Here is a 228199-nt window from a genome sequence, read left to right as displayed (position 1 = left end):
GCGCTGATGGCCAAGGAGCGGGATCCGGACCGGACGGTCATGTTGTTGGAAGGCCGCCGAATTGGCTGGGCGGCGTCCGGGCGCAACGGCGGTTTCTGCGAGGCCAGCCTGACCCACGGGGATGCCAATGGGGAAAAGCACCTGCCCGGCGAGGCAGCCCAGCTGCAGAAGCTGGGCCGGGAGAACCTGGCCGAAATGGCGCAGGCCATCTCGAGGTACGGCATCGACTGCGGCTTCGAGCTCACCGGCAGCCTCACCGTGGCTACCGAGGACTATCAGGTGGCGGAGCTTGCCGAAGCGGCTGCCGGTGATCCGGGGCTGGTTTTCCTGGACCGGGAGGCGGTCCGCCGGGAGGTGGATTCCCCGCTCTATCTCGCCGGGCTCTGGGACAAGGAAAGCACCGCGCTGCTCAATCCGGCCAGGCTCGCCTGGGGGCTGCAGCGCGCCTGCCTGACCGCCGGCGTCGTCATCCATGAAGGCACGCCCGTCCGTTCCCTGCGCCCGGACCGCGGCGGGGTCCGGCTGTCCACCGACGGCGGCACGGTCACCGCGCGGCGCGTGGCCCTGGCCACCAATGCCTTTCCGTCGCTGCTGCGCCGGACCCGGCTGCACACCGTGCCGGTCTACGACTACGCGCTGATGACCGAACCGCTCTCAGCGGGGCAGTTGGCCGCGGTCGGCTGGAACAACCGGCAGGGCCTGAGCGATATGAACAACCGGTTCCACTACTACCGGCTGGTGGACGATGCCCCGGGCCGGACCCGGATCCTTTTCGGCGGGTACGACGCCGTCTACTACTTCGGCCGCAGCCTGCGGCCCGAATACGACCAGCGCCGGGAGACCTTCGAGCGCCTGGCCGCGCATTTCCGGGCCACCTTCCCGCAGTTGGACACCGTCGCCTTCAGCCACACCTGGGGCGGTGCGGTGGATACCTGCAGCAGGTTTTTCTCCTTTTTCGAAACGGCCCACAATAAGAGCGTGGCCTATGCCGCAGGCTTCACCGGGCTAGGGGTCGGCGCCACCCGGTTCGCCGCGAACGTCCTGCTCGACCTGCTCTCCGGCGAGGAGACCGAACGGACCAGCCTTGAACTGGTGCGTAAAAAACCGCTGCCGTTCCCGCCGGAACCGGCAGCCTGGCTGGGCATCAAAGCCACCACGGCGGCGATGGTCCGCGCCGACCGCACGCAGGGGCGGCGGGGACCGCTGCTGCAGGCTTTGGACACGATAGGAATGGGGTTTGATTCATGAACGGAACACCGGTGCACGTCTTCTCAGAGGGCCACCAGTTCATTGGCGGCAGGTACCGGCACGGCCGCGGGGAGGAGGCCACACGGATCAACCCCGCCACCGGCGCCGCCGCCGAGAGCCTGCGCTACGCTAATGAGGACGACGTCGACGCGGCCGTCGCCGCAGCCAAACAGGCCTTCCCCGAGTGGTCCCGCACCACTCCGGCGGAGCGCTCCGATGCCCTGCACGCGCTGGCCGCGGAACTGCGCAGCCGCGCCGGGCTGCTCGCCGCCATCGAATCCGAGCAGACCGGCAAGGCGATCCGGCTGGCCACGGAATTCGACGTCCCCGGCACGATCGACAACACCGTGTTCTTCGCCGGCGCTGCCCGCGCCCTGGACGGGCTGGCAGCCGGTGAGTACACGGCCAACGCCACCTCCATGATCCGCCGGGAGGCCGTGGGCGTGGTGGGCTCGATAGCCCCCTGGAACTATCCGCTGCAGATGGCGGGCTGGAAAATCCTGCCGGCCGTGGCAGCCGGCAACACCATTGTGCTCAAGCCCTCCGAACTCACGCCGGGAACCTCGCTGCTGTTCGCCGAGGCCGCCGCGGCGGCAGGCCTGCCGGACGGCGTCATCAATATCGTGACCGGTTCCGGCCGCACCGCCGGCGAGGCCCTGGTGACACATCCGGATGTGGCGATGACATCCTTCACCGGATCCACCGCCGTCGGCCGGCACATCATGGCGCTGGCCGCCCGCACCGGAAAACGGGTGCATCTGGAACTGGGCGGAAAGGCGCCGCTGGTGGTGTTCGACGACGCCGATGTGGAGGCGGCCGCGCACGGCGCCGTTGCCGCGTCCATCATCAACGGCGGGCAGGACTGCACCGCGGCCACCCGCGCCTACATCCAGCGCCCGCTGTTCGACGCCTTCACCGCCCGGGTCGCCGAGCTCATGGACGCCGTGGTGATCGGCGATCCGTCCCTGGAGGACACCGATCTGGGCGCATTGATCAGCCACGCCCACCGCGACAAGGTGGCCGGCTTTGTGGACCGCGCCCGCGCCGCCGGAGCGAAAATCCTGGCCGGCGGCAGCGCCCCCGGAGGTTCCCTGGCGGCCGGCGCCTACTACCGGCCCACCCTGGTGACGGGCGCGGCGCAGGATTCGGAAATCGTGCAGCAGGAGGTCTTCGGCCCGGTGCTCGCTGCCCTGCCCTTCGATACCGATGACGAGGGCCTGGACCTGGCCAACGACACCCCGTACGGGCTGGCCGCCTCTGCTTGGACCCGTGACCTGAACAGGTCGCTGCGGGCGGCGGCGGAACTCTCCGCCGGCTGCGTCTGGATCAACGAGCACATTCCGATCATCTCCGAAATGCCCCACGGCGGATACAAGGGCTCCGGGTTCGGCAAGGACATGTCCGCTTACTCGCTGGCCGACTACACCAACATCAAGCACGTGATGATGAGCCGTGACACCGCCGCGCACCGGGACTGGCAGGACACGGTCTTCCGCTCCCGCTGACCGGCACAGCGCCCGGGCCACCCGTTCACCCCGGGGCGGTCCGATTTCCCGCCCGGTGTGACCCTTGGCATACTTGGACGGGCTTTCGGGCCGGACCGCGATACGTAACCAGAGTGAACGGCTAACAAAACAATGACTGACCAGACGTACAAGCTGATCGCCATGGCGATTTACATGCTCGCCATGTTGGCGATTGGCTGGTGGGCCTACCGCCGCACCACGAACCTCGACGACTACATGCTGGCCGGGCGGGACCTGAAGCCGGGCGTGGCAGCCCTCAGCGCCGGCGCCTCCGATATGTCCGGTTGGCTGCTGATGGGCCTGCCCGGCGCCATCTACGTGTCAGGACTTGTTGAGGGCTGGATCGCCGTGGGCCTCACCGCCGGCGCCTGGCTGAACTGGAAGTTCGTGGCCCCGCGGCTGCGCTCCTACACCCTGGTCTCCAACAACTCGATCACCGTTCCCAGCTTCCTGGAAAACCGACTCAAGGACACCTCCCGCGTGCTGCGCGTGGTCTCGGGCCTGATCATCCTGGTCTTCTTCACGTTCTATGTTTCCTCGGGCATGGTTGCCGGCGGCGTCTTCTTTGAGAGCTCCTTCGGGTCCTCCTACCTGCTGGGCATGCTGATCGTGGCCGGCGTAACCATTGCCTACACCCTCTTCGGCGGCTTCCTCGCCGCCAGCTACACCGACGTCGTCCAGGGCCTGATGATGCTGGCCGCACTGGTGCTCGTTCCGGTGGTCGGCCTGACCCAGGTCGGCGGCTTCGCCGGCATGACCGACTCGCTGCGGGAGATCAATCCCGACATGCTGGATCCGATTGCCGGCGGCACCGTCGTCGGCATCATTTCAGCCCTGGCCTGGGGCCTCGGCTACTTCGGCCAGCCGCACATCATTGTGCGTTTCATGGCCCTGCGCTCCCCGCAGGATGCCAAAGCCGGCCGCCGGATCGGCGTGGGCTGGATGCTGCTGACCGTGATCGGCGCCCTCATGACGGCGCTGATCGGCGCCGCCTACTTCCAGCAGAACAACCTCACGCTCTCCGATCCTGAGGCCGTGTTCCTGGAGCTGTCGCAGATCTTCTTCCACCCGCTGGTCGCCGGGTTTGTGCTGGCAGCAGTGCTGGCCGCGATTATGAGCACCATCTCGTCGCAGCTGATCGTGACCTCCTCGGCACTGGTGGAGGACCTGTACAAGATCGCGTTCAAGCGCACCGCTTCCCCGAAGTCCATGGTGATGCTCGGCCGAATGGGCGTGCTGGTGGTGTCGGTGATTTCGATCCTGATTGCCTTGGACCGCAACGCCTCGATCCTGGACCTGGTGGGCTTTGCGTGGGCCGGGTTCGGTGCTGCCTTCGGCCCCACCATCCTGCTGGCCCTCTACTGGCGCCGCCTCACCACCGCCGGCGCGCTGGCCGGTATGATCGCCGGCGCGCTCGTTGCCTTCCTGTGGGGCACCTTCGAGATGCCGGGCATCCTGGGCGATGTCTACGAGATCATCCCGGGCTTCCTGATCAACCTGCTGCTGACCGTGGTGGTCAGCCGGCTGACCTACAAGCGCTCCGCTGAGATCGACGCCGAATTCGACGACGCCGTGCGAATTTCCAAGGACGGCGCCGCACCGGAAGTTGCCGTCCCCGCCTAGCGCCGCGGCGGCCCGCCGAGACCCCCACCGCGTTACACTCCGAGCTTGGCCAGGGTGTTCTGCAGGGTCTCGGCGGAGTCCTGCAGCTTCTTGGTCTCGCCCTCGTCCAGCGGCATCTGCAGCATCTCGTACACGCCGTTGATGCCCACGATGGAGGGCAGCGACAGCGCCACTCCGTTTATGCCGTATTGGCCGTGCATGATGGCCGATACCGGCAGCACGGCGTTCTGCGCCTCGAGCACGGCTTCCACGATCCGGACCCCGGCGAGGCCAATGGCGTAGTTGGTGGCACCCTTGCCCTCGATCACCTGGTAGGCCGCATTCACGACGTCATCAGTCAGGGCGTCGAGGTAGTCCTGGGTGAAGACCTGCCGGCCGCTGATCTTCCAGTCCCGGATCGGCACCGGCCCAATGCTGGCATTGGACCAGACCGGGAACTCCGAGTCCCCGTGCTCGCCGATGATGGTGGCGTGGACGCTGGTCATCAGGACATGCGCTTCCCGTGCCAGCAGGAGCCGCAGCCGGGAGGTGTCCAACACCGTGCCGGAACAGAAGATGCGGTTCCATGGCAGGCCCGACGCCTTCTGGGCCGCCACCGTCAGCACGTCGCAGGGGTTGGTGACCACGATGTAGACGGCGTCCGGGGCCTGCTCCATGAGCTGCGCCATGAGCTTCTGGATAATATCCACGTTGACCCCGGCCAGCTCCAGCCTGGTCTGTCCCGGCTTCTGGCGGGCGCCGGCGGTAATCACTATGACATCGGATCCGGCCAGCGCCTCGATGCGGCCGCCACCGGTGACCGTACTGGCCCCGGTGAACTGCGTGCCGTGCGCCAGGTCCAGGCCCTCTGCCTCCGCCCTGACGGCATCGATGTCGTAGATGGCGATCTCCCGTGCGGCATCCCTGATAATGGCCGCGTAGGCCAGGGAGGTGCCCACGCTTCCGGCGCCGACAATTCCCAACTTGGTGACGGGTCTGGTGGTTATATTGGCCATGCCGGTGCCTCGCTCCGGTTTGATGGGTCCCCCTTTGCTAGCAATGGTAGGCGCGGGTTTGGACGTTGGGAACGACTGTCGCGCCTCATCCGGAATGTCCGGGAGAAAACTTGTCACCAGGGGGTAGACAAGCGTGCCTGCCGCGCGCAGACTCGATGCATGGACAGTCAACCCAGGGGTGACAACGGTGCAGCGCCTCCCGTCCCAGACGCGTGGGACAGGGCACTGTCCCACCGGCCGCCGAGTGAACGGGGACCTGCTGCCGAGCGTTTTGAGGCAGCCGGGCTCACTGCGGAGCAGGTGAAGGCCGTTCTGGCGGACGGCGGTGACCGGCTCTATGCAGCGGCACAGGCCGCAGCCCCCGGCTGGGCCGATCCCTTTGGCGGCACCCTGGCCGCAGCCCTGCTCGCTGCCGAGGTCGGCGCCCTGGCGGCTCAGTTGGGACGCCGGGCGTCCGGCATCCGGTCCATGGCTGCCGCTGACCTGCTGGAAGAATTCAGCGCCGTCACGGTGGCAGAAGAGCTGGGCGTGTCCCGGCAGAAAATATACGAGATTGCCCGGGGCGGCCTACGCGGCCCGCACCTGGACACGGTCCCTTGGAGGTAGCCGTGAAATCGATCAAAGAACAAGTGGCCCTACCCGACTCCACAACGCATTTCCTGGTTCATCCCCTGGACCTGGAAGCGGCGCGGCGACCTTTCATCAATTCCTGGGTATTCGCGATTATCGGATCGCCGCAGGTTTTTGCCGCCGTCGCTGCCCTTGTCTGGGTGCTGAGCAACAACTTCGTGGCACCCTTCCTCGCCGCCGGTTCCACCCTGCTCTTTGCCAATCTCGCGTCGGCCTGGTTCCGCCGCGAGGCCTGGGGCTACATCCCCGGTAAACGCCGGGATACTGAACGCCGGTTGCGGGGTATGAACCTGCTCGCCGCCGTCATAGAGGCACTGGCACTGGCCGCCGCGGTGGTGCTGCTGATCCTGTGGTTCGCTGACCGGGCGGTGTCGCCCGAGGTGGTCGCCTTTGCCACCGGCACCGTAACGGCGGTGGCGTTGTTGATGGCCGCGGAGGTGGTGGTCACGGCAGTGCGGACCCGCACCGGGGCCGAGGTGCTGGTGCCACTGGTAAACCTGCTGGCTGTTGCCGCGGTGTCTTGGTGGGGCTTCCTGGTCCTGGCCGGCCGGACCGGACCGCTGGATGTCTCCACTGCCGTGGCCGGCGCCATTGTGCTGCTGGTGGTCTGGGGGACCTGGCTGGCTTGGACCCTGTGGCAGCGCCGACGGGTAGGCCGGGTCCCGGCCGGACCTGCTGCGGCCGGCGAAGCCTAACCCGGCAGCAGCTACGCGGTGAGGCTCGACGGCCTCACCGCGTAGCCCTGCGTTCCCCGGGGACTGGCTGCCGCCTGCAGCCCTCCCGTGGCGTGCAGGGCGCTTCGGATACAGTTGCCGGGATCACAACCAGAGGAAGTCCGCCCACGTGAAGCGATTGAATGCAGTCCCCACCGACCGGGTCCACCTGTGGCTGATGCTGGCGCTGACCTTTTCCACCGGGGTTATAGACGCCGTCGGCTATCTCGGGCTGGACCGGGTGTTCACCGGCAACATGACCGGGAACGTCGTTCTCCTGGGCATGGCCTTTGCCGGCGGCGCGGAACTGCCGATCCTGCGGCCGGCCCTGGCACTGGTTTTCTTCATGCTCGGCGCCGCCCTGGCCGGGCGGATGCTGCGCAAGGCTCCGGAGGGTTGGTCCTGGCGCACCTCCATTGCGCTGATTGTCGTCGCTGCCGCACTGACTGTGCTGGCAGTCTTCGTGGCCGTGGCAGATGTGCAGGACAACGGAACCCTGGGCAGCATCACCACCTCGTACATGGCCACGGTGATGGGCGTCCAGGCCGCGACGGCCAAGCGCCTGAAGGTCGCTGAGATCACCACGGTGGTTGTCACCTCCACCATTACCGGACTCGCCTCCGACTCGAAGCTGGCCGGCGGGGACAGCCGCTTCTGGCAGCGGCGCGCCCTTGCCGTGGCGCTGATCCTGCTGGGTGCCGTCGCCGGCGCGGCGGCCTTGAACGTAGGGCTGTGGCTGGGGCTGGCGTTGTCCGCGGCAATCTCCGTGGCGGTGGCTGCCGCCGGTTACGTCCGGCATCACCGCGAGCGCACCGGCGCCGGCACGGACGCCGGCACGGACGCCGGCACGGACCAGGGGAATCCGGAAAAGCCCTGACCGGAAGCCGTAAACCGGCCGGACCCGGGACCGCGCCGGGGGCCGCGCACGCCGGGTTGCTGCACCTGCCCGAACCGTGCCTTAAGGTAGGTCCATGTCCTCACAGCTCGTTGCCGACTGGACCCCGATCCACACCGACCGGCTGATCCTGCGGCGGCCCGAGGGCGCCGATGAAACGGCTGCCCTGGACCTGCACACCGACCCCCGGACCAACGTGCACCATCCGGCACCGGCCATGGTCACCCGGGCCTCCTCGGCGCGGATCTTCCACGAGATCGGCCTGCACTGGTACCGGCACGGTTTCGGTGTCTGGGCGGTTGCCACGCAGGAGAATCCCCACACACTGATTGGCTTTACCGGGCTCTCGCACCGGCTTGTGCAGTCCCGCCCGGCACTGAACCTGTACTACCGGTACGTCCCGGAAGCGTGGGGGCGCGGCTACGCCACCGAGGGTGCCCGCGAAGCGGTCCGGCTGGCAGAGAAACTGCTGCCCGGGCTGCCGGTGGTCGCCTACACCACCATCGACAACGTCGGCTCGCAGTTAACCGCCCGGGCCGCAGGGCTGGAGCGGCGTGAGGATCTCGACGTGGACCGTGGCGCCTACCGCGATATCTATCTGGCCCGCGGCTGGTACACGAGCCCCGAATAGCGCCGGATCAGCCATTCCCCGCTGCCGGCCGTCGCCTGCCGGACCTTCGCCGTCAAGCCCGCGCGGTGCTTGGCAGGTATTTCCCCCGTAGTCGGATTCCCCAAGGCTGAGCTGTCTTAACCTTGGGGAGGGCCAGCCGGCAGCGGCTGCAGCCACGGCGGGCGAACCCCGCCGCCATAGCCGTTGGCGCCGTCCGGCGCAGTCCGGAGGTTTCCATGGAAAGCTTCACATCCGCCACCGACGCGGTGGCCGGCAGCGTCACGCTGTCCGCCCTTCTGGGGCTGGTCCCGCTGCTGGTGTTCTTCCTGCTGCTGGCCTTCGCCAAGACCAAGGCCTATGTGGCCGGCGGCCTCGCCCTGCTGTCCGCCCTGGTGATCGCGGTATTCGGCTTCGGGATGCCCGCCGGACTGGCCCTGCTTTCCGCCACGCAGGGGGCTGCCTTCGGTTTGTTCCCGGTGGTCTGGATCATCATCATGGCCGTGTGGCTTTACCAGGTCACGGTGCTCAGCGGCCGGTTCGAGGACCTGCGCCGTGTGTTCGACGCGGTGGGCGGCGGCGACCTGCGGGTCCAGGCCATCCTGGTGGCCTTCTGCTTCGGCGGGCTGCTTGAGGCGCTGGCCGGGTTCGGCGCCCCGGTGGCCATCACCGTGACCATGCTCCTGGCCCTGGGGATCGCACCGGTGCGGGCTGCGAGCGCGGTACTGGTCGCCAACACCGCACCCGTGGCCTTCGGCGCCCTCGCCATTCCCATTACGACGGCGGCGAACCTCACCGACTACACAGGCGAGGAAATCGCCGCAGTGGTGGGCCGGCAGACCCCGCTGCTGGCCGTCTTCATTCCCCTGGTCCTGTTGTTCATCCTCGACGGAACCCGCGGGTTGCGCGACTGCTGGCCGGTAGCCGTGGCCACCGGCGTCGTCTTCTCCGTGGCCCAGTTCCTGTGCTCGAACTACTTCTCCTACGAACTGACCGACATCATTGCCTCGCTCCTGGCGATGGCTGCCGCCGTCGGCTTCCTGCGCCTCTGGCATCCACGCAACGGGCAGGAGGCCGGCGCCCGGATGAGCCGCGAACTGGCCGAGGCCCGCGCGTCGGGCTGGAGCCCCTCGGGGGCCGGGTCAGCGGATGTGGGCACGGCTGCCGGTGACACCGCCGCGGACCGGCTGACCCCCGGCCGGGCCTGGATGGCGCTCTTTCCCTATGTGCTGGTGATCGCTGTCTTCGGCATCGTGAATCTGTGGACCTGGGGCATCAACATCCCGGAAACCCTGGCAAAAACCATCATCGAAATCCCCTGGCCGATCCTGCATGACGCCCTGCTCGACGCCAACGGAGAGCGCCTGTCCTCCACCGTTTACGACTTTGAATGGCTGATCAGTCCGGGCACGCTGTTGTTGATCAGCGGCCTGATCGTGGCGCTGGTCTATTCGCGGTTCGACGACGGCGGCCGGTATCCGCTGAGCCCCGGCAACGCGGTACGCGAGATCGGCCGCACCGCAGTGCGCCTGCGTTCGGCGGCACTGACCATCCTGGCGGTGCTGGCCCTGGCCTATGTCATGAACTTCTCCGGGCAGACCGTGTCGATCGGCACCTGGCTTGCCGGAACCGGCGCGTTCTTCGCGTTCCTCTCCCCCGTGCTGGGCTGGATCGGCACGGCGGTGACCGGGTCCGACACGTCAGCGAATGCGCTCTTCGCCAAGCTGCAGGAGACCGCCGGGGCGCAGGCCGGGATCGATCCCAAGCTGATGGTCGCCGCCAATACCGGAGGCGGCGTCATGGGTAAGTTGATCAGCCCACAGAACCTGGCCATCGGCGCTGCCGCGGTGAACATGAGCGGCCAGGAATCCGTGCTGCTGCGCAAAGTGGTGGGCTGGAGCGTGGGGCTGCTGCTGGCCCTGTGCGTGATTGTCTTCCTGCAGTCCACCCCGGTGCTCGGCTGGATGCTGCCGTAACTTTCGGCCGGCCGTCCTAGGGTGGGGATATGCACCGTTTCCCTGTTTCCACGCCGCGCCTGGCCGCAGCGGGCCTGGCCGCCGCCGCCGTGGCCGCCGTCCGCCTCAGCCCGTGGCCTTCGGCCCTGCTCATCCGCGCCGTGTTCGCCCGCGGCGCCCGGCAGGTGGCCGGCCTCATGCGTCCGCACGCACCGGCTACCGGCATCACCGAACACCGCGGCCTGCGGTATGCCCCCGCCTCGCGCGGCGGAGGACGGCTGGATCTGTTTGTTCCCCGGGATGCCCCGGGCCCGGCACCCCTGGTGGTGTGGATCCACGGCGGGGCCTGGCTCTCCGGCAGCCGGAACGACGTCGAACCCTATCTGCGCATCCTGGCGTCCCACGGTTACGCCGCAGCCGGAGTGGATTACACGATTGCCCCGCGGGGCACCTATCCACAGGCTGTCCGGGAGCTGACTGAAGCGCTGGCCTTCCTGCAGGACCGTGCCGGGGAACTCGGGCTGGACCCGCAGCGGATCGTGCTGGCCGGGGACCCCGCCGGCGCGCAGCTGGCCGCCCAGCTGGCCGTGCTGGCCACCAATCCGGACTATGGCCGCGTCACCGGGCTGCCGCCGGCCCTGGCGGCAGCAGATCTGCGTGGGGTCATCCTTCACTGCGGGGTCTACGACCTTGCCGCCCTGGCCGGGCTGCGCGGGGTCCTTGGCTGGGGTTTCAAGACGGCGCTTTGGGCCTACACCGGCAACCGGGACTGGTCCTCCACTCCGGCCGGTGCGCAAATGTCCGTCCTGGACCACGTCACTGCCCGTTTCCCGCCCGCCTTGATCGCCGGCGGTAACGGCGACAGCCTGACCGGCTCCCAATCGGTGCCGTTGGCCGCCCGGCTCGCCGCCCTCGGGACGGCTGTCCGGACCCGGTTTTGGCCCGCCGGCCATTCCCCTGCCCTGCCGCACGAGTATCAGTTCCATCTGAACCGGCCGGAAGCACGGCAGACACTGGCTGAAACACTCGCGTTTCTGGCGGAGGTGTGCGCCGTTGATATACCGGCGAAAAGCATACGCAACAAAAGAGATGCCGGGAAAACGCAAACCCTAAAAGCATGAAACATGAGTCACCTAGGTTGAGGAACCAACCGAGGGCATCCAGCCCAATGTGGTGGCCGAAATCGAGCAGACGATCATGGGTCTGGCCTCCCGCTCAGGCATGCACGTGCTGCTGGTGGAGCAGCACATCGGCTTTGCGCTGCAGGCGGCGGACACCTACTTCGTGCTCGTGGCCGGCCGTGTCAGCTCGACTGGGGGCGGAGGAGCAGGTGCGGAGGAGCAGGTGCGGAGCGCCATGCTGATCTAGCCGGCCCCTGGAAACCGCGCGGCTTTCCGGCACCCACCGGATACTGCGCCCCGCGCAGGCAGCCGCTAGTCTCGGACCAAAGCCGATTCCACTACCAGGGGACCCATGCGCCGGATATTAGCCACCATGCTGCTGCTCGTCATAACGCTGGCCGGCGGAGCCACCGCGGCTGCCGCCGTTACGCCTGAGGAGGTGGTTGTCGAGGATACCGCCGGCATCCTGGATGCCAACACGCTGCTGCCGGCGCTGGAGGACATCGAGTTCCGCGAGCCCACCACCGTTGCCGTGTACACCTACAACGGTCCGGCCAACAGCGACAACGACACCATCCTGAATGAGGAAGTACTGCGTTTCGCGCGGGCGGAACACCCCGAGTGGCTCAGTGAAGACGGCCAGAAATGGGCCGACGGCCTTTTCATCTTTGCGCTCGATCCGGTGGGCCGCTGGACCGGTACCTACTATGGCGAGGACCGGAAGATCCCCCTGAACCAGCAGGAGGACATTCGAGAGCAAACCAATGACCTCTTCCGGGAAGCGCAGTGGACGGACGGTACCGTAGCGGCCGTCGAAGAGGCCGCCAAACTGATCAACCGGCCCTGGTACCTCTCCCCCGGCGCCATCTTCGGCGCGGTAGTTGCCGCGGTGGCCGCGGCCGGCTCAACCATCACGTATGTGCTGGTGCGCCGGAACCGGCAGCGCAAGAACCGCAAGCTCCTCACCACAGGCGACGCCAGCTACTCCAGCGTCACCCGGGACCTGGACGCCACCGAGGTCAACGCCAATACCATTCCCTCCGATTCCTCCTACGGCTCCCGGGTGCTGGAGGAATACCGGACGTTCATGACCCGCTACAACAAGGCGACCGCCCTGGACAATGCCGCCCATGCCCTCTCCTCGGCGGACCTGAAAAGACGCAGCAGCACGGCAACCGTGGAGGAATACGCCGAGGCGGCCACGGAGCTGGACGGGTTGGACGACGTCATTGCCGATACCAACGCGCTGCTGAACAAGGCCCCGGGCTGGGAACGGGCATGGGACCGTCAAACCGCGCCGCTCCGTGAAGACCTGGACAGCCTCGATGGCCTGCTGCATGGCAAGGACGCGGCAGCCAAGGATTCCGCAACCGCCCACGCCCTGCGGGCCTTCCGGCAGCAGGCCCGCGAAGACCTGGATGCTGCATCCGCCGCGCTGGCGGACGGCCGGATCACCCCGGACCAAGCGCTGGACGTCATCAAGGCAGGCCGCGCTGAACTCTCGGATCTGCTGAAGAACCACGCGGGAACGGTGATTGCGGCCCAGGCGAAGACGGACAGTGAGCGCAAGCTCATGCAGAAGGAGCTGGACAAGGCCGCCGGTCCGGGCAGGCGCCGCAACGACTACCGTCCAGGCATCGTGGACACGGCGTTCCCCGCCTACTTCTATTACTCGGTCGGTAGTTTCTCCTCCGGGATCCAGCACGCCACCAGCAGTGTGGAGGCCGCCCGAAGCTCGGCCTCCTCCTCGACCGGGTACGGCAGCTCCGGCGGCAGCTTTTCCGGTTCCGGCAGCTCCGGGCAGTTCTAGGTTTGCAGAGCCACCTTCGTGGACAGCCGTTTCTGCGGCCGCTAGGGTAGCGCGCATGACTGACGCCCCCGCGGGAACACCCTCCGCCGCTGCCCGCCTGCTCACCGGTTTCTCGCTGGAAATGACCGGCAAGGACGTTGATGCGCTTCATGCCGCCCAAGCGTCTATTCCGCAGGGAACCCGTATCAACGTCACCTACCTGGGCAACGAGGACCTGCCGCTGCGGGTCTCCGCAGCGGCAGCCGTGGCTGCCGGCGGCTTTGTTCCGGTGCCGCACATCTCCGCCCGGAGGCTGGAATCCCAGGCTGAGCTGGAGAAATACCTGGCCTCGCTGGAGGAAGTGGACGCAGCACGCGAACTGTTTGTGGTCGGCGGGGATCCCGTCACTCCGCTCGGGCCGTATCCCGACGCGCTGTCCGTGATCCGGACCGGTCTGCTGCCCGGGCACGGGGTTCGGGGCGTGAGCATCAGCGGCTACCCCGAAGGACACCCCGACATCGGCACCGACACCTTGTGGGCAGCGTTGGAGGACAAGATCCAGGCGCTGGAGGAGGCCGGCCTGGACGCTTCGATCACCACGCAGTTTGGCTTCGACGTGGATCCGGTCCTGGCCTGGCTCCAGGAGCTCCGCGGGCGCGGGGTAAAGGCACCGGTCCGGATCGGCGTCCCCGGACCGGCCGGCGTGAAGCGGCTCCTGGGCTACGCGCGCCGCTTCGGAGTCGCTTCCTCGGCAGGAATCGCGCACAAGTACGGGTTCTCCCTGACCAACCTTCTGGGAACAGCGGGCCCGGACCGGTTCATCCAGGACCTGGCCAAGGCCTACTCACCGGCCGTCCACGGTGAGGTGCGGCTGCACTTCTACACCTTCGGCGGGATCAAGGCCACGGCCGACTGGGTGCGGGATTACCAGGACCGGCACCAACGGTAACCGCGGCCGGCGCCCGCCTGAGCGCCGGCCGTGGCCGCCGCTACCCGTTCGAGGGCAGGAGCGCTGACATGTCAGGTTCTTCAGTGATCAGTCCGCGGTCAAGGGAGATGCGCACCACCTCGTTCAGCGATTCCTCGTTGATCTCCCCGTAGTACCGCGGCAGGGTCAGCTGCTCAATGACGTCGGGTTCCAGCGAGGTGTACGTCGGCAGGATGGCCCGCACCTCTTCGGGGTGCTGGTCGGCATATTCCAATGAGGCCGTCATGGCCCGGACAAACTTCTCGGTGTTTTCGGGATTCTCCTGGATGTACTCATCCGAGGTGAAATAGACGGCGACGGTCAGGTCAGTGATTGGCTCCGCATAATTGGAGAACACCGGCACGGCGCCTTGGGCCTCGGTGATGGTGACAAAGGGTTCCACCGCGGCGATTGCGTCCACAGTGCCGCCGGCGAGCTGGGCCGGCATGTCCGGGAACTGCATTTCCACAAACTCAATGCTCTCGTAATCGCCGCCCGCCTGCTTCACCGCTTCGGAAATGGTGGAGTCGGAAATGTTGTTCAGCGTATTCACTCCCACCCGCTTTCCGGCCAGGTCCGCTGTTTCTTCAATCCCGCTGCCGGGAAGCGTCATCACCGACGCGAAATCAGCGTCGACATCGCCGGTGGTGCTGGCCCCTGGAGCCACCATCTTAATCGGCAGGCCCTTTGACTTGCCTACGATCATGGAGGTCACGTTGGAAAAGCCAAACTGCATCTGGCCCGACGTTACGGCCGGCACAATGGCTGCGCCGCCCTGCGCCAGGGTCAGGGTCAGGTCCAGCCCTTCATCCTCGAAGAAGCCCTTCTCCACCCCCAGGTAGATCGGCGCCACGTCCACGATGGGAATGACACCCACCTCTATGGGTATCAGCTCGCCGCCGCCCTCGGCTTCGGTTTGGGTTTCCGACGACGGCGAACCGCCGCCGCATCCCACAAGCCCCAACAATGCCGCCAAGACAACCGCAACACCGGTTTTCCTCATCGTGCCCTCCAGTTCCCGTTTGTGCCGCAGGCACGCCGGTCCCCGGCCGCCGTGTCGGTAGGTGCACCCTAACCGGGATTGGCCTGCCCGGCCAGAGAGTTATCCGACGCCCCGCGCCCGCCACCTGCACCGGGACCAATGCGCGTAGGTCTCGACACCGCCCGGCTATGCACCTAAGGTCGGGTCAATCCGTGCAGCGTCAACGGGCCAATGACGGCCCGTGGATTCCGGTGTCAGCAGAACCGGAGGCGGAGCCTGAAAGTCCAACGACGTTCTTCGTCAAAGAAATTCATCAAAAGAAAAAGGGGTTCAACGTGGCACCTAAGAATCTGCAGGAGGTCCTCGACTCGAGCGGAAGTGTGGTGGACCGGCTCCGCAACTCCCAGATCGGGGCGTATATCTATCCCGTCGTCGCACCGGAATTCAGCAACTGGCGCAGCGAGCAGCGGGCCTGGCGTGAAACGGCGGTGCTTTTCGACCAGTCCCACCACATGGACAATCTCTTCATCAAAGGCCCTGACGCGCTGAAACTGCTCTCGGACACCGCGATCAACAGTGTCGCGAATTTCCCGGTGAACAAGGCCAAGCAGTACGTTCCCACCGGCCCCTCCGGCCACGTGATCGGCGACGGCATCCTCTTCCATGAGGACGACGACGAGTACATCTACGTGGGACGGGCGCCGGCCGCCAACTGGCTGCTCTTCAATGCCGAAACCGGCGGCTACGACGTGGATGTCCAGATCGACCGCCGCTCGCCCTCCCGGCCGATGGGACGCCCCGTCTCCCGCCGTTACTTTCGGTTCCAGATCCAGGGCCCCAACGCCTGGCAGGTCATCGAGAAGGTCAACGGATCCCCGGTGGAGCAGCTGAAATTCTTCAACATGGACCACATGAGCATTGCCGGCGAGACGGTACGGACCCTGCGCCACGGCATGGCCGGAGCCCCGGGCCTGGAAATCTGGGGAGATTACGGCTCCTACGAGAAGGTGCGGGACACCATCCTGGATCTCGGCAGCGAGTTCGGGATCACCGCCGTGGGTGCCCGCGCCTACCCGTCCAACACGCTCGAATCCGGCTGGATCCCCTCTCCCCTGCCCGCCATCTACACCGGGGACGAACTGCAGCCCTACCGGGAATGGCTGGGCGCGGACAGCTACGAAGCCTCCAACGCCATTGCCGGCAGCTTCGTCAGCCCGGACATCGAGGACTACTACCTCACGCCCTGGGACCTCGGCTACGGTTCCTTCGTGAAGTTCGACCACGACTTCATCGGCCGGGACGCCCTGGAACAGATGGATCCGGCAACCCAGCGCCGCAAAGTGACACTGGATTGGAACGCCGAAGACCTGGGGAAGATCCTCACGTCGCATCTGGGCACCGACGAACCGTACAAGTACTTCGACCTGCCGCTGGCCAACTACGGTTCCTCCAACTACGACTCGGTCATTGACGCGGACGGCAACGTGGTCGGGGTATCCATGTTCACCGGCTACTCGGCGAACGAGCGCCGAGGGCTCTCCCTCGCCACCATCGATCCCTCGGTACCCCTTGGGACCGAACTGCGGGTGGTGTGGGGCGAGCCCGACGGCGGAACAGGCAAGACCACGGTGGAACCGCACCGGCAGCTGGATGTCCGTGCCACCGTCAGCCCGGTTCCGTTCTCGGAAACGGTCCGGAAGGAATACAAGGGCGGCTGGCGGACGGGGAACAGCCAGGCCTGATCCGGCGGCGAGGCAGTGCGGCGGATGCCGCAGCGGGTTCCGCTGACTCAGGGAATTCGCTGCGGCATCCGCCGCTCACTTTTGTGCCGGGCATCGGTCCGGGCTTCGGCCCGCCCCTCGCCTCGTGTCCAGCTCCGGTCACCTCCCGGCTCGGGCCGGGCAGCGGGCAGGGTCGTTCCATGCGCCGCCTCCCGCTGGCCGGGTGCCAGGTACTGGACGTGCCTGGCACCGCTGAGCCTGCGGGCGCCCTCGTTGAGCACCGGGCGCAACACGCGCAGCCTGGCCTCGTAGTTCCGTCCGTTGCGGTCGGTTTCCCGCAGGTACGCGTCGCACGCCCGGTGCATTTCCAGCAGCACTGCCGTTGGCGAAGAGGAACCCGGGCGCAGTTCGCTCAGCGTGTCGCGGACCTGCTGGCGGACGTCGGCGACGGCCGAGCGGCAGCGGGCAGCGTCATGGTCCGGTTCAAGGACCCCCGGCCCGCCCTCAGCCAGCGCCCTTTTCAAATGAACATGGGTGACCAGGGCCTGCAATGCCCTCTTCTCGCGGGCACTCTGCAGCCAGTGCAGGAGAAATCCACACGCCACCGCACCCAAAATCGTGCCGGCCACGATCCCGGCCAGGAAAAACCACCACATGTGCCCCCCCCTTGTGTTCCGCCAGTGACGGCTGAAAATCCGCCGCGGGAGGGGAACAGTACGAAGCTGCGTGTCGGTGCGCCAGAGAGAATCGGGGTAACTGCCCGGAAAACACGTAGTGCCGCCGGACACCAGGTGGCATGAGATTCCTCGCAGGGGGCAGCGGTGTACCGCTTGCCGGCGGGGAACCGGCAAAAAGCCGCTGAATTCAGGGCCCTAGCTTAAAAGGATGAAGCTCTCCTCGCATACTGCGGCGGGGCTCCTGGCCGGAGTGGCCGCTGCCGGAATCAGTGCTGCTGTAGCGCTTGGGCGGCATCCCCTGCCCTCGACATGGCTCATCCGCGGAGTCTTCGCCGGCGCGGGCAAGGTCCCGGTAAAGAAGATCCTCCCCCATATTCCCCGGTTCACGGTCACCGGCCACCGGGGCCTGCACTATCTGGGCTCAGCTGCCAAACCGACCCTGGACCTGTTCCTTCCCGAGAATGCGGCCCGGAAACCGCTGCCCGTGGTGATGTGGATCCACGGCGGAGCGTGGATTTCCGGTTCCACGGAAGACGTGGCGCCGTACCTGAAAGTCCTTGCCGGATACGGTTACGCAGTGCTCGGGGTCGGCTACTCGATCTCGCCGGAAGCGGTTTATCCGGCGGCGCTGAAGGAGCTGAACGCGGCGCTGGGCTTTGTGCGCGAGCATGCGGACCGCTACGGACTGGACCCTGACCGGATTGTCCTTGCCGGGGACTCCGCCGGTGCCCAGCTGGCCGCGCAGCTGGCGCTGGCCATCACCAACCCGGAGTATGCCCGGGACACCGGGGCTGTCCCCGCAGCGGGACCGGAACAGCTCTGCGGCATCCTGTTGCACTGCGGCGTCTTCGATCTGGAGTCAGTGGCCCGCATGGCCGGCCCGGTGGGCTGGGGCCTGCGGAAGGCCCTCTGGGCCTACACCGGATCAAAGGACTGGGCCGCCACCGAAGCCGCAGACCATATGTGCATTCCGAAGCACGTGGATCACCGCTTTCCGCCGACCTACATTTCGGGCGGCAACGGCGACAACCTGACCCTCACTCAGTCAGTGCCCCTGGCCGATCGGCTCCAGGACCTTGGCGTGCCGGTGGTCCGCCGGTTCTGGCCGAAGAACTACCGCCCGGCGCTCGGTCACGAGTATCAGTTCCAGCTGCACCGCCCCGAAGCGATGGAATCCCTGCACGAGACCGTTGCCTTCCTGGAGCAGGTCACCGGTGTCACGGCCCTGCCCCGGAACCCGTTGGAGGAGCGTGCCGCCCGGCGGCGCCTGGATGCACAACCGGATATCCGGCTCAGCGCCTAGCCGGGCGCAGGCGCAGGGGTGGCCATCAGGACCGGAGGATGATGACGTCCAGGTTCCGCGGGCCGTGCACTCCCTCGACGCGTTCCAGTTCGATGTCCGACGTTGCACTGGGCCCGCTGATCCAGGTCAGCGGGCGGGTGCCGTCCAGCCGGCGCAGCGCTTCGGGCAGGATCCCGGCTATGTGATCGCTGCGCACCACGCAGATGTGGTGGTCCGGAACCAGCGAAATCGCGCGGCGGCCCTGGTCGGGGCTGCCGTCCAGGATGATCGTGCCGGTCTCTGCGACGGCGACCGCACTCGCGGTGACGACGGCGTCCACGGCGTCCAGCTCCGCCACGCTCAGCGGTTCCTCGAGGGTATCCACGCGGCGGCGGCCCGGAGCGGCTGCTTCGGCGTCGGCCAGCCAGCCGCCGTCGAGCCCCTCGGGAACCACGTAACTGTGCGCGCCGGCCAGCAATTCTGCGATCCGCGGAGCCAGCCCTGCCTCATCCACCACGGTGACTCCGGCCTTGTAATCCACCAGCCGGTCCACCAGCAGCTGGATCCGTTCCTCCCGGTCCAGGCCCGAGTGCTCCCGGTAGTGCCGCGGAATATGCGGCACCGGAGGGTTGTCATGCAGTGCCGACCGCAGCCGTTCCAGGATCTGTTCGCGGGCGCTCATGCCTTGTGCTCCTTTGCCCACCAGTCGCGGAAGGACTCCGCGGGCGGTGCCGGCACGTCCCGGCTCCGGGTCCAGCCGGCGGCGATGCCGGGGAGCTTGGTGATCTTCTTCTTCCGGCCGGCGGCAATCCGGCCCAGCGGCAGGCCTTTCTCCAGCAGGCGCAGGTGCTTTCCGGAGGAGAACGCCCAGGACGCACCCTTCATCAGCAGGTCCATTTGCGACGGCGGTTTCCTGCCCCGTTTGCTGTCCACATCCTCGGCGCGCAGGTGCACCAGGATTTCGGGGATGTTGATCTTCACCGGGCAGGCGTCGTAGCAGGCCCCGCACAGCGAGGAGGCGTACGGCAGGGAGCTGTTTTCCTCGGAGCGGATCCCCGTCATCATCGGCGAGAGGATCGCGCCGATGGGCCCGGGGTAGGTCGAACCGTAGGCATGGCCGCCGGTGCGTTCGTATACCGGGCAGACATTCATGCAGGCCGAACAGCGGATGCAGTGCAGCGCCGAGCGGCCCATTTGATCGGCGAGCGCCGCACTGCGGCCATTGTCCAGCAGCACCAGATGGACATTCTGCGGCCCGTCCCCCGGCGTCACCCCGGTCCACAGCGAGGTGTACGGGTTCATCCGCTCCCCCGTGGAGGACCGCGGCAGCAACTGCATGAACACTTCCAGGTCCTGCCAGGACGGCAGCAGCTTCTCCACCCCCATCACGGTGATCAGGGTGTCGGGCAGCGTCAGGCACATCCGCCCGTTGCCTTCGGATTCGACGACGGCGAGGGTACCGGCGTCGGCGATTGCGAAGTTCGCCCCGGAGATGGCGACCTTGGCGGAGAGGAACTTCCGGCGCAGGTACAGCCGGGCGGCCTCGGCCAGCTTCGGAGGGCTGTCCGTCAGGCCCGGATCCACGCCCGGCATTTCGCGCAGGAAGATCTCCCGGATCTGGCTGCGGTTCTTGTGGATGGCCGGCACCAGGATGTGGCTGGGCTTGTCGTGGTCCAGCTGCACGATCAGCTCAGCGAGGTCGGTTTCGAACGCGGCGATGCCCTGCTCTTCCAGATACTCGTTCAGGCCGATCTCCTGGGTGGCCATGGACTTGACCTTGACCACCTCGTCCACGCCCTGTTCCCGGATCAGGTCGTGGACAATTTCGTTGGCCTCTGCGGCGTCGCGGGCCCAGTGGATGATGCCGCCGCGGGCGGTGAAGTTCGCCTCGAACTGCTCCAGCAGTTCGGGCAGCTGCGCCATGACGGCGGCTTTGGTGGCGCTGCCGGCGTTACGCAACTCCTCCCAGTCGGGCAGCTCGCCGACCACCCGCAGCCGCTTGTCCCGGATGGTGTGAGTGGCATGGCCCAGGTTGGCGCGCAGCTGGGTGTTGCCCAGTTCCCGGCGGGCCGCCGCCGGAAAGGACTCGGTCGCGTTAATGTTGCCCTGCCCGAAGACTGGCGCGGTGGGCATGCCCAGATACGTGCTGCTCATGATGAAGCCTTTCCACCGGCCAGGACGTCGCCGCTGACGGAGACCGGATGTTCCCTGGTGCTGGCGAGGATTTCGGCGAAGTGCAGGGTGGCCACGGAGCTGCCCTGCCGGGACAGCCCGCCGCCAATGTGCATCAGGCAGGAGGCATCACCTCCGGAACACAGTTCGGCGCCGGTGGCGGTGATGTTCGCTGCCTTGTCGTCCAGCATGGCCGTGGAGACGTCGGCGTTCTTTAGGGAGAACGTGCCGCCGAAGCCGCAGCACTGGTCCGCCTGCGGCAGCGCCTCCACGGCAATGCCCTCGACGCTTTGGAGCAGGTTCAGCTGCCGGTCCCCCAGTTTCAGCAGCCGCATACCGTGGCAGCTGGGATGGTAGGTGACGGTATGCGGGAACCAGGAACCCAGCTGGGCTGCGGCATCGGTGACGCCCAGGACGTCGGTCAGCAGCGCGGACAGTTCGTAGGTCTTTGCTCCCACGGCCTCGGCCCGGGCTTCGAGCCCGGCATCCCCGCAGGAACGGGCAACCATCGGATGCTGATGTTTCACCGAGGCGACACAGGAACCCGAAGGTGCGACGGCGACGTCGTACTCCTGGGATTCGAAGGCCTCGATATGGTTCCGGACGACGGGAACGGCCTCGGGCAGGTAGCCGGAGTTCACGTGCATCTGCCCACAGCAGGCCTGCCCGGCGGGGAACACCACCTCGTGGCCCAGCCGTTCGAGGATGGCTGCGGTGGCCCTGGCCGTGCGCGGATACATGGCATCCACAATGCAGGTGGCGAATAAAGCAATTCTCATGACTGCCTTTCAGCGGGGCGCATTACTGCTGACCACCATCACAGAACCGCGGCAGATACGCCATAGTCGCCGCTGCCTGACCTCGGTGGATATGAACAGGTCAGGCGCCGGGGTCTGGGCCGGCGTCCGGGCCGCTCCTGCCGCCTGAAATTCCCTTGCGCACTTTCGCAAACCGGTAAACGCCAAAGGCAACCCCGGCAATTACGGCAGCAAAGAGAACCCAGAGGACGATCATTGATACACCGGTAATCTCCATCGCGCTCTCCCTCGAGTGTCATATCCCGCCCCCGCTACTAAGCAGCCTGATAAAATCCTGCTCGATAACCGACTTCATTGGAAGAGCCGCAGGAAACAGGAGCACCCATGCCCACAGACCGCCAGGACGCCGGATCCACCGCCACCGCCAAACGGATCGCCGACCGGATCGAAGGGACCGGGGTGAGGATTGGGGTCTCCGAGTCCCTCACCAGCGGCCTGCTCGCATCCTTCCTGGGTGCCGCGCCGTCGTCGTCGGACTGGTTCCTCGGCGGGCTCACCGCCTACGCCACCTCGGTGAAGCGCTCGGTCCTGGACGTCACCGCGGAGGCAGTAGTGTCCCCGGAGTCCGCCGCGCAGATGGCAGACGGCACGGCACGCCTGCTGGGCGCAGACCTGACCCTGTCCATCACCGGATCCGGCGGTCCGGAACCGCAGGACGGGCAGGAACCCGGCACCGTCTTTTTCGGCGTCACCGCCGCCGGCCAGCAGCATCCCGATGTCCACGAACGGTTCTTCGAGGGTGACCCGGAAACCGTCATCCACTCCACCGTGGCCGAGGCGCTGGAGCTGATCAGCGACCGGCTCGACAAGCTGCTGGCCGAGCGTGGCGCCCGGTAAGGAACTACGCGAGTAGTTCAGCCGGGCCGGGACAGGCCCGGGTCCTCAGGAGTTCAGGCCCATGGGCCGCCCGGTACCATCGAAGCGCGGGGGCACTGCCGCTCCCCCTCTGAACGGCGGGATCAGACTATGAGCGTTGATACGCAGGCTCCGGGGCAGCCCACGGCGCCCATCGCGGGGCTCGGCACGGAGAACATCAGCACGCGGGAAATCGACCGCCGCAAGATGGCGCACGATGCCTCCCACTATCTGCTCATCCCCGAGGCGGTGGCGACGCCCCGCACGGCGGAAGAAGTCGCCTCGCTGCTGCGCCGCAGCCGGGCGCTGGGCGTCCCCGCCACCTTCCGCTCCGGCGGAACCTCCCTGTCCGGGCAAAGCCAGAGCGGACACCTGCTGATCAACACCCGGCAGCATTTCCGGGGCATTGAAGTGCTCGACGGCGGCGCCCGGGTCCGGGTCCAGCCCGGCGCCACGGTGCGGGCGGTGAATTCCCGGCTGGCCGCGCACGGCTACAAGCTTGGGCCGGATCCGGCGTCCGAAATCGCCTGCACCATCGGCGGCGTGGTGGCCAACAACTCCTCCGGAATGGCCTGCGGCACCGAGTTCAACACCTACCGGACCATCGAATCCATGGTGCTCATCCTCGCCTCCGGCACCCTTATCAACACGGCCGAGGCGGACGCCGAAACGAAGCTGCGCACGCTTGAACCGGAACTCTTCGACGGACTCCTGCGGCTGCGCGGCAGGATCGTGGCGAACCGGCACTCCGTGGCCACCATCGAGCGGCTCTTCGCGATGAAGAACACCATGGGCTACGGGCTGAACTCCTTCCTGGACTACGAGAACCCGGTGGACATCCTCACGCACCTGATGGTCGGCAGCGAAGGCACCCTGGGGTTCGTGGCGGAGGCAACCTTCCGCGCGGTCCCTGCACTGCCCCAGGTCGCCACCGGGCTGATGTTCTTCGATTCGCTGGACCGGGCCGCCAGTGCCCTGCCGGAGCTGGTGGCCACAGGCCTGACCACCATTGAACTGATGGACTCCACTTCGCTGCGCGTGGCCGCGGCTGATCCGGCCGCTCCCCCGGAGCTGCGCGGCCTGGAGATCGTGGACCACGCCGCCCTGCTGGTGGAACACCAGGGACGCACCGGAGAGGAACTGGCGGACAAACGCGAGGCCTCCCGGGCGCTCTTTGAATCGCTGCCGCTGGCCGCCCCGTTCGCCATGACGGCTGTGGCGAAGGACCGCGCCGCCATGTGGCACCTGCGCAAGGGCCTCTACACCACGGTGGCCGGAGCCCGCCCCTCCGGCACCAACGCGCTGCTCGAAGACATTGTGGTTCCGGTTCCGTCGCTGGCCGGAACCTGCGGCGAACTGTCGCGGCTCTTCAGTGAACACCGGTACCAGGACTCCGTCATCTTCGGCCACGCCAAGGACGGCAACATCCACTTCATGCTCAATGAGCGCTTCGACGACCCGGTGGAACTGGCCCGGTACCAGGCCTTCACCGAGGACATGGTGGACCTGGTGCTCGGCAACGGCGGCTCGCTCAAGGCCGAACACGGCACCGGCCGGATCATGGCACCGTTTGTCCGCCGCCAGTACGGCGACGAACTCTACGGGATCATGTGCGAGCTCAAGGCCCTCATCGATCCGGAAAACCTGCTCAATCCCGGCGTGCTCATCAACGAGGACCCGCTGGCCTACATCGCCGACCTGAAGGTTGCCCCGACCGTGGAGGCGGAAGTGGACCGCTGCGTCGAGTGCGGGTACTGCGAGCCGGTCTGCCCCAGCAAGGACCTCACCACCACGCCCCGGCAGCGCATTGTGCTGCGCCGCGAGATCGCCGCCGCCGAAGACCGCGGCGATCTCGCCCTGGCCAAGGAACTGCGGAAAGACTACGACTACGACGGCGTCCAGACCTGCGCCGTGGACGGCATGTGCGTCACGGCCTGCCCCGTGCTGATCAACACCGGGGACCTGGTCCGCAGGCTGCGGAAGGAAAGTGCCAACCCGGTGGCCGACGCCGGCTGGAAGACCGCTGCCAAACACTGGTCCACGGTGACGGTGGCGGGCGGCCGGGCCCTGGACCTGGCCAAGGCGATGCCGCCGGTCCTGCCCAAGGCAGCCACCGCCGTCGCGCGCGCCGTGGCCGGTGCCGACACCGTTCCGTCCTATGAAACCGTGCTGCCTGCGGGCGGCACCAAGCGGACCCCCTTGGAGGACCCGGCGGCAGTGGCCGTGTATTTCCCGGCCTGCATCGGCACCATGTTCGGTCCCGCCGGCTCCGGCTCTGACTCCGACTCCGGCGGGGGCAAGGGCGGGGGCGTATCGGCGGCGTTCCTGGAGCTGTGCTCACGCGCCGGTGTGGGGGTGCGGATTCCGGCCGGGATCGACGGCCTGTGCTGCGGCACGCCCTGGAAATCCAAGGGCTTCGGCAAAGGCTATGCGGTGATGACCGAGCGCGTGCTGGCAAACCTCTGGGAAGCCACCGGCGGCGGGGCGTTGCCGGTGGTGTGCGACGCCGCGTCCTGCACCGAGGGCCTGGACACCATGAAGCGGCTGGCGGGGGAAAGCCCGGAGTATCCGGGGCTGCAGTTCATCGATTCGGTCGAGTTTGTCCGCGAGACACTGTTGCCGCAGCTGGCCGTGACCCGGAAGCTGCCGTCCATGGCCCTGCACCCCACCTGCTCCTCCACCCAGCTCGGCGCCAACGACGCATTGCAGGCGGTGGCCGCAGCCGTGGCCGAAGAGGTGTTTGTCCCGCCGAGCTGGGGCTGCTGCGCTTTCGCCGGTGACCGCGGGCTGCTGCATCCGGAGCTGACCGCGTCGGCCACCGACAAGCAGGCAGCCGAAATCAACGAACGGGAGTTCGCCGCCTATGCCTCGGTGAACCGGACCTGTGAGATCGGCATGACCGCCGCCACCGGGCACACCTACCGCCATGTGCTGGAGTACCTGGCGGAGGCGACCCGGTAGGTCCCGGGGGCCTTCTCCACGCATGGGGTTCCCACCGTGTGCGCAGTCCCGTGTCCGGCCCGGAACGCTACAAGGGCTCGTCCGGCGATTCCTCCGACGGCAGGGTGGGCGGAATCTCCGGCAGTTCCTGCAGCGACCACTGGTTGCCGTCCGGATCGCTGAAGTACACGAAGGTCCCCCAGTCCAGCGGAGTGATGTCGCTGGTCTGAACGCCGTGCTCCACCAGATGCTGCCGGGCCTCCGCGGCACTGGGCACCACGATCTGGATCCGCTGCGAACCGGGCACCATATCGGTGGTGCCCGGGCCGATCACCACCGAGCAGGCGGAGCCGGGCGGGGTGAGCTGCACAAACCGCAGTTCCGGATTCACGCGCTCGTCAAAGTCAGCGTTGAAACCGATCTGGTCCACGTAGAACGCCTTCGAGGCATCCACGTCGGACACGGGCACGGGCACAAGTTCAATTTTCCAGTCCATGCCGTCAACGGTAGGACCGCCGACGACGGCGGGAAACGGTGTAGCGGTCAACTCCGGTCCTCTAACGGCTACGTCCTGGAACAGCTAAACGGGCACAGATTTCCGCCAGCCGCCGTCCGTGTAGTCCTGGCGGACCGCCTCGGAGAAAGGCACCGGGCCGACCTCCACGTTGACCGCGTATTGCCGGTGCGGTTCAACGGATGATTTCCGTGTTCCGCCGTCCGGCTCGCCCCAGATGACCTTGAGCCGGGAGCCGGTCTCCACGCCAGGGTCCACTACCGCAAGGGACAGCGGCCGCTTCTCGTTCCAGCTGTAGCCGGTGAACATGGAAACCCCCACCACCTTGCCCGAGGCGTCCACCACGGAATCAAAATTCGAGGCTCCGTAGTTGGCATTGGGCAGGTCGAAGAACTTGTAGGGCAGCTCCTCCTTTTGGTACATCGACGCGTGGATGGCGGCAACGTCATTTCCGTCCCAGGCCAGGGTGACCTTCCGCCGCTGCGCCGCCGGGTCCATCGCTTCCAGCGCGTCCCTGCCAATGAAGTCATGGTCGTACTTGATGAAGGACCCGTAACCCAGCTCCCAAGGGGTGCTGTAATACCCCTCGACCGACTCCGGCACATAGGATCCGGCCACGGCGGAGTTCGCTTCGAAGCTGTTCCCGCCAAGCCACTGCCGGTAGCCGGCCAGCTCGTCTCCGCTGTAGATGCCCGGCAGCGGCGAGGGGATCCACCCCGATTCCAGGGTGTTGCAGGAGTAGGCCCGGGCGCCGGCCGGTTCCAGCCCGAATTCCGCGCCGGCTTCAAGGATGGTGTCGCGGATCCGGTCATAGTCCCCGTACGGTCCCCAGAGTTCCAGCCCGGGCGCTCCGGCCATGCCGTGGCGCAGGGCCCGGACCCGGGTTCCACCCACCAGCATGTGGGACATGGTGAAGAACTTCAGCTGCTCCAGCGGGCCGCCGTGCACCTTTTCGATGACGTCCCACGCCCGGGGCCCCTGGATCTGCAGCCGCCAGTAGTCCCGGGACACGGCCTTGCCCATGGGCCGCGACGGCGAGCGCCGGTCGGCGCGCAGCTCGACGTCGTACCCGCCGTGTTCTGCGTTGTAGAGCAGCCAGTTCACGGCCGGTGAGCGGCCCACAAAGACAAATTCCTCCTCACCTTCGCGGAACAGGATGCCGTCGCCAATGACGTGGCCGTAGGGGGTGACCGGAACGTACTGCTTGGCCTTGTCCACCGGGAAGTTGGCCACCGAATTGATGGCCGTATCGGAAATCAGTGCCAGCGCCCCGGGACCGGAGATAAAGAGGTTGTCCATGTGGTGGGACTGGTCAAACAGCACGGCCGTTTCGCGCCAGGCGCCGACCTCCCGGCGCCAGTTGGTGAATTCTGCAGCCACCACCGGATACACGTAGGCGCCGACCTGCACGTTGCGCAGGTGGTCCACGGTGTTTCCGGAAGCGTCCAGGACCTCTTGCAGGGAAGGGGCGGGCATTAGCGGGGTCCTTTCGCGGACGTCAGTGGGCGGCAGCGGCGGCAGCGGCCTCGTCGAGGTGGGCAATGGACCGGGTGTCCTGGAAGGCCCGCACACCCTGGATTCCCTGTTCCCGTCCCATGCCGGAGTACTTCATACCGCCAAACGGAGCACGCAGGTCCAGCCGGGTGGCGCCGTGGTCGTTGACCCACACATACCCGCACTCAAGCCGGGACCCCACCGCGTTGGCCCTGGCCGGATCTTCCGTCCACACCGAACCGCAGAGCCCGGCCCAGGTGTCGTTGGCCATCGCGATGGCCTCGTCCTCGTCGTCAAAGGGAATGATCGGGATGACCGGCCCAAACTGCTCCTGCGTGACCACGCGCAGCTCCGGCGACGGATCAATCACCAGCGCCGGCCGCAGGAAGTTTCCGCCGCGCAGCTGCAGATCCGCGGGGAATTCGCCGAACTCGCGGACCTCGGCCCCGGATTCCCGGGCCTCGTCCACCAGGTCTTCCACGAAGGCCTTCTGCACCGGAGAGTGCAGCGGCCCCATGGTGGTTCCCTCGTCGAGCCCGTAGCCCAGGACGGTCTTTTCCAACCGGGCGGACAGCCCCGCCACCAGTTCCTCCATCCGGGAGCGGTGGACATAGATGCGCTTGGCATTCATGCAGATCTGGCCCGTGGTGTCGAAGACGGCGGCGTGGAGGCGGTCCAGCCGGGTGGCATCGAGCAGGGCGTCTTCGAGGATGAGCGCCGCGTCGTTGCCGCCCAGTTCCAGGGTCACCCGGGTCAGCGACGCGGAGGCCATTTCCATGATCCGCTTGCCGCCGTTGACGCTGCCGGTAAAGCAGACCTTGGCGACGTCGTCGTTCTGGATCAGGCCGGACAGGTCGGCGTCCCGGCCGGTGACCACGTTCAGCACTCCGGGCGGCAGCTTTTCGGCAACGCGCTGCACAATCCGGGTGGTGGCCAGGGGCGCGCTGGGCGGCGGCTTCACGATGGCGGTGTTCCCTGCCAGCAGGGCATGGGGCAGCGACGCTCCGAGGATCGCCACCGGCCAGTTGAACGGCACGATCACGGTCACCACGCCCAGCGGCTGGTAGGAGACGGTGGTGGTGACCGGGATGCCCGGCGCCGGTTCCAGGATCTGGTCCTGCTCCACCTGCCCGGCCAGGGCCAGCGCCAGCTGCCAGCGGATCTCAAAGACCAGGGTGTCCACCCAGCTCTCCATGACAATTTTGCCGTTCTCCCGGGACAGGATGGCAGCGTCCTCGTCCCGCAGGTCGGCGATGCCGGCTATGGCCTCGGCCATCTGCGCCGCCCGTTCCTGCGGGGACAACGCGGACCAGCCAGGAAAGGCGGCCTTGGCGGCACCGACGGCATCCGCCACGTCCTGCGTCGAGGCCGCCGCCGCGTAGCCGGCAACCGACCCGGGTTTGGCGGGATCGGCAACGGCCAGGTTGTCCTGCGTCCTCCTGGGCTCGCCATTGATGTACAGCCCGGTAACCACCTGGGCGGACGCCTCCGAAGTCGTCGTCATTTTCTAACACCTCTCTGTGTTGAGCCCGGATTGAGACCGCTGGGTTGCGTACAAGGTAGCCCACCCAAAGTGCCCGAACAACAGGATTCCGAAGGCCGTTCCCGGCGGCGGGAACGCGGAGACCCGAAGCACGCTGAGGAATAAGCCCGATCAGTGCCGTGTTGCCGCCTATATGAGCGAGCAGAGCGTAACCCCCGTCCCCCTGACCATTGATCTCTCGGACCTGGGCACGGTCCGCCGTCTAGGTTTCGGTGCCATGCGCATCGTCGGCCCCGGAGTCTGGGGCGAGCCCGAAAGCCGCGGCGCCGCCGTCGACGTCGTCCGCCGGGCCGTGGAACTGGGCGTGGACTTCATTGACACCGCCGATTCCTACGGACCGAACATCAGCGAGGAAATCATCGCCGAGGCCCTGTACCCCTATCCCGACGGCGTGCGCATCGCCACCAAGGCCGGCTTTGTCCGCACCGGTCCGGATGCCTGGGTTCCGGTGGGCCGTCCCGAATACCTGCGCCAGCAGGTGGAACTGAGCCTCCGCAAGCTCAAGGTGGACTCCCTGGACCTGTTCCAGCTGCACCGCATCGACCCCAAGGTCCCGGCCGAAGACCAGTTCGCCGTCATGCGCGACCTGCAGCAGGAAGGCAAGGTCAAGGCTCTGGGCCTGTCCCAGGTGTCCGTGGACCAGCTCAAGGCCGCCGGCGAGTACTTCACCGTCTCCACCGTGCAGAACCGCTACAACCTCACCGACCGTTCCTCCGAGGACGTGCTGGAATACGCCGAAGCCAACGGCATCGGCTTCATCCCGTGGGCTCCGATCTCCGCGGGCGAGCTCGCGCAGCCCGGCGGCCCTGTCGCCGAGGCCGCCAAGCGCCTGGACGCCACCGATTCCCAGGTGGCACTGGCCTGGCTGCTGCGGCGCTCCCCCGTGATGATGCCGATCCCGGGCACCGGTTCCATCGCGCACCTCGAGGAGAACCTCGCCGCCGCGGACCTGGTGCTCGACGACGCCACCTACGCAGAGCTCGACGCCGCCAGCCAGACCGCCGGTAAGTAAGCACTCCCCGGCAGCACCCCACAGCCTTTCCCCACCAAAGGAGCACTTCCGCATGGCAAACATTCTCATGGTCGTTTCAGCAGCCGATTCCCTCACGATGAAGGACGGCAGCGAGCATCCCACCGGTTTCTGGGCCGAGGAGCTCGTGGAATCGCACCGCGTCCTGCGCGAAGCCGGCCACACGGTGCGCATCGCCACCCCCAACGGCACCAAGCCCACCGTGGATGCGGTCAGCCTGGACCCGTCGCAGGCCGGGGGCGAAGAGAAGGCCGTGGCCTTCACCAACTACCTTGCCTTCATCGACGCCGAGCTCTCCTCCCCGCTGCCCCTCACGGACGCGGACATCGCGGAATACGACGCCGTCATCATGCCGGGCGGACACGGCCCCATGGCGGATCTGGCCTTCGACAAGGACCTGGGACGGATTCTCGTTGCAGCCGACAAGGACGGAAAGATCATCGCTCCGTTCTGTCACGGCCCGGCCGGTTTGCTGAGCGCCGAAACCGAAGAGGGCGGCTTCATCTTTGCCGGCCGCAAGCTGACCGTCTTCACCGATGAGGAAGAGCTTGGCGGCGGCACCGGAGAGAACACTCCCTGGTTTGTCGAAGAGGTGCTGCGCAACAAGGGCGCCATCGTGGAGACCGGTCCCGCCTGGTCCAGCTTTGTGGTCCGCGACCGGAACCTGATCTCCGGCCAGAACCCCCAGTCCAGCGAAGACGTGGCCAAGGCCGTGCTCTCCGCGCTGGCCGAGTAGGACTGACGTGTCTGTCCTGATTGCCGGCTGCGGTGATCTGGGCACGGAAGCCGGCCTGCGGTTCGCCGCGGCCGGCTTTTCCGTGCTCGGCTGGCGCCGCAGCCCGGAGAAAATTCCCGCCCCGCTCACCGGGCAGGCCGCCGATCTGACGGGCCGCAGCGGCGGGCTGCCGCGCATTCCCGCGGACACCGACGTCGTGGTGATCGCCGTGGCCGCCGGCAGCCGCAGCGAGGAGGCCTACCGGGCCGCCTATGTGGAGGGCACCGCCAATGTGCTGGACGCGCTGGAGCGCGACGGCGTGCATCCGCGGCGGATCCTGTTTGTCTCCTCCACCGCGGTGTACGGCGACGCCGGCGGCAACTGGGTGGATGAACAGACACCGGCCGCGCCGGCCTCCGCAACCGGTGCCGTGATCCTCGAGGCGGAACAGCTGCTGCACGCGCGCCGTCCGGACGCGGTGGTGCTGCGGCTGTCCGGCATTTACGGGCCCGGACGCACCCGGCTGATCGACTCGGTGAACGCAGGCACCGCCGTCGTGCCCGCCTCCCCGCAGCTGACCAACCGGATCCACCGCGACGACGCCACCGCCGCCATCGTGCACCTCACCACCGCGGTGGCGGATCCCGCACCGCTGTATGTGGGCGTGGACGACGAGCCGGTGGACCTGGCCGAGGTGCTGCGGTTCCTCGCGGACGAGCTGGGCCGGGAGCTGCCGGATCCAGCGGAAACCGCCGGGTCCAGCCGGGGCGGGAACCGGAAGCTGTCCAACGCCCGGCTGCGCGGCACCGGGTTCGGCTTTGCCTATCCGACGTTCAGGGAGGGCTATCGCGCCGTGCTGTCCGGGGCCGGCGTCCGGCATGCCTAGGACTGGGCGCTGAGCCGTTCCACCAGGGTTCCGGGGAAGTCGGTAATCACGGCGTCGAGGCCAGTGTCCAGCGCGCGTTCCGTGTACTCGGCTCCGTTAACCGTGTAGGCCCACAGCCCCAGGTCCAGGGCCCGGACGGCGGCGGCGGACTCCGCGGTCAGGCTGAGATGGTTGGCCACGACGCCCTGCAGCCAGCGCGCGCCGGCCAGGAGGGCCTGGTCCGGAATCCCGTCCACGAGCTGGAACACGGCAACATCAGGTGCAGCCTCGTGGAAGGCCCGCACCGAGGCATGGTCAAAGGAGCTGACGGCGATTGGCTGCTGCTGTGCCAGCCGCTTCCAGTCGGCTTCGCCGGCCAGGGCAGCAGCCAGGGCCTGCTCCACACCCGGTGATTCGGCCGGGGCCTTGATCTCCAGGTTGATGCCGAGGCTGAAGTCCACGGCTGCGGGCAGCTCGGAGAAGAAGAGGATCGGTTCGCCGCGGAACTGCTCCCCGAACCACGAGCCGGCGTCCAGGCGCCGCAGCTGCGCTGCGGTGAAGGACGTGATCGGATCATCAGCACGGTCCGGAAATACCTCGGCGATGTTGGTGGTGCGGCGGCCGGTGCCGTCGTGAAAGAGGAACAACTCGCCGTCCGCACTGAGGCGGACATCGGTCTCAATCATGTCGGCGCCGGCCGCCAGGGCGGAGGCAAAGGCTGCGGCTGTGTTTTCCGGGGCCAGCCCGCTGTTGCCTCGATGGCCGACAACGAGCGGACGGTGCCCCTGTGGACGTGCTATGGCCTTTTCCTGCCCTTTCCGGTTTCTGTGGTGCTGGTGCAGCCCTACTGTACCGAGCCGTTGTAGCTGTCGATTTCCCGCTTCAACTCGGTCACTGCTTCGGTCAGCTCGGTCTCGCTGTCGCCGCCGAGCAGTGCGCCTTCCAGTGCGTCCTCCGCGGCCTTGCGGGCCTGCGGCATGGGGCCGGCGGAGCAGCCCTGGGTGGCCGGGGTCAGCTTCGTGTCGGCAAGCTGCTGCACGGCGACGTCGAACTGCGGGTACTGCTCGCGCCAGGCCACGTCCTTCGGCTCGTCGAGGGCGCCCACCGAGATCGGGAAGTAGCCGGTGCCGGTGTGCCAGGTGGCCTGGGTTGCCGGCTCGGCGAGGAACTTCATGAACTGCCAGGACGCTTCCTTCTCGGCGTCGGAATGGCCTTCCTCGGAGATCCAGAGCGAGGCGCCGCCGATGATCGGACCTGACTCGTTCTCCTCGATCCGCGGGTAGAAGCCCACGCCCAGTTCGAAGCCCTGCTCGTCGGCAGCCTTCTGCATGCCGCCCAGGGCACCGGTGGATTCCAGCGTCATGCCGATGGTGCCGCTCTTGAACGCGTTCTGCGCATCGGCGGTGGCCCGGCCGGTGTTGCCGGCCACTCCGGTGGCAACCATGTCCTTCCACCAGTCGACAAACTCCACGGCGCCGTCGTTGTTGAACGTGAACTCGCCCGCGCGCTCCCCCGCCCGGCCGTTGTCCGGGCCGCAGTACAGGCCGCCGTTGGTGGCGATTTCCTGCTCGAGCAGCCAGCCGTAGATGGCCGCGTTGAACCCGAATTCCGCGGGTCCGCCGTTCACCTTGGACAGTTTGCCGGCGGCAGTGCCGACGTCGGCCAGGGTCAGCGGCGGGGTTTCGGCATCGAGGCCGGCAGCCTCGAAGAGCGTCTTGTTGTAGTAGAGGACCGGCATGGAGGTATTGAACGGCATCGACCAGAGCTCGTCGTCGATGGAGTAGTACCCGGCGATGTTCGGCTGCAGGTCGGAGACGTCGTATTCGTCGCGGTCAATGAAGGCCTGGGTGGGCACCACGGCGCCAGAGTCGATCATGAACTGGGTGCCGATGTCGTAGATCTGCACCATGCTGGGCGTGCTGTCGGACTGGACCGCGGCCTTGTACTTGGTGATGGTGGTGTCGTAGTCGCCCTGGTAGACGCTCTTGACCTCGATCTTGTCATTGGCATCGTTGAATTCCTTGATCAGGCCGTCCAGGGTTTCCCCGTTGGTGCCGTCCATGGAGTGCCAGAAATTGACCTCGGTCACGCCGTCGGCGTTCTCCAGGACATCGGCTGCTGGAGCTCCGTTCTCTCCGGATGTCCCTGAGCCGCCGCAGGCGGACAGTGCCAGGGCCAGGGCGGCGGCGCTGGCTGCCAGCGGCAGGCTGCGGCCTCGTGTTGTGTTTCGCATTGACTGTTCCCCTTCGAGGTTCGGACCGGAACCGCTTGCTCCGGATGGCGCTTCAGTGGTGCGGGTGGGTTATTTGATGGAGCCTGCGGTGAGCCCGCGGACGATGAAGCGCTGGCCGAAGATCACCAGCAGCAGGGTGGGAATGATGGCCAGTACGGTGCCTGCGAGCACCAGGCCGGCGTTGAAGTTGTCGGCTGACCGCAGCTGGGTGATCCCGATCTGGATGGTCTGCATCTCCGGGGTCTGGGTGACCAGCAGCGGCCAGAAGTACATGTTCCAGGCGGAGAGGAAGGACCAGATGCCCAGGGCTGCCAGCGTTGGCTTGGACAGGGGCACCAGGACCGAGACCAGGAACCGGAAATGCCCGGCACCGTCGATCCGCGCGGCTTCCCACAGCTCCATCGGGAAGGACAGGAACGCCTGGCGGAGCAGGAAAATCCCGAACCCGTGGGCCAGGAACGGCAGCACCAGCGCCGGAATGGTGTTCATCAGCCCGGTCGAGCTCATGGTCAGGTAGTTCGGAATGATGATGGCCTCGGAGGGGACCATCATGGAGCACATGAACAGCGCGAACCAGAAGGCCTTCCCTCGGACCTTCAGGAACACCAGCGCATAGGCGGCCAGCAGCGAGGTGAGCAGCTGGCCCAGCGTGATCAGGCCTGCCATCACTACCGAGTTCAGGTACTGCCGGCCCAGCGGGATGCTGCCCAGGGCGCCGGTGTAGTTCTCCACCCGGAACCCGTCGAAGGGCCACAGCGAGGCGGGATAGGAATTGATGTCTCCGGGGCCCATGAAGGATCCGACAAAACCGAAATACACCGGAAAGAGGACGACGACGGCGCCGGCGGACAGCCCCAGATAGGTCAGGACACGGCCCAGGGTCAGCGGACGGCGCTGCCTCTTCCGCATAACGGGACCGGGCCGGCCCGGGGCTCCGGCACCGGCAGCCCCGGTGCTGCTTGCGGCGGGGACTGCGGTGCGGCTCATTTGTAGAACACCTTTCGCTCCAGGACGCCGAATTGGACCGCAGACACCGCTACCACGATGATCAGCAGCACGACAGCCTGCGCGGAGGCATAGCCGAAGTTCGAGTTGTTGTTGGCAAACGCCTGCTCGTAGATCGAGTAGACGAGGGTGGTGGTGCTGTCCTGCGGCCCGCCCTTGGTGAGGATATGGATCTGGCCGAAGCTTTGCAGGGCATGGATGGTGCCGGTGACCAGCAGGAAGAACAGCTGCGGCGTCAGCAGCGGCATGATGATGGAGCGCTGCATCCGCCAGCCGTGGGCGCCGTCCAGCCGGGCGGCTTCGACGATGTCATCGTTTACCGCCCCGAGCCCGGCCGAAAGGACCAGGAGGTTGTACCCGAGCTGCATCCAGACCGTGGCCAGGGACACCGAAAGCAGTGCCCACGCCGGGTCCGTCAGCCATCCCACCCGGTCCAGCCCGAAAAAGGCCAGCATGCCGTTGAGCACGCCGGTGGCCTGGTTGAACATGACTCCGAAGATCACCGATGCGGTGGCCACCGAATAGGCAAAGGGCAGGGCGAATGCCGTGCGGAAAAACCGCACCGCCTTGATTTTCTGATGCAGCAGCAACGCCAGGGCCAGGGCCAGGACGATCGAGGGGACCACGGTCAGGACGGTGAAGCCCAGGGTTACCCCCATGACGGTGGCGAACCCGGAATCCGTGAACAGCCGCAGGTAATGGTCCAGCCCCACGAATCCGGCCGGCCGGCCGAAGAGGTCGCTGCCTTGGAAGGACAGGAAGACCGACCGTCCCAGGGGATAGAACAGGAACGCGGCAAAAACGAGCAGCGCCGGCAGCAGATACCACCAGGCCTTGATGCTCCCCTTGTCCGCGGCCCGCTCCCCCGGGACCTTGACGGCGGCGCGCGCTGGGGCCGGAGGTGCCTTAACGGTCGTGGGGGCCGGCTCGGCGGCGGGACTCATGCTCCGGTCCGGGAGCAGTGCGCCCCGGTCAGGTTTGCGGCAATCGGACAGCGGACGGATCCGTCCTGCCGCGGCAATCCCTTGAAAATAATGCTCATTCAGTCATTTCCGTCCATGGTTCTTGGGCGCGGCTCTGCGCCTAGGTAATGTGCCTTAGGCCACATTACCCAACCGGTTTAAACGAAAGCAAGGAAACAGAAGGTGAACTTCCGGTGCCGCCGGCATACTTAAGGCCCTGCGGCGCATCGGGTCTTTTCCGCGCAATTGCTACGGGACAAATACCTGTAAACGGCAGAAGGTGCCGTTCCCGACGTCGGGAACGGCACCTTCTCATTGTCGCGGCGGAATCCGCTGCGGAAATCAGCTCAATGACACCGGCGGGCCCAGGTAAAGCAGCACTCTGAAGACCACGGCGATGCCCGCCAGGACCACAACCACCGAGACGGCCGGACGGCGCAGGACCACGGCCTGGATCTTTTCCGCGAAGCCCGCGGGAGCCTCGCCGCCCGGGGCGAGGCGCCAGCCGCCGTCGAGCTTTTTCCTGCGGTCCATCGACCGCTCGAAGGGAATAGTGGCATACGGAATTACCGCGGTGGCCAGGCCGAGGAAGATCGTGGCAGGAGACCATTTCTGGTTCACGCCCACAAAGACGGTGCTCGCGGCGTAGGACAGGAAGACAAAGCCGTGCAGGCCGCCGGCGATCGGGCTGAAGGCCTCGTTGTCCAGGACGTACTTGGCGAACATGGCGGCCAGGAGCAGGGTCCAGGTGACGGCCTCGGCGAAGGCCAGGGAGCGGAACAGGGTGCGGGGTGTCATCGGGCTCTTTCGGTGCGCTTCGGATGCTGCGGCCATTCCGCCGGACCAGGAACAGGTTGCCAACGGATGGTCAGTATCGTATCGCGGCGGCGGTGGGCGGCCCTCATGGAAAGCCGTCGGTGCGAGCAAGATCAACCGTTTGATGGACCGCCGGCCGGACTCGGCCGCCCGTCAGCGGACCTTCGGCACGTCGAGCGGTTCATATTCCGGATCACCAGCATCCTTTGTACGTGCGGTCCCGGGGCAGGAACAGGCCGCTGCAGGTGTTCCGCCGGGCCGGTGGCCCGCCTAGCATTAAAGCCGCGGCGTGGAGCCTCCGCGCCGAAGAACGGGAGGAGCACCCATGAAAGCGGCCCGCTACTACGACCGTGGTGATATCCGGATAGATGACCTGCCCGAGCCGGTTCTCAGCCCGGGAACGGTGGGAGTGGACGTCGCCTGGTGCGGCATCTGCGGCACCGACCTGCACGAATACCTTGAAGGCCCGATCTTCGCGCCCGCCCAGGGCCAGCCCCATCCCATTTCGGGCGAATCCCTGCCCATCACCCTGGGCCACGAGTTCTCCGGTGTCGTCTATGCCGTCGGTGAGGGCGTCGACGATATTGAGGTCGGCCAGCACGTCGTGATCGAGCCCTACATCATCCGGGACGACGTCGACACCGGGCCGGAGAGCCGCGACTATCACCTCTCCCCCGACATGAACTTCATCGGGCTGGCCGGACGCGGCGGCGGCCTCGGCGAGAAGGTCGTGGTGCAGCGGCGCTGGGTGCACCCCATCGATTCCTCCGTGCCGCTGGACCAGGCCGCCCTGATCGAGCCGCTCTCCGTGGGCTATCACGCCGTCGAGCGTTCCGGGGCGAAGGCCGGCGACTTTGCCCTGGTGGGCGGGGCCGGGCCGATCGGACTGCTGACGGCAGCGGTGCTCAAGGCCCTGGGCGTCACCGTGGCGATCTCAGAACTCAGTCCGCTGCGCCGGCAGAAGGCCCTCGATTCCGGGGTGGCCGACCATGCGCTGGATCCGGCCGTCGCCGATGTCACCGAGGAGGTGCGGAGGCTCACCGGCGGCAAGGGCGCTGATGTCGCCTTTGAATGCAGCAGCGTCCAGGCCGTCCTGGACACGCTCATGGAGGCCCTGCGGCCCACCGGTGTGCTGGTCGTGGTATCCATCTGGGGCAAGCGGGCCAATTTCGATATGCACAAACTCGTCATGAAGGAGATCGACCTGCGTGGCACCATCGCGTACGTCAACTCCCATCCGGCGGTGATCAAGATGGTTGAATCCGGCCAGATTGACCTCTCTCCTTTTATTACCGGGAAGATCGGTCTGGAGGGGCTGGTCGATGAGGGCTTCGATACCCTGATCAACCGCAACGAGTCGGCGGTGAAGATTCTGGTTTCGCCCTCCGGCGAGGGCCTGTAACACGAACGGGCACCGGCCGGGCACCCGTCCGGGTGCTCGGCGGGTGCCCCGTCCTTGGATCCGGGTCAGCTCCGGCCGGCCGGAGCCGCTTCGAACTCCGCACGGGTGGGGTACGAGGTCTGCGTACCCCGGCGGGTGACAGAGACTGCGGCGTACCGGTTGGCCAGGAGCAGCGAGCCGCGGACATCCCCGGTCTTCACCAGGGCGTGGCTGAAGCAGCCAATGAAGGAATCGCCGGCTCCGGTGGTGTCCAGCGCCGCCACCTTGTGGCCCTGGATCAGCTCGGCGCCGTCCTGGCTGAGCCACAGCACTCCGCGCGAGCCCATGGTGACAATGACGTTGGGCACGCCCTTGGCCAGAATGGTTCCGGCCGCGGCGCGCACCTGGTCATCGGTGTCCACCGGCATGCCGGTCAGCAGCGCCAGTTCCGTTTCGTTCGGAACGAAGTAGTCGCACTTGGCGACCTGGGCAAAGTCCAGGTCCGCGCTGGCAGGCGCCGGATTGAGCAGCACGGGGATGCCGTGCCGGTTGCCGAAGTCGATGGCCGCGTAGACGGTCTCCAGGTTCACTTCGAGCTGCAGGACGATCAGCGAGCACGCAGCGATGGCGGTGCCTGCGTTTTCAATGTCTTCGGGGGTCAGGAACGCGTTGGCTCCCTTGGCGATGACAATCGAGTTGCGGGAGTTCTCGTCCACGAAGATCGGTGCAACCCCGCTGGGGCCCGGAGAGGACAGCACATAGGTGGTATCGATGCCGTTGGCCTCGAAGTTCGCCCGGGTGGTCTGGGCAAATACGTCGTCGCCCACGCGGGTCACCATCAGGACCGAGGAGCCCATGCGGGCCGCGGCCACGGCCTGGTTGGCGCCCTTGCCGCCGCATCCCATCTGGAATTCGGCGGCTTCCACCGTTTCGCCTTCAGCGGGCATGCGGTTGAGGTAGGAAATGAGATCCACCATGTTGGAGCCGATTACTGCGATGTCCATCTACGCCTCTTCTTTGATGCCGGTACTGACATGGAACGTGCGGCTCTGGCCGGGGGCCAGCTCCACCAGGGTTCCGGCCGCCTGGGCAGCGAGGAACCCTTCCGGACGCGACGTTCCCGGCAGGACAAACGACGCTGTCTTCTGGTCTGCGTTGTGCAGCAGCCAACGGGTGGCCACGGGAAAGTCACTGCTCGAAAAGCGGGTGCAGAACGTGGTGCCGTCGGTGCGTTCCATGCGGAACTCCAGGTCTTTACCGTATCGGTCCAGGTCCTCGGCGAAGTACACAATCTCAGGGTCGTACTCCTGCGGGGAGTCCAGCAGGTCCGTTGCCACGGTGCCGGCCTGGATGGCCTCGTTGAAGGCCGTCCAGCGCGGCGTGGGCGTCACATGGGCCGGCACGCTCTCCCGCAGCGCAAACGCGCCGTCGGGCAGTGACTGGGACATGCGGGCGCCGTCGGCGTAGGCGTAGTTCAGGTGGCACATGTACTGCAGCGGCATGGTGCGTGCCGCCGAAAGGTTGGTGACGGCCAGGTCGATGTCGAACATCGCCGCTCCGGCATGGAGGCGGACGTGCGGCACTGCCTCATAGTGGTGGCCGAAGCCCTTCACATACTCATAACGGCCCGAGACGGCCACGGAGCCGGCGTCGATTTCCAGCCAGGCCTCGTCGAAGTCGGCGCAGGCGAACTCGCCGTGCAGGGGATGGTCGTCCTCCGGCGAGGGGCAGCCGGCCGCCAGCAGTCCGGAGTGGAAACCGAAGCAGCCGTAGGTGTCCTCGATCAGCGTGCTCTTTTTCGGCTGACTGAAGGTGGACTCCATCCGCAGGCTCACGCCGTCGAACTCGGCATCCCAGATGATCTGTCCGAGGAACGGCAGCACCTCGACCTTGCCGCGCGAGTTGCGAACGGTCACTGACTCCACGCCGCTGGGGTACCGGTGGCCGGTCACGGTGAATTCCGCCGATTCGGCCAGGGTCACGGCCGCAGCCGAGAAGTGCTCCTTACGCAGGCTGATGCGATACATGCTCAACCCGCCCTTCTGCGGTTTCGGTCCGGCGGAGGTGCCGGAAGTGCAGAAGCACGACGACGAAGCAGAGGAGGGAGACCACGAAGGCCAGCTGCATGGAGCCGGTCAGGTCCGAAACCAGGCCCTGGAGCACCGGAATCACCGCACCGCCCACGATCGCCATGATGAGGACTGCGCCGCCCGTCTCGGTGTGGCGCTTGTCTTCGATCGAGTCCAGCGTGCGGCCGAAGATGGTGGCCCAGCAGGGGCCGAAGAGGCCGGAGACAAGCACTGCAGCCCAGACCGCGCTCATGTTCGGAACAAACATCACGTAGACAATGGCCAGGCTGCCCGCCGCGGAGAAGGCGACCAGCACGGTGTTCACGTTGAACCGGGCCATCAGGAAGTTGGCGATGACCTTGCCCACGAAGAAGGCGATGAAGGCGTAGACCATGTAGTTGGCTGCGGTGCGTTCATTGAGTGAGTCATCCAGGTCCAGCGCCAGCCGGATCGTGAAGGACCAGACCGCGGTCTGCATGCCCACGTACATGAACTGGGTAAAGATGCCGCGCAGGAAGGCCTTATTTCGGCGCAGGTAGGCGAGGGTTTCGCCGATCTTCGCGGTGGCTTCATGCGTCTTGTCGACCAGCGGCTTGCAGTGCGGGAACTTGGTCAGCGCCACGACAATGAAGACGACCACCAGGATCATGATGATGTACCGGTACGGCAGCAGGGTGCGCTGCAGCATTTCGGAGCTGAAGGCGGCCTTTTCGGCGGCCGTCATGGTAGCCATCTGGGCGTCCAGGGAGTCACCGTCGGTGAAGACCAGGTACTTGCCCAGCAGGATGCCCAGGACCGAGCCGATGGGATAGAAGGTCTGCGAGATGTTCAGGCGCAGCGTGGAGGTCTTCTTCGGGCCGAGCATGGTGGAGTAGGTGTTGCAGGCGGTCTCCAGGAAGCTCAGTCCGACGGCGATCGCGAACAGTGCCACCAGGAACATGCTGTAGGTGGCCATGTGCGAGGCCGGGAAGAACAGTGCGCAGCCGAGGATGTAGACGGCCAGGCCGATCATCACGCCGACCTTGTAGGAGAACCGCTTGATGATGCGGGAGGCCGGAATGGCGATGATGAAATAGCCCGCGTAGAAGGCGGACTGGACAAAGGCAGTGGCCATGTCGCTGAGCGTGAAGACGGACTTGAACTGCGTAATAAGGATGTCGTTCAGGCTGGCTGCCGCTCCCCACAGCGGGAAGCAGAGCGAAATCAGCAGGAACTGGAAGTACGGAATGCGGCTGAGGTATCCATCCGGCTGCTGCACGGCGGAGTTCTTGATCAGCATTACTGCGCGCTTCCGGCGAGGATCGCCGCTCCGGCCGAGGCACCGACACGGGAAGCACCGGCGTCGACCATGGCCGCGAGGTCTTCCGGGGTGCGGACGCCGCCGGAGGCCTTGACGCCCAGGTCCGGGCCGACGGTCTCGCGCATGATGCGCACCGCTTCCACGGTGGCGCCGTGCTTGGAGAATCCGGTGGAGGTCTTCACGAAGTCGGCGCCGGCTGCGACGGCCCGGCGGGAGGCCTCGGCCGTCTGCTCGGCGGTGAGCAGGCAGGTTTCCAGGATGACCTTGACCAGCACCGGGGATTCCGCGGCGGCCTCGACGACGGCGCGGATGTCCGCTTCGACGTCGTCCCAGGCTCCGGCCAGCGCCCAGCCCACGTTGATGACCATGTCCACTTCGTCGGCACCGTTCGCGATGGCGTCGGTGGTTTCGAAGGCCTTGACGGCAGTGGTGGAGGCGCCCAGGGGGAACCCGATGACGGTGCAGATGCCCACCGGGGTGCCCTCGGCGGCCCGGTGGGCCCGGCTGACCCAGGTCGGGTTGACGCACACCGTTTTGAACTGGTGGTCAACGGCTTCCTGGACAAGGGTGTCGATCTGCCCGGCTGTTGCCGTCGGGGCAAGCAGGGTGTGATCGATGAGCTGCGAAGTCTGGGACATGTGAGGTGAGCCTCCTCGTTGAGGGATTTTCCTCACTGTATGAGTGGGCTGGAACACATGTCAAATTCAGGTTTTACATATGTACCGCCAGCCGGGCGGGCTAGCTCGCCGCCCGCTGCCGGGTCAGGTGCAGGACCTTCCGGGCGGTGTCCTGGTCCACCACCAGATGGGTGGCGAATCCGGCCCGCAGTGCGGCCTCGATAGCCTGGACCTTCTCCTCTCCCCCGGCAACCAGGAGCCGGGTGTGGACACCGCGCAGGTCCTCGAGGGTGATGCCGACCGTGCGCTCGTCCAGCTGCGGCACGCAGGCGTTGCCGTCGTCGTCGAAAAAGCGCGAGCAGATGTCCCCCACGGCCCGGGCGGCGATGCCCGCCTTCTCCGTTTCGCTCAGGTAGCCGAGGTTGAACAGCATGGCGTCGGGGCGGATCGCCCCCACGGTGAAGACCGCGACGTCGGCCTCGCGGCCCATTTCGATGACCCGCCGGATGTGCTTCTCCCCCTCCACCAGGCGCTTCACCTCGAGGGACTCGAAGATCACCGGCAGCGGCAGGGTGCGGGCAAATGCGCCGAAGGCGTTGCAGAACAAGGTGATGGTCTCGAAGTCATTCGTGGCCCGGGTGGTGTAGGAGACTCCGCCCTTGAGCTGGATGATCTCCACCCCGCGCCGCTCCTGGTGGCTGAGGTTCTTCGCCACGGCGTACATGGTCTCGCCCCAGGTGACGCCCACCAGGTCGCCGTCGGTCACGTTTTCGGTGAGTACCGCCGCTCCGACCTTGCCCAGCTCACCGCTCAGGTTCGCGCCGTTCTCCGGCAGGACGGCCAGGCGGACCTCCTGCAGCCCGAAGGCGGCGCGCAGCTCGGCCGCCAGTGATGATTCCCGTTCCCGCGGATCGTGGATAGTGATGGTGACGTAGCCCCGGTCCTTGCCGTACTGGATGAGCTTGGAAACAGTGGGGCGCGACAGTCCCAGCCGCTGCGCCACCTCGCTCTGCGAAAGCCCCTCGTCGTAATAGAGCTTTATCGCGTCCAGCGATTGTTCGTCCCGCGCATCCATTGGTGCCCCCTCTTTGCTTCTCCCCATGAGCCGCACACAGGTGATTGTTCCATCCCCGGGACGCAAACGGGTCCGGCGGCTGCCGGTGCAGCTACTTCCGGTAGGTCAGCGGTTCAGTGATCCAGTCCAGGTCGTCCCACCGGTCCAGCCGCTGCAGGATGGTGAAAGTGGAGCGGAAAAACTCGCCCACGGCCTGTTGCGGATCCGGCGCGGCGAAGGCGTCCTCCAGGCTGAAAAGGAACTCGCTCTCCGGGGTGAGGAAATGGGCCTTTTCCGGCGCCAGCAGGGTCCCGTAACTGCCGATGCTGGCCAGGAACGGGTAGGGCAGGGCATAGAAGGACGGAACGGGGATCTTGGTGTCGCCGGGCCAGAAACCGAACTCGCACAACTTCTCATCGAAGGCGTTCCGGCCGATCATGTCCGAGCCCGAATACGGCGCCGGCTGGCCGCTGTAGACGATTCCGGACAGGTCCATCGTCCCGAACCAGAACGCCGGCATGTCGGTCTTGCCGCGCATAGGAGCCAGGAAGCCGGTCAGGGACCGGTGCGCAAAGTGCAGGTTGGCCAGGAACAGCTCCACCGCAGCCCGGTCATAGGAGTGGTGCTCCGTGTCCTGGTCAAAGGGGGTGGGATCGTGGAACTCCTGCGGCACCGGGTTGATCGGCGTCGGCGTCCCGATGTAGTCCAGCGCCCCCATCAGCTGTCCATGGAAATCTGCGACGCTCAGTCCGTCGCCTAGCGGGATGCGGGTCCTGTTCCCCAGGCTGTCCTGGACATCCACATGATGGTGGACCAGGTTGAAGTAGATCTCGAAATTGCGGTCCTGGGCCGGGATGATGCCCGTGCCAATCCCCTGGATGGTCAGATACATCCGGACGTGACCCCATTCGGGCCGTTTGTAGCCGCGCTCCACCTTTACCTTCCCAGCCATCTGCAGGAACAGGTGCAGGGTGTCGGCGGTGTCCTGCCAATCCGGATAATTCAGGAATCGCTTGTCCATGGATTTCGCCTCTCGATCGGCGGCGGGCCGGGTCCTCTCCAGTGTGTGGGCCGCCCGTAATACGGGTCAACGACGGCGGCGGGGCTGGCTAGACTGAAACCCCAAACCCCGGAGCTGCCACATGAATACCCCCGCCCCTGTCCCCTCCCGCACGGCCGTGATCGCCGACGTCGACACCGGCCTGGACGACGCCCTGGCCCTGGTGTTCCTGGCCCGCGATCCGCGGATCGATCTGCTGGCGGTGACCTGCGTGGCCGGCAACACCGGCGTGGACCAGGTGGTGCGCAATACCTTGGATGTGCTGCACGCGGCCGGGGCCGGCAGCGTTCCCGTGGCCCGCGGCGCGGAGCAGCCGCTGATCAACGAGTGGCGCGATGCCCATGCCTTCCACGGCGCCAACGGCCTCGGAGGCCTCGAGCTGCCGCGGAATCCGCACGCCCCCAGCCCGCTAGCCGCCGTCGAACTCATGCACCGGACCATTGAGGACGCGCCGGCCCCGGTGACCCTGCTGGCCCTGGGCCCGCTGACCAACGTGGCGCTGTTCCTGCGCGCCTATCCGCAGACTGCCCGGAAGCTGGAGCGGATCGTCTTCATGGGCGGCTCCGCCGGGATCGGCAACGCCACCTCGCACGCCGAATTCAACGCCTGGCACGATCCCGAGGCCCTGACGATCGTGATCCACAGCGGCATCCCCACCGTGATGTACGGGCTGGACGTCTTTGTCCAGGCGACCCTGACGCCGGAGCAGTACCTTCCGTTCGCGGAGATGAACGATGACGGCGCCCGCCTGGTCGGCGAGGTCCTCGCCGTCGGCGGCCGGCGCGGACGGGCGGATGCTGAAGGCGGCAGCGGAACCGGGCCGGACACCGCCGGCCTGGCGCCGGTGACGCTCGGGGACGCCGGTGCCGCCTGCCTGATCGCGGTTCCGGAAACGGTGCAGCTGGCGCGTTATCCGGTGCGGGTGGAACTGAACGGGCACAGCCGCGGGCAGACCCTGGTGGACCGCCGGCTGCAGCCGGGGGAAAGCGAGCACCACGGAGATGCGGGTCCGGTGCCAGTCATCGAGGTCGCCGTCGGGCTGGACCACCCGCTGATGGCCGCTACCTTCCTGCAGACAATCCAGCGGCAGGCCCCTCTCACGTAGCCGCCACTACGCCGGCCGGCGTAGTGGCGCAAACCACTGTCCGGCCCCCTTGTTCCCGACTAACGGCCGCCCCTAGGCTGAACGGGGCGCCTTGGGTGCACTGCCCCGATCCCCCACACTCGTTTCCGTTTCGCCTTTCCACGCCGTTATGCCTTTCCATCTGCAAGGAGCACCGTTGAGCAACCCCGCCAGGGCCCAGGGCAGCCGCCCCTCCTACCGTCCGGGGATCAAGTACATCCTGATGCTGGGTGCATTGGCGGCACTGCCGGCGGTCACCACCGACATGTACCTGCCCTCGCTGCCCACCGTCGCCTCGGATCTGGGGACCAGCCAGGCCGCCGCCCAGTTCACCATGTCAGGGACGCTGCTCGGCGCCGCCGTCGGCCAGCTGGTCATCGGCCCGTTCTCTGACCGGTTCGGGCGGCGCCTGCCCCTGTTGATCGGCATCAGCCTCCACATTGTCGTGTCCCTGCTGTGCGCCGTCGCGCCCGGCATCGGCACCCTGATCGGGCTGCGGGTACTGCAGGGTTTCTTTAATGCGGCCGCCGGCGTCGTTGCCATTGCCGTCATCCGTGACCGTTTCGTGGGGTCCGACGCGGCCCGGCTGCTGTCCCGCCTGATGCTGGTGATCGGGCTGGCCCCGCTGCTGGCTCCGACCATCGGCCAGGCCGTGGCCAGCATCTGGCAATGGCGGGCGGTCTTCGTGGCCCTGGCCTTGATCGGGCTGGTGCTGGTGCTCATTGTCTGGCGCTTCATGCCCGAGACGCTGCCGGTGGAGCGCCGCCGCACCTCCGGCGGTCCGAGCGCATTCCGCGGCTACCGGGTCCTGCTGAAGGACCGGCACTTCGTGGCGCTGGCCTTCATCCCCGGCCTGGGCATGGCCGTGATCATGAGCTACGTGGTGGGCTCCCCGTTTGTCTTCCAGGATGAGTACGGCCTGACCGCCGGACAGTACGCCCTGGTGTTCGCGATCAACGGTGCCGGCATGGTCATCTCGGCGCAGGCCAACGCGGCCCTGGTCCGGTTTGCCCCGCCCATGAACATCCTGCGCATCGCCGTCCCCGTCCTGCTGGGGCTGTCCCTGCTGCTGCCGGTGATCGTCCTGACCGGGTTTGGCGGTGTCTTCGGGCTGGCCGCCGGGCTGTGGCTGGTGCTGGGAATGCACGGTCTGATCGCAGCCAATGCCACGGTCATGGCGCTGGGGAATTACGGGCACATGGCCGGGTCCGCCGCGGCGCTGATCGGAGCCCTGCAGGTTGGGGTGGCCGGAGCGGTGAGCCCCCTGGTAGGCGTGTTCGGCGGGCAGGCGCTGGCCATGTCAGGTGTGATTATCGGCTGCTGCCTGCTGATGGCCGTGATCCTCGCGGTGGCCACCCCCGCGTACCGGCGGGGCCGAGGGGCGGCTCCGGAAAGTACCGGGGCCGCCGGGCCCGGGGTCCAGGCGCCGAAGGACGAGATCACGCCCTAACCCGGCGTCCATTGTCGGGCTGAGGCCGTTTGCGCGGCGTGAGTGTCGGGATCACGCCCCACCGCGGCATCCACTGTCGGGATCACGCCGTTTTCGTGCTGCCATTCGGGCATGAGCTCCACAGTCGGCGAAGGGGTCGGGCACGAGCTCCACAGTCGGCGAAGGCGCCGCACCCCGGGCCGGACCGCTGACCACAACCCGCTGAGGATCCTGGCCCTCACCCGCCCCGCCCCAGGTCCCTACCCCACAGCGGCCAGCGGGCGGACCGCATCCGGAGCAGGTCCGGTGCTCTGCCGCACCACCAGGGAGGTGGCCAGGTCCAGCCGGAGGTTGTTCGGCTCCTCACCCTCGCGCAGCATCAGCACCATCCGCGCCGCCTCCTCAGCCATTTCAATCAGCGGCTGATGCACCGTGGTCAGGGCCGGACTGGACCAGCGGGCCACCTGCAGATCGTCGTACCCGACAATCGATAGGTCCCCGGGCACCGAGATCCCGAGCTGGCGAGCAGCATCCAGGACCCCAAGTGCCTGAATGTCGCTGCCGGCGAAAATGGCAGTGGGACGGTTCGGCTGGCGGAGCAGTTCCAGGGCGTTGTCCCGGCCGCCGTCGACGTGGAAGTTGCCGTAGCGGATCAGCTGGCGGTCGAAGGGCAGCCCGGCAGCATTCAGCGCCGTACGGTAACCGTCAATCCGCGCCAAAGAACACATCACGTCCGCCGGACCGGTGATGGCGGCAATGCGGGTGTGCCCCAGATCGATGAGGTGCCGGGTGGCCATCATTCCGCCGGCCCAGTTGGCCGACCCGACCGAGGGCACATCCGGAGCCGGATCGCCGGCCGGATCGATGATCGCAAAGGGAATGGACCGGGACTCCAGCTGCCGCCGGCAGTCCTGCGGCAGGTCGGCGAAGACCAGCACGACGCCGGCGGGCTGGCGGGCGATCACGCCCTCCACCCATTCGGGGCCTGGCGCATGCCGGGTGCCGCTTTCGGTAAGCACCACGCTGAGCCCGTTTTCGCTGGCCACGTTTTCCACGCCCCGGATGATTTCCAGCGCCCAGGCACTCTCCAACTCGTGGAACACCAGCTCCAGCAGCCGGGACTTCGGCGTGCGGGTGCCGCGCCGCTGATAGCCGTGCTCATCCAGCAGGACCTCAACTTTCGCGCGGGTGGTGCGGGAAACGTCGGTCCTGCCGTTCAGGACTTTCGAAATCGTCGACAGTGAAACGCCGGCTTCCGCAGCCAGTTCCGCAAGAGTTACGCGGGCGGAAGGGGTGGGTGCGGACATGCATGCTCCTCGATGCTCGATAAAGATCCCGGCAAGATTCTGCCAAATAAGTGTTGCAGATCACAGACCAGTCAACCTAAGCTATCGGCATCCGCTATCTTTCGGCAACTGTTACGAAACTTTCGGAGCAGCCGTTCACGAGGAGCAGTTCAATGAAGAACACCCACAGCTGGTTCCGCCCGGCCGCCGCTGCCACCAGCGCGCTGGCTCTGGGCCTGTCCCTGGCCGCCTGTTCCGGCGGCGGTTCCGAGGCGTCGTCCAACCGCCCCGAGAATGAAGTGCATGTCCTGGTGTACGGCGACGCCGGCAACACCGTCGAACAGGCCATGGTCGACAGCTTCAACGAAACCTCCGACGTGAAGGTTGTCCTGGACACCATCCCCGGAGCCGAATACCAGCAGAAACTGCAGACCATCATCGACACCGATTCGGCGCCGGACGTCTTCTTCAACTGGGGCGGCGGCTCCATCACCGACTTTGTCGACGCGGGCCTGCTGATGCCGCTGAACGACTTCATGGAGGAGGATCCCCAGCTCAAGGACGGATTCCTGCCCACGGTGCTGGAGGCCGCCACCGTCGACGGCGAGATGTACGGAATTCCGATGCGCGGCACGCAGCCGGTGATGCTCTTTTCCAACAAGGACGTCCTGGCCTCCGCCGGCATCACGGAGCCTCCGGCCACCTGGGACGAGCTGCTGGCGGACGTCGAGCAGCTCAAGGCAGCCGGCGTCACCCCCATTGCCCTTGGCGGCGCAGACGAATGGCCCACCCAGATGTGGTTCTCCTATGTCTATGACCGCGTCGCCGGTCCCGAACTCTTCGAAACGGCCCTGAACGGCGATCCCAGCGTCTGGGAATCCGAAGAAAGCCGTGAAGCACTGGGCATGCTCCGGGAGCTTGTGGACACCGGCGCCTTCGGCAACAACTACCAGTCGGTGAAATTCACCGACGGCGGTTCGGCCTCCCTGCTCTCCAGCGGCCAGGCCGGCTTTGAGCTGATGGGCTCCTGGGCCTACTCCACCCACCGCGACGCCGCCCCCGAGTTCGCCGCCAATTCCCTGGGCTTCAGCGAATTCCCCGCTGTCGAGGGTGGTAAGGGCGCCCCGGAGAACGTGGTCGGCAACACCAACAACTACTACTCCGTGCTGGCGGACACCCGCTACCCGGACACCGTGCGCGACTTCCTGAAGCTGATGTACTCGGACGAATTCGTGCAGGAACAGGTGGCCATCGGCAACCTGCCCACCACCACCAACACCGAGCAGTTCCTGGACCAGGCCACCAATCCGGAGTACGCCCGCTTCCAGTTCGACCTGGTGCAGTCCGCTCCGAACTTCCAGCTCTCCTGGGACCAGGAGTACACGCCCTCGGCCACCCCGACCATCCACGGCGCCGTCGCTGACTTCTTCAGCGGCCGCATCGACGAGGACGGCTTCATCGCGGCGATGCAGGGACTCTAGGAACGTTTACGATGACAACGCTGATTCCACCCCGTTCCACCGCGCCGGAGGGTTCCCCCGCGACCCCTCCGGCCCGGGGCGGTCGGGACCGCAAGACCCGCCCGGGCGTGCTCTGGACCCTGCCGGCCACGGTGTTCTTCCTGCTCTTCGCCGTGGTGCCGCTGGTCGCCGTCGTCGTGCTTTCCTTCAGTTCCTGGCGCGGCCTGGGCGATCCCAAGTTCGTGGGGCTGGAGAACTGGCAGGAACTGGCCGGCGACTCGGTGATGATCCAAAGCCTGTGGCTGAGCCTGCTGTTCATTGTGCTCGGCGTCCTCACCCAGACCCCCATCAGCATCCTGCTTGGTGTCTGGGCGGCGGGCGAGCAGCGCAGCCGGGCCGTGCTCTCCGCCATCTACTTTGTGCCGCTGCTGCTGTCCTCGGCCGCGATTTCGGTGCTCTGGCGGGCACTGCTGGATCCCAACTTCGGGATTCCGGGGCAGTTGCGCTGGCTGTTCGGCGACGGGAACCTGTTTGGCCACCAGGCGAGCGCCATCGGCGTCATCATCTTCGTGGGGATGTGGCAGTTCACGCCGTTCCACACCCTGATCTACCAGGGCGCTGCCCGGTCCGTGCCGCCGGTGCTCTACCAGGCGGCCGAGGTGGACGGCGCGGGCAGGGTCCGGCAGTTCTTCAGCATCACCTTGCCGCAGATGCGCAACAGCATCATCACCTCGGTGATCCTGATGGTGGTGGGCGGGCTGACCACCTTCGAAACCGTGCTGATCCTGACCAATGGCGGGCCCGGCACGGAAACCACCATCACCGCCTTCTACATGTACGAGCAGGCGTTCCGCCGCTTCGACTTCGGCGTCGGAGCAGCCGTCGCCTTGGTCCTGGTGGTGGTGGCCACCACCATCTCCCTGATCATGGTGAAGGTCTCCGGCTACGACAAAATGCGCAGCACCATGGAGGGACTCTAGATGCGTACCCGGCCCAACTACATCGCCGGGGCTGCCGCTGCCGTGTGGCTGGTCATCGTGGCCCTGCCGCTGTACGTGATGATCGCGGCCAGCGTCCAGACCCGCGCGGACTTCAGCGCCAACGGCCCGCTCTCGCTGCCCACCAGCCTGACCTTCGACAATTACCTGGAGGTGTTCCGCAGCGGCTTCGGCGGCTACTTCCTGAACACCTTCATCGTCACCGGCGGCGTGGTGGCCATTGTGCTGCTGGTGGTTCCGCCGCTGTCCTATGCCATTGTGCGCAGCCAGGGCCGGGCCACCACGCTGATCTTCCGGTTCTTCCTGCTCGGCCTGGCCATTCCGGTCCAGGCCGTGATCGTGCCGATGTTCTACCTGATCAACACCGCCGGGCTCTATGACACCCTGCTGGGGATCATCCTGCCCACGGCGGCTTTTGCCCTGCCCATCTGCACCCTGATCCTGACCGGCACCATGCGCGACATCACCCCCGAACTGTACGAAGCCATGTCGGTGGACGGTGCCAGTCCGGCCCGCACCTTCCTGCGCCTGGTGCTGCCGCTGTCCAAGGGCGGGCTCTCCACGATTGCCGTGTTTGCCGCCCTGCAGGGCTGGAACGGATTCCTGCTGCCGCTGATCCTGACCCAGTCCGAATCCACCCGGGTGATCACCCTGGGCCTGTTCAACTTCCAAACCCAGTACGGCGTGAACGTGCCGGGGATCCTGGCCGCCGTCACGGTCTCCATGATTCCCGTCCTGCTGGTGTACCTCTTTGCGCGCCGCGCACTTGTCCAAGGCCTCATGGGGGTCGGAGGAAAGTAATGACCGATGCAATCACCGAACACGCCAGCTGGCGGAACGCCGCCCTGCCCGCCACCGAGCGTGCCGACGCCCTGATCGCCCAAATGACGCTGCGGGAAAAGACCGCGCAGCTCTTCGGCATCTGGGTAGGCGCCTCCGCCGAGGGCGGCGAGGTGGCACCGTACCAGCACGATATGACCGCAGTGGTGGACCTGGACGAGATCCTGCCGCACGGGCTGGGCCAGCTCACCCGGCCCTTCGGCACCCTGCCGGTGGATGCCGGCACCGGCGCGCTGTCCCTGATGCGCAGCCAGCAGCGCATCGCCGCCTCCAACCGGTTCGGCATTCCGGCCCTGGCGCACGAGGAATGCCTGGCCGGTTTTGCCGCCTGGGGCGCCACCGCCTATCCGGTCCCGCTGGCCTGGGGCGCCACCTTCAACCCGGACCTCATCCGGACCATGGCCGCCGCCATCGGAGCGGACATGCGCTCGGTGGGCATCCATCAGGGTTTGGCCCCTGTGCTGGATGTGGTGCGCGACGCGCGGTGGGGCCGGGTCGAGGAGACCATCGGCGAGGATCCCTACCTGGTGGGCACCATCGGCACCGCCTACATCCAAGGCCTGGAGGGGGCCGGCATCGTGGCGACGCTGAAGCATTTCGCCGGCTATTCCGCCTCCCGGGCCGGCCGAAACCTGGCGCCGGTGTCCATCGGCCCGCGGGAATTCGCCGACGTCGTCCTCGCCCCGTTCGAAATGGCGGTCCGGGAATCGGGGGTCCGTTCGGTCATGCATGCCTACACCGATACCGACGGCATCCCCTCGGCCGCTGACGCGGAGCTGCTGACCGGGCTGCTGCGTGAGACCTGGGGGTTCACCGGGACAGTGGTGGCCGACTACTTCGGCATCGCCTTCCTCAAGGAACTGCACCGGATCGCCGGCACGCTCGGGGAGGCCGGCAGCGCCGCCCTGAGCGCCGGCGTTGACGTGGAGCTGCCCACCGTCAACGCCTTCGGCGGGCATCTGCTCCGGGAGGTGGAATCCGGCCGGCTGGATATCGCCGTGATCGACCGCGCCCTGCGCCGGGTCCTGATCCAGAAGATCGGCCTCGGGCTGCTGGATCCGGACTGGAGCCCGGTGCCTGCCGCGCTGGCGGGCACACTGAACGACGACGACGGCGGCGACGGCGGCGTCACGGCCGTGGCCGATGCGGTGCGCGGCAGCATCACCCTGGACCCGCCCGAGAACCGTCGGCTGGCGGCGGAGGTCGCCGAGCAGTCCATCATCCTGACCGCCAACAACGGCATCCTGCCGCTGGCCGCACCGCAGCGGATCGCGCTGATCGGCCCCAATGCGGACAATCCAATGGCGTTCCTGGGCTGTTATTCCTTTCCAGCCCATGTGGGCAGCCAGCATCCCGGCACCCCGACCGGCATCGACCTGCCCACCGTCGCGGAGTCGGTGCGCACCGAGTTCCCGCAGAGCACCGTGACCGTGGTGCAGGGCTGCAGCATCGACGGCACGGACACCGGCGGCTTCGACGAGGCGCGCGCTGCCGCGGCGGCGGCCGACGTCGTCATCGCCGTCCTGGGCGACCGCGCCGGCCTCTTTGGCCGCGGCACCAGCGGCGAAGGCTGCGACGTGGAATCCCTGGTCCTGCCAGGCGTGCAGCAGCAGCTCCTGGATGCGCTGCTGGACACCGGCACCCCGGTGGTCCTGACCCTGCTCACCGGCCGGCCCTACGCCCTGGGCGGCGCGCCCGGGCGCGCTGCCGCCGTCGTGCATTCCTTCTTTCCCGGCGAGGAAGGCGGCCCGGCCCTCGCCGGGGTCCTCAGCGGCCGGATCAATCCCAGCGGCCGGCTGCCGGTCAGTGTGCCGGCGTCGCCGGGTGCTCAGCCGGCCACCTACCTGAGTGCACCGCTGGGCCGGATGACCGAGGTGTCCAGCATCGACCCGACCCCTGCCTATGCCTTTGGCCACGGCCTGGGGTACACGAGCTTCGAGTTCTCCGACCTGGTCCTGGACGGGCCGGCGAAGGTTCCGGTGGACGGGGAAACCGGCATCAGCCTCACCGTGACCAATACGGGAGGGCGCGACGGCGCGGAGATTGTCCAGCTGTACCTGCACGATCCGGTGGCTTCGGTGGTGCGTCCGGTGCAGCGGCTCATCGGCTACGCCCGGGTGCCGCTGGCAGCCGGCGCATCGGCCCGGGTTTCCGTCACCGTCCCGGCCGACATCGCTTCCTTCACCGGCGCCCGCGGGAACCGGATCGTGGAGCCGGGGATGCTGGAGCTGCAGATCGGATGCTCCAGCACCGATATCCGGCTGCGCCGGGAGGTGGAACTGACGGGCAGCACCCGGACGGTGGACCACACCCGGCGGCTGCACTGTGATTTCCACGTGCGCGACCTTCAGGTGCGCGAGGTCCCGGTGCGCGGCTTTCAGGTCGGAAAGATCACCGGCACCGGCTAGGCTTCCAGCATGTACACCGACCTCCCCGCCGACCAGCTGACCGCCTACCGGGGCAGCACCACCGCGCCGCAGGACCTGGACCGCTTCTGGTCCGAGACCCTGGAGGAAGCCCGCCGGCATCCGCTGGCCGTTGACGTCACCCCGTATCCCAGCGGGCTGCGGACGGTGGAGCTCTACGATGTGGTGTTCCCGGGCTTCGGCGGCGACCCCATCCGCGCCTGGCTGCGGCTGCCGGCCCGGAGTACCCGCGCCGACCCCGACAGCCCGCTGCCCGGCGTCGTGCAGTACGTGGGGTACGGCGGCGGGCGCGGCGACGCACACGAGAACCTGTTCTGGGCCTCGGCCGGGTACGCGCACCTGCAGATGGATACCCGTGGCCAGGGTGCCAGCTGGAGCAAGGGCGAAACGCCCGACGCCGCCGGCAGCGGCGGTCCGCAGGTTCCGGGCATGATGACCCGCGGCGTGCTGGATCCGCAGACCTACTATTACCGGCGGCTCATCACCGACGCCGTCCGCGCGGTGGACGCCATGCGGGGCCTGGCCACCGTTGATCCCGCCCGGGTGGCCGTGCTGGGCATGAGCCAGGGCGGGGGGCTTGCCCTGGCAGCAGCTGCGCTGTGCCCGGAGGTGGCCGCCGCCGTCGCCTTCGTTCCCTTCCTTTCGGACTTCCCCCGCGCGGTGACCGTCACCGATGCCTACCCGTACCGGGAGATCGCGGACTATCTGACCATCCAGCGCGGGCAGGCCGAAACGGTGATGGCCACCCTGGCCTACTTCGACACCGTGAACCTGGTGCCGCAGGCCACCGCCCCGGCACTGTTTTCGGTGGGCCTGATGGATCTCACCACTCCCCCGTCCACGGTCTACGCGGCGTACAACAACTATGGCGGGCCCAAGGAGCTGACGGTGTGGCCGTTCAACGGGCACGAGGCCGGAGCCATCGAGGACGAACTCGCCGCCCTGGCCTTCCTGCAGAGGCAGCTGGCGGGCTAGGCCGGGTTGTCGGCGGTGAACAGCTCGCAGTCGGTGTTGTAGTACCGGTCCGTGCTGCCCCGGTGCTGCATGCCGATTCTCGTGCAGACCCGCATCGACGCGGTATTGGCAGGGTTGGTGACCGCCACGACCTGCGCCAGCCCCGCATCGAACGCATGCGCCAGCACGACGGCGCCCGCTTCCGACGCGTAGCCCCTGCCCCAGCTGTCGGGATGGAAGTGCCAGCCGATTTCGGTGTCCCCGGACGGTGCACGTTGCGGGCCCGACGCCGGGATGGACTTGAGCAGCAGCGTCCCGGCCAGGTTCGCGCCCTTCTTGTCCTGCACGGCCCAGATGCCGCAGGTCCCGTCATCCACGCGGGCCCAGGCCTCAATGAGGGCGAGTGCCTCGGACCGGTCCTGCATCAGCTTCGGGGTGGTCCCGATGTAGCGCTGGACCTCCAGGCGGGAGTACAGGTCAAGGACGAAGCCGGCGTCCTCGGAGGTGTACGGGCGCAGGAGTAGGCGGGGCGTCTCCAGGGTTTGCATCTGGGCAGTCTACTGCTGCAGCCCGGCCTGCACAGCGCCGATCCGGAAGGCCAGCCGGTGCTCCTGCCCCGGTGCCAGCACCACCAGGTCCGCCCCGGAATTGAAGGCATCCGGCGGGCAGGTCATGGGCTCCACCGCCACGCCCAGCCGGCCCATTTTCTCGCCGGTGTAGACCTGCAGCCAGCGTGCGTCCCTGCCCTGGGCGGACAGCAGCGAGCCGAAGCCGGTCTCCGGATCGGTGAGTGTCACCTGCCACGCGCCGTCGGGCAGGCCGGTGAAGGCGTGGTCGGCGGCGCGGGCACCGACCGGTTCCGGGCCCCGGAAGGACAGTGCCGTGCCGGCGGTGTCCCGCAGTTCGGCCAGGTCCAGCGGCCGGCCGGGCTGCTCCGGGCCGCCGAGCACCCGGGCGGCGGGAACATCCAGCACGCAGCGGTCCACCGGGGCGCGGTCGGCGGTCAGGTAGGGATGGGCCGAGACACCGTACGGTGCCGGTTCGGTGCCGGCGTTCCGGGCCGAGAGTTCCACGCCCAGGCCCGTCCCGGCGTCGAGCGTGTAGACCGCCTCGAGCTCGAGTTGGAAGGGATACCCGGGCTGGCCCATCAGCCGGTGTGCTAGCACCACGTGGGTGTCCGAGGCCTCGGCCACCTCCCAGGCCTCCCAGCAGACCAGCCCGTGCAGGGCCATTGCGGTGTCCGGCTCGTTGACCGGCACCTGGTACTCGGTGCCCGCAAAGCTGTAGCGGCCGCCGGTGATCCGGTTCGGCCAGGGCATCAGCACCTTGCCGGAGAAGGCGTGCGGAATGGTATCCGGCGCCAGCGGCAGCACCAGGTCCTTCCCGTTCCGGGTGAGGGCGGCGAGTGCGGCGCCGACCGGGAAAACCGTGGCCCGGTAGTCCCCCGCAGCCAGCTCGACGGGTCGGCCGTTCGGGCCGAAGGTCACTGTCATGGGTCGGCCTTACCGGAGCGCCGGCAGCGTCGGATTCCCGGCGGCCTGCCGGTAACGTGCCAGCACCGACGGTGCCGGAGCGGCGGAGACCACCGCCGACGCGCCGTCGTGCCAGGCCGGCCATTCCCCGGTGAGGACGGCGGCGGCCTGCCGGGCGGCGCCGTCGGCCACGTATTCCCCAGGCTGCGGCACGGTCACCGGCAGCCCGAACACCGAGGACACGGCCTGCTGCAGCGCTTCGGACCGGGCCGCTCCGCCCACCAGGATCACCCGCCGCGCCTCAATGCCCAGCGCGGTAACGGCGGCCAGACCATCGGCCAGCGAACAGGCCACGCCCTCCATGGCGGCGCGGGCAAGGTTCGACGGCGTGTAGTTGGCCAGCGTGATCCCGTGCAGCGAGCCGGTGGCCTCGGGCAGGTTCGGTGTCCGCTCGCCCTCGAAGTACGGGACCAGGATCAGTCCCCCGGCACCGGCCGGTGCGCCCAGCGCCAGCCGGGTCAGCCCGGGCAGGTCCACGCCGAGCAGTGCTGCGGTGGCATCGAGCACGCGGGCGGCGTTCAGGGTGGCGGTCAGGGGCAGGAAGTGGCCGGTGGCATCGGCAAAACCTGCCACCAGGCCGCTGGCGTCGGCGGTCCGGTCCGCGGTGACGGCAAAAACGGTGCCGGAGGTGCCCACGGAGACGACGACGTCGCCCACCCCGGCGGCCACACCGAGTGCCGCGGCGGCATTGTCCCCGGCGCCGGGACCGATGAGGGCACCGGCCGGAGTGCGTCCGCCGGCCTCCAGCGGTCCCAGCACGCGGGGCAGCACCGGCACGTGGCCCAGGGTCTGTTCCAGCACTTCGGGCAGGTAGCGGCCGGTGGCCGGAGACCAGTAGCCGGTGCCGGAGGCATCCGACCGGTCCGTGGCCAGGGCCGCCAGGCCCTCGGCTCCGCTGCCCGGGCCGTGGCCGGCCAGCCGCCAGCTGAGCCAGTCGTGCGGCAGGCAGACCGCGGCGGTGCGGGCTGCGTTGTCCGGTTCGTTCTCGGCCAGCCAGCGCAGTTTCGCGGCGGTGATCGAGGCCACCGGAACCGTTCCGGTCGTGTCCGCCCAGTACCGGGCGCCGTCGGGCCCCGCCTCGGACACCAGATTGTCGGCGGCGGCCGCCGAGCGGGTGTCGTTCCACAGCAAGGCCGGCCGGACCACGGCACCGGTCTCATCCAGGCAGACCATGCCGTGCTGCTGCCCGCCCACCGAGACCGCTTCGACGTCGTCCAGTCCCCCGGCCGCCGCGGCCGCCTCCTGCAGGGCGGCCCACCAGGCCTGGGGATCCACCTCGGTGCCATCCGGATGGCGTGCACTGCCTTCGCGGACCAGGGCACCGGTGGCGGCATCCCGGATCACCACCTTGCAGGATTGGGTGGAGGTGTCCACACCGGCGACCAGGGCCATGACTAGCGCGCGCCCATCAGATGCTCGAGGGCCAGCTGGTTCAGCCGGACAAAGCCGAAGCCGCGCTCGCCGGCCTTGTCCGCGTCGAAGTCCTCGAAGGAAGCGGTGTCGGCGAGGAAGTCGGCGGTGGTTTCCCCGGCGTTCAGGGTGGTCTGGCCCAGTTCGAAGATGCCGGACACGGCCAGGGCCTCCTGGACCTCGGGGTCGGCGCGGAAGGCCTGCGCGCGTTCCTTGAGCAGCAGGTACATGGACATGTTGGCAGCAGCCGAGGCCCACACGCCGTCGTACCCTTCGGTGCGGGAGGGCTTGTAGTCGAAGTGCCGCGGACCGTCGTAGGTGGGCCCGCCGTTGGGGAACCCGTTTTCGAGCAGGTCAACGGTGAAGAAGGCGCTGGTGAGGTCGCCGTGGCCGAAGACCAGGTCCTGGTCGTACTTGATGGACTTCTGGCCGTTGAGGTCGATGTGGAAGAGCTTGCCGGCCCACAAAGCCTGCGCAATGCCGTGCGTGAAGTTCAGGCCCGCCATCTGCTCGTGCCCGGTCTCCGGATTCAGGCCCACGATGTCGCCGTGCTCCAGCTGGCCGATGAAGGCGAGCGCGTGGCCGATGGTGGGCAGGAAAATGTCGCCGCGGGGTTCGTTCGGCTTGGGCTCCAGCGCGATGCGCAGGTTGTAGCCCTGCTCCTTGATGTAGCCGGCAGCGGTGTCGATGCCTTCCTTCATCCGGTCAAAGGCGGCGGCGAAGTCCTTGGACCCGTCGTATTCGGCACCTTCCCGGCCGCCCCACATGACGAAGGTTTCCGCCCCCATCTCCGCGGCGAGGTCCAGGTTGGCCAGGACCTTCCGCAGCGCGAAGCGGCGGACCGAGCGGTCGTTGGAGGTGAAGCCGCCGTCCTTGAACACCGGATGGCTGAACAGGTTGGTGGTCACCATGGGGACCTTGAGCCCGGTTTCGGCCAGCGCGGTGGTGAAGTTCTTCAGGATCTGTCCGCGCTCGGAGGCCGTGGCGTCAAAGGGGACCAGGTCGTTGTCGTGGAAGGTGACGCCGTAGGCGCCCAGTTCGGCGAGTTTATGCACGGCCTCGATCGGGTCCAGTGCGGAGCGGGTGGGGACCCCAAAGGGATCGTTGCCGGTCCAGCCCACGGTCCAGAGGCCGAAAGTAAAACGGTCGGAAGCGGATGGCGTCGTTGTCACAGTGCACTCCAATAGCCGGTATTAGTTGGAGTCAACAACATATTGGCGGAAATAACCGCTGTCAATGGGTGCAGCGAGTTACGCTGGACGCCACGGCCCCTGTCCCGCGGCGCCCCGCGGGAGTTGTCCCGGCCCCCATTCCTGAGCAGAAACGGCAGCACAATGAGCACCTCCCCCGGTACCGCCCAAGGGCCCTCGCCCCAGGGAACCGAGCGTGTCCGCGGGCAGAACCTCTCCCGGATCCTCACCCTGCTGCACCGCCAGGGCCCCCTCTCCCGGGCGGAGCTGACCCGGCTGTGCGGCTTCAACCGTTCCACGGTGGGTGCCCTCGTGTCCGAACTGGCGCAGCTCGGGCTCGCCTATGAGACCGAACCGGCCGCCGCCCGCCGCGTCGGCCGGCCCAGCCCGCTGGTCCATGCCAACGAGAACGTTGCTGCCATCGCCGTCCACCCCGACGTCGATGCCGTCACCGTGGGGCTGGTGGGCCTGGGCGGAAAGGTCCACCGCCGCATCCGGTACGACGCCGGATCGCTGCCAACCGTGGCCGACACCGTCAGCATCAGCCGGTCCGTGGTGGAGGGGATGTCATCCGAGCTGGCCGCGATGACGCTGATCGCCGGTATTGGCGCGGCGGTGCCCGCGCTGGTGAACAGCAATGACGGCACCGTTTTGCTGGCACCGCACCTGAACTGGTCCGATGAGCCGCTGGCCGCCGAACTCTCCGCCGGGCTGGGGCTTCCGGCGCGCGCAGCGAATGACGCAAACCTGGGGTCCCTGGCCGAGAGCCTCTTCGGCGCCGCCGTGGGCGAGTCCGACGTCGTCTACTTGAACGGCAGCGCCAGCGGCATCGGCGGCGGCGCCTTGGTGGGAGGTGTGCCGCTGCGCGGAGCCACCGGGTATGCCGGGGAACTGGGCCATACCGTGGTCAACGACGCCGGAAGCCTGTGCCACTGCGGCCGCCGCGGCTGTCTCGAAACGGAGGTCAGCCTTAGCCGGCTGCTGGCCATCCTGGGGCTGGAGCATGCCGACCAGGACCAGCTGGAAGCGTCCATGGCCGGGAACTCCTCCCCCGAACTGGTCGCTGAGTCGCACCGGCAGCTGGACCTGCTGGCCGCTGCGCTGACCGATTTTGTGAACATTTTCAATCCGGGCGTGATCGTGCTTGGCGGTTTCCTGGGCGTGCTGCACTCGTTTGTCCCGGGCCGCTTGGAGGCGGCAGTGGCCGACGGCGCGATCGGCGGGTTGGGCGCGGAGGTCCGGATCCGGCGCGCGGCCCTCGGTTCGGAACTGCTGCTGGTCGGGGCGGCCGAGCTGGTGTTCGCCGGGCTGCTGGCCGATCCGTCATCCGCGGGCGCCCTGCCCGCCGGGGTTCAGGCCTGGTTGCCGGCGTCAGCCGGCGAGGTGCTGCCAGCGTCAGCCGGCGAGGCCGTCGAGGTGCCGGCGTCAGCCCGCGGACACCGGACCGACTGAGCGCACCAGCCGCTCCGGCCGGAACGGCGCCAGCATCGGATGCCGCCGGCCGGTCAGGATCTCCCCGGCCAGCAGTTCCCCCGCGATCAGCCCCAGCGTTGCCCCGGAATGGGTGAAAGCGGTGTAGCAGCCGGGCACGGCCTCGAGTTCGCCGAGCACCGGCAGGCCGTCGCCGGGGATGGGCTTGAGTCCGATCCGCCAGCTCTGCGGCACCAGCCGGGGGTGGCCGGCCAGCAGCGCCGAGGCCTCGTCCGCCAGGTCCTGCGCGACCTGCGGGTCCACCGCCCACCCGCCGTCCTCTGCCTGGACAATCTGGTCCAGGTACCAGGTGTGGTCCATCACCAGCCGCGACCCGGGGTGCGGCCGCACCGAGACCCGCGGGGTGTTCAGCACCGCCCTCAGGCCGTGGGCCCGGGGTTCGGTGACCACCAGCATGGCCAGCTCCGAGCGGTCCGGCAGCTCCAGCCCCAGCCCGCTGAGGATTCCCGGCGTGCCCGCCCCGGCCGCGACGACGACGGCGTCCGCCGGATAGAGCTGCCCGTCCTCGGTCCGGAGCCCGACGGCGGTGCCTGCGTTAGTCACCACCGAGGTCCGTCCCGCTGCGGTTACCAGGGTTCCGCCGCCAAGGGCGAAGTCGTGCAGCAGGTGCCGGATCAGGTGCGGCAGGCTCACCCAGCCTTCACCTGGGTTGAACAGGACGGTGGACGGCAGCGCCGCGGGATCCAGTCCGGGCAGCAGCCGGGTCAGGTCGGCGGCGGATACCAGGTGCGCCTCGTACGCCCGGTCCCATTGGGTCTCGTACCGCTCGGCGAGCGCCAGCACGGTGGTGCCCGGGGCGCCGGTGCCGTCGTCGTCGGTTGCGCCCGGAACGCTGACGATCCCCGAAACGCCGGCGCCGTCGTCGTCCTCCCAGTACACGCCGCCGTCGAACTTCAGCCAGTCGATGCCGGGCTGCCCAGCCAGCAGGGTGCGGTAGCGGTCCATGCCGGCCAGGCGCAGGTGGTGGTAGCCCAGCGGATAGCTGCCGCCGGAGTTCAGCCAGGACAGCGACCGGCCCGACGCCCCGCTGGCCGGATGCCCCTCCGTGACCAGGGTGACGCGGGCGCCTCCGCGCAGCAGTGCCACTGCGGTGGAGACCCCCAATATCCCCGCACCCTGGACCGCCACGTCCGGTCCGGACCCTTCGCCGGGAGTGGTCACCGGAAGCCTCCGCCCGGCGGAATCAGCATGCCGCGGCCGGTGAGTTTGCCGGCGTCGAGGTCGTGCATGGCCTGGACGGCGTCGTCGAGGTCGTAGGCGGTGGTGTGCAGGCGGATCCGGCCTTCGGCGGTGAGCGTCATCAGTTCGGCCAGGTCCTGGTACGTGCCCACCAGGTTCCCGACCACGGAAATTTCGCGGGAGATCAGCTCGAGGGTGGGGACCTGCACGGTGCCGCCGTAGCCGATCGCGTAGTAACTGCCCCTGTTGCGCAGCATCTGGATGCCCTGCGCTTCGGTCCCGTGCTCGCCCACGAAGTCGAACACCACGTGCGCTCCCCCGCCGGTGGCCTCCAGCACCGCGGCGGTGTCCGGACTGCGGAGCACGGTGTCGGCGCCCAGTCCGGCGGCCAGTTCCAGCGCGGCCTCGGAGGTGTCGGTCACGGTAATGGTCGCGGCGGTCAGGGCCTTCAGCGATTGCACGCCGATGTGGCCGAGGCCGCCGGCGCCGATCACCACGGCCTGGGTTCCCGGGGTCAGCAGCGGTACGGCCTTGCGGACCGCGTGGTAGGCGGTCAGGCCGGCGTCTGCGAGCGCGGCGATGTCCGCCGGCTGCAGGCTCGGATCCAGCTTGACGACGGCGCGGGCGTTGGTCTTGAGCTGTTCGGCCATGCCGCCATCGGTGTTCAGGCCTGGGAACAGCGAGTTCTCGCAGTGCGAATCCTCTCCGGCACGGCACGGCGGGCAGAGACCGCAGGTAACGAGCGGGTGCATGATCACGGTGTCGCCCGGCACCACGTTTTCGACGGCGGAGCCGACCTCTCGCACCCAGCCGGCGTTCTCATGGCCGAGGATGTACGGCAGCTGCGGATGTTGGATGGCATCCCACTGGCCCTCGATGATGTGCAGGTCGGTGCGGCACAGCCCGGCGGCGCCCACGTCCACAATCACATCCCAGGGTCCGGTAATTTCCGGTTCCGGCACCTCGTCGATCTTTGGGTCCTCGCCGTACCGGTGTACACGGACTGCTTTCACGCCGCACTTCCCTTCGGTAGAAAGCCGCCGGCTGCCAGGTTTCGTTCCCGCGGTCTGGCCGGGATTCTGAGTTGCGGCCGGGCTCCCCAGTCTGGGGTGGGAGCAGGAACGGGTCAACGGGTAGTCGTGGCTGGTGCAGTGGGGTCGGTCTGTGGCGTCGAGTGTTGGGATCATGCCCTGTCCGTCCACCCAGTGTCGGGATCATGCCTAAGTCCGGCCGTCCTTCCGGCAGCAACCCGACACTCGGTGAAGGAGAACGGCAGCAACCCGACACTCGGCGAAGGAGAACGGCAGCAACCCGACACTCGGCAAAGGGAAACGGAAACAGCTCCACCCTGGCGGCTCGCGAAGCCTCGAGTGTCGGGATCACGCCCTTCCACGCGACACCGACCCGGCGAGTGTCGGGATCACGCCCTGTCCGTCCGCCGAGTGTCGGGATCATGCCTAAGTCCGGCCGCTATTCCGGCAGCAACCCGACACTCGGCGAAGGAGAACGGCAGCAACCCGACACTCGACGAACGGCAACTCGGCGAAGGGCAACACGGCAAGAGCTCAGGCTGAAACAAACCCCAGCCGCTTGTCCACGACATTCGCCAACGGCCGCCCGGCCTTATACGCGGCCAGATTGTCGGCGAACTGGCGGGCCAGCGCCGGCAACCGGTTCTGCGCATCCCCGGACAGGTGCGGGGTGACCAGGACATTCTCCAGCTCCCAGAGCCCGCTGCTCACCGGCAGCGGCTCGGCCTCGAACACGTCCAGTGCCGCCCCGGCCAGCCGCCCGGTCCGCAGCGCGTCCTCCAGTGCGGACTCGTCCGCCAAGGCGCCGCGGCCCACATTGACCACTACCGCCGTCGGCTTCATCGCGGCCAGGACATCGCGGCTGAGCAGCCCGCGCGTTTGCGGGGTCAAGGGGGCCGCCAGGACGATGTAGTCGTACTGCCCGGCCACAACTGCGAAGTCGGCGCTGGCGTGGATGGTGCCGAAGTCCGGATCGCCGCTGCGGGCGGTGCGGCCCATCCCCTCCACATGGAGCCCGACGGCGGTGAGCAGCTGCGCGGTGGTGCGGCCGATGCTCCCGGTGCCGGCCACCAGCACCGACGCCCCGGCCAGGTCGGCGGTTCCGTAATGGCTCCACTGCCGCGCCCGCTGCTGCGCGGCCGCCCGGCCGAAATCCTTCGCTAAGTGGAGCAGCGCGCCCAGCACATGCTCCGCCATCGGCCGGTCGAAGATCCCGCGGGCGTTGGTGAGCACAACGTCGGAGGCCGCCAGCTCCGGAAACAGCAGCTTGTCCACGCCGGCGGCCGGAACGTGGATCCAGCGCAGGGAATCGGCAGCCGGCCAGGCCTGCCGGACGCCGTCGGCGAAGAAGTCCCAGAGATACAGAATGTCCGCCCCGGGCAGGGCCGCGGGCAGGCCGGCCGCGTCGGTGACCCGCACCTCGGCCTCGCGCTCCAGCTCTGCCAGGCCAACAATGGGACGGTTTCCGGCCAGGACGGCGATGACGGGCTGTGGCTGCATGCCCCCAGCCTACGGCTGCATCCAACGAACCCGATTAACCCGAATGAGCACGCTAATCGCAGCCGAAATGTGACCAATCCCCATGGCCGTGGACATCGTCGCAAAAGGCGGTAAAACGCGTGCGGCATTCCCCCGTTTATGCCCCGATTCCGGTGCAACAAGTTCCCGAAAACGGCGGCCGGGCGCACTCAAAAGGTCATTTGCTACCCTGCGGGAGGGTACGACATACTGAAAGATAAATCAGGGGACACCCCTTGCCTTATTATTGCCCCGCTTCCGCCTCCCGGAATGCGGGGAAACAAGCACCTGAAGGAGCTGCAAGCGGAGTGTTCGCGAAAACTTTTGGCTGGTCATTCATCCTGACCGGCGTGGCGCTGGTCCTCGCCTTCCTTTACGGCGGCACCAACGCCCTTATTCTCTGCGCCATTCTCGGCGTGCTCGAGATCAGCCTCAGCTTCGACAACGCGGTGGTCAACGCCCGCATCCTCGAACGCATGAGCCCCTTCTGGCAGAAGATGTTCCTCACCGTGGGCATCCTGATCGCCGTCGTCGGCATGCGCATCCTCTTCCCGCTGCTCATCGTGGGTGTCACCGCCAGCCTCAACCCGGCCGAAGCGCTGACGCTCGCCCTGGAAAAGGGCGACATCGAGACCGAAGGCACGTACGCCTACCTGCTCAATGAGGCCCACCCGCAGATCGCCGCCTACGGCGGACTCTTCCTGCTCATGCTCTTCCTGGACTTCATGTTCGAAGAGCGCGACATCCACTGGCTGGGCTTCCTGGAACGCCCGCTGGCCTTCATCGGCAAGCTCGGCAGCGCCACGCTGGTCGTGGCCATGGCCGCACTGCTGTTCATCGGCGCCTTTGCCGGTGACAGCCAGGTTGACGTATTCATCGCCGGCGCCGCCGGAATCCTGACCTACCTCCTGGTCACCGGGCTGGGCGACCTCTTCGACGTCGACGGCGACGGCGACACGGATGCCGACGACACCGATGCCACCGCGGCGAAGATCGCCGGCGGCAAGAAGTCCGGCCCCAACGGGCTGGTCAAGGCAACCGGCAAGGCAGCCTTCATGCTCTTCCTCTACCTGGAAGTCATCGACGCGTCCTTCTCCTTCGACGGCGTCATCGGTGCCTTCGCGATCACCTCGGACCCGATCATCATCGCGCTGGGCCTGGGCCTCATCGGGGCCATCTTCGTCCGCTCCATGACCATCTTCCTGGTCAAGCAGGGCACCCTGGACGACTACGTCTACCTGGACCACGGCGCGCACTGGGCCATCGGCGCCCTCTCTGTGATCCTGCTGCTGACCATCAACATCCACATCAACGAGGTCATCACCGGCCTGATCGGCCTGGTCTTCATCATCGCCGCGCTGACCTCCTCGATCATCCGCAACAAGCGGGTTGCGGCGGCCGCCCCGGCCACCCCCGAATTTTCCAAGTAACACCCCCTGAAGTCACAAACCTAAGGAATTGGGAACAACATGGCACTTAGCTTGAAAAAGGGCGAATCCCTTTCACTGACCAAGCGCGACGGCGGCGCCCTCACCCGGACCCGGATGGGCCTGGGCTGGGACTCCGCAGCACCGGTCAAGCGCGGACTGTTCGGCACCCGCAAGGCGGCCGAAGTGGACCTGGATGCCTCGGCCATCTTCTTCGACGCCGCCGGCAAGGCCGTGGACTCGATCTGGTACGGCCAGCTGGCCTCCAAGGACGGCTCCACCCGCCACACCGGTGACAACGTCACGGGTGCCGGCGACGGCGACGACGAGACCATCCTGGTGGACCTGACCAAGGTCTCCCCCGCCGTCACGCAGATCGTCTTCGTGATCAGCAGCTACAGCGGACAGAGCTTCGACCTGGTGCAGAACGCCTTCTGCCGCCTGGTGGATGACTCAACCTCCGGCAGCCCGGAGATCGCCCGCTACGAGCTCACCGACGCCGGAACCCACACCGCCATGATCATGGCCAAGGTTTCCCGCGACGGCGCCGGCTGGACGTTCAAGGCCATCGGCGACCGCGCCACCGGCCGCACCGTCGTCGACCTGATCCCGCACGCAGCACGCGTCCTCTAGCAGCAAAGGAATCCGATGAGCAGTCTGAGCCTGAGCAAGGGCGGCAACCTCTCCCTGACCAAGGCCGATCCCGGCCTGGAACGGGCCATGATCGGCCTTGGCTGGGATCCCCGCACCACCAGCGGTGATTCCTTTGACCTGGACGCCTCGGCACTGCTGCTGAGCAGCAGCGGCAAGGTCCGTTCCCAGGCTGACTTCATCTTCTACAACCAGCTGGCCACGCCCGACGGCGCCGTCGTCCACCAGGGCGACAACCGCACCGGTGCCGGCGACGGCGACGACGAGAAGATCCTCATCGACCTGACCCTGGTGGCGGACGATGTGGACCGGATCGTCATTGTGGTCTCCATCGACCAGGCCGATGCCCGGCACCAGAACTTCGGGCAGATCCGCGACGCGTTCTGCCGCGTGGTCAACCAGGACACCGACCGCGAGGTGGTGCGCTACGACCTCAGCGAGGATGCAGCGTCGGAGACCTCGATGATTTTCGCGGAGATCTACCGCAACCGTGGCGAATGGAAATTCCGCGCCGTCGGCCAGGGCTACGCCTCGGGCCTGTACGGAATCGCCACCGATTTCGGCATCGCCCTGGACTAGGCTCCAGGCCTCAGCAGCACGCAGCAAAGCGTCCACGCAGCACAGCGTTCAACCCCAAAAAGGAGTGCATCACCATGGCAGGACTTTCCCTCACCAAGGGCAGCAACCTCTCCCTGACCAAGACCGATCCGGGCCTGCAGCAGGCACTGGTCGGACTGGGCTGGGACCCGCGCAGCACCACGGGCGACGCCTTCGACCTGGACGCATCAGCCCTGCTGGTCTCGGCCAGCGGCAAGGTGCGTTCCTCGGCGGACTTCATCTTCTACAACCAGCCCGCCGCTGCCGACGGCTCCGTCACCCACCTCGGTGACAACCGCTCCGGCGCCGGCGACGGCGACGACGAGCAGATCCTGGTCGACCTGACCAAGGTCGGCGCCGACGTCGAACGCGTGGTCATTGTCGTTTCCATCGACCAGGCCGATACCCGCCGGCAGAACTTCGGCCAGGTCCGCGGCGCCTACTGCCGTGTGATCAACCAGGGCACCGAGCAGGAAATTGTCCGTTACGACCTCAGCGAGGACGCAGCACCCGAGACGTCCATGATCTTCGCCGAGATCTACCGCAACGGCGGCGACTGGAAGTTCAAGGCCGTGGGCCAGGGCTACGCCACCGGCCTGGCCGGCATCGCCACCGATTTCGGTGTCGACCTGAGCTAGTCCCGGTTTTTTCCTTCCGTTCCACACGGGGAGTGTTCCATTTTTGGGAGCACTCCCCGCAGCTCCATCAGACACAGCTCCAATCAGACGCCGCTCAAGCAGAAAAGGCTGGACATGACCACCCCGTTGACACCCCCGGACGCCACCGAAGCCACCCTGGTCCTCCATGCACCCGAGCCGCCGGCCGAGGTTGCCCCGGCCGATGCCCCGGGCATGGTGCCGATTCCCGATGAGCGGCGCCGCGAACTTGCCGTGCAGGCCAAGGCCTTCGTGGACGAAGTTTCGAAGCTTGACGCCCGCAGCCCCGAGTTCAGCTCGCAGGTGGACAGCATCAACAAGCTGGCCGGAGCGGAAATGACCGCCTCCGCCGGCTACTCCTCCCGCCTGCTGGAGCGCTCCTCCACGTCCGTGGCCGGCGCCAAGAAGTCCGGCAACGACTCGCAGAAGAAGGTGGCCAACACTCTTGGCGAGCTGCGGACCACGGTGGAGGACCTCACCCCGAACCAGGCCAACCTCAGCACCGGCCGTAAGATCCTGGGCTTCATTCCCGGCGGCAACAAGCTGGCCAAGTACTTCCAGAAGTACGAGACCGCGCAGGTGCAGCTGGACAAGATCATCAAGGCCCTGATGGCCGGGCAGGATGAACTGCTCAAGGACAACGCCTCCCTCGCCGGGGAAAAGGTCCAGCTCTGGAAGACCATGCAGGACCTGACCGAGTACTCCGTGCTCGCCGACGCCCTGGACGCGGCCTGCGTGCAGAAGATCGAAACCGCCCGCAACGCCGGCCAGATCGAGGAAGCCAAGGCTTTGGAAGCGGACATCCTCTTCCCGGTCCGGCAGCGCCGCCAGGACATCCTCACCCAGCTGGCCGTCTCGGTGCAGGGCTACCTGGCCATGGACCTGATCCGCAAGAACAACGTGGAACTGATCAAGGGTGTGGAACGCGCCCGCACCACCACCATTTCCGCGCTGCGCACCGCTGTGATCGTGGCCCAGGCCCTGGCCAACCAGAAGATGGTCCTGGACCAGATCGACGCGGTGAACACCACCACGAACAACATGATCCTGAGCACCAGCGAAATGCTCAAGGACCAGACCGCCCGCATCCACCAGCAGGCCTCCAGCTCCGGCGTGAGCGTGGAGACCCTGCAGAAGGCGTTCGACAACGTCTTCGAGACCATGGACGCGATCGACACGTTCCGTTCCGAGGCCGCAAAGAACATGGAAGGCACGGTCAAGTCGCTGGAGTCCGGTCTGGAAAAGGCCCGCCCGTACCTGGAGCGGTCCCGCCAGAGCGAGTCCCGCTAGTCCGTTTGGTCAGCGACAATGAGTTCGAAACGGTGAAACAGTGATCGGCAGATTCTTCGGCTCCCTGTTCGGCAACGCCCCGGCTCCGGCCGCGGGTGTTGCCGAACCGGCGCCGCCGTCCACCGAGGATGACGAGCTGCGGGACACGGTTGAATCCCTGGACCGGCTGCGCCGCGCCGTGCGTGCAGCCGGTGCCGCGCTGCCCCCGCTGGTCACTTCCCAGGTCCGGCAGATTGAGGACGTGCTGCGGCCGCTGCTGGGCCACATTGCCGAACACGGCGCGTCCACCGAGCAGCGGGTACTGCTCAACGCCATCATCACCAACTACCTGCCCACTCCCCTGCGTGCCTACACCGGCATCAGCGAGCGGGAGCGCAGCGACGATTCCGAGGCCACCGCATTGCTCGTTGAACAGCTCACCACCCTGGAGGGCATCGCCCGGGACCTGGACAACCAGGTCCGCACCGGTGCCATCGCCGAACTGTCCACCCACGGCCGGTTCCTGGAAGACAAATTCGCCCCCTCCACGCTGCAGCTCGGTGAGCGCTGATGGGCTCCCTGGTTGCCGGCGCCAACGCCGCCCTGACCGCCGAGAACCCCGGCCTCACCGATGTGATGGTGGGCCTGGGCTGGTCGGTGATCGCCAGCCGCGGGCCGCAGGCCGAGCTGGTGCCGCTGGCGCTATTGTGCGACGGCGACGGCCGGGTCCTGTCCGATGCCCACCTGGTGTTCTTCAACCAGCTGGCCAGCCCGGATTCCGCCGTGGTGTTCGCCGGCTCCGAGGACCAGGAGCAGATCGACGTGCACCTGCCCGGCGTGCCGGAGCAGGTGGCGAAGATCGTGTTTGCCGTTTATGCCGACCCGGAAATCCGCGGCCCCGGGACCTTCGCCGCGGTCCGCGACGCGTACATCCACGTGGCGGGTGCCGACGGCCGGGAACTGGTGCGCTTCGGCATCGCCCCGGGCAAGCTGGACTCCATCACCGCGATGATGTTCGGCGAGCTGTACCGGCACCGCGACGGCTGGAAATTCCGCGCCCTGGGCCAGGGCTACACCACCGGGCTGCGCGGCCTGGCCGCCGATTTCGGCTTCGGCATCTAGCCGATGGCGATCAACCGTTCCCCCGGCGCCCGCACCGATTTCCCGTTCCTGACCCGCCGGGTCAAGCCCGCGGCGGCGTCCGCGGCTGCCGCACCGGCAGTCCATTCCGCCGTCCGGCCGGCTGCCCCGGCACCCGCTGTTGCTGCCCCGCCGGCAACCTCCACGCCGCCGTCGTCGCCGCCGTCGTTATCGCTGGGCCTTTCCCGCCCGACGACGCCGCGGCCCGGCACCCAGCCGCCCCCGCCCGCCGCCACGACGAGCTCATCCGTGCCGTCGCTGTCGCTGGGCCTCTCCCCCGCCGCTGAGGCCTCGGCCTCCCGTGCCGCCGCCCCCGCCACCGGAAACAGCAACGCTCCCGGCGGCACCCGCGCCGGCGGTCCGGCCCGCAGCGCGAACCCGGCCGCCCGGCTGTTCGCGGCCCCGGAAATCGACGAGGTCCGCACCCTGGACGAAAAGGCCCCGCTGGTGCGCCTGTCCCCACTGCAGTCCGCCATCGGCAGCCTGCTGGTCACCGGCACCCGCGCCGTGGTGTGGGAGGCCACCGACCTGACCACCGGCGCGCGCACCGCGGACCGCACGGACATCACCGGCACCGAGGTGCAGACGTCCGGCAACCGCCAGCTGCTGGACTACGTGGAGAAGGTCGCGGTGGTGCCGCTGCGCCACATCGGCGAACTGCGCCGGGCCCTGTTCATTCCACAGCCGGGCACCACCATGCTCGTGGAAATTTACGACGGCGGCAGTGTTGCCGTGCCCTTCGAGACCACCGACCCCGCCAGCCCGGGCGGTTCAGCCGGCTCCGCCCAGCCGCTGATGCAGGTGCTGTCCCTGCTGCGCGTGGGCAACCAGGTGGAGCTGCGCGCCGAACCGCTGCCCGCCGGGCTGGAGCCGCGGGAAATCTGGGCGGAATTCGGTTTCTCCATGACCGAATCCGTCTCCGCCTCGCTGCGAAGGAACTAAGCCATGCGGCATTTCAGCTATTTCAGCGAGGCCGACACCGCCCGCCTGTTCCATCTGCCCCCGCAGCCGCTCAGCGCCGCCTCGCCGGCCGGGCTGCTGGCCACCGCGCTCGGCGCCACCCTGTATTCGCCCGGAACCCGGCCGGAGCTGGTCAAGGACATCGCCAAGCAGGCCGCCCGCGGCGCCATGAGCATGGTCATCTGCCTGGAGGACTCCATCGCCGATGAGGACGTGCCCGCGGCCGAGGACAACGTCGTCACCGTCCTCGCCGAGCTCGCCGCAGACCGCCGCGAGAGCGGGCGCACCGAGGAACCACTGATGCTCTTCCTGCGCATCCGCACCCCCGAGCAGCTGCTGAGGATCAGCGCCCGCGCCGGCACCTCTCTGGCCGGACTGACCGGGTTTGTGCTGCCCAAGTTCGAGAACACCACCGGCGCCGCACAGCGGTTCCTGGACGCCCTGCATGAAGCGAACCAGGGCCTGCAGCGCCTGGATCCGCAGGCCCGCCGGCTGCTGGCCATGCCCATCCTCGAGTCTCCGCTGATGATCCACGCCGAGTCGCGCACCCAAACGCTCACCGGCATCTACCAGGTGCTGCAGGCCAACCGGGACGACATCCTGTCCGTGCGGATCGGCGCCACCGACATGTCCAGCGCCTTCGGGCTGCGCCGCTCCCGCGACCTGACCATCTACGACGTCAAGGTGGTGTCTGCCGTGATCGGCGACATCGTCAACGCGCTCGGCCGGCCCGGCGGTTTTGTGATTTCCGGGCCCGTTTGGGAACACTACGGCTCGGGCGAGCGGCTGCTGCGGCCACTGCTGCGCTCCACTCCATTTGTCGACGCCGACGAGGTGCAGCTGCGCCAGCGGCTGCTCACCGAGCACCTGGACGGGCTGATCCGCGAGATCGAACTGGACCAGGCCAACGGGCTGCTCGGCAAGACCGTCATCCATCCCTCGCATGTGCCGCTGGTGCATGCCATGTCGGTAATCAGCCACGAATCCTATGTGGATGCGCTGCACATTTCCGGGCAGGCGGCCGGCGGCGCCGCGGCGTCCCCGTACCGGAACAAAATGAACGAGATGAAACCGCACCAGGCGTGGGCCGCGTCCACCCTGGTCCGCGCCGCAGCCTACGGTGTCGCGGCGCCGGACATCACCTATGTAGACCTGCTGGAAGCGAGCATGAATTGACCCCGCAGCCCTGGACCGGCAGTTACGTCCGCGACGCCCTGGGCGTGCAGATCCACTCCGATCCGGCCGGGCTGCTGCCCGTCGAAGACCTCGTGGGCGTGGCGCTGCGCCGCAATCCGCGCCGGGCGCACCTGCTGGTTTCCCGCGTGCTGGCCAAGCATGTGCCTACGGATCCGGCGCTGGTGCTGGCCTCCGGCGAGCTGCTCGGCGTGCTGGCCGCTGAGGCGCTGGGCTGCGTTGTTGATCCGGTAGTGGTGCGGTCAGCGGCCGGTGACGTCCGGGTCGCCCTGGGATCCGTGCCCGACGACGGCGGGTTGCCTGCCGCGGGAGCGGTGCCTGCCGCGGGAGCGACACTGCGGCACGCGGCCGCCCGGCGGGCGCGCACCCGGCTGGCCGCCCTGGCCGTCGCGCAGGATGCGGCCGTGGCCGGTGCCGTGACGATCGGTTATGCCGAAACCGCCACCGGGCTCGGCCGGATCGTCGCCGACACCCTGGGCTCCTACTACATCCACTCCACCCGGCACGCTCCGGCCGGTGCCGTGGCCTACGGCGCGTTTGAGGAGTCGCACTCGCACGCCACCTCGCACCGGCTGCTGCCCACCGATCCGTCGCTGCTGGACAGCTCCGCGCCGATCGTGCTGGTGGACGACGAGCTCTCCACCGGCGCCACCATCATCAACACCATCACCGAACTGCACCAGCTCGCCGCCCACCCGTCCTACACCGTGGCGACACTGATCGACCTGCGCTCCGACGCGGACCGGGGCCGGTTCGCCGAGCTGGCCCGCACCCTGGGCTGCACCATCACCGTCGTGGCGCTGGGCACCGGCCGGATCGACCTCGGCGAGGACATCCTTCCCCGGGCCCAGACCCTGATCGACGGGCTGACGGAGACTGGACCCGAGACCGAAACGCAGGCCACTCCCGGACCCGGCGCCGTGACCGTGGTGCAGCCGGCGGTCCTGCCGGTCCGCAGCGACCGGTTCGGCAACTTCACCGGGCGCGCCGACGGCGACGGCGGCGGGATTGATGGCGGGATTGTCCCCGCCGGATCCGCGTCGCCGGCCGAGCTGGACGCCATCACCGCTGCCGTCCGGGCCGCCCTCCCCGCGTCCGTGACCCTGAACCCCGCCGATACCCCGGTGCTGGTGCTCGGCACCGAGGAGTTCATCCATCTGCCGCTGACCGTGGCTGCCGCCCTCGCAGAGACAGATGACCTCCCCGCCACCGCCCCCGGCGCCGTCCGCTTCTCCACCACCACCCGCTCCCCCATCATGCCGATCAATGATCCCGGCTACGCCATCCGCTCGGTCGTGGACTTCGCAAGCCACGACGTCACCGAGGACGGCCCCGGACCACGGCATGCCTACAACACCGCCGGCTTCTCGGCCATCGTGCTGCTGCCCGAACCCGGCACCGACCCCGCGTCACTGACCGGTCCCGGCAGCATCACCGAGGCGCTGCGCGCGGTGGCGCCCGCCGTCGTCGTCGTGCTGCTGCCCGCCGACCTTCCCGACCCCCACGACTGGACCACCCCCGTGCCCCACACCACTGAAGAAGCCGAGTCCGCAACCGAGCCCGCCGTGCCGCTGACCGGACCGGAGTTCGGCTCCTACGCGCCGGCGGATGTGACCTGGCTGCTGAAGGACCTGCGCGATGCCAAGCTGGAAGCGCCCACCGCCGAACGCGAGGCCGCCATCCAGTCCGGCGGCGCGAACTACGCCGAGTCCCTGCCCATGGAATACCTGCCCTCGGCCGAGTACCAGGGCCTGTACGAGGAGGCGCTGGAGCGCTCGGCGCCGCGGGTGGCGCAGGCCGTGGGCACCGTGACGGAGCTGGCGCTGGCCGCCCGCAACCGCGAACCTGTGCTGGTTTCGCTCGCGCGGGCCGGCACGCCCATCGGCATCCTGATGCGCCGCTGGGCGCAGCAGATGCACGGCCTGGACCTGCCGCATTACACGATGAGCATCGTCCGCGGGGTCGGCATGGACGAGAATGCGCTGCGCTACCTGGCGGCCACGTACGATCCGGCGCGGATCCTGTTCGTGGACGGCTGGACCGGCAAGGGCGCGATCACCCGCGAGCTCACCGCAGCGCTGGAGAAGTTCGAAGCGACCGACGGCGTGCGGTTCTCCCCCGAACTGGCCGTGTTGGCCGACCCCGGGCATTCCGTGCAGCTGTTCGGCACCCGGGAGGATTACCTGATTCCCTCGGCCTGCCTGAACTCCACGGTGTCCGGGCTGGTGTCGCGCACGGTGTTCAACCGCGAGCTCATCGGCCCCACGGATTTCCACGGCGCGAAGTTCTACGCCCACCTGGCCGAAGCCGACGTCTCCCGGGACTTCCTGGCCGCCGTCGGCACGCATTTCGACGCCGTGCGCGCCGACGCCGAAGCAGCCGCTGAAGCGCTGGCCGGCACCGACCGGACCCCCACCTGGATCGGCTGGCAGGCAGTGGAGGCGCTGAGCGAGGAGTACGGGATCCACAACGTGAACCTAGTCAAGCCCGGCGTCGGCGAGACCACCCGTGTGCTGCTGCGCCGGGTGCCGTGGAAGGTGCTGGTGCATCCGGACGCGCGCGCCGAGGTGGCGCATGTGCTGCTGCTCGCCGAACAGCGCGGGGTCCCGGTGGAGGAGGTGCCGGACCTGCCGTTCAGCTGTGTCGGTTTGATCCATCCCCGTTTCACCGCCGGCGCCGTGGGCGCCGACGGCCGGGCCGTGGCGGTGTCCGCATGAGTGCCGCCGCTGCCCTGGCTCCGGGTGCCGGCCTCGCCGGCGCAACTGATCCCGCCGTCGCCGTCGCTCCCGTCACGCCGCTGCCTGCCCCGGCCGTCTCGATTCTGGCCTGCGACCTGGACCGGACCCTGATCTATTCCGCCAACGCGTTTTTCCTGGACACCGAGGACCATCTGGCTCCGGCCATGGTGGTCGCGGAAATCTATGAGGGCCGGCCGATTTCCTTCATGACCCGCGCCGCCGAGGCGCTGCTGGTGCAGGCCGCGCAGGAGGCCGTGTTTGTGCCGGTGACCACGCGCACCGCCGCGCAGTACCGGCGGGTGCAGCTGCCCGGGCCGGTGCCCGAGTATGCGGTCACCACCAACGGCGGGGTGCTGCTGCATCACGGCGAGCCCGACGGCGACTGGCAGGTTTCGGTGCGTTCCCTGGTCTCCGGCGGCTGCGCGCCGCTGGCCGAGATCGAGGCGTATCTGGGCCGGGCCGAGTTTGCCGGCTGGATCCTGAAGCTGCGTTCGGCCGAGGACCTGTTCGCCTACGCGATTGTGGACCGGGCCGCGCTGCCGGCGGAATTCCTGCTCGAGCTGGAGTCCTGGTGCGATGCCCGCGGCTGGACCGTGTCGCTGCAGGGCCGCAAGCTCTACTGCGTGCCAGCGCCGGTGACCAAGCAGCATGCCGTGACCGAAGTGGTCCGCCGGCTGGGCGCCGGCCGCGTGATTGCCGCCGGCGACTCGCTGCTGGACCGGCCCATGCTCGAGCACGCCGACATCGCCTTCCGGCCCGCCCACGGCGAGCTCGACGACGCCGGGTACCAGGACGCGCACCTGCGCGTCACCGAGGCCCGCGGGATCCTGGCCGGGGAAGAGATCCTGCGCCGGATGCTCGGGCTGGTCCGGGGGTAGCCGGGGCCCGGCCCTGCCGGTCTTCGGAGTGCGGATTTCCTGCCGTTTCGGGCGAATTCGACCGGTTTGGGATTCTGCTGCTGGTTCAAACCTGAAGCTGAATCCCAAACCGGCAGCAGAATCCCAACCTTGTAAAATGCTTTACGTCGCAGTATGGGCTAAACTCTCGCTGGGGGAATTACCGTCTGCCTGGTTAAGTCTTGGCAGTGCACTCACTACGTTGGTTGTCAACGGGAGAATACCCCGCCAATTAACTACCTGAGAATGCGACGGAAAAACCATGTCTGAAGACCTCCAGACGCCTGAAACAAAAAGCGACTCTAAAGCGCGTGCCGCAGCCGACAAGGCCTACACCAAGGCGTCACGCCCCTGGTTCAAAAAGAAGCGCTTCATCCTTGCGCTGATCGTATTGCTGATCATTGTGATCAGCGTGGCCACCGGCGGCGACGACAGCGACTCAGCCGCCGATACGACCACCACGCCGGGGACGGCCGGGCAGGCGCCGGCTGGAGAGAGTGCTGCACCCGCGGAAGCAGCTCCCGCAGAGGATGCAGCACCCGCATTCCCCGGCGCAGAGAAAAGCGATGTAATTGGCCAGGCCGGCGAGGCTCTGGTTCTGGGGGACATTACGGTCACTTCTACTCCGATGATCGATGGTGACGCGACCCTGGGAGCAACCCTTTGCACCAATACAACGGTGCAGAATGCTTCCGACAAGACCATCGATTTCAACTCATTTGACTGGAAGCTGCAGTCGCCTTCAGGCACCATTATCAATGCGACGTTCATGGGCAGCGATAATCTTCTCTCGAGCGGCCAGGTCGCCCCGGGTGGCACCGCCACAGGCGACACCTGCTTCGAGAACAAGACGGGTGAGGCCGGCCAGTACGTCGTTCTTTACGAGCCGATCCTTGCCTTCTTCTCTGACCGCGGTGCATGGATTAACAACCGCTAAATATTCATCGAGTGGAAGAAGCCTCCGGAGAATTCCGGGGGCTTCTTCCACTTTGTTGTGCTCCCAGACCGCCGGCCGGATGCTTGGGCTGGTGGCGGCTAACTGTTTTCAGGCTGCTGCATGGCCAGCAGTTTGCATCCACAATCTCGTTGCGGATGATGTCTGAAATGGCCTGAACCGTGGTGGCGATTCCGGTGTTCCGCTTTACTTCCTTGCGGATGGTGTCCAGGACCGTGTCCGAGAGAATGATAGCCGGGGACTGCGATATCACCCCGGCCCACCTTTAGCTGGCTACTTTTCGCAGCCGATACCGTCGCCGTCGCGGTCAAGGTGGGTTCCGTATCCCGGACCACCGGCATAGACCGGTGCTCCTCCGGCGTTGCGGGCTTCCGTGCAGTTCTTGTAGTACGCGGCCGGCGCAGGAGCAGGTGCTGCCGGGGCAGGCACAACCGGAGCCGGTGCGGGAGCCGGGGCTGGTGCAACGTACTGCTGGCGTGCCTGCTCGTCGGCGACGCGCTGCGCCTCTGCCTCTGCCTCTGCCGCTGCTGCTGCAGCCTGCTCGTCAGCAATCCGCTGCGCTTCGGCTGCTGCGGCCGCTTCTTCGTCGGCCGCCTTCTGATCGGCCGCCGCCTTGCGATCGGCGAGCACGGTGACGGAGGTTTCCTTGTCCATCCAGACCAGCTTCCCGTTGTCATCCTCGGTGCAGACGAAGACAATCGCAACAGCGGTGGCTGACGGCGTCGGGGTAGGCGACGCAGACTTGGTCGGAGTAGCGCTGGCCGACGCCGAGGGCTTGGCTGAGGCGGATTTGGAGGCAGAGGACGACGGCGTCGGCGTGGGGCTGGCAGCTGTCGTCACTGTTTCGGTTTTTCCGGCGGCAACGCAGGATTTGCCGGCAACCACAGTTGAGGTCGGTGTCGGAGTGGGGGACGGCGTAGCGCTCTTGGTGGCCGAAGGGCTGGCAGATTCAGCGGCGGGTTCGGAGGCATCAGCGCCACATCCGGAAATGGCTAGAACGGCAGCGGTCAGGCCGGCCAGCACCAGGGCATGCGTGCCTCGGCGCCTTTCCGGCACGATGCCCTCACTGGTTTTCGGGCAGGAATGAGTACGTCGGAATGGCATGGCTCCCCCACGGATAAGACTGAGTCAGATGGATGCAAATGCATCAAATCGACACGCTACCAGCCCTTTTCTGGAAATCCGACGTGTGACGCTGTGCCTAAGACAGCGCGTCGAGGCTAAAGCCGCACGGTCCGGAATACGGCAAATTGAAAGTGCCCGACCCGCACTGAGAACACCGGCCACTCCACCTTCGGCCCCAGCTCACGCGTTGCTGTTTTCCGCTTCCTGGCCTGCTCATTCTGCGCCCTGCGCCGCCGCCGCGTTGCCGCCTCCGCCTGACGCTCCCGGTGAATCGCCTTCGCCAGCTCGATTGACATAGCCATCTGCTTCTCCTCCCGGCGTATCCACGCTAGCTGCGCAGTGGGGCTGGTCGCATTAGGGATGCGGACAACCCCGGTCCTCGGTGATCTGCAGAAAATGCGGCTGCCGGAACACCTAATGCGACCGCTCCCCTGCCCGGTGACCGGAACCGGCAGGTACCGTCGAATGACGCTTTCGTCCGGAGGTCGACATGGACTGGCTGGCACCCCTGAACCTGACAGACTTCACAGCGCCCGGGGCCGGGCTGCTGCTGGGCATCGGCCTTGCCCTGGGAATCGCACTGGGCATCGCGCTGGGCTGGAGTATCCGGGCCGGCATTGACAAGCGGGACGAATCCGCAGCCCTGAAGGCACTGATCACCGACCTGCATCTGAAGCGGCCGCTGGCACCGATCGAGCCGCAGATCATCGAGAGCGCTGGCGATGAGGCTCGGTGCCGAAGAAGCGTACTGGACGCGCGCGACCGGATCCTGGAAACCCTGGCCCATCTGCGCACCGGCTCGCCCAACACCGATGTGCTGATGCGGCTGTCCGCCGCCTGTACCCTCTACCTGCGCGAAGCCACCCGCGCCCCCGAGCTCTACCAGTTCGCGCTGATGGACCTGCGCGAAACAATGGTCGACGGCGTGAAACTGCTCAGCGACGGACGGCGCCGCGTGCGTTATCTGAGCCCGGGCGAGCGGCCGCCGGGCAAGCCCGGCAAGGCAGGCAGACCCTCGAATGCTGGGAAATTCGGGCACCGGCGGATGCTGTCGCGCCGCAGGTAGCGCCATCGGCCCGCCGATACCGGCGGCTGTCCAAGCGATCAGACGCTCCGGACGTGCTCCGGCGTCAGCTCGGCCAGGCTGGTGACGCCGAGCAGCTGCATCACCGTGGTCATCTCGGTGCGCAGCAGCTCCAGGGTGCGCTCGGCGCCCTGCCGCCCGCCGGCCATCAGCCCGTACAGGTAGGCCCGGCCGATCAGGGTGAAGTCGGCGCCGGCGGCAATCGCGGCCACGATGTCTCCGCCGGACATGATCCCCGAGTCCAGGATGATTTCGGCGTCGGGCCCGACGGCGGCGCGGATCGCGGGCAGGATCCGCAGCGGCACCGGCGCCCGGTCCAGCTGCCGGCCGCCGTGGTTGGAGACCACAATGGCGTCCGCGCCGCGGGCGAAGACCTCGACGGCGTCGGCCGGGGTCTGGATGCCCTTGACGATGAGCTTCCCGGGCCAGGTCTCGCGCAGCCAGCCCAGGTCCTCCATGTTCAGCGAGGGCTCGAACATGGTGTTCACGGTCTCGGCCAGGGACACCCGCTCCCCCTCGAAGTTCGCGAAGCCCAGCGGCTTGGTGGTCAGGAAGTTGAACCACCATTCGGGCCGGTAGGAGGCATCCAGGATGGTCCTGGGGGTCAGGGTGGGCGGCATGGTCATCCCGTTACGGGTGTCGCGCAGCCGGGCGCCGGCCACCGGGGTGTCCACGGTGACGATCAGCGCGCCGTAGCCGGCGGCGGCCGCCCGGCGCACCAGTTCCCGCGACCTGCCCCGGTCCTTCCAGAGGTAGAGCTGGAACCATTTGGCGGCGTCGGGCGCTTCCGCGGCGAGCTCCTCGATGGAAGCCGTGCCCATGGTGGAGAGCGCGAACGGAATCCCGAACACCGCGGCGGCCTGGGCTCCGGCGATTTCCCCTTCGGCGTGCATCAGCCGGGTCAGGCCGGTAGGGCCGATCCCCACCGGCATCGCCGCCGGGGTGCCGGCGATCTTAGTGCTCAGGTCCACGGTGGTGACGTCGCGCAGCACGCGCGGAACGAATTCGACGTCGTTGAACGCGGCCCGGTTCCGGTGCAGCGTCTGCTCGCCGAAGGATCCGCCGTCCACGTAGTCGAACGCTGCCGTCGGAATCCGCCGCTTGGCGATGTCCCGCAGTTCCCACACGTTGGTGGCCTTCGCCAGCCTCGCCCGGCGGCGGTCCAGGTCCAAGGCCTTGAACTGGACGAGGTCGCGGAGTTCTGAGTACTGCGGAAGACGGCGTTTCATGGCTGCTTTCTGGCTCGGCGTGAGGCCCAGTCTAGGACGGCGGGTCCGTCATTCCGCAGGTCTTGACCGATCGTTACGGCAGCTAGCCCGCGGCCGGCGTCGGGCTGCCGCCCGCGGCGTCCCCGGCTTTTAACGAAGCTCTCCGCTTCTTCAACTCCCAGACTCCAACAGCGACGAAGACGAGGCCGAAAAGCCCCACCCCGATGCCCCAGACGTATGCCCCCGTCACTGATGTCTCGTCCCCCTCGACTACTGCCTTGCCGGGGTCTGAGCGGTCATAACGGACGTTGACTTCCGTTCCCACAAGCTTTTTCTCTACGGCCTCCTGCGAGCCTTCCTTTTTCTCCCGGTAGGTTTCCCGGTAGCTCAGGGAATGGTTTCCGCCGTACTTATCGAAATAGGAAACGTCCATCACCTTCCGCCCTCCTCCGCTGACGCCGCTTCTGGTGCTCCTGCCCTTCTTGGTCTGAACATCGGTGATCGTTCCTACAGTCCGGACGCCCTCGGCCATGATCCTTTGGTCCTCCTTGGCTTCCGATACGTTGCTGATTCCGAAGTAAATTCCGAAAACCAGCACAATGACCCCGCACAGCAGCGTTGTCACCGGATCGACCTTGCGGTTTCGTCTGGACATATAGCATCCCCCAAAATGTATTTTCCTGTTCATCCTTCCCGGCTGGATGAACTCCGCAAAATCGCGGCTGGCGGCGCAAAAAAAGGGGCGGCCAGCCCGGTCCGCTTAAACCGTGCTGCCCGCCCCGCAAAGGTGCCTGCCTTAGACCTCCGTGGTCACCTTCCAGGAGGAGTGGATGGCGCCGTGGATGTAGTTGACCGCGCCGGCGTCGCCAATCACGTCGACGGCGATGCCCGCCTCCCGCAGCTCATCGGCCAGGGGCGCGGCCGACGTCGTGCCGTCCGCGTAGACCACCATGGCCGCCGGTGCGGAGAAGCTCTGCCCGTCCTCGATCCATTCGACGGTCTTCTCGGTGATGCGGGTGATCTTGACGTTGCGGTGGATCTTCACGCCGTGTTCGGTGGCGTCCTTGACCGCGGTCCAGCGGCGCGGCATGGCCAGCGGCAGGCCGAGCTGCTGCTTTTCGTGCAGCAGCGTCACGTTGCGGCCGCGTTCGGCGAGGAATTCGGCGAGCTCCAAGCCCACCAGCGACCCGCCGATCACCACCACGTTCTTGCCCATCGGCAGCCAGAACTTGGTGAACTGGCGGACAAACTCCGGGCTCTTGGTGACGCCGGAGAGCCGGCCGAGCTTGCCCAGGGTGCTCAGCACCGCGCCGGCCTCCTCGGCAGTGGCCGTGCCGAGCATCATGGCGCGCAGCGTGTCGCCGGTCTGCACGTTGGGCAGGTCCCCGCCCGGGAAGTCCGGCTTGGGGCGCACGGCGCCGGTGGCGACAATGACCTGGTCCGGGCGCAGGGCGCGGATGGATTCCACCGTGGCCTTGGTGTTCAGCTTGACCGCGATGTTCAGGCGCTTGATCTCGGCCTTGAACCACTTCAGCAGCCGCTCATTGTCCGGGGTGGTCATGGTGGAGAACCACATGGTGCCGCCGAGGCGGTCGGACTTGTCCACCACGGTGACCCGGTGGCCGCGTTCGGTGAGCACGCGGGCGCTTTCCAGCCCGGCGGGGCCGGCGCCGACGACGACCACGTGCTTGGTCGCGGAGGCGGGCTTCAGCGGCAGCAGGGCTTCGTTGCCTAGCGCGGGGTTGACCGCGCAGAAGGGGGTGTCGTCGAAGAAGTTCTCGGCGACGCACAAGTAGCAGTTGATGCAGGGGCGGACCTGGTCGAACTTGCCGTCGCGCAGCTTGTTCGGCAGGTCCGGATCGGCCAGCAGCTGGCGTCCCATGGCGGCGAAGTCGATCTGCCCGGCGGCCAGCGCCTTTTCGGAGATTTCCGGCAGCATCCGGCCGACGGCGATCACCGGCACATCGACGTGCTTCTTGATCTCGGCGGCGTTCTTCAGGTAGGCGCCCACCTTGTTGGGCAGCGGGCCGTCGGTGAAGTTGTCGAACGGGTTCCGGCCCCAGCCGGTGACGTGGATGGCGTCGGCGCCGGCGGCTTCGAACAGCTGCGACGCTTCGATGGCTTCGGGCAGCGTCAGGCCGCCCTCCTGCCCGTATTCCTCGCCGGCGACGCGGACCAGGATGGCCAGGCGGTCCCCCACCCGGTCCTTCACGGCCTTGACGACTTCGCAGGCCAGGCGGGCGCGGTTGGCCAGGGAGCCGCCGTATTCGTCGGTGCGCTTGTTGTCGCGCTGGTTAAGGAAGACGCCGAGGATGTAGCCGTGCGCGGCGTGGATCTCGATCGCGTCGGCGCCGGCCTTGGCGATGCGTTCGGCGGCATCGGCCCAGGTGCGGATCAGCCAGGCGATGTCCTCGTCCGTCATGTCGCGGTAGGCGGTCTTCTTGCCGGCGGTGGCGGCGCCCATCTTGCCGAGCTCTTCGCGGGTGCTGTCGGCCAGTGCTGACATGTCGTACGTGTAGTCCGGCTGGTTCGGGGCGAGCACCGGCCGGTCATTGGCGACGTCCACGCGGGCTACCTTGCCGTGGTGTGTGGACTGGATGCAGAGCTTGCTGCCGGCGGCGTGGACGGCGTCGGCCAGCGCCTTCAGGCCCGGAATGTACTTGTCATCGGACAGGCCCGGTTCCTTCATGGAGGCTGCGCCGTGCGGGAACGCGATGGCGCAGGCTCCGGTGATGATCAGGCCGGCGCCGCCTTCGGCGCGGGCCACATAGTGGTCGATCTCGGTCTGCTCGATCTCGCCGTGCTCGGAGACGTTCATGTCCATCGCGGGCAGCACAATGCGGTTGTGCGTCTCCATGGGACCCATGCGTCCCGGAGCCATCAGGTGGGGGAAGGTTTTGGTAGTCACGGTGGTAGTTTACCGCTATTGTTTACAGCGTAAACGTACGACGACGGCGGCAGCCCGCACGCCGTCGTCGGTCGTCTTAGCGCTGCGCCACTGTGGCGAGGAAGCAGCCAAAGGTGGCCAAGCTCAGAGGGCATCGGAGAGTGCCTGCGGCCGCAGGACCTGCGACACCGCTGCCTCTCGAAGAGCGGCGATTTAGAAATCGCCACCCATATACTCGCCCTCAGGCCAGGGGAAGCATTCAGAGCCGGACGCGATACGAATCGTGTATGGGTCCCATCCCGCTGCAATGAGGTAGATTTCGGCGGTGTCCGGAGAGACCAGCCCGACTTCATAGTGTCCCGCCGGTGCAGTCCGGGTTTCGATGTCGAACCTGCTGTCCTGGTACTTCGCCTCCACCTCCCGGACGAGAGGCTCGGGCTCCGTGCCAGCATTTAGGGTAACCGTGGTCGCGCCTTTCCAATTAACTGAAGAGTCGCTGCAATTGAAGAGAAGACCGGTCGCCCCCTGATCAACCTTGGCCACTTTGTTCTGGGGAAATAAATTAGCAATTTCCAGTTCCATGGCCTGGGTTCGGGCCTTGGCTTCCTGCCAGCTCGGATTGCTGGCTGCGGACGGCTCGGAGGAAGCGCCGGCGCACCCTACGAGGCCCAGCAGCAGCACCAAAACTCCTGCAGCACTTCGTGCACGAAGCACCTCGCTACCCCTAAGCACGCCCATTCTAGAAATCCCCACGAATGGATTCGTCCTCAGGCCAGGGGAAGCATTCGGAACCGGACGCGATACGAATCGTGCTGGGTTCCACCCCTCGTTTGATGATGTAGATTTCGGCGCTGTCAGGAGAGCGCAGCTGAACCTCGTAGTGTCCTGCAGGAGCGGGGTCACGCACCTTGATGTCGAACCTGTTGTCCCGGTACTTCGCCTCCAGCTCCCGGACGAGAGGCTCCGGCTCCGTCCCGGCAGCCAAAGTGACAGTGGCCGCCCCGGCCCAGTTAACTGAAGACCCGTCACAATCGATCAGCATGCCGGTTGGCAATTGATCAACCTTGGTCACTTTGTCCTGGGGAATCGAATCAGCGATTTCCATTTCCATCGCCTGTGTCCGGGCCTTCGCGTCCTGCCACGTCAGTTCGTTGGCCGCGGACGCCTCGGGCGAAGCGCTGGCGCATCCGACGAGGGCCAGCAACAGCACCATAACTCCTGCAGCACCTCGTGCTCGGATCATCTTGATATCTCGCAAAGCACGCCCATTCTAGAAATCTCTATCTATTGACTCATCCTCAGGCCATGAGAAGCATTCAGAACCAGAGGCAATACGAATTGTGCTGGGTTCCACCCCTCGTTTGATGATGTAGATTTCAGCGCTGTCAGGAGAGCGCAGCTGGAATTCGTAGTGTCCCGCCGGCGCAGGGTCGCGAACCTTGATTTCGAACCTGCTGTCCCGGTACTTCGCTTCCAGCGCCCGAACAAGAGGCTCCGGCTCCGCCCCCGCAGTCAAAGTGACAGTGGCCGCTCCATTCCAGGTAACTGAAGAACCGCCACAAGCAAGCAGAACACCCGTCGCCATGTGATCAACGTCGGCCACTTTGCCTTGGGGAAGCGAATTGGCGATTTCCAGTTCCGTAGCCTGCGTGCGGGCTTTGGCTTCCTGCCACGTCAGCTCGTTGGCCGCAGACGCCTCGGACGAAGCGCCGGCGCACCCTACGAGGCCCAGCAGCAGCACCACAACTCCTGCAGCACGTCGCGCTCGGATCATCGCGGGAATCCGGTCCCGCAGGTAATCGGCGCCGGCGGCCACGAGGCCTTCCTCGCGAACCGAACCTGGCGGGCCAGACCCTCCAGAGCGCCGATCAGGATGGTCTGTGCAGCTCCCGTAACCGATGCTCGTGCTCCGCGCTGCTCACGCAGCGTTTCGGCTGCCTCATCGCACGCAGCTATGAGCTGATCGGCCGCGCTGTCGTCAAAGTTCATTCAGGGTCCCCCATCCCCGGTCCAACACGCCCATTTCTGGGTCGCAGGATAGACGGTACACCAAACCCCCCAGTTCAAAGCGGACCGTTGAGACAGACATCCGGCCCGCTCGTTTTCACGCCGTCGCCCCCAGCCGGGGCGCGGCCGGCCAGAGGGCCGCCGTAGTCGTCGCTGCGCTTGTTGTCGCGCCGGGTCAGGAAGACGCTGAGGATGTAGCCGTTCGCAGCGTGGATGGCGTCGGCCAGCACCTTCAGGCCCGGAATGTACTTGTCATCGGACAGGCCCGGTTCCTTCATGGAGGCCACGCCGTGCGGGAACGCGATGGCACAGGCGCCCGTGATGATCAGGCCGGCGCCGCCTTCGGTGCGGGCCACATAGTGGTCGATCTCGTGCGTTCGATCTCGCCGTAAACGTACGACGACGGCGGGAGCCCGCGCGGCGCCGTCGTCAGTCTTAGCGCTGCGTCAGCAGTGCGAGGAAGCAGCCGAACGTGGCGACGCCGAGCAGGGCGCCGGACACTGCCTCCGCCCAGCTGTGTTCGCGGAGGGAGACCCGGCTCAGGATCATCAGCGGCGCCAAGATCAGCAGCCACGCCCAAGCTGTCCCGAAGATGGCCGGCACCCACAGAACGGCGAACGTCATCACCGAGACGTGGGCTGAGACGTTGAGCCAGCGCCGGAAAAACACCAGGCCGACATTGCCGATCAGGAGCGCTGCCACGGTCTGGGGAACCGGCGACGGCAGTGCCAGCAGGAAGCAGGCGGCCGTGCCGATAAGCATCAGGGCCGCCACGATCCCGACCCGCCAGCGGTCGTGGATCCCCCGGCGCCGGAACAGCGGCTTGGTTCCCTTGTAGATCAGCCCGGGAACGCCGACGATGCCTGCCAGCAGCAGTGGCACGCCCACCGATCCCAGTCCCCCGGTGATCCCCGCGGCCACCACCAGGGCCGCCAGCACCAGGGCCGGCGGCAGCAGCCGGGATACCCAGCCCAAGACCGGCAGCTGCGTGCGGGGCTGGGTATCCGGCGGGGCCAATTCTGGTCGAGCCATCTCCGTCACGGCAGCAACATTGCGGCGGCGAAGGCCAGGCAGCCGGCCAGATGTCCGGCCAGGACCTGGGTGGGTGTGTGGTCGCCGAGCTTCACCCGGGACCATCCCGTGGCTGAGGCCAGCAGCAGGGCCAGCGCCGCGCCGACCGCCGGGATCGGCGCCAGCAGGGCCAGCCCCACGTAGGCGGCGACGGCGGAATGCACCGAGAGCTTCCACACCAGGTTCGCTGCCAGGCACAGCATCATGCCGATGAAGACGCCGCCGATCTCACCGAACAGCTCAGCCGGGGCGTCCAGCAGGACCAGGATCAGCGCGCCGATGCCCAGAGACACGGCGGACGCGGCCAGGATCGGTGCCCGCTGGGTCCGCACGCCCACGTGGTGGTCCGTCACCCTGCCGCGCCGCTTCAGCCACAGGATTCCGGCGAAGGGCAGCCCCACCGTGAACAGTGCCGCCACGATGCCCTGCAGCCAGGTCACGCCCGGGCTGAGTAGCGGCTGCAGCAGCAGGAGGATTCCCACGAGGACGGCCGGGGCGGAGGTTTCGGTGACGATGCGCGCCACCCGGGTGGCTGCGGACGAGGCGCTGGTGGTGGTCGTGGCGATCTGTTCGGTTTCGGGCATCAGCCGATTCTACCTAGCTCCCCCGGGCTGCCCTCCTGTTCCGCCGATCCCACGATTTTTTGCTCCATCGGTTGGGCGCCGTCCCAGAAGGCCTGCACCCAACCACTGGATTTCCTAGGACCTTTCTTTCGCGGGAGAAGCTGCCTGTAGGGATCTACTGGGGGCGCACATCGGAAAAGCGGACGAGGAAATTGGGATCGACGGCGGAGAACGCCTGAGTCAGGTTTGTTGTTGTCAGGCAGGAGGTATCGGAGGCGACCGATTCGGCGGTAAAGGTGACCAAGGTATCCTCACCCATTGAACTCAGCGTCCCAAAGAATGGAGCACTTTGAGGAATCAGCGTATTATCCGATATGTCTGATAGGGCGTTATTCCACGTCTGGACTTTGACCCCATTCGCGAGTTCGATTTTGACGTGTGCTAGGCCATCATTATTGGCACCAATTTCGACGATCTTTCCAGTCCAGTTCACCATCGATCCGTTCCCGGATGCGCCGCACATTTGCGTGTCCCGTTCCGTCAAAGCAACGGACCGCTGGAGTTCCGTCTCCGCTTCGTTGTAGCGAGTCTTTCCCTGTTCGAACGCGTCTATAAAGGCTTGCTCGTCGGCAGGGTAGCTGCCATATCCAAGTTCGGGCTCCACTACGGGGGCTGGGGGCTGCGTTGCTTCCGGTGTGGTGGGTTCTGCCGACGGTGTGGGTGCTGCCGTTTCAGGAATCGGACTGGGCTTTGCTGATTCAGTGGTTACCGTCTCAGCACTAGCGTCGGAACTCTCCCCATCGTCGGAGACCGCATTTACGAATACGCTCACCAGAATGAGAGCTCCAATGGTAGTCAGAACCTTGTGCCGCGCGAACCAGCTTTTCGTGGAAGCGGGTTTATCTCCCGACACGTTTTCCGCATACCCGTATCCCTCTGAGGCACCCTCGTCATTGGTCCAGAAGTCCCAGTTGTCCGGAGCAGGACCCCAGTTCGGATCCGGCTTCCAATTCGGTGGCGGCGTCCATCCCTCTGGTGCAGCGGGCCAATTCGGTGGCACGTTGTATTTTTTGCTCATCTGATTCCCCCAATTATGTTCACAAGCCTGCCGCTTCTGCGCAGCGAAAGTGATCCTACTGCATAAAGTTATCGGCTCTGCTTTCCACCGCATCGTTACCTTCGGCACCCTGCACCCGGGTGCCAGCATCTCTCGTTGAAGGGCTCGTGGGTTTCCCGCCCAGTTCTCGAACTTTCGATGCCATTGGGAGTAGTTTTCCCCCGTTACTTCTAGGGTTCATCACGATTAAGTGCCGCCGATCGCTGCTTCGAGCCCGAGAATGCTTTCGGGAAGTATGAGAGGCGGGCCGGGTGGCGAGGGGAAGCAGCCAAGACGGGATACGTAAAGACACCAAGAGGGCACAGTCCGGGCAGATACTCGGGGCAGACCGAGCAGATCGTGGAGTTCGACGACGTCGACGCCGCGGCTGGTCATCTGGCGACGAAGTCCGCGTGGTCGCGCTGGGCGAGCCACCCAAATGACGTCGTCGAACAGCAGGTCTTCACGGTTGGTCGGCGTGAGCCGTTCGTGGGTCAGACCCGGGGCGCAGACCAGAACCTTGCGCAGCTTGCCCGCCTCCGGGTGCATACCGCAGGACGCGGCATGCCCTCTGCTCAGAGCTCTATCCAGCCCCGGGTCAGGGCGAGCACGCCTGCAACGGCTCCCGCCAACGTAATGAGGAAAAGAACCAGCTCCCCTCCCCGGAAAACGCGCTGCCCTTGTTCACGGCGCGCGATCACGAACAGGACGGTGGCGGGGGCGTAGAAGATCATCGAAAGCAGCACCAGAGGCAGCCCGGCGGCATAGACCAGGAACACTGAATAAATGACGGCAATGACGGCAATGGTCAGGTCGCCCCGCCGGATGCGGCTCGGGGCTCCTTCATACGTTTCCCCGCTCCAGCCGAGCTTGAGGCCGTAGAGGGCCGCGAAGAGGAGGGAGAACAACGTCAGGACCGCGGTCATGTCCAGCGCGAAGTCGAAGGCGTCCTCGGAGAAGTAGGTGATGACCATGACCAGCTGGCTGAGCAGGGTGCTCAGCAGCAGGGCGTTGACCGGGACATCGTCATCGCTGACCCGGGACAGGAACCGTGGCATGTCCTTCTCCCTCGCGGCCACGTACAGGACCTCCGCTGCCATCAGGCTCCAGGCCAGATAGGCCCCCATCACCGAAATGATCAGGCCTGCGCTGACGAACACCAGTCCCCAGGTCCCCACTCCCGATTCCAGGACGCCCGCCATTGATGGTTGGCGCAGCTCGGCGAGCTGTTCCATCGGCAGGACGCCGTAGGAAACGATCGTGACCGAGGCAAAGATGGCAAAGACGCTTAGAAATCCGAGGACGGTGGCCCGGCCAACATCCTCCCGCCGTCGCGCGTGGCGCGAATACACACTGGCACCTTCAACACCGAGGAAAACGAAGACCGTCACCAGCATCGTGTTGCTGACCTGCTCGAACAGCGGCCCCGTGTAGTCCGCCCCGGTAAGGTTTCCCGCGAAAACGGCGGGGTCGAACAGGAAGACGGCAAACAGCACGAAGACCAGGATGGGAACAACCTTGGCGATCGTGACTATCCGGTTAATGGCCGTGGCTTCTTTGATGCCGCGCCTGATCAGGAAGAAGAATCCCCACAGCCCGGCCGAGGACAGCACGACGGCGAGGAGGGTGTCCCCTGCGCCCAGCTGCGGAAACAGGGCTCCCAGCGTGGACATGGTGAGCACCCAGTAGGTGACGTTTCCAACGCAGGCACTGGCCCAGTAACCCGCTGCGGAGAAGAACCCCACGTAATTTCCGAAGCCGGCCTTGGCGTAGGAGAAAATCCCCGCATCGAGGTCTGGCTTGCGCATGGACAGCCGCTGGAAGACGAAGGCCAGCATCAGCATGCCGGAACCCGCAATCAGCCAGGCGACCAGCGCACCCGACACCCCGGTTTCCTCGGCGAAGCGCTGGGGCAGGGAAAACACCCCGGCCCCGACCATGGACCCGACCACCACAGTGGTGAGGGTCAGCAGGGAGAGTTTGGCCGCTGGGGCCTTCTCCCCTGAAGCAGGCGGATTAGACATAGTTCTTTCCAATCGGGGGTGGCGGCCGCTGAGGCAACGCCGGTTAGATAACAGGAGGGGGGATCGCTTCCTGCGGGGGATCCTCCGTCAGCAGCTCACCATCATCTTCTCAGAAGGAGACGGCGGGGTCCGAATCAGCGGCCACCGCCTCGAGGCGGTGGCCGAAGGGGCCCGGCACGACGTCGTCGTTAGTCGATCCCATCCCGGATGATCGGGCAGGTCATGCAGTGCCCGCCGCCGCGGCCGCGGCCGAGCTCGGCGCCCACAATGGGGATCACCTCGACGCCGGCATTGCGCAGCGCCGCATTGGTCTGGGTGTTGCGGTCATAGGTGAGCACCGCGCCCGGTTCCAGCGCGACGGCGTTGTTCGCACTGTCCCACTGCTGCCGTTCGGAGGCCGAGTAGTCCCCCGCGGTCTCCACCAGGCGCAGCTCCTTGTAGCCCAGGGAGTCGGCGACGACGTCGACAAAGCGGCGGTCCTGCTCGTCCCGCACCACCAGGCCGGGACTCTTGTCCGAGGGATGGATGGTAAAGGCGTGGATGCCGTCCACGATGGCCGGATGGATCGTGGCCAGGTCACGGTCGGCGAAGGTGAACACGGTATCCAGATGCATGGCGGCGCGCAGCTTGGGCATGCCCGCGACGACGATCCGCTCGGCGGCTTCGGCCTTGAACAGCGCCTGCGCGAGCTGGGTGATGGCCTGTCGGGAGGTGCGTTCGCTCATGCCGACCAGTACCGTGCCGTTGCCCACCGGCATGACGTCGCCGCCCTCCAGCGAGGCCTGACCCCAGTCCTGCTCCGCGTCGCCCCACCAGATCTTGGAGCCCGCGTAGTCCGGATGGAACCGGTAGATCGCCTGCATCAGCAGGGTCTCGTCCCGGCGTGCCGGCCAGTACAGCGGGTTCAGCGTCAGTCCCCCGTTGATCCAGCAGGTGGTGTCCCGGGTGTAGAGGGTGTTGGGCAGCGGCGGCAGCAGGTATTCGGGCCGGCCCAGTGATTCCCGGACCAGGCCGACGTAGCCGGTGCGATAGTCGGCGGGAAGGTCCGACGTCGTGAGCCCGCCGATCAGGATCCGCGCCAGTTCCGCTCCGGTCAGCGCATCCAGGAACGCCCGGGTGCCGGAGACCAGTCCCAGCCCGACGCGGTTGGCGATGATTTTGCGGTCCAGCAGCCAGGTCCGCGCCTCGGGCAGATCCATGGTCTGGCCCAGCAGGTCGTGCAGTTCCACCACGTCCACGCCGCGGTCTGTCATCTTGTTGACGAAGTCGGCGTGGTCGCGCTGGGCGTTTTCGACCCACATCACGTCGTCGAAGAGCAGGTCTTCGCGGTTGGTGGGGGTGAGTCGTTCGTGGGCCAGGCCAGGCGCGCAGACCAGGACCTTGCGCAGTTTGCCGACCTCCGAGTACACCCCGTATTTGGCGGCGTTGGGTGCGGGAAACATGTGGTTCTCCTTGTGTGCGGGCTGAATCTTTGCGGCCGGGGCTGATGTCGGCGGGACTTCATCGGTGCGGGTGGTGTGACAAAGCTGTGGAGGGGCGGATTGTTTATCCGTCCCTCCACCAGTTTAGAAATTAGTGCCCGCGCTCTGCCTGCTGGGCCTGCTCGCGGCGCCGGAGCGCTGCGTTCACGGCCGGGTCGTCGAGCGCACCGAGCCATTTGAGCAGTTCGGGTCCGGCGACCGGATTGGCTGCCACGGCCGGGCGGGCTTTCGGCTCATCGGTGGCCAGTTCCTGCAGCCGCAGGCCGCTGGTACCCGGATCTTCGGCTTCGGCCAGAATCGCGACCTCTGCCGGGTCCACGTCCCGCGGCTCAGCTGCTGACGCTCCGGCGTCAACGATGTCTGCCGCCGGAACGTTCATCAGCGGGCTGGTCCGTCCGGTGGACGGGGCGTTCTCGTCAGCGGGATGTTCCTGCATTTCGTTCTGCATGGGATCTCCTTTATCAGTAGCCTTACTACCATCCTTGCAGAAGGTGTGGCAGGGTCCGAATCCTGATTCCACAGGTACCAATACTAGAAATTGGCTTGCTTGGCGGTCCAACGACATAGTCGGGGACGCCAGATGGGATTCAGGGGTACGCAAATCATTCAAGGTCGCACCCGGCATCAAGATGAGGGTCATTCCTAAGAGCATGGGGATCAGCGCTGGCGTCAAAGGAGCCAGAATCTCAGCCAACAGCTCCGGCCGGGTGGCACGCACGGTGGGCATCCCGGCAGGCATCTAACACATGAAGACCCTGTCTTCCGGGCATGCTCCACGTCCTAGCAACCAGCGGTGGCCGCCAAACGGGTGACTGGCAGCCCCTAAAGCGGTTCCGATTCCGAAAGCTCCCACTCCTGCCATCTCCGCTCCCGAATGGGAAAAGGAACTTCATAGGCCATCTTGGTGAAACCCGACTACGCATCTTGGCCGCAACGGTGCCGACCACCCGCTTGCCCACCCTTTGGCTCCCCTGTTGGGCTAGCGGCATCGCTTGACATCAGAACGGCCTTGTGGCACCGTTTCTAAAAGCAGCTCGGATGAGCAGCTGGAAATAGAATCCTGAGAAGGCTTCTGGAAGTACAGATATTATGTGCATGTTCTTACCCAGACCGTCTTCTCCTTACCTACGTAAGGAGTTTTTTTATGCCTATCGAAACCCTCTCGGCCGATACATCTACGATCATCAAGTTTGAAGACGCGTACGAGCAGTCCTATCAGGGCATCCTCCGCGTTATCGGACTCGCCAAGATTAGCAGCCTCATCGCCACAATTGATTCGATCGACCTTGAAGCCAATCCAAGGTCATCGCGTGTAGGGCCCATTACAGCGGCCATACGTGAATCGATAGAATCCACCCCGGAAGTACTGCCGTTCAAAACCAAAGGCGTGCTCCTAGGCGCCTCAAAGTTCGAGAGGCTGCAGCGACACCGCTACCGGCTGTCTTTCCAAGACGTAGGTGTGGAAGGCATCCTCGACGGAGGCCATAATATGCTCGCTTTCGGTCTCCACATCTTGGATCAGGCGGGGGTGCTAAAGCGGTCCAACAAGCCGAAAAATTGGACTGATTTCAAAGCCATCTGGCATGCGAACCGGTCCTCTGTGGAGACACTTCGGAAATCCTCAGAAGAGGATAAGGCAACCTGGGACGCCGTCGTTCCGGTTGAGGTCCTCCTGCCGAACGATCCGGACAGCCCGGAGGAAGTGGCCAAGTTCAACAATTCGCTCCTTGACATCTGTGCCGCGCGAAATAACAACGCACAGCTCCGCTCTGAAACCAAATCAAACCAGAGCGGGCACTATGAGTACCTCAAGAGCCAGCTGCCCGACTCACTGAATTCCTCGATTGAGTGGAAGACCAACGACGGCGGCAAGATCAAGGTGGCAGACGTAGTCGCCCTGGCTTGGATTCCGCTGTCACTCGTCTCACCGATGCCAAACGCTGACGATGGTCGCGTCGTCGAGCCGCCCGTCCCGCAGAACATCTACCGGAGTAAGGGAGACTGCATCGTTCGATTTGAACGCCTCATGAGCTCGCCTGCCGTCAGTGAAAACAATGGGACTGATTACAAGGCCAAACTGGTCTCCAAAGAAGTAAAAAGCGCCCTGGGCTTGGTTCCAGCCGTTCTGGATGTCTATGACCTTATTTCAGAAAACTATGCCAAGGCCTACAACACCAACGATGGAATTTTTGGGCGTATCAAGGCGGTACAGAGTGTCAATAAGGGCGACAACCTCAAGACCAAATTCATGGGCCGGGACCTGGACACCCGGATCCCCGATGGCTTTCTGATTCCGGTTGTATACGGCCTTCGTTCATTGATGGAGCGTACCGATGACGGACAGATTAAGTGGAAGGTTGACCCGCGCGAATTCGTAAAACAAAACCTCCCCGCCATCATGGCAACCTTCAAGACGGTGATTACGCTCTCTAGCTGGGATCCTCAAAAGGTAGGCAAGGAGCCCGGCGCCTATATTCAGGCCGAGAACGCCTTCGAGATGGCCCTGCTGCGCTCGAGTTCAAAAGCATAACCGTCACAGAATAGGTTGCTTAGGCGGGGGAAGCTAACGTGGTAGTTCCCCCGCCTATGGCACTGCCAAGTCTGGGCTTGGTTTCAGCCAGCGAACGGATAAGGGAAACTGTGAATGCAATTCCCTTCTCCTGCCGCCTCGGATACTGGCAACACCCTTTATGGCGCCGCTCCGTCACCTCGATATGCGACCGGGCCATACATTTATTCAACAAGCGTTCCTCCCATCCATCCAGGCTTGGCTTTTCGCGGCTAGCGACCATACCGGCAGAACGCTTCAACACCAGATCAGCAGGAGCACACCGATGTCTCACGAGTCAAAATTGGAATCATTTCTTAGCGATTTCAATGGCCGCATGTGGTCCCAGTCCGGAGCGCCTGACTACGTACACGCGCGTGCGTTTTATCAGGCCCTCGACGGGGTTCGGCTCGACGTAGTCTATGCAGTGGCTACCCATCGCCCATTGGCAGCAGACCTCCGGGCCATGTGGGAAAAGCGCTGGAATCGCCGACCCACTGGTGTCCTGTTGGTTGTAGGGTACCTGGGACAAGATGCCTCGCCCAGAGCGGCGATCGTGGGTCTGCGGGACACCGCCCAGCTCGCAACGGATATGCCGTTGTCCCTCGTCGAGCGGATCGTGGAACAGGGCCTTGAGGCCCCCACCACAGCCTTGGCGGAACAGCTAATCGCTCCGTTGTTCGCTTCGCATGATGACGATGAAATCTTAGGCTTGGTCAATACCGGCCTGTTCGCCACGCACGAGCTGCTTGCGAATGTTCCGCACAGATCAGACTGGACAATGGCGAAGGAACGCTCACAGGCCTTCCGCTGGCATTCCGGTGAGGACCTTGTCCGTGCTTTGGGTTGGGATGTCTCTCGAAGAGGGGCCGATCTCATCCTTGGAAAAAACGGGCGAGAGGATGCTGTCGCTGTCCTTCTGGAAGGGAGCGAACTTTTCGATCGCCCTTCGAGTAGGTTCGGAGAGACATCTCCTGTCCAGCACGGCATATCCCTGGCACGGAACACCAAAATCAGGTGGGTTCTAGCTGTGCAGGGAACCCGTATCCGTCTGTACACAGCCGATCCCGATGTTGGTATTTCCCGCAAAGGTAGTGACACATATACGGAGATCGACCTTGCAATCATCGACGACGAGCATCTGGCATACGCTGCCCTCCTAATAACGCCGGAAGCTCTTTGTGCGCAGGGAACCGCAGATACAATTCTTGCGGCTTCCCAGGACCATGCCGCCGGCCTGGGCGAGCGGTTGCGGGAGCGCATCTATGTGGACGTCGTTCCGGATCTTGCCACAGCAGTAGCGGCTCGGTTCGGAGCAGCCACAGAGACCGAACTCCGGAGCGCCTATCGCGCTACGTTGATCATCCTCTTCCGGCTTCTGTTCGTTGCATATGCCGAAGATCGGGGACTTCTGCCCTATAAAACCAACGAGCGCTATACGCATGTCTCTCTTAAGGAACGCGCCCGTTCCTACGCTAAAAACCTGCAAAACAACGAGCATCTGAGTTTCGATCCGCAAGCCACCGACCTTTGGGACAACCTTCTCGGCATTTGGCGAGGCATCTTCTCCGGCCATACAGAGTGGGGAATCCCCGCCTACGGGGGTTCTTTGTTCGACCCGGCGGAAACGACGGGGACAACCATCGACGCGTTGCGCCTCACGAATTCGGAGATCGGCCCTGCACTCGTCAAGCTGTTGGTGGATACCGGGAGAGACAGCACCATGGGCCCGGTGGATTTCCAGACCTTGAGCGTGCGCGAGTTCGGGACCATCTATGAGGGTCTGCTCGAATCGTCGCTGTCCGTTGCTCCCGTGGACCTAGCTGTGAACGCCGATGGCGTTTACGTGCCCGCAGCCGCGACCCATGACGTGGTCATCCATGCCGGAGAGGTGTACTTCCACAATGCTTCCGGCATGCGTAAAACCACTGGCAGCTACTTCACCAAACAGTTCGCTGTGGAACACCTGCTCGAGACTGCCCTGGACCCTGCTGTTGAGGAACACCTCGGCCGCGTTGCAGGGTTAATAGCCGCCGGCGATGAGGTATCTGCGCACGACATTTTCTGGGATTTCCGAGTAGCGGACATCTCCATGGGATCCGGGCATTTCCTGGTCGGCGCGGTCGACCATATTGCATCCAGCTTTTCGGCATTCCTTGCAGAACATCCGCTGCCCGGTGTTGCGCGGGAATTGGACCAGCTCCGGGCGACGGCATTGGCCAAACTGGCTGACACGGGCGCCGGGGATCTTCCCGAAATTGATCAAATGACGCTGGTGCGGCGCCAGGTAGCCAAGCGCTGTATCTACGGCATCGATTTGAACGGTATTGCCGTTGATCTAGCCCGGCTGGCCCTGTGGATTCATACCTTTGTCCCCGGGCTGCCTATGTCTTCCCTCGATCATGGATTGGTGCAAGGAGATTCGCTGACCGGCATTGGAACTCTCGACGAGGCGTTTGATGTGCTTGAGCCCAACCGTATGGGCATGCGGTCCCTACTGGCCGACCGGCTCGAACAGATCCTGGAGGAATCTGCCGAAACGCTGCGCCGGGTTGGTCTGACGGCAGAAGCCTCGGCATCGGAAGCCAAAGGCGTGGAAGAGGCCTACGCAGAAGCGCTGAAGGACTCAGAGCCTGCAAAGGCCATCCTTGATGCCGCCGTCGCCCACAGACTCGGACTGATCAACCTCGATGGGGTCCTGGACACCGACTTGATACTCCAATCCGGCAGGCGGGATGACGTTCGCCAAAAGGTCGAAAGACTGGGATGTGTACACCTAGCTTTCGCCTTCCCTGAGGTCTTCATCAGCCGGAACGGCAACCCTGCCGGGTTCCATGTCATCCTCGGCAATCCCCCATGGGACGAAGTCATGGTGGAAGAACCAAAGTTCTGGCAGCGGTTCTTCCCCGGAGTCATGGGCATGTCCCCGGCAGCCCAAAAGAAAGCCATCAAGCAGTACCGCGCCGACCGGCCCGACTTGGTTGCCCTCCATCAGGAGGAGGAGGAAGCTGCCAGGATGTACCGCCAGACACTGCTTGCCGGCCCGTACCCCGGTCTGGGAACCGGTGACGTGGACTTGTACAAAGCGTTTTCCTGGCGGTTCTGGCAGTTGCTGCGGGAGGGCGGCCGTTTCGGCGTCGTTTTCCCCCGGTCAGTCCTGAATGCGGCAGGTTCGGCCCGGTGGCGTTCTACGGTCTTGGCGCAGGGAACCTTCGATTCGGTCGTAACATTGACCAATACCGGCAAATGGGTTTTCGACGAAGTGGACGGGCGATATTCCGTGACGCTTCTGACCGTCAAGAAAACGGCAAGTCCCGAAGGCGAGGTGCGACTGGCCGGCCCCTTCCATTCCCTGCGGGACTTCATGGCCGGTAGGCAAGTACTCGGTAGCCTGCCAGCCTCCGGCTTGGCGGAATGGACCAGCGGGGCATCGTTCCCTCTCCTGCCGGACACTGCCGCTATTGAGGCCTTCCGGGCACTGCGGTTCCACCCGAGGCTGGACTCCGGCGAGCAATGGCTCTTTAAACCGGTGGCTGAGTTCCATGCAACGAGTGACCGGCCCACTTTCGATGCCGGAGAGGCAGCGCCGGGACGCTGGCCTGTATTCACCGGAGCGACATTCAACCTTTGGAACCCCGACGCCGGCGACCCGTATACATTCGCCGATCCTGACATCGTGACCCGTGCCCTATTTGAGAAGCGTAAGCGCCAGGCACGTCTACGGTCGTCAGGTTTCCTCGGTCTCGACCCCAAGATCGTCGGCGACATCGATACGCTCCCCTGTTATCACCCGAGGATTGCGTTCCGAGATATAGCGCGGTCCACTGATTCCCGTACCGCAATAGCCGCCCTAGTTCCAGGGAATGTCGTGTTAACGAACAAGGCGCCGTATCTCTTGCGACGCTCGGGAGACCCGACTGACGAAGCGTACTTACTGGGAGTCCTCTCATCGATCCCCCTCGACTGGTACACCAGGCGGTACGTAGAAATCGGGATGAACCTTCACATTGTCAATGCCCTTCCCATTCCACGCCCGGAACGGAATGACCCACGGCGTCTCCGCGTGGTTGAGATTGCCGCCAAGCTGGCAGCGGTGGATGAGCGATACGCTTCTTGGGCCGCTGCAGTCGGCGTTCCGGTGGGATCCGTTACGCATGAGACCACAAAGACCGATCTCATCCATGAACTCGACGCTGCCGTAGCGAGTCTGTATGGGCTGAGCCGCGCGAGCCTGATTCACATTTTCGAGACCTTCCACCGGGGATGGGATTATCGCCCACGCCTGGCCGGTGTTCTGACCCACTTCGACCGCTGGAGCCAAGCATGAGTTTTCCTATGTCCGTCACCCGCCCCGAGTTTGCAACCAACAGGACAGGTGCCGCCACTGAGCGCGTTGCTGATGCAGTCATCAAAATGATCGCGAACGGATCCGAGGGACGCGTGGAACCGACGCGAGTGGACATCGCTACGGCGTACTTCAACGTCGGAGGATTCACGCTTATAGCTGAGGCTTTGGAAGCCGCGGGACCGGTCCGCCTACTGCTGGGCGCCGAACCGATGGACTACGACGTGCGGTCCACCATTACGCCCCTGAGTGTATTAGGAGCGCGCCGTGGAAACCCCCGGCTACGTGAAGCGTTAGAGGAGCACGCCAAAGCGCTCACAGAAGACAGGGACCTGGTAGGAATCACAAGGGAAGGAGATGCAGCTGTCCAACGTCTGCTTGTGTGGCTGAAGAGTCACGATGTCCAGGTCCGCCGGCTGGAAAAGCACTTCCTGCATGGCAAGGCGTTCATCGTCAAAGACGGCGGGGCCAGCGTCTTGGCAGGATCTTCAAATCTGACCTTTTCCGGGATGGCCCGGAATCGCGAACTGAACCTCGGCGTGTATCAGCCATCTCCCGTCGAGCGCACCCAGGAATGGTTCGATGAGCAGTGGGAAGAGGCTGTCCCCTATGATCTGGCAGGACTCTACGCGGCACGTACCGAGCTGCACCAGCCATGGACGGTGTTCCTACGGATGCTCTATGAGCTTTACGGGGACACCTTCGAGGCGGATACGGAGTTCGATAATGAGCTTGGTCTGACGGATTTCCAAGCCGACGGCGTTCACCGTGCAAAGCGGATCCTCGCCAAACGTGGCGGCGTAATAGTGGCTGACGAAGTCGGCCTGGGAAAGACATTCGTCGCCGGTGAGCTGATCCGCGAGGCCGCTATCGAGCACCGGCAAAAAGTTCTTGTTGTCGCACCGGCCACGCTGCGGGATTCGACGTGGAGACCGTTCCTCAAGGACAAAAACATCAACGCCGACGTGGTCTCCTATGAAGAACTCGCTGGCGACATCCAGAACGGCCGAGCAGGCAAGGCTGGCGCACATGTCCAGGCATTGGATTCCTACGCGCTTGTAGTTGTGGATGAAGCCCATAACCTTCGCAATGCAAGCACCCACCGCGCAGACGCATTCCGTATGCTCCTTGCCGGCTCAGTGCCCAAGAAGCTCATTCTGTTGACGGCTACGCCCGTCAACAACTCACTTCAAGACCTGCAAACCTTGGTCTCCTACATCGACCCCTCCGATGGAGCATTCGCAGACATCGGGGTGCCCAGCGTCCGTCAGTACATCGGAACCGCGATGGCCTTGGACCCGGACGAGCTCTCCGGCAAACACCTTTTCGAGCTGCTCGATGCGATAGCCGTACGCCGGACCCGCCGGTTCATCAAAACACAGTATCCACACGCAAAGGTCGGCGGCGTCCAGATAACCTTCCCTCAATCCCGTGTTCACCGAGTGGAGTACCACCTTGACGGAGTCCTGCCAGGCTTTTTTGAGAGACTGGCAGACGCCCTCGGCGCACGTTCAGAGGATGAGGATCTCACCACCACCGGCGTGACCTTAAAGGACCCCGGCAAGGTGCTGACCATGGCCCGATATGTCCCTTCCAGGTTCCTACTCGGAAAGGACAAACAAATTGAACAATACGAGGTTCAAAACGCGGGTTTATTGCGTTCCGCGCTCCTCAAACGATTTGAGTCCAGTGCTGTGGCGTTCGGTGCAACAATTATGAAGATGATCTCGTCTCAGGACCATTTTCTATCTGCACTGGACCAGGGACGGGTCCTCACGGGAGACGCTCTGCGAGCATGGGCGGCCTCCGACTCTGACGACATTGACACTGTCATAAAGGCCATGAACGACGACACTCTCGAGAGCAACGTCGACGCCGCTAGCGGGTACAATGTCCCTGCACTGAGGGCAGCTGTCCAAGCCGACAAGGAGTTACTCCAACAGTTTCTTACGGAGGTCGCCGCAGTGAGTTGGAAAGATGACCCGAAAATTGACCGACTGGCCGACGAAATTGGACTCATTGCTGCCTCCGCGAAGCGGGATGGGGTCGGGGTTGCAAATACCAGGGACCGTCGAAAGGTCTTGGTGTTCACGTACTTCGCCGACACGGCGAACTACATTAACGAGGCCCTCACCGCCTTGGCGGCACACGGTGACAAACGGCTCGTCGACTACGCGGGGCGCATTGTCGTGGCCACCGGAGGTGACCGGCACGGGCGTAAGGACGCCATCGTTGGATTCGCACCCCGTACAGCCGGCACTGTCGAAGACGAAGATAAGTACGATCTGGCGATCGCTACTGATGTGCTTTCCGAAGGTGTCAATCTGCAGCAAGCCGGTCATATCATCAACTACGACTTGCCTTGGAACCCGATGCGCCTGGTCCAACGTCACGGGCGTATCGATCGCATTGGCTCACAGCACAGGGAGATCAACCTTCGGTGCTTCTTCCCGGACGATCAGCTCGAGGAACTGCTTCAGCTGGAAGGGCGCCTCCAGCTCAAACTCAAACAAGCTGCTGCTGCTTTCGGCATCAGCGACGGCGTGCTGCCCGGCGTCGAGGCAGCCGAGCGGGTCATTTCAGAGACCCGACAGGAAATCGAGCGGCTCCGCCAAGAGGACGCCGCTTTGTTTGACGCTACCGGCTCCGCAGCCGCGTCCAGCGAGGAGTATCAGCGCCGCCTTGCGAACGCCTGGAAATCCGAGGAAACAGCTAAAGATGTCTTGGGACTTCCATGGGGATCCGGTTCTGTTATCGTCCGACCAGGACGACGACCAGGATTCGTTTTGTGCGCTCAGGTAGCTGATCATCCCCGCCCGGAATTCCGATTTGTTCCGCTACAGGATGGAAAGCTGGAAGTGTTGGATGGTGAAGCGGAGATTATCTCGGAGCTGCTCACCTGTCTGGAGCAGGCTGACCCAGGAGATCCAAACACGTCGCCGGCTGATCCGTCGCCGAGCCTCCGCGACGATTTGTATACTGCCTGGAGTGCAGCGCAGGCCGATATGCACACTGAATGGATGAAGCGCACAGATCCCGCTTCCTTTGAGCCGTCAGTCCCACGGGTCATGCGCGTTGCTGCCGATCATGTTCGCCGCCACGGAGGCGCTCTGGGGGATCAACAGGACAGACTAGTCGAGAGACTCAACCAGGTGGCTAACCCCCGTACAGAACGCGAAATTCGATCGGTTCTGGCATCTCATCGGCAGGGATCCCCGGCTGAGGCGGTCCGCGCGCTAATGGATAAGGCCAACGAGCTCCGACTCAAGACGCCTAAACCAACCGAAGCGCTCCCCCAAGTTTCTCCGGACGACATCCGACTGGTTACGTGGATGGCCATCACTAATAAGTAGGCTCAAAGGAAGTGAGTTTATTTCCGGCCGCCCGTCCAGATTCAGGATGCGTGTAGCGGCCCGTCGGCTCCAGCATGGTTTCTGTTTCAACCGTCCAATAGGTGTAGATAACGGACAGGCGGCGGTCACGTCCGAGCCGGCCGTGACCTGTGGTTTAGCTACTGGCCCACGCGGGCTTTCACATTTGCATAGACGCTGTCGGTACCCACCACGACAACGTCGGCCGGCCCGGCTGCCGATTGAAACTCCCGGCAGGTGACGGCATCGGTGCTGACTCCCGGGATCAGCTCCGGGTGTTCGGCGAGTATGTGCTGTAGTTCCGCTTCCGCGGCATAGCCGGGAACCTCCGGCTCGTGCCAGGTGCCGTCCGACTGCCGGTTGAGGATTTTACTCATGTCCTCCGGTTTACCCGGCTTCGTCGGCCAGCGTCCAGATCTGTTTGAGCGGGAGCTCACGGCGTACCCGGGCCGGGAGTGATGAATAGTGCTCCTGCAACTGCGCCACCACTTCATCTGCGTCCCAAACCCGGATCGCGAAGCGTTGGGATTCTAAGAGTTTCCGGGCTTGTCGGGTGAGGCCGCCCCACGCCACGAGCAGGCCTTGATCGGCACCGTGGATCGCTAATGATCCATGCAGCTGCGAGACAGTAGGTGAATCGACGGGCGACGCCTGGCTCTTCACCTGAACGATAAGTCGGGGTGGTTCCAGACCGAGGATGCCCTTGCCGGCGACGATGTCGATGCCGTCGTCGGTTCCTTCTCCGTGTTCGGTGCACACATAGCCAGCACTTCGGAGGATGTCGGCGATCAGGCCCTCCATCTTGTGGCCCGAGAACGCTTCTATGAGCCTGCTGGCGATAGCATCGGCGGCATAGCGCGATACATCCACGGGGACTTCCATGAGTTCATCAGCGTCCAGCTGCGCCTTGGGAGTGGAAGGAGTGGGCGCAGCTTGGGTGGATAGGCCAACTCGCGCTCCTGGATCCGCACCGTCCGAAATACATGCCCGAAGCCGGTGTTCGGCGTCGTTGCGCTCGATCTGACACACCGTCGAGAAGGCACCCAGGGAGTAGAGCAGGTCCTGCTTCACCCGAGAGCGAGCGAGGTCGGTAATTCTCCATGTGACCCTGCGGATATGGCGCCGCTCAGGGTCCGGAGTGTCCAGATATGTGTATTCGCTGTCGATGGTGCCGATGGCTATTTCCGAAGTCCTTTTCAGCGGCATCACCACCAAATCGCCGGTCTTCATCCGAGCCTTAAGCGCCCAAAGCTGTGCCGAAAAATTGCGAACCGCTCCGATGGAGCGGTTCGGAATGCCCACACTCACTTTGTCCATGACGGCCTCCCGGGTGGTGCAGTCGACCAAAGAACCGACATCACCGTACCCAGCACCGGTGTATCCATTCTCCAAGGCCCACTGCTCACGCTCGCCTGAACTCCCTGCCCTGACCAACCAAGCCGTCATGGATTCTCCCCTTGTTGATTGCGTTGTCGCAGTCTATTGCAGGGAACGCGACTTGATGCGGCTACTTCCCTGTCGACAGGAAAGCTGGTCATCACCGATTCCAAGGCTCGGTATTTCGCTTTGGGTTGAAGAGCTGCTTGGCCCGACCTGTGCACTCGCTTACCAAGCTGGACTTTGCACCGCTCAGCCCATGTCTGGGCCTCCTCGCCCTACTTGGACTTACCTTTCGATATATCGCGGTGGTAGGCCAAATAGCCCATGTCCAGGTGATGTTGTTGGTGGATAAGCAGGTCGGACTTGTACCGCTCAAATTCGTATACCTTGCCGGACTCATCCACTGTTACGGCATGGCCATCAAATGCCTTATGGCAGTTTGGGCAGAGGCAGAGCAGATTTTCCAGGATGTCAGGGCCGTCGTGTGGGATTCCAAGCGGCCGAACATGCGCCGCCTCTGCATAAGTTCCGGCGGCGGTCCTCAACTGTGTTCTGCATATTTGACAAGTGTTTTTGTAAAGGCTTTTGACGGTTTCAGCAACAGCAGCGTTGCGCACCCTGCGGTTGGTTAGCGACGTACGACGTAGAGGAGGAAGGTCTTCGCCTCTCACCAAGGCCTTAGAGATCTCCGCAGGTGTGTAGCTATCCAGGGGGTCTGCCTGCAGCTGAAATTGAAGAACCTTGAACCCATCCCGTTCACCCCAACTCCATTGGGTAACAAGAAAGAGTCCCAGGTAGATGTACGAGGTGCCCTTCTTGTTCCCCGTCAGGACAGACTCCTTTGCAAGAACCCGCACAGGCAGTCTCAGCTCGTGATCCCGAACCAAGCCGGCATTGCCCTGCACCAGCTTCTGGTCGGCAACATGGCGACCAGTCTTAGGGTCCCTGCCTCCAAACCCTGTATACGTGATCAAATCGCCCTGGATATCGTCGTCCGAGTACCCATCCGAAAGGCAAATTGATTCACTTCCCTCGAACGTGCCCGCGATTCCTGCCTGGGTCGTCCGGTGAACACCAGCGTCAAACGCCGCCCGCCTGTTTACAAACCTGGTACCGGGTGGGCTCCCGGGTATTTCGCCAAACATACGTTGAGACAAGGTGATCCCCCGAGACTAAGACTCAGGCCGGTGTACGTACCTGCCTGCCCGGCGTCGAACGCCGCTACCGTAACCAATCGGTCGATAGGGCCTTCATGTAAGACGACTAGGTACCGGGGCAATGAGCGCTGTCGAACGCACCCTGGCGGAGGGCAGCACTGGGTGGTGCACAAATTGCATCAAGACTTATCTCAGGTCAGGTTTTGGCCGCTGCCGAGGGGACTCCCGTTCGTTGGAAAGATGCTCCTGCAGCGCACCGTCACCAAGATTGGGATCTGCTCGGTCGGGCGACTTGAGCGACATCCTCGACGTTGCCAATCGGGTCGCCACAGTCGACGGGGCCGCCAACTCGTCCGAGAAGGCTGTCATCTCCGAGCTGGACAGCCGGGCCGCCCGAATCCAACGATCCACCTAGGAGACGGTCTCCGCCGCGTTTACCTGCCCAAACGGCCCCTCATCGGCGAACGCATACTCAGCAAACCGCTCCCCGATTAGACGGTGGGAGACAGTGTCGGGATGCAGCGCGTCGGGCAACGGGTGGGATTCAGCATCCGCTGCACCGTAGAGACTCAACCCGTCCAGATAGTGCAGGTTCGGATCCTCAGCCCGGCGGGACACCAGTGACGCTAGCGCCTCGCGGATCACCCGCAGGGTCAGCTGTCCCGCAGCCACCCCGTCCGGTGAACCGGTGGCAATGAACTTCACCTGATCGGCGCCAAAGGATGCCGGATCGAAGGCCCCCGGCCCCGGAGTGTCCTCGTGGATGCCGCAGAAAATGGGTGAGATGAGCACCAACGGGGTTTCGGGATGCCCCTCGCGGATCGTATCCAGGAATCCGTGCACCGCGGGAACGAACGAGCGCAGCCGCATGGAATCCATATTCACCACGTTGATGCCCAGCTTCACGCTGATGAAATCGGCCGGGCTATCGCGCATCACCTGCGCAGTCAACGGATCCACCAGGGCGCTTCCGCCCAGGCCCAGGTTATGGAGTTCGACGCCGCCGGCGCGGGCCGCAACCGCCGGCCAGATTTGCGAGGGGGTGGCGGCATTTGATCCGTGGCTGATGGAGCTGCCGTGGTGCAGCCACACGGGCTTGTCTGAGCGGTGGGGCAATACCGGTGCATCTGTGCGCAGTTCCACCAGTTCCACGGACTCGTTGTGCGGCAGCCAGATCTCCACCACCTTGGGCCCGGCGGGCAGGCCACGGAACACACCGACGTGCGAGGGCCCATCCACTAGGCTGCCCGCACCGGTGGACATGTCCACCTCGGTATACGAACCTCCCGTGAGTTCGTCGCTCTGCAGCAGCTCGCCGTCGACCACCAGGTCAAGGCTCCCACGGGGCCGGTCCGCGCCGCGGTAAACCACCCGGGACGGGTGCACTACAACCTCCAGGACCTCCGCCGTCGTCGTGAGTACCAGCCGGACACCGGAAGGCTGCCCTTCGGCCATCAGGAGCTGTGGGTCGGGAAAGCGGGTACGCACCCATGTCGGCAGCCGGTGCGGCCGAAGCCCGCGGGCAGTTGTTTCGAGCTCCGCCGCTCCACGAACAAATGACGGCGTAATACCTGTGGTGATCATTCCCCGAGTTTATCCGGGGGCTCCGGCAGCCAGCCAACCGCTGAAACCCGGCGAAAGCCACGGCAGAAGCCCTCTGAAGCGTCCGCACAACGAGCGACCGGCAAAAAACCTCTCGGATAACAAGTGCTCAAATCCCTTGACCTGTGATGCAGTTCACATTAGCGTTGCGGAAATGGAACTGAGTTCCATTCTCGCCAGAAGCTGTTAGACGGCTAGTGATGTGTGGCAGTTCGTTCTGGTTCCAAGGCGCAATGAGGCGCCCACTTGTGTGGGCTCAACGAAGAGGAATTCACATGCATCGAAACAAGGTTCTTGCCGTTCTGGCCGTCTCGTCCGTGGCAATGATGGGCCTTAGCGCCTGCGGCGGTGACGCGGGAACGGAGTCCACCAAGGTTTTGAAAGTGGCATTCAACCAGAACGCCTCACACCCCCAGGCTGTGGCAATCACCGAACTCAGCGACAAGTTGAAAGAGGCTACCGACGGCGCATTCGAGCTTGAGCTTTTCCCTGATGAGCAATTGGGTTCGCAGGCTGAAACTTTGGAACTGGTGCAGTCCGGTGCAGTGGATATGGCCATTGTTGCCGGACCACTGCTGGAAGCCTTCAACCCGGATTTCTCCGTCCTGAACCTTCCGTACGTTTACGACTCCCCCGAACACCAGATGTCCGTCCTCAATGACCCCGAGATCACCGGCGAGCTCTTCGATTCATTGGAAACCTCCGAAAGCATCTCTATTGTCGGTGCCTATCACGGCGGCGTCCGCAACGTGTACACGGGCGCCCCGGTAGAGACCCCTGAGGATCTCGCCGGACAGAAGATCCGCATCATCTCCTCGGACACGAATGTCGCCATGCTCGGCATGATGGGCGGGGTGGGAACGCCGATGCCGCAGGGCGATGTCTACACCGCCATCCAGTCCGGCGTCCTGGACGGCGCGGAGAACAACGAGCTCATTTACGCCGACCTGGCCCACGCTGAAATCGCAAAGCACTACTCCTACACCAAGCACCTGATGATCCCCGACTACTTCGTTGCCAATCCGACCGTGATGGCCGCCTTCAGCGACGAGCAGCGCGAGGCACTGGAAACCCTCTTCGCCGAATCCGTGGACAGCGAACTGGCGTCCTTCGACTCCAAGGTCTCCGAGGCCAAGGCAAAGGCCGAGGCCGCCGGCGCCACCTTCCACGAGGCCGACGTCGAAGCGTTCCGTGAGGCAGTGACCCCGCTGCACGAGGACAAGGTCAACAACGACGTCACGAAGGCCATCTTCGAGAAGATCGACGCTGCGCGCTAAGCCGCGAAGCCGCAACCGGAAGTCACAGAAATGACCAAGCTTAAGCAGGCGGTCGATGCCGTCCTGAGAACGCTGTGCATCGTGTTGTTTGCGCTGCTCATCCTCCTCGTGTGCTGGCAGATCCTCACCCGGCTGGTATTCAACGATCCCAGCGTCTGGTCCGAAGAGGCCTCGCGCTACACCTTCATCTGGCTGAGCCTGATCGGCATCTCCGTGGCCACCGGGGAACGGGCAGACGTGGCCATCGACATCCTGGTGAAGAAACTTCCGGTTGTGGCCCAGCGCTGGGTAACGGCCCTGGCCTACCTCACCGCCATCAGCTTTGCGACGGTGATCATGGTCTACGGCGGCTACCTCAATGCCTCCCTGTCCTGGAACCAGGCCAACCCCGTCCTTCCGGTTAACCAGGGCGTCCTGTACCTGGCCGTCCCCGTTGCCGGCGTACTGCTCACGTACTACCTCTGCTACCACTTTGTCCGGATCATCGCGGCGAAGGAAGACGCAACCGCACCCGAAGAGATCCAGGTTGAGCTATGACAGATGCATTAACCGTCGCCACGATACTCATCGGCGGCATGGTGATCCTGCTGGCCATCGGAGCTCCGATCAGCATCAGCGTGGCCCTTCCCTCCGCCATCTCCATGATTTATGTCCTCGGATTCCAGGACGGCGCACTGGCCTCGGCACAGCGGATGTTCAATGGCGTCAATTCGTTTGCACTGCTGGCCATACCGTTCTTTGTCCTGGCCGGCGTCATCATGAACAACGGCGGCATAGCCATCCGGCTAATCAACCTGGCGAAAGTCATGGTCGGCAAAACGCCTGCACCGCTGGTCCAGACCGGCGTCCTGGCCAGCATGCTCTTCGGTGCCGTCAGCGGCTCCGCCGTGGCCACTGCCGCCGCCGTCGGTTCAACCACCGCCCCCATCCAGAAAAAGCAGGGCTATGACCCGGCCTTCAGCGCGGCGGCAAACGTCGCCGCCGCACCCAGCGGCCTGCTGATCCCGCCGAGCAACACCCTCATCATCTATGCACTGGCCAGCGGCGGCACCTCGGTGGGCGCCCTGTTCATGGCCGGCTACATCCCCGGCATCCTCTGGGGCCTGACCTGCATGGTGGTCGTGTACTTCTACGCCAAGCGCCACCCGGAACTGAAGGCCGAACGCTGGGCACGGCCGCAGGAAGCCCTCCTGGTCTTCCTGCAGGCGCTGCCCTCGCTGAGCCTGATCGTCGTCGTCATCGGCGGCATCGTCTCCGGCTTCTTCACCCCCACGGAAGGCTCCGCCGTCGCGGTGGTCTACGCGCTGCTGCTCTCCTTCATCTACCGCAGCATCAAGATCAAGGACCTGCCGGGCATCCTGATGAACGCCGCCCGCACCAGCTCCGTGGTCATCTTCCTGATCGGTGTTTCCACGATCATGTCCTTCGTCATGAGCTTCACCCGGATTCCGGCCCTGCTCGCCGAAAGCCTGTTCGGCTGGACCGACAGCAAGGTTGTGGTGCTGCTGATCATGATGGTGCTGCTGCTGATCATCGGCATCCCCTTGGACGCGACGCCGGCCATCCTCATCTTCACGCCGATCTTCCTGCCCATCGCCGTCAGCTACGGCGTGGACCCGGTGCACTTCGGCATCATGATGGTCTTCAACCTCTCGATCGCGGTGATCTCGCCGCCATCGGCTCCCGTGCTCTTTGTCGGCGCCCAGGTGTCCAATGTCGAAATCGGCCCGGTGATCGTCAAGCTGATGCCCTTCATGGCGGTCCTGATCATCCTGCTGCTCATCATCACCTTTGTCCCCGAACTGTCGCTGTGGCTGCCCCGGGCCCTCGGATTCCTGTAGCTCCACCACCCCGGCTGCTCCCCCATTTACTCAATCACCATCAAAGGACCTCCCATGGACGTGCTGTACTCGACAAACCCGAGCGAAATCCCCACCCTGGACGCTGCCGCACTGCGCAGCCGGTTCCTGGTCGATGACCTGTTCATCGACGGCCAGGTCCGCGCCGTCTACTCCCACCAGGACCGCGTGGTGCTGGCGGGCGCGACGCCGGCCGGCGGCCCGCTGCCGCTTCCCACCTTTCCGGAACTGCGGTCGGACACCTTCTTCGAACGCAGGGAAGGCGGCATCATCAACGTGGGCGGTGCCGGCACCGTCACCGTCGACGGCGAAACCTACGCCCTGAAGCACGGCTCCTGCCTCTACGTGGGCCGCGGCGCCCGGGAAGTGGTGTTCACCTCCGACGGCGAAGACGCCGCCCGTTTCTACATCTTCTCCGCCCCCGCCCACACGGCCTTCCCCACCACCCTGGTCGAAGCCGGCAACGGAACGGTTCGGGAACTCGGCGACGCCGAAACCTCCAACCGCCGAACGCTGAACCAGTACATCCACGAAAACGGCGTCAAGAGCTGCCAGATCGTCATGGGCGTCACGACCCTGCACACCGGCAGCATGTGGAACACCATGCCGGCCCACACCCATGACCGGCGGATGGAGGCGTACCTCTACTTCGACCTCCCCGAGGACGCCCGGGTGGTGCACCTCATGGGTGAACCCGAGGAAACCCGCCACCTGATGGTGGGCAACCAGACTGCTGTCATTTCCCCCAGCTGGTCCATTCATTCCGGGGTTGGCTCCGCCAGTTATTCCTTTGTCTGGGCCATGGCCGGCGAAAACCAGTCCTTTGACGATATGGATGCCGTCGCTATCACCGAACTGCGTTAGCGGACCATGATGGATGTATCCCAACATCAGGAAAGACGGTCATGGTAAACAATTCGTCCGCGCAGGCAGCCCCTTCAACCCCGAGCACCAGCGAAAAAACGCTGATTGTGCTGGAAGCGGCCTTGGAGCATTCACGGTTCACCGAGGTTGTCGCGGCCACGGGATTTCCCAAGGCAACGGTGCACCGGCTGATTTCCACCCTGGTGGAACGGCGGTTCGTGACCATTGATGCGAACGGACAATACCTGCCGGGACCGTCAATCCTCGCATTGGCCAGCAAGGCCCTGGAACGCATTGATATCTCCTCCATTGCGCAGCCTTTTGTCGACCAGCTGGTGGATACCATCCATTGCACCGTCCACATGGGGGCCATCAGCGGTGACGCGGTCCTCTACATTCTCCGCAAGGACTCCGATAAGCCCTACAAAATGCCGTCCCGGGTGGGCCTGACCGTTCCGCTGCACACCACCGGAATCGGCAAGGCAGTGCTGGCCACTTACGACGACGAAACGGTGGAACGCATGCTGGCCCGGGCCGGCATGGCCCGGATCACCGATGCCACCATCGCCACGGTGGAGGACTTCAAGCGGGAGCTCGACGACGTCCGCCGCCGGGGCACCGCGCGGGACCGCGGGGAAAACGTGCCGGGCATCGCCTGCATCGCGGCCCCCGTCCACGACCACACCGGCGTCGTCCGCTACGGACTGAGCATTTCCACCCTGTCCATCGAGCATTCCGACGAGCAGATCGAAGCAATGTCCGACGACCTGCTCGCCACGGCAGCAGCCATTTCACACGCCCTGGGCTACCGGGGCACGGGTCCCGAACCCGGTTATTCTTCCCCTCTTCACTAGGAGCACATCATGACCGCTGCCGCCTATACCGGCTCCCGGAGTTTCACTCTCGACGAGCCCCAGGCCGCCCCGCCCCAGCCGGGGCAAGTGCAGATCGCCGTCGCCTTCACCGGCCTCTGCGGAACCGACCTGCACATCTTCCACGGCGACATGGATTCCCGGGTCAGCATGCCGGCCATCATCGGCCATGAGATGTCCGGCACCATCACCGCCGTGGGCGAGGGCGTCACCGGATGGACCCCCGGGCAGCCGGTGACCGTCATGCCCACTGTCTCCTGCGGTACCTGCCCCGCCTGCCGGCGCGGCAACAGCCACATCTGCCACCATCTGAACTTCGTCGGCATCGATTCCGAAGGCTCGATGCAGAGCCGCTGGAACGTCCCGGCCGACATCCTCGTCGCCCTGCCAGACGGTCTGCCCCTGGACGAAGCGGCGCTCATCGAGCCCACCGCGGTCGCCGTCCATGACGTCCGCCGGGCCAAGGTCACTGCCTCCGACTTCGTCGTCGTAATCGGTGGCGGACCCGTGGGCCAGCTCATCGCCTGCGTCGCCCTGCAGCAGGGCGCCCGGGTGGTCCTGGTGGAGCTCGACGCCGGCCGGAGACAGACAGCCGCAGGCTTCGGTATTGCCACCATCGATCCGACGGAACGCAGCCTCGTGGACTACGTGATGCAGGAAACTGACGGCGCCGGAGCCGACGTCGCCTTCGAGGTCTCCGGTGCCGCTGCAGGGGTCAACTCGGCCGTGGACGTCCTGACCACCAGAGGCCGGCTCGTGATGGTCGCGATCCACCCCAAACCCAAGGAAATCGACCTGCACCGCTTCTTCTGGCGGGAGCTGGAAATGTTCGGCGCCCGGCTCTATCAGCGGGAGGATTTCGAGGAAGCCGTCCGGCTGGTCGCCAAGGGCGCCGTTCCGGCCCGCCAGATGATCTCCCGGGTCGTTTCGCTGCAGGACGTTACGGACGGATTCCTCGCCCTCGAATCCGGCGGAGTCATGAAGGTTCTTGTCGATTGCCGCGAGGTGGCCAAATGAATACCCCCAACCCCTTTGACCTGAGCGGAAAAACCGCCGTTGTCACCGGTGCCCGCCGCGGAATCGGTTTGGCCATGGCCATCGCCCTTGCCGAAGCCGGAGCCGACATCATCGGAGTCTCCGCGACCCTCGAATCCTCGGGCAGCAGAGTGGAGAAGGAAGTCACCGCGCTCGGACGCCGGTTCACCGCCATGAGCACCGACTTCGCCGACCGCGCCGCCGTGTACGAGCTCGCCGCCTACCTGCGGGCAGCCGGACCCATCGACATCCTGGTCAACAACGGCGGCACCATCGCCCGGACTCCCGCCGCCCAGCACCCGGATGAGATGTGGGACCACGTCATCCAGGTGAACCTCTCCAGCCAGTTTGTGCTCAGCCGCGAGATCGGACAGCACATGCTGGAAAACGGCCGCGGAAAGATCATTTTCACCGCCTCGCTGCTGAGCTTCCAGGGCGGCATCAACGTCCCCGGCTACACCGCGTCCAAATCCGCCATTGCCGGCCTCACCAAGGCCCTGGCCAATGAATGGGCTCCGCAGGGCGTGAACGTCAACGCGATTGCCCCCGGCTACATCGCCACCGACAACACGCAGGCCCTGCAGGATGACCCGGACCGCGAGCGCGGAATCCTGGAGCGGATTCCGGCGGCACGCTGGGGGCGTCCGGAGGACCTGGCAGGAGCCACGGTGTTTTTGGCCTCCCCCGCGTCCGACTATGTCCACGGCGTCGTCCTCCCCGTCGACGGCGGCTGGCTCGGCCGCTGATCCTTCTGCCGCCTTCGGGGCGGCAGCCCGTATCCCGCGCACGTCGAACCTGTTTCACCGCACGTCGAGACCAAAGGACCCGCCTTGTTTTCCACCGAACAGCCCATCCCAGCCGCTGAACGCACGCCGGCCTCCCCGATCCTCACGAGCACCCGGACCATCGCCGTCATGCGTGCCTCCCATGCCAGTGCCTACGCCCCCGTGGTGGAGGCACTGATTGAGGGCGGGGTGCTCAGCGTCGAACTGACGCTGAGCACCCCCGGTGTTTTCGAGGAGCTGCCGCTGCTGCACAAACGCTTCGGTGACACCGCGGAATTCGGGGTGGGCACGGTGACCAGCGTTGACGACGCCGAGCGGGCCATCGACGCCGGCGCCTCCTATCTGGTGACCCCAGCGACCAATACCGCCATCATCGAGGCGGCCGTCCGGCGCGGCGTGGCCATCTATCCGGGCGGGCTCACTCCCACCGAGCTGTTCAACGGCTGGTCGGCGGGAGCGACGGCGGTGAAGGTCTTTCCGGCCTCGGTGGTCGGCCCGGGTTACGTGTCGGCGCTGCGCGGGCCATTCCCCAATATCCAGGTGGTCCCCTCCGGCGGCGTGGGCATTGACGACGCCGTTGCCTGGGTGAAGGCGGGAGCCCTGGCGGTCAGCGTGGGCGGGCCACTCCTGGGGGATGCGTTCGACGGCGGCGACCTGCGCCGACTCACGGACCGCGCCGTCCGGCTGCGGGCCGCTGTTGACGAAGCGGGGTCCGCGCTGTGAATCAGCAGATCACTTCACCGTATCTGGTGACCATCGGTGAAACCATGGGGCTCCTGACCGCCGAGCAGCCGGGGCCGTTGGCCCATGTGGCGTCGATGGGGCTGGGCATGGGAGGCTCCGAATCCAACGTCGCCATCGGCATCCAGCGGCTCGGCGGGACTGCGATCTGGTGCGGCCGCACCGGAACGGACTCCCTGGGCACGCTGGTCCGGCGCGAGATCCGGGCCGAGGGCGTGACCGTCCGAGCAGTGGAAGATCCCGGCGCGCCCACCGGCCTGATGATGAAGGAGCGCCGAACCGCGGCCAAGCAGAAGGTGAGCTATTACCGGGCCGGCAGCGCCGGTTCCCGGCTTTCTCCCGAGGACGTGGATCCGGGCCTTATTCAGGGGGCCGCGGTCCTCCACGTCACCGGCATCACGCCCGCGCTCTCGCCGTCGGCGGCCAAGACCATCCGCTCCGCCATCGACGTGGCCCGCTCCGCCGGGGTCACCGTCTCATTCGACCTCAACTACCGTTCCAACCTGTGGACGGCAGCGGAAGCCACCCGGTCTTATCAGGAGATCATTCCGCTGGTGGACATCGTCTTCGCGGGCGACGAGGAAGCAGCCCTCGCCGTCGGGCCGGCGGCCGATCCCGCCGACCTGGCCCGGCTGCTGGTTGACCTTGGGCCCGCGGAGGCGATCATCAAGCTGGGCACCAAGGGCACCGTGGCAGTCATCGACGGCCAGCTGTATCACCAGCCTGCGGTGCCGATCGATCCGGTGGACACAGTGGGCGCCGGTGACGCTTTCGTGGCCGGATATCTGGCCGAACTGATGGCGGGCAAGGCCCCCGCAGAACGGCTGGAGCTGGCAGTGCAGACCGGAGCGTTCGCTTGCCTTGCCTACGGCGATTGGGAGGGACTGCCGACGCGTGCGGAGCTCAGCCTGCTGAGCCAGAGCGAGTCAGTCACCCGCTAAGCGTGCTGGCTTCGGCCCGGCTCAGCTGTGCGGCTCCGGGCTCAGGGCTCCGGTGCTCAGCCCTGCGAATCCTCAGTCTCGATGCTGATCATCCAGCTGGTCCCGAACTTATCGGTCAGCATGCCGAAGACGTCGCCCCAGGGCGCCTTTTCCAGCGGCATGGTCATCTGGCCGCCGTCGAGCAGCTTGTCCCAGTAACCGCGTAGCCGGTCGCCGTCGTCGCCGCTGATCGAGATGGAATAGCTGCTGCCCTCGTCCAGGTTCATGCTGGACGGGGTGTCCGAGGCCATGATCACCAGGCCGTCGTCGGTGGTCAGCGAGGAGTGCATGATCTTGCTCCCCTCGGACGGGTCCTCGGCCATGTTCATGTCCGCGAAGGTGCTGCTTTCCAGCGTGCCGCCGAAGACGCTCTGGTAGAAGCTCATGGCCTCCTTCGCGTTGTCCCGGAAGCTGAGATAGGGATTCAGGGTGGTCGACATAGCGGTCTCCTTGTACTCCGTGGGGTGGGCAGTAGTTACAGCTACGCCGCCAGATTAGGTGGTGGCGGGGTCAGAGAAAAGAGTCCGGCGGCCGCCCCGCGCTCGATCGCGGAAGGCGGCCGCCGTCGTCGTCGTCTTCAGTACCAAAGACCTACCGCGCGCTCCGCTTCGGGCGCCCAGGACGTCCGCAGCGCTGGTAAGCGCCTGTACGATTGCGGAGTTGAAACTTACGCTTTATGGGGGAAAATTGAATTCTGCTCGAATTACCATAGGAACAGCACTGTTGGCATTGGCTCTGACAGCGTGTTCTTCTACTCCGGCTCCATCACAGGACGTCTCTGTAGACTCCGCCGCTTCGCCGTCGGCCGCGGCTGAAATGACCCCTACCGTCGCTGAGAACGATCGCGGGCAAATCATTAAAGAGATCGGCGAGACGGCCGGTCTTTTTACCGATGAGGAAGCCGATGAGCCCACCATGAAATTCAAGGTGACCTCGATAAAGGCAATCGAATGCGACGCACCCTACGCCACACCCCCGACGGGGACAGCATTGGCTGTTTCTCTGGAAATCGAAACCACGGCCACATTCGTCGGTCCTCTGAACGTAAATGGCCAAGACGGCCTGGTCAGCTTCGGTGCCCGCGATTGGAAGGGCTACGCACCTAACGGCACGCGCATGAACACCGTTGACACCTCTATCCAACAAAACTGCCTCGTAGACAATACTCAGTTGCTACCTGACTTCTTCGGCAAGGGCGAAAAGCTAAACGGATTAGTCATCCTCGATGTGACTACACCAACCGGTGAAATATCCTTTGATCCGTCAGGGTCCGGCGGATGGGTCTGGAAATACCCTTCCGCCTAAGCTCAACCACATTGTGAGGGCCTGACGCCGTTTGGCGACAATCAACTGATCGCCATACCCTGGTCACCCGTACCGCGAGCCCATCCCGTCGATTGTCACCGACGACGACGTCTGTTGGATGGCCAGATGACGGCGGCCGCTCCCTCTGGAGCGGCCGCCGTCATCTTTCTTTCTACCGCGCCCGCGTCAGGCGCTGGCCCGGGAATACCCGCCGTCGTCGTCTTCAGTACCAAAGACCTACCGCGCGCTCCTCCGGCGGCTGAACCCGAACGCCACCGCCGCCAGCAGTACCAGGCCCTTGATAACCTGCTGCCAGGCGGCATCCACGGACAGGATGGACAGGCCTTGGTTCAGCACGCCCATCACCAGGCCGCCGATCACCGCGCCGATCACGGTGCCCACCCCGCCCTGCACGGACGCTCCGCCGATGAACACGGCGGCAATGGCGTCCAGCTCGAACCCTGACCCGGCCGAGGCCACCGCTCCGCCGGCCCGGGAGGTGCTGACCACGCCGGCCAGACCGGCGAGGAACCCCATGTTCACGAAGATGAAAAAGTTCACCCACTGCGTTTTCACTCCGGACATCAGTGCCGCGTTCAAATTCCCGCCCATTGCGTAAATGTGCCGGCCAAACACGGTCCGGGTGAGCAGGAAGGAATATGCCAGCACCAGCACGGCCAGGGTGATCAGGATGATCGGTGTGCCCCGGCTGTAGGCCAGCAGGTAGCACAGGTACATGATGGCAACCACGGCTATGCCGATCTTGAACCAGAAGGACGCGGCCCGCTCGCGCGGCAGGCCGAGGCGCTGCAGGTCAGCGCGTGCCCTGAGCTGCTGCACAATCACCGCAACCGAGGCAATCGCGCCGATGCCCAGGGTGATCAAATCCGGGGAGCCGGTGGCGGGCAGGGTGCCGGCACTGATCGCGACGTAGGGCCGCGGCAGTCCGCTGACCGTGCCGCCGGTGAGCAGCACCAGCGCCAGTCCGCGGAAAATGAGCATCCCGGCCAGCGTGACAATGAACGCCGGTATGCCCACAAACGCCACCCAGAACCCCTGCCACGCGCCAATCAGGGCCCCGACGACGAGCGCCAGGACAACGGCACCCCACCAGGGCAGGCCCCAGTCGTTCATGGACAGTGCCGCGACGGCGCCGACCACTGCCACCACCGACCCCACGGACAGGTCAATGTGCCCGGCAATGATCACCATGACCATGCCGATGGCCAGGATCAGCACATAGGCGTTCTGCTGGATCAGGTTCGAGACGTTGCCCGGATACAGCAGCCGGCCGCCGGTGAGGATCTGGAAGAGCAGGATGATGACGACGAGCGCGGCGAGAATGCCGTACTGGCGCAGGTCCACGCGGGGGCGCTTTCTGGCCGGCTTGGTGGGGCGCGGCGGAAGCGGGGAGCGCGCCTGTTCTGGGGTGGCGGTGGTCACGGGGCCTGTGCTCCTTGGTTCCGGTCGGCGGTCATGTGGCGCATGAGTTCCTCCTGGGTCGCGTCGCCGCGGGCCACCTCGGCGGTGAGCCGGCCTTCGGCGATGGTGTAGATGCGGTCGGCGAGCCCGATCAGTTCGGGCAGCTCGGACGAGATGACGATCACGGCCTTGCCGGCCGCCGCCAACTCGTTGATGATTCCGTAAATTTCAAACTTGGCACCGACGTCGATCCCGCGCGTCGGCTCATCCAGGATCAGCACGTCCGGACCGGAATAGATCCACTTGCTGAGGACGACCTTCTGCTGGTTCCCGCCGGAGAGGTTGCCTACGATCGAGGACACGGTCTGCGTTTTGATGTTCATCCGCTGCCGGTACTCGTCGGCCACGGAGTATTCGCGGTTCCGGTCGATGACGCCCAGTTTCGCGAGCTTGCGCAGCGCGGCGGCGGAGACGTTGACGGTGACGCTGCCGATCAGGTTCAGCCCGTAGCGCTTGCGGTCCTCGCTGACGTAGGCGAGGCCGTTGCGGATCGCCTCCCCCACCGTGCGGGTGGAAATCTCCACGCCGTCCTTGAACACCCGCCCGGAGATACCCGAGCCGTAGGAGCGGCCGAAAATGCTCATCGCCAGTTCGGTGCGCCCGGCGCCCATCAGCCCGGCGAAGCCCACGATCTCTCCGGCATGGACATTGAAGGAGGCGTTGTCGACGACGACGCGGTCCACGTCCACCGGGTGGTGCACGGTCCAGTCCTCGACCCGGAACCGTTCCACGCCGATCTGCGGGGTCCGCTCCGGAAACTGGCTGTCCAGCGGCCGGCCGACCATGGCGCGGATGATCCGGGTTTCGATGTCGTCGGTATCGTCCACCGGAAAGGTGTCGATGGTCTGCCCGTCGCGGATCACGGTGACGACGTCGGCGATGGCCCGGATTTCGTTGAGCTTGTGGGAAATGATGATCGAGGTGATGCCCTGCCCGCGGAGCTGGTCGATCAGCCCCAACAGGTGCGCCGAATCGCCGTCGTTCAGGGCGGCGGTGGGCTCGTCCAGGATCAGGATCTTCACTTCCTTGGACAATGCCTTGGCGATCTCCACCAGCTGCTGCTTGCCCACGCCGAGTTCGAGGATTTTCGTGGCCGGGTTCTCGTCCAGGCCCACGCGCTCCAGCAGGGCCGCGGCCCTCAGGTTGGTCTGGTTCCAGTCGATCACCCCGCCGCGGGAGACCTCGTTGCCTAGGAAGATGTTCTCCGCGATCGACAGGTACGGGCTGAGCGCCAGTTCCTGGTGGATGATCACGATCCCGTCCCGCTCGCTGTCGTTGATCGAGCCGTAGGACACGTCCTTGCCCTCGAGCGTGATGGTGCCCTCGAAGCTGCCGTGCGGATACACCCCGCTGAGCACCTTCATCAGGGTGGATTTGCCGGCACCGTTTTCGCCGCAGATCGCGTGCACCCCGCCGCGTTCAATGTCCACCGAAACGCCGTCGAGCGCTTTGATGCCGTTGAACTCCTTGGTTATGCCGTCCATGGAGAGGATGACGTCGTTCATGCCGTTCTCGTTTCGCTGCAGAAAGAAGTCCGTTTGGAACGCGGGGCGCTCGGATGAGCCGCGCCCCGCGTTCCGGGCGGCTGGTCGGCCGGGGCTAGAGGCCGGCGTCGCCGGCACTCATGAAGCCGGAGTCCACCAGCGTCGTCTGCACGTCGTCCTTGACGACAACCTGCGGCTCCAGGATGTAGGTGGGCACCACCTTGATCCCGTTGTCGTAGGTTTCGGTGTCGTTGACCTCCACCTCGTTGCCCGCGACCAGGGCGTCGATCATGGTCTCGACCTGGGTGCCGAGCTCGCGGGTGTCCTTCCAGACGGTCATCGACTGCCGGTCGGAGAGCATCGCCTTCACGTTCGCGACGTCGGCGTCCTGCCCCGTGATCACCGGCCAGTCGGCGCCGGGCTGGTAACCGGCGCTGTCGAGCGAGGCTTCGATACCCAGCGCCAGGCTGTCATTGGGCGAGAGCACGACATCGACCTTGTCACCGCCGGTGTAGAAGGACTGCAGCCGGTTGTCCATCTCGGACTGCGCGTCCGCCGACTTCCAGCCCAGGATGCCGATGGCGGTCCAGCCCTCGTTGTCCGCCGGGGACTTGCCGGAGGGAACCACCAGCTGGCCGCTCTCCACGTACGGGAGCAGCACGTCCCAGGCGCCGGAGAAGAAGAACGCGGCGTTGTTGTCATCCGGGCTGCCGGCGAAGGGCTCCAGGTTGAACGGACCCTTGCCCTCGGCCAGGCCGAGCTGTTCCTCGATGAATTCGCCCTGCAGCTGGCCGACCTTGTAGTTGTCGAAGGTGGCGTAGTAGTCCACGGCATCGGTGCCGTTGATCAGGCGGTCGTAGGCGATGACGGTAACGTCCTGCTCCTTGGCGCTTTCCAGCGTGGGGCCCAGGACCTTGCCGTCGATGGCGGCGACCACGAGGATCTTGGCTCCGCCGGCCACCTGGTTCTGGATCTGGCTGATCTGCTGGTCGGTCTTGTCATCCGCGTACTGCAGGTCCACGGTGCAGTCCTTGGCTTCGAGCTTTTCCTTCAGTCCCTCGCCGTCGTTGATCCAGCGTTCCAGGCTGCGGGTCGGCATGGAGATGCCGACGTTGCATTCGGCGACGGCGGCATCACCTTCGCCGCCCGCGTCATTGGATCCGGCCGGGGCGCAGGCAGCCAAGCCTGCGGTGAGTCCAAGGGCCAGAAAGAGAGTCGAGACATGCTTGATTCGGGTCATCATTGAACCTTTTGAAAAGGATCCTGCCGCTGGTGAAACGCCTCTAAAAGCAGCTGGATCGGACGGATACAACGCTGTAGCGCCCCGATGACGGAGCGACCGTCACTAATTTGCAGGCGAAGACAACATATCCATCCGCGGCGGGCCGCGACAAGAGTGCTGGACATAGTTATGCAATCGCAATGCTGCCGCTGTGGGCTGATTCCGCCGGGTTTTTGGCGCTATTCGCCGGCGTGTGTCTGGGCTAATCGGGTTGTGAGGACCGGCGGTAGCCGCTGGGGGTGAAGCCCAGGACGTCGCGGAAGGCGGCGGTCAGGTGGGCGTGGTCGGCGTAGCCCAGCTCCGCGGCAATATCGGCGATGGCCAGTCCAGGCTCGGTCCGCAGCCGCTCGGCCGCCTCCTGCAGCCGGTAGCGGCGGATCATCGCCAGCGGCGGCAGCCCCACATAGCGCCGGGCCAGGCGCTGCAGGGTGCGGACCGAGACGCCCAGCTGCCCGGCGGCCTGATCCACGCGGGTCAGCGCAGTGTCGGCCTGGATCAGTTCCTCGAGCCGGTTGGCCAGTGCCGCTTCGGGCGCGGGCGGCGGGAGGTGGTCACGAAACCAGCGCACGACGGCGGCTGCCGCCTGGGCGCGATGGCGGCCGCCGTCGTCCTTTGCGTTGGGTTCCGCGGACATCGCAGCAATGACCGCTGCGTGCAGGTCCGGAGCCGGGAACGGGATCTCGGTGTCGAGCAGGGCCCCGGGATTGGCGGTGAAGGCGGGCACGGCGGCCGGGCGCAGCAGCGCACCCACGGCCCAGCCGCTCCCCCGCAGGTCCCGGTGGGCGCGGCGGGTCGCCGGGCCGGACAGAGTGACGCCGTCGGGCTGGACCACGAAGTTCAGCGCCGGAAACGGCAGGAGCTCCTGGCGCGAGACCCGGCCCGGGGCGAGGTTCCATTCCGGAATCCAGACCCAGCGGATCCGGTCCGCCAGCTCCGGCAGTGCAGGCAGCCGGTGGAAGGTGGGCAGCCGGGCGGGATAGAGGGTGCCGCGCCACTGCTCGTCCATGCCGGCCTCCCCTTCGCCCCGGAAAATCCCTGCTGCGTTGTCGTGCATGAATTGTCGTGAATCTTCAAGCCCGCCGTGCAGCGGCTGCCTAGCGTGGAGTCATGACTACTTCACAGAACACTTCCCCGGAAAACCAGACCACCACCGGCGTCACCGGCACCTACACCACCAACGGCGTGCCGCACGGTTCCACCAGTGTCACACCGTTTTTGGCCGTGCCGGGAGCCCGCGAGGCGATCGGCTTCTACCGGGACATTTTCGGCGCCCGGGTGGTCGATGTGACCGAGATGGGCGGCGTCGTGGCGCATGCCGAACTGGATTTCGGCAACGGCCGGCTCCAACTGGGCGAGCCCTCCCCCGACTACGGACTGATTCCGGCACCGGAGGGCGATGCTGACTGCTATTCGCTCGGCCTGTACTGCTCCAACGTCGACGACGTGGTGGCCCGGGCCGAGGCGGCCGGCGCCGTGATCCGGGAACCGGTGACCACGTTCGCCAGCGGGGACCGGTACGCCAGCATCCGCGATCCGTTCGGCGTCCGCTGGTCGGTGCTCACCCGGGTCGAGGACCTGTCCGAGGAGGAAAGCGCCCGCCGGGTTGCCGAGTGGGCGGCGCAGCAGCAGGGCTGATTTCCGCGGCGGCACCCGGTCCCCCGGGGCCGCCGCGAACCTGCTATTTCCCGGTCGGCTGGCCGCGCACGGCCGACCACTTTTCGCCCAAAGTAACGTCCGCCAGCGGCTCCCAGTCGTTGGCTGCCAGCAGCGAGGCCACGGTGTCGCGGTTCAGGTCGCGGTCCTCACCCTCGACAGTTGCGGAGGGATAGCAGACCCACAGCACGCCGCCGGCTTCCACCGCAGCGGCGGCACCGGACAGATCGTGCGCCAGATCCGCTGCCGAGCCCACAACCAGCAGGACGACGTCGGCTGGCACGTTGGCGCCCGGCTCCGCCAGGAATGCGTGCGCGGGCAGGAACGCGGCGATCTCCGGGCGGCCCTGGGCGCCGTAGACCGTGACGCGCTGTTCCGCCGAAATGCCGAACGGGTTGGCGGGTGAATCAGAAGACATAAGGTGGAGCTCCGTTTCGGTGCGTGAGACTGTGTGGCAGACCGGGGCCGCTCGGCACGGCGGCCGACCGGGGGTTCCATTCTTTCAGGTTCCCGGCCCCGTCCGAATCGCAGCGATTCCAGCGGCCACCGCAACCAGGGCAGGGGCCACGAGGGCCTGCGACCCTGTCAGCCTGTGCACTTCTGAGGAGCACGCTACCGGGCCTGTGCTGCGGTGGGCAGAATGGGCCCACCGGGAACATCACTGCCGGTTCGCCAGCCACACCCAGGAGGCTCCCATGACCGCATCGTCCCAGCGCTCGGCCATCATCACCGGTGGTTCCGGAGGCATCGGCCGGGCCGCTGCCCTGCGGCTGGCCGACGACGGTGTCCGCGTCCTCATCCACTACAGCGGCAATGCACAGGCCGCGCAGGAAACGGCCGACGCCGTCGTCGTCGCGGGTGGAACAGCGGTGGTTTTCGGCGGGGATGTCGCCGACGAGGATCAGATGCAGGAGATGTTTGCCGCGGCCATCGAGGCATTCGGCGGGATCGACGTGGTGGTCAACACCGCCGGCATCATGCCGCTGGCCCCGATTGCGGCAATGGACCTGGAGATTTTTGACCGGATCCAGCGGACCAATGTCCGCGGCACCTTTGTGGTCAACCAGCTTGCGGCCCGCCAGTTGCGCGCGGGCGGGGCGATCATCAACTTCTCAACCTCGATGACCCGGCTGCAGATGCCCGGCTACGGCGCCTATGCCGCGTCGAAGGGAGCAGTGGAGGCCATGACCCTCATCCTGGCCCGCGAGCTGCGCGGCCGGGACATCACCGTCAATGCCATCGCGCCGGGCCCCACCGCCACCCCGCTGTTCTTCACCGGCAAAACGCAGGAACAGATCGACGCGATCGCGAAGCTCAACCCGATGGAGCGGCTCGGCACTCCGGAGGACATTGCCGAGGCCGTTGCTTTCCTGGCCGGACCCGGCCGCTGGATCAACGGCCAGGTCCTCTTCGCCAATGGCGGTGCCGCGTAATTGGCATGTAGTGGCTAAGGCGAAACCCCGGCCAGCATCCCGTCGATACTCTCCGGCGACAGCGCGTGCTGGATGGCCAGCATGCTCGCCCCGACCACGCCGGCGTCGAGCCCCGACGCCGACTGCACAATCTGCAGGTGCTGCGTAGCCAGCGGCATGGTCCGCGAATAGATCACCTCGCGCACCCCGGCAATAAAGTGTTCCCCGGTCAGCGCCATCGCACCGCCGATCACGATCACCGCCGGATTCATCATGCTCAGGCAGGCGGACAGGACTTCACCCACATCCCGTCCGGCCTGCCGCACCAGTTGGAGCGCCTCGTGGTCGCCCTGGTTCACCAGCGCCACCACGCCCAGGCTGTCCTCGGCGGCATGCCCGGAGGCCTGCAGCTTCCGGGCCACCGCAGGCCCGGCAGCGACCGCCTCGAGGCACCCGTAGTTCCCGCACCGGCACAGCATGTCCGCGCCGCGCGGCACCCGGATGTGCCCGATATCCCCGGCCACGCCATCGGCCCCGCGCAGCAGTGCTCCGTTGCAGATGATTCCGGCGCCGATGCCGGTGGCCACCTTCACGAAGATCAGGTCCTCGACGTCGGGCCAGGCCGCCTCGCGCTCCCCCACCGACATCACGTTCACGTCGTTGTCCACCAGGACCGGCACCCCGAACCGTGCGTGCAGGTACCCGGGCACATCGAACCCGTGCCAGCCCGGCATGATCGGCGGATTGATCGGCCGGCCGGTGCTGTGCTCCACCGGTCCGGGAACGCCGATCCCGATTGCCAGCAGGTCATCGGCGGACCGGCCGGCCCGCTGCAGCAGTTCAGCGCCCAGTTCCGCGACCGTGTCCAGCACCGCCTCCGGGCCCTCGCTCACCAGCAGGTCGCGGGACGCGTCGACCAGGCGGGCGCCGGAGAGGTCGGTCAGGCCCACGCGCAGGTGCGAGGCGCCGATGTCCACGCCGAGCACCGCCTTGGTTTCGGTCCGCAGCGCAAACCGTGACGACGGCCGCCCGCCGGTGGACACGGCGTCGTCCACCGGCGCCACCAGCCCCAGCTCCATCAGCGCCTCCACGCGCAGGGCCACCGTGGAGCGGGCGACGCCGAACAGGTCGGCGAGTTCGGTGCGGGTGCGGGGCTGCCCGTCGCGCAGCAGCTGGAACAGGTCACTGGCTCCCGAGACTGCGGGCATGGTCTTCCTTACATCGATCACCGGGCAATTCAAGCACAGCGGTCGGCGTTAGGGCGCCGACCGGAGGGATCCGCACTCAGGTCGAGGCCTTGCGTGTGCCGGGCACGGCGAACCGCTGCTGCAGCAGCACGGCCACCACAATGATCGCGCCCCGCGCCACGGCCTGCACCGAGGTGTCCAGGTTGTTCTGGGTGAAGACGTTGATGAGCGTGCTGAACAGCAGCACGCCCAGGACGGTACCCACGATGGTGCCGCGCCCGCCGATCAGCAGCGTTCCGCCGACGACGACGGCAGCAATCACTTCCAGCTCATACAGCAGACCGTGCGTGGAGGTCCCCGCGGTGGTCCGGCCCATCATCATGATCCCGGCGATGCCGGCGGTCAGGCCGGAGAGCACGTACAGCCAGACAATGTGCCGCTTCACCTTGATCCCCGCCAGCCGGGCGGCCTCCCGGTTCCCGCCGATCGCCACCGTCCGCCGCCCGAAGGTGGTGCGGTTGAGCAGGAACCAGCCCGCGGCAGCCACCAGCAGGAAGATCCAGATCAGCAGCGGCACGCCCAGGACGTTCGAGCGCATCACGGAGAGGAAATCCCGGTTGGTAACAATCTGCGTGCTGCGTCCCGAGATCAGTTCGGCCAGGCCGCGGGCTCCCACCAGCATCGCGAGCGTGGCGATGAACGCCACCACGTTTCCGTAGGCAATGATCACCCCGTTGACCAGCCCGGCGGCAACGCCGACCCCCAGTGCCACGGCCACCATCAGCAGCCAGCTGCTGTTCGTGGCGGCCAGCTGCACTGAGGTGAGGGTGGCCATGACCGTGGTCAGGCCCATCACCGAACCCACCGAGAGGTCGATGCCGCCGGCGGTAATCACGAAGGTTGCTCCGATCGCGATCACCCCGAAAATCGAGGCGTACCGCAGGATGGTGAGCATATTGTCCAGGTTCAGGAACCGCTCCCCACTGGTCACCGCCCCGACAATAAACAGCACCGCCAGGGCGATGATCAGACCGATATTGCGCCCTGCCGATCCGCTCAGGAACTGCCGCAGCGGATTGCCGCGGGACCGGCCGGCGCCGTCGTCGGCCGCACCGCTGCCGGGAGGCTGCTCCAGGGCCGTGGTCTTCTGGTCGCTCACTGCGCACTTCCTTTCAACACAAGATCAAGCACGGCGTGCTCGTCGATGTCTTCGGCGTTGCGGATGGCCAGGACCTGGCCGGCGTCGAGCACCAGGACCCGGTCCGCCAGACCGATGACCTCCTCGATTTCGCTGGAGACCACGACGACGGCGACGCCGTTGGCGGCCAGCGCGCGGATCAGGGCGTAGATCTCGGTCTTGGCCCCCACATCCACGCCGCGGGTGGGTTCATCCAGCAGCAGCACCCGGGTGCCGTGGATGAGCCAGCGGCCCAGCAGCACCTTCTGCTGGTTGCCGCCGGAGAGCGTGCGGGCCGGCCGGTCCGGATCCTGCGGATCCACCTGCAGCGCGGTGAGCTGTTCCCGGGCGGCAGCCTTTTCCCGCCGCTCGTTCAACAGCCCGCGCCGGGCGAACCGGGCAAAGGTGGAGAGCGTGGCGTTCACGAAGATGGGCTCCTCCAGCAGCAGTCCCTGGCTCTTGCGCTCCTCCGGCGACAGGCCGATGCCGGCCGAGATGGAGGCCGGAACCGAGCCGGGGCGCAGCTCCTTGCCCGTGACCGTGACCGTTCCCGCCGTCGCCTTCCGGGCGCCGAACACGGTTTCCAGGATCTCCGAGCGGCCCGAGCCCACCAGCCCGGCCAGGCCGAAGACCTCGCCGGCGCGGACGCTGAAACTTACGTCCCGGAAGGACCCGGCCAGGCCCAGCCCCTGCACCTGAAGCACCACCGGCGCTTCGGCCGGCACCGGAGCCCGGGCCGGAAACACATTGGCGACGTCCCGTCCGGTCATCAGCCGGACCAGTTCCTCGCGGGTGGTCGCCGCCACCGGCAGCGACGAGGCGGTGCTGTACCCGTCCTTGATCACGGAGATGCTGCTGCCGATCTGCCGGATCTCCTCGAGCCGGTGCGAGATATAGACCACCGCAATGTCCTGGGCCGTGAGTTCCCGGATGACCCGGAACAGGTTGGCCACCTCACCGGAGTCCAGGATGGCGCTGGGCTCGTCCATGATGATCAGCCGCGCGTTGCGGGACAGCGCCCGGGCCAGGCTGACAATTTGTTTGTTGGCGGCGGACAGCGATCCCACCTCCGCCGTCGGCGAGAGATCCGCGTGCCCGAGCCGGGTCAGCAGTTCGCGGGCACGGCGCCGCGCATCCTTGACCCGCAGAACACCGGCGCGGGCATCCTCATGTCCCAGGAAAATGTTCTCCGCGACGTTGAGCCCGTCCACCACGTCCAGTTCCTGGTACATCGTGGCGATGCCCAGGTCCAGCGCGGCCATGGGCCCGGACAGTTCAACGGGCTCGCCGTTCCACAGGATCTCGCCGCCGTCGGGGCGGTGGACCCCGGAGAGGGCCTTGATCAGGGTGGATTTTCCGGCACCGTTCTGGCCCAGCACGCAGTGCACCTCGCCCGGCAGCACGGCCAGGTTCACGTCTTTCAGGGCCCGCACACCGGCGAAGCTTTTGCTCAGGTGGCGTACTTCAAGCAGGGGTGCCGCAGGTCCGGATCCGGCTGGGGATGCTTCCATGCGACGGAGCTTACACACTTACGTCGATCATCAGTAGTATGTTGGCGATTTTTCGCCGGACTTCTGTTACTGTGACGCGTGTCACGAAGAGGTGCGGGGTGCGGAGGGGTTCCCGGCTGCTTCTTTTGGCAGCGCAGTTACCACCTACGGAGGAGAAAACCATGCAGACAGCACGCGCATCCGCCCGGAAGCGGCTTCTGACCACCGCGGCGTTCATAGCCGCTGGCGGACTCGTCCTCACCGCCTGTTCCAGCGGCGAGGATTCCAGCAGTGAACCGACCAACAACTCGGTGGAGGGCAACCAGTCCGAGGGAGACACCGTCGTCATCGGCTTCTCCGGCCCCGCCGCAGACCACGGCTGGCTGGGTGCGATCAACTCCGCCGCCTTGGCCGAGGCGGAGAAATATCCGGACATCGACCTGCGGGTGGCCGAGGGCACCAATGACGCCAACCTGCAGATCAGCCAGGTGGAACAGTTCATTAATGACCGCGTGGACGCGATCGTGCTGCTGCCCACCGACGGCGCGGCGCTCACCGACGTCGCCACCCGCGCCATGGAGGCCGGCATCCCGGTGGTCAATGTGGACCGGGAATTTTCCAGCCCGTTTGCCGCCCGGACCACCGTGCTCGGCGACAACTACGGCATGGGCGTCAGTGCCGGAACCTATGTCTGCGAGCAGGTCGGCGACCAGCCCGACGCCGTGGTGGCCGAGGTCGCCGGCATCGACTCGCTGCCGCTGACCCAGGACCGCAGCCAGGGATTCAAGGACGCCCTGGAATCCTGTGGGCTGGACGTCACCAACCGGGTTGCCGCCGACTTCACCGTCCAGGGCGGAGAAGCCGCCGCCTCCCAGCTGCTCTCCGCAGCGCCGGAAATCGACGCGCTGTGGAACCACGACGACGACCAGGGCATCGGCGTGCTCGCGGCCATCGATGCGGCCGGCCGCGACGAGTTCATCATGGTCGGCGGCGCCGGATCGGCCAACGCCATGCGCGAGATCCAGTCCGGCGAAGGGGTCCTCCAGGCAACAATCATTTATCCGCACACCCAGGCGGCCGACGGGATCCGGTTGGCCCGCCTGCTCGTCCAGGACAAGGCGATGAGCGACCTGGTGGAGATTGAAGTGCCCAACCGGGTGGTGCTGAATGCCCCCGTGGTCACCAGCGAGAACGTGGAGCAGTTCCTGCCCACCGCGTTCGAGTCCTAGGTTCCTGTCCAACGCCGTCGAGCCCTTCAGCTCCGTCCCCAAAAGGAGAACAACATGAACGCGGACAAGCCGCTCAGGGTGGCCATGGTGGGCCACGGCTTCATGGGTGCCGCCCATTCCCAGGCCTGGCGGGTGGCCCCGCGGTTCTTCGATCTGCCGCTCCGGCCGGAGCTGGCGCTGCTCGCCGGCCGCGACCGGGGCCGCACCGAAGACGCGGCCCGGCAGTGGGGCTGGGCTGAAACGGTCACGGACTGGCGGGAAGCGGTGGCCCGGGACGATATCGACCTCGTCGACATTGTCACCCCGGGCAACTCCCACGCCGAGATCGCCATCGCCGCTCTGGAAGCCGGCAAGCATGTGCTCTGCGAGAAGCCGCTGGCAAACACGGTGGAGGAGGCGCGGGCCATGGCCGACGCCGCCGGCCGGGCGGCTGCCCGCGGCGCCAAGGCGATGGTGGGCTTCACCTACCGCCGGCTGCCGGCCACCAGCCATGCCCGGAACCTGGTGGCCTCCGGCGCGATCGGTACCGTGCGCCAGGTCCGCGCCCGGTACCTGCAGGACTGGCTGGTGGACGCCGATGCCCCGCTGACCTGGCGGCTGCAGCAGGAGCACGCGGGGTCCGGTGCGCTCGGCGACCTGGCGGCCCATGCCATTGATCTGGCGCAGTTCATCACCGGCCAGGACCTGACGGAAGTCAGCGGCACCCTGGACACCCTGGTGCCGAACCGCCCGCTTCCGGCGGAAGCAACGGACGGCGCGGGCGGCGGCGCCGGGCTGGGCGCGGCCGGCGGCGGCAGCGAGGTCCTGGCTCCGGTGACGGTGGACGACGTCGCCCTGTTCACCGGGCGGTTCGCGGACGGGGTGTTGGGCTCGTTCGAGGCCAGCCGGATGGCCACCGGGCGCAAAAACGCCCTGCAGTTGGAGGTGTCCGGCAGCCTGGGGGCGGTCCGCTTTGATCTGGAGGACCTGAACTTTTTGGAGTACTACGACGCAGCCGCCCTCCCGGACCGGCAGGGCTTTACCCGGATCATGGTGACCGAACCGGAGCATCCCTATCTGTCGGCCTGGTGGCCCGCGGGCCACTCGCTGGGCTACGAGCATGGATTCGTCCACCAGATGAAGGACCTGGTGGACGCGATCGCCGCCGGAACCCAGCCCACGCCGTCGTTCGCTGACGGTCTCCAGGTCCAGGAAGTCCTCGGCGCGGTCGCCCGCAGCGCCGGCAAGGCGAGCATCTGGACCCCCGTGCACTGACCTCTTAACAGCGTGAGAACAAACCCGCGAGAACCTTGATCCGCGAGATCTGAAGGAGCATGCCATGTCCCGACCTGTCACTCTGTTCACCGGCCAGTGGGCCGACCTGCCGCTGGAGGAAGTGGCGCGGCTTGCCTCCGAATGGGGGTACGACGGACTGGAACTCGCCTGCTGGGGCGACCACCTGGATCCCTGGCGGTGGGACGACGCCGACTACATCCAGGGCCGCAAGGACATCCTGGAAAAGTACAACCTCAGCGTGTACGCGATCTCCAACCATCTGAAGGGGCAGGCGGTGTGCGATGACCCGATCGACCAGCGGCACCGCGACATCCTCCCGGACCAGGTCTGGGGCGACGGCGACCCCGAGGGGGTCCGGCAGCGCGCCGCCGAGGAAATGAAACACACCGCCCGGCTGGCCGCCGCGCTGGGCGTGAAGACGGTCATCGGGTTCACCGGGTCCTCGATCTGGAAATACGTGGCCATGTTCCCGCCGGTCTCAGCCGCCGCCGTCGACGCCGGCTACCAGGACTTCGCGGACCGCTGGAACCCGATCCTGGATGTCTTCGACGAGGTGGGGGTGCGCTTTGCCCACGAGGTCCATCCCAGCGAAATCGCCTACGACTACTGGACCACGGTGCGGACGCTGGAAGCGATCGGACACCGGCCGGCCTTCGGCCTGAACTGGGACCCCAGCCACTTCGTCTGGCAGGACCTGGACCCGGTGGCCTTCCTCTGGGACTTCCGGGACCGGATCTACCACGTGGACTGCAAGGACACGAAGAAGCGGATGACCAACGGCCGCAACGGCCGGATCAGTTCCCACCTGCCGTGGGCCGATCCGCGGCGCGGCTGGGATTTTGTGTCCACCGGACACGGCGACGTGCCGTGGGAGGACGCGTTCCGGATGCTCAACAGCATCGGCTATCAGGGGCCCATATCGGTGGAATGGGAAGACGCCGGGATGGACCGGCTGGTCGGCGCACCCGAGGCCCTGGCGTTTGTGCGGTCACTGGCTATGGATCCGCCGTCGGCCGCGTTCGACGCCGCGTTCTCCTCCCGCTAAACGCGTAGCCTGGCCGGCTCGGGCGGCGGGCATAACTCCGTTGCATGGCTGAAGCCCGGGACCGCTGTGGTCCCGGGCTTCAGTCGGTGCGAGTGCAGGGAGAACGCTATTGCCCCGGCCCGAAAGTGTCAACCAAGGTCCCACAACCAAAGCGGATTCGGGTCCTGCGCTCGGCGGTGCTCAGCGCCGGTGACCGCCGTTCCAGCCACCGTGACCGCCGTGCCAGCCGCCGCCGCGGTTCCAGCCGACACCCTCGCCGCTGTTGCCGCCGCCGTCGTGCTTGCCGCCGTGGCCGTGACCGCCGCCGTGCTTGCCGCCGCCGTGGCCGTGGCCGTCGTATTCCTCGCCGCCGAGGCTGAGGCTGCCTTCGAGCCGCAGATCCTCCACCGAGCTGCCCACGTAAATGGGAACTTCGCCGGTGGGCGTGACCCAGTATCCGGTGGCCTCGTCCCAGTACTGCAGCGAGCGCGCATCCAGCTCAATCTCGACGGTGCCCGACTCCCCCGGCTCCAGCGTGATGCCGCCGTAGCCGGCGAGTGCCAGGTCCGGCGTCGGCACATCCGTGGGCAGGTTCCCCACGTACACCTGCACCGTTTCCTGGCCCGCCGTGTCGCCGGTGTTCCGCACCCGCACCGTGACTGTCGGCGCTTCATCCCCCATGTGCCCGCCGCCGGACTTTTCGGAGTGCTTCTCGTGCCAGGACTTCCCCTTGTCGCCGATCCGCAGCTTCTCGTAGTCGAACTCGGTGTAGGACAGGCCATGGCCAAACGGGAACAGCGGCGTCAGCCCCTGCTCCAGGTAGCCGCGGTAGCCAACGAACACGCCCTCGGTGTACGGCACCACCGGGTCCACCACTTCAATCAGGCTGAAGGGACTCGGCGACGCCACCTGCACCGCCTGGGCATCGCTGACCGGGAACGTGACCGGCAGCTTGCCGGACGGGTTGATGTCCCCGTACAGCAGGCCCGCCACGGCAAGCCCCTGCGCCTGTCCCGGATACCAGACCTCCATCACCGACGGCACGTCATCGATCCAGGGCATGGTGACCGGGCCGCTGGTGGCCAGGACGACGACGGTGTTCGGGTTGACCGCCGCCACCTCCTGGATCAGCCGGTCCTGATCCTGCGGGAGCGTGAGCGTCCCGCGGTCCGCTGCCTCACCGGTGTAGTCGCGGACGACGACGACGGCGACGGCCGCGTCAGCGGCCGCCTCCACCGCTGCCTGCATCTTGGGCGGCAGGACATCCGCCGGCGGTGTCCAGCCAAAGCGCATCATGGCGCCCGGCTGGTCGTTCAGGCCGCCGTTGAACTGGTTCGGCGCATCGGTGGTGTATTCAATCCGGACCGCCACGTTCTGGCCGGCGGTCAGGTTCACCACCGCCTCCTGGGTGCCGAACGGGGCCGTCGGCCCGGTGATGACCTCGGCGTCGTTCAGGAACAGCCGCGCCGTGCCCAGGTGGGTCAGCGACAGCGTGTACGCACCGGTGGACGGCGGCACCAGGGTGCCGGTCCAGCGCGCGGAGATCGGCTGGGCCGCCAGCTGGGCACCGATGCCGGGAACCTGCGAGGTGTTGATGGTGTCCGCGGAAATACCGGTGCGCAGATTGACCTGCAGCTCGGTCCGGGCCAGCTCCGGCTCTCCCGCGAAGTTGTTGATGCCGAGCCGGTATTCCGCGTTGACGTTGGTCAGCACGCCACTGGGAACCGGGAACGGGCCGGGCAGGGTGTCGCCCAGGCCCACCGGATCGGTCCCCGGCGAGTAGGCCACGGTGGCCCCCTCCGCCCGGGCGGTGATCCCGTCCAGAATGGTGGTCAGCCGGGCCGGATTGGGAATGGCCCCGCTGCCGCCGCCGTCGATGTACCAGTCGGCGTCGGAGCCAATCACTGCCACGGAATCGGTATCAGCGGCCAGCGGCAGCGCCGACTCCTCGTTCTTCAGCAGCACCGCGGCTTCGCCGGCAACCTGGGCTGCCACCTCGGCGTGCTCATCGAGCATGGCCGCCGGAATCGGCGGTTCCGCGGGCTGCGGGTTCACGAACGAGCCCACCGGCGGGTTGTCCACAATCCCGTACTTGAACATGGTCAGCGCCAGCCGGCGGGCGGCGTCGGTAATGCGCTCCTCGGAGACGGTGCCGGCCTGGACCGCAGCAAGCAGGGCGGGTCCGGCAAACTCCAGGCCGGGACCGGCAATGTCCAGGCCCGCCTCATAGTCAGCGAAGCTGTGTGCCGCGTTGAAGTCCGAGGAGACGAACCCTTCCAACCCGAGCTGGCCCTTGAGGATCTGGTTCAGCAGGGTGTCGTTGCCGCAGGCGAACTCCCCGTTGACCTTGTTAAAGGAGCACATCACGGACCCGGGGTCGGCCTCGCTGATCAGCTTCTCCCAGGGTCGGGTGTAGGTCTCCTGCAGGGTCCGCTCATCGACCTGGACGTCCACGTGCCCGCGCCGGGTCTCGAAGTTGTTCAGGTTGTAGTGCTTGACCAGGGCCGACACCTCGGCACTCTGTTCGCCCTCGACCTGGTTGGCTGAGGTGGCACCGGAGAGCAGGGGATCCTCGCCGAGGTCCTCCCACATGCGGCCGTTGAAGGGTGTGCGGACCAGGTCCATGGTGGGCCCGGCAATGGTGTTGTAGCCGGCGGCCCTGGCTTCCTCGCCGGCCACGGCGCCATACGCCTGCGCCAGTTCGTCATCGTAGGTGGAGGCCAGGCCGACGCCCACGGGCAGCGCCGTCGTCGGCGTGCTTTCCAGCGCCAGCCCGCAGCAGCCGTCCTTGCTGCGCAGCGGCGGCAGCCCCAGCTCGGGTACGCCGGTGCCGCCGCTCTGGACCAGGTAATTCACCTTCTGTTCCAAGGTCATGGCGGCGACCACCAGGTCCGCGCGTTCCTCGGGAGGAAGCGTGGGGTCCATCCAGGGCATGCCCGGCGGAACCTGCTGCGCCGGAAGGGTGACCCGGGCCGCGGGGTCTACGGCCGCTGCGGCGCCGGCCGGAAACAGGCCGGCCGCGGCCAGCAGTGCCGGAAGGATCAGGATTCCGAGGCGCCGGGTTCTGCCCAGCGGAGCTCTGCTGGGGGTGCTGCGGTGGGTGGGGCCGGAACGATTTCGGCCGCGTTGGGATAGGGACATGACGCTCCTCATTAGGGGGTGATGAGAGTGCTGGGTGTGCGGCACCGGAGCCGATGCCGGGAATGTGACTGCTGCCGAAGCGGACTCGCTTCTGCTCGTTAGGGTCCTCGTGCCATGGGTGGTTCCCTCATACGGGCCGCGTTCACCCCCTGGGCGCGGCGGCTACCGCTGGATGTGCCGCATCGCCAGTGCATGCGGCCGGTGGTTCCGTCTCGGTGCTGCCGTTAGCTGCAAATGTGTCGGTGGTACTGAACCGTGCACGACGGCGGCGCGAGTGTAGGAGGGACGGTATGGGCGCGCTCCGGGAGCGTCAACCGAAGCAGGGCATGTTCGGTTCGGCGCGGTCCGATTCCTTGTGGCCGATGCGCATCAGGCGAACGGCGGCCCGCCGCGGGGCAGGGTGTTTGCCTGAAGAAAGGCGTGGTGCCCAGGATTTCTGTGGCTCTGGACCCCGGCGCGGGCAGGGGGTTGACTGGTCCGCATGCCCCTTACCGGTGAATATGCCCCCAGTACCAGCAAGCGCTCCCGCGACCAGGCCGAGCTCATCGAAAGCTCCGGCGGCACGGAGGGCACCACCCTCGGCGGGCGCCCGGTCATCCTGCTGACCACCGTCGGAGCGAAGTCGGGCAAGCTGCGCAAGACGCCGCTGATGCGGGTGGAGCACGACGGCGACTACGCCGTCATTGCCTCCATGGGCGGTGCGGCCAGGAACCCGGTCTGGTATTACAACGTGCGGGCCAATCCGCATGTGGAACTGCAGGACGGGCCGCAGAAATGGGACATGCGGGCCCGCGAGGTCACCGGCGAGGAAAAGGCGCTCTGGTGGGACCGCGCGGTGCAGGCCTATCCGCCCTATGCGACGTATCAGAAACGGACCAAGCGGGACATCCCGGTGTTCGTCCTGGAACGGATGGACTGAGTTCCACCGTAGGCTGCCAACTCAAACTCTACCGAGACTAGCCCAGAATGCCACGATTGTTCATCGATGCGGCTGCGTCATAGTCAATCGACGATGCGTTGGTGACCTCCGACCCGTTATTCAGGCTGAAACGGAATTTGAGTAGCATGTCAATAGATTAGTCACTTCGACTGAGATTGCTTTTTATTCGGCAGCGGAACACCAAAGGCCTGAAGCATTGTCCGTACCGAGGCTTCATATTCACCTGATTCAAACTGAACATGGATCTCAGAAAGAATACCATTACGTAGAACAGGTGGCGCTTTACGCCAGGAAGCCACCAATCGCTCCATGTTGAGCATTCTCTGCTTCCTCATCGAGACAATATCTTCCCTATTCAGGCCCAGAATCTGAATTGTGTATTCACCCCGTAGACTCTCTGGAGCAAAGACCATGTCACCGTAAAATATAAAGTGATCCATTGGGTCATCAATAAATGGGTTAACCAAGGGCAGCTTTTCACTAAAATTGTCTAATTTAAGAGCATTGCATCGAGGGCATGCAACGGTCAAGTTGTCCCATGCCACAACTAGTTCGGGATAAGATTTTCGTGGCCGATAATGCTCGATGTGAGGCTGGGCGACATGGATGACGTGACTGTCACAATAGGCACAGCGTCTATCCGTTTCCGCCAGAAGGACCTCAGGAATGGGGCGCCTTCGCCAGTATGCAATTGGAGTGCGCTTTGATCTAGCGGCTTCCACATAGCTTTCGGTCCAAGAAGTTCTATTCCTCGCCAAGACCTCAGGTTCTTGAGACTTCTGAAGCGATCTCATTACAAATGTTCATCCTGGCTGTTGACCACTGCCTCAACAGCCAATGGCATCTCAGAAGACAACCCTGCCGAAACCAAGGCCTCACGCAGCTCGCTAATCGTATCGGCGTCAGGGCTTGCAGAAGTGAATCGCGACAGGATGTCGTTGAAAGTTGACTCTGCCCACATCGGCAAAGTGCTGTCCAGACCCAACACATCGCGTAAAGTATCTTCGGCTGAAAGCCCCGCACCTTTCAAGTCTAGGAGTGTCGCACTTACATGATTCGATTCATCGTAGGTGAGGGCATAAATATTCGCTTCATTAGCCGACCGAACGACAAACGGACTATGCGTCGCAACGAGGAACTTAACCTTCGGAAAAGCCTTCATGAGACTTGGCATTAGGGACCGCTGAAGTGCGGGATGAAGATGGTTCTCTGGTTCATCTATGCAAACAGTAAACACTTCTAATTTCCGTGATCTAAGGAAAATCTGCCAGGCTAGTTCAAAAATTGCCCTAAGTCCGCCCGAAAGGGCGTCAATGGTAAAGTCGCCAGTTTTTGTCACAAGGATTACCTCTGGCGGAGACGCTTTGAGGCGATCAAACCCCAATTCTACTGGCAATAATCCCCGAAGTGTTTCTTGAAATCCGTTCCACACAGCGCGTGCATCGTCATCCGCCACAACGGAGGAGTTGCCCTCACTATAAACGGCAGCCGCAAGCAGCGATTCCTTCATTACGAGCATACTTGATTTCTCGGATGCCAACCCAAAGTGTCGGGATCTAATTTCACTAAGGAAATTCTCGAGCAATTCCCTTGCGGGCGAAAAGCGAGCCGGTATCCATGCAGCCTGCTGATAAGCACTTATACTTCGATGAGAACTAAGGAAAACACCTTCGACGTTCTGCTGCTGATCGTATTGCATACTGATTTGTGGACTTTGAAACTCAGGGACAAGCAGTTGCGTTACCACGCCGTTCTCATATTCCAGACTGCCAACTTTGGAAGTCGGAGGCGCAGTATACCCAGGAGGGCCAGGGAACGCGCTAGGGTCACGGCCTGCTAGCTCAATCGGAACATCTGTGCCGAGCTTGAAGGTTACATGCCCGTCCGCTCCGAGAACCGGTGTCCCAATCAGCTCCATATTCCAATTGAAGTGGACGCCCACGAGGGACAACAGCGTAGTCTTTCCTGTCCCGTTGGAACCGGTAATTATGGTCAACTGTGATCGTAGGTCAAGCTCAATAGGATTGAATTGCCGCCAGGCCTCGGTTCGCAGGAAACTAAATGATGTCGGGTCGCCTGGATGCTGTGGAAAGTAGTTTCCTGTCGCTGCTGCCATAACATGATTCTTGACGAGAAAACCTTCCGGGTCAAGCTAGCTTAAGCTTGGACTATTCATCGAGCATCGCTCAAAAATTAGAGCTTTGGTTTCAAAATATGCTGGTGGATTAGGATTCCGTATGCTCAGCGCGTGTCATCTACTCCACCAAAATCAGGTCCGATCTTGGCCACTCCTGCTGACCGGGAGCGCCGGGCTGATTTACAGGGAGAATCGAAATCCTACGGCCCGCCGGAGGGAAATCCCAGGCACAGTCTTGAATCAGTTGCATAGACGGCGCGTCAGACGGTGAGCATCACGCTTCCCTGTACCGTGCCGGATTCCAGCCGCTGCATGGCGGCGGCGACGTCGGCCAAAGCAAAGCTGCCATCAACCAGGGGCATGACCTGCCCGGCGTCGATCAACGCGGTGAGCCGCTCCAGGTCGGCTGCCCGTTCCTTGCAAAGGGCGCCGATCAGCCGCTGGCCCGTGAACAGGGACAGGATCCGGCCACCGATTTGCGTTTCGATCATGCCGCCGGTCAACACACCGCCCTCTTCGCCGCCCACCAGCACTGCGGTGCCCCTTGGTGTGAGGGCGCGGCGGAGCCGGCGCAGCGCGGGGTTGCCGGCAATGCTGATGATCACGTCATAGCGCTGCGGCCCGGCGGCGAAATCGTCCCGGGTGTAGTCCAGGATGTGGTCAGCGCCCAGCGAGCGCACGAAGCCGGCCTTCGATCCGCGGCATGCCCCGGTCACCTCCGCCCCTGCCGCTTTGGCTATCTGCACCGCAAAACTGCCCACGCCACCGGCGGCACCGAGCACCAGCGCCTTCTGCCCGGCGGTGACGCGGCCGATGTCGGACACCGCCTGCAGCGCGGTCAGCCCGGACACCGGCGCCACGGCGGCCTGCTCGAAGGTCAGCGACTTCGGCTTGGGCGCGAGCTTGTCCTCCGGTGCCGCCGAGTATTCCGCGAAGGTGCCGCGGCCGATGCCGTACACCTCGTCCCCCACTTGGAACCGGGTGACGTCGCCGCCAACGGCAACCACCGTGCCGGCGAGGTTGTTGCCCAGGACGTTCTGCCGCGGGCTGCGCAGCCCGAAGACGGCGCGCAGCAGGTAGGGCTTGCCGGTCATGATGTGCCAGGCGCCTTTGGCCAGTCCGGCGGCATGCACCCGGACGAGGACTTCCCTGGCCGAGATCTCCGGCCGGGGAATGCGGGCCAGGTGCAGGACTTCCGAGGTGCCGTAGCCCCGCTGCACGACGGCGGCCATGAGGTCCGGGGCCGCCTGCTCTTGGGGTTGGCGTTCCTGGGGTTGGCGTTCCTGGGGTTGGCGTGGAGCCGCGGTGCGGGGCGCGGCTCCAGCGGCGGTGGCACCTGCGGGTTGGATCGGAGCAGACATGGTCGTGGTCCTTTCAAACGTGGCGGCCCGTCGGACCGTACTTAGTACGAACGCTACCCGTACTAAGTACGAACGCGATAGGGTGGCGGGAATGAAAACTTCCCAGCCCGGCGTCGTCGCCCGCGTTCCCCTGACCCGTGAGCGTGTGCTGGCCGGAGCGGCGGAGATCGCCGACGGCAGCGGCATCGGCGCCCTCACCATGCGCTCCCTGGCCCACGCCCTAGGCGCGAAACCCATGTCGCTGTACCACCACGTGGCCAACAAGGACGAGATCCTGGACGCGCTGGTTGACCTCGTCTTTTCCGAGGTGGAGGTGCCCTCGGAAGCGCCGGACGGATGGCGTGCGGCCATGGAAGCACGCGCCCACGGCATGCGGGCGGCACTGGCCCGCCACCCCTGGGCGGTGGGCCTGATGGAAACGCGCACCACCCCGGGCGCCGCCAACCTGCGCCACCACAACGCCACCCTCGGCGTCCTGCGCCGGTCCGGCTTCTCGCTGGACGCCGCCGGACACGCCTATGCCCTGATGGACAGCTACATCTACGGTTTCGCACTGCAGGAAGCCGGCCTGCCGGTCGGCAAGCCCGACTCGGATCCCCAGGTTGTTCAGGCCATGGCCCGCTCCATCCCGGCGGATGAGCTGCCCTACCTGGCGGAGATGGCCATGGACCGCGCCCTGCAGCCGGACTACAGGTTCAGTGCCGAGTTCGACGTGGGCCTGGCCATCATTCTCGACGGCCTGGCCGGCCTCCTGCCGCAACATCCGGAGAGATTGTTGAACAATCCAACGTGATCGCGCACACTGTAGGGATACCAATTCCTATTTGAGGCACGGGAGGCCGCCATGCCGGTAATCGATCTGAACAGCGATGTCGGAGAATCCTTCGGCAACTGGACCATGGGCGACGACGCCGCCATCTTTGAATCCGTCTCCAGCGCAAACGTGGCCTGCGGCTTCCACGCCGGCGACCCGTCCACCATCGCGCAGACCTGCCGCGACGCCGTCGCCGCCGGGGTCACCATCGGCGCCCACGTGGCCTACCGCGACCTGGCCGGCTTCGGCCGGCGCTTCCTGGACTGCTCCTACACCGAGCTGCACGACGACGTCCTCTACCAGCTCGGCGCCCTGCAGGCCATGGCCCGGGCCGCCGGCGCCGAGATCAAATACGTGAAGCCGCACGGCGCGCTGTACAACACGATCGTCCGCCACGAGGTCCACGCCTCCGCCGTCATCGATGCCATCCGCGCCTTCGACAAGGACCTGCCGGTACTGCTGCTGCCGGGCGCGGTGGCCCTGGACAAGGCCGCCGACGCCGGACTGCGCGGCGTCGCCGAAGCCTTCGCCGACCGCAACTACAATCCCGACGGCACCCTGGTGTCCCGCCGCGAGCCCAACGCCGTGCTGCACGACGCCGATCAGGTCACCGCCAACATGGTCCGGCTCGCGACCGAGGGCACCATCACCGCGGTGGACGGCACCGACATCCGCATCGATGCCGCGTCGATCTGCGTGCACGGCGACACTCCCGGCGCCGTCACCATGGCCCGGGCGGTCCGCACCGGACTGGAAAACGCCGGCGTCACCATCCAGAGCTTCGTATGACCGGGTCGGCGGTCACCGGCATCCGCCCCGCCGGAACCCGGGCCCTGCTGGTTGAACTCGCGTCCCTGGCCGACGTCACCGCCCTGCATGCCCAGCTCAAGGCGCACCCGTTGCCCGGTCAGGTCGATGTCCTCGCCGCCGCTGCCACCGTCCTGGTCCGCTTCGCCGGGCGCCGCGAAACCGTGTCGGCTGCCGCGCAGATCCGGGCCCTGGACCTGACCCATGCCGAGCTGCCCGAGGCCCGTACCGTCACCATCGATACCGTGTACGACGGCGGTGACCTCGCCGAGGTGGCGCGCCTCACCGGCCTGTCCGAGGACGCCGTGATCAAGGCCCATACGGGCAGTTCCTGGATGGGCGGCTTCGGCGGATTCGCGCCCGGCTTCACCTACCTCACCGGCGGCGATCCGGTCCTGAACGTGCCCCGGCGCAACAGCCCGCGCACTGCCGTGCCTGCCGGCTCAGTGGCCCTGGCCGGCGAGTACTCAGCGGTCTATCCGCGCGAATCCCCCGGCGGCTGGCAGCTGATCGGCCGCACCAACGCCGTGATGTGGGACCTCGACCGCCCCGACCCCGCCCTGATCCGCCCCGGCGATCACGTCATCTTCAATCCCGTCCGCGAACTGGTTCACCTAACCACCCAAGAAACGCAGGATCGGGCTGCCTCTGACCTACCCGCAACGACAGGTGCCGAGGGGATGGGGAGTCTCGTGAGTCCCGCATCGCCGAGGGAGGAACGAGCGAGCAGCGAAGGATCAGGGTCCCCTCACCGAGCTCGCGAGGCGGAGGGAGGATCCGCAGCGCTAAGGGACGATGAGACTTCTCATCCCAACCAAGGTGACCAGAGCTGGCTGGAGATCAAAGCTCCCGGCCTGCAGTCCCTGGTTCAGGATCTGGGCCGCCCCGGCTTTGCGGACCTGGGCGTTTCAGCCGCCGGCGCCGCCGATCTCCGTTCCGCCCGGCAGGCCAACCGTCTGGTGGGCAATCCGGCGACGGCCGCGGTGATTGAGAACCTGTTCGGCGGCCTCGAAGTCGTTGCCGACGGCGACACGGTCCTGGCCCTGGCCGGTGCCGAGGTTCCCGCCGCCGTCGTCTCCCCCGACGGCTCCCGCGACCGGCCGGCACCCCTGAACACCCCGTTCGCCCTGCTCGACGGCGAAACCCTGACGCTCGGCACCCCGTTCCGCGGAGTCCGCTCCTATCTGGCGGCCCGCGGGGGTTTCGCGGTCGAACCGGTCCTGGGCAGCCGCAGCACCGATTCCATGAGCGGCATCGGTCCGGCACCGCTGGAAGCCGGCGCCCGGTTGCCGGTCGGCCCGGTGGCCGGCACATCGCCGGTGGGCGCACCCGAGCCCGGCGCCTTGGATGCCCTCGGCGACGGCCGGACCCCCACCGAGCTGCGCATCACCGCCGGTCCCCGGCAGGACTGGTTCGGCCCGGACGCGGCGCAGGCCCTGACCGACCACACCTGGCGCACCACCAACGAGTCCAACCGGATCGGTGTCCGGCTGGAAACCGACCCCGAGGACCCGGAAGCACACCCGCTGAGCCGGGTCCGGGACGGTGAACTGCCCAGCGAAGGCGTGGTGGCCGGTTCGCTGCAGGTCCCGCCGTCGGGCCTTCCCGTCCTGTTCCTGGCCGACCATCCGGTGACCGGCGGCTATCCGGTGATTGCCGCCGTCGTGCCGCAGGACCTGCCGCTCGCCGCGCAGCTGCCGCCGGGCTATCCCGTCCGTTTTGTTTTCGTGAACCCCGATACCCTGGCTCCGCTCTCCCCCGACGCGGCCGCCGCACTGTTTCCGGAAGGAACCCCATGAAGAAGGTCCTGATCGCCAACCGCGGTGAAATTGCCGTGCGCGTGGCCCGCGCCTGCGCCGACGCCGGCATCGGCTCCGTGGCCGTGTATTCGGATCCCGACGCCGACGCCCTCCACGTGCGCCTGGCCGACGAGGCCGTTCCGCTGCACGGAGCCGCCGGCGCCGACACCTACCTGAACATTCCCAAGCTGATCGAGGCCGCGCAGCTGGCCGGGGCCGACGGCGTGCATCCCGGCTACGGGTTCCTGTCCGAGAACGCCGACTTTGCGCAGGCCGTGCTCGACGCCGGACTGACCTGGATCGGCCCCACCCCGCAGGCGATCCGCGACCTGGGCAACAAGGTCACCGCCCGCGACATCGCCGTCCGCGCCGGAGCCCCGCTGGTGCCCGGCACCCCCGGACCGGCGGAAAGCGCCGAACAGGTCCGCGCGTTCGCCGAAGAGCACGGACTGCCGGTGGCAATCAAGGCGGCCTTCGGCGGCGGCGGACGCGGCATGAAGATCGCCCGCCGGCTCGAAGACGTGGAGGACGCCTTTGAATCCGCCGTCCGCGAAGCCGTCTCCGCGTTCGGCCGCGGCGAGTGCTTTGCCGAGCGGTTCCTGGATAAGCCCCGGCATGTGGAGGCCCAGGTGCTGGCCGATACGCACGGCAACGTCGTCGTCGTCGGCACCCGCGACTGCTCCCTGCAGCGCCGGAACCAGAAACTGGTGGAGGAAGCCCCGGCACCGTTCCTGACCGACGAGCAGCGCGCCACCATTCACGCCTCGGCCAAGGCCATCTGCCGCGAGGCCGGCTACACCGGCGCCGGAACGGTGGAATATCTGGTCTCCCCCGACGGTCTGATCAGCTTCCTTGAGGTCAACACCCGCCTCCAGGTCGAGCATCCGGTGACCGAGGAAACCACCGGCGTGGACCTGGTCCGGGAGCAGTTCCGCATCGCCGACGGCCTGCCCCTGTCCATCACCGAGGATCCGGTGCCGCACGGACATGCCTTCGAGTTCCGGCTCAACGCCGAGGATGCCGCCCGCGGGTTCCTGCCCGCGCCCGGCCCGGTGGAGGCCTTCGAGCCGCCCACCGGTCCCGGGATCCGGGTGGATTCCGGCGTCCGCTCCGGCTCGGTGGTGCCCGCCGAGTACGACTCGCTGATGGCCAAGCTGATTGTCTGGGGCGAGGACCGGCCGCAGGCGCTGCGCCGGGCCCGGGCGGCCCTGGATGAGATCGTGATCCGCGGCCTGCCGACGGTCCTGCCCTTCCACCGCGCCGTGGTCCGTTCCGAGGCCTTCAACCGGGGCGATGAACTGGGCGTCTACACGACGTGGATCGAGTCCGAATTCGCCGAGCCGCTGGCCGCCTCCCCGGAGATCGCCGCGGCCATGCCCGGTGCCGAGCGCGAGACGATCACGATCGATGTCGACGGCCGCGCCGTCGCGCTCGGGGTGCCTGCCGCGCTGCTGAACGCGCTGCGCGCCGGCGGCGCTGCCGGTGAAGGTACGGCTCCTGTGGCAGCGGCCGACGACGACGGGTCCCTGGCCTCGCCGATGGCCGGGAACCTGGTCAAATGGCTGGCCGACGACGGCGCAGAGCTGGCCGAGGGCGACCCGGTTGCCGTGCTCGAGGCGATGAAAATGGAAACCACCGTCCGTGCCGACCGTGCCGGCACCTTTGTCCGCGCCGCGCTGGAAGCCGGTACCGCCGTCGGCCGCGGGGACTCCCTGGGCCGGATCGGCTCCTAAAATCTTCCTTCAGTGCCGGCCGTCCCCCTATGGCCGGCGCTGAAGGATTCTCTTCCTGCCCAGCAGGGACCTTCCTGCCCAGTAGATTAGGGAGATGCTTGTGAACCTGGGGGACATCACGTCCGAACGCTCCGACCATGCCAACACCACGGTCTGGGTGGCGGACGTGCTGCGCAGCCGGATCGCCGCCGGTGAACTGCCGCCGGGCGCGAAACTCTCCGAGCAGCAGCTCGCCGCGTCCATGCAGGTCTCCCGCAACACCCTGCGCGAGGCCTTCACCATGCTCAGCCTCGAGTCCGTGGTGACCCGTTTTCCGCACCGCGGCGTGTTTGTGGCGGCTCCCGACGCCGATTCCGTCCGGGAAATCTACCGGGTCCGCCGAATGCTGGAGCCCGCCGCCGTGTTGTGGGGCCCGGCACTGGATCTGGAGCGGCTCGACGCCGTGGTCTCCGTGGCCCGCGCCGCGAAGGCCGACGCCGATGTGCCGGCGATGGCCGCCGCCAACCAGGCCTTCCACGAGGCGCTGGTCGCTATGTCCGGCAGCGCCCAGCTGCAGCAGATGATGGCCCGGGTGCTGGCCGAGATGCGGCTGGTGTTCCACGCCATGAGCTCGCAGCCGGACTTCCATTCCCGCTATGTCGAGGAAAACGCCGCGCTGGTGGAGCTGCTCCGGGCCGACCGCCGGGCCGAGGCCTCCGACGCGCTGCGGGGCTACCTTGATGCCGCCGAGGCCGAGCTGCTGGGCCATCTGGGCGCGTAGCCGCCTTTGTAGCATTCCCTCGGCATCATCCGGTGTCGGGATAACGCCCACTCCCGTCGTCCATTGTCGGGATAACGCTCACTCGGAGCGCTGAAAGCGGCATTATCCCGACCCTCGGCGGGGAGAAGCAGCATTATCCCGACACTCGGCGGCGACAGGAGCCAGCGCCGGCCGGTGGCCGCCGGCACGAAGCGATTCAAGCGCCCGGTCAGACCAGGTAGGAGCTGTCCCGGGCGTCGGTGATGAGCATGTGCCCGGGCGCGTGGCCGATCGCCAGCGACGGCTTCGACTCCATGACCGCCGCCTGCGGCGTGACGCCACAGGCCCAGAACACCGGCACATACCCCTCCGGAATCTCCACGGGATCCCCGAAATCGGGCCGGGACAGGTCCGAAATACCCAGCTCCTCCGGGTTGCCGATGTGCACGGGCGCCCCGTGCACGGCCGGATAGCGGGCGGTGATCCGGACGGCGTCGGGTATCTGGGACGCCGGCACCGGCCGCATCGAGACCACCAGCGGTCCGCTGATCTCACCGGCGGGCTCGCAGCGGACCGAGGTGCGGTACATCGGCACGTTGGTGCCCTGGTCGATGTGCGCGATCCGGATGCCGCCTTCCTGCAGCGCAGCCTCGAAGGTGAAGCTGCAGCCGACGATGAAGGTCACCAGGTCATCGCGCCAGTACTCGGTGATGTCGGTCGGATCGGCCACCTTCTCGCCGTCCACATAGACCGTGTACCGCGGCAGGTCGGTGCGGATGTCGCCGCCGGCCAACAGCGGGCCGGAGGTTTCGCCGGCGTCGAGCACACCCAGGATCGGACAGGACTTCGGGTTGCGCTGGGCGAAGAGCAGAATGTCGAAGGCCTGCGCCTTGGGCACAATGATCAGATTCGCCTGCGCGTAACCGGCGGACCAGCCGGCGGTGGGCGTGACCAGGCCGTCGCGGAAGAGGCGGCGGGCCTCGGCAGGAGTGATTTCAGCGCGGGAAACGGCTTCCAGGGACACGGCTCCTCCTACTGCCACAGAGCGGCCAGGCCGGAGAGCGACTTCCAGCCCAGGAACAGGGTCAACAGCCAGGCCAGGACACCGACGCCCAGCAGCCACTTCGGATAATCGTACCCATTCAGCAGGTCCCGGCGCCGCCATGCCGCGTACAGCAGGATGCCGAACCCCAGCGGTAGGATCAGTCCGTTGAACGCGCCGGCGAACACGAGCAGTGTCTGCGGCGCCTGGCCGAGCAACAGGTAGACGGCGGCGCAGAACGCAATGAACGCGACAGTGATCAGGCTGCGGGTGCGGTCCTTGGTGGCCGGCGTGGTCACGAAGGACACCGAGGTGTAGGCGGCGCCGATGACCGAGGTCAGGGCTGCGGCCCAGAAAACGATGCCGAACATGCGCAGGCCGATTTGGCCCGCGGCGGCCAGGAACGCGTCGGCGGCCATGTTGTCGCCGGCCAGCGCCACGCCGGAGGACACCACGCCCAGGATCGCCAGGAACAGCAGCACCCGCATGACGCCGGTGACGATGATGCCCAGCAGGGAGACCTTGGTGATGTCCTTGACGTGGCCGGGTCCGGTGGTGCCGGAGTCGAGCAGGCGGTGTGCACCGGCGTAGGTGATGTACCCGCCCACGGTTCCGCCAATCAGCGTGGTGATGGTCAGGAAGTCCACTTTCGCGGGCAGCACGGTGTTTTTCAGTGCCTCGCCCACCGGCGGGGCCGCGACGACGGCTACATAGAGCATCAGCAGGATCATGACGGCGCCGAGCAGCACCACAATCCGGTCCAGGGCCAGTCCGGCCTTCTTGGACAGGAACACCAGGATCGCGACGGCGGCGGAAATGATCCCGCCGATCTTCGGATCCAGGCCAAACATGGCATTCATGCCCAGCCCGGTACCGGCAATGTTGCCGATGTTGAAGACCAGTCCTCCGATGAACACCAGGCCGGCGAGCACCCAGCCGGCGCCGGGGAGCACCTTGTTGCCCAGCACCTGGGCCCGCAGGCCGGAGACGCCGATGATCCGCCAGACATTCAGCTGCACCGCGATGTCCACCAGGATCGAGACCAGGATCGCGAAGGCAAACGCGGCACCCAACTGGACGGTGAACACGGTGGTCTGGGTGATGAAGCCCGGGCCGATCGCACTGGTGGCCATCAGGAACATCGCCCCGAGCAGCGCCGTGCGCTTGGCGTTGGGCTTGAGGCTTACTTTCGGCGGTGAAGTAGTTTCCTCCGGGGGCAAGGTGTCCATACTGGTTCCGTTCACTGGGGGTGATAGTGGCCGAGGCCACATGGCATCCCAGCAGTCTATGGGTTGTTGAACAATCGCTTCGCCTTTGTGTTGAACAATTCGGGAGTTTTTACACGCTGTTAACACCAGCCACGGATTTCCCCCGGCATCCGGAGCTGGAAGGAAAGTACGACGACGGCGGGTACCGGCGGGCGGTCAGGTCCAGAGCGCTGCCAGTCCGGCGAGGGAATTCCAGCCCAGATACAGCGTCAGCAGCCAGGCCAGCACCCCGACAATGAGCAGCCACTTCGGGTACGCATAGCCGGCCAGCAGGTCCCGCCGCCGCCACGCCACCCACAGCAGCACGGCGAAGCCCAGGGGCAGGATCAGGCCGTTGAAGGCCCCGGCGAAAACAAGCAGCGTCTGCGGCGGCTGCCCCAGGAACAGGTAGCCGGCTGTGCAGACGGCGATGAACGCCACGGTCAGCAGGTTCCGGGTGCGGTCGCGGGTGGTGAGGTTCGTAACGAAGGAGACCGAGGTGTAGGACGCCCCGATCACAGAGGTCAGCGCGGCAGCCCAGAACACGATGCCGAACAGCCGGATTCCGATTTCACCGGCGGCGATGCCAAACGCTTCGGCGGCGAGGTTTCCGCTGGTCAGCACCGCACCTCCGGCCACCACTCCAAGGACCGCCAGGAACAGCAGCACCCGCATCACCCCGGTGACCAGGACGCCCAGCAGCGCTGCCCGGCTGATCGGCCGGATGTTCTCCACTCCGGAGTTTCCCGAATCCACCATGCGGTGGGCCCCGGCGTAGGTGATGTACCCGCCCACCGTGCCGCCGATCAGTGTGGTGATCGCCAGGACATCGATCTGGTCCGGCAGCACGGTGTTTTTGAGGGCGCTGCCCACCGGCGGCCCGGCCACGATGGCCACGTACAGCATCAGCAGGATCATCAGGGCGCCCAGGAACACCACCACCCGGTCCAGGGCCAGGCCGGCGCGTTTGGAGAGGAAGATGAGGATGGCCAGGACCGCCGATATGGCGCCGCCGATCTTCGGATCCAGCCCCAGCATCGCGTTCAGCCCGAGGCCGGTGCCGGCGACGTTTCCGACGTTGAAAACCAGTCCCCCGACAAACACCAGGACCGCGAGCACCCACCCCGCGCCGGGGAGCACCTTGTTGCCTAGTATCTGGGCCCGCAGGCCGGAGACGCCGATGATCCGCCAGACATTCAGCTGCACCGCAATGTCCACCAGGATTGAGACCAGGATGGCGAAGGCAAAGGCCGCGCCCAGTTGGACGGTGAAGACGGTGGTCTGCGTGATGAAGCCCGGGCCGATGGCACTGGTGGCCATCAGGAACATGGCACCGAGAATGGCCGAACGCTTCGGATCGGGTTTGCGGCGGGGTTTCCGGGCCGGGCTTCCTCCGGTGCCCTGGCCCGGGCTGTCGCCGGGCACCCCTCCCGGGCTCTCCCCGGAGCTGTCTTCGGAAGCTGGCTGCTGGTCCATCCGGTGCTCCGTTCCGTGCGGAGAGTGCCCTTTTGGTCGCCGTCAGTTTACGGGCGCACACCACTCACGTGAAGCGTCCGCTCCCGGCCGGGGTTGGTTCCGCAGGTTACCCCTCGCTGCCCTCCGGTACCTGCCGCCCATAGGTCGGCTCCGCGAAGCCGCCGATCGGTCCAGGTGCCACCAGCCGCCGTTTCCGGGCGCGGGTTGGCCGCAGCCGTGCGGTTCCCACGGCCTGCCGGAGCCCGGTGCGCACCGCGGGTCCGTGCCCGGGCAGCAGCAGCGCGGCGTCCAGCTTGCCGAGGGCGCCCAGCGAGCGCCGCGCCCCGCCGGCGTCGGAATGGAACATGGCATCGAGTAGTTGCGGGCCGCGCTGCCGGCTGATTGCGTGGCCGGTAACCAGGGCATCGCCGGTGGCCACTGCTGCGGCGGCCTGGAGGTAAAAGGACGTGTGGCCGGGGGTATGGCCCGAGGTAGGCACCGCCACCGGTGACCCTGGCAGCGCGGCCAGCTCGGCGTCGTCGTGCCAGGCCCTGGCGGTGGGGACCGCCACCCGTCCGGCGCCGCCGGCCAGCAGCGCGTGCCAGCCCCAGTGCAGCACGGAGGGCTGCCAGGCCCGGCCCAGGATGCGTGCCACCGATACCTGTTCCCGGTCCTCTCCGCGCAGATACGGCAGCTCCGGCGCCCGGCACAGCACCGGTATGTCAAAGGCTGCGGCGAAGTATCCTGCCGTTCCGGCATGGTCCACATGGGCATGCGTCACCAGCACCGCGGCTGCCGCTGCCGGATCCAGGCCGGCTTCGGCAATCGAGTCCAGCACCAGCGGCAGGTCCCCCGGATAGCCGCCGTCGATCAGGGTGAAGGCCTCCCCGCGGCGCAGGATGATCCAGTTTGATGCCGGCCCCTCCGCGAACAAGATGTCCGGCGCCGGTTCTGTCAGCGAATAGCCCTGCTTTCGGTGTCCATCGTGTCCACTAGGCATGCCCGCCACCTCCTGTACAGAGGTATATCCCGCCTCCCGGCGGGCCGCAACGGGGTTCTTAGTCGGTCGAGGATTCGTAGAAGTCCCAGGCGGTGATCTGCTCGGGCACCGCCAGCGCGTGCTCGGCGCGCGGGATCACGGACTGCAGCCAGCTGAGCTTGGTGCCGGGACGTCCGTGGCGGGCCAGGATCATCGAGCCGAGCATGAACATGTCCGCGACGGGAGCATAGACCGCCACGGCCTGGACCACGAACGGGCCGCCCAAGGCATCAAACACCGCGGTCACCAGGTCTCCGTGCCGGACGCTGCCGAGCAGGACATCCATGAATTCGGTGTCCGGGGTGTGGGCGGTCAGGACGGTGACAAAGGCTGCGTCCTCGCCCTGCAGGAGTGCCAGGGAGTGGATGTCGCGCTCGGGCTTGGCGTTGTTTTCGATGCTGCGGTGGCCGAGCATCCGCACGCCGAGCACCGGGGATTTGAACGCGGTGCCGGCGACCCGGAACACCCCGTAGTGCTCGCTCTTGAAGGTGGCGGCGGCGAGGTCCGCCGGTCCCATCCCGGCCAGGACCCCGCCCATGCCCTTGACGTCGCGGCGTTTGGGCAGCGCCGGAGGGGTGTCTGCCAGGGACAGCGGCTCGTGGGCCGAGGGCAGCAGCGCGGCCGCAGCGGCGGCGGCCACGGCTGCCTCGGGATCTGCGTCCACCAGCTGCCAGAATGAAGCTTCTCCGATGATCTCCAGGCTCTGGCCCTTGGCCCGCAGGTCCTGGGCCTTTTGGACAGAGCGGCTGACGACGGCGCCGGGCCGCAGCATTTGAGCGTCCCAGTCGCCCACCACCAGCAGGGTGGTGGCGCGGGTCGGGGCATGGTTGTTCAGCGCTCCGCCGTGTTCGAGCACCAGCTGCTGCAGGACCGGGCGTTCCACGGAAAAGTCGCCGGTGAAGGAGACCATGTGCCCGCCCATTTTCGCGGAGATTGCTGCCACCGGCTCGGTCAGGTCCAGGCTGGGACGCGGAGCAAACCGCTGGCCCCGGGACCCTGCCGCCGCGCCCGGCCGCGCCACCCCGGCCGCAGCCGGAACACCGGCGACACCCGCCGGAGCGGTGGAGCCCCAGGACTTCAGGACGGCGTCGATATGGGCCATCCCTTCCCGCTGCGCCAGGCTGATGGTGATGTTGGCGCATGCCTCGGCGTCGGCGAGCCCGTCGTGGTGGGCGAAGGTGCCGAAGCCCAGCGCGGCGTGGACGGTGGGCAGTTTGTGGTTCTCCAATGGCAGCAGCGCCTGCGCCATTTTCACCGAGCAGCCGTAGCGGAACGGCTGGGACGCAATGCCGGCAGTCTCGCTGGTCTTGCGGAACACGTCCAGGTCGAAGCCGGCGTTGTGGGCCATGATGGCGTCGTCGCCGATGAACGCCGCGATCTCAGCGTGGACCTGTGACCAGGTGGGCGCGGTAGCCACCATCGCCTCGGTGATGCCGTGGATCCTGACGTTGTTCGGCCAAAAGCCACCGCCGTCGGTGGGCCGCAGGAACCAGTGACCCCGCTCGACAATCTCTCCGTTTCGAACCTTCACCATGCCCAGGGCGCAGGCCGAGGCCCGCGATCCGTTGGCTGTTTCAAAGTCGATCGCGGTGAAGTTCAATGTCATGTTGTGTGCAAGTCCTTGGAATCTCTAACCGAACGCAGCCCGGCAGCGGTAACCGCGAATGGCGGCCCTCTACTGTACCTGCACCGGGAATTTGAACGCGGCAGGCCGGGTTGTGTCGGCATGGATACTTCCGCACGCATACCGTCACCGTCAGTCCGCCAGCTCCGCCTGGTCGTCACGGCCGAAGACTACGAGGCGGCGCTGGCGTTTTACCGCGACACCCTGGGCATGCCCGAGCAGGAGTCCTATTCCGGCAGCGACGGCGCCCTGGTCACCATTTTGGACGCCGGCCGCGCCACGCTCGAGCTCTCCAACCCCGCCCAGGTGCGCATGATCGACAGGATCGAGGCGGATGGAAAGCCCAGCCTGACGCTGCGCGTGGCGCTTGAGGTCGACGACGCGCGGAAGGCCACGGCGGCGGCGGTCGACGGCGGTGCCCAGTTGGTGGCCGAGCCCCGGGAAACGCCGTGGCGGTCGCTGAACTCACGGCTCAACGCCCCGGCCGGCCTGCAGCTGACCCTCTTCGAGGAACTGGACTAAGGGTCGAAGGGCCCGGCATTGGGGAGGGCCCGGCACTTGGCAAACCGGGCCTGACCCCGTCCGGGCCAACCCCGCTCGCGCCTGGCCCCGCCCGCGCCAACTCTTTTGTAAGCTGGGTCGGTGCCCGTCTCCCCCGCCGCCGCGACCGCCGGAGCCGGCCGCTTCGCGCCGAGCCCCACCGGTGACCTGCATGTCGGCAACCTGCGCACAGCCATCCTGGCCTGGCTGTTTGCCCGTGCCACGGGTCGCCGCTTCCTGCTGCGGGTCGAGGACCTTGATCCCGAACGCTCCACGACCGGGACCGGCCAGCTGCGCGACCTCACCGCCGTCGGGCTCTCCTGGGATGCCGTACCCGTCCGGCAGTCCGAGCGCACCGGGCTGTATCTGGCCGCCGTTGACCGGCTGGCTGAGGCCGGCATGGTTTATGAGTGTTTCTGCACGCGCAGCGAAATTGCCGATGCGCCCCGCGCTCCCCATGCGCCGCCCGGGGCCTACCCGGGTACCTGCCGGGATCTGGGTGACACCGCCCGGGCACAGCGGCGGCGCCAGCGGCCCGCGGCGCTGCGGCTGCGCAGCGGAGTGGAGGCGTACACCGTGACGGACCTGCTGCACGGCGAATTCACCGGGCCGGTGGATGACCTGGTGCTGCTGCGCAATGACGGCGTTCCGCCCTACAACCTCGCGGTGGTGGTGGACGACGCCGCGCAGGGCATCGACCAGGTGGTGCGCGGCGGTGACCTGCTCACGTCGGCGCCGAGGCAGGCTTATCTGGCGTCGCTGCTCGGACTGCCGCCGGTTCAATACGCCCATGTCCCGCTGGTCCTGAATCCGGCCGGACGCCGGCTGGCCAAGCGCGACGGCGCCATCACCCTCGGCGCGCTGGAGAGCACAGGCGCGGGGCCGGATCAGGTTCGGGACCTCATCCTGGCCTCCCTGGGCCTGCCGCCCGGGCCGCTGGAGGAGGCTCTGCCGGAGTTTTCCCTGGAGCGGCTGCCGGCCGAACCGTGGGTTTTCGCGGCACCGCCGGGTGAGCCGCTCAGCCTCCGTTGAGGCGGATGACCAGCGCGGTGAGGAAGGCCGCGAGCCCGATGACTCCGACAATCGCGGCGTCGCGCCGGTGGTGCAGCCACAGCCAGGAAGGCCGGTGGGTGAAGAACGAATACACGCCCGTGAGCAGCAGGATCAGGCCCGCCATTCCGACGTAGCCCGGCAGCCCGGATGCTATCCCCTGCGCGATCACCAGCAACAGCATGATGAGCCCGACGACAAAGCTTCCCCAGTGGAAGGCGGGTTCCCCGCGGGGATGTGTTGGTGAAACCGAACTGGTCATCGTTTTCCCGTTCGTCATGCCGGTCACCGAACGGTGCCCGGCAGCGGCGCCTGTGAGGAGCGCGGAGCTTGCCCTCCCTATTGTCCGGCGGAGGGACGGGGCTGTGAATAGCGGGGCCAGTCACGGGTGTGTTTACCAGGCGATGACCAAGGGCAGCAGCGATGTGCCGAACCAAAACACGCAGATCCCGAAGAAAACGGCCGCACCTGTCCGTGCAGCACCATTGCGATGAAGCCAGTAGAACGCAGCCCACCCGGCAACGAACGAGATTATCCAGCCGATACTCATCCAAAAGGTCATTGGGTGAAGCTGTGATTCGTCGCTCAACCGGGTAGCAAGGGCATAAATCACATAGGCAGGAATGGCTGTCAGGCAATAAAGAAGATTTCCCAGCACCAGCAGCGTTATCCCCAGGGCACCCATGCCGCCTGTCCTGCCGCCGTTCAGTTGGTCCGGCTGCGCCGCGTTGGCGGGCGGTGCGTCGGCGGCGGGCGGTGATGGCACTTCCAGATCGTGCGGTTGCTGCTGTTCCACGGTCCCCCCAAGGTTGACCTGTAACTTTTCAGGCGTGCTCTTCGGGCATCGGGCCCGCGCCATAACCCTAACCCGCAGCAGCCGCGGCCTTGGTTTGTCTGCGCCCCTTGACGCTGTCCGGAGCCGGGCGTAGCTTCGTAATCAACCGCAAGGTTGAACAACCAGCTCATTGATTTCACCGACGAAGAAGCTGACCGAACGCATGGATTCAACCGGCGACGACCCCCTTCTGGACAGAGCCTTCCTGGCCCTGGCCGATCCGGCCCGCCGCCAGATCATTGCCCGGCTCTCCCGGGGCCCTGCCACGGTCAACGAACTGGCGGAACCCTTCGAGATATCGAAGCAGGCCATCTCGAAGCACATCCAGGTCCTCGAGCAGGCGCAGCTTGTCACGCGTACCCGTGACGCCCAGCGCCGGCCCGTCCATCTGAACCCCGCACGGTTGGAGGCGCTCACCGCTTGGATCGGCCAATACCGGCTGGTCCGCGAGGAGCAGTTCCGCAGCCTTGATGCCGTGCTCAGAGCACAGGCCGCAGACCGCGGCCGGCAGGCTAAGGACCCATCATGACCAATGCCCTGGAACTGAACGTCCCCGAGGGCGTTCCCTTCATCAATTTCTCCCGGGAACTGGATTTCCCGGTTTCCCAGGTCTTCCACGCCTACGCCGATCCGGAGCTCATCGTCCAATGGCTCGGCCCGCGGGGGATGCAGATGGAAGTGGACCACTACGATTTCCACACCGGAGGTTCCTACCGCTACATCCACACCGGCCCGGACGGCGTGCCGTACGCGTTCAGCGGCATCTTCCACAGCGTGAAGGAGGATGAATCTGCGATCCAGACCTTCGAATTCTCCGGTTATCCCGACGTCGTGAGCATCGAGTTCATGACGGTGGAACAGCTCGACGGCGACCGCACCCGGATCAGCGTCCATGCCGTCTACCCCTCCATGGAGGCCCGTGACGGCATGGCCGCGTCCGGAATGGAGGGCGGCGTGGCAGAGGGCTTCGAACGCCTCGACGAGCTGCTCGCCCAGCTACAGGAAGGCTCTCTGCAGGGAGAAGGTGCGCCGTGAACAATCCGTTGACGGTCACGATGCCCGAAGGTGAGCCCTACGTGCAGTATGAACGCGAGTTCGATTTTCCCGTGCACGGGGTCTTCCGCGCCCACGTCGACCCGGAGCTTTACGGCCAGTGGATCGGACCGCGGGATTTGAGCACCCGGATCGATGTGTTCGACGCGCGGCCCGGCGGCGCCTACCGCTTTGTGCAGTCCCGGGACGACGACGAATACGCCTTCCGCGGTGTTTTCCACACCGTGCGCGAGGACGACTTCATGCTCCAGACCTTCGAGTACGAGGGGTATCCGGACTCCGTGACGCTGGAATACGCTACGTTCACTGAACTGCCCGGTGGTCGGAGCAAACTGACCGGCCGTTCCGTCTTTCCGTCTTTGGAGGCCCGCGACGGCATGGCGGCGACCGGCATGGAAACCGGCATGACCGAGGGGTACGACCAGCTCGACGAGCTGCTGGCCCGCCTCCCCTCGGCCTAGCCGCGGAGCGATCCAGCAACAGTGAAAGTGAAAGCAGGTGCACCATGGATTGGACCTTGGAAGTTGTTGTCCTGCCGGTCAGCGACCTGGACCGGTCGATCTCCTTTTACCGCGACCAGGTCGGCTTCGATCTGGACCACCACACCGTCACCGACCAGATGGAGTTCGCCCAGCTCACGCCGCCCGGTTCCGGTTGCTCGATCGTGATCGGGACTCTGCCGTCCCAGCAGCAAATGTCGCCCGGGTCGATGCACGGCATGCAGCTGGTGGTATCCGATGCCCGGGCCGCGCGCGAGGAACTGGTCGCACGGGGTGTGGAGGCCAGTGAGGTCAACGTTATCGACCCGCGCGACGGCGGCACGTTCTTCGGCTTCACGGATCCGGACGGCAACAGCTGGGCGGTGCAGGAAATGAAAGTCCGTGCCGAGCAGCCGCTGATTCCGCACAGCACCCCGGCGAACTGACCCTCCCCTGCCGCGAGTCCCGGAGGTAAACAGGACCGGACCGGCCAAGCCGGTCCGGTCCTCTGGGATGGTCCCCGGGTCACGCCGAGGAACCGTTCTCACGCCCGGCTGTCGAGATCATGCCCCCAGCCGGCGTCGACTGTCGGGATCACGCCCCCAGCTGGCGTCGACTGTCGGGATCATGCCGAAAAGATCGCGCCAAGACGGCATCAGCCCGACACTGGACGAAACCAAACGGCACCAGCCCGACACTGGACGAAACCAAAGGGCACCACGTCAACACTCGACGATCTCGACGGAGCAGATCGCGGCCTGACCGCGTGGAGCTACCCTGGCTAACCCCCGGACCTAACCGGCCAAGGCGCCGGCAAACCAGCCGGTGATCGTGGTGGGGTGCGTGATCGCGGTCCCGACGACGACGGCGAACGCCCCCGCGTCCAGGCAGGCCCTGGCCTGCGCCGGGGTGTGGATGCGGCCCTCGGCAATCAGCGGCAGGCCCAGGTCCAGGGCGGCGATTTCGGTAATCAGGTCCAGGTCCGGGCCATCAGTTTTGGTCCGCTCGCCGGTGTATCCGGCCAGCGTCGTCCCGATCAGGTCCGCTCCGGCGTCGGCCGCGGCCTTGGCGTCCAGGGCAGAGCCGCAGTCCGCCATCACCAGGGCATCGGTCTGCGCGTGCAGGGCAGTGATCGTCTCCTCGAGGGTTCGGCCGTCCGGCCGCGGACGGCGGGTGCCGTCGATGGCCACGATGTCGGACCCGGCAGCCACGCAGGCCAGCGCGTGCTCCAGCGTGGGGGTAATGAAGACGCCGTCGGCGCCGTCCTTCCAGAGCCCGATCATGGGAACCTCCACCGCAACCCTGGTTTGTTCCAGGTCGGTTATCCCCTGGATCCGGACCGCCACTGCCCCGCCGGCGACGGCGGCCTGGGCCATCCGCGCCATGGTCCGGGGATCGCGCAGCGGCTCCCCCGGATAGGCCTGGCAGGAAACAATCAGCCGGGACTCCAGCATGGACAGGTCAAGCATGGGAATTCTCCTGGACGAATGGTGTGTCGGTGGCAGATGAGGTGTCGCCGGCGGATGGTGCGTCAGTGGCGGGTGCGCCGCGGTCAGGGGCAAGGCGGTCGAACGCCAGTTTCGCGGCACCGACCACGGCGGCATTGCCGCCAAGGACAGCCGGAACCACGGCCAGACCGGCCAGCGGATCCATGAGTTCGGCCCGCAGCGCTGCCTCGAACGGGTTCCACCACAGGTCCCCGGCCGCGGTCACGCCGCCGCCGATAACCACCATGGCCGGATCCAGCACGTTTGCCAGTCCGCCGACCGCCTGCCCGGCGGCCGCTGCACCCAGGCTGAACGCCCGGAGAGCCGCGGGCTCGCCGGCACCGGCCCGGGACGCGACGTCACGTGCCGAAACAGCGTCGCCGCCACTTTGCCGCCGGTACAAATCCAGGATGGCAGGGCCGGACGCCACAGCTTCCAGATGTCCCGCCCGGCCGCAGCTGCACGGCAGCGCCACCCCGCCGTCGTCGTACGCATAAGGCGAGGCAATGTGCCCGACATGCCCGGCCACCGCCCGCGCCCCCAACTGCGGTTCGCCGCCGACGATCAGCGACCCGCCGACGCCGGTGCCCACCGCCACCAACAGACTGGACGCTGCTCCGGCGGAGGCGCCCTGCCAGTGCTCGCCCAGGTTGTGGGCGTGCACGTCGTTGACGGCGAACGCGGGCAGCCCGGACTGCGCGGCCAGATATGCCGCCAGCGGTGTGCCGGCCCAACCGGTGAGGGAATCGGTGGCCGAAACCACCGACCCGTCCCGCGCATCAATCACGCCGGCTGCACCGATCCCCACGGCCACCGGTTCCAGACCGGCGTCCCGCGCCTGCGCCAGCAGGGACGCGATGAGCCCGACGGCGGTGGCCAGGATCGCTGCCGCACCGGCGGTGGCCGGGGTGGGGCGGGAGTCGGTCGCGTGCAGCGTACCGGCCGCGTCCACGATGCCGGCAGCGGTCTTCGTGCCGCCGAGGTCCACCCCGATCACGCAGCGCGTGGCCGAATCCACTCCTCTGGCCGGCATGCCTAGATCAGGCCGTTGCGCTCAAGGATGGTGGCGATGGCTGCGGTTTCCGGTTCGTTCAGCGCCACCATCGGTGCGGACATGACATTGGTATCGATGACGCCCATGAGCATCAGCGCGGTCTTGAACGCGCCCAGGCCGCCGGCGCCGCCGGAGACGCGGCCCGGTGTCGGGGTGTAGACAATGTTGAAGACGTCGGCGAGGCGGTCCTGCTCGGCCGCGGCCTGCAGGAAATCCCCGCTCTTCGCGGCGTCGTACAGCCGCCGGTAGCCGGCCGGATCCACGTTGCCCAGGCCCGGGACCACGCCGTCGGCACCGCCCAGCAGCGCGCCGTCAACCACAACTTCATGGCCCGTGAAGATCGAGAAGTTGTCGATGCCGCGGGCGCCCAGGCTGAGCTGCCGGAAGGAGACGTCGTCGCCGGAGGAGTCCTTGACGCCGGCGATCACGCCGTCGCGGCCGAGCTGGAGCAGCAGGTCCAGGGGCAGCTTGAAGTGGGTACGGACCGGCACGTCATAGGCGAAAAGCGGAACGTCCAGCGCGGCGTGGATGCTGCGGAAATGGGTGTCGGTTTCCCGTGCATCGGAGATCGCGTAGAACTGCGAGGTGACCACCAGCGCGTCCGCGCCGAGGCGGACCATCCTGGCCCCTTCCTCGATCACGCGGGCGGTGGTCTGCTCGCAGGCGCCCACGATCAGGGGCACCTGGCCGGCGTTGACCCCGGCGATGGTGGTGACTACCAGTTCGCGCTCGTCGTTGGTCAGGTACGGCACCTCGGCGGAGGAACCCAGGACAAACAGTCCGTGGACGCCGCCTTCGATCAGGTGCTTGGTCAGCCGGGTCAGGGACGCCGTGTCGATCCTGCCGTCGGCGGTGCGGGGCGTGACGACCGGCGGAATGACGCCGTGGAACTGGGGGGTGGGCTGAGAGGCCACAGATATCTCCAAAGTGCTGGTAATGGTTGGTGCGTTGTAGCTGTGCGGTGTTGCAGGGTGAAAATCAGGGGAAGGATCAGGGGTGCAGCAGGCTGGGCGCGGCGCCCAGCAGCTTGCGGGTGTAGTCGTCCTTCGGGTGGGTGAAGATCTGCTCGGCGTCGCCTTCTTCGACGATCCCGCCGTAGTACATGACGCAGATCCGGTCCGAAACATAGCGGACGGTCTGGATGTCATGCGAGATGAAGACCATGCCCAGGTTCAGTTCCCGCTTCAGGTCGGACAGCAGGTTCAGCACCTGCGCGCGGACGGAAACGTCCAGGGCGGAGGTGGGTTCATCGGCGACAATGACGGCCGGGTCCAGGGCCAGGGCCCGGGCAATGGCCACGCGCTGCCGCTGTCCGCCGGAGACCTGGTGCGGAGTGACCTCTGCGGCGGTGTAGGGCAGGCCCACCAGCGCCAGCAGGTCCTTTACCTTCGCGGCCCGGGAACGTGCGTCGCCGATCCCATGGACCTGCAGCGGGTCGGTGAGGATGTCCTGGATGGTCATCCGCGGGTTCAGGGCGGTGGACGGGTCCTGGAAGACGACGGCGACGTCCTGGCCGAAGCGTTTCCGATCCGCCGCGCGCCGCACGTTGACGGGTTTGCCATGGAACAGGACCTCCCCGGCGGTCGGTTCCTGCAGCCCGACCAGCACGGAGGCCAGCGTCGACTTGCCGCAGCCGGACTCCCCCACCACGCCCACGGTCTCGCCGCGGCGGACGGTGAAGTCCACACCGTCCACCGCCTTGACGATGTTGGGCCGGAAGATGGAGCCCGTGCGGGTGCGGTGGTGGACCTTGAGGCCGCGCAGCTCCAGGACGGGGGTGGCCGCGGGGATGGTCTCGGTGGACGCTTCGGTGCTCATGCTTGTCCTCCTGTACTGGCGGGAACGGGGGCACTCGTGCCGGCAGATGACAGGGTGGCACGCCCGTCGGGAATGGAATCCTCGAGGTGGCTGGCCCAGTAGTGCTCGCCCTCACCCACTCGGACGAAGGACAGCACCTGGTCCGGATCGGCGTCGGGACGCAGCGACCGCTCGGCGAAGCGGTCCCCGGCAGCGAACTCGCGCGGCGAGGGGACGGTGCCCTGGATCTGGTGCAGCCGGTCGGCGTCGGACTCGATCGAGAGCACGGCGCCGAGCAGGCCACGGGTGTACTCGTGGTGCGGGTTGCGCATCAGCTCGGAGGCACCGGCCGATTCCACCACCTGCCCGGCGTACATCACCGTGATGCGGTGCGCCAGGGAGGCGACCAGGGCCAGGTCGTGGCTGACGAACACCATGGCAAAGCCCAGTTCCTCGCGCAGTTCGTTGAGCAGGTCCACCACCTGTTTCTGGACGGTGACGTCCAGGGCGGTGGTGGGTTCGTCGGCCACCACGATCTTCGGCGAACGGGAGAGCGCCATGGCCACGAGCACGCGCTGGCGCTGTCCGCCGGAGAGCTCATGCGGGTAGCTCTTCAGCGTGCGTTCCGGATCCAGCTTCACCAGTTCCAGCAGTTCGCGCGGGGACTTCCGGCCGTTGCGGCGGGTGAGCTGCAGCAGCTGGTCCTTGATCAGCATGGACGGGTTCAGCGAGCTCAGCGCGTCCTGGTAGACCATGGCGATCTGCTCGCCGCGCAGGCCGCGGTACCGCTGGTCGCGGTCACGCTTGTCGTTGGTCAGCAGTTCCTTGCCGTTGAAGGTGATGGATCCGGACAGCACGGCGGTGGGCGGCAGCAGGCCCATGATGGCCAGCGAGGTGATCGACTTTCCGCAGCCGGACTCCCCCACCAGGCCCATGGTTTCGCCCTCGCGGACGGTGAAGCTGACCCGGTCCACAATGGCGGTGTCACCGTAGCGGCCCGGGAACCGGATGGACAGGTCGCGGACCTCCAGGATCACCGGGGCGTCGTCTGCGACGGGAGCCAGCCGGTCGGTGCGGCGGTTCTCGACGGCGGCGAGCAGCTGCAGTTCCTCGGCCAGGGCGGCCAGGGAACCGGGCCGGTTGATGAGGGTACCGGCGGCGCCGTCGGCCTCATCCACCACTGTGCCTTCGTCAGCGGCCGGCGGGGCGGGTACGACGGCGGCGCCGGCCGGGGCGGGAACGGCCACTGCGGCGGCGGCTTCCTTTGCGGCGGGAGCTTCCTTCGTCAGGGCCTCCTTCACCGGTGCACCGCGGCGCGGCCGCGGGTTCACCATGGCGTCGGTGAGGCCTTCGGCGAGGATGTTCAGCGCCAGGACGGTGAGCAGGATGGAGATGCCACCGAACGTCGTCGGCCACCAGGCTCCGCTGAAGACCACGTTCCGGCCGTCGGCCATCAGGTTTCCCCAGGAGGCGGACGGCGGCTGCACACCCGCGCCGAGGAAGGACAGCGAGGCTTCGAGGATGATCGCATCGGCCACCATGACCGTGGCGAAGACCAGCACCGGAGCTGCGGTATTGCGGACCACATGCTTGGTGAGGATGAACAGCCGGCCGGCGCCGATGACCCGCTCGGCCCGGACGTAGTCCTCGCCGTACTGGGCCAGCACATTGGCGCGGACCACGCGGGCCAGCTGCGGGGTGTAGACAATGGCGATCGCGAAGATGATCACCGGAACCGTCGAGCCGAAGAGGGCCACCGAGTGATCCTTGAGCGCGAAGAGCAGGGCGGCGGCCAGGGCGATGCCGGGGAAGGCCATCATGATGTCCAGGACCCGCATGATGCCTTCGTTGACCCATTTGCGGGAGGTCGCGGCCAGGGCGCCGAGGACCGCGCCGAGGATGACGGCCACAATCACCGACCCCAGGCCAATGGCGGCCGAGACCCGGGCGCCGTAGAGCAGCCGGGAGAACACGTCGTAGCTGGACCCGTCGGTGCCCATCAGGTGCTCGCCGCCGGGCGGCAGCACCGGGGCGCTGGATTCGTTTTCGCCGAACGGGGCGAGCCCCGGACCGGCGACGGCGACAAAGGCCACCAGGAGCAGGAAGGCCACGGCGAGCTTGGAGCTGAAATTAAGGGAGGTGAAGCGGGCGCCCGAGGTGGCGAGCCGCTCAGCGAGTCCGTTGCGCATGGGTTATACCGTCCGGATCCGGGGATTGATGAGTACGTAGAGGACATCCACCAGGATGTTGACGATGACGAAGGCGACGGCGATGGTCAGCACCGCGCCCTGGACCAGGTTGGTGTCCGAGGTGTTCAGCCCCACGATGATCAGGTCTCCCATGCCGTTGAGGCTGAAGATCTTTTCGATCACGACGGCGCCGCCCATCAGGTAGCCGATCCGCAGGCCCAGCACGGTCACCGGGGTGACCAGCGCGTTGCGCAGTACGTTCCGGGCCACCACTGTGCGGTAGGGAACGCCGTTGCCGATGGCCGTGCGGACGTAGTCGCGGTCCAGTTCCTCAACCATCGAGGTGCGCACCACGCGGATCAGGGACGCGGAAACCGGCAGGCCCAGGGCCAGGGCCGGAAGGGCCATGGAATAGAGCCAGCCGACAAAGCCGTACTGGTCGGCCCAGGCCAGGCCGCCGGTGGGGAAGATCGAGCCGGCGGGCAGTGCCAGCCACTGGATGAGCAGGATGGCCAGCCAGAAGGACGGCGTGGCAATCGCGGCGATGGAGAAGATGCGGATGGCCTGGTCCGGCCAGCGGTCCCGGTACAGGGCACTGGTAACGCCCAGGACAAGGGCCAGGAACACGGCCAGCAGGATGCCAAGCAGGGTCAGCTGCAGCGTGACGGGGAAGGCAGTGGCGATCTTGGACGCCACCGATTCCTCGGGCGGGTTGGTGAACCCGAAGTCCAGCCGCACCACGCCGCCCAGGTAGCGCAGGAACTGCACCAGGAGCGGGTCGTTCAGGCCCCGGTCCTCGCGGAAGGCTTCCTTGGCCTCTTCGCTGGCGTTTTCGCCCAACACTGCGGTGGCCCGGTCCGCCGGGATCACGGACAGGACGATAAAGACCATGATGGTCACGCCCAGCAGCATGAACGGCAGGGCTGCGAGCCTGCGGCCCAGCAGGCGCATTAGTGTAGCCATGTTTCATTTCTCCAAGTGGTGCGGGTCCGGCCCTGCCGGAGGCGGGGCTGTCGAGGGGGATCTCCCCCGCCTCCGGCGGATCGTGCTTACTTCCGGCCAACCCCGACGAACGAGAGTCCGGTGGTCGGGAGCGGCTCGAAGCCGTCCAGCGTGCCGCCGTCCCAGGCCGTGGGCAGCTGCCGGTGGAACAGCGGGTACAGCGGGGCCTCTTCGGCCACGATGTTGACCACCTCGGCATGCACCTTCTTGGCCTCGTCCGGGCCCAGCTGCACTGCCTTATCCAGCTTCGCCTGGACATCGGCGTATTCCGGGGTTCCGGCCCAGGCCATGCGGTTCTTGGCCCAGGTGTCGCCGCGGTAGAACCAGCTCAGCAGCAGGTCGCCGTCGTTGCCGAAGACCGAGGGATCACCCGGAGCCACCAGGACGTCGAAGTTCTGGCCGCCCACCTTTTCCGGGGCGTACACGGCTGCGGACTGCAGCGGCTCCAGGGTGGTGGTGATGCCGATCGCGTCCCAGTTTTCCTTGATCAGCGGCGTCACCCGGGTGACCCAGCCGGTGTCGGTGGAGGTCAGCGTGATGGTCAGGTTCTCGACGCCGGCTTCCTTGAGCAGCGCCTTGGCCTTTTCCGGATCGTAGCCGTAGACCGTGGACGCCTCGCTGTAGGAGGGGTGCCCCTTCTGGAAGTACGAGGTGGCTGCGGCGGCGTTGCCCAGCAGCGCCTTCTTGATGATGTCCTCGGTGTTGGTCGCGTAGTGCAGCGCCTGGCGGACCCGCTTGTCGGCGAACTTCTCCGAGACGCAGTTGAACATCATGAAGAGCAGGCCGAAGGACTGCACGGAATTGACGTCGAGCTTGGCCTTGAGCTGGTCCACGTCGAGGTACGGGATGTCCTCGATGGCCTGCGTGCGGGACGGTACCGAGGCCACGCGGGCCGCGGGGTCGGCCAGCAGCAGCCAGGTCATGTCGGTGACCCGGGCCGGGTAGGAGCCGTTGTATTCCTCGAACTTCTTGAAGACAATCCGGTCTTCCTTGACCGCTGAAACAAACTTGTACGGTCCGCTGCCCACCGGGGCCAGGTCGAAGGCGGCCTGGTTGGAGGCCAGGGCCTTGGGAACCACCTTGACCACGGAGATGCGCGGGCCGAATTCAGCGAAGGGGTACTTCAGCTTGAACTCCACTGCGTCGCCCTGGGCCGTGACCGAGGCGATGAAGGGGACAAAGCCGGCCATCAGGGACTTGTTGGCCGGGTCCAGTACGCGCTGGAAGGAGTAGACGACGTCGTCGGCGGTGACGGGATCGCCATTGTGGAAGGTTGCACCCTTCCGGAGCGTGACGCGGTAGGTGGTGTCGTCGACCTTTTCCGGTTCAGCTGCGGCGAGGGCCAGGTACGGCTTCCGGGTGGCCGGGTGCAGTTCCGTCAGGCCTTCGAAGATATGGAGGTTGGCGGCTACCGGTGTGGCTCCGCTGGCCGTCATGGGGTCAAAGCCGGTGGAGAGTGAATACGAGATGCCGGCTTCGATGGAATCAGCGGCAGCGGCTCCGGTGCCGGTTGCTGCGGGGGCGCCCCCGGGGCTGCAGGCTGCCACGGAACTGGCAAACGCGGCAGCAGTGCCGAGGACGCCGGCGATGCGGAGGAAATCACGGCGGCTTGAGCTCCGGATAAAACCGGTGCCCTCTGAGGTTGTGCTCATCAAGGTGCCTCACCATTCGGGTGTGCGGATCATCGGACGTAGGACATCCCATGCGGGGTGATTAGACTGTAAGCTGTATCACAGGACCGGGTCAAGCAGTGGTTTTCCGTGACTATCCAAGACGCAGTGGCGAGGCACCTGCGCCCTCTCCTGTGATTCGCCGCTCGACGATACACCGCTTCCGAAGGAGCTCCGATTTTGGTGAACGACACCGCGCCGAAGATTTCCGGCGATGCTGCACCTGCCCCCGCCCCGGCCCGCCCGGCGGCCGCGCCGCGGTTCAGCGCGCAGGCCCGGCTCGCCGCCCTGCAGAGCGACATCATGGACCTGATCCTGGACAGCAACCTGGCAGCCGGCAGCCCGCTGCCGACCGAAGCAGAGCTCTGCGCCGCCCTCGGCGTGGGCCGGAACACCCTGCGTGAATCCCTGAAGGTCCTGCAGGCACTGGGCGTGGTGGAGATCCGGCACGGCTACGGCATGTTCGTGGCCCCCACCAATTTTGACGCGCTGACCGCCGGGCTGAGCTTCCGCGGGCGGCTCTCGCTGCGGCAGCAGGGCAAGGAGGCGCTCGAGCTGGTGGATGTCCGGCAGACGCTGGAATCCGGTCTGATCGGAGCGGCCATGACCCTGATGACCCCCGAGCATCTGGCCCGGATCGAGGCCACCGTGCAGGAGATGGAATCGCTGGCAGACCAGGGCCAGGCCCTGGCCGCGGTGGACTCCGAGTTCCACCGCCAACTGTTCGAACCGCTGGGCAACGAACTGCTCACCCATCTCATGTCCGTGTTCTGGGATGTCTACAGCCGGATCCACGCCGAAGCACGCGTCAAGGTCACCAGCCTGCACGCCACCGCGCGGGTGCACCGCGAGATTTTCGATGCGGTCCGGGCCGGTGACCAGGCGCTGGCCTCCGTGCGCCTCGACAGGCATTTCGACGGCATCCGTGAAGCCATCGCCGATCTGGTCAGCCGGTGATCGGGGTGCAGGAAGACCGCATGAGCCTCGCGGTTCTCGACACTCCGCAGGCAGCCGGGGCAGCAGCCGCCGCCGTCGTGCAGGAGTGCGTGCAGGCCAAGCCCGACGCTGTCCTGGGCTTCGCGACGGGCTCTTCACCGTTGCCGCTCTATGACGCCCTGACCGGTTCCGGCGTGGATTTCTCCCGCATCCGCGGCTTCGCGCTGGATGAGTATGTGGGACTTGACCCGGGTGATTCCCGCAGTTACGCGGCGGTGATCGAGTCCGAGGTGGTGCAGCGGCTGGGGCTGCAGCCCGGCGCCGTGCGCCTGCCCGATGTTGCCGCCGCCGATCTGGAAGCCGCAGCCCGGGACTATGAGCAGGCGATCCGCGACGCAGGCGGCGTGGACCTGCAGATCCTGGGCATCGGCCACAACGGCCACCTCGCCTTCAACGAACCCGGGGCCGCACTGGATTCGCGTACCCGGGTGGAAGAGCTGGCCGAGCGCACCCGGCGTGCCAATGCCCGCTTTTTCGATTCCCCGGACCAGGTTCCCACGCTGTGCATCACCCAGGGCCTCGGCACTATCCTGGAGGCCGGACACCTACTACTCATTGCCCATGGAGCAGACAAGGCGGACATCATCGCCCGCGCACTGCAGGGCCCGGTCGATACGGACTGTCCCGCCTCCGCGCTGCAGCTGCACCCCCGGGTGACCGTAGTGCTGGACCGCGCCGCCGCCGCAGGGCTGGCGGGACACGGATTCGGCACTCCCGGTACGCAAGGCACTCCCGGGCCGACGTCGTGACCCAGCCTTCCGGCCCGCCCGTCACTGTCATCCGCGGCCGGGCGCTGCTTGGATCCCGGATCGTTTCGGACAGCGCGGTTGCCGTTGCCGGGGCCGGCATCCTCTATGCCGGGCCGGAGGCCGGGCTGGCCTCCGGTCTCGCCGCCGAGCTGCCCGGCGCGGGTGCCGGCACCCTGAACGAGGTGCAGCTGGCGCCCGGGCAGCTGGCCGTTCCCGGGCTGGTGGATCTGCACTGCCACGGCGGCTACGGCACCGATTTCCCGTCTGCCGATGCCGCTTCCGCCCGGACCGCCCTGCGCCGGATGCATGCCGCTGGCACCACCACGGTGCTGGCAAGCCTGGTCACGGCTGCGCCGGACGACCTGTTGTCGGGGCTGGAAGTGTTCGCCGGGCTGGCCGAGGCCGGCGACGTAGCCGGAGTCCATCTGGAAGGCCCCTTCCTCTCCACAGCCCGCTGCGGGGCGCAGGATCCCCGTTGGCTGCGCGCCTTCGACCCCGATTTTGCCGGCGCACTGCTGGCGGCCGGCCGCGGCCAGCTGCGCACCATGACGTATGCACCCGAGCTGCCCGGTGCCCACGAGCTGGTGGACCTGCTCACCGCCCACGGTGTGGTTCCGTCCCTGGGACATACCGCTGCCGCCGCGCACGACGCCGGCGCCTCCCTGGCGCGGGCTGCTGCCGGACTGGCGTCGGCCCGGGCATCCGGGGACCCGGATCTGGCAATGTCCGGGTCGGTCGCATCCGGCCCGGCGGTCCCCACTGTCACCCATCTTTTTAACGGCATGGACCCCCTTCACCACCGCTCCCCCGGGGCCGTCGCCGCCGCGCTGCGGGCTGCCCGGGCCGGGAAGGCAGTGGTGGAACTGATCGCCGACAACGTCCATCTGGACCCCTATCTGGTCGCCACCATGTTCGAGCTGCTGGGCGCAGGCAACATCGTCCTGGTCACTGATGCCATGGCCGCCGCCGGCCTGGGCGACGGAACCTACCGGCTTGGCCCGGCCGAAGTCCTGGTGCAGAACGGCGTGGCCCGTTTGGAGTCCGGGGCCATCGCCGGCGGCACGGCCAGCATGCTGGACCTGGTCCGGAACGCCGTAACGGCCGGGGTGCCGCTGGAAGCCGCCCTGCGTTCGGCCACCGAAGTTCCGGCCCGGGTGCTGGGTGCTTCAGGGAAGATCGGCACGCTCGCTGCCGGCGCCACCGCCGATGTATTGCTCCTGGATGCCGGCTTGCAGGCCACCGCGGTCATGCGCCACGGCGTCTGGATTTCCGAGGGGTAGCTCGTCCGCCGGACCGCCCGCCGGACCCTCCAACAAAACGACATAGTGCGCCTTGATCGAAATGTGATTTGTCCCACTATGTAATAACTAGTACGTTACTCCGCAGTAGGCAGTAGTCGACAAAGGAGTCACGTGACGGATCACCCACCCCGGCCGCGCGCATCGCGCGGCCGATGGCAGAGTTTCAACGTTTGGATAACCCGCATTGAGATGGCCATCGGCGCGGTGTCGCTTCTGATCATCCTCACCATGGTGTTCCTGCAGGCCCTCCAGCGGTATTTCCCCGGCGACGGATTCGCCTGGACCGGCGAGCTGGCCCGCTTTGCGCTGATCTGGCTCACCTTCGCCGCAGCCGGAGTGCTGGTGTCCAACAACGGCCACATCGCCCTGGAGATCATGGACTCCGTCCGCAACCAGAACGTCGTCCGCTGGGTCCAGGTCTTCGCCCTCACCGTCGTGGCAGCCACCGGCGTCGGTCTGGCGGTCGAGGCCGTCAACCTGATCGATTCACAGCAGATCATCAAGTCCCCGGTCCTCCGCGTCCCGATGTCCTTCGTCTATATTCCGGTGCTTATCGGCGTCATCAGCATGTCCATCCGCGCCGTAATCGCTGCCGTGCTGGTCGCCAAGAACGGGCCCATGCTCACCGAATACGACAGCGATGAAGGCCCGGAGGTGCTCGCATGATGCTCGCCCTGCTCGGCCTCGCCATCGCGGTGCTGCTCGTCCTGCGGGTACCCGTGGCCATCGCGTTCCTCGGCCCGTCCCTGGTGTACATGATGGCCAACAACCACTCCCCCGGCAGCGCCCTGCGCGAAGTCGCGAACGCTGCCGACAGCTTCCCGCTGCTTGCCGTGCCACTCTTCATCCTGCTCGGGGCCCTGGCCAACCATGCCGGGATCGCCGACCGGTTGTTCCGCTTCGCCATGGCCGCCTTCGCCTCGGTCCGCGGCAACCTCGGTTACGTGAGCGTGGGCGTCAGCCTCGGCTTCTCCTGGATGAGCGGATCGGCCGTTGCCGATGCCGCAGCCCTGGGCAAGGTCGAAATCCCCGCCATGCTGCGCAACGGCTACAGCCGCCGGTTCGCAACCGGCGTCGTCGCCTCCTCATCGCTGATTGCGCCGGTGATGCCGCCGAGCATCCCGGCCGTGATCTTCTCCGGCCTCGCGGCGGTCTCCACCGGCGCCCTGTTCGCTGCTTCCGTCATCCCGGCCCTGCTGATGACGCTCGGCCTGGGCATCGTCGTCTTCTTCCTGGTACGGCGCCAGCCGAACATCGTGCGCGGAAAGTTTGACCGTGAGGAGTTCATGGCGTCCCTGAAAGGCGTCGTGCTGCCGCTGCTGGCACCGATCATCATCCTGGGCGGCATCCTGGGCGGAATCTTCACCCCCACCGAGGCCGCCGCCGTCGGCGTGATGTACATGCTGCTGCTGGGCCTCATCCAGCGGACCCTCACCTGGAGCGGACTGGTCGCAGCCATCAAGGAAACCGTCCTGACCACCTGCGGCATCATGCTTATCGTCGCGAGCGCATCCCTGTTGGGCTACATCCTGGCGCGGGAGCGGCTGCCGCAGACACTCACAGAGGCCATGTTCGGGTTCACCGATAACCCCACCGTGTTCCTGGCCCTGGTCGTCCTGCTGGCCCTGGTGCTGGGCACCGTTATCGACGCCACCGCCATCCTCGTGCTGGTCGTGCCCATCCTCATGCCGATCGCCATCCAGTACGGCGTGAATCCGATTTCGTTCGGCGTGCTGCTGATCATCTCCCTGATGATCGGCCTGCTGACACCACCGGTGGGAACAGTGCTCTTTGTGGTCTCCGCCGTGTCCAAGACCCGGATCGGCGAGGTGTTCCGCGGCTCGCTGCCGTTCACCATCCCGTTCCTGGTGATCGTTGTCCTCATCGTCTTCTTCCCTGACGCAGTGCAGCTGCTGCCGAACATGCTGGGGCTGTGAGGCCGTGAAACAAGACCGTGAAACGCGCCGTGAAACAAGGTCGATGACTGACCGCAAAGAGCCTGCGGGACCAATCCCCGCACCCCGAAACACCCGTTCGGCACCGACGCCGGGAGGTTCCACGATGGAGAGGAACAAGACAATGAATGCACGACGAACAAAGCGCGCAGCCTGGACTGCCTTGGCCGCTGTGCCGGCACTGATGCTGGTGGGCTGCTCCGGCGGCGGATCAGGGACAGAAGCCGGCGGGGAAACCCGAGAGCTTACGCTCGCCCACAGCTACAACGAGGAGCAGCCGCAGCACCGCTGCGGCGCCCAGGTCATCGCTGATGAGGTTGCTGCTGCGGATGTCGGCCTGACGGTCGAAATTTTCGCATCCAGCCAGCTCGGCGGCGATGCAGACCGGATCTCCTCCGTCGCTGCGGGCGACATCGACATCGACATCCAGGGGGCATCCGCGCTGGGCGCGGTGTATGAACCCATCAGCGTGCTTGACGCTGCCTATGTCTTTGAAGACGCCGATCATCTGGCTGCGTTCATGGAAAGTGAGGAATCACAGACCGTGGTTGACGGCTTCGCTGAGGCAGCCGGCGTACAGACCCTCGGGGCCTGGTCCGCGGGAGCCCGCCAGTTCACCGCCAACAAGCCCATCACCGAACCGGCGGATCTGGAAGGACTGCGGATCCGCTTCCCCGGTTCGCCGCAGTTCCTGATGAATGCCAAGGCCATGGGTGCCTCAGCCACCGAGGTGGCCTATGAGGAGCTGTACCTTGCCCTGCAGCAGGGTACGGTCGACGGCCAGGAAAACCCCATCACGAATATCAAGTCCCAGAACCTCGCCGAGGTGCAGGACTACCTGAGCATGACCAACCACCAGCTGAACACCAACCTCGTCATTGCCGGCCCCGTCTGGAACGAGCTTTCCGAAGAGCAGCAGACCGCCCTGAACGCAGCGGTGGACAAGGCAGTCGGGGAAGTGACCGAATGCATCGCTGCCGACGAGGAAGCCACCCTGGCTGAATGGAAGGAAGCAGGCGATTGGGAAATCGTCGAGGATGTGGACACCGAGGCCTTCCGCAGCGCCGCCCTCGAATACCTGGAGGGTGAGTACAGCGGCGATTCGCTCGCCGTCTTTGAATCAATCCAGGCAACAGCAACTAACTAGCATGGGCACGACGACGGCGCGCGCCATTCCGACCTTCACCGGAGACGTGACGCCCGATGAGCTGGGCACCACGTTGGTCCATGAGCATGTCTTCGTGGGCCACCCGGAACTGGACCTGAACCTCCCCCATCCTGAATGGGATGAGGACCAGGCCCAGGACCGGGCCGTGGCAGGTCTCGAGCGGCTCTACGCGCTCGGGGTGCGCACCGTCGTCGACCTCACGGTCCCGGGCCTGGGCCGCAACGTCACCCGCATCCAGCGCGTGGCCGAACGCAGCCCGGTACGGCTGATCGCCTCCACGGGCTACTACACCGCAGACGGGCTCCCGCAGTTCTTCCGGACCCACGGACCCGGCCGTCTGGTTGACGGTCCGGACCCGCTCATCGAACTGTTCCTGCGCGATATCCGGGAGGGGATCGCCGGAACCACGGTCCGGGCCGGCATCCTTAAGGTCTTCTCCGACGCCGGCGGCATCACACCGGATACCGAACGGGTCTTCACCGCAGCGGCGCACGCCCATTTGGAGACCGGCGTTCCGATCACCACCCATTCGGATTCCAAGTCCCGCGGCGGCACCGCACAACAGCAGCTGCTCACACGCCTGGGCGTACCCCTGGACCGGGTGGTGATCGGTCATGCCGGGGATTCGGATGACCTGGACTATCTGATGTCCCTGGCAGACGCCGGCTCCTTCCTTGGCTTTGACCGCTTTGGAATGGAGCATGTGGTCCCCGACGCGCAGCGGTTCAGAATGCTGTGCGAACTCCTGGGCAGGGGTTACGCCGACCGGATACTCCTCTCGCATGACGCCGCCTTTTTCAGCCGGATCACGCCGCCGTCATGGCGTTCCCGGGTCGTGCCGCACTGGCATATGGAAAATGTGCATCTGCGCGTTCTGCCGCAGCTGCGAATGGCCGGTTTCGACGAGTTGGTGCTTCAGGAGCTGATGATCGGGAATCCCCGGCGTCTATTGGCAAATGGGAAGGCTTACTGAGTGACTGAGGATCTGGATACTGCCGTTGTCCGCGGAACGCGACGCGCTGCGGCTGCCCCTGCGGGGCAGGGCGACGGAAACGCCCGCGGGCAATCAACCGGCCGGAAGCGGGATCCTGAGCGCACCCGGGCCGAGATCCTGAAAGTCTCCACCGGGGTTTTCGCCGCCCAGGGCTACTCGGGCGCCCGCGTGGATGAGATCGCGGCACTGACCCGCACCACAAAGCGGATGATCTACTACTATTTCGGCAGCAAGGAACAGCTTTACCTTGAGGTGCTGAAGGATGCCTACGGCGGAATCCGGGCCGCTGAGCGTGAAATCCAGGTTGGGTCCCTGAATCCCCGTGATGCCGTTCGCCGGCTTGCTGAGCTGACCTACGACCACCATGCGCAGCACAGCGATTTCATTCGGCTGGTCATGATCGAAAACATCCACCGCGGAGTCTTTATCCGGCAGGTGGAATCGATCCGCGACCTGGTGCAGCCCGCCGTCGGATTATTGGAGGAGATCCTGAAACGCGGCCGTGCCGAGGGCGTCTTCCGGCACGACGCTGATGCCTTTGACGTCCACCTGGTCATCAGTTCCTACTGCGTGTTCCAGGTGGCCAACCAGTACACGTTCGGTTACCTGTTTGGGCGTGACCTGCAGGAGCCGCCGCTCAGCGACCATCTCCGAAGCATGCTCGGGGATGTAGTGGTGGCGTGGCTGGAGACCGGGGCTGAGATCAAGAACTGAACACCGGAGCCGGCCTCATCGACAGGGCACTACCTGTAGCCGGCAGGAGCCCCGGGTCGCTGCCAGGGCCGGTCCCGGCGCGATGGTAACGTCGCTCCTGACACCCCGCGGCGCCGTCTGGATCCGCGGTTGAGCTTTCCGGACGCCCTCAGGCGGCCCGGAACAACGAGAAACGGGTGGACACATTGCTGGACAGAGAGAACAATCCCCGCGCCCTGCTGCTCAGCGGCACCGGCCGGTATTCGGACCCGCAGCACGACTACGACGCGACGTCGGAGGGACTCGCCGGCGTATTGGAGGAGGCCGGGTTCGACGTCGTCATCGCCTCCGATCTGGAGGCCGCCCTGACGTGGCTTTCCAGCCCGTGGAACTGGCCCGACCTCCTGGCTGTCAATGTGGGCCTCCCCCGCGACGGGCAGCCTGTCCCGGCAGAAGCTGCCGCCTCGGGCCTGCGCTCCTGGCTGGGCAGTGGCCGGCCGTTGCTTGCCATCCACACCAGCGCAACAAGCTTTACCGACGTGTCCGAGTGGAGTGATGCGCTCGGACAAGGCCCGACGGGCGATGAGACCGGCGGTCTTGCCGGCACGCTCCGGATAGTCCCCGACCCGGATCCAGCCGCCGAGTACCCCCACCCTCTGGGCTGGACCTATGAGCGGCCCGACGGCGGGCGCACGGTCTTTGCCACAGGCGGACACGATGCCGGGGCATTTCAACAGCCTCAGTACCGCGAACTGTTGAGCGAGGGCATCTCCTGGCTCGCCGACTCGCTCCTGCCTGTTGGCGCGCCCGCGGAGTAGCACCTTCGCGGAAGGTGAATATGGTGGTTAAACACGTGGGGCCCCGCACGAATGCAGGGCCCCACGCCTCTGAACAACCGGTATCGTTCCCCTGGTTAAACAAGTAAGGCCCCGCACGAATGCGGGGCCTTACTCTCTGAACAACCGGTGTATTTCAACCGTAAATATTGTCCGGCGGTGACCTACTCTCCCACATCCTCCCGGATGCAGTACCATCGGCGCTGTGGGTCTTAGCTTCCGGGTTCGGAATGGGACCGGGCGTTTCCCCCACGCTATGACCGCCGTAACCCTTCCACCCACACCACCCCGGCAAACAAACCCCAGGGTGAGGGGAAATCAATGGTCACAACAAAAACACGCGTAGTGTTTCGATGCAATATACTCATCACAACAAACAACAGTTGTAATTATACGGCACAAACACACCCGCAAGGGTACGTTGGTGCCGGTTCCACGGTGACAAACCACACGGGTTTGTTATCCGGGAACCACATAGTGGACGCAAGCAGCACATGATCTAACAACACCCTTTATACTTTGACGGACCGTTTGAAGTCGTGTCCGTCCAGGTGAGGTTGTGGTGTAAGTTATCGGCCTATTAGTACCGGTCAGCTTCACGGGTCTTTAGTCCCCGCTTCCACATCCGGCCTATCAACCCAGTGGTCTGGCTGGGGGCCTCTCACACACAAGGTGTATGGAAATCTCATCTCGAAGCGGGCTTCCCGCTTAGATGCTTTCAGCGGTTATCCCATCCGAACGTAGCTAATCAGCGGTGCACTTGGCAGTACAACTGACACACCAGAGGTTCGTCCGTCCCGGTCCTCTCGTACTAAGGACAGCCCTTCTCAAATTTCCTGCGCGCGCAGCGGATAGGGACCGAACTGTCTCACGACGTTCTAAACCCAGCTCGCGTACCGCTTTAATGGGCGAACAGCCCAACCCTTGGGACCTACTCCAGCCCCAGGATGCGACGAGCCGACATCGAGGTGCCAAACCATGCCGTCGATATGGACTCTTGGGCAAGATCAGCCTGTTATCCCCGAGGTACCTTTTATCCGTTGAGCGACGGCCATTCCACAATGTACCGCCGGATCACTAGTCCCGACTTTCGTCCCTGCTTGAGATGTCTCTCTCACAGTCAAGCTCCCTTGTGCACTTACACTCGCCACCTGATTGCCAACCAGGCTGAGGGAACCTTTGGGCGCCTCCGTTACTCTTTAGGAGGCAACCGCCCCAGTTAAACTACCCATCAGGCACTGTCCCTGACCCGGATTACGGGCCGAAGTTAGATATCCAGTATGACCAGAGTGGTATTTCAACGATGACTCCACCCGAACTGGCGTCCGGGTCTCACAGTCTCCCACCTATCCTACACAAGCCACACCGAATATCAATACCAAACTATAGTAAAGGTCTCGGGGTCTTTCCGTCCTGCTGCGCGTAACGAGCATCTTTACTCGTACTGCAATTTCGCCGAGTTTATGGTTGAGACAGCGGGGAAGTCGTTACTCCATTCGTGCAGGTCGGAACTTACCCGACAAGGAATTTCGCTACCTTAGGATGGTTATAGTTACCACCGCCGTTTACTGGGGCTTAAATTCCCAGCTTCGCCCGTAAGGGCTAACCGGTCCTCTTAACCTTCCAGCACCGGGCAGGAGTCAGTCCGTATACATCGTCTTGCGACTTCGCACGGACCTGTGTTTTTAGTAAACAGTCGCTTCCCCCTGGTCTCTGCGGCCCTGATCCCCTCCGGACAGCTTGTGTCCTTCAAGGTTGGGGCCCCCCTTCTCCCGAAGTTACGGGGGCATTTTGCCGAGTTCCTTAACCATAATTCTCTCGATCGCCTTAGTATTCTCTACCTGATCACCTGTGTCGGTTTGGGGTACGGGCGGCTAAAACCTCGCGCCGATGCTTTTCTAGGCAGCATAGGATCACCGGATTCCCACCAAAGTGGGTCCCATCAGATCTCTCAGGTATCGTCATCAAAGACACAGCAACGGATTTACCTATCGCTGACCCTACATCCTTAGACCAGGACAACCATCGCCCGGCCCGGCTACCTTCCTGCGTCACACCTGTTAATACGCTTACCTCCCAGGATCAGGTCCCGCGCTCCACCAAAAACCGGGTCGCCACAAGGGCGGCCGGTCAGGTATTGGGCGGTTAGTATCCCCCGCTTGGTATTGGCGGTTTTTCGCCGGTACGGGAATATCAACCCGTTGTCCATCGACTACGCCTGTCGGCCTCGCCTTAGGTCCCGACTTACCCAGGGCAGATTAGCTTGACCCTGGAACCCTTGATCATTCGGCGGACGGGTTTCTCACCCGTCTTTCGCTACTCATGCCTGCATTCTCACTCGTGTAGGCTCCACCGCTGGTTTACACCGCGACTTCACTGCCCACACGACGCGCTCCCCTACCCATCCAAACGCTTGAACGAAAATGGATAAACCATCCGCTTGGCTAATATTTGAATGCCACAACTTCGGCGGTGTACTTGAGCCCCGCTACATTGTCGGCGCGGAATCACTTGACCAGTGAGCTATTACGCACTCTTTCAAGGATGGCTGCTTCTAAGCCAACCTCCTGGTTGTCTTCGCAACTCCACATCCTTTCCCACTTAGCACACGCTTAGGGGCCTTAGTTGGTGGTCTGGGCTGTTTCCCTCTCGACTATGAAGCTTATCCCCCACAGTCTCACTGCTGCGCTCTGACTTACCGGCATTCGGAGTTTGGCTGACGTCAGTAACCTTGTAGGGCCCATTAGCCATCCAGTAGCTCTACCTCCGGTAAGAAACACGCAACGCTGCACCTAAATGCATTTCGGGGAGAACCAGCTATCACGGAGTTTGATTGGCCTTTCACCCCTACCCACAGCTCATCCCCTCCATTTTCAACTGAAGTGGGTTCGGTCCTCCACGCGCTCTTACACGCGCTTCAACCTGGCCATGGGTAGATCACTCCGCTTCGGGTCTAGATCACGCCACTGCATCGCCCTATTCAGACTCGCTTTCGCTACGGCTTCCCCTCACGGGTTAACCTCGCGACGTAACACTAACTCGCAGGCTCATTCTTCAAAAGGCACGCTGTCACAAGCACAGCACCACAAGTGGCACTGCCCTGCTCCAACGGATTGTAGGCACACGGTTTCAGGTACTGTTTCACTCCCCTCCCGGGGTACTTTTCACCTTTCCCTCACGGTACTTGTCCGCTATCGGTCATCAGGGAGTATTTAGGCTTACCAGGTGGTCCTGGCAGATTCGCACGGGATTTCTCGGGCCCCGTGCTACTTGGGATCCTCTCCAAGCGGCAGCATACATTCCGGTTACGGGGCTAACACCCTCTACGGCCTGGCTTTCAAACCAGTTCACCTATGCATCTGCACTCACTTCACCAATCCGGCAGAATCGGTACGGAAAGTCCCGCAACCCCAGTGATGCAACGCCCGCCGGCTATCACACACCACTGGTTTAGCCTCTTCCGCGTTCGCTCGCCACTACTAACGGAATCACTGTTGTTTTCTCTTCCTGTGGGTACTGAGATGTTTCACTTCCCCACGTTCCCTCCACGCACCCTATGTGTTCAGATGCGGGTCACCCGGTCACTCGCGCGCCGGGCGGGGTTTCCCCATTCGGACATCCTGGGATCAACGCTCGGTTATCAACTCCCCCAGGCTTATCGCAGATTCCTACGTCCTTCTTCGGCTCCTGATGCCAAGGCATCCACCGTGTGCCCTTAAAAACTTGACCACAAAGATCAATATATTATCGCTATCGAGAAAACCATGGAAACCGGTAAAACCGGTCACCAGGTTTATCTGAAATTGCACTTAATAATTTAAGATGCTCGCGTCCACTATGTAGTTCTCAAACAACAACCCCGTCACACCCCGCCACCACCACGTATTCACCGTGGAAGTCTTGGACCTGCGCAGGAACAACCAGAAACAACACGAAACCGTGTCCCTCCAGACCTGTAAAGGCTTGAAATTCTTCGGTCCTGTTGTCTCAGGACCCAACAGTGTGCCAAACGGAAAAACCCGGTACTCGAGACACCGGCAGCGTTTTCCAGTCCCACCCCGAAGGATGAAACGTACTGATGCTGCCAGGCTCAACGCCGGGCACCTGCTTATTGATATTCCACCCTTGAGCACCCACCGGAGAACATATGTCTCCGATATGGGCATCTCCTGCAAGAACCACATCCAACACTGTGGAAGGACGCAGACCTTGAGGTGCTCCTTAGAAAGGAGGTGATCCAGCCGCACCTTCCGGTACGGCTACCTTGTTACGACTTAGTCCCAATCGCCGGTCCCACCTTCGACGGCTCCCTCCCACAAGGGGTTAGGCCACCGGCTTCGGGTGTTACCAACTTTCGTGACTTGACGGGCGGTGTGTACAAGGCCCGGGAACGTATTCACCGCAGCGTTGCTGATCTGCGATTACTAGCGACTCCAACTTCATGAGGTCGAGTTGCAGACCTCAATCCGAACTGAGACCGGCTTTTTGGGATTAGCTCCACCTCACAGTATCGCAACCCTTTGTACCGGCCATTGTAGCATGCGTGAAGCCCAAGACATAAGGGGCATGATGATTTGACGTCGTCCCCACCTTCCTCCGAGTTGACCCCGGCAGTCTCCTATGAGTCCCCGCCATAACGCGCTGGCAACATAGAACGAGGGTTGCGCTCGTTGCGGGACTTAACCCAACATCTCACGACACGAGCTGACGACAACCATGCACCACCTGTAAACCGGCCACAAGTGGGGGACCTGTTTCCAGGCCTTTCCGGTTCATGTCAAGTCTTGGTAAGGTTCTTCGCGTTGCATCGAATTAATCCGCATGCTCCGCCGCTTGTGCGGGCCCCCGTCAATTCCTTTGAGTTTTAGCCTTGCGGCCGTACTCCCCAGGCGGGGCACTTAATGCGTTAGCTACGGCGCGGAAAACGTGGAATGTCCCCCACACCTAGTGCCCAACGTTTACGGCATGGACTACCAGGGTATCTAATCCTGTTCGCTCCCCATGCTTTCGCTCCTCAGCGTCAGTTAATGCCCAGAGACCTGCCTTCGCCATCGGTGTTCCTCCTGATATCTGCGCATTTCACCGCTACACCAGGAATTCCAGTCTCCCCTACATCACTCTAGTCTGCCCGTACCCACTGCAGACCCGGGGTTGAGCCCCGGGCTTTCACAGCAGACGCGACAAACCGCCTACGAGCTCTTTACGCCCAATAATTCCGGATAACGCTTGCGCCCTACGTATTACCGCGGCTGCTGGCACGTAGTTAGCCGGCGCTTCTTCTGCAGGTACCGTCACTTTCGCTTCTTCCCTACTGAAAGAGGTTTACAACCCGAAGGCCTTCGTCCCTCACGCGGCGTCGCTGCATCAGGCTTTCGCCCATTGTGCAATATTCCCCACTGCTGCCTCCCGTAGGAGTCTGGGCCGTGTCTCAGTCCCAGTGTGGCCGGTCACCCTCTCAGGCCGGCTACCCGTCGTCGCCTTGGTGGGCCATTACCCCAACCAACTAGCTGATAGGCCGCGAGTCCATCCAAAACCGCATAAAGCTTTCCACGGACCGCCATGCGGTGGTCCGTTGTATCCGGTATTAGACCCGGTTTCCCAGGCTTATCCCGAAGTTAAGGGCAGGTTACTCACGTGTTACTCACCCGTTCGCCACTAATCATTTTGTGCAAGCACAAAAGTCATCGTTCGACTTGCATGTGTTAAGCACGCCGCCAGCGTTCATCCTGAGCCAGGATCAAACTCTCCGTAAATGTGTTACAGACACAGCACCGGAGCCAAGGAAAATTGGCTGCACGGTCCTGCACTAAATTCGAAACCAGCTAAAAAAGTCCTTCCCACCCACGGGGTGGGCGGAAGAACCAGTTCAACCAATTAAAATAAATTGGTATCAATAAACTTGGCACACTATTGAGTTCTCAAACAACAGATGCATACGAAATACTCGGAGAAAACAATTACTTGTTTTTCTTTTCTCTTCGCTGCAGTGTTTCTTTATTCTATTCCATCCGGACCGTATTTGGCAATTCGGGATATTCCGCGGTCTGCTTCATTTTGTCCGGATAATCCCACGCAAAATCCCCGGCTTTCCGCTCCCGGGCCGTGAGGCGCAGGGTGGATCACCAGGATGTTTTTGGTGGGGTTTGGCCGCCATGCTCTCAGAAGTTTCTCAACTCCCGGCCGCGGCGACTTAGAAGACTTTACACAGGTTTGGGCCCGGCCGCAACTCGGCTCCGACGGCCCTCCCGGAGGCCTGATTCCCGCAGGGAGAAGCGCTTCAGACCCGCAGCGTTAGACCCCTGCCGGCGCCCGGCCCTGGGGCCCTTGCCAAGCGCTGCTATCCCCTCGCACTGACCTGCTCGCGCAGGGCCGGGATGACCGTTTCGCCGTAGACCCGCAGTGTCTCTTCCTTGTTGTCATGCTGCAGGTACCCGGCGAACTGGGTGACCCCCAGTGCCTTGAGCTTTTCCAGCTTTTCAATGTGCGCTTCCGCGGTGCCCAGCAGGCAGAACCGGTCCACGATCTCGTCGGGCACAAAGGCGGTGTGGGTGTTGCCGGCCCGGCCGTGCTCGTTGTAGTCGTAGCCTTCCCGGCCGGCGATGTAATCGGTCAGCGCCTGCGGCACCGCGGCGTCGGCCCCATACTTGGCCACGATGTCCGCAACGTGGTTGCCCACCATGCCGCCGAACCAGCGGCACTGCTGGCGCATATGCTCCCAGTCCTCCCCTATATACATAGGAGCGGCCACGCAGAACTTGATCGACATCGGGTCGCGTCCGGCTGCGGCAGCAGCGGAGCGGACGGTAGCGATCATCCATTCCGCGATGTCGAGGTCCGCCAGCTGCAGGATGAACCCATCCCCCACCTCACCAGCCAGCTTCAGCGCCAGCGGGCCGTAGGCCGCCACCCACATCTCCAGCGTCGATCCGGTGCTCCACGGCAGCTGCAGGGTGGTGCCGTTGTATTCCACCGCACGGGAGTTGGCCAGCTCCCGGATCACATGGATCGACTCGCGCAGCGTCTTCAGCGTGGTCGGGGATCCGCCGCTCACCCGCAGCGCCGAGTCGCCCCGGCCGATTCCGCACACCGTCCGGTTCCCGTACATCTGGTTCAGGGTGGCGAACGTCGATGCGGTGACGGTCCAGTCCCTGGTCGCCGGATTGGTGACCATGGGACCCACCGTGATGGTTCGGGTTTCCGCGAGGATGCGGCTGTGGAGAACGTACGGTTCCTGCCACAGGATGTGGGAGTCGAAGGTCCACACGTACTCGAACCCGTGCTCCTCTGCCAGCTTGGCCAGTGCCACCGTCCGCGCCGCGGGCGGATTGCACTGCAGGACTGCTCCAAATTCCATACTGTTCCGCTCCTCTATATAGAGACTGGCTGGGTTCGCTCCAAGGTCAACCGCTGCTCAGATCAGGTACTGGCTGGGAGCCCGGCGCACATACCGGCCGTGGCCCTTGGCGCCGAGGTATTCGTTGTCGTTGATCAGGATCCGGCCGCGGGAGAGCACGGTGTCCACGTGCCCGTCGATCTCGTAGCCTTCCCAGGCGGAGTAGTCCATGTTCATGTGGTGGGTTTTTTCCAGGCCGATCGAGGTGTGGCCCGCCGGGTCGTAAATGACGACGTCGGCGTCGGCTCCCGGGGCGATCAGGCCCTTGGTGCCATACATGCCGAACATGCGTGCCGGCGTCGTGCTGGTGATCTCCACCCAGCGTTCCAGGCTGATTTTCCCGTCCACCACGCCCTGGTACATCAGGTCCATGCGGTGCTCCACCGAGCCGATGCCGTTGGGGATCTTGGAGAAGTCGCCCACACCCATGTCCTTTTGGCCTTTCATGCAGAACGGGCAGTGGTCGGTGGCGACCATCTGGATGTCGTTGGTGCGCAGCGACTGCCACATGTGGTCCTGGTGGTGTTCGTGCTTGGAGCGGAGCGGCGTGGAGCAGACCCATTTGGCCCCTTCGAAGCCCTCGGCGCCGAGCTGGTCCTCCAGGTTCAGGTACAGGTACTGCGGGCAGGTCTCCCCGAAGACGTTCTGCCCGTTGTCCCGGGCAGCCGCGAGCTGCTCGACAGCCTGTTTGGCGGAGACATGCACAACGTAGAGGGGTGCGTTGGTGAGGTTGGCCAGCATGATCGCCCGGTGCGTGGCTTCCTCCTCCATCTGCCAGGCGCGCGCCACCCCGTGATAGTAGGGATCGGTTTTGCCCTGGGCCAGCAGTTCGCTGACCATGGCGTCGATGGCCGGCCCGTTCTCCGCGTGCATCATGGTCATCAGCCCGGTGTCCGCGCCCACCCGCATGGCCTTGTAGATCTGGGCGTCGTCACTGTAGAAGACCCCGGGATAGGCCATGAACAGCTTGTAGCTGGACACGCCTTCATCAATGAGTCCGGCCATGGCCTTGAGCGAGTCGTCGTTGACATCGCCCACGATCTGGTGGAACCCGTAGTCGACGGCGCACTCCCCTGCCGCCTTTTCGTGCCACTGGGCCAGGCCGTCCATCACCCGCTCCCCGTAACGCTGGATCGCGAAGTCCACAATCGTCGTCGTGCCGCCCCAGGCTGCGGCACGGGTGCCGGTTTCGAAGGTGTCGGAGGCTTCGGTGCCGCCGAAGGGCATCTGCATGTGGGTATGGGCGTCGATGCCGCCGGGCACCACGTATTTGCCGGCGGCATCCAGGACGGTGTCCACTGAGCCGGCAAGGTCGTGGCCCAGGAGGGTGGATCCCGGCGCCAGCACCGCGGCGATCCTCTCCCCGTCGATAAGGACGTCCGCTTCGCTGCGGCCGGTGGAGGTCACGACTGTTCCCCCGGTGATCAGTGTTGTGCTCAAAACGACTCCCTTGTCCCTGGTGTGTTTCCGTCCAGCCGGCAGTGGCTACGGGTTGGTGATGGGCGTGTAGGCGTCCGGGCGGCGGTCGCGGTAGAACTGCCAGCTGTTCCGGGCGGTGCGCACCAGGTCCATGTCCAGGTCCCGGATCATCAGTTCCTCGCTGTCGCGGGCACCGAGATTGCCGACGTAGTTGCCCTGCGGATCGGCAATATAGGACGTCCCGTAGAAATCCACGGCTTCGTCGCCGAATTCGTTGGTTTCGGCGCCCACCCGGTTCGGGACCACCACGTAGTAGCCGTTGGCCGCGGCGGCGGTGGGCTGTTCCAGTTCCCACAGCCGGTTGGACAGGCCGGGTTTGGAGGCATTGGGATTGAAGACGAGCTGGGCGCCGTTCAGGCCCAGGACCCGCCAGCCCTCGGGGAAGTGCCGGTCATAGCAGATGGTCACACCCACGGCCCCGACAGCGGTGTCGAAAACCGGCCAGCCCAGGTTCCCCGGCCGGAAGTAGAACTTCTCCCAGAACTTCTCGACGTGCGGAATGTGGTTTTTGCGGTACTTCCCCAGGTAGGTTCCGTCGGCGTCGATCACGGCGGCCGTGTTGTAGAGGACCCCGGGTTGTTCCTCCTCATACACGGGCAGGATGATCACCATGTGATGCTCCGCGGCGAGTTTCGAGAACCGTTCGGTCAGCGGCCCCGGCACCTTCTGCGCGTAGTCGTAATACTTGTTGTCCTGCACGATTCCGAAATACGGTCCGTGGAAAAGCTCCTGGAAACAAATGATCTGCGCGCCCTCGGCCGCGGCTTTGCGGACAAAGTCCTCGTGCTTGGCGACCATGGATTCCTCATCCCCGGTCCAGGTGGTCTGGGTCAGGGCGGTACGGATGATTGTCATTGTGCCTCCTCTAAGCGGCTTACCCGGCCGCGGTTCCGATCGGCCGGTTGAAGGGCCGTTCCCAGTCTTTGGGCTAGAGATTTCCCCGGCATTTCCGCGGCGTAAAAGCTGGAGGGTAAAGCAGGATCGGCATGCCGCGGCCCCTTTACCTTCAACCAGTACCGCCGGTGCCCGCAAGGGTATTTGGCGACCGGTTATTTAATTCGCCGCCGGGGTAGCCGTTCCAGGGCAAACGCCAGCATCGGAAACAATGCAGTGCTAGCCTTCCTCGAATAGATCACCGGCCGGGTATGGCCGGTACAGCTGGTCTGGATTTGGGCCATGGATCCCTCCGATGTCCCTACCAGCTGCGAGGAATCATGAACCGATCCCTTTTTCCTGCCGTTTCGCTGCTCTTGGCCGCCATGGCGGCCGGGCTCGCCGGCTGCTCTGCGGCCTCCGCCCCGGCGGCACCGGGCTCCCCTGCCGGTTCGGGTTCGACGACGACGCCGCCGGCTTCCGCTACCGCCGGTGGTTCCAGTGGTTCCGGTGGTGCCGGTTCGACGGGATACCCGCTGACCGTGATGAACTGCGGCACCGAGGTGACCCTGTCGGCGCCGCCGGAACGGATTGTGGCGATCAAGTCCACGGCGGTCGAAACCCTGCTGGCCCTGGGCCTGGGCAGCAAGGTGGCCGGTGCGGCATTCCTGGACGGCCCGCTCCCCGCAGCGCTGGCCGCCGATGCGCCGCCGCTGAACATCCTCTCCGACTCCGCGCCGTCCCAGGAGCCGGTCCTGGACCTGGAACCGGACTTCATCTATGCCGGCTGGGAATCGAACCTCAGTGCCGATACCGCCGGTGAACGGGATTTTCTGGCTTCGCTCGGCATCGGCAGCTATGTCTCCCCGCATGCCTGCCGGGAGACGGGCAAGCCGGTGCAGAAGCTGGACTTCGAAGACGTTTTTGCCGGCATCACCGAGGCCGGTGCCGTTTTTGGCGCTTCCGAGGCCGCCGCCAAGCTGGTCGCCCAGCAGCGCGCAACCGTGGAGGGCATTGAACCGGCCGGCGGCGGAAGGACTGCCTTCTGGTTCTCGTCCGGCCGGGACACTCCGTATGCAGGGGCCGGGCTGGGTGCCCCGCAGATGATGATGGACACCCTCGGGCTGCAGAACATAACCGCAGACGTGCAGGATTCCTGGGCCTCGCTGAGCTGGGAAACCGTGGTGGCTGCCAATCCCGACGTCATCATCCTGGTGGACGCAGACCGGAACACAGCCGAATCCAAGAAGGAGCTGCTCGCCTCACATCCGGCGACGGCGGGCATGGATGCAGTGGTCAATAACCGCTATCTGGTCCTGCCCTTTGCCGCCGCCGAGGCCGGGGTTCGCAATGCCGAAGCGGTGGCGGACCTCGCCGAACAGCTGGCGGTGCTGCCGTGAGCGCCGCTGTGGCCTCCCGTCAGGGCGCCGTCGTGCGACCGGCGCCGCGGCGTTCGATCCGAACGGGACCGGCGACGGCGGTGCTGGCCGCGGTACTGGTCCTGTCCATAACAGCGGCAGCGGCGGTGGGTCCGGCAGATATCAGCGTGGCCGACGCATTTGGCAGCATGCTGTCCCACCTCGGCATCGGCACCAGCCCGCTGTCGGCGCTGCAGGACGGCATCATCTGGGAGCTGCGCCTGCCCCGCGTGCTGACGGCCGCCGCGGTAGGTGCCGGGCTGGCGGTCAGCGGCGCGGTGATGCAGGCACTGACCCGTAACGCGCTGGCTGATCCGTATCTGCTGGGCCTGTCCTCGGGGGCCTCCTTGGGTGCGGTCTGCGTGCTGCTGCTGGGGTTGCAGCTGCTGCTGCCGCTCGCGGCATTCATCGGTGCGCTGGCCGCGCTCGCCGCCACCCTGCTGCTGGCACGGCTGGCCGGAGGGCTGACGCCGTCGCGGACCGTCCTGGCCGGTGTGGCGGTCTCCTCCCTGGGCAGCTCCCTGACCAGCCTGGTGATTTTTTGGACGGCCACCGGAGATTCCTACCGGAACATCCTGGGCTGGCTGCTCGGCTCGCTCAGCGGCACCCAGTGGTCCAGTGCCGGGATCGCCGCCGGCGCACTGCTGGCCGTGGGCATTCCGCTGCTCGCGGCCGCCCGCCTCCTGGACGGTTTCGCGTTCGGGGACGACGCCGCTTCCGCCCTGGGCATCCATGTTCCGGCGGCGCGGTGGACACTGCTGGCGGCAACGGCCCTGCTGACCGGTGCCATGGTGTCGGTCAGCGGGGCGATCGGTTTTATCGGCCTGGTGTTTCCGCACCTGGTCCGGCTGGTGGCCGGACCCGGGCACCGGGCGCTGCTGCCGTTGTCGGCCCTGTTGGGCGCGGTCTTCCTGATCTGGGCGGATACGGCCGCCCGGTTTGTGTTTGAACCCCGGGAACTGCCCGTGGGCGTGGTGACCGCGGTGATCGGCGCCCCGGTCTTTGCCTGGGTGTTGGCGCGGCGGAAGGGCGGGGCATGAGCGCGGGGACGGGCGGTGGGCCCGACGACGGCTTGCGGGCTTCCGACCTGGCGGTGAGCCTGGGCGGCACACTGGTGGTCGACGGCGTGGACTGTACGGTTCCGGCCGGCGCCCTGTCCGCCCTGGTGGGCCCCAACGGCGCCGGGAAGTCCACGCTGCTGCGGGCACTGGCCGGGGTGGTGCCCGCGCGCCGGGGCACCATTCAGTGGCAGGGCAGCGACCTGCTGCGCCGGCCGCGCCGGGAACGGGCGCGCATTGCGGCGCTGGTCGATCAGGAATCCGGGACCGGGGTTCCCCTGACCGTCCGCGAAGTGGTGTCGCTGGGGACGATGCCGCACCGGCCGCTGCTGGGCTTTGGGAACAGCGGGGACGACGACGCGGTGCTGGCCGCGCTGGAATCCGCCGGAGTGCCCGAACTGAGGGACCGTCTCTACGGCGAGCTGTCCGGCGGTCAGCGGCAGCGTGTCCAGCTGGCCCGGGCCCTGGCGCAGCAGCCGCAACTGCTGCTGCTGGACGAACCCACCAACCATTTGGATCCGTTTGCCCAGCTGGCCACCCTGCAGCTGATGCGGCAGCTCGCCGGACGGGGCATCGCCGTCGTCGCCGCCCTGCATGACCTGACGCACGCCGCAGCACACTGTGACCATGTGATTGTCCTGCACCGGGGCACGGTGGTGGCGGCCGGGGAACCGCGCACCGTGTTAAGCCCCGCTCTGATCCGGCAGGTCTATGGGGTGCAGGCGGACGTGCTGGTGCATCCGGCCACCGGCCGGCCGCTGATCGCACTGTCTCTTCCGCAAGCAGGCCGGGATCCGGCCAGCGAGGCGACAGACCGGGCCGGGCTCAGCTACGAGGGCTCATCCTCCTGAAAAACCGGCACCGGCAGGCCCGCATCCCGGCAGGCCGCCGCGTAGCCATCGCGCCAGGCTTCGGCGCTGCCTTGCCGGAACAGATCCTGCGCTGCCGGTCGGATCAGCGACCTGGCGCCTGCATCAGCCCGGCCCGGAACAGGTTCGGCCCGTTCAGCCCGGCCCGGAACAGGTTCGGCACCGGTCCCCCCGGGAAGCACCAGCTCCGGCAGGCCGCGCAGTACCGCCACCGGGCACTGGCTGGTCTTGCCCTTGACGAGGTCCGCGGCGGCTGCGATTTCGTCAGCCACTGCGGTCATGGTCGCTCTCATCTCCTGGCCGAAGCTGTCCGGCGTGCCGCGCAGGTCCGTCAGCACCTCTATCCCGGCGGCGCCGATGGCGGCGTCGGTCTGCCCCTCGCGCCAGGCCCGGCCGAGGGTGTCGGTGATGATGACGCCGACGTCGAACCCCAGTTCCCGGCGCAACCGGGCACACAGGGCGCGGGCGGAGGCGTCGGGATCCACGGGCAGCAGCAGCACGGTATCGGCCGGGGTGTTGCTGTTGTCCACCCCGGCGGCCGCGGCCACGATCCCCAGCTTGTTCTCCACGATCCGGGTCACCCCGCCGGCATGTTTCCGGCTGGCCACCACACGCACCGTTTCGTCGGTGATCGCCTGCTCCCGGTCCGCTGCCAGGACCTGCCGGCCCTCGGCCTTGGACACGATCTTGGAGGTGACGGCGAGGATATCGCCGGGCTGCAGCGCGGCGTCGGGCGCTGAGCCTGCCGCTGCCAGGATCACCGCCGCCACATCCGTGCCCGGCGTGATCTCGCCGATCCCCGGCAGCACAAACAGTGTCACGGCGCGCATGGGGTCAGCGCTTCAGGGCCGGGAGCACGCTGCGGGAGAACACGTCGATCCAGTCCCGCTGGTTCCGTCCCACGTTGTGCAGGTAGATCCGGTCGAATCCCAGGTCCACGAACTTCTGGATGTAGGCGCGGTGGATATCGGGGTCACTGGAAATCACCATCCGTCCCTCAAAGTCCTCCGGCCGGACCAGCTTGGCCATCTGCTCCAGCTCGAAGGGAGAACGGATATCCGCCTTGGGGAACTTCATGCCGCCGTTGGGCCACTCCACCATGGCGTTGGTGAGCGCTTCCTCATCCGTCTCGGCCCAGCTCATGTGCAGCTGCAGGACCTTGGGCATGGTGTCCGGGACCTTGCCCGCCTCGCGCGCACCGGCGTGGAACCGGTCAAAGAGCATCCCGATCTTCTCGAGCGGCGCGCCCACCGTGATCAGGCCGTCGGCGTGCCGGCCGGCCCGTTTTGCCGTGACCGGTCCGGCCGTGGCCACCAGGATTTCCGGCGGCGTTTCGGGCATAGTCCACAGCCGGGTGGATTCCATCGTGTAGAACTCACCCTTGTGCCGCACATCCTTGCCGGCCAGCGACGCGGTGAAAAGCTTGGTGATGATCTCGATGGCCTCGAACATCCGGTTGATGCGTTCGGGCGGTTCGGGCCAGTACTGCGCGGTGATGTGTTCGTTCAGGGCCTCGCCGGATCCCAGCCCGAGCCAGTGCCGGCCGGGATACATGGCCGCGAGCGTGGCCGAGGCCTGCGCCACCATGGCCGGATGCCAGCGGAAAGTCGGCGCGGTGACGCCGGGGCCGATATCCCCTTTGGTGCGCTCCCCCAATGCAGCCAGGACGTTCCAGACAAATGAGCTCTGGCCCTGGGCCGGCACCCACGGCTGGAAATGGTCCGCCGCCATCACGCCCGAAAAGCCCTTGCTCTCGGCGTATTCAGCCAGTGCCACCGCCTCCGTGGGATGAAACTGCTCCAGCATTGCCGCATAACCGATGGTGAGGGAAGAAGTCATGCCCCGATCCTGACACCGTGACATTGCGAAAGAAAGAACAAATGTTTCCGATTACGCGCCCGGCAGGACCTCAACGCTTGCCGGCCGTCCCGAGTTTGACGGTGGGAAGAATGCGGTCCTGCAATTGTGGACAGGTGTAGCTAGGAGGTGCAGCCCTCGCCGTCGCCGTCGCCGTCGAACTTCGGATCCCAGCCCGGGTCGCCGGGCCGGATCGGAGCTGCCCCGGCGGCCTTCACCGCAGTGCAGTTCGCATACACCGGTGCGCTGCCGACACCGGCTGCGGGATCAGCCGCAACATCCTCTGCCCCTGCATCCGCGCCGGCAACGGCAACCGCCGGAGGCAACCCGGCGCCGTCGGGCACCGGCTGGTCCGGACAGGTGGACAGGACGGAGGCGATCGCGTCGTGCTCGGCCTGGGTCATCCACAGGCTGTACTTGGCCTTGACGGCTGTCTGCGTCGCAACGTAGCCGCAGCGGAAGGCCTTGTTTGGCGGCAGCCAGCTGGCGGCGTCGGAATCCGACTTGGCACCATTGGCAGGACCGTCGGCGGCCATCAGGTTCAGCGGGTCGTTGGCAAGCTGGCGGCGGTCCTCGGCAGAGAGCTGCTGGGCACCCTTCTGCCAGGCATCGGAGAGCGCCACGACGTGGTCGATCTGGACGGCGGTGCTGGTCTCGTTGCCGCGCACAAAACTGATGGTGGTCCCGGTGTAGGGGTCGGCGAAGCTGCCCGAGGCCACCACGCACTCCTTGGTTCCGTCCTTATAGACGACGGCGGTGAGATCGCGGGCCAGGATGTCGTTGCGGGTATCGCACCCGTTGTGGTCGATGTCGGCCCAGGCCGGTCCGAACTGATCCCGGTCATAACCGGTCTTGGGGGCGCGGCCCTTGATCGGCAGGGTTGCGAGTTGTTCCAGTGCGGTTCCCGCTGCTGCCGGTCCGGCCGGCTCCGGGGCTTCGGCCGGCCCGGCCGCTTCAGCTGGGGCTGGGGCCTCGGCCGTGGCGGAGATCGAAGAGGAGGCGTTTCCGGTTTCGGTTTCGGCCAGCGGCGTGCAGGCGGCGGAACCGAACAGAATGACGGGCAGCGCTATAAGGGACAGAACCTTGGAATGTAGAGAAGTCATCGGTATTTATTATGGGTGATTTTCCGGTGCGGAAATTCCGCGACTCTCGGGTCGCTGCCGGTTCTGTGCCGGATTTCGGTCTGCTCCTGCCGCTGTTCTCCCGAAACTCCGGTGAGTGGCACCCCGCCGCAGGAGGAAACTATCGCTATGCTCCCGCCGTCGTCCGCCGTTTTCCCTAGCCGGCGCCCCTTCCTTCCCCCAACACTGGGACGTAGATTCGTTAGTACCGTCAGCGCAGGGAGATGTTATGGCTACGAACAAGACCACGGCTACCGAGGCTACCGAGGCTACGAACAAGGCAAAGGCCGCGGCCACAGGGAACGGCAGCAAGCCGGCCGACCGTGATGCAGCAGCTGACGGGATATCACCCGACGGGAATGGCCAGCCGTCAGCTCTGACCGAGGACTACACCAGCGAGCTGGACGAACTGCGCGAGCTCAAAATCAAGACCAAGAAAATGAAGGAAAACGCCGACGATGACGCCTGGCGGCACAACTATCCGTATGACAAAAAAATGTCGCGGCGCAGCTACGAACGGCAGAAGCGGGCACTGCAGATCGAGCTCTTGAAAATGCAGCTCTGGGTGAAGGACACCGGGCAGAAAATGCTCCTCATCTTCGAGGGCCGTGACGCCGCCGGCAAAGGCGGTTCCATTAAGCGTTTCAATGAACACCTCAATCCCCGCGGTGCGCGGATCGTGGCGCTGGAGAAGCCCACCGACAGTGAGCGGACGCAATGGTACTTCCAGCGGTATATCGCCAGACTTCCCAGCGGTGGTGAGATCGTCATGATGGACCGGTCCTGGTACAACAGGGCAGGGGTGGAACGCGTGATGGGGTACTGCACGCCGGCGCAGTATTTGGAGTTCATGCGCGAAGTGCCCGAGTTGGAGCGCATGTTGGTGAACTCGGGTGTGCTGCTCACGAAACTCTGGTTTTCCGTGGGCCGAGCCGAGCAGGTGGCCCGGTTTGCTGCCCGCGAAACAGATCCGGTGAAACAGTGGAAGCTCTCCCCCACCGACCTGGCCAGCCTGGACAAGTGGGATGACTACACCGAAGCCAAGGAAGCCATGTTCTTCTACACCGATACCGGTGATGCGCCGTGGACGGTGGTGAAGTCCAACGACAAGAAGCGCGCGCGGCTTGAGGCCATGCGCCAGGTCCTCCATTCCGTGGACTACCCCAACAAGGACACCTCACTGGTGCATGCGCCCGATCCCCTGATCGTGGGGCCGGCTGCAAGCCACTTCGAGGAAGACGAGGAGCCCAGCGGCCGTTTCCCCGTGGTCAAGCCCAAGGGCTGATCCGGCTGCGTCGCGCACCGGCGATCCTCATAGGTAAGGGAACGCCCCGGCGATCCTCGTAGGTGTCGCGCACCGGCGATCCTCGTAGGTGTCGCGCACCGGCGATCCTCGTAGGTGTCGCGCACCGGCGATCCTCGTAGGTGTCGCGCACCGGCGATCCTCGTAGGTAAGGGAACGCCCCGGGTAGGTAGTCCTGTCCAAAAAGACAGGTATTTCAAGACCCGGAAAAGGCCCCTTTTCGGGGTCTTTTGGGCTGATTTTGACCCGGAAATGTCAGAGGCAGATGAAAGCCTGAAGACATGGATCAGGACAGGACTTTTCCCGGCAACGAGGCCGGCGGCGACGACGGCGGCGGTGGGGCCGACGGCGGTTGTGGCGGGGCGGGCGCGACCGCGGCGCAGCGCAGCCGGTCGGTTTTCGACGCCGGCCTGGATTCCTTCACCGGATCCTTGGTCCTGCAGGGCGTCGAAATTCTGGATCAGGACCAGGCAGGGGTGGTGTTGACCCGGCTGGATCAGCTGGGCAGGTGGGTGCAGGCGCAGCAGGCCAAAGTCCTGCACCGGATCGAGGGCATCTTCCGGGACGAAATGTTCTTCGCATCAGGGAAACTCGAGCCGGGTTTGGCGTTCAGTCTCGCCGCCGAGGAAGCCGCGACCATCCTCGGGGTCCCCACGGGCACCGCTGCCATGCGGATGAACGAAGCCGGAACCCTCTGTGACACGCACTCCGCCACGCTCGCGAAACTCGAGTCCGGGGCGCTGAGCTACGGACATGTTCAGGCGGTGTTGGATCAGTCCCAGAACATTCCCGCCGGTGAACTGCCGGGCTTCGAAGCGGAACTGTTGGCGGTGGCGGTTGCGGGGCAGACGGGTTCCCAGTTCCGGGTCAAGGCCCGGCGGCTGCGGGAGAACAAATATCCGGAGACGATTCAGAAACGGCAACGCACGGCGTTTGAGAAGCGCCGCGTGGTGCTGGACCCGGGCTGTGACGGAATGTCCTGGCTCTCGGCGTTCCTGCCCGCGGAGAAGGCGCAAGCGATCTTCACTCAGCTTTCGAAGGCCGCCCGGGGTGAGCAGTCCGCCGGGGACCCGCGGATGGTGGATCAGTTGCGGGCAGACATTCTCGAGGACCTGCTGCTGGACCATGACGACCGGGATACCTCGTGCGGCAAAACCCCCAGCGGCGGCGGAAAGACCAACAGCAACCGGGCACGGGGCGAGATCCTGGTGCTGATCAACGCCGAAACCCTCTTCGGCGCGGACGAACAGCCGGCAGAGTTGCATGGTTACGGACCCATCAGCCCGGAAACCGCCCGCCGGATGGCCCGGGAAGCAGCGAAATGGACACCGGTCGAACGGGATCCCGAGACTGAGGAAATCCTGAGGGTGGGCCGACGACGAAAGATCCCGGCCGGACTTCAGCGCTGGCTGCGCGCACGGGACGGAACCTGCCGGTTCCCGGGGTGCCGGTCGAACGCCGTGATCTCCGAGATCGACCACACCCGACCCTGGGCGCAGGGCGGGAAAACCGATCACGACAATCTCGAGCACCTCTGCCGGCGGCACCACATGTTCAAAACCGAAGGGTTCTGGAAGGCCTGCCAACCGGAAGCGGGGATTATCGAGTGGACCTCACCGGGTGGGCGGACCTACCGCACCGATCCGCACCTCGCCTTGGTTTCGAAACCGCCAGGAATTCCGAAACCGCCCGCCACTGCACCAGGCTCTGCTCCAGCACCAGTGGGCTCTCCCGTTCCCGAGGGGTACGAGTCGGATCCTCCACCATTCTGACGATCAAATGTTTGGGGCCCGGAGCAATTCCATAGATTCTGCTGTTCCGGATGCGGCCTTGGATCTACTATGCACCCATGCCATGTCCCGGCAGCGATCAATGCAAAGATCAAGTCAGAGCACGTAAGACCCGCTCTACGGGAAAACAACGGCGCCCCGCGAGCCGGTTGAGCGGGCTGCTGATTGCCGGCTGCTTGGCCCTGGCGATGGCAGCATGCACGCAAGGGGAACCTTCGGAGCCTGCGCCCGGGACAGTCACGCAGTCGCTGCCTGCGCCGTCCCCCACGCCCGAGCCCTGGCCGTCGGACTCATCGCCGCCGTCGTCCTCGCCGTCCTTGCCGCCCTCATCCAGGCCGTCAGCCTCGCCCTCACCAGACGGTGGCATCACCGTCAGCCTCAACGCCATGAGGCTGAACATCGGCGAGCGCATCATCAGCATTCGTGTTTTCAACGGGACTGCAGCACCGGTTTCCATTACGGCGGCCAAGCTCGCCACGCCGCTTTTTGACGGCATGCCCTTCTGGACTCCCGGTCCTTCGGGATCAAGCGTCCTGCGTTCCGGCGCAACTGTGGCCCTGCCTGTTCCGCTAACGGCAGCCAACTGCGGCCAGGCAGCAGCAGACCCGGGAGCATCGCCGCGTAAATCCCCAACCACGGCGCCGTCCGCACCCCGGGCGCCCTCCCCGGTCCCGGCACCCTCCCCTGCCCCGGCCCCAACTCCACCGCCACGTCCGTCCCCGTCCCCGTCCCCGTCCCCGTCCCCGTCCCCGTCCCCGCAGCCAATAGTGTTCCTAACGCTGGACGGAGCGGAGCATCAGTTTCCGGCAACGGATCCCCATGAAGTTCTTTCCTCGCTGCAACACCAGGATTGTCTGGGGCAAGCGGCACGCGAGGTGGCGGAGCTAAGCCTCCCTGGCGAATTGGACGTCGCCCCGGACCAGAGGACCGCCGTCGTCCGCCTTTCCGTAGTCCCGACCGGAAACAGCGGGGACATGGAGCTAAACGGCATCCGCGGAACAACCTTGCTGACGGAGGACCCGGAGCAGCCCTGGCCCCGGAATCTATCCATTGCGGGCACGGGCTCTGCCTCAGTGGTGGAGGTGTCTGTCCTGCCGGCGCGCTGCGATCCCCACGCCATCGCGGAAGACAAGGCAGGCACCAGGCTGCCGGTGGATATCACGGCAGGAGAGTGGTCGGGGCAGCTGCTGCTGAAACCCGACGAGGAGTTCACCCGTTCGGTCTACGCTTTCGTCACCGCCGCCTGTGCCAAGGCCGGATCAACCGAATCGGCGGACCGCAGGAAGTGACAGGAAAGACGCAGACCACTCCATTGTGATCTGCGCTCCTCAGATGCTAGCGGTTCTACCCGAGGTTTGCAGGAACCAAGCTGGGGTGTCATGGATCCGCAGTCCCAGACATCAGTCGCGGAAGTGTCGGGAGTGCGTGAGACGATAAAAACATGCCTTCCTCACCGCCTCTGATCGATGTCACCGACATCATCCGCGTCGTGGGCGGCGCCGCCTTTCAACGCGGCCAGACCTACGCCAAAGGCGGCGCGGTGGACACGATGGAGTGGGATCCGCAAGCCGAAGTGCTGCGGGCCAAGGTCCGGGGGCATTCCTCCGTTCCGTACCGCACCATGCTGCAGCTGGGTGAAAAACGGCAGGGCGACTACCGGCTCCTGGACAACCACTGCAGCTGCCCGGTGGGGTTTGACTGCAAGCACGTCGCCGCCGTCGCGCTGCAGAGCAACACCGACCACCTGATCGCGCGGCAGGAGTTCATCCGCCCGGGCATCCCCGGCAAAACGGCAGTTCCTGCCTGGCAGGAATCACTGCAGACCCTGATCGACGCAGACCTGGGTGCACTGACCGGCACTCCTGCGGCGGCAACCCCGTTGGCCCTGCAATTCGAACTACGCCCGTCCGACGCCGGAATCGGCACCCGCTGGGGAACTCCCGCACCGCGCAGCGCGCACCGGGCCACCGCCTTCCGGCTGGGGGTCCGTCCCGTGGTCCGCAATACCAAGGGCAACTGGGTCAAGAACAACCTGGCCTGGAGCAACATCGCGTACCAGACCTACGGGCTGAAACTGAATCCTGAACAGCACCGCTGGTTCTCCCAGTTCCCTGCCCTGCACCGCTCCAACGGTGTGAGCTACTTCGGCCAGAACGATTCCTGGCTCTACCTGGACGACTTCTCCAACCCCCTGCTGTGGCAGCTCCTGGAAGAGGCCCGGCGCATCGGTGTTGAGTTCGTCGGCACCAAAAAGGACACCACGGTGCAGCTCGGAAAGCGGGCCACCCTGTCCCTGGACATCCGCGCCGCCGAAGCCGACGGCCCCGGCCCCCTGCAGCTGCTGCCGGTGCTGGAAATCGACGGCCACCCCTATCCCACCGACGCGGCCGGATTGGTCGCCGGGCACGGAATCTATGTGCGGAGCCCCGAGAACGTCATCGCCCTGGCTCCCACCGCCCGGCCGCTCACCGACCAGGACAAGGGGCTGCTGTTGAAGGGCGCCCCCGTCATGATCCCGGAAGGCGATGCACCCCTCTTCCTGGAGAAGTTCTACCCCAAGCTCCGCCAGGTCCTGCCGGTGACCAGCAGCGACAATTCGGTGGAATTCCCCGAAATCTCCCCGCCGCTGCTGGTGCTCACGGCGTCCTTCCAGCCGGAGGACGAGCTGTTCCTGGACTGGGAATGGGAGTACCGGCAGGGCGGTGACATCACGCGCTTCCCGCTCGGCACCCGTCCAGATCCGGCCGCGGACTACCGTGATGTGGCTGCTGAAGCGGAACTGCTGACCAACGTGGGCAAGGCCCTCGGATCAGTGCCGCGCAGCCGCTCCTACTCGGGCATCGATACCGCCGAGTTCACCGAGTATCTGCTGCCCAAGATCGAAAAGGTCGACGGCGTCCGGGTGGACGTCATCGGTGAGCGGCACAATTACCGCGAGCTCACCAGCGTCCCTGAGCTTCGCATCACCACGGTGGAAACCGAGCGGCGGGACTGGTTCGATCTGGGCATCATGATCACGGTGGACGGCCGCCTCGTGCCCTTCGCCGATGTGTTCAAGGCCCTGTCCCAGGGCAAGACCAAACTGCTCCTGCCCGACCGCACCTACCTGGCCCTGGACCGGCCGGAATTCGCCCAATTGCATGCCCTGCTCGAGGAAGCCGAAGGCCTGCAGGAATGGGAAACCGGCGAAATGACCATCAGCCGGTACCAGGCCGGATTGTGGTCCGAGCTGGAGGAACTGGCCGAAGAAACCGAGCAGGCCGCCGCCTGGCGGGCTTCGGTGACCGGGCTGCTGGAGCTGGAATCAGTGGCACCGGTGCCGCTGCCCAGCGGGCTCAAGGCCGAACTGCGCCCCTATCAGGCCGAAGGATTCAACTGGCTCGCCTTCCTCTGGCAGCACGGGCTGGGCGGCATCCTGGCCGACGATATGGGACTGGGCAAAACCCTGCAGACCCTGGCGCTGCTGGCGCACGCCCGCCAACAGGCCGACGACGGCGCCGCGCTTCTCGGTGCCGCTTCCGCTCCGGGTGAGGCTGCCGACGACGGCGCCGCCCCCGCTCTGGAAGGAGTCTCGGCCCCGCGCCGCCCCTTCCTTGTCGTCGCGCCCACCTCGGTGGTGCCCAACTGGCTCTCCGAAGCGGCCCGCTTCACGCCGGGCCTGCGTGCGGTGGCCATCCCCGACACCACCGCCAAATCCAAGGTCCCGCTGGCCGACCTGACCGCTGACGCCGACATCGTCATCACCTCCTATGCGGTCTTCCGGCTGGACTTTGCCTCCTACCGCAATCTGGAATGGGACGGGCTGATCCTGGACGAGGCGCAGTTCGTCAAGAACAGGACCACCCGAGCCCACCAGTGCGCCAGGGACCTGCAAGCGCCGTTCAAGCTGGCGATCACCGGTACGCCCATGGAAAACAACCTGCTCGAACTGTGGAGCCTGTTCGCCATCGTGGCACCGGGGCTGTTCCCGTCGGCCCGCAAATTCATCGAGGAATACCAGCGGCCCATCGAGCGCGGCGAAGATGCCAAGCTGCTCGCCCGGATGCGGCGCCGGATCCGCCCGCTGCTGATGCGGCGCACCAAGGAAGCCGTGGCCAAGGACCTGCCCGAGAAGCAGGAACAGGTCCTCGAAGTGGAGCTGAGCCCCAAGCACCGCAAGATCTACGAGATGCATCTGCAGCGCGAGCGGCAGAAGCTGATGGGCCTGATCAAAGATCTGGACCGCAACCGGATGATCGTCTTCCGCTCCCTGACCCTGCTCCGGATGCTGAGCCTGGATGCCTCGCTGGTGGACGAGGACTACGCCGGCGTCCCCTCAGCCAAACTCGACGCGCTCTTCGAACAGCTCGAAGACGTCACCGCCGAGGGGCACCGGGCGCTTATCTTCAGCCAGTTCACCTCCTTCCTCAAGAAGGCCGCCGAGCGGCTGGACGCGGCAGGCATTCCGTATGCCTATCTGGACGGCTCCACCCGCAACCGTGGCGACGTCATCAACTCGTTCAAGGACGGCAAGGCGCCGGTCTTCCTGATCAGCCTCAAGGCCGGCGGCTTCGGCCTGAACCTGACCGAGGCCGACTACGTGTTCCTGCTTGACCCGTGGTGGAACCCCGCCGCGGAATCGCAGGCAGTGGACCGCACCCACCGGATCGGGCAGACCCGCAATGTGATGGTCTACCGGATGGTCGCCCGCGGCACCATCGAGGAAAAGGTCATGGCCCTCAAGGAGCAGAAGGCCAAGCTGTTCAGTTCAGTGATGGACGACGACGCCGTGTTCAGTTCCGCGCTCACCGCCGACGATATCCGGGCCCTGCTCGACTGACGCAGCAGCTCCCACGCGGCAGGTATCAGGTCAGACGGCAGGTCGTCCGGCTGGTTCCGGATCCACAGGGCACAGCCGGGTTTCATGCCGGCGTCACCGTATGAATTTGGGCACCTTCCTGTGCGGCGGAACCTGCGCAATCCGCTTAGCTGCAAGGAATTGCAAGGGACCGCAGGGCTGCCCCGGATCGGAGCCCCTCAGCGGCACGATTAATCTGGAAAACAGTCAGTTTGTCTGGCTGGCTGCGTGTTTTTCCGTGCTGTCATCAGGAAAGGAACATGAGCACTCAGGAATCCACTCTTATACGCCCTTTGAATGTCCGGCCGAAGGATGAAGATGACCTGGTGCATATCTTCTGCACGCCCTGCAAGCGCCGTGCCATGCACCATGCCCGGCGGCCCGTCCCGTTTTGCGGCAAGCCGATGCCCAACCGTCCACTGCGTGATGACAACGGCCAGCTCCCGGTTTGCGTGGTGTGCCTGGATCTGGCGCGGTCCGGCCCCTGCTCCCGCTGCGGCACCCGTGCCCTGCTCTGACTTCACTCCCCGGGGGAACGACGCCCTCCTCCCTGGAGAATGGCGGTCCCCTCAGACGCCGCCAGCGGGCCATTCCCAGCACCCCGTTTGATTTGTACAGTGGGGGAATGGCTACTGACGAACGTCCCATCGGATTCTGGCTCAAGCTTGTAGACCAACTGGTAGATGACGAATTCGGCTCCAGTTTCGAAGAACACGGCGTTACCCGGCGGCAGTGGCAGATGATGAACCTGCTGACCGACGGTCCGGCCACGGAAAAGCAGCTCACCGACGGCTTGAAACCGTTCTTTCCCGTCGTCGAAACCGGCACCTCAGTGGAACTCATCGAGGAACTGCGCGAAAGCGAATGGGTTGCGTTGGACGATGGCCAGTACCAGCTCACGGATCTGGGCCGCCGCAGCCTCGAAAACCTGCGCGGCGCCGTCGAGCGCATCCGCGAACAGCTCACGGAAAACATTTCCGAGGAGGAATACACGGCCCTGGTGACAGTGCTGCAGCGGATGGCCACCAACCTCGGCTGGGACGAATCAAAGGACAAGCCGCCGGTCACTTAGACCCGGGGGCCGGCTGCACTTCCCGGCGCAGTTGATGGGTTAGGCTCCCGCCATGGGGAAAAGGGCCGCGGGGCAGATCTACGTTGAAATACCAATTGCAGCTGACATGGACCGGCTCTGGCAGCTCAGCCAGGACACCGGGCTGCACCCCCGCTGGGACCTGCGATTCACCGCCATTCGTCCTACCCGGTCGGAGGCTGACGGCACGCAGCGGTTCAGCTACGAATTCCGGCTTCCGTTCCACACCATCACCGGCACCGGGACCTCGCTGGGCACCCGGACCGGCACGGACGGCCATGCCACGTCCGTCCTGAAATTCACCACCGCCGACGCTCTCTCACCGATTGGGCCCGGTTCCGGATACTGGCGGTACCAGCCGTACGACGGCGGTGTCCGGTTCAGCACCGGTTACACCTACCAGCCGGGTTGGGGCCTGTTGGGAACGGTCCTCGATGCCCGCCTCATCCGACCGGCCTTGGGCTGGGCCACAGCCCTGAGCTTTGACCGGCTGCGGCTATGGGCGGAACAGGATCTTGATCCGGCAACCGCCCGCAATGCGTGGCTCGTCGATGCGGCCACGCGCACCGCCGGGATGGGTGCCGCCGCTGCCCTGCTCACAGCCGCCGCCCGCAACCGAAGCGTCACCACTGTCCTAGCGGCCCTGCCGGCCGCCGTCGCCCTGCTCGCCGCCGTACTGCGCGCTCCTGCCGGCCCCCGTGTGCCGCGGGCCGGCAGATGCCTCCGCTCCCCAACGGACCGGCGGAATTCCCAAGCGCCCTCGCACCTGGCCACGCTGCCGGAGCCGGCATGAGTACCGCGAGCGCAGCGCGCAACCAAACCGGCGCACCGGCACAACCGGCGCAGCCGGCCACCACATCGGAGTCCGTCTTCCGGCAGGCTCTCGGCGACGACTTTGACCGATTGCACCCGATGCTGCAGCGCCGCTTTGGAGTGGATCCCGGCGCCGGTTATGCCTGCGTAGGCAACGGTGTTTTTGCCGAGGTCCGCCGTGGCGCGTGGTGGACTGTGCCATTCCTGAAGTTCGGCGCGTTCCGCAACATCCTCTTCCCCGATCAGGGCACCAATGTGCCGTTCACCATCGAGAACTACCCCTACATCGACAGGTTTGGCCGCCCCACGGTCACGTTCATCCGGACCCTGGACATCCGTCCCGGCAGGCGCCGGCGGTTCGACGCCACGATGATCTACAGCCCCGGCCGCGGCGCCGTCGTCGACTATCTGGGCACGCACCAGCACTTGGCCACCGATCTGCAGCTGGCGGTGCGTGAGGACGGGTCGCTGCATCTGCGCTCGACAGCGCTGCGGTTCCATGAGGGTCCCCTCAGCTTCACCGTGCCGGGGTTCCTGACCGGCAGCGCGGATCTGTACGAGGCGTTTGACGACGCCCGCCAGGTCTTCACCATCCAGCTGCAGGTGAGGAATCCACTGTTCGGTTTCCTCTTCGGCTACCGCGGAGAATTCACCTGCGACTTCCCCGCGGTCACCGGCGACGACGTCCCATTCCATCTAAAGCCGGTTCGCGAGGAATTCCGGGACTAACCCGGGTCTATGCACTATCGCTTTTGTGCTTGCCGATGGTCAGGCGGTTCCACCCGGGGTGGAGGCCGGGTTGCTAGACTTGGTGCGCCCATCGCCTAGCAGCACCCGCCCACTGGAGTTTGATGCAGCCGCTCACCGAATCAGAGATCCGCCGCTCCTTCATTAATGCCAGCCGCTCGGAAACTGCCGCACTGAACCTTCCCCAGGACTTGGAATCCCTGGACTGGGAGAACCTGGAACAGCTGGGCTGGCGGGATCACAAAATGCCCAAGCGCGGCTACCTGCTGGCGCCCTTTGAAGGGTCGGTTGTCGGCGTGCTGCTGCGCGCTCCCGATATCGCCGCCCCCAAAAACCGGCGGGTCATGTGCGCCCTGTGCCAGGACGTGAAATCCAAGGACGAAGTGTTCCTTTATGTGGCGCGGAGGGCAGGAGCATCGGGCCGCAACGGCAATTCGGTAGGCACCCTGATCCACGCCGATTTCATCTGCACCCAGAGCGTGCGCGCCGAGGTTGAGCCCTCCCCCATCCATCCCGATCCCGAAGTGGTCATCAAGGAGCGGATCGACGGCTTGCAGTCCCGGACCGAGCAGTTCATCCGCCAGGTCCTGGCCCAGTAGGCCCCAGCCCGCAGACCGGCGCCGCTGTCAGGCACGATGGTCAGTAGCCTTCGTCCACGTCCACCTTGCCGTCCAGCGGCTGCCCGGCGGAGAACCGGCGCACGTTCTCCTGGACCCGGGCGGCCAGCAGCGGAGCCACCATGTCGGGGGTTTCGGCGGTGTGCGGCGTGATCAGGGCCCGCGGTTCGGCCCAGAGCGGGTGCCCTTCGGGCAACGGCTGCGGATCCGTGACGTCCAGCGCTGCACCGGCCAGTTTCCCGCCGGCAAGTGCCGTAACCAGTGCCTCCGTGTCCACCATGGGTCCGCGGCTGATGTTGACCAGGAACGCTTCGGGCCGCAGCAGCGCGAGCCGTCTGGCGTCGATGAGGTGCTCGGTGCCGCCCGTCATCGCCGCGGCAAGGATCACGACGTCGGCGCCCGCCAGGGCCTCGTCCAGCCCGTCATCAGTCACCGTCCGCTCCGGGCACCGGCCGGTTGTGCGCCCGGACCACAGTGACGTGGTCGGTGAATGCCTGCAGCAACCGCAGGATTTCGGAGCCGACACCCCCGGCGCCGACCAGGACCACATTTCGGCTGTGCAGGGACGTTCCCCGCGGCGGCCCCCAGCGCTCCGCCCGCGCGAAGACGGGAATACGGGAATACCGCGCATGATCGCCAGTGTCAGGGTGAGCGCGAACTCCCCCACCGGCTGGCCGAAGGCGCCCTTGCCGCTGGTCCACTCGCGGGCGCGGTTGGCCCGCATGAGGTGCTCATACTGGTCCACCCCGGCGAGATAAAGCTGGATCCAGCGAATGCCGGGGTGCTCGTCAAGGACCTTTTCCAGCTCAGCGGCGCCCACAGCATCGGCCAGCACCACCCCAACCGTGGTGTCGGAAAGAGGCTCGACGACGCCGCCCCCGCCCGTGACGGCGGCGGCAAGCTCGGCGGTGGGCGCGGGAAGAATGGCAATGGAAGGGGCGGGCACCACAGGACCCGAGGCAGATGCCGGGGTCGGATTGAAGGGGTCAGCATGCTTGGCCATGGACGGCTCCTGCGGCTGGAGGGGTTCCCAGTGCCACCGGGCGGGGCGGTATCGGGCCGGTTCCTGCGAGTCTAATTCCGCATGCGCCGCCAGGAAAGGCAGGAAGCGGCGGCGCTCGGGACGGGCGCCCGACCCGGCGCGCCCCTATCCCCGAGCACCTATCCCCCTGTCCCTCGCCTATCTCCGCTGGGTTTGGGCCAGCAGCTCCTCGAACGGCAGCGATGCCAAGGGATCGGGCCGGGCCGGCAGCTGCCGGTCCCCGGAGAGCTGAGGGGGCTGAGAGGGCTGAACGGGCTGTGCGCCGAGCAGTGCCACCAGTTCGGCGGCTGCCCGGCGTACGCGGGAATCCAGGGTGGCTGCTCCGGCGTCGCCGGAACCCCAGTCGCCGGGGGCCGCATAGACGGCGGTGGGGGTTGTCCTGGCGCGCAGATAGCTGAACATGGGCCGCATCGCGAAGTCCAGGACCATGGAGTGCCGGGCGCTGCCGCCGGTGGCTCCGAGGATCACTGGCTTGCCGTCCAGGGCCCTGTTGTCGATCACGTCGAAGAAGGACTTGAACAGCCCGCTCATTGATGCCGTGAAGACCGGGGTCACTGCTACCAGTGCATCGGCGTCGACCACCTCGTTGATCAGGGCTTCCAGCTTGGGCGGGGCGTAGCCGGCCACCATGTTGTTGGCGATGTCGACGGCGTATTCCCGGAGTTCGAATGTGCGCACCGAGGCATCGCTGCCCGCCGCGGCGAATGCCGCCCGGGCTGCCTCGCCGAGCTGGTCGGCCAGCATCCGGCTTGACGAGGGGACGCCCAGCCCTGCTGTAATGACTACGATCCTGCGCTGCGCCATCTCGGCGGCCTCCTCGGTTGTTTCATGCATTTGCATCTACTTCAACCGCAGGCGCACCTCGGGTTATTCCCGCCGCGCGTCCGCTATCCCCCAGCGGCACGGACAAGGATAAAGCTGCCGCCGCCTGCAGCCAAATCGCCGCGGGAGGTAACCGCAGCCAGGCCATCTATGGAGAAAACCGCCTGCCTAAACGCCGATATCGTTAGTACGCGTCCATTCCTTCCGAGGCCGTTTCTGACTTTGCACAGACCCTGGCCATGGATGCCTTCCAACGAATTGGTGATAGACCCGTGAGTGAAACAACCCAACGCCGCGTCAGTGTGACCGCACTGATGACGGCGCTGCTGGCCGCCTGCATGGCGTTCCAGCTGAACGCTTCCATGCTCTCCCCCGCACTGGTGACCATCGAGCAGGAGCTGAACACCACCGCTGCAGCGGTTGCGCTGACCCAGACGGCGTTCTTCACCTCCGCAGCCCTGTTCTCCCTGTTCCTGCCGCGGCTGGGTGACATCATCGGGCGCAAGAAGGTCCTTGGCGGCATGCTGGCGGTCCTGACCGTTGGCTCCGTGGTGGCCGCGCTGGCCCCCAGCGTCGAGGTGCTGTTCCTGGCCCGCCTGATCCAGGGCGTTTCAGGGCCCACAGTTGCGCTGTCCATGATCATGCTGCGCGTGGTGGTCACTGAGCCGAAGCGTTACGGAACCCTGATGGGTATTATCGCCGCAGTCAACGGCGGCATCGCCGGGGTCGACGCCATCGCGGGCGGCTACCTGGCACAGAACCACGGCTTCGCCTCGGTCTTCTGGACCATGGCCGTCGTGGGTGCCATCGCGGCCGCATTGGTCATCTTTGCGGTGCCCGAATCCAGCGCGGCCAAGAAGGACAAGATGGACTGGGTGGGCGTTGTTCCCCTGGTCATCTCCGTGGGCACCCTGCTCACCGCCTTCAACGAGGCCGGCAAGCTGGCAGCAGCCAACTGGCTCCTGGTGGCCGGGCTCATCGTCGTCGCCGTCGTTGCCTTCACCGTCTTCTGGAAGGTGGAAAACCGGACCGACCACCCCTTGATCGCCACCTACCTGCTCAAGCAGCGCTCCACGTGGGCGCTGCTGCTGACCACGCTGCTGACCATGACCGGTGTCTTTGCGGTCATGAACGGCATCCTTCCCGCCCTGGCGCAGGACGGCGTCGTGGGCTTCGGGATGGGTGCCGAGGCATCCGCGTGGTGGACCATCACCCCGTACGCCCTCGCGGGCCTGGTCATTGGCCCCTTCGCCGGCCGCCTTGCGGGAAGCTGGGGCTACGCCAAGGTGCTGCGGATCGGCACCATCGGCTCCGTCATTGCGCTGGCGCTGATGCTCCCGGTCGTTGGCAGCGATTCGCGGCTGGGCCTGCTGGCTGTGTCCATCCTGGTCGGCATCACCTATGCCGGTATTGGCAATGTCATGCTCAGCGGCTTGGGCGTGATGCTCTCCCCCAAGGAGAACCCCGGCTTCCTGCCGGGCCTGAACGCCGGAGCCTTCAACCTCGGCGCCGGGCTCAGCTTCGCCGTGATCTACGCGGCCAAAACCGCAACCACTGCCGCGGACGGATCCGGCACGGAGGGCTACTACGGCGGCATCATCGCCGGAGTGGTTATCCTGGCCCTGGCCCTGGCCGTCTCGTTCCTGATTCCCAAGCCGGTGCAGGCCGAAACCGTCATCGAGCCCAAGGCTGCCGACGCCGGAGACCGGACCGGCAGCGAACCCGTCGGCGCGGGCACCTCCGCCCGATAGCACCAGCCCGGGCCGGGTGCCGCACGCTCCCGGCCCGCCTGCCGTCATAAAAGGCCCTCGTCAGCGGCCCGACGCCGGTGCACGGCTTACGCTGTTCCCATGAGTGAGCAGCCCGCCTCCGCACCGGCGTCGTTCCTGGCACCTGTCACCCTTGCCGGGAGGCACGTGATCCTGGAGCCGCTCTCCACGGGCCACATCCCCGGGCTGGTCGAGGCCGTGCATGACGGCGAACTGTGGAACACCTGGTACACCAGGATTCCGACGCCGTCGGGCATGGCAGCAGAGGTCGAGGCACGGCTGGCGCGGCACACCGCCGGGACCATGGTGCCGTTTGCGCTCCGACGCACCGATACCGGCGCGGTCTGCGGCATGACCACTTACATGAACATCAGGACTGAGCACCGACGGCTGGAGATCGGCTCCACATGGCTGGCTGCCAGCGCCCAGCGCACAATGATCAACACCGAAGCGAAGCTGCTGCTGCTCACCCGCGCCTTCGAGGACCTGGACTGTATTGCGGTGGAATTCCGCACCCACTGGCACAACCACCCCTCACGCGCCGCCATCGCCCGGCTGGGGGCCAAGCAGGACGGCGTCCTGCGCAACCAGGATCTCTGGACGGACGGCACGCTGCGCGACGTCGTCGTCTTCTCGATCATTGAGTCCGAATGGCCCACGGTCCGTCTTGCCCTCTCCAGCAAACTCGCTGGCAAGCTGCGCCGCTCCTAGGGGATCCTGACAGGAGGGGACCTGTCAGGAGATGCCCGGACGGCCGCAGCTGCAGCCGCAGCGCACAGGTTAAGTGGCGTTCCTGCCGTATGCAAATCAGCGGCAGAGGCCAATGGGCCGGCCGCCCCCCGAGGGAAATGCGGGGTGAAAATCGTCGCTATCTTTAATGCAGTGCCCGCCCCTACCGGGGCCTGTGCCGCGCTTCGAACCGTCTTGGGGCCAGCCCCGAACCCGCTCCGCTGTCCGCTGCACTCCGCCGTGGCCCGGCCCGTATCCGCACCGCTGCGCACCACGGCTCGGACCGCCACAACGGGGCACCGCACCACCGGGACTTCGCGGTCCCTTAGCTAGAACCTCAACGAAGCGGAGAAGTTATGCCCACCAAGATCATCCTCGACTGCGATCCCGGTCATGATGATGCGGTCGCCCTGCTGCTGGCCCACGGCAGCCCGGAGATCGACCTTCTGGCGGTGACCACCGTCGTCGGAAACCAGACCCTGGAAAAGGTGACCCGCAACGCGCTGGCAATTGCCCGTGTTGCAAATATCACAAACGTTCCCTTCGCTGCAGGCAGTCCGCGCCCGCTCGTACGGACCATCGAAAACGCTCCAGATATTCACGGCGAGTCCGGCATGGACGGCCCCGAACTGCCCGAGCCGAGCATCGAACTGGACCGCCGGCACGCCGTGGACCTGATCATCGACACGGTCATGGCCCATGACCCGGGCACCGTCACCCTGGTGCCGACCGGCGGGCTGACCAACATCGCCCTGGCCGTGCGCAAGGAACCGCGCCTTGCCGAGCGGGTCAAGGAAGTTGTCCTCATGGGCGGCGGCTATCACGTGGGCAACTGGTCCGCGGTGGCCGAGTTCAACATCAAGATCGATCCCGAAGCCGCGCACATTGTCTTCAATGAAAAGTGGCCGCTGACCATGGTTGGCCTGGACCTGACCCATCAGGCGCTGGCTACCGACGAGGTTGCCGCACGCATCGCCGCTGTGGGCACCAAGCCGGCCAAGTTTGTTGGTGAACTGCTGGAATTCTTCGGCAAGACCTACAAGGACGCGCAGGGCTTCGACTTCCCGCCCGTCCATGACCCGTGCGCCGTCGCGTACGTGATCGACCCTTCGGTCATGACCACCCGGCGCGTTCCGCTGGACGTCGAGCTGACCGGCACCCTGACCCTGGGCATGACGGTGGCGGACTTCCGCGCGCCGGCGCCCGCTGACTGCAACACGTCCGTGGCCGTTGACCTGGATCACCAGAAGTTCTGGGACCTGGTTGTGGACGCCCTGGAGCGAATTGGCGAGGTAAACCTGTGACTGAAACATCCCAGCGCCGCGTAAACGTGGCAGTGCTGATGACGGCACTGCTGGCCGCCTGTGTGGCGTTCCAGCTGAACGCCTCCATGCTGTCCCCCGCCCTGGTCACCATCGAAGAGGAACTGAACACCACCTCGGCGGCGGTGGGCCTGACCCAGACGGCGTTCTTCACTTCCGCCGCCCTGTTCTCCCTGTTCCTGCCCCGCCTCGGGGACATAATCGGCCGCAAGAAGGTCCTCGGCGGCATGCTGGTGGTTCTCACCATCGGCTCCGTGGTTGCCGCACTGGCACCGAGCATTGAAGTGCTGTTCGTTGCCCGCCTGATCCAGGGCGTCTCCGGACCTGTGGTTCCGCTGGCCCTGATCATGCTGCGGGTGGAAATCCGTGAACCGAAGCTCTACGGCACCCTGATGGGTGTGATCACCGCTGTCAACGGCGGCATTGCCGGTGTCGACGCCGTTGCCGGCGGCTACCTGGCACAGAACCACGGCTTCGCGTCCGTGTTCTGGGCCATGGCTGTTGTGGGCGCTGTTGCCGCGGCCCTGCTGATCTTCCTGGCGCCGGAGTCCACGGCGGAGAAGAAGGAAAAGATGGACTGGGTGGGCGTGGTTCCCCTGGTCATCTCGGTGGGCACCCTGCTGACCGCGTTCAACGAGGCCGGCAAGCTGGCAGCCGCCAACTGGCCGCTGGTGGCCGGGCTCATCGTCATTGCCGTCATCGCGTTCGCCATCTTCTGGAAGGTGGAGAACCGCACCGCCCAACCCCTCGTGGCTACGCACCTGCTCAAGCAGCGTTCCACCTGGGCACTGCTGCTGACCACACTACTGACCATGACCGGCGTTTTTGCCGTCATGAATGGCATCATTCCCGCCCTCGCCCAGGACGGCGCCGTGGGCCTCGGGCTGGGTGCCGAAGAATCAGCTTGGTGGACGCTGACGCCCTACGCCATCGCCGGCCTGGTTGTCGGTCCGTTCGCCGGACGCCTCGCCGCCAGCTGGGGCTATGGCAAGGTGCTGCGGATCGGAACGATCGGCTCCGTCATCGCCCTGGCGCTGATGCTGCTGGTGGTGGGCAGCGATTCCAAGCTGAGCCTGCTGGGCATTTCGGTGCTGGTCGGCATCACCTACGCCGGCATTGGCAACATCATGCTCAACGGCCTGGGAATCGTGCTTTCCCCCAAGGAGAACCCCGGCTTCCTGCCGGGCCTGAACGCCGGCGCCTTCAACCTGGGCGCCGGGCTCAGCTTCGCGGTGATCTACGCCGTCAAGACGGCTGCCACCCCGGCGGACGGCACGGGCACCGAAGGCTACTACGCCGGTATTATTGCCGGTCTGATCATTCTGGTTTTGGCCCTGGCCGTTTCCTTCCTGATCCCCAAGCCGGTTGAAGCTGAAGTCCACGCCGACGCAGGCAACCGCTAACCCCCGCCATCCCAAGGAGAATCTCCAGCATGACCGCCGGAAAAGTCGTAGTTGTAGGGTCGCTCAATGCGGACCTGACCGTCCGCACCGATCGTTTCCCCTCTCCCGGGGAGACCCTCAACGGCTCGGAACTGGTTATCGTCCCGGGCGGGAAAAGCGCCAATCAGGCCGCCGCCGCAGCCATCCTCGGAGCGGATGTGCGCCTGTTCGGGGCCGTTGGAGCTGACGGCCACGGAGATCTGCTGCTGAAGGCAGCGGCAGAGGCCGGTGTTGACGCCTCCCGGGTGCTGCGCCGGCCGGCCACGGCGACCGGAACGGCCATGATCGTGGTCGATGCTGCCGGGGAGAACACGATCATCGTCTCCCCCGGAGCCAACGGCACGGTCACCGGCGCAGAGCTCCCGGCCGATCTGTTCGACGACGCCGCTGTGCTCTGCCTGAGTCTGGAGGTCCCGCTGGAAGCGGTGTCCGCCGCTGCGCAGGCAGGGCACGACGCCGGTGCGACAGTGCTGCTGAATCTCTCACCGTACCGGGAGGTTCCTGCCTCGCTGCTGGCCGTGACCGACGTCCTGCTGGTCAATGCCCATGAAGCCGCGCAGGTGACCGGCCTGGCCGACCCGGCTGCTGATTGGGAGGCGGTCCTCAGCGCCCTCACCGGCCTCGGGATCTCCAAGGCAATCATCACCCTGGGCGGTGACGGCGCCGTGGTGCTGGATGGAACTGCTTCCGGCAGCGACCGGGTGGTTGCCGCGGCACCCACCCGGGTCACCGCAGTGGACACCACCGGCTGCGGGGATGCCTTCACGGCAGCCACGGCTGCCCGGCTGGCTGCGGGTGCCTCGTTGCCCGAAGCTGCTGCCTTTGCGGCCCGGGCCGGTGCCCTGGCCGCCACGCTTCCGGGTGCGCAGTCCTCCTACTCGGCGCTGCTGGACCTGGCGGGCTAAACGGCTGGCTGTTTTGCGCGAAAAGCGGTGCCTTTCTTTGGAGAGGCACCGCTTTTCCATTGCCCACCCGCCACAGAGTGCTGCTCACCCGCCCCGCGGGGGGAGAGTCTTCCTGGACCGGGACCGGTTAGGGTGTCTTCTACGGCGGCGAAAACGCCGCAGGCTCAACGAGCTCTATGGGGGAAGCATGTCCGAGCAAGTACCGCAGGTGCCACCAGCGCCGCAGGACAACAACTACAGTTACAACTCCTACGCCGGAGGCCAGATGCCGGGCGCACCCGCCGCGGCTCCGGTCCCGCCGAAGCGGCCGAAGCAGGTGGACTCGTCTTTTGTTCTGCTGATGATCACCCTGGTCCTGACGGTGATCAGTGTTCCGGCGGGGATCGCATTCCTGGCCTCAGACGAGAACAAGGCAGCCATGCAGGCTGATGCAGCAGCTGCCGGCTTCACTCTCGATCTGGACGTCGCCATCGCAGCAGGCGCCATGGTGCTGGTGGTTATGGGCATCATCTGCTTTGCCATCACCCTGCTGGTTGCGATCTTCATCCGGAAGGGCCACAACTGGGCCCGGATCGTCCTCGCCGTCTACGCCGGGCTTAGCGTGCTGACCCTGCTAACGGGAACAAACCTGCTGGGTTGGTGGGGAATCCTGTTGATGGTTGCCGCCACCGTGCCGCTGTTCCTGAAGCCGGCACCGGCGTACTTCAGCGAGATGAAGCAGTACCGGCTGAGCAGGAAGTTCAGCCAGGTCCAGTAGCGCGAGCTGCTGATCCTGTTTGATCTGAAGGCGGTGCCTCCCGGACAGGGAGGCCCCGCCTTTTTGTATTCCTGCACTTTCCGCCTGCTGCTAGGCTCTGGCCGCATGGACGAAAAACTGGGCGAATTCCTGGCCAACTTCAACCGCGCCATCGAACTCGCTCGGACGCACACGGCCGAAAACGACGGCCGCGAGCATCTCGTTGATGTACTGACTGCCCACGTTGGTGTGGCCGCAGCCGATGTGCCGATCGTGTCGCAGGACATCCCGGTCCACCGCTTTGCGGATCTGGACATTGCGATGGAGACCATCGCCGCACGGGATCCCGGGGCCAGGCTTATCGGGGTGGGCGGCGGACAGCAGCGCCAGCACCAGTCCCTGTCCGACCTGGTCCAGGAAGGATTCGGCCCGGTGGGTATCGGGCAGCCGGATTTCCTGAACCTCGCGATCGGCCCCGAGCGCAGCCGTGATGTGGTGGCTCTGGGACTGCGGCTGTTTACCTATGAGGGCATCCCGCTGGCTGTCCTGCAACGCGCCGCCAACCCTCAGTACGGACGCTCGGGACCGGACGTGGCCGTCCTGGCCCGGGAGCGGGAGGCCGCCGTGCGGTTCCTTGCCGAGATTCAGGAGGATCTGCGCACCAACAGCATCCTGCGTGGCCAGGTGGTGTCCTTCGCCTTCGATCCCTACGGCCAGCAGGGCGCCGGTGTCACGTTCCTGGCCCGCCCTTCATTGCCTGCCGGCGAGGTGATCCTTCCGGACGGAGTGCTGGACCGGGTGGGCCGGCACGTCCTGGGCATTGCGGCGAACCGGGACGTGCTGCTCTCGCACGGACAGCACCTCAAGCGCGGCGTCCTACTCTACGGCCCGCCCGGCACCGGCAAGACCCACACCGTGCGGCACCTGCTCAGCGCCAGCGAAGGCACCACGGCAGTGCTCCTGGCCGGGAACTCGCTGCATGCTGTGGGGGAAGCAGCTCGGCTGGCGCGTGCCATGGCGCCCTCCATGGTGATCCTGGAGGATATCGATCTGGTCGCTGAGGACCGGAACATGGGGCACGGCCCGCAGCCGCTGCTGTTCGAAGTCCTCGACGCCCTCGACGGGCTGGATGCCGACGCCGACGTCGTCTTCCTGATGACCACCAACCGGGCCGAGGCACTGGAGCGGGCGCTGGTGCAGCGGCCCGGCCGGGTGGATCTCGCCGTCGAAATCCCGCTGCCCGACGCCGGGAACCGGCTGCGGCTGCTGGAACTCTATGCCCCGGCCGGGGTGTTCTCCGCTGCGGCGCTTGGCTCCGCCGCCGAGCAGTCCGTGGGTGCCACTGCGTCCTTTGCCCGGGAACTGGTCCGGCGTGCGGTGCTGCGTGCCGTGGATGCCGGGCAGGCTCCGGCCGATGAGCATCTGGCCGCTGCAGTGCAGGAGCTGATGGGCCAGGGTGAGGCGCTGACCCGCAGCCTGCTGGGCACCGGCGGCGGCGGCGATTCTGACGATCCCGGGCTGCCGCACGGGCAGGAACCCCATCCCGGGGTCAGCACGGGTTACAGCTTTGGCTGGGTCGGCCAGGGCGGGGCCAGCTATGTCCCGCTGCCGCGAGCATGATGGCTACCGCCCGGCAGCCCGCCCGGCTGACCGGCCGCTGAACAGGCAGCCGCCCAGGAAGGTGCCTTCCAGGGACCGGTAGCCATGCATGCCGCCGCCGCCGAACCCTGCCGCCTCTCCGGCGGCAAACAGACCCGGAACCGGCTCGCCGCCGGCCCCCAGGACCCGCGAGTCCAGGTCGGTTTCCAGTCCGCCGAGAGTCTTGCGGGTGAGCACGGAAAGCCGGACGGCGATCAGCGGGCCGTCCTTGGGTGCCAGGATCGGGCGCGGCGCTGCGGTCCGGATGAGCCGGTCCCCCAGATAGCTGCGCGCCCCACGGATGGCTGTGACCTGGCTGTCCTTGCTGAACGGGTTGGCGATCTCGCGGTCCCGCGCTTCGACCTCGCGGCGCACCGCCTCGGCGGACAGGACCGGCGCCGCGCCCTCGCTGGATGTCTTGGCCAGTTCGTTCATCCCCGCCACCAGTTCCTCCAGGGTTCCGGCGGAGATGAAGTCCTCCCCATGGTCCAGGAAGGCCTGCACCGGGCCGGGAACTCCGGAGGTTGCCCGGCCCAGTACATCCCGCACGGATTTGCCGGTCAGGTCGGGGTTCTGTTCGGAGCCCGAAAGCGCAAACTCCTTGCGGATGATTGCCGTGTTCAGGACAAACCAGCTGTAGTCGTGGCCGGTGGTGCGCAGGTGTTCGAGCGTTCCCAGGGTGTCGAATCCGGGAAACAGCGGTACCGGGAGCCGGTTTCCGGTGGCGTCCAGCCACAAGGAGGACGGGCCGGGCAGGATCCGGATGCCGTGGTTGGCCCACACCGGATTCCAGTTCTTGATTCCCTCCACGTAGTGCCACATACGGTCAGGATTGATGATCCGCCCGCCGGCCACCGCGCTGGCAGCGATCCCGGAACCGTCCACGTGTTCGGGCACGCCGCTGAGCATTTTCTCCGGAGCAGTGCCCAGCCGCTCCGGCCAGGCGGCCCGCACCAGCGCGTGGTCGCCGCCGATCCCGCCGGTGGTGACGACGACGGCGCCGGCCGAGAATTGGAAGTCCCGCACCGGGGTGCGGGTCGTCACGGTGCCGCGGGCCGCCGTCGTCGGCTCCAGGACGCTGCCGCGGACCCCGGTCACCACGCCGTTGGTGACCAACAGATCCTCCATCCGGTGCCGGAAAGCCAGCCGTACCAGGCCGCGGGCGACTCCGTCGCGCACCTTGGCTTCAAAGGGCGCCGTGACACCGGGACCTGTGCCCCAGGTGATGTGGAACCGCGGCACGGAATTGCCGGGGCCGGTGGCGCCGTAGCCGCCGCGCTCGGCCCAGCCCACCACGGGAAAGATGCGGTGCCCCATCCCGTGCAGCCAGGCACGCTTTTCCCCGGCAGCGAAGTTCACATAGGCCTCGGCCCAGCGGCGCGGCCAAAAGTCCTCCGGCCGGTCGAAGCCGGCCGTGCCCTGCCAGTCCTGCCAGGCCAGGTCCACTGAATCCTTGATCCGCAGGCGCCGCTGCTCGGGCGTGTTCACCATGAACAGCCCGCCAAAGGACCACCAGGCCTGCCCGCCAAGACTGGCTTCGCCTTCCTGCTCCACCAAAATGACCGAACGGCCGGCGTCGAGGAGTTCGGCGGTGGCCACCAACCCTGCGAGTCCGGCCCCTACAACAATGACGTCTGCGTCTGTGGTTGGCTGCATCCGGCTCACGCTACCGGTGCCCTTGGCCGCTGGCTAGCACTCCCTGTCCCTGCCTCTTTCTGTGGCGGGCCCGCCTTCCTAGACTTAGGGAGATAAGGGTTGCTCTCCCCCACAGAGCTGGTGACCGCCCCGACCGACTGGAGAAAACCATGAGTGACAAGGAAAACCCCGCTTCCGGCGAGGACCAAAACCGCACCCACAATGAGGCTCCGTCCGAAGGAGATACTGAGGAAAGTCCGGCGACGGACCGCCAGCACACCCAGGAGGCTGCGGAAGGTGACGAGCCCGGGAAGTAGTTGGCGCCGCCAGCCCGGCGCCGGAGTCGGCGCCGGAATGACCAAAAGGCCTTAGGTTCCGTCTGGAACCTAAGGCCTTTTTGGCTGGATCGCCTGGATTGCCCGGTTGACTGGTCCGGTCAGGACGCCCGTGCCCTGCCGCCGTCGCCGCTGGCCGGTGTCCCGCTCGCACCGGCCGGTGTCCTGCTGGCGTCGCCCAGCAGATCGACGTCGTGGCTTTGGTCGACCACCGGGCCGGTGCCGGCAATTTCCCGCAACTGCTCAATGCCCGCTACTGCAGCCTGCTTTGTGGGAAACATGGCCGATACCGCCATGAGCGCTCCGTCGCCGGAAATGAGCTTGATCCGGAACGCGCCGTCGTGGGCGTCGACCAGCTTAAAGTAGCCCGACATCTCTTACCTCCTTGTAAGGGGTATATCTGTGCCCTTAATAGTAAGCCCACTTAGGGGTTGCCGAACCCGCCCTGTTGAAGAATTGCTGCCCGCCACCCACCGCTCACGGCGTACCGGCGTTGTGGCTCGATGCGGCAGTCAGCGCCTGCAGGAGCTGCTCGGGTGTGGCCGGTTGGGATGTGAGCAGGGCTGCGAGAATCCGGGCCTGGGGCGGCTTCAAGTCACCGGCGGGGATGGCGCCGGCCTGGACCAGGTCACGGCCGCCGCCGCTGCCATGGGTGGGTATCACCGGACCCTCCGGGACCCGGGTGCACAACACCACCGGGCATCCGGCCCGCACGGCGTCCTGGATAACTTCGGTGAAACCCGGCCCGGCGTTGCCCACGCCCGTGCCGGCCAGGATCACGGCGTCGGCCCCGGCATGGACGGCATGGGAGAAAAGTGCGGTGTCGGTGCCGGCAGCGCAGACAATAATCTCCACCCGCATGCTGTCAAACTCTTCGGTGGGCATCGCCAGCGGTGCCGGACGAATAGGCAGGGCCGTCACGTGCAGGTTGTTGCCGATAAAGTGCGCCACCTCCGTGCCGCCGGCAAAAGGGTCCGCGGCGGTGGTGCTGAAACGGTGCAGGCCGCGGGCAGAGCGGACCTTGCCGGCAAAGGACACCAGCACGCCGCTGCCCTGCAGCTCGGGGGAAGCGGCAGCGGCGACGGCGTCCGCGAGGTTCCCTGGCCCATCCGCCGCCGGGCTGTCCGCCGGCTGCTGGGCCCCGGTGAATACCACCGGCTTGGGCGAGGCATGCACCAGGTCAAGCAGGAAGGCTGTCTCTTCCATGGTGTCGGTGCCGTGCGTAATGACGACGGCGTCCACTGTGGGATCCAGAACCGCATTCCGTGCTGCTTGGGCGATCATCCGCAGGTCGGAGAGCTGCAGCCGGTAGCTGCCGGTGATCATGAGGTCCTGGACCGTGACCGTGTGCCGCCGGGAGAGGGCTGCGATCAGATCTGCGACATGCTCGGTGGCCACCAGTCCCCCGGCACCGGCGGTGTGGGACGCGATGGTTCCGCCGGTACCGAGAATTCGAATCGAAGCCATGCGGCAACCCCTTAGCGCGTTCGTCTCTGTTAGCCAACGTAGGCCGTTGCCGCTTGTCCTGGCTAGGGGTGGGCGGCGTTTCCGGGCCCTTCGCCAGCCGCCGGCGGCCAGGGATTGCTGCCTAGACTGGCATCATGGCCGATACCATTTCCGCTGCACAGCGCAGCGCCAATATGGCCCGGATCCGGGGAAAGAACACCAAGCCGGAGCTGTTGATCCGCCGGCTTCTCCATGCCGCGGGGTACCGTTTCCGGCTGCACGGCGCAGCCCGCGGCACCCGTCTGCCGGGGAAACCGGACCTGGTCTTTGCCGGCCGGCGCAAGGTGATCTTTGTGAACGGCTGCTTCTGGCACGCGCACAGCTGCCGCGCCGGCCAGCGTGCGCCGGCCACCAACAGCGAGTTCTGGGCCGAGAAGCGCCGACGCACCACCGTCCGTGATGCCGCAGCCCTGCAGGCCCTTGCCTCCGCCGGGTGGGAGGCCCTGACGGTTTGGGAGTGTGAACTCAAGGACCGGTCCGTGTTGGAAGACCAGCTCACCTCGTTCCTGGGGCCTCCGGGGCCGGCGAAGTAGACTCGGAACCCTCAGCAGAATCAGGCACCAGGCACTCGACGGAGGCACTCACATGACAGGAAACAGCACCGGCGCGCGGGGCATCCTTTTTGACGTGGACGGGACGCTGGTGGACTCCAACTACCTGCACACCGTTGCCTGGTGGCAGGCGTTCCGGCGGATGGACCACGACGTGCCGATGTCCGAGGTGCACCGGGCCATCGGGATGGGCGGCGACAAGCTGGTGGGGCATTTGCTGGGAGAGGACCGGGACAAGGACCAGGACGCAGAACTCGACGACACCCATGGAGCGATCTTCTCCGCCTGGTGGCCGTCGCTGAGGTCCTTCGACGGCGCCCGGGACCTGTTGCTGGCCTGCGCCGACAAGGACCTGACCGTAGTGCTGGCTTCCTCCGCCTCGGAATCGGAACTGAAGGTGATGCGCGGCGTAATCGACGCCGACTCCGCCATTGCCGCGGCAACCAGTTCCGCTGACGCCGAGGAGTCCAAGCCCTCCCCCGACATTTTGGCCTCGGCCCTGGATTCCTCCTCCCTGACGGCAGAGGACACGGTTTTTGTCGGCGATTCGGTGTGGGACGTCAAGGCCGCTGCCGAGCTGGGCATCCCGACCATCGGCCTGCTCTGCGGCGGTACCAGCGAAGCGGAGCTGCGCGACGCCGGTGCAGAGGAGATTTTCGATGGTCCCCGCGACCTGCTGGACAAGCTGGACCAATCGCTCATCGGGCGATTGGCCAGCCGCCCGGCCCCGCAGGCCGAACAGTAGCGGAACAGCAACCGACAGACTCTAGACCCCAATCCCAGGCCCCACACCCCAGATCCCACCAAACCCCAGACCCAGCCCCCGACCAGAAAGGGACATTCCATGACAACTGAACCCACCGGCCCCGCCAATCCCGAGGACGATCCACTGGGCCCCAGCGCTCCTGCGCCCGAACCCACCGGCGAACCGCGTACTCCCGGCCGGCCGGGGGATGCAGCAGGCAAGCCCGGCAACATCCGCGAAGCCCAGGGCACTTCGCCCGGCGGAACGGTTCCCGCCGGCGACGACGACAAGGATGCCCTCGATGCGCCGGAGTCAGCCGACGGCTAGTGCCTAAACGCTAAGCCAGTCCCGCCCGGCGCAGGGCTTCGGCCATCGGTCCCTCAGCCGGCCTCTTGGCCGGAACCGGAGCAGACGCACGACGACGGTTGGCGGCCGGAGCAGGCGAACCGGCTTTCCCGCGCTCCCGGTTGTCCCTGGCGCGGTCCTGTTGCGGGCGCTGCCCGCCCCGGGTGGCCGAGCCGGATGAGCCCGCGGTGCCGGATGGGCGGGCGGGGCGGGCCTTTTCCGCCCCGGGGGCGGCGTCATCGTCCAAGCGAAGCGTCAGCGAGATGCGTTTGCGCTCCGGATCCGCGTCGATGACCTTGACCTTGACCACCTGTCCGGACTTCACGACGTCGTGCGGGTCGGCGACGAAGGTATTGGACATTGCCGAGATGTGGACCAGCCCGTCCTGGTGGACGCCCACATCCACGAAGGCTCCGAATGCCGCCACGTTGGTGACGACGCCGTCCAGGACCATACCCGGGCGCAGGTCGCTGATCTTTTCGACGCCGTCGGAAAAGGTAGCGGTACGGAAGGCCGGACGGGGGTCGCGGCCGGGTTTGCGCATTTCGGCCACCACGTCCAGGATCGTGGGCAGGCCCACCGATTCATCCACGAAGGCTGACGGGTCCAGGTTGTCCAGATCCGCGCCGGCTGGGCTCATCCGGGCGCCGGCTGCCGTCAGGATGCGGCGGGCCAGACCGTAGGACTCCGGGTGCACGCTTGAAGCGTCCAACGGCTCGGACCCTGCGGTGACCCGCAGGAAACCCGCGCACTGTTCAAAGGCCTTGGCCCCGAGCCTGGGGACCTTCTTCAGGTCCGCGCGGCGGGCGAAGGGCCCGTTTTCGTTGCGGTAGGCCACAATGTTCTCGCTCAGCAGCGGCCCGACGCCGGCAACCCGGGTCAGCAGCGCCGGAGAGGCGGTGTTTACGTCCACGCCAACCGCGGTCACGCAGTCCTCGATCACCGCATTCAGTGAGCGTTCCAGCTTGGCTGCACCGACGTCGTGCTGGTATTGCCCCACCCCGATCGATTTGGGATCGATCTTCACCAGTTCGGCCAGCGGATCCTGCAGCCGGCGGGCGATGGAGACGGCTCCGCGCAGTGAAACGTCCATGCCCGGGAGTTCCGCCGAGGCCAGGGCTGAGGCGGAGTACACCGAGGCCCCGGCTTCGGAGACCACCAGTTTCTGCAGGTTGGCCTGCGGCAGCAGCCGGATCAGTTCCGTGGCCAGCTTGTCGGTTTCCCGTGAGGCGGTGCCGTTGCCGATGGCAATCAGTTCCACGCCGTGGCGTTGCACCAGGGCGGCCAGCCGGGAGAGGGCCTCGTCCCACTTGCGGGCCGGGGCATGCGGATAGATGGTGTCCGTGGCCACCGATTGTCCGGTGCCGTCCACCACCGCCACCTTGACCCCGGTGCGCAGTCCCGGGTCCAGGCCGAGCGTGGGGCGGTTGCCGGCCGGCGCGGCGAGCAGGACATCGCGCAGGTTCGCGGCAAAGACCCGCACCGCTTCGGTTTCCGCCTGCGTGAACAGGCGCACCCGCAGGTCAAGGGAGAGCTTGGCCAGGATCCGGCGCCAGGCCAGCTGCGCGGTCTGCAGCAGCCAGGCATCGGCCGGCCGTCCGCGGTCGGCGATGCCCAGGCTGGCCGCCACCGCCCGCTCGTACTTCTGCCGCGCTTGGGCCAGGGCATCGGCGTCCGCCGGATCGGCTTCGGCCAGATCCAGGTCCAGGATGCCTTCCTTTTCGCCGCGCAGCAGCGCCAGGACCCGGTGCGAGGGCAGGCCCGAGGGCGACTGGGCGAAGGCGAAGTAGTCGGCGAACTTCTGCCCTTCGGCTTCCTTTCCCTTCTTGACCTGCGAGCGCATCCGGCCCTGCTTCCACAGCCGTTCGCGCTGTGCGGTGAGCAGGTCAGCATCCTGGCCAGCGCGTTCGATCAGGATGGCCCGCGCACCGGCGAGCGCCTCGACGGCGTCGGGAACGGCGTCGTTCAGGTAACCGCCCGCTGTCCGTTCCGGATCCAGTGTGGGGTTGGCCAGCAGCGATTCGGCGAGCGGCTCCAGGCCGGCCTCGCGGGCAATCTGGGCCTTGGTGCGCCGCTTGCTCTTGTACGGCAGGTAGATGTCCTCGAGCCGGGACTTGGTCTCCGCTGCCTCGATGGCAGCCCGCAGCTCAGGGGTCAGCTTGCCCTGGGCGTCAATCCCGTCACGAACCGTTTGGCGACGGTCTTCGAGTTCGCGCAGGTAACGCAGCCTCTCATCGAGTTCGCGCAGCTGGGTGTCATCCAGGGTGCCGGTTGCTTCCTTGCGGTACCGGGCAATGAACGGCACGGTGGACCCGCCATCCAACAGGTCGACGGCGGCGCGCACCTGCCAGGGGGCCACGCCGAGTTCGGCGGCAATCTGGGCACAGATGCGGTCGGTGGCCTGGCCGGGCGAGGACTTCGGGGCCGGGGACGCGGGCTGGGATTTCGCGGGCTGGGATTTCACGGGCTGGGACGGGGAAGGAGTCACCCGGGCAATTGTTCCCTACGCCGGGTGGAAACGGTCAAATCCCGCCGGGGTGCTTCGCCCCGTTCAATGCCGGCTCCCTCAGCTTCGACCCGTTCAGTGCCGGCTCATGACACGCAGCCCCGACCCATTCAGCGCCGCAGCGAGCGGTCGCCGTCGTCGGCAATCCCGTCCGCGGCTTCCTCGCCGGGCTCCCAGCGCAGCAGGTCACCGGGCTGGCAGTCCAGGGCTTCGCAGAGCGCGGCGAGGGTGGTGAAGCGGACGGCCTTGGCCCGGCCGTTCTTGAGGACGGCCAGGTTGGCGGGGGTAATGCCGACGCGCTCGGCCAGCACCCCCACCGGGATCTTCCGCTTGGCCAGCATGACGTCGATGTCCACGATGATCGGCATCAGATCACCTCGTCCAGTTCGGTGCGCAGATGGGCAGCCTCGGCGTCGCGGGCAACGGCCTGCACCAGCAGCGCCCTCAGCACCAGCACGATCAGGGCCACTCCAGCGATGGCCACGCCAAGGCCGCCGATCAGCAGGACGATTCCCGGGGCAACGCCTTCACCCGGGGCAAGGACGGCGCCGAGGGCGAACAGGAGCACGGCTCCGGCAGCCACCGCGCCGATCACGATGTCCACATACCGGAAGGCCGCCGTCGAAAACACCGTCCCCCGCCGCGCCATGGTGACCAGGCGCCACACGCAGACCAGGATCACCTGCGCCGCGATGATGCCCAGGACCACCAGGACGATGACCGGGACGAGGACGGCGTCACCGCCGGGGCCGGCTTCGGTCAGGTCCGCGGCCAGCAGCGGGACCATAACGGCCTCAAGGAACAGCGTGCCCGCGAACACCACGGCCAGCACGATGCGCAGGGCCAGGATCGTCAGCTTGCCCATGACACTCTCCTTGATGGGAACACCTGGATGAGAACAACGAGGTATGGATGAAACCGCGATCCATTGAACAACAGTGACAATCTATCGATTATCGACAGCTCAGGCAAGGCCTTTCCGGTCCTGGCTGTGGTTCGCCTCGGCGGCTCCCCTGCCCGGTGCACGCTGCAGGACAAGCGCGCCCACGACGCCGATCACGACGGCCGCCAGCACCGGGAGCCAGACCTCGCGCCCGCCGATGCTGAGCGCGAAGGCGTCCGATGCGGCCTGCAGCATCTGGGCCAGGTCGCCACGCAACACACGGCTGCCCAGCGCATAGGAGACACCGTCAAACAGGGGCGGCAGCAGCCAGAGGATTCCGAGGCTGGCCACCCACACCGCGGCACGGCCGGCCGTGCCTGCCCCGCACCAGGCCAGGGCCGCGCCAATCAGGAGGGCTGGAAACCAGTTATCGATGAGGTACAGCGCCGGGGGCAGACCGTTGATGCTGAAGGGTGCATTCGCCCACTCCAGCAGCCAGATTCCCGCCGGGACTGCTGCCCCGGAAATACCCAGGGTGACCAGCGCCGGTTTCCGAGAACCGACCAAGACCACCACCAACAGGGCGACGGCGATGGAGGCCAGCACCCCGGCCAACAGCCCACCCAGATAGAGCTGGCTCAGGCTTCCTGCGCCCAGCCCGGTCTCCAACACGCCGAAGGACTGCACCGTGGCCGCCATCTGGACCAGCAGCAGGCCTGCCGCCGCGCAGAGCAGCGCATGGCCCTGCCGGGCCGGCGCCCACCACCGCACGGCCAGCCCGGCGATAAGCCCGCCTGTCACCAGCAAGGCCACCAGGGTGATCCCCAGATACTGACTCAGCGGCAGGGCGGCCCGTGGCATGTCCTCCGGCAGCGTCATGTCCGCCCACAGGTTCTGCAGCGGCAACTGCATCCCGGTCACCACCCACGGACCCAGCCCAATGATGCCGGCAAGGATTCCAAGACCCACCCCCCGCAGGGCTTGTTTCGGCCCGGACACGGCGGCCTGCCGCCCGTCGCGGGGCTTTTCGTTCGGCGGTGTTGCTGCCGGTGGTGTAATTCCCGGACGCGCGGCACTGTGGCTCATGGTTCCCCCATTGACGAAGCGGGCGCAGCCTCCGACCGGTGGCCGCGCCGCGCAGCTGATCTCCGGCTCAGCCTAGCGCTTGGAAACCGTGCTGCCCTCGGCGTAGCTCTTCAGCCCGGGCGCCGGATCCAGGATCACAGGTTGTCCTTTGTCATGAACCCGGCAATCCGTTCCCCGATCAGCATCGCGGTGGCTGCCGGCCCGCGGGACGGAGCGAACGGCAGGATGGACGTATCGGCGACCCGCAGGCCGGTCACGCCGTGGACGCAGCCAAACTGGTCTACAACGTGTCCGGCAGCCGGGTTGTTGCCCATCTTGCAGGTGCCGGCGGCATGGATGGCAGTGGCGAGGTGCGACTTCATCCAGGCGTCCAGTTTCGCGTTGTCGTTGAGCGTAGCCTCGTCAATTTCGGTGGTCTTCTTGAAGTACGGCTTAAACGCCTGGCTGTGCAGCAGCTTCACCGTCATCCGGACAACCTCGCGCATGCGCACGACGTCGCGCTCGTCGCTGAGATAGTTGTACTCGATGACCGGCTGCACCAACGGATCGGCCGATACGGTGGTCACGTTTCCCCGCGATTCGGCCTGCTGGACGGCGATGGCCATGGCCAGGTCATTGCTGCGCTGCAGCTGTTGTGCGAAGCGCTTGATCGAGACGCCCTTCATCGATTTCAGGAACGCGACCGGACGGCGGGCGATGTCCCACACGGACTTGGCGCGGCTGCCCTGTTCCATGCCCATCATCGCCATCATGGTCCGCATCATCGGCAGGATCTCGAGATCGCCGTCGTACTTCGATCCCTGCGAGTTGAAGTTCAGCACGGTTTGGAAGGCGTAACGCGAATTGGCGTCATCCAGCCGGCGCTTCGGCACCCAGTTGAAGGAAATGTCCGGATGGTCGCTGAATTCCTTGCCCACGCCCGGCAGATCGACGACGACGGGAATGCCTGCCGCTGTCAGCTCGGCCCGCGGTCCAATCCCGGAGAGGGCCAGCAGATGCGGCGATTTGAAGGCGCCGGCGGAAATGACGATCTCCTTCGCACCAACCGTCTCCACGGCACCGTTCCGGCTCACCTCCAGGCCGGTCACCGAGGTGCCGTCCAGGACAACCCGCAGGGCCAGGGTGTCACCCCAGACATCGAAGTTGCTGCGCCCGCGCGCAGGGTTGATGTAGGTGAGGCCGGTGTTCATGCGAACCCCGTTGACGGCGTTCATCGGCAGCAGCCCGACGCCGGGGGGTTCGGTGCCGTTTTTGTCCTCCTCCCAGGAGAACCCCAGCTCCTGGCAGGCGGCGTTGAAGGCCTTCGTGTAGGTGGTCTGCTCGGCCGGGGAAACGCGGGAGATCGGCACCGGTCCCTTGCCCATATGGCCCTGCTGGCCTTCGAAGGTGAGGTCATGTTCGAGGCGTTCAAAGTACGGAAGGACCTTTTCGTAGGACCATTCGGCATTGCCCAGCTCCGCATAGGTATCGAAGTCCTGTTTCCGGCCGCGGATGTAATAGGTGCCGTTGAGCGCCGTCGACCCTCCGAGGATTTTGCCGCGGGCCACCGAATAGGGCAGCTGAGGGGTGAGGTGCGCGGTGAACCCCCAGTTGTTGGGGTGCCCCGGCATCGATCCGGTCATGAGTGCCGCGTCCAGCAGGTCTTCGGGGAAGCCATCCTGGGTGGCCGGCGCAGGGCCCGCTTCCACGAGCAACACCCGCAGGGCCGGATCCTCGGACAGCCGGGCGGCAAGCGGACCGCCGGAAGCTCCTGACCCCACCACGATGACATCGTATTCAGCCACGTATTTTCTCCTGTTCTCCATTGAACGGAACGAGCCTCCGTACTGATGATGCGGGGCATGCGGCAGACAGTAACCGACCAGGAGCCTCCGGGCCACCCGTGCTGCGGCCGGGCTCTTATCAGTCGGCGCGTCACCCATGCCGGATGTCCGGCCGCAGGCTAGTCTGCCCGTCATGGATACCAATCGAAGTGCGCCCCGTGACCGTTGGAACGAGCATGTGCAGATCCGTGAAGTCGGCACGGCCAGTCATGGACCTGACCGCATCCTGGAGGAGGACGACGTCGCCACCGGTCCTGCCGCCTCCAGACCGAAGCTGAACAAGTCGTTCCGGGCTGCCTGGGTGCTCAGTGCCTTGATGATCGGGATCGGCCTGCTGTGGATCGGGGGCGCTTTTGAGGCCGCAACCCAGACGTCCTACTCGGGCTCTAACTACTCGCCCACCGGTGAGTATCTGGGCCCTGACCTACCGCCGCTGACAACGCAGCTGCGGAATCTCGGCTACATCGCTCAATCACTCCTGACGGTGGGTCTCACGTCCGCCACGGCGCTGCTGATCGTGCAGGGTGTCCTGCGTTCCCGGGACATCCGCACCGTTGACCGTTAAGTTCCCGGTCTGCGGGGTCCGTGGCATCCCGGCGATTCGGCCTGCCGCTTGTAAACTCGGCGGATGACAAGAACCAGGTGGGGGGCCCTGTGCTGGGTTCTGTGTGCCGTGACGATCGTGCCGCAGATCCTGGCAGCCCTGCAATGGCCGCAGACCTATTCCTGGTCCGCGAACCTGATCAGTGATCTCGGGGTCACCGCCTGCGGAACCTATAACGTCGGGACCGACGTGGAACGGGCCATCTGTTCGCCGTGGCACCTGGCTGCGAACGCCTCGACCGTCGCCAACGGCCTGCTGACCGGAGCCGGAGCGGTCTTGCTGTTCTCGGTCTGGCCGAAACTCCGCCAGGGGCAGTGGGCGATGGCCCTGCTGGTGGTTGGCGGAGTCCTGGTGGCGCTCGTCGGCCTGCTCCCCTGGGATCTCTACCCGGCTGCCCATGAAGTGGTTGCCCTGGTACAGCCCTTCTTCCAGTGGGCCGGAATGATCCTTTTGCTGCTTGCGGTCCGGGGCAGCGCCCGCTTCTCCGGGATCGCCGTGGTTTCCCTCGCAGGCGTAGCGGTTTCCGTGGCCGGCTTTACGCTCTTCCTCAGCGGCGTAGCCGGGGGCCCGACGCTGGGACTTGGCCTGGGCGCTGCCGAGCGCCTCGCCTTTGACACCCTCACCCTGTGGAGCCTGGCCGCCGGCCTCCTGCTCCTGCGGCTTCCAGCGGCCGGGACGACGTCGACGGCGGACGCCCCGGGCCAGCTCACCAGTCGTCGGCGTTGAAGATGCGGCGGCGGGCGCTGAGCAGTTCCACTTCCGGCCGGGCCGCCACCAGACGTTCGACGGCGTCGAGCACCTCGGTAATATGCCCGCCTGTCGCAGATACCAGGCCGACGCCGATCTCCGCCCGCCGGTGAAGATCCAGTTGCCCCGTTTCGGCCGCTGACACCTCGAACTTGCGGCGCACCTCCGCCACGATCGGGCGGACCACCGACCGCTTGCCCTTGAGGGAGTGCACGTCGCCGAGCAGCAGGTCGAACTCGATGATTCCCATCCACATGGCACCCATCGTGGCCCACCCGCCCCGGTGCCCGCCACCGCCCTCGCCGTGCGCAGGCGGTAGCGGCGGTGCTATCTTCGCTGGATGAGCACGTCCAGCAGAGCCCCAGTCCGTCCGAGGCGCCGCAACGTCCTCTCCGGAATCCTTGTCGGAATCGGGATTGCCTCCTTCGTGGATGAAGTGGTTTTCCACCAGTTGCTGCAGTGGCACCACTTTTACGACAAGTCCACCACCGCCGTCGGGCTCTTTTCCGACGGGTTGTTCCACGCCTTTGGCTGGTTCGCCGTGGTGGCCGGACTTTTTCTCTTCGCCGACCTGCGACGCCGGGCTGCCCTGCTGCCCGCCCGCTGGGCCGGCGCCGTACTGCTGGGCACCGGCGCGTTCCAGCTGTACGACGGCACGGTGCAGCACAAGCTGATGGGCCTGCACCAGATCCGCTACAACGTTCCGCTGCTGCCCTATGACCTGATCTGGAATGCGAGCGCTGCCCTGATGATCCTTGCCGGCGCGGCCCTGCTGTACCGGACCCGGCACGCAACGGCCGGATCAGCCGGATCAGCCGGGGTCTAGCCGTGCACGGCCAGCAGCACGCCGGGTTCAGTGCGGAACTGCTGTTCCTGATACCCGCCACAGCCGCCGTCGTGGCCTATTGGGCCGGCGCCCTGTCCGCCCGCTCCCGGAACTGGCCGCCGCACCGGGCGCTGCTGTTCACCGCCGGCGTCGCGGCGATCCTGGCCACCGTCCTGAATCCGCTGGCGGCCCTCAGCCACGAGAACTTCACGGCGCTGGGCGTCAGCCACGTCTTGGCCGGGATGCTGGGCCCGCTGCTGCTGGTGCTCTCGCGGCCGGTGTCCCTGGCGCTGCGCACGCTGGACGTGGTGCCGGCCAGGCGGCTGTCCGGTGTGCTGCGCAGCCGGCTGCTGCGCCTGGCGGCGTTCCCGGTCACCGCGGCAGTGCTCAATGTGGGAGGCATGTTCGTGATGTTCCGGACCGGGGTGTTCGGCGCCATGCAGGAATCGGCGCCCGCGCACTGGCTGGTCACGTTCCATCTGGCGGCGGCCGGCTACCTCTACATGGCAGTGCTGGTGGGGCGTGATCCGATGCCGCACCGGGCCGGATTCCGGTTCCGGGCGGCAGTGCTGGTTGCGGCGGGCGCGGCCCACAACATCCTGGCCAAGTCGCTCTACGCCGCCCCGCCGCACGGCGTGCCGGCGTCCTCGGGCGAGGCCGGAGCCATGGTGCTGTACTACGCGGGCGGCGCAGTGGAGCTGGTGCTGGTGTTCCTGCTTTGCCAGCGGTGGTATTCCTCGACCCGGCCCCGCGTGCGGTCCGGCAGACCGTCTGGCATCCTCCAACCACCACCGTTGTGCCCGGCAGAACATTCCCCTAAGAATGAACCATGACGGTTACCCTCAGATCCCTGGAAATCTCTGTCCCGCCTACCGTGCTGGTACAAACCGAGGCACGCGAGGTCTTCTCCGCCCAACCCGGCCTCACCAGGCTGGGACAACGGCTCGTCCGGACTTGTTTTGACTCGGCAGCCATTGATACCCGGCGAACTGCCCTGGCAGAGCTCTCCCTCTCCTACCGGACCGACAACCCCCTATTCTTCGACCCCACATCCGGCAACCTGCTCAGCCCCAGTACCAAGGTCCGCAACGACATCTTCGCCGTGGAAGCCACCAAACTCTTTATCGAATCAGCCCAAAAGGCGGTTGATGCCTGCGAGGGAATCAGCCCCTCCGACATCACGCACGTGATCACGGTGTCCTGCACCGGTTTTTTCAATCCCGGACCGGACTACAAAGTGGTCCGCGCCCTCGGCCTGAACCCATCGGTGCAGCGGTTCCACCTTGGCTTCATGGGCTGTTACGCGGCGTTCCCGGCGATGCGGGCTGCGAAGTCCTTCTGCGAGGCCGACCCGGAGGCAGTGGTACTCGTGGTCAGCGCCGAACTGTGCTCCCTGCACGTGCGCACCTCCAACAACCCGGACACCATCATGGGTTCCTCGCTGTTCGCCGACGGCGCCGCTGCGGCCGTCATCACCGCACGAGACCTGCCGGGCAACTCCCCCGGCATCCAGCTGGATCATTTCGAAACCATCCTGACCCCGGTTGGCGAGGAATCAATGGCCTGGAATATTGGCGACGAGGGGTTCGAAATGGTGCTGGGGACCTACGTTCCCCACATCATCGACGAGCACATTGTGGGCGCCCTGGAACCGTTGCTCGCCAACGAGCCCGCCGTCGCCAGCCAGCCGTACCGCGACATCGAGCACTGGGCCATCCATCCGGGCGGGCGCAGCATCCTGGACAAAGTCGAGGCCAAGCTGGAGCTGACACCCGAGCAGCTGGTTCCGGCCCGCGACACCCTGCGGAACTGGGGCAACATGTCCAGCGCCACGGTGCTGTTTGTGCTCAAGCACATCCTGGACCAGCCGTTCCGCGGCGGCAACGAACGTATCTGCTCCATGGCATTTGGGCCCGGCCTGACGGTGGAGACCGGCTTGTTTACCCGCGTCGGCGGGCCGGTTGACGCCGTCCCGGCAGCCGGTGCGGCGAACCAGGCCGATGCGGCGCAGGCCTCGGGTGAGCAGGCGGACGCTGGACGCCAGCCGGCTCCCGCTCCGGCCGGCGTGTGAGTACCGGCTCCTCCGTGGGCACCCTGCGCCAGGGCCCGCTGGCCCGGCGGCTGACCCCACCCGTGCTGCGGTCCCTGGCGGAGCGCGACCCGGACGCCGTGGAGGAAATGGACCGGCCGGACTGCGACCCGGCAAAGTTGCGCCGCACCTACGCGCAGTTTTGGCTCATCAATACGGTGGTCTCCGGATGGCGCCGCAACTACGTCCGCTATCTGCGTCCCCGCTTAGAGCCTGAACGGATCAACACACTGCTGGACATCGGCTCCGGCGGCGGCGATGTCCCCCGGATGCTGGCCCGTTGGGCCCGCCGGGACGGTGTTCGGCTCGAGGTCACGGGGATCGATCCGGATGACCGGGCGCACGCGTTTGCCTCCTCGCGCCCGGCAGTACCCGGCCTGGAATTCCGCCGAGCTTTCAGCAGCGAGCTGGTAACCGAAGGCCGCACCTACGACGTGGTGATCTCCAACCACGTCCTGCACCACCTGGACGATGCTCAGTTCCGGTCCCTGCTGGCGGACTCCGAGCAGTTGGCGGGCCGGCTGAGCCTGCACAGCGATATTGAGCGCAGCCGGTGGGGATATGGCCTGTTTTCCGCCGGTACCCTGCCGTTTTTCCCGGGCAGCTACATCCGGCAGGACGGCCTGACCTCGATCCGGCGCAGCTACACGGCTGATGAACTGGCAGCGGCGGCACCGCCGGGGTGGCAGTGTCTACGGCACCGGCCGTGGCAGAACCTGCTGCTGCACGTCCCCGACGGGACACCGCCGTGACGGCGCAGCCCCAGGCCGGCACCGCCGTCGTCCCCCGGCCTGCCACCGACGTAGCGGTTGTGGGGGGCGGGCCGGTGGGAATCTATCTGGCGGTCCTGCTGGCGCAGGCCGGGATCAGCGTGCAGGTCTTGGAACAGCGGCTGACGCGGTCGGAGCATTCCCGGGCGATCGGAATCCATCCGCCGGCACTGGAAGCGCTTGCCGCCGCGGGAGTGGCCGGGACAATGAGCCGTGAAGGGGTGCAGATCCGCCGCGGCGAGGCCCGCAGCGGCGGCTCTCCGGTGGCCGCCGTCGACTTCGCCGCTGCCTCCGCCCGTTTCCCCTACGTGCTGACGCTGCCGCAGCTACGGACCGAGGCGCTGCTCGAGACCCGGCTGCGGGCCCTGGATCCGCACGCCCTGGTCCGCGGGGCCCAGGTTACGGGCGTGCACGACGACGCCGGCCGGGTTCGCCTGCGCGGCAGCTTCCTTCCGGGCACCGACGGCACCCGTGGCACGGCAGGTCCCGAATCGCAGGACTTTTCGGTGTCCGCCCGCATCCTCGTGGCGGCGGACGGCGCCCGCTCCGGACTCCGGGCGGCGCTGGGCGTGCCCTGCCGGACCCGCACCCTCCCCGATACCTATCTCATGGGCGACTTCGCGGATCAGACCGGAGACGGTCCCGTGGCAGTGCTCTATCTGGAATCCGGCGGGATCGTGGAGTCCTTCCCCCTCCCGAGAGGCATCCGGCGCTGGGTGGCGCATACCGACACCCTGGAAGCCGGGGCCACGGCCGCGGACCTGTCCCGGATCGTCGCCAGCCGCACCGGTATCCGGCCCGACCCCGAATCCAACACCATGCTCAGCGCTTTTTCGGTGCGGACCGGGCTGGCCCGGAAGCTCGTGCACGGGCGGACGGTGCTGATTGGCGACGCCGCCCATGAGGTGAGTCCGATCGGCGGGCAGGGGATGAACCTTGGCTGGCTCGATGCCGCTGCACTGGCTCCGATCATCTCCGCGTCGCTGCGCGGGAACGACGTCGGTGCGCTCTTGGCGGGCTTCGGCCGCGACCGGCGCCGGGCCGCCGTCGTCGCGTCCCGGCAGGCGCAGCTGAACATGGCGCTGGGGCGGCCGCTGCCCGGACCGGTGCTGGCGGCGCGCAACGCCGGTCTGGCCCGGGTGTTCCGACTCCCTGCCGCAGGGCATCTGGTGGCGCGCCGCTTCACCATGCAGTGACTGCCGGTGCAGGAGCTAGCCGGTTGGCCGGAGCCGGAACTAGCCGGTGAGGAACTAGGCGGTTGGCCCGCCGTCGGCTGTGCGGCCGGAGCTCGTGGGTCCGGCATTGCCTGCGGACTCCGGCGCGGACCGGGATTCGCCCGGAACGGTCGGCCCGGCGCCGGAGTGCATCAGCTCGGATGCGCCGGTCATGCCCGGTTGCGCCGGGGTTGGGGCTGGGGGCGTGGGCTGGATATCGAGCGTGCGGCGCAGCACCTGCTCCTTGATAAAGAGCACCGCGATCAGCGCTACTACGGAGACCACGGCCGAGATCTGGAAGATCGTGGCCGTCGCGTCGCCGTAGGCCGCCCGGAAAATTCCCTGGATGGCGGGCGGCAGGCTGCCGATGTCCAGCGAATCCCCGGCTCCGCCGTCGGACACCGGAATGTTGGCGGCCCGCAGGCCGTCGGCGGCACGGCTGCTGACGGAACTGGACATCACGGCACCCAGGACCGACACGCCCACGGCACCGCCAACGGTGCGGAAGAAGGCGATCGAGGCGCTGGCCGAGCCGACCTGGGAAACCTTCACCGTGTTCTGGACCGCCAGGACGAGGTTCTGCATGAGCAGGCCCATGCCCAGGCCGAGCACGAAGATGTAGAGGCTGACCAGGAGCATGTCCGTTTCGTGGTCCATGCTGCCCGCCAGGCCGGTGCCGGCTATCACCATGATGGTGCCGGCGATGAGGAACCGCTTCCATTTGCCGAACCGGCTGATCAGCTGTCCCGAGCCGACGGATCCCATCAGGTTCCCGGCGATCATCGGGAGCATCAGCAGTCCGGCCTCGGTGGGGCTGAATCCGCGGGCGATCTGGAAGTACTGGCCCAGGAAGGTGGTGGACCCGAACATGGCGATGCCAACGGCTACCGAGGCCACGATGGAGAGGGCGGTGGTGCGTTCGCGGATGATCTTCAGCGGAATGATGGGCTCGCTGACTTTGGATTCCACGAAGACGAGCAGCGCCAGCAGGACAAGGCTGGTGCCGACCATGGCGGCGGTCTGCCAGGACAGCCAGTCGTAGTAGCCGTCCTTGCCGGCAAAGGAGACCCAGATCAGGAGCAGGGAAACACCGGCGGTGAGCAGGATCGAGCCCAGCCAGTCGATGCTGACCTTGCGGCGGGTGTGCGGCAGGCGCAGGGTGACCTGGAGCAGGAACAGCGCCACCACGGCCAGGGGCACGCAGAGGAAGAAGGTCCAGCGCCAGCCCAGCGGGCTGTCCACGATGAAGCCG

The 228199-nt window shown here is 66.0% G+C and carries 204 protein-coding genes and 3 rRNA genes (2 of these 207 only partly in view); 111 read left to right on the top strand and 96 right to left on the bottom strand.

Annotated elements, in window-relative coordinates:
• The 3 genes from KKR91_RS04070 to putP form a co-directional block, all read left to right on the top strand.
• Nucleotides 1–1248, top strand: partial view of an NAD(P)/FAD-dependent oxidoreductase gene (locus KKR91_RS04070; RefSeq protein WP_210230094.1) — the 3' portion only. It extends 192 nt beyond the left edge of the window; the window shows 1248 of its 1440 coding nt (coding positions 193–1440); its start codon lies beyond the left edge, outside the window; it ends in the stop codon at nucleotides 1246–1248.
• On the top strand, nucleotides 1245–2753 hold the full coding sequence (locus tag KKR91_RS04065; protein ID WP_210230092.1) for a gamma-aminobutyraldehyde dehydrogenase: 1509 nt from the start codon (nucleotides 1245–1247) through the stop codon (nucleotides 2751–2753). Before KKR91_RS04070 ends, KKR91_RS04065 begins: the two co-directional genes overlap by 4 nt.
• Nucleotides 2754–2885: 132 nt before the next feature.
• Nucleotides 2886–4397, top strand: coding sequence for a sodium/proline symporter PutP (putP, locus tag KKR91_RS04060; RefSeq protein ID WP_210230090.1), 1512 nt, complete (start codon nucleotides 2886–2888; stop codon nucleotides 4395–4397).
• A 32-nt stretch (nucleotides 4398–4429) separates the two neighbouring features.
• Here the strand turns inward: putP and KKR91_RS04055 are convergent, their stop codons facing one another.
• Nucleotides 4430–5392, bottom strand: coding sequence for an L-lactate dehydrogenase (locus KKR91_RS04055; protein ID WP_210230088.1), 963 nt, complete (start codon nucleotides 5390–5392; stop codon nucleotides 4430–4432).
• Between the two features lie 159 nt (nucleotides 5393–5551).
• Between KKR91_RS04055 and KKR91_RS04050 the strand changes: the two genes are divergently transcribed.
• The 9 genes from KKR91_RS04050 to KKR91_RS04010 all read left to right on the top strand — a co-directional run bounded on the left by KKR91_RS04050 (nucleotide 5552) and on the right by KKR91_RS04010 (nucleotide 14051).
• Nucleotides 5552–5998 (top strand): hypothetical protein, encoded by a 447-nt coding sequence (locus tag KKR91_RS04050; protein WP_210230086.1) that lies wholly within the window; start codon nucleotides 5552–5554, stop codon nucleotides 5996–5998.
• Nucleotides 5999–6000: 2 nt separating this feature from the next.
• Nucleotides 6001–6717, top strand: a complete 717-nt coding sequence (locus tag KKR91_RS04045; RefSeq protein ID WP_210230084.1) for a hypothetical protein — start codon at nucleotides 6001–6003, stop codon at nucleotides 6715–6717.
• Nucleotides 6718–6865: 148 nt separating this feature from the next.
• On the top strand, nucleotides 6866–7612 hold the full coding sequence (locus KKR91_RS04040) for a YoaK family protein (RefSeq protein WP_237687481.1): 747 nt from the start codon (nucleotides 6866–6868) through the stop codon (nucleotides 7610–7612).
• A 94-nt stretch (nucleotides 7613–7706) separates the two neighbouring features.
• A complete protein-coding gene (locus tag KKR91_RS04035; protein ID WP_210230083.1) occupies nucleotides 7707–8261 on the top strand; it encodes a GNAT family N-acetyltransferase in 555 nt (184 codons plus the stop codon).
• A 215-nt stretch (nucleotides 8262–8476) separates the two neighbouring features.
• Complete coding sequence (locus KKR91_RS04030; protein ID WP_210230082.1) at nucleotides 8477–10213, top strand: L-lactate permease; 1737 nt, start codon at nucleotides 8477–8479, stop codon at nucleotides 10211–10213.
• A gap of 29 nt (nucleotides 10214–10242) precedes the next feature.
• Entirely contained in the window at nucleotides 10243–11313 is a 1071-nt protein-coding gene (locus tag KKR91_RS04025) for an alpha/beta hydrolase (protein WP_210230081.1), read from the top strand.
• Between the two features lie 49 nt (nucleotides 11314–11362).
• The gene (locus KKR91_RS04020; RefSeq protein WP_210230080.1) at nucleotides 11363–11560 is read left to right on the top strand and encodes a hypothetical protein; all 198 of its coding nucleotides are present in this window, start codon (nucleotides 11363–11365) and stop codon (nucleotides 11558–11560) included.
• Nucleotides 11561–11665: 105 nt separating this feature from the next.
• Nucleotides 11666–13123: a DUF5129 domain-containing protein gene (locus KKR91_RS04015; protein WP_210230079.1), complete on the top strand. Its 1458-nt coding sequence runs from the start codon at nucleotides 11666–11668 to the stop codon at nucleotides 13121–13123.
• 55 nt (nucleotides 13124–13178) lie between these two features.
• A complete protein-coding gene (locus KKR91_RS04010; RefSeq protein WP_210230078.1) occupies nucleotides 13179–14051 on the top strand; it encodes a methylenetetrahydrofolate reductase in 873 nt (290 codons plus the stop codon).
• A 40-nt stretch (nucleotides 14052–14091) separates the two neighbouring features.
• Here KKR91_RS04010 and KKR91_RS04005 read toward each other — a convergent pair whose 3' ends face one another.
• Nucleotides 14092–15072, bottom strand: coding sequence for an ABC transporter substrate-binding protein (locus tag KKR91_RS04005; RefSeq protein ID WP_210230075.1), 981 nt, complete (start codon nucleotides 15070–15072; stop codon nucleotides 14092–14094).
• Nucleotides 15073–15386: 314 nt separating this feature from the next.
• Here KKR91_RS04005 and ligM (KKR91_RS04000) point away from each other — a divergent pair, with 314 nt between their 5' ends.
• Nucleotides 15387–16793: a vanillate/3-O-methylgallate O-demethylase gene (gene ligM / locus KKR91_RS04000; RefSeq protein ID WP_210230073.1), complete on the top strand. Its 1407-nt coding sequence runs from the start codon at nucleotides 15387–15389 to the stop codon at nucleotides 16791–16793.
• Between the two features lie 47 nt (nucleotides 16794–16840).
• On the opposite strand, the gene KKR91_RS03995 is transcribed toward ligM (KKR91_RS04000), so the two are convergent.
• Complete coding sequence (locus KKR91_RS03995) at nucleotides 16841–17428, bottom strand: hypothetical protein (RefSeq protein WP_210230071.1); 588 nt, start codon at nucleotides 17426–17428, stop codon at nucleotides 16841–16843.
• 229 nt (nucleotides 17429–17657) lie between these two features.
• Between KKR91_RS03995 and KKR91_RS03990 the strand changes: the two genes are divergently transcribed.
• Entirely contained in the window at nucleotides 17658–18752 is a 1095-nt protein-coding gene (locus tag KKR91_RS03990; RefSeq protein WP_210230069.1) for an alpha/beta hydrolase, read from the top strand.
• A gap of 25 nt (nucleotides 18753–18777) precedes the next feature.
• On the opposite strand, the gene KKR91_RS03985 is transcribed toward KKR91_RS03990, so the two are convergent.
• From KKR91_RS03985 to KKR91_RS03975, 3 genes are read right to left on the bottom strand one after another with little or no spacing between them, the layout of a single operon-like run.
• The gene (locus KKR91_RS03985; RefSeq protein ID WP_210230067.1) at nucleotides 18778–19413 is read right to left on the bottom strand and encodes a LutC/YkgG family protein; all 636 of its coding nucleotides are present in this window, start codon (nucleotides 19411–19413) and stop codon (nucleotides 18778–18780) included.
• On the bottom strand, nucleotides 19410–20885 hold the full coding sequence (locus KKR91_RS03980) for a LutB/LldF family L-lactate oxidation iron-sulfur protein (RefSeq protein ID WP_210230065.1): 1476 nt from the start codon (nucleotides 20883–20885) through the stop codon (nucleotides 19410–19412). Before KKR91_RS03980 ends, KKR91_RS03985 begins: the two co-directional genes overlap by 4 nt.
• Nucleotides 20882–21682: a (Fe-S)-binding protein gene (locus tag KKR91_RS03975; protein ID WP_210230063.1), complete on the bottom strand. Its 801-nt coding sequence runs from the start codon at nucleotides 21680–21682 to the stop codon at nucleotides 20882–20884. Before KKR91_RS03975 ends, KKR91_RS03980 begins: the two co-directional genes overlap by 4 nt.
• A gap of 363 nt (nucleotides 21683–22045) precedes the next feature.
• Between KKR91_RS03975 and KKR91_RS03970 the strand changes: the two genes are divergently transcribed.
• Both KKR91_RS03970 and KKR91_RS03965 read left to right on the top strand, forming a co-directional pair.
• Nucleotides 22046–22558 carry a CinA family protein gene (locus KKR91_RS03970; protein WP_210230061.1) on the top strand — a complete coding sequence of 171 codons (513 nt, stop codon included), beginning with the start codon at nucleotides 22046–22048 and terminating at the stop codon, nucleotides 22556–22558.
• 129 nt (nucleotides 22559–22687) lie between these two features.
• Nucleotides 22688–25537 (top strand): FAD-binding and (Fe-S)-binding domain-containing protein, encoded by a 2850-nt coding sequence (locus KKR91_RS03965; RefSeq protein WP_210230059.1) that lies wholly within the window; start codon nucleotides 22688–22690, stop codon nucleotides 25535–25537.
• A gap of 67 nt (nucleotides 25538–25604) precedes the next feature.
• Here the strand turns inward: KKR91_RS03965 and KKR91_RS03960 are convergent, their stop codons facing one another.
• The 3 genes from KKR91_RS03960 to KKR91_RS03950 all read right to left on the bottom strand — a co-directional run bounded on the left by KKR91_RS03960 (nucleotide 25605) and on the right by KKR91_RS03950 (nucleotide 29028).
• Nucleotides 25605–26012: a VOC family protein gene (locus KKR91_RS03960; protein WP_210230720.1), complete on the bottom strand. Its 408-nt coding sequence runs from the start codon at nucleotides 26010–26012 to the stop codon at nucleotides 25605–25607.
• An 84-nt stretch (nucleotides 26013–26096) separates the two neighbouring features.
• Complete coding sequence (ligM, locus tag KKR91_RS03955; protein ID WP_210230058.1) at nucleotides 26097–27506, bottom strand: vanillate/3-O-methylgallate O-demethylase; 1410 nt, start codon at nucleotides 27504–27506, stop codon at nucleotides 26097–26099.
• 22 nt (nucleotides 27507–27528) lie between these two features.
• Entirely contained in the window at nucleotides 27529–29028 is a 1500-nt protein-coding gene (locus KKR91_RS03950) for an aldehyde dehydrogenase family protein (protein ID WP_210230056.1), read from the bottom strand.
• Between the two features lie 172 nt (nucleotides 29029–29200).
• On the opposite strand from KKR91_RS03950, the gene KKR91_RS03945 reads away from it, so the two are divergent.
• From KKR91_RS03945 to KKR91_RS03935, 3 genes are read left to right on the top strand one after another with little or no spacing between them, the layout of a single operon-like run.
• Nucleotides 29201–30079, top strand: coding sequence for an aldo/keto reductase (locus KKR91_RS03945; protein ID WP_210230054.1), 879 nt, complete (start codon nucleotides 29201–29203; stop codon nucleotides 30077–30079).
• Nucleotides 30080–30131: 52 nt separating this feature from the next.
• Nucleotides 30132–30833 carry a type 1 glutamine amidotransferase domain-containing protein gene (locus tag KKR91_RS03940; RefSeq protein ID WP_210230052.1) on the top strand — a complete coding sequence of 234 codons (702 nt, stop codon included), beginning with the start codon at nucleotides 30132–30134 and terminating at the stop codon, nucleotides 30831–30833.
• 7 nt (nucleotides 30834–30840) lie between these two features.
• Nucleotides 30841–31698 carry an SDR family oxidoreductase gene (locus KKR91_RS03935; protein ID WP_210230050.1) on the top strand — a complete coding sequence of 286 codons (858 nt, stop codon included), beginning with the start codon at nucleotides 30841–30843 and terminating at the stop codon, nucleotides 31696–31698.
• On the opposite strand, the gene KKR91_RS03930 is transcribed toward KKR91_RS03935, so the two are convergent.
• The 5 genes from KKR91_RS03930 to KKR91_RS03910 all read right to left on the bottom strand — a co-directional run bounded on the left by KKR91_RS03930 (nucleotide 31695) and on the right by KKR91_RS03910 (nucleotide 36675).
• Complete coding sequence (locus KKR91_RS03930; protein ID WP_273544951.1) at nucleotides 31695–32477, bottom strand: glycerophosphodiester phosphodiesterase; 783 nt, start codon at nucleotides 32475–32477, stop codon at nucleotides 31695–31697. The genes KKR91_RS03935 and KKR91_RS03930 overlap by 4 nt on opposite strands.
• A 44-nt stretch (nucleotides 32478–32521) precedes the next feature.
• Entirely contained in the window at nucleotides 32522–33910 is a 1389-nt protein-coding gene (locus tag KKR91_RS03925; RefSeq protein WP_210230048.1) for an ABC transporter substrate-binding protein, read from the bottom strand.
• A 69-nt stretch (nucleotides 33911–33979) separates the two neighbouring features.
• Entirely contained in the window at nucleotides 33980–34897 is a 918-nt protein-coding gene (locus KKR91_RS03920) for a carbohydrate ABC transporter permease (RefSeq protein ID WP_237686596.1), read from the bottom strand.
• Nucleotides 34894–35859 (bottom strand): carbohydrate ABC transporter permease, encoded by a 966-nt coding sequence (locus KKR91_RS03915; RefSeq protein ID WP_210230046.1) that lies wholly within the window; start codon nucleotides 35857–35859, stop codon nucleotides 34894–34896. The genes KKR91_RS03920 and KKR91_RS03915 overlap by 4 nt, the downstream gene beginning before the upstream one ends.
• Before the next feature lie 360 nt (nucleotides 35860–36219).
• A complete protein-coding gene (locus KKR91_RS03910) occupies nucleotides 36220–36675 on the bottom strand; it encodes a DUF3817 domain-containing protein (protein ID WP_210230044.1) in 456 nt (151 codons plus the stop codon).
• Between the two features lie 343 nt (nucleotides 36676–37018).
• Between KKR91_RS03910 and KKR91_RS03905 the strand changes: the two genes are divergently transcribed.
• Nucleotides 37019–38095: a 2,3-butanediol dehydrogenase gene (locus tag KKR91_RS03905; RefSeq protein WP_210230042.1), complete on the top strand. Its 1077-nt coding sequence runs from the start codon at nucleotides 37019–37021 to the stop codon at nucleotides 38093–38095.
• Between the two features lie 65 nt (nucleotides 38096–38160).
• On the opposite strand, the gene rbsK is transcribed toward KKR91_RS03905, so the two are convergent.
• From rbsK to KKR91_RS03875, 6 genes are all read right to left on the bottom strand, one after another.
• Nucleotides 38161–39078: a ribokinase gene (gene rbsK / locus KKR91_RS03900; RefSeq protein ID WP_210230040.1), complete on the bottom strand. Its 918-nt coding sequence runs from the start codon at nucleotides 39076–39078 to the stop codon at nucleotides 38161–38163.
• Nucleotides 39079–40101, bottom strand: coding sequence for an aldose 1-epimerase family protein (locus KKR91_RS03895; RefSeq protein WP_210230037.1), 1023 nt, complete (start codon nucleotides 40099–40101; stop codon nucleotides 39079–39081).
• Nucleotides 40079–41422 carry an L-fucose:H+ symporter permease gene (gene fucP, locus KKR91_RS03890; RefSeq protein WP_210230035.1) on the bottom strand — a complete coding sequence of 448 codons (1344 nt, stop codon included), beginning with the start codon at nucleotides 41420–41422 and terminating at the stop codon, nucleotides 40079–40081. The genes KKR91_RS03895 and fucP overlap by 23 nt, the downstream gene beginning before the upstream one ends.
• Nucleotides 41422–42081, bottom strand: a complete 660-nt coding sequence (gene deoC / locus KKR91_RS03885) for a deoxyribose-phosphate aldolase (protein ID WP_210230034.1) — start codon at nucleotides 42079–42081, stop codon at nucleotides 41422–41424. The genes fucP and deoC overlap by 1 nt, the downstream gene beginning before the upstream one ends.
• Before the next feature lie 100 nt (nucleotides 42082–42181).
• Nucleotides 42182–43135, bottom strand: coding sequence for a sugar-binding transcriptional regulator (locus tag KKR91_RS03880; protein ID WP_210230032.1), 954 nt, complete (start codon nucleotides 43133–43135; stop codon nucleotides 42182–42184).
• Between the two features lie 91 nt (nucleotides 43136–43226).
• Nucleotides 43227–44135, bottom strand: coding sequence for a DUF5996 family protein (locus KKR91_RS03875; protein WP_210230030.1), 909 nt, complete (start codon nucleotides 44133–44135; stop codon nucleotides 43227–43229).
• 121 nt (nucleotides 44136–44256) lie between these two features.
• On the opposite strand from KKR91_RS03875, the gene KKR91_RS03870 reads away from it, so the two are divergent.
• Together KKR91_RS03870 and KKR91_RS03865 are read left to right on the top strand one after the other, a co-directional pair.
• On the top strand, nucleotides 44257–45279 hold the full coding sequence (locus KKR91_RS03870) for a nucleoside hydrolase (protein WP_210230029.1): 1023 nt from the start codon (nucleotides 44257–44259) through the stop codon (nucleotides 45277–45279).
• 175 nt (nucleotides 45280–45454) lie between these two features.
• Nucleotides 45455–46747 (top strand): multidrug effflux MFS transporter, encoded by a 1293-nt coding sequence (locus tag KKR91_RS03865; RefSeq protein WP_237687480.1) that lies wholly within the window; start codon nucleotides 45455–45457, stop codon nucleotides 46745–46747.
• 239 nt (nucleotides 46748–46986) lie between these two features.
• On the opposite strand, the gene KKR91_RS03860 is transcribed toward KKR91_RS03865, so the two are convergent.
• Nucleotides 46987–48033: a LacI family DNA-binding transcriptional regulator gene (locus KKR91_RS03860; protein ID WP_210230025.1), complete on the bottom strand. Its 1047-nt coding sequence runs from the start codon at nucleotides 48031–48033 to the stop codon at nucleotides 46987–46989.
• Nucleotides 48034–48185: 152 nt separating this feature from the next.
• On the opposite strand from KKR91_RS03860, the gene KKR91_RS03855 reads away from it, so the two are divergent.
• The 5 genes from KKR91_RS03855 to KKR91_RS03835 are packed head-to-tail and all read left to right on the top strand — an operon-like array spanning nucleotide 48186 to nucleotide 54711.
• Nucleotides 48186–49493: an ABC transporter substrate-binding protein gene (locus KKR91_RS03855; RefSeq protein ID WP_210230023.1), complete on the top strand. Its 1308-nt coding sequence runs from the start codon at nucleotides 48186–48188 to the stop codon at nucleotides 49491–49493.
• 11 nt (nucleotides 49494–49504) lie between these two features.
• A complete protein-coding gene (locus KKR91_RS03850) occupies nucleotides 49505–50452 on the top strand; it encodes a carbohydrate ABC transporter permease (RefSeq protein ID WP_210230021.1) in 948 nt (315 codons plus the stop codon).
• Nucleotides 50453–51271: a carbohydrate ABC transporter permease gene (locus KKR91_RS03845; RefSeq protein WP_237686598.1), complete on the top strand. Its 819-nt coding sequence runs from the start codon at nucleotides 50453–50455 to the stop codon at nucleotides 51269–51271.
• Nucleotides 51271–53718: a beta-xylosidase/alpha-l-arabinosidase gene (locus tag KKR91_RS03840; protein WP_210230019.1), complete on the top strand. Its 2448-nt coding sequence runs from the start codon at nucleotides 51271–51273 to the stop codon at nucleotides 53716–53718. The genes KKR91_RS03845 and KKR91_RS03840 overlap by 1 nt, the downstream gene beginning before the upstream one ends.
• A 9-nt stretch (nucleotides 53719–53727) precedes the next feature.
• Entirely contained in the window at nucleotides 53728–54711 is a 984-nt protein-coding gene (locus KKR91_RS03835) for an acetylxylan esterase (protein ID WP_210230018.1), read from the top strand.
• Here the strand turns inward: KKR91_RS03835 and KKR91_RS03830 are convergent.
• The 4 genes from KKR91_RS03830 to xylA are packed head-to-tail and all read right to left on the bottom strand — an operon-like array spanning nucleotide 54708 to nucleotide 58804.
• Nucleotides 54708–55238 (bottom strand): GNAT family N-acetyltransferase, encoded by a 531-nt coding sequence (locus KKR91_RS03830; RefSeq protein WP_210230016.1) that lies wholly within the window; start codon nucleotides 55236–55238, stop codon nucleotides 54708–54710. The genes KKR91_RS03835 and KKR91_RS03830 overlap by 4 nt on opposite strands.
• Before the next feature lie 9 nt (nucleotides 55239–55247).
• Nucleotides 55248–56183, bottom strand: coding sequence for an aldose-1-epimerase (locus KKR91_RS03825; RefSeq protein WP_210230014.1), 936 nt, complete (start codon nucleotides 56181–56183; stop codon nucleotides 55248–55250).
• Between the two features lie 9 nt (nucleotides 56184–56192).
• The gene (locus KKR91_RS03820) at nucleotides 56193–57614 is read right to left on the bottom strand and encodes an FGGY family carbohydrate kinase (protein WP_210230012.1); all 1422 of its coding nucleotides are present in this window, start codon (nucleotides 57612–57614) and stop codon (nucleotides 56193–56195) included.
• Nucleotides 57615–57616: 2 nt separating this feature from the next.
• Nucleotides 57617–58804 (bottom strand): xylose isomerase, encoded by a 1188-nt coding sequence (gene xylA / locus KKR91_RS03815; protein ID WP_210230010.1) that lies wholly within the window; start codon nucleotides 58802–58804, stop codon nucleotides 57617–57619.
• A gap of 162 nt (nucleotides 58805–58966) precedes the next feature.
• Between xylA and KKR91_RS03810 the strand changes: the two genes are divergently transcribed.
• Nucleotides 58967–60274, top strand: a complete 1308-nt coding sequence (locus KKR91_RS03810) for an ROK family transcriptional regulator (protein ID WP_210230008.1) — start codon at nucleotides 58967–58969, stop codon at nucleotides 60272–60274.
• On the opposite strand, the gene KKR91_RS03805 is transcribed toward KKR91_RS03810, so the two are convergent.
• The 3 genes from KKR91_RS03805 to KKR91_RS03795 all read right to left on the bottom strand — a co-directional run bounded on the left by KKR91_RS03805 (nucleotide 60248) and on the right by KKR91_RS03795 (nucleotide 64023).
• Complete coding sequence (locus KKR91_RS03805; RefSeq protein ID WP_237687479.1) at nucleotides 60248–61474, bottom strand: NAD(P)/FAD-dependent oxidoreductase; 1227 nt, start codon at nucleotides 61472–61474, stop codon at nucleotides 60248–60250. The two genes, KKR91_RS03810 and KKR91_RS03805, sit on opposite strands and share 27 nt — an antisense overlap.
• Nucleotides 61471–62505: an NAD(P)-dependent alcohol dehydrogenase gene (locus KKR91_RS03800; RefSeq protein WP_210230006.1), complete on the bottom strand. Its 1035-nt coding sequence runs from the start codon at nucleotides 62503–62505 to the stop codon at nucleotides 61471–61473. The genes KKR91_RS03805 and KKR91_RS03800 overlap by 4 nt, the downstream gene beginning before the upstream one ends.
• A 552-nt stretch (nucleotides 62506–63057) precedes the next feature.
• Nucleotides 63058–64023, bottom strand: a complete 966-nt coding sequence (locus tag KKR91_RS03795; protein ID WP_210230004.1) for a D-2-hydroxyacid dehydrogenase — start codon at nucleotides 64021–64023, stop codon at nucleotides 63058–63060.
• Between the two features lie 326 nt (nucleotides 64024–64349).
• Between KKR91_RS03795 and KKR91_RS03790 the strand changes: the two genes are divergently transcribed.
• From KKR91_RS03790 to KKR91_RS03735, 12 genes are all read left to right on the top strand, one after another.
• On the top strand, nucleotides 64350–65471 hold the full coding sequence (locus KKR91_RS03790; protein WP_210230002.1) for a DUF475 domain-containing protein: 1122 nt from the start codon (nucleotides 64350–64352) through the stop codon (nucleotides 65469–65471).
• Nucleotides 65472–65510: 39 nt separating this feature from the next.
• Nucleotides 65511–66101, top strand: coding sequence for a TerD family protein (locus tag KKR91_RS03785; protein ID WP_210230000.1), 591 nt, complete (start codon nucleotides 65511–65513; stop codon nucleotides 66099–66101).
• A 15-nt stretch (nucleotides 66102–66116) separates the two neighbouring features.
• Nucleotides 66117–66698, top strand: coding sequence for a TerD family protein (locus KKR91_RS03780; RefSeq protein ID WP_210229998.1), 582 nt, complete (start codon nucleotides 66117–66119; stop codon nucleotides 66696–66698).
• A 74-nt stretch (nucleotides 66699–66772) separates the two neighbouring features.
• A complete protein-coding gene (locus tag KKR91_RS03775) occupies nucleotides 66773–67354 on the top strand; it encodes a TerD family protein (protein WP_210229996.1) in 582 nt (193 codons plus the stop codon).
• A 114-nt stretch (nucleotides 67355–67468) separates the two neighbouring features.
• Nucleotides 67469–68662, top strand: a complete 1194-nt coding sequence (locus KKR91_RS03770) for a toxic anion resistance protein (protein WP_237687478.1) — start codon at nucleotides 67469–67471, stop codon at nucleotides 68660–68662.
• Nucleotides 68663–68702: 40 nt separating this feature from the next.
• A complete protein-coding gene (locus KKR91_RS03765; RefSeq protein WP_210229994.1) occupies nucleotides 68703–69212 on the top strand; it encodes a hypothetical protein in 510 nt (169 codons plus the stop codon).
• A complete protein-coding gene (locus KKR91_RS03760) occupies nucleotides 69212–69763 on the top strand; it encodes a TerD family protein (RefSeq protein WP_210229992.1) in 552 nt (183 codons plus the stop codon). Before KKR91_RS03765 ends, KKR91_RS03760 begins: the two co-directional genes overlap by 1 nt.
• Before the next feature lie 3 nt (nucleotides 69764–69766).
• A complete protein-coding gene (locus KKR91_RS03755; RefSeq protein WP_210229990.1) occupies nucleotides 69767–70723 on the top strand; it encodes a hypothetical protein in 957 nt (318 codons plus the stop codon).
• 3 nt (nucleotides 70724–70726) lie between these two features.
• A complete protein-coding gene (locus KKR91_RS03750; protein WP_210229989.1) occupies nucleotides 70727–71917 on the top strand; it encodes an HpcH/HpaI aldolase/citrate lyase family protein in 1191 nt (396 codons plus the stop codon).
• Entirely contained in the window at nucleotides 71914–74652 is a 2739-nt protein-coding gene (locus KKR91_RS03745) for a phosphoribosyltransferase domain-containing protein (protein ID WP_210229988.1), read from the top strand. Before KKR91_RS03750 ends, KKR91_RS03745 begins: the two co-directional genes overlap by 4 nt.
• Nucleotides 74649–75551: an HAD family hydrolase gene (locus KKR91_RS03740; protein WP_237687477.1), complete on the top strand. Its 903-nt coding sequence runs from the start codon at nucleotides 74649–74651 to the stop codon at nucleotides 75549–75551. Before KKR91_RS03745 ends, KKR91_RS03740 begins: the two co-directional genes overlap by 4 nt.
• 280 nt (nucleotides 75552–75831) lie before the next feature.
• Nucleotides 75832–76506 carry a DUF4352 domain-containing protein gene (locus tag KKR91_RS03735; RefSeq protein WP_210229987.1) on the top strand — a complete coding sequence of 225 codons (675 nt, stop codon included), beginning with the start codon at nucleotides 75832–75834 and terminating at the stop codon, nucleotides 76504–76506.
• A 291-nt stretch (nucleotides 76507–76797) separates the two neighbouring features.
• Here the strand turns inward: KKR91_RS03735 and KKR91_RS16940 are convergent, their stop codons facing one another.
• Both KKR91_RS16940 and KKR91_RS03725 read right to left on the bottom strand, forming a co-directional pair.
• Nucleotides 76798–77628: an excalibur calcium-binding domain-containing protein gene (locus tag KKR91_RS16940; protein ID WP_237687476.1), complete on the bottom strand. Its 831-nt coding sequence runs from the start codon at nucleotides 77626–77628 to the stop codon at nucleotides 76798–76800.
• A 116-nt stretch (nucleotides 77629–77744) separates the two neighbouring features.
• A complete protein-coding gene (locus KKR91_RS03725; RefSeq protein ID WP_215057271.1) occupies nucleotides 77745–77951 on the bottom strand; it encodes a hypothetical protein in 207 nt (68 codons plus the stop codon).
• A gap of 188 nt (nucleotides 77952–78139) precedes the next feature.
• On the opposite strand from KKR91_RS03725, the gene KKR91_RS03720 reads away from it, so the two are divergent.
• The gene (locus KKR91_RS03720; RefSeq protein WP_210229986.1) at nucleotides 78140–78715 is read left to right on the top strand and encodes a hypothetical protein; all 576 of its coding nucleotides are present in this window, start codon (nucleotides 78140–78142) and stop codon (nucleotides 78713–78715) included.
• A 38-nt stretch (nucleotides 78716–78753) separates the two neighbouring features.
• On the opposite strand, the gene KKR91_RS03715 is transcribed toward KKR91_RS03720, so the two are convergent.
• From KKR91_RS03715 to KKR91_RS03655, 13 genes are all read right to left on the bottom strand, one after another.
• Complete coding sequence (locus KKR91_RS03715; RefSeq protein ID WP_210229985.1) at nucleotides 78754–79962, bottom strand: alpha-hydroxy acid oxidase; 1209 nt, start codon at nucleotides 79960–79962, stop codon at nucleotides 78754–78756.
• Nucleotides 79963–80044: 82 nt separating this feature from the next.
• Nucleotides 80045–80596, bottom strand: a complete 552-nt coding sequence (locus KKR91_RS03710; RefSeq protein ID WP_215057268.1) for a DUF3592 domain-containing protein — start codon at nucleotides 80594–80596, stop codon at nucleotides 80045–80047.
• A 141-nt stretch (nucleotides 80597–80737) separates the two neighbouring features.
• Nucleotides 80738–82849, bottom strand: coding sequence for an NAD(P)/FAD-dependent oxidoreductase (locus tag KKR91_RS03705; protein ID WP_210229981.1), 2112 nt, complete (start codon nucleotides 82847–82849; stop codon nucleotides 80738–80740).
• A 192-nt stretch (nucleotides 82850–83041) separates the two neighbouring features.
• Entirely contained in the window at nucleotides 83042–83509 is a 468-nt protein-coding gene (locus KKR91_RS03700; protein WP_215057266.1) for a hypothetical protein, read from the bottom strand.
• Between the two features lie 58 nt (nucleotides 83510–83567).
• Nucleotides 83568–84041 carry a hypothetical protein gene (locus KKR91_RS03695; protein ID WP_210229979.1) on the bottom strand — a complete coding sequence of 158 codons (474 nt, stop codon included), beginning with the start codon at nucleotides 84039–84041 and terminating at the stop codon, nucleotides 83568–83570.
• A 57-nt stretch (nucleotides 84042–84098) separates the two neighbouring features.
• Nucleotides 84099–84644 carry a hypothetical protein gene (locus KKR91_RS03690; RefSeq protein WP_210229978.1) on the bottom strand — a complete coding sequence of 182 codons (546 nt, stop codon included), beginning with the start codon at nucleotides 84642–84644 and terminating at the stop codon, nucleotides 84099–84101.
• 247 nt (nucleotides 84645–84891) lie between these two features.
• Nucleotides 84892–85203: a beta/alpha barrel domain-containing protein gene (locus tag KKR91_RS03685; protein ID WP_273544950.1), complete on the bottom strand. Its 312-nt coding sequence runs from the start codon at nucleotides 85201–85203 to the stop codon at nucleotides 84892–84894.
• Between the two features lie 67 nt (nucleotides 85204–85270).
• The gene (locus tag KKR91_RS03680) at nucleotides 85271–85867 is read right to left on the bottom strand and encodes a hypothetical protein (RefSeq protein ID WP_210229976.1); all 597 of its coding nucleotides are present in this window, start codon (nucleotides 85865–85867) and stop codon (nucleotides 85271–85273) included.
• A gap of 5 nt (nucleotides 85868–85872) precedes the next feature.
• Nucleotides 85873–86490 (bottom strand): phosphatase PAP2 family protein, encoded by a 618-nt coding sequence (locus KKR91_RS03675; protein ID WP_210229974.1) that lies wholly within the window; start codon nucleotides 86488–86490, stop codon nucleotides 85873–85875.
• 154 nt (nucleotides 86491–86644) lie between these two features.
• A complete protein-coding gene (locus KKR91_RS03670) occupies nucleotides 86645–87547 on the bottom strand; it encodes a hypothetical protein (RefSeq protein ID WP_210229972.1) in 903 nt (300 codons plus the stop codon).
• A gap of 593 nt (nucleotides 87548–88140) precedes the next feature.
• Nucleotides 88141–89589 (bottom strand): basic amino acid/polyamine antiporter, encoded by a 1449-nt coding sequence (locus tag KKR91_RS03665; protein ID WP_210229970.1) that lies wholly within the window; start codon nucleotides 89587–89589, stop codon nucleotides 88141–88143.
• 188 nt (nucleotides 89590–89777) lie between these two features.
• Nucleotides 89778–91031 (bottom strand): arginine deiminase, encoded by a 1254-nt coding sequence (locus tag KKR91_RS03660; RefSeq protein ID WP_210229968.1) that lies wholly within the window; start codon nucleotides 91029–91031, stop codon nucleotides 89778–89780.
• A gap of 130 nt (nucleotides 91032–91161) precedes the next feature.
• On the bottom strand, nucleotides 91162–91518 hold the full coding sequence (locus KKR91_RS03655) for a variant leucine-rich repeat-containing protein (protein WP_210229966.1): 357 nt from the start codon (nucleotides 91516–91518) through the stop codon (nucleotides 91162–91164).
• Here KKR91_RS03655 and KKR91_RS17180 point away from each other — a divergent pair.
• From KKR91_RS17180 to KKR91_RS03635, 4 genes are all read left to right on the top strand, one after another.
• On the top strand, nucleotides 91427–91813 hold the full coding sequence (locus tag KKR91_RS17180) for a DUF4236 domain-containing protein (protein WP_420481418.1): 387 nt from the start codon (nucleotides 91427–91429) through the stop codon (nucleotides 91811–91813). The genes KKR91_RS03655 and KKR91_RS17180 overlap by 92 nt on opposite strands.
• A 401-nt stretch (nucleotides 91814–92214) precedes the next feature.
• A complete protein-coding gene (locus tag KKR91_RS03645) occupies nucleotides 92215–93600 on the top strand; it encodes a hypothetical protein (RefSeq protein WP_210229963.1) in 1386 nt (461 codons plus the stop codon).
• Nucleotides 93601–93904: 304 nt separating this feature from the next.
• The gene (locus KKR91_RS03640; RefSeq protein WP_215057264.1) at nucleotides 93905–97945 is read left to right on the top strand and encodes an Eco57I restriction-modification methylase domain-containing protein; all 4041 of its coding nucleotides are present in this window, start codon (nucleotides 93905–93907) and stop codon (nucleotides 97943–97945) included.
• On the top strand, nucleotides 97942–101316 hold the full coding sequence (locus KKR91_RS03635; RefSeq protein ID WP_210229959.1) for an SNF2-related protein: 3375 nt from the start codon (nucleotides 97942–97944) through the stop codon (nucleotides 101314–101316). The genes KKR91_RS03640 and KKR91_RS03635 overlap by 4 nt, the downstream gene beginning before the upstream one ends.
• Nucleotides 101317–101474: 158 nt before the next feature.
• Here KKR91_RS03635 and KKR91_RS03630 read toward each other — a convergent pair whose 3' ends face one another.
• The 4 genes from KKR91_RS03630 to KKR91_RS03615 all read right to left on the bottom strand — a co-directional run bounded on the left by KKR91_RS03630 (nucleotide 101475) and on the right by KKR91_RS03615 (nucleotide 105455).
• The gene (locus KKR91_RS03630) at nucleotides 101475–101711 is read right to left on the bottom strand and encodes a hypothetical protein (protein WP_210229957.1); all 237 of its coding nucleotides are present in this window, start codon (nucleotides 101709–101711) and stop codon (nucleotides 101475–101477) included.
• 10 nt (nucleotides 101712–101721) lie between these two features.
• Complete coding sequence (locus KKR91_RS03625) at nucleotides 101722–102780, bottom strand: restriction endonuclease (protein WP_210229955.1); 1059 nt, start codon at nucleotides 102778–102780, stop codon at nucleotides 101722–101724.
• Nucleotides 102781–102989: 209 nt separating this feature from the next.
• Entirely contained in the window at nucleotides 102990–103859 is an 870-nt protein-coding gene (locus tag KKR91_RS03620; RefSeq protein WP_210229953.1) for a YDG/SRA domain-containing protein, read from the bottom strand.
• Between the two features lie 423 nt (nucleotides 103860–104282).
• On the bottom strand, nucleotides 104283–105455 hold the full coding sequence (locus KKR91_RS03615) for a GDSL-type esterase/lipase family protein (protein WP_210229951.1): 1173 nt from the start codon (nucleotides 105453–105455) through the stop codon (nucleotides 104283–104285).
• Between the two features lie 293 nt (nucleotides 105456–105748).
• On the opposite strand from KKR91_RS03615, the gene KKR91_RS03610 reads away from it, so the two are divergent.
• The 9 genes from KKR91_RS03610 to KKR91_RS03570 all read left to right on the top strand — a co-directional run bounded on the left by KKR91_RS03610 (nucleotide 105749) and on the right by KKR91_RS03570 (nucleotide 113847).
• The gene (locus KKR91_RS03610; protein WP_210229950.1) at nucleotides 105749–106750 is read left to right on the top strand and encodes a TRAP transporter substrate-binding protein; all 1002 of its coding nucleotides are present in this window, start codon (nucleotides 105749–105751) and stop codon (nucleotides 106748–106750) included.
• A gap of 30 nt (nucleotides 106751–106780) precedes the next feature.
• Nucleotides 106781–107287 carry a TRAP transporter small permease gene (locus KKR91_RS03605; RefSeq protein WP_210229948.1) on the top strand — a complete coding sequence of 169 codons (507 nt, stop codon included), beginning with the start codon at nucleotides 106781–106783 and terminating at the stop codon, nucleotides 107285–107287.
• Nucleotides 107284–108591 carry a TRAP transporter large permease gene (locus KKR91_RS03600; RefSeq protein WP_210229946.1) on the top strand — a complete coding sequence of 436 codons (1308 nt, stop codon included), beginning with the start codon at nucleotides 107284–107286 and terminating at the stop codon, nucleotides 108589–108591. Before KKR91_RS03605 ends, KKR91_RS03600 begins: the two co-directional genes overlap by 4 nt.
• Nucleotides 108592–108645: 54 nt before the next feature.
• A complete protein-coding gene (gene kduI, locus KKR91_RS03595; protein WP_210229943.1) occupies nucleotides 108646–109473 on the top strand; it encodes a 5-dehydro-4-deoxy-D-glucuronate isomerase in 828 nt (275 codons plus the stop codon).
• Between the two features lie 41 nt (nucleotides 109474–109514).
• Complete coding sequence (locus KKR91_RS03590; RefSeq protein WP_210229941.1) at nucleotides 109515–110327, top strand: IclR family transcriptional regulator; 813 nt, start codon at nucleotides 109515–109517, stop codon at nucleotides 110325–110327.
• A 9-nt stretch (nucleotides 110328–110336) separates the two neighbouring features.
• Nucleotides 110337–111362 (top strand): zinc-dependent alcohol dehydrogenase, encoded by a 1026-nt coding sequence (locus KKR91_RS03585; RefSeq protein WP_210229939.1) that lies wholly within the window; start codon nucleotides 110337–110339, stop codon nucleotides 111360–111362.
• On the top strand, nucleotides 111359–112126 hold the full coding sequence (locus KKR91_RS03580) for an SDR family oxidoreductase (RefSeq protein WP_210229937.1): 768 nt from the start codon (nucleotides 111359–111361) through the stop codon (nucleotides 112124–112126). Before KKR91_RS03585 ends, KKR91_RS03580 begins: the two co-directional genes overlap by 4 nt.
• Before the next feature lie 84 nt (nucleotides 112127–112210).
• Nucleotides 112211–112888, top strand: a complete 678-nt coding sequence (locus KKR91_RS03575) for a bifunctional 4-hydroxy-2-oxoglutarate aldolase/2-dehydro-3-deoxy-phosphogluconate aldolase (RefSeq protein WP_237687475.1) — start codon at nucleotides 112211–112213, stop codon at nucleotides 112886–112888.
• Nucleotides 112885–113847 carry a sugar kinase gene (locus KKR91_RS03570; protein WP_237687474.1) on the top strand — a complete coding sequence of 321 codons (963 nt, stop codon included), beginning with the start codon at nucleotides 112885–112887 and terminating at the stop codon, nucleotides 113845–113847. Before KKR91_RS03575 ends, KKR91_RS03570 begins: the two co-directional genes overlap by 4 nt.
• Nucleotides 113848–113903: 56 nt before the next feature.
• Here KKR91_RS03570 and KKR91_RS03565 read toward each other — a convergent pair whose 3' ends face one another.
• Complete coding sequence (locus tag KKR91_RS03565) at nucleotides 113904–114326, bottom strand: VOC family protein (protein ID WP_210229934.1); 423 nt, start codon at nucleotides 114324–114326, stop codon at nucleotides 113904–113906.
• A gap of 283 nt (nucleotides 114327–114609) precedes the next feature.
• Between KKR91_RS03565 and KKR91_RS03560 the strand changes: the two genes are divergently transcribed.
• Nucleotides 114610–115191, top strand: coding sequence for a hypothetical protein (locus KKR91_RS03560; protein ID WP_210229932.1), 582 nt, complete (start codon nucleotides 114610–114612; stop codon nucleotides 115189–115191).
• 237 nt (nucleotides 115192–115428) lie between these two features.
• Here the strand turns inward: KKR91_RS03560 and mmsB are convergent, their stop codons facing one another.
• The 4 genes from mmsB to KKR91_RS03540 form a co-directional block, all read right to left on the bottom strand.
• On the bottom strand, nucleotides 115429–116634 hold the full coding sequence (gene mmsB, locus KKR91_RS03555) for a multiple monosaccharide ABC transporter permease (protein ID WP_210229930.1): 1206 nt from the start codon (nucleotides 116632–116634) through the stop codon (nucleotides 115429–115431).
• Entirely contained in the window at nucleotides 116631–118178 is a 1548-nt protein-coding gene (gene mmsA, locus KKR91_RS03550) for a multiple monosaccharide ABC transporter ATP-binding protein (RefSeq protein WP_210229928.1), read from the bottom strand. The genes mmsB and mmsA overlap by 4 nt, the downstream gene beginning before the upstream one ends.
• Nucleotides 118179–118272: 94 nt before the next feature.
• Nucleotides 118273–119400: a multiple monosaccharide ABC transporter substrate-binding protein gene (chvE, locus tag KKR91_RS03545; RefSeq protein ID WP_210229926.1), complete on the bottom strand. Its 1128-nt coding sequence runs from the start codon at nucleotides 119398–119400 to the stop codon at nucleotides 118273–118275.
• A 241-nt stretch (nucleotides 119401–119641) separates the two neighbouring features.
• Nucleotides 119642–120493 (bottom strand): AraC family transcriptional regulator, encoded by an 852-nt coding sequence (locus KKR91_RS03540; protein ID WP_337925349.1) that lies wholly within the window; start codon nucleotides 120491–120493, stop codon nucleotides 119642–119644.
• 53 nt (nucleotides 120494–120546) lie between these two features.
• Here KKR91_RS03540 and KKR91_RS03535 point away from each other — a divergent pair, with 53 nt between their 5' ends.
• Nucleotides 120547–121074, top strand: a complete 528-nt coding sequence (locus KKR91_RS03535) for a VOC family protein (protein ID WP_210229923.1) — start codon at nucleotides 120547–120549, stop codon at nucleotides 121072–121074.
• Between the two features lie 43 nt (nucleotides 121075–121117).
• On the opposite strand, the gene KKR91_RS03530 is transcribed toward KKR91_RS03535, so the two are convergent.
• A complete protein-coding gene (locus tag KKR91_RS03530) occupies nucleotides 121118–121510 on the bottom strand; it encodes a hypothetical protein (RefSeq protein ID WP_210229921.1) in 393 nt (130 codons plus the stop codon).
• A 277-nt stretch (nucleotides 121511–121787) separates the two neighbouring features.
• Here KKR91_RS03530 and KKR91_RS03525 point away from each other — a divergent pair, with 277 nt between their 5' ends.
• A complete protein-coding gene (locus KKR91_RS03525) occupies nucleotides 121788–122525 on the top strand; it encodes an SDR family oxidoreductase (RefSeq protein WP_210229919.1) in 738 nt (245 codons plus the stop codon).
• Between the two features lie 14 nt (nucleotides 122526–122539).
• Here the strand turns inward: KKR91_RS03525 and KKR91_RS03520 are convergent, their stop codons facing one another.
• The 3 genes from KKR91_RS03520 to KKR91_RS03510 all read right to left on the bottom strand — a co-directional run bounded on the left by KKR91_RS03520 (nucleotide 122540) and on the right by KKR91_RS03510 (nucleotide 126379).
• Nucleotides 122540–123712, bottom strand: a complete 1173-nt coding sequence (locus KKR91_RS03520; protein ID WP_210229918.1) for an ROK family transcriptional regulator — start codon at nucleotides 123710–123712, stop codon at nucleotides 122540–122542.
• Nucleotides 123713–123788: 76 nt separating this feature from the next.
• A complete protein-coding gene (locus KKR91_RS03515) occupies nucleotides 123789–124850 on the bottom strand; it encodes an ABC transporter permease (RefSeq protein ID WP_210229916.1) in 1062 nt (353 codons plus the stop codon).
• Complete coding sequence (locus KKR91_RS03510; RefSeq protein ID WP_210229914.1) at nucleotides 124847–126379, bottom strand: sugar ABC transporter ATP-binding protein; 1533 nt, start codon at nucleotides 126377–126379, stop codon at nucleotides 124847–124849. The genes KKR91_RS03515 and KKR91_RS03510 overlap by 4 nt, the downstream gene beginning before the upstream one ends.
• Nucleotides 126380–126540: 161 nt before the next feature.
• Here KKR91_RS03510 and KKR91_RS03505 point away from each other — a divergent pair, with 161 nt between their 5' ends.
• The 3 genes from KKR91_RS03505 (at nucleotide 126541) to KKR91_RS03495 (ending at nucleotide 129907) form a co-directional block, all read left to right on the top strand.
• A complete protein-coding gene (locus tag KKR91_RS03505; protein WP_210229912.1) occupies nucleotides 126541–127587 on the top strand; it encodes a substrate-binding domain-containing protein in 1047 nt (348 codons plus the stop codon).
• Between the two features lie 54 nt (nucleotides 127588–127641).
• Complete coding sequence (locus KKR91_RS03500; protein WP_237687473.1) at nucleotides 127642–128841, top strand: Gfo/Idh/MocA family protein; 1200 nt, start codon at nucleotides 127642–127644, stop codon at nucleotides 128839–128841.
• Between the two features lie 64 nt (nucleotides 128842–128905).
• On the top strand, nucleotides 128906–129907 hold the full coding sequence (locus tag KKR91_RS03495; protein ID WP_210229910.1) for a sugar phosphate isomerase/epimerase family protein: 1002 nt from the start codon (nucleotides 128906–128908) through the stop codon (nucleotides 129905–129907).
• A 180-nt stretch (nucleotides 129908–130087) separates the two neighbouring features.
• On the opposite strand, the gene KKR91_RS03490 is transcribed toward KKR91_RS03495, so the two are convergent.
• Entirely contained in the window at nucleotides 130088–133027 is a 2940-nt protein-coding gene (locus KKR91_RS03490; RefSeq protein ID WP_210229908.1) for a beta-glucosidase, read from the bottom strand.
• A gap of 481 nt (nucleotides 133028–133508) precedes the next feature.
• On the opposite strand from KKR91_RS03490, the gene KKR91_RS03485 reads away from it, so the two are divergent.
• A complete protein-coding gene (locus tag KKR91_RS03485; protein WP_210229906.1) occupies nucleotides 133509–133946 on the top strand; it encodes a nitroreductase family deazaflavin-dependent oxidoreductase in 438 nt (145 codons plus the stop codon).
• A gap of 161 nt (nucleotides 133947–134107) precedes the next feature.
• Here the strand turns inward: KKR91_RS03485 and KKR91_RS17085 are convergent, their stop codons facing one another.
• The 3 genes from KKR91_RS17085 to KKR91_RS03470 all read right to left on the bottom strand — a co-directional run bounded on the left by KKR91_RS17085 (nucleotide 134108) and on the right by KKR91_RS03470 (nucleotide 137465).
• Nucleotides 134108–134761: an HNH endonuclease gene (locus tag KKR91_RS17085; RefSeq protein ID WP_210229904.1), complete on the bottom strand. Its 654-nt coding sequence runs from the start codon at nucleotides 134759–134761 to the stop codon at nucleotides 134108–134110.
• Complete coding sequence (locus KKR91_RS03475; RefSeq protein ID WP_210229902.1) at nucleotides 134761–136083, bottom strand: AAA family ATPase; 1323 nt, start codon at nucleotides 136081–136083, stop codon at nucleotides 134761–134763. The genes KKR91_RS17085 and KKR91_RS03475 overlap by 1 nt, the downstream gene beginning before the upstream one ends.
• Nucleotides 136084–136364: 281 nt before the next feature.
• Entirely contained in the window at nucleotides 136365–137465 is a 1101-nt protein-coding gene (locus KKR91_RS03470; protein ID WP_237687471.1) for an NAD(P)-dependent alcohol dehydrogenase, read from the bottom strand.
• Nucleotides 137466–137556: 91 nt separating this feature from the next.
• On the opposite strand from KKR91_RS03470, the gene KKR91_RS03465 reads away from it, so the two are divergent.
• The 5 genes from KKR91_RS03465 (at nucleotide 137557) to KKR91_RS03445 (ending at nucleotide 143378) form a co-directional block, all read left to right on the top strand.
• Entirely contained in the window at nucleotides 137557–138258 is a 702-nt protein-coding gene (locus KKR91_RS03465; protein WP_210229900.1) for a TetR/AcrR family transcriptional regulator, read from the top strand.
• 51 nt (nucleotides 138259–138309) lie between these two features.
• Complete coding sequence (locus KKR91_RS03460) at nucleotides 138310–139068, top strand: LamB/YcsF family protein (RefSeq protein ID WP_210229898.1); 759 nt, start codon at nucleotides 138310–138312, stop codon at nucleotides 139066–139068.
• Complete coding sequence (locus tag KKR91_RS03455; RefSeq protein ID WP_210229896.1) at nucleotides 139065–140885, top strand: 5-oxoprolinase subunit B/C family protein; 1821 nt, start codon at nucleotides 139065–139067, stop codon at nucleotides 140883–140885. Before KKR91_RS03460 ends, KKR91_RS03455 begins: the two co-directional genes overlap by 4 nt.
• Nucleotides 140882–142618, top strand: coding sequence for an acetyl/propionyl/methylcrotonyl-CoA carboxylase subunit alpha (locus KKR91_RS03450; RefSeq protein ID WP_210229894.1), 1737 nt, complete (start codon nucleotides 140882–140884; stop codon nucleotides 142616–142618). Before KKR91_RS03455 ends, KKR91_RS03450 begins: the two co-directional genes overlap by 4 nt.
• Before the next feature lie 94 nt (nucleotides 142619–142712).
• Nucleotides 142713–143378 (top strand): GntR family transcriptional regulator, encoded by a 666-nt coding sequence (locus KKR91_RS03445; RefSeq protein WP_210229892.1) that lies wholly within the window; start codon nucleotides 142713–142715, stop codon nucleotides 143376–143378.
• Nucleotides 143379–143586: 208 nt separating this feature from the next.
• On the opposite strand, the gene KKR91_RS03440 is transcribed toward KKR91_RS03445, so the two are convergent.
• From KKR91_RS03440 to KKR91_RS03420, 5 genes are all read right to left on the bottom strand, one after another.
• Nucleotides 143587–144381, bottom strand: a complete 795-nt coding sequence (locus tag KKR91_RS03440; RefSeq protein WP_210229890.1) for a putative hydro-lyase — start codon at nucleotides 144379–144381, stop codon at nucleotides 143587–143589.
• Nucleotides 144382–144389: 8 nt separating this feature from the next.
• The gene (locus tag KKR91_RS03435; RefSeq protein ID WP_210229888.1) at nucleotides 144390–145628 is read right to left on the bottom strand and encodes an NRAMP family divalent metal transporter; all 1239 of its coding nucleotides are present in this window, start codon (nucleotides 145626–145628) and stop codon (nucleotides 144390–144392) included.
• A gap of 195 nt (nucleotides 145629–145823) precedes the next feature.
• On the bottom strand, nucleotides 145824–147122 hold the full coding sequence (locus KKR91_RS03430; RefSeq protein ID WP_237687470.1) for an NRAMP family divalent metal transporter: 1299 nt from the start codon (nucleotides 147120–147122) through the stop codon (nucleotides 145824–145826).
• A 106-nt stretch (nucleotides 147123–147228) separates the two neighbouring features.
• Entirely contained in the window at nucleotides 147229–148101 is an 873-nt protein-coding gene (locus KKR91_RS03425; protein WP_237687469.1) for an MBL fold metallo-hydrolase, read from the bottom strand.
• Between the two features lie 58 nt (nucleotides 148102–148159).
• Nucleotides 148160–149746, bottom strand: a complete 1587-nt coding sequence (locus tag KKR91_RS03420; RefSeq protein WP_210229886.1) for an exonuclease domain-containing protein — start codon at nucleotides 149744–149746, stop codon at nucleotides 148160–148162.
• A gap of 120 nt (nucleotides 149747–149866) precedes the next feature.
• Here KKR91_RS03420 and KKR91_RS03415 point away from each other — a divergent pair, with 120 nt between their 5' ends.
• On the top strand, nucleotides 149867–150286 hold the full coding sequence (locus KKR91_RS03415) for a VOC family protein (protein ID WP_210229884.1): 420 nt from the start codon (nucleotides 149867–149869) through the stop codon (nucleotides 150284–150286).
• A gap of 120 nt (nucleotides 150287–150406) precedes the next feature.
• A complete protein-coding gene (gene gluQRS, locus KKR91_RS03410) occupies nucleotides 150407–151336 on the top strand; it encodes a tRNA glutamyl-Q(34) synthetase GluQRS (RefSeq protein WP_210229881.1) in 930 nt (309 codons plus the stop codon).
• On the opposite strand, the gene KKR91_RS03405 is transcribed toward gluQRS, so the two are convergent.
• The gene (locus tag KKR91_RS03405; protein ID WP_210229879.1) at nucleotides 151323–151634 is read right to left on the bottom strand and encodes a hypothetical protein; all 312 of its coding nucleotides are present in this window, start codon (nucleotides 151632–151634) and stop codon (nucleotides 151323–151325) included. The two genes, gluQRS and KKR91_RS03405, sit on opposite strands and share 14 nt — an antisense overlap.
• Before the next feature lie 114 nt (nucleotides 151635–151748).
• Nucleotides 151749–152150, bottom strand: coding sequence for a hypothetical protein (locus KKR91_RS03400; protein WP_210229877.1), 402 nt, complete (start codon nucleotides 152148–152150; stop codon nucleotides 151749–151751).
• A 202-nt stretch (nucleotides 152151–152352) separates the two neighbouring features.
• Here KKR91_RS03400 and KKR91_RS03395 point away from each other — a divergent pair, with 202 nt between their 5' ends.
• From KKR91_RS03395 to KKR91_RS03380, 4 genes are read left to right on the top strand one after another with little or no spacing between them, the layout of a single operon-like run.
• Entirely contained in the window at nucleotides 152353–152718 is a 366-nt protein-coding gene (locus KKR91_RS03395; protein WP_210230692.1) for an ArsR/SmtB family transcription factor, read from the top strand.
• Nucleotides 152715–153224 (top strand): SRPBCC family protein, encoded by a 510-nt coding sequence (locus tag KKR91_RS03390; protein ID WP_210229875.1) that lies wholly within the window; start codon nucleotides 152715–152717, stop codon nucleotides 153222–153224. Before KKR91_RS03395 ends, KKR91_RS03390 begins: the two co-directional genes overlap by 4 nt.
• Nucleotides 153221–153703: an SRPBCC family protein gene (locus KKR91_RS03385; protein WP_210229873.1), complete on the top strand. Its 483-nt coding sequence runs from the start codon at nucleotides 153221–153223 to the stop codon at nucleotides 153701–153703. The genes KKR91_RS03390 and KKR91_RS03385 overlap by 4 nt, the downstream gene beginning before the upstream one ends.
• A gap of 44 nt (nucleotides 153704–153747) precedes the next feature.
• Nucleotides 153748–154167, top strand: a complete 420-nt coding sequence (locus KKR91_RS03380) for a VOC family protein (protein ID WP_210229871.1) — start codon at nucleotides 153748–153750, stop codon at nucleotides 154165–154167.
• 348 nt (nucleotides 154168–154515) lie between these two features.
• Here the strand turns inward: KKR91_RS03380 and KKR91_RS03375 are convergent, their stop codons facing one another.
• The 7 genes from KKR91_RS03375 to KKR91_RS03345 all read right to left on the bottom strand — a co-directional run bounded on the left by KKR91_RS03375 (nucleotide 154516) and on the right by KKR91_RS03345 (nucleotide 162902).
• Nucleotides 154516–155190 (bottom strand): N-acetylmannosamine-6-phosphate 2-epimerase, encoded by a 675-nt coding sequence (locus tag KKR91_RS03375; RefSeq protein WP_210229869.1) that lies wholly within the window; start codon nucleotides 155188–155190, stop codon nucleotides 154516–154518.
• A complete protein-coding gene (locus tag KKR91_RS03370) occupies nucleotides 155183–156241 on the bottom strand; it encodes an ROK family protein (RefSeq protein ID WP_210229866.1) in 1059 nt (352 codons plus the stop codon). The genes KKR91_RS03375 and KKR91_RS03370 overlap by 8 nt, the downstream gene beginning before the upstream one ends.
• 2 nt (nucleotides 156242–156243) lie before the next feature.
• Entirely contained in the window at nucleotides 156244–157176 is a 933-nt protein-coding gene (locus KKR91_RS03365; protein WP_210229864.1) for a dihydrodipicolinate synthase family protein, read from the bottom strand.
• A gap of 76 nt (nucleotides 157177–157252) precedes the next feature.
• Nucleotides 157253–158080 carry an ATP-binding cassette domain-containing protein gene (locus KKR91_RS03360; protein WP_210229862.1) on the bottom strand — a complete coding sequence of 276 codons (828 nt, stop codon included), beginning with the start codon at nucleotides 158078–158080 and terminating at the stop codon, nucleotides 157253–157255.
• Nucleotides 158077–160248, bottom strand: coding sequence for a dipeptide/oligopeptide/nickel ABC transporter permease/ATP-binding protein (locus KKR91_RS03355; RefSeq protein ID WP_210229860.1), 2172 nt, complete (start codon nucleotides 160246–160248; stop codon nucleotides 158077–158079). The genes KKR91_RS03360 and KKR91_RS03355 overlap by 4 nt, the downstream gene beginning before the upstream one ends.
• 3 nt (nucleotides 160249–160251) lie before the next feature.
• On the bottom strand, nucleotides 160252–161211 hold the full coding sequence (locus tag KKR91_RS03350) for an ABC transporter permease (protein ID WP_210229858.1): 960 nt from the start codon (nucleotides 161209–161211) through the stop codon (nucleotides 160252–160254).
• 86 nt (nucleotides 161212–161297) lie between these two features.
• Nucleotides 161298–162902, bottom strand: coding sequence for an ABC transporter substrate-binding protein (locus KKR91_RS03345; protein WP_210229856.1), 1605 nt, complete (start codon nucleotides 162900–162902; stop codon nucleotides 161298–161300).
• Nucleotides 162903–163124: 222 nt separating this feature from the next.
• On the opposite strand from KKR91_RS03345, the gene KKR91_RS03340 reads away from it, so the two are divergent.
• From KKR91_RS03340 to KKR91_RS03300, 9 genes are all read left to right on the top strand, one after another.
• Nucleotides 163125–163877, top strand: coding sequence for a FadR/GntR family transcriptional regulator (locus KKR91_RS03340; RefSeq protein ID WP_237687574.1), 753 nt, complete (start codon nucleotides 163125–163127; stop codon nucleotides 163875–163877).
• 20 nt (nucleotides 163878–163897) lie between these two features.
• A complete protein-coding gene (locus tag KKR91_RS03335) occupies nucleotides 163898–164665 on the top strand; it encodes a glucosamine-6-phosphate deaminase (RefSeq protein WP_210229854.1) in 768 nt (255 codons plus the stop codon).
• Nucleotides 164662–165945, top strand: coding sequence for an N-acetylglucosamine-6-phosphate deacetylase (locus KKR91_RS03330; protein WP_237687468.1), 1284 nt, complete (start codon nucleotides 164662–164664; stop codon nucleotides 165943–165945). Before KKR91_RS03335 ends, KKR91_RS03330 begins: the two co-directional genes overlap by 4 nt.
• A gap of 132 nt (nucleotides 165946–166077) precedes the next feature.
• A complete protein-coding gene (locus KKR91_RS03325) occupies nucleotides 166078–166632 on the top strand; it encodes a TRAP transporter small permease (protein WP_210229852.1) in 555 nt (184 codons plus the stop codon).
• Entirely contained in the window at nucleotides 166629–167903 is a 1275-nt protein-coding gene (locus KKR91_RS03320) for a TRAP transporter large permease (RefSeq protein WP_210229850.1), read from the top strand. Before KKR91_RS03325 ends, KKR91_RS03320 begins: the two co-directional genes overlap by 4 nt.
• A 142-nt stretch (nucleotides 167904–168045) precedes the next feature.
• Entirely contained in the window at nucleotides 168046–169068 is a 1023-nt protein-coding gene (locus tag KKR91_RS03315; protein WP_210229847.1) for a DctP family TRAP transporter solute-binding subunit, read from the top strand.
• A gap of 1 nt (nucleotide 169069) precedes the next feature.
• On the top strand, nucleotides 169070–170062 hold the full coding sequence (locus tag KKR91_RS03310; protein ID WP_210229845.1) for a phosphotriesterase family protein: 993 nt from the start codon (nucleotides 169070–169072) through the stop codon (nucleotides 170060–170062).
• Nucleotides 170063–170797 (top strand): TetR/AcrR family transcriptional regulator, encoded by a 735-nt coding sequence (locus tag KKR91_RS03305; RefSeq protein WP_237687467.1) that lies wholly within the window; start codon nucleotides 170063–170065, stop codon nucleotides 170795–170797. It abuts the gene before it with no gap.
• Between the two features lie 176 nt (nucleotides 170798–170973).
• Nucleotides 170974–171594 carry a type 1 glutamine amidotransferase family protein gene (locus KKR91_RS03300; protein WP_210229843.1) on the top strand — a complete coding sequence of 207 codons (621 nt, stop codon included), beginning with the start codon at nucleotides 170974–170976 and terminating at the stop codon, nucleotides 171592–171594.
• 169 nt (nucleotides 171595–171763) lie between these two features.
• On the opposite strand, the gene rrf is transcribed toward KKR91_RS03300, so the two are convergent.
• The 6 genes from rrf to KKR91_RS03270 form a co-directional block, all read right to left on the bottom strand.
• Nucleotides 171764–171880: ribosomal RNA gene (rrf, locus tag KKR91_RS03295) — 5S ribosomal RNA — on the bottom strand.
• Between the two features lie 291 nt (nucleotides 171881–172171).
• Nucleotides 172172–175341, bottom strand: a 23S ribosomal RNA gene (locus KKR91_RS03290).
• Between the two features lie 496 nt (nucleotides 175342–175837).
• Nucleotides 175838–177365, bottom strand: a 16S ribosomal RNA gene (locus KKR91_RS03285).
• The 16S, 23S and 5S rRNA genes sit together here, the layout of an rRNA operon.
• Before the next feature lie 584 nt (nucleotides 177366–177949).
• Nucleotides 177950–178966 (bottom strand): TIGR03842 family LLM class F420-dependent oxidoreductase, encoded by a 1017-nt coding sequence (locus KKR91_RS03280; protein ID WP_210231639.1) that lies wholly within the window; start codon nucleotides 178964–178966, stop codon nucleotides 177950–177952.
• 57 nt (nucleotides 178967–179023) lie between these two features.
• Nucleotides 179024–180445 carry a dihydropyrimidinase gene (gene hydA, locus KKR91_RS03275; RefSeq protein WP_210231640.1) on the bottom strand — a complete coding sequence of 474 codons (1422 nt, stop codon included), beginning with the start codon at nucleotides 180443–180445 and terminating at the stop codon, nucleotides 179024–179026.
• Nucleotides 180446–180490: 45 nt separating this feature from the next.
• Entirely contained in the window at nucleotides 180491–181339 is an 849-nt protein-coding gene (locus KKR91_RS03270; protein WP_210231641.1) for a nitrilase-related carbon-nitrogen hydrolase, read from the bottom strand.
• Between the two features lie 359 nt (nucleotides 181340–181698).
• Here KKR91_RS03270 and KKR91_RS03265 point away from each other — a divergent pair, with 359 nt between their 5' ends.
• From KKR91_RS03265 to KKR91_RS03255, 3 genes are read left to right on the top strand one after another with little or no spacing between them, the layout of a single operon-like run.
• Nucleotides 181699–182757, top strand: a complete 1059-nt coding sequence (locus tag KKR91_RS03265) for a putative F420-0 ABC transporter substrate-binding protein (protein ID WP_210231642.1) — start codon at nucleotides 181699–181701, stop codon at nucleotides 182755–182757.
• The gene (locus KKR91_RS03260) at nucleotides 182754–183815 is read left to right on the top strand and encodes a putative F420-0 ABC transporter permease subunit (protein WP_420481417.1); all 1062 of its coding nucleotides are present in this window, start codon (nucleotides 182754–182756) and stop codon (nucleotides 183813–183815) included. The genes KKR91_RS03265 and KKR91_RS03260 overlap by 4 nt, the downstream gene beginning before the upstream one ends.
• Nucleotides 183812–184684 (top strand): ABC transporter ATP-binding protein, encoded by an 873-nt coding sequence (locus KKR91_RS03255; RefSeq protein WP_210231643.1) that lies wholly within the window; start codon nucleotides 183812–183814, stop codon nucleotides 184682–184684. Before KKR91_RS03260 ends, KKR91_RS03255 begins: the two co-directional genes overlap by 4 nt.
• Here KKR91_RS03255 and cofE read toward each other — a convergent pair.
• The 3 genes from cofE to KKR91_RS03240 all read right to left on the bottom strand — a co-directional run bounded on the left by cofE (nucleotide 184663) and on the right by KKR91_RS03240 (nucleotide 187662).
• Nucleotides 184663–185532 (bottom strand): coenzyme F420-0:L-glutamate ligase, encoded by an 870-nt coding sequence (gene cofE / locus KKR91_RS03250; protein ID WP_210231644.1) that lies wholly within the window; start codon nucleotides 185530–185532, stop codon nucleotides 184663–184665. The two genes, KKR91_RS03255 and cofE, sit on opposite strands and share 22 nt — an antisense overlap.
• A gap of 4 nt (nucleotides 185533–185536) precedes the next feature.
• The gene (locus KKR91_RS03245; protein ID WP_210231645.1) at nucleotides 185537–186541 is read right to left on the bottom strand and encodes a TIGR03557 family F420-dependent LLM class oxidoreductase; all 1005 of its coding nucleotides are present in this window, start codon (nucleotides 186539–186541) and stop codon (nucleotides 185537–185539) included.
• A gap of 140 nt (nucleotides 186542–186681) precedes the next feature.
• Nucleotides 186682–187662, bottom strand: coding sequence for a GmrSD restriction endonuclease domain-containing protein (locus tag KKR91_RS03240; protein ID WP_210231646.1), 981 nt, complete (start codon nucleotides 187660–187662; stop codon nucleotides 186682–186684).
• Nucleotides 187663–187909: 247 nt separating this feature from the next.
• Between KKR91_RS03240 and ppk2 the strand changes: the two genes are divergently transcribed.
• Entirely contained in the window at nucleotides 187910–188965 is a 1056-nt protein-coding gene (ppk2, locus tag KKR91_RS03235) for a polyphosphate kinase 2 (protein ID WP_210231647.1), read from the top strand.
• A 299-nt stretch (nucleotides 188966–189264) separates the two neighbouring features.
• The gene (locus KKR91_RS03230; protein ID WP_210231648.1) at nucleotides 189265–190755 is read left to right on the top strand and encodes an HNH endonuclease; all 1491 of its coding nucleotides are present in this window, start codon (nucleotides 189265–189267) and stop codon (nucleotides 190753–190755) included.
• 109 nt (nucleotides 190756–190864) lie between these two features.
• Here KKR91_RS03230 and KKR91_RS03225 read toward each other — a convergent pair whose 3' ends face one another.
• Nucleotides 190865–191269, bottom strand: coding sequence for a hypothetical protein (locus tag KKR91_RS03225; RefSeq protein WP_210231649.1), 405 nt, complete (start codon nucleotides 191267–191269; stop codon nucleotides 190865–190867).
• Nucleotides 191270–191747: 478 nt separating this feature from the next.
• On the opposite strand from KKR91_RS03225, the gene KKR91_RS03220 reads away from it, so the two are divergent.
• The 7 genes from KKR91_RS03220 to KKR91_RS03190 all read left to right on the top strand — a co-directional run bounded on the left by KKR91_RS03220 (nucleotide 191748) and on the right by KKR91_RS03190 (nucleotide 198859).
• On the top strand, nucleotides 191748–192062 hold the full coding sequence (locus tag KKR91_RS03220) for a hypothetical protein (RefSeq protein WP_210231650.1): 315 nt from the start codon (nucleotides 191748–191750) through the stop codon (nucleotides 192060–192062).
• A gap of 152 nt (nucleotides 192063–192214) precedes the next feature.
• On the top strand, nucleotides 192215–195592 hold the full coding sequence (locus tag KKR91_RS03215) for a DEAD/DEAH box helicase (RefSeq protein ID WP_210231651.1): 3378 nt from the start codon (nucleotides 192215–192217) through the stop codon (nucleotides 195590–195592).
• Between the two features lie 278 nt (nucleotides 195593–195870).
• On the top strand, nucleotides 195871–196128 hold the full coding sequence (locus tag KKR91_RS03210) for a hypothetical protein (protein ID WP_210234345.1): 258 nt from the start codon (nucleotides 195871–195873) through the stop codon (nucleotides 196126–196128).
• 107 nt (nucleotides 196129–196235) lie between these two features.
• Entirely contained in the window at nucleotides 196236–196682 is a 447-nt protein-coding gene (locus KKR91_RS03205; protein WP_210231652.1) for a MarR family winged helix-turn-helix transcriptional regulator, read from the top strand.
• A 52-nt stretch (nucleotides 196683–196734) separates the two neighbouring features.
• Nucleotides 196735–197493, top strand: a complete 759-nt coding sequence (locus KKR91_RS03200) for an SRPBCC family protein (protein ID WP_210231653.1) — start codon at nucleotides 196735–196737, stop codon at nucleotides 197491–197493.
• Nucleotides 197490–198242, top strand: coding sequence for a DUF4166 domain-containing protein (locus KKR91_RS03195; RefSeq protein WP_210231654.1), 753 nt, complete (start codon nucleotides 197490–197492; stop codon nucleotides 198240–198242). Before KKR91_RS03200 ends, KKR91_RS03195 begins: the two co-directional genes overlap by 4 nt.
• Nucleotides 198243–198364: 122 nt before the next feature.
• Nucleotides 198365–198859 (top strand): FBP domain-containing protein, encoded by a 495-nt coding sequence (locus KKR91_RS03190; RefSeq protein WP_210231655.1) that lies wholly within the window; start codon nucleotides 198365–198367, stop codon nucleotides 198857–198859.
• Between the two features lie 40 nt (nucleotides 198860–198899).
• Here the strand turns inward: KKR91_RS03190 and KKR91_RS17175 are convergent, their stop codons facing one another.
• A complete protein-coding gene (locus KKR91_RS17175; RefSeq protein WP_420481432.1) occupies nucleotides 198900–199427 on the bottom strand; it encodes an NAD(P)-dependent oxidoreductase in 528 nt (175 codons plus the stop codon).
• Between the two features lie 630 nt (nucleotides 199428–200057).
• The gene (locus KKR91_RS03180) at nucleotides 200058–200753 is read right to left on the bottom strand and encodes a CE1759 family FMN reductase (protein ID WP_237687466.1); all 696 of its coding nucleotides are present in this window, start codon (nucleotides 200751–200753) and stop codon (nucleotides 200058–200060) included.
• 260 nt (nucleotides 200754–201013) lie between these two features.
• Here KKR91_RS03180 and uriT (KKR91_RS03175) point away from each other — a divergent pair, with 260 nt between their 5' ends.
• The 7 genes from uriT (KKR91_RS03175) (at nucleotide 201014) to KKR91_RS03145 (ending at nucleotide 209264) form a co-directional block, all read left to right on the top strand.
• The gene (gene uriT / locus KKR91_RS03175) at nucleotides 201014–202492 is read left to right on the top strand and encodes a uridine transporter UriT (protein ID WP_273544911.1); all 1479 of its coding nucleotides are present in this window, start codon (nucleotides 201014–201016) and stop codon (nucleotides 202490–202492) included.
• Between the two features lie 99 nt (nucleotides 202493–202591).
• Complete coding sequence (locus KKR91_RS03170) at nucleotides 202592–203221, top strand: GNAT family N-acetyltransferase (RefSeq protein ID WP_210231658.1); 630 nt, start codon at nucleotides 202592–202594, stop codon at nucleotides 203219–203221.
• Between the two features lie 374 nt (nucleotides 203222–203595).
• Complete coding sequence (uriH, locus tag KKR91_RS03165; protein WP_210231659.1) at nucleotides 203596–204543, top strand: uridine-preferring nucleoside hydrolase UriH; 948 nt, start codon at nucleotides 203596–203598, stop codon at nucleotides 204541–204543.
• Nucleotides 204540–205964, top strand: coding sequence for a uridine transporter UriT (gene uriT, locus KKR91_RS03160; RefSeq protein ID WP_273544910.1), 1425 nt, complete (start codon nucleotides 204540–204542; stop codon nucleotides 205962–205964). Before uriH ends, uriT (KKR91_RS03160) begins: the two co-directional genes overlap by 4 nt.
• A gap of 29 nt (nucleotides 205965–205993) precedes the next feature.
• Complete coding sequence (locus KKR91_RS03155) at nucleotides 205994–206908, top strand: ribokinase (protein ID WP_210231660.1); 915 nt, start codon at nucleotides 205994–205996, stop codon at nucleotides 206906–206908.
• A 187-nt stretch (nucleotides 206909–207095) separates the two neighbouring features.
• Nucleotides 207096–207665 (top strand): hypothetical protein, encoded by a 570-nt coding sequence (locus KKR91_RS03150; protein ID WP_210231661.1) that lies wholly within the window; start codon nucleotides 207096–207098, stop codon nucleotides 207663–207665.
• 105 nt (nucleotides 207666–207770) lie between these two features.
• Entirely contained in the window at nucleotides 207771–209264 is a 1494-nt protein-coding gene (locus KKR91_RS03145) for an AAA family ATPase (protein WP_210231662.1), read from the top strand.
• A gap of 3 nt (nucleotides 209265–209267) precedes the next feature.
• On the opposite strand, the gene KKR91_RS03140 is transcribed toward KKR91_RS03145, so the two are convergent.
• Nucleotides 209268–210938, bottom strand: a complete 1671-nt coding sequence (locus tag KKR91_RS03140) for an FAD-binding dehydrogenase (RefSeq protein WP_210231663.1) — start codon at nucleotides 210936–210938, stop codon at nucleotides 209268–209270.
• Between the two features lie 149 nt (nucleotides 210939–211087).
• Between KKR91_RS03140 and KKR91_RS03135 the strand changes: the two genes are divergently transcribed.
• Complete coding sequence (locus KKR91_RS03135; RefSeq protein ID WP_210231664.1) at nucleotides 211088–211234, top strand: hypothetical protein; 147 nt, start codon at nucleotides 211088–211090, stop codon at nucleotides 211232–211234.
• Between the two features lie 119 nt (nucleotides 211235–211353).
• Here the strand turns inward: KKR91_RS03135 and KKR91_RS03130 are convergent, their stop codons facing one another.
• Together KKR91_RS03130 and KKR91_RS03125 are read right to left on the bottom strand one after the other, a co-directional pair.
• Nucleotides 211354–211626: a YegP family protein gene (locus KKR91_RS03130; RefSeq protein WP_210231665.1), complete on the bottom strand. Its 273-nt coding sequence runs from the start codon at nucleotides 211624–211626 to the stop codon at nucleotides 211354–211356.
• Nucleotides 211627–211729: 103 nt separating this feature from the next.
• A complete protein-coding gene (locus tag KKR91_RS03125; RefSeq protein WP_210231666.1) occupies nucleotides 211730–212719 on the bottom strand; it encodes an asparaginase in 990 nt (329 codons plus the stop codon).
• A 134-nt stretch (nucleotides 212720–212853) separates the two neighbouring features.
• Between KKR91_RS03125 and KKR91_RS03120 the strand changes: the two genes are divergently transcribed.
• The 3 genes from KKR91_RS03120 (at nucleotide 212854) to KKR91_RS03110 (ending at nucleotide 214381) form a co-directional block, all read left to right on the top strand.
• Nucleotides 212854–213291, top strand: coding sequence for a very short patch repair endonuclease (locus KKR91_RS03120; protein ID WP_210231667.1), 438 nt, complete (start codon nucleotides 212854–212856; stop codon nucleotides 213289–213291).
• Between the two features lie 52 nt (nucleotides 213292–213343).
• Nucleotides 213344–214054, top strand: a complete 711-nt coding sequence (locus KKR91_RS03115; protein WP_210231668.1) for an HAD family hydrolase — start codon at nucleotides 213344–213346, stop codon at nucleotides 214052–214054.
• A 99-nt stretch (nucleotides 214055–214153) separates the two neighbouring features.
• Nucleotides 214154–214381, top strand: a complete 228-nt coding sequence (locus KKR91_RS03110) for a hypothetical protein (RefSeq protein WP_210231669.1) — start codon at nucleotides 214154–214156, stop codon at nucleotides 214379–214381.
• 10 nt (nucleotides 214382–214391) lie between these two features.
• Here the strand turns inward: KKR91_RS03110 and KKR91_RS03105 are convergent, their stop codons facing one another.
• The 5 genes from KKR91_RS03105 to KKR91_RS03085 form a co-directional block, all read right to left on the bottom strand.
• Nucleotides 214392–216788: a Tex family protein gene (locus tag KKR91_RS03105; protein WP_237687571.1), complete on the bottom strand. Its 2397-nt coding sequence runs from the start codon at nucleotides 216786–216788 to the stop codon at nucleotides 214392–214394.
• Nucleotides 216789–217015: 227 nt separating this feature from the next.
• The gene (locus tag KKR91_RS03100; protein WP_210231671.1) at nucleotides 217016–217273 is read right to left on the bottom strand and encodes a helix-turn-helix domain-containing protein; all 258 of its coding nucleotides are present in this window, start codon (nucleotides 217271–217273) and stop codon (nucleotides 217016–217018) included.
• Entirely contained in the window at nucleotides 217273–217770 is a 498-nt protein-coding gene (locus tag KKR91_RS03095) for a DUF2975 domain-containing protein (RefSeq protein ID WP_210231672.1), read from the bottom strand. Before KKR91_RS03095 ends, KKR91_RS03100 begins: the two co-directional genes overlap by 1 nt.
• A gap of 99 nt (nucleotides 217771–217869) precedes the next feature.
• A complete protein-coding gene (locus KKR91_RS03090) occupies nucleotides 217870–218757 on the bottom strand; it encodes a hypothetical protein (RefSeq protein WP_210231673.1) in 888 nt (295 codons plus the stop codon).
• Nucleotides 218758–219008: 251 nt separating this feature from the next.
• Nucleotides 219009–220658: a GMC family oxidoreductase gene (locus KKR91_RS03085; protein WP_210231674.1), complete on the bottom strand. Its 1650-nt coding sequence runs from the start codon at nucleotides 220656–220658 to the stop codon at nucleotides 219009–219011.
• A gap of 172 nt (nucleotides 220659–220830) precedes the next feature.
• Between KKR91_RS03085 and KKR91_RS03080 the strand changes: the two genes are divergently transcribed.
• Both KKR91_RS03080 and KKR91_RS03075 read left to right on the top strand, forming a co-directional pair.
• Nucleotides 220831–221262, top strand: coding sequence for a hypothetical protein (locus KKR91_RS03080; RefSeq protein WP_210231675.1), 432 nt, complete (start codon nucleotides 220831–220833; stop codon nucleotides 221260–221262).
• A gap of 63 nt (nucleotides 221263–221325) precedes the next feature.
• Nucleotides 221326–222027: a DUF998 domain-containing protein gene (locus KKR91_RS03075; RefSeq protein WP_210231676.1), complete on the top strand. Its 702-nt coding sequence runs from the start codon at nucleotides 221326–221328 to the stop codon at nucleotides 222025–222027.
• On the opposite strand, the gene KKR91_RS03070 is transcribed toward KKR91_RS03075, so the two are convergent.
• Nucleotides 222008–222304 (bottom strand): DUF503 domain-containing protein, encoded by a 297-nt coding sequence (locus KKR91_RS03070; RefSeq protein WP_210231677.1) that lies wholly within the window; start codon nucleotides 222302–222304, stop codon nucleotides 222008–222010. The genes KKR91_RS03075 and KKR91_RS03070 overlap by 20 nt on opposite strands.
• Before the next feature lie 84 nt (nucleotides 222305–222388).
• Between KKR91_RS03070 and KKR91_RS03065 the strand changes: the two genes are divergently transcribed.
• Genes KKR91_RS03065 through KKR91_RS03045 form a run of 5 tightly spaced genes read left to right on the top strand, consistent with a single transcriptional unit; the run spans nucleotide 222389 to nucleotide 226929 of the window.
• Nucleotides 222389–222874, top strand: coding sequence for a DUF2243 domain-containing protein (locus KKR91_RS03065; protein ID WP_210231678.1), 486 nt, complete (start codon nucleotides 222389–222391; stop codon nucleotides 222872–222874).
• Nucleotides 222875–222876: 2 nt separating this feature from the next.
• The gene (locus KKR91_RS03060) at nucleotides 222877–223707 is read left to right on the top strand and encodes a cytochrome c oxidase assembly protein (protein ID WP_210231679.1); all 831 of its coding nucleotides are present in this window, start codon (nucleotides 222877–222879) and stop codon (nucleotides 223705–223707) included.
• Complete coding sequence (locus KKR91_RS03055; RefSeq protein WP_210231680.1) at nucleotides 223704–224945, top strand: type III polyketide synthase; 1242 nt, start codon at nucleotides 223704–223706, stop codon at nucleotides 224943–224945. The genes KKR91_RS03060 and KKR91_RS03055 overlap by 4 nt, the downstream gene beginning before the upstream one ends.
• Nucleotides 224942–225715 carry a class I SAM-dependent methyltransferase gene (locus tag KKR91_RS03050; protein WP_420481416.1) on the top strand — a complete coding sequence of 258 codons (774 nt, stop codon included), beginning with the start codon at nucleotides 224942–224944 and terminating at the stop codon, nucleotides 225713–225715. The genes KKR91_RS03055 and KKR91_RS03050 overlap by 4 nt, the downstream gene beginning before the upstream one ends.
• Nucleotides 225670–226929: an FAD-dependent oxidoreductase gene (locus tag KKR91_RS03045; protein WP_237687465.1), complete on the top strand. Its 1260-nt coding sequence runs from the start codon at nucleotides 225670–225672 to the stop codon at nucleotides 226927–226929. The genes KKR91_RS03050 and KKR91_RS03045 overlap by 46 nt, the downstream gene beginning before the upstream one ends.
• Before the next feature lie 54 nt (nucleotides 226930–226983).
• Here the strand turns inward: KKR91_RS03045 and KKR91_RS03040 are convergent, their stop codons facing one another.
• Nucleotides 226984–228199: the 3' portion of a DHA2 family efflux MFS transporter permease subunit gene (locus tag KKR91_RS03040; RefSeq protein WP_475558898.1), read on the bottom strand. It continues 557 nt past the right edge of the window; 1216 of the gene's 1773 nt are visible here — the last part of the coding sequence; the start codon falls outside the window, past its right edge — the gene reads right to left on this strand; the stop codon is at nucleotides 226984–226986.

Origin of the sequence: Arthrobacter jiangjiafuii, from assembly GCF_018622995.1 — a bacterium.
GTDB classification, from domain to species: domain Bacteria; phylum Actinomycetota; class Actinomycetes; order Actinomycetales; family Micrococcaceae; genus Arthrobacter_B; species Arthrobacter_B jiangjiafuii.
This window is presented reverse-complemented; position numbering and strand designations above follow the sequence as displayed.

Excerpts from the sequence above, each read along its gene's own strand:
- KKR91_RS03485 (WP_210229906.1), top strand. The coding sequence starts at position 133,509 with ATGCCCCTTACCGGTGAATATGCCCCCAGTACCAGCAAGCGCTCCCGC.
- KKR91_RS03750 (WP_210229989.1), top strand. The coding sequence starts at position 70,727 with ATGCGGCATTTCAGCTATTTCAGCGAGGCCGACACCGCCCGCCTGTTC.
- KKR91_RS03970 (WP_210230061.1), top strand. The coding sequence starts at position 22,046 with ATGCCCACAGACCGCCAGGACGCCGGATCCACCGCCACCGCCAAACGG.
- KKR91_RS03870 (WP_210230029.1), top strand. The coding sequence starts at position 44,257 with ATGAATACCCCCGCCCCTGTCCCCTCCCGCACGGCCGTGATCGCCGAC.
- KKR91_RS03760 (WP_210229992.1), top strand. The coding sequence starts at position 69,212 with ATGGGCTCCCTGGTTGCCGGCGCCAACGCCGCCCTGACCGCCGAGAAC.
- KKR91_RS03830 (WP_210230016.1), bottom strand. The coding sequence starts at position 55,238 with ATGCAAACCCTGGAGACGCCCCGCCTACTCCTGCGCCCGTACACCTCC.
- KKR91_RS03520 (WP_210229918.1), bottom strand. The coding sequence starts at position 123,712 with ATGCCCGCAGTCTCGGGAGCCAGTGACCTGTTCCAGCTGCTGCGCGAC.
- KKR91_RS03645 (WP_210229963.1), top strand. The coding sequence starts at position 92,215 with ATGCCTATCGAAACCCTCTCGGCCGATACATCTACGATCATCAAGTTT.
- KKR91_RS03660 (WP_210229968.1), bottom strand. The coding sequence starts at position 91,031 with ATGTTTCCCGCACCCAACGCCGCCAAATACGGGGTGTACTCGGAGGTC.
- KKR91_RS03880 (WP_210230032.1), bottom strand. The coding sequence starts at position 43,135 with ATGGATGCGCGGGACGAACAATCGCTGGACGCGATAAAGCTCTATTAC.
- KKR91_RS03475 (WP_210229902.1), bottom strand. The coding sequence starts at position 136,083 with ATGGCAGCAGCGACAGGAAACTACTTTCCACAGCATCCAGGCGACCCG.
- kduI (WP_210229943.1), top strand. The coding sequence starts at position 108,646 with ATGGACGTGCTGTACTCGACAAACCCGAGCGAAATCCCCACCCTGGAC.
- KKR91_RS03355 (WP_210229860.1), bottom strand. The coding sequence starts at position 160,248 with ATGCGCAACGGACTCGCTGAGCGGCTCGCCACCTCGGGCGCCCGCTTC.
- KKR91_RS03505 (WP_210229912.1), top strand. The coding sequence starts at position 126,541 with ATGCAGACAGCACGCGCATCCGCCCGGAAGCGGCTTCTGACCACCGCG.
- KKR91_RS03680 (WP_210229976.1), bottom strand. The coding sequence starts at position 85,867 with ATGGCTCGACCAGAATTGGCCCCGCCGGATACCCAGCCCCGCACGCAG.
- KKR91_RS17180 (WP_420481418.1), top strand. The coding sequence starts at position 91,427 with ATGTCTGCCGCCGGAACGTTCATCAGCGGGCTGGTCCGTCCGGTGGAC.
- KKR91_RS03910 (WP_210230044.1), bottom strand. The coding sequence starts at position 36,675 with ATGACACCCCGCACCCTGTTCCGCTCCCTGGCCTTCGCCGAGGCCGTC.
- KKR91_RS03155 (WP_210231660.1), top strand. The coding sequence starts at position 205,994 with ATGACCGCCGGAAAAGTCGTAGTTGTAGGGTCGCTCAATGCGGACCTG.
- rbsK (WP_210230040.1), bottom strand. The coding sequence starts at position 39,078 with ATGGACATCGCAGTAATCGGCTCCAACATGGTGGATCTCATTTCCTAC.
- KKR91_RS03995 (WP_210230071.1), bottom strand. The coding sequence starts at position 17,428 with ATGTGGTGGTTTTTCCTGGCCGGGATCGTGGCCGGCACGATTTTGGGT.
- KKR91_RS03630 (WP_210229957.1), bottom strand. The coding sequence starts at position 101,711 with ATGAGTAAAATCCTCAACCGGCAGTCGGACGGCACCTGGCACGAGCCG.
- KKR91_RS03395 (WP_210230692.1), top strand. The coding sequence starts at position 152,353 with ATGGATTCAACCGGCGACGACCCCCTTCTGGACAGAGCCTTCCTGGCC.
- KKR91_RS03940 (WP_210230052.1), top strand. The coding sequence starts at position 30,132 with ATGGCAAACATTCTCATGGTCGTTTCAGCAGCCGATTCCCTCACGATG.
- KKR91_RS03785 (WP_210230000.1), top strand. The coding sequence starts at position 65,511 with ATGGCACTTAGCTTGAAAAAGGGCGAATCCCTTTCACTGACCAAGCGC.
- KKR91_RS03370 (WP_210229866.1), bottom strand. The coding sequence starts at position 156,241 with ATGCCGGCCAGAGGAGTGGATTCGGCCACGCGCTGCGTGATCGGGGTG.
- KKR91_RS03130 (WP_210231665.1), bottom strand. The coding sequence starts at position 211,626 with ATGTCGGGCTACTTTAAGCTGGTCGACGCCCACGACGGCGCGTTCCGG.
- KKR91_RS03220 (WP_210231650.1), top strand. The coding sequence starts at position 191,748 with ATGGAGCTAAACGGCATCCGCGGAACAACCTTGCTGACGGAGGACCCG.
- KKR91_RS03070 (WP_210231677.1), bottom strand. The coding sequence starts at position 222,304 with ATGTGGATGGGAATCATCGAGTTCGACCTGCTGCTCGGCGACGTGCAC.
- KKR91_RS03965 (WP_210230059.1), top strand. The coding sequence starts at position 22,688 with ATGAGCGTTGATACGCAGGCTCCGGGGCAGCCCACGGCGCCCATCGCG.
- KKR91_RS03415 (WP_210229884.1), top strand. The coding sequence starts at position 149,867 with ATGGATACTTCCGCACGCATACCGTCACCGTCAGTCCGCCAGCTCCGC.
- KKR91_RS03850 (WP_210230021.1), top strand. The coding sequence starts at position 49,505 with ATGACAACGCTGATTCCACCCCGTTCCACCGCGCCGGAGGGTTCCCCC.
- KKR91_RS03345 (WP_210229856.1), bottom strand. The coding sequence starts at position 162,902 with ATGAGCACAACCTCAGAGGGCACCGGTTTTATCCGGAGCTCAAGCCGC.
- KKR91_RS03825 (WP_210230014.1), bottom strand. The coding sequence starts at position 56,183 with ATGACAGTGACCTTCGGCCCGAACGGCCGACCCGTCGAGCTGGCTGCG.
- KKR91_RS03615 (WP_210229951.1), bottom strand. The coding sequence starts at position 105,455 with ATGATCACCACAGGTATTACGCCGTCATTTGTTCGTGGAGCGGCGGAG.
- KKR91_RS03620 (WP_210229953.1), bottom strand. The coding sequence starts at position 103,859 with ATGTTTGGCGAAATACCCGGGAGCCCACCCGGTACCAGGTTTGTAAAC.
- KKR91_RS03625 (WP_210229955.1), bottom strand. The coding sequence starts at position 102,780 with ATGACGGCTTGGTTGGTCAGGGCAGGGAGTTCAGGCGAGCGTGAGCAG.
- KKR91_RS04035 (WP_210230083.1), top strand. The coding sequence starts at position 7,707 with ATGTCCTCACAGCTCGTTGCCGACTGGACCCCGATCCACACCGACCGG.
- KKR91_RS03280 (WP_210231639.1), bottom strand. The coding sequence starts at position 178,966 with ATGGAATTTGGAGCAGTCCTGCAGTGCAATCCGCCCGCGGCGCGGACG.
- KKR91_RS03455 (WP_210229896.1), top strand. The coding sequence starts at position 139,065 with ATGACCGGGTCGGCGGTCACCGGCATCCGCCCCGCCGGAACCCGGGCC.
- cofE (WP_210231644.1), bottom strand. The coding sequence starts at position 185,532 with ATGCGCGCCGTGACACTGTTTGTGCTGCCGGGGATCGGCGAGATCACG.
- KKR91_RS03075 (WP_210231676.1), top strand. The coding sequence starts at position 221,326 with ATGACAAGAACCAGGTGGGGGGCCCTGTGCTGGGTTCTGTGTGCCGTG.
- KKR91_RS03350 (WP_210229858.1), bottom strand. The coding sequence starts at position 161,211 with ATGGCTACACTAATGCGCCTGCTGGGCCGCAGGCTCGCAGCCCTGCCG.
- KKR91_RS16940 (WP_237687476.1), bottom strand. The coding sequence starts at position 77,628 with ATGCCATTCCGACGTACTCATTCCTGCCCGAAAACCAGTGAGGGCATC.
- KKR91_RS03210 (WP_210234345.1), top strand. The coding sequence starts at position 195,871 with ATGAGCACTCAGGAATCCACTCTTATACGCCCTTTGAATGTCCGGCCG.
- KKR91_RS03310 (WP_210229845.1), top strand. The coding sequence starts at position 169,070 with ATGGGCACGACGACGGCGCGCGCCATTCCGACCTTCACCGGAGACGTG.
- KKR91_RS03425 (WP_237687469.1), bottom strand. The coding sequence starts at position 148,101 with ATGCCTAGTGGACACGATGGACACCGAAAGCAGGGCTATTCGCTGACA.
- KKR91_RS04065 (WP_210230092.1), top strand. The coding sequence starts at position 1,245 with ATGAACGGAACACCGGTGCACGTCTTCTCAGAGGGCCACCAGTTCATT.
- KKR91_RS03810 (WP_210230008.1), top strand. The coding sequence starts at position 58,967 with ATGAGCACCTCCCCCGGTACCGCCCAAGGGCCCTCGCCCCAGGGAACC.
- KKR91_RS03360 (WP_210229862.1), bottom strand. The coding sequence starts at position 158,080 with ATGAGCACCGAAGCGTCCACCGAGACCATCCCCGCGGCCACCCCCGTC.
- KKR91_RS17175 (WP_420481432.1), bottom strand. The coding sequence starts at position 199,427 with ATGTGGTCCTGGTCGGCGCCGGGGGTGTCGGCTCCGAAATCCTGCGGT.
- KKR91_RS03255 (WP_210231643.1), top strand. The coding sequence starts at position 183,812 with ATGAGCGCGGGGACGGGCGGTGGGCCCGACGACGGCTTGCGGGCTTCC.
- KKR91_RS03755 (WP_210229990.1), top strand. The coding sequence starts at position 69,767 with ATGGCGATCAACCGTTCCCCCGGCGCCCGCACCGATTTCCCGTTCCTG.
- KKR91_RS03855 (WP_210230023.1), top strand. The coding sequence starts at position 48,186 with ATGAAGAACACCCACAGCTGGTTCCGCCCGGCCGCCGCTGCCACCAGC.
- KKR91_RS03950 (WP_210230056.1), bottom strand. The coding sequence starts at position 29,028 with ATGACGACGACTTCGGAGGCGTCCGCCCAGGTGGTTACCGGGCTGTAC.
- KKR91_RS03875 (WP_210230030.1), bottom strand. The coding sequence starts at position 44,135 with ATGGACAAGCGATTCCTGAATTATCCGGATTGGCAGGACACCGCCGAC.
- putP (WP_210230090.1), top strand. The coding sequence starts at position 2,886 with ATGACTGACCAGACGTACAAGCTGATCGCCATGGCGATTTACATGCTC.
- KKR91_RS03190 (WP_210231655.1), top strand. The coding sequence starts at position 198,365 with ATGCAGCCGCTCACCGAATCAGAGATCCGCCGCTCCTTCATTAATGCC.
- KKR91_RS03990 (WP_210230069.1), top strand. The coding sequence starts at position 17,658 with ATGAAGCTCTCCTCGCATACTGCGGCGGGGCTCCTGGCCGGAGTGGCC.
- KKR91_RS03205 (WP_210231652.1), top strand. The coding sequence starts at position 196,236 with ATGGCTACTGACGAACGTCCCATCGGATTCTGGCTCAAGCTTGTAGAC.
- KKR91_RS03460 (WP_210229898.1), top strand. The coding sequence starts at position 138,310 with ATGCCGGTAATCGATCTGAACAGCGATGTCGGAGAATCCTTCGGCAAC.
- KKR91_RS03610 (WP_210229950.1), top strand. The coding sequence starts at position 105,749 with ATGCATCGAAACAAGGTTCTTGCCGTTCTGGCCGTCTCGTCCGTGGCA.
- KKR91_RS03125 (WP_210231666.1), bottom strand. The coding sequence starts at position 212,719 with ATGGCTTCGATTCGAATTCTCGGTACCGGCGGAACCATCGCGTCCCAC.
- KKR91_RS03925 (WP_210230048.1), bottom strand. The coding sequence starts at position 33,910 with ATGCGAAACACAACACGAGGCCGCAGCCTGCCGCTGGCAGCCAGCGCC.
- KKR91_RS03565 (WP_210229934.1), bottom strand. The coding sequence starts at position 114,326 with ATGTCGACCACCCTGAATCCCTATCTCAGCTTCCGGGACAACGCGAAG.
- KKR91_RS03405 (WP_210229879.1), bottom strand. The coding sequence starts at position 151,634 with ATGACGAACGGGAAAACGATGACCAGTTCGGTTTCACCAACACATCCC.
- KKR91_RS03715 (WP_210229985.1), bottom strand. The coding sequence starts at position 79,962 with ATGAAACGCCGTCTTCCGCAGTACTCAGAACTCCGCGACCTCGTCCAG.
- KKR91_RS03770 (WP_237687478.1), top strand. The coding sequence starts at position 67,469 with ATGACCACCCCGTTGACACCCCCGGACGCCACCGAAGCCACCCTGGTC.
- KKR91_RS03635 (WP_210229959.1), top strand. The coding sequence starts at position 97,942 with ATGAGTTTTCCTATGTCCGTCACCCGCCCCGAGTTTGCAACCAACAGG.
- KKR91_RS03225 (WP_210231649.1), bottom strand. The coding sequence starts at position 191,269 with ATGCCGTCAAAAAGCGGCGTGGCGAGCTTGGCCGCCGTAATGGAAACC.
- uriH (WP_210231659.1), top strand. The coding sequence starts at position 203,596 with ATGCCCACCAAGATCATCCTCGACTGCGATCCCGGTCATGATGATGCG.
- KKR91_RS03585 (WP_210229939.1), top strand. The coding sequence starts at position 110,337 with ATGACCGCTGCCGCCTATACCGGCTCCCGGAGTTTCACTCTCGACGAG.
- KKR91_RS03315 (WP_210229847.1), top strand. The coding sequence starts at position 168,046 with ATGAATGCACGACGAACAAAGCGCGCAGCCTGGACTGCCTTGGCCGCT.
- KKR91_RS04050 (WP_210230086.1), top strand. The coding sequence starts at position 5,552 with ATGGACAGTCAACCCAGGGGTGACAACGGTGCAGCGCCTCCCGTCCCA.
- KKR91_RS04055 (WP_210230088.1), bottom strand. The coding sequence starts at position 5,392 with ATGGCCAATATAACCACCAGACCCGTCACCAAGTTGGGAATTGTCGGC.
- KKR91_RS03920 (WP_237686596.1), bottom strand. The coding sequence starts at position 34,897 with ATGAGCCGCACCGCAGTCCCCGCCGCAAGCAGCACCGGGGCTGCCGGT.
- KKR91_RS03655 (WP_210229966.1), bottom strand. The coding sequence starts at position 91,518 with ATGCAGAACGAAATGCAGGAACATCCCGCTGACGAGAACGCCCCGTCC.
- KKR91_RS03180 (WP_237687466.1), bottom strand. The coding sequence starts at position 200,753 with ATGCATGAAACAACCGAGGAGGCCGCCGAGATGGCGCAGCGCAGGATC.
- KKR91_RS03795 (WP_210230004.1), bottom strand. The coding sequence starts at position 64,023 with ATGCAGCCACAGCCCGTCATCGCCGTCCTGGCCGGAAACCGTCCCATT.
- KKR91_RS03390 (WP_210229875.1), top strand. The coding sequence starts at position 152,715 with ATGACCAATGCCCTGGAACTGAACGTCCCCGAGGGCGTTCCCTTCATC.
- KKR91_RS03915 (WP_210230046.1), bottom strand. The coding sequence starts at position 35,859 with ATGAGTCCCGCCGCCGAGCCGGCCCCCACGACCGTTAAGGCACCTCCG.
- KKR91_RS03905 (WP_210230042.1), top strand. The coding sequence starts at position 37,019 with ATGAAAGCGGCCCGCTACTACGACCGTGGTGATATCCGGATAGATGAC.
- KKR91_RS03420 (WP_210229886.1), bottom strand. The coding sequence starts at position 149,746 with ATGACATTGAACTTCACCGCGATCGACTTTGAAACAGCCAACGGATCG.
- KKR91_RS03380 (WP_210229871.1), top strand. The coding sequence starts at position 153,748 with ATGGATTGGACCTTGGAAGTTGTTGTCCTGCCGGTCAGCGACCTGGAC.
- KKR91_RS03055 (WP_210231680.1), top strand. The coding sequence starts at position 223,704 with ATGACGGTTACCCTCAGATCCCTGGAAATCTCTGTCCCGCCTACCGTG.
- KKR91_RS03215 (WP_210231651.1), top strand. The coding sequence starts at position 192,215 with ATGCCTTCCTCACCGCCTCTGATCGATGTCACCGACATCATCCGCGTC.
- KKR91_RS03985 (WP_210230067.1), bottom strand. The coding sequence starts at position 19,413 with ATGAGCGCCCGCGAACAGATCCTGGAACGGCTGCGGTCGGCACTGCAT.
- KKR91_RS03975 (WP_210230063.1), bottom strand. The coding sequence starts at position 21,682 with ATGAGAATTGCTTTATTCGCCACCTGCATTGTGGATGCCATGTATCCG.
- KKR91_RS03435 (WP_210229888.1), bottom strand. The coding sequence starts at position 145,628 with ATGGACACCTTGCCCCCGGAGGAAACTACTTCACCGCCGAAAGTAAGC.
- KKR91_RS03535 (WP_210229923.1), top strand. The coding sequence starts at position 120,547 with ATGACTACTTCACAGAACACTTCCCCGGAAAACCAGACCACCACCGGC.
- KKR91_RS03670 (WP_210229972.1), bottom strand. The coding sequence starts at position 87,547 with ATGAGCAAAAAATACAACGTGCCACCGAATTGGCCCGCTGCACCAGAG.
- KKR91_RS03665 (WP_210229970.1), bottom strand. The coding sequence starts at position 89,589 with ATGTCTAATCCGCCTGCTTCAGGGGAGAAGGCCCCAGCGGCCAAACTC.
- KKR91_RS03265 (WP_210231642.1), top strand. The coding sequence starts at position 181,699 with ATGAACCGATCCCTTTTTCCTGCCGTTTCGCTGCTCTTGGCCGCCATG.
- KKR91_RS03200 (WP_210231653.1), top strand. The coding sequence starts at position 196,735 with ATGGGGAAAAGGGCCGCGGGGCAGATCTACGTTGAAATACCAATTGCA.
- KKR91_RS04030 (WP_210230082.1), top strand. The coding sequence starts at position 8,477 with ATGGAAAGCTTCACATCCGCCACCGACGCGGTGGCCGGCAGCGTCACG.
- KKR91_RS03115 (WP_210231668.1), top strand. The coding sequence starts at position 213,344 with ATGACAGGAAACAGCACCGGCGCGCGGGGCATCCTTTTTGACGTGGAC.
- KKR91_RS03675 (WP_210229974.1), bottom strand. The coding sequence starts at position 86,490 with ATGCCCGAAACCGAACAGATCGCCACGACCACCACCAGCGCCTCGTCC.
- KKR91_RS04025 (WP_210230081.1), top strand. The coding sequence starts at position 10,243 with ATGCACCGTTTCCCTGTTTCCACGCCGCGCCTGGCCGCAGCGGGCCTG.
- KKR91_RS03430 (WP_237687470.1), bottom strand. The coding sequence starts at position 147,122 with ATGGACCAGCAGCCAGCTTCCGAAGACAGCTCCGGGGAGAGCCCGGGA.
- KKR91_RS03335 (WP_210229854.1), top strand. The coding sequence starts at position 163,898 with ATGAGCCTCGCGGTTCTCGACACTCCGCAGGCAGCCGGGGCAGCAGCC.
- KKR91_RS03600 (WP_210229946.1), top strand. The coding sequence starts at position 107,284 with ATGACAGATGCATTAACCGTCGCCACGATACTCATCGGCGGCATGGTG.
- KKR91_RS03780 (WP_210229998.1), top strand. The coding sequence starts at position 66,117 with ATGAGCAGTCTGAGCCTGAGCAAGGGCGGCAACCTCTCCCTGACCAAG.
- KKR91_RS03065 (WP_210231678.1), top strand. The coding sequence starts at position 222,389 with ATGAGCACGTCCAGCAGAGCCCCAGTCCGTCCGAGGCGCCGCAACGTC.
- KKR91_RS03895 (WP_210230037.1), bottom strand. The coding sequence starts at position 40,101 with ATGTATCGCATCAGCCTGCGTAAGGAGCACTTCTCGGCTGCGGCCGTG.
- KKR91_RS03150 (WP_210231661.1), top strand. The coding sequence starts at position 207,096 with ATGTCCGAGCAAGTACCGCAGGTGCCACCAGCGCCGCAGGACAACAAC.
- KKR91_RS03525 (WP_210229919.1), top strand. The coding sequence starts at position 121,788 with ATGACCGCATCGTCCCAGCGCTCGGCCATCATCACCGGTGGTTCCGGA.
- KKR91_RS03835 (WP_210230018.1), top strand. The coding sequence starts at position 53,728 with ATGTACACCGACCTCCCCGCCGACCAGCTGACCGCCTACCGGGGCAGC.
- ligM (WP_210230058.1), bottom strand. The coding sequence starts at position 27,506 with ATGCCCGCCCCTTCCCTGCAAGAGGTCCTGGACGCTTCCGGAAACACC.
- KKR91_RS03860 (WP_210230025.1), bottom strand. The coding sequence starts at position 48,033 with ATGTCCGCACCCACCCCTTCCGCCCGCGTAACTCTTGCGGAACTGGCT.
- KKR91_RS03695 (WP_210229979.1), bottom strand. The coding sequence starts at position 84,041 with ATGGTGCTGTTGCTGGCCCTCGTCGGATGCGCCAGCGCTTCGCCCGAG.
- KKR91_RS03580 (WP_210229937.1), top strand. The coding sequence starts at position 111,359 with ATGAATACCCCCAACCCCTTTGACCTGAGCGGAAAAACCGCCGTTGTC.
- KKR91_RS03500 (WP_237687473.1), top strand. The coding sequence starts at position 127,642 with ATGAACGCGGACAAGCCGCTCAGGGTGGCCATGGTGGGCCACGGCTTC.
- KKR91_RS03980 (WP_210230065.1), bottom strand. The coding sequence starts at position 20,885 with ATGAGCAGCACGTATCTGGGCATGCCCACCGCGCCAGTCTTCGGGCAG.
- KKR91_RS03530 (WP_210229921.1), bottom strand. The coding sequence starts at position 121,510 with ATGTCTTCTGATTCACCCGCCAACCCGTTCGGCATTTCGGCGGAACAG.
- KKR91_RS03605 (WP_210229948.1), top strand. The coding sequence starts at position 106,781 with ATGACCAAGCTTAAGCAGGCGGTCGATGCCGTCCTGAGAACGCTGTGC.
- KKR91_RS03740 (WP_237687477.1), top strand. The coding sequence starts at position 74,649 with ATGAGTGCCGCCGCTGCCCTGGCTCCGGGTGCCGGCCTCGCCGGCGCA.
- KKR91_RS03145 (WP_210231662.1), top strand. The coding sequence starts at position 207,771 with ATGGACGAAAAACTGGGCGAATTCCTGGCCAACTTCAACCGCGCCATC.
- KKR91_RS03080 (WP_210231675.1), top strand. The coding sequence starts at position 220,831 with ATGGATACCAATCGAAGTGCGCCCCGTGACCGTTGGAACGAGCATGTG.
- KKR91_RS03590 (WP_210229941.1), top strand. The coding sequence starts at position 109,515 with ATGGTAAACAATTCGTCCGCGCAGGCAGCCCCTTCAACCCCGAGCACC.
- KKR91_RS03840 (WP_210230019.1), top strand. The coding sequence starts at position 51,271 with ATGACCGATGCAATCACCGAACACGCCAGCTGGCGGAACGCCGCCCTG.
- KKR91_RS03465 (WP_210229900.1), top strand. The coding sequence starts at position 137,557 with ATGAAAACTTCCCAGCCCGGCGTCGTCGCCCGCGTTCCCCTGACCCGT.
- KKR91_RS03725 (WP_215057271.1), bottom strand. The coding sequence starts at position 77,951 with ATGGCTATGTCAATCGAGCTGGCGAAGGCGATTCACCGGGAGCGTCAG.
- KKR91_RS03195 (WP_210231654.1), top strand. The coding sequence starts at position 197,490 with ATGAGTACCGCGAGCGCAGCGCGCAACCAAACCGGCGCACCGGCACAA.
- deoC (WP_210230034.1), bottom strand. The coding sequence starts at position 42,081 with ATGTCCCAGACTTCGCAGCTCATCGATCACACCCTGCTTGCCCCGACG.
- KKR91_RS03820 (WP_210230012.1), bottom strand. The coding sequence starts at position 57,614 with ATGGCCCTGGTCGCCGGTGTGGACACCTCCACCCAATCCTGCAAGGTG.
- KKR91_RS03640 (WP_215057264.1), top strand. The coding sequence starts at position 93,905 with ATGTCTCACGAGTCAAAATTGGAATCATTTCTTAGCGATTTCAATGGC.
- KKR91_RS03170 (WP_210231658.1), top strand. The coding sequence starts at position 202,592 with ATGAGTGAGCAGCCCGCCTCCGCACCGGCGTCGTTCCTGGCACCTGTC.
- KKR91_RS03710 (WP_215057268.1), bottom strand. The coding sequence starts at position 80,596 with ATGTCCAGACGAAACCGCAAGGTCGATCCGGTGACAACGCTGCTGTGC.
- KKR91_RS03230 (WP_210231648.1), top strand. The coding sequence starts at position 189,265 with ATGGATCAGGACAGGACTTTTCCCGGCAACGAGGCCGGCGGCGACGAC.
- KKR91_RS03510 (WP_210229914.1), bottom strand. The coding sequence starts at position 126,379 with ATGGAAGCATCCCCAGCCGGATCCGGACCTGCGGCACCCCTGCTTGAA.
- KKR91_RS04015 (WP_210230079.1), top strand. The coding sequence starts at position 11,666 with ATGCGCCGGATATTAGCCACCATGCTGCTGCTCGTCATAACGCTGGCC.
- KKR91_RS03110 (WP_210231669.1), top strand. The coding sequence starts at position 214,154 with ATGACAACTGAACCCACCGGCCCCGCCAATCCCGAGGACGATCCACTG.
- KKR91_RS03100 (WP_210231671.1), bottom strand. The coding sequence starts at position 217,273 with ATGCCGATCATCGTGGACATCGACGTCATGCTGGCCAAGCGGAAGATC.
- KKR91_RS03375 (WP_210229869.1), bottom strand. The coding sequence starts at position 155,190 with ATGCTTGACCTGTCCATGCTGGAGTCCCGGCTGATTGTTTCCTGCCAG.
- mmsA (WP_210229928.1), bottom strand. The coding sequence starts at position 118,178 with ATGAACGACGTCATCCTCTCCATGGACGGCATAACCAAGGAGTTCAAC.
- KKR91_RS03240 (WP_210231646.1), bottom strand. The coding sequence starts at position 187,662 with ATGACTTCTCTACATTCCAAGGTTCTGTCCCTTATAGCGCTGCCCGTC.
- KKR91_RS03720 (WP_210229986.1), top strand. The coding sequence starts at position 78,140 with ATGGACTGGCTGGCACCCCTGAACCTGACAGACTTCACAGCGCCCGGG.
- KKR91_RS03960 (WP_210230720.1), bottom strand. The coding sequence starts at position 26,012 with ATGGACTGGAAAATTGAACTTGTGCCCGTGCCCGTGTCCGACGTGGAT.
- KKR91_RS03135 (WP_210231664.1), top strand. The coding sequence starts at position 211,088 with ATGAGTGACAAGGAAAACCCCGCTTCCGGCGAGGACCAAAACCGCACC.
- KKR91_RS03490 (WP_210229908.1), bottom strand. The coding sequence starts at position 133,027 with ATGTCCCTATCCCAACGCGGCCGAAATCGTTCCGGCCCCACCCACCGC.
- KKR91_RS03775 (WP_210229996.1), top strand. The coding sequence starts at position 66,773 with ATGGCAGGACTTTCCCTCACCAAGGGCAGCAACCTCTCCCTGACCAAG.
- KKR91_RS03270 (WP_210231641.1), bottom strand. The coding sequence starts at position 181,339 with ATGACAATCATCCGTACCGCCCTGACCCAGACCACCTGGACCGGGGAT.
- KKR91_RS03320 (WP_210229850.1), top strand. The coding sequence starts at position 166,629 with ATGATGCTCGCCCTGCTCGGCCTCGCCATCGCGGTGCTGCTCGTCCTG.
- chvE (WP_210229926.1), bottom strand. The coding sequence starts at position 119,400 with ATGATGACCCGAATCAAGCATGTCTCGACTCTCTTTCTGGCCCTTGGA.
- KKR91_RS03095 (WP_210231672.1), bottom strand. The coding sequence starts at position 217,770 with ATGGGCAAGCTGACGATCCTGGCCCTGCGCATCGTGCTGGCCGTGGTG.
- KKR91_RS03445 (WP_210229892.1), top strand. The coding sequence starts at position 142,713 with ATGCTTGTGAACCTGGGGGACATCACGTCCGAACGCTCCGACCATGCC.
- KKR91_RS03945 (WP_210230054.1), top strand. The coding sequence starts at position 29,201 with ATGAGCGAGCAGAGCGTAACCCCCGTCCCCCTGACCATTGATCTCTCG.
- KKR91_RS04005 (WP_210230075.1), bottom strand. The coding sequence starts at position 15,072 with ATGAGGAAAACCGGTGTTGCGGTTGTCTTGGCGGCATTGTTGGGGCTT.
- KKR91_RS03245 (WP_210231645.1), bottom strand. The coding sequence starts at position 186,541 with ATGACTTCTTCCCTCACCATCGGTTATGCGGCAATGCTGGAGCAGTTT.
- KKR91_RS03540 (WP_337925349.1), bottom strand. The coding sequence starts at position 120,493 with ATGCACGACAACGCAGCAGGGATTTTCCGGGGCGAAGGGGAGGCCGGC.
- KKR91_RS03495 (WP_210229910.1), top strand. The coding sequence starts at position 128,906 with ATGTCCCGACCTGTCACTCTGTTCACCGGCCAGTGGGCCGACCTGCCG.
- KKR91_RS04010 (WP_210230078.1), top strand. The coding sequence starts at position 13,179 with ATGACTGACGCCCCCGCGGGAACACCCTCCGCCGCTGCCCGCCTGCTC.
- KKR91_RS03450 (WP_210229894.1), top strand. The coding sequence starts at position 140,882 with ATGAAGAAGGTCCTGATCGCCAACCGCGGTGAAATTGCCGTGCGCGTG.
- KKR91_RS03140 (WP_210231663.1), bottom strand. The coding sequence starts at position 210,938 with ATGCAGCCAACCACAGACGCAGACGTCATTGTTGTAGGGGCCGGACTC.
- KKR91_RS03120 (WP_210231667.1), top strand. The coding sequence starts at position 212,854 with ATGGCCGATACCATTTCCGCTGCACAGCGCAGCGCCAATATGGCCCGG.
- KKR91_RS03735 (WP_210229987.1), top strand. The coding sequence starts at position 75,832 with ATGTCTGAAGACCTCCAGACGCCTGAAACAAAAAGCGACTCTAAAGCG.
- ppk2 (WP_210231647.1), top strand. The coding sequence starts at position 187,910 with ATGGCTACGAACAAGACCACGGCTACCGAGGCTACCGAGGCTACGAAC.
- KKR91_RS17085 (WP_210229904.1), bottom strand. The coding sequence starts at position 134,761 with ATGAGATCGCTTCAGAAGTCTCAAGAACCTGAGGTCTTGGCGAGGAAT.
- KKR91_RS03470 (WP_237687471.1), bottom strand. The coding sequence starts at position 137,465 with ATGTCTGCTCCGATCCAACCCGCAGGTGCCACCGCCGCTGGAGCCGCG.
- KKR91_RS03845 (WP_237686598.1), top strand. The coding sequence starts at position 50,453 with ATGCGTACCCGGCCCAACTACATCGCCGGGGCTGCCGCTGCCGTGTGG.
- fucP (WP_210230035.1), bottom strand. The coding sequence starts at position 41,422 with ATGCTGATCAAGAACTCCGCCGTGCAGCAGCCGGATGGATACCTCAGC.